This is a genomic window from Pontiella sulfatireligans (assembly GCF_900890705.1).
In the GTDB taxonomy this organism is placed as follows: domain Bacteria; phylum Verrucomicrobiota; class Kiritimatiellia; order Kiritimatiellales; family Pontiellaceae; genus Pontiella; species Pontiella sulfatireligans.
Genome location: NZ_CAAHFH010000001.1, coordinates 2,710,557 through 2,941,242, shown reverse-complemented (window position 1 = coordinate 2,941,242; position 230,686 = coordinate 2,710,557). Strand labels below are relative to the sequence as shown.

The following is a 230,686-nucleotide window of genomic DNA, read 5'->3' as shown; positions in this document are numbered from 1 at the left end:
GCGCATGGAAGGTTTTTCCGTTCATTGGAACTTCTAGCGGGGCGTTGAAGGATAGTTTTTCGAGGCGGAAATATTCGCAGGCCAACACTTCCGAGCACTGGAAGCTGTCGGTGTCGACCTGTGTCACGGGTTCAACCAACGGGCTGTCGCGGTCTTCCCAGTTGATAACGTTGATGGCTTGCTCAATGTGGAGTTCGCGCGGCTGGCCGTCGTTGCCCATGCGCCCCCAGTCGTAGATGCGGTAGGTCGTGTTGGAGTTCTGCTGTATTTCGAGAATAAAGCAGTCTTCGTCGATGGCGTGGACGCTTCCGCCACGCACAAAAACGGCGTTGCCCTTTACAACGGGAACGGGGCGCATCGCATCGCCGCTGGTGCCGTCTTCGATCGACTGCCGAAAGCTTTCCCTGGTTACGCCGTCGTTCAGCCCGCAATACACCTGCGCGGCATTGTCGCCGAGCATGTACCACATTTCGGTCTTGGCTTCGCCTCCGAACTCGGCGGCGGTTTCATCGTTGGGGTGCACCTGCACGCTCAGCTTTTGCTTGGCGTCGATCAGCTTGATCAGCAACGGGAATTTGGTTCCTTCAACGGCCGTTCCCATTATTTCCTGCGGGCTGGCCTGCAGGAGTTCGCGGATGGTTTTCCCGGCCAGTTCACCGTTGGCGACCACGCTCATCCCATCGTCGTGGTCGGAGATTTCCCACGACTCGGCATAGATGCCATCCGGCATGCCGCGGTTGTAGGTTTTGGGGATGCGGGACCCCCCCCAAGGGTAGTCCTTGTAGACGGGCGAGAAGGTCATGGGATACAGTTGTGATTTCATCTGTCGCATTAAAGAGATGAATTGATTGTGAATCAACCTTCTTTCTGGCTCAATGCCCGTTATGGAGCAACCCCGAAACAGCAGAATGAACCGCGACCGCTGGGATATGGACAAAGTGCGGTTCCATCTGAGCAAGCCTCCCGCGCCCAACCGAAAGATCCGCAGTCTGGGCGACATCCTCGTTGATGTCGTGAGCGGGCTGGATCAGCCGGTGCAGGAAAACGTGCGGGTGCTGCGCGATGCTTGGCCGAAGCTTGTTGGCGAGCAGATTGCCAAACACAGTGAACCGGGCTTCATCAAGGATTTCACGCTGCACGTCTTCGTTGATCTTCCCGGTTGGATGCCCGAGCTGGAGCGGGTGAAGCGCCTGCTGCTGCAGAAGCTGCAGTCCAGCTACCGGGAACTGCGCATTCGGAGACTAAACCTGATCCTGAAGCACAAATAGCCATGCGTTACTGGATGCCCATCGTATTCATGCTCACCCTCGCAATGGCGCTGTGGCTCCGGCTGCCGGGCCTCGAGCAGCGCCCCATGCACCACGACGAGGCAAACCAGGCCTACCGCTGCGGCATCCTGCTCGAAAGCGGGGAATACACCTACGACGCCGACGACCATCACGGCCCGACGCTCTATTATCTCACGCTCCCTTCCGCCTGGCTAGCGGGGGTTCAAACCTTCGTTGACTCGAATGAATGGACCTACCGCCTTGTGCCGGCCTTTTTTGGTTTTTTGCTGGTGCTCTGCACGCCGCTGCTGCGTTCCGGCATCGGCTGCGTGGCGGTGCTTGCGGTTGCGCTGTTCTCTGCCATTTCTCCAGCGATGGCCTACTACAGCCGCTTCTACATCCAGGAAATGCTGCTGGTCTTCTTTACCTATCTGGCCATAGCCTCAGGCTGGCTCTCTTGGCGCAGCGGCTCCCGGCGCTGGGCGGCGGCCTGCGGGCTGGCCCTCGGGCTGATGTTCGCCACCAAGGAAACGGCCATCATGGCCTACGCCGCATTGTTCGGCGCGGCCATTCTGTGCGCCGTGATCGACCGCAAGGTGCACCTGCCCCTTAAAAACATGCTCTTGGCTGCCGCCTGCGCCATCTTCGTCAGCATTGTTCTCTTTTCCTCGTTCTTCACCAACGTTGACGGCCCGTTGGAATCGATCATGGCCTATCAGGGTTATTTTGCGCGCGGCACCGGTGTGAATACCGACCACGTCCATCCGTGGTATTTCTACCTTCGGATGCTCTCGTTCTACCGGTTCGATGGCGGCCCGGTTTGGAGCGAGGCGCTGATCCTTGTCCTTGGCCTCGGCGGCTGCGCTTCGATTGTTTTAAAAAAGATTCCGGCCAACTGCGACCTCGGCCTGGCCCGCTTCATCATGTTCTACACGTTGCTGCTGACCGCCGTCTACTCCGTCATTCCCTACAAGACGCCATGGTGCATGCTCTCGTTCCTGCACGGCTGGATCATTCTCGCCGGCATCGGGGTGGGGGCGCTGGTGCAAAAAGGGCGCTGGAGCTGGCTCTGGGTGGTTCCCATCCTGCTCGCCTCGGCGCAGCTTGCCGGTCAGGCGGAACGGACAACCCGGCGCTATGCCGCCGACTACCGCAACCCCTACGTCTACGCCCACACCGCCCCCGACTTCATGAACCTCGTGCGCCGCATCGGCGACCTTGAAGCCGTCAGCCCAAAGGGGAATGAACTCTATATCCAGGTGGCCGCCGATCCCAAGGCCATGTGGCCCCTGCCGTTCTATCTGCGCGGCTTTAAAAATGTTGGATACTGGGACGCCGCCGACCCGCTGCCCGTCCATCCCCCAGCCGACATCATCATCTCCTCGCCCGCGCTTGAAGTGGATCCCGACGCCTACCTCTCCGAATACTATGGGTTGCGGGCCGACACCCTCATGGCCATCCACATCCGCACCAGCCTGTGGGATGCATTCATGCAGACGCGCCAATAGTTTTTGGTTTGTATCTCCGGCGGGTTGACGGTACAAATCCAACGTTCACACTGAGCGGGAGTAATTCAGTGGTAGAATGACAGCTTCCCAATAGGTTTTGTAGCTTGCATTTTACCACGTCGCTCGTTGCAATTCGTTTCTTTATCAGCCTCTGAACCAATATGATACATAAATTGGGTTTGGTGTCAAGGGCGACTGAAACTTTTTGAAAAAGGATGCTTTTTCATGGTCCAAACCCGAACTTTCCCCCGAACTTTTTTTAGACGGTTTTCTGGCTGTTTTCGGAACTCGCTTGGCCACAGGCTAGGTAGGCCTCCCCGATCATATGCCGGGTATTGTCGATTCGTTGGTGAATGGCGTCCCATTCTTCGGGGGTTGGCGATGGGCCGATTGGTTTGGCGTATACAAGTTCAAACTCATCCCCAAACCAAAGCCGCCCACGAGCAACAAGTAAGAGCATATTAGTTACAAGGGTTATAAAATCTTCGTCTGGGGCGTTGTCGTCCATCATCCTGTTTACAACATTTCTCCGGGCAATAATGATGAAGCACATCATCCCTGACATCTCTTTATCAGTGCTTTGGGGGAATGCTTGAAAAACCTCATGATCGACTTTTTCGGTGTGACCCTTTTTTTCGCAAACTCTATCCATGGCCAGAAGAAATGGATCGCTGTCGTTTGAAGCATCGATCAACTTTTCGAGTACCAGATGTTCTGCCGAATTACCCATGTTGCACATGTTAATCAAGAATGGCCTTTTGAGCAAGGTTTGTGGATGGTGACTTATTCAGATCATTTGTTGCTCCCTCTGTAATGCCCTCTACAAAGGGATATGACACATGATTATGATGGGGCATGGCGGGAAAAGTTTCTTACCCCGGAGCAATGGGAGCGGGAGGCTTTTCGGTTGTGGCAACAGCAATCGGCGGAAGCGCAGGATGCTGTGTATGGCCGCCTGCAAACGGAACATGAGATGGGGGTGGTGGCCGTCGATTTTCTCTTGGTTCTCTCTCGTCGCCAGCAGCAGGTGGTGCAGCTCTATTGTCTCGAAGGCCGGACGCAGGTGGAGGTGGCCACCACTCTCGGAATCTCCCAGCAAACGGTGTCGCAGCATCTGATGGGCAAGCTGCGGGGAGGGCGTCAAGTTGGGGGCGCATTCCGCAAATTGCGAAAGGCGATTCACAAGGCGGCGAAGGCGCGCGCTGGGCAAAGCAACCGCCGGGCACGTATTCTGTCGGTCTTCGACGAGCTGCTCGATTCGGCACTTACCCGGCGCCGGGCCAGGGAGCTGATCGGCGCACTCATGCGGGAGGCCCGAACGGGAACCCGGCAAGAAAAATAAATTTTATGGCCCAAAAGTGCCTGTATTTCCCCCCATAGGTAGAGGGCTGTTGCATTTTTACCTTACCAAAGGGAACGGCGGGCATGGATTGGTTCAACACGAGCAAAGCCAGCAAATGGCGGGCGGTGGCGTATTATCGCCATTCCGCCCAGGACCGGCAGGAAAACTCCGTCGAGATCCAGCAGGATCAGGTGCGCCAGTTTGCCAGCGAGCACGAAATCGAGATCATCCGCGAATTCGCCGACCGCGGGAAGTCCGGTCTTTCAACCGAAGGTCGCGACGGCTTCAACGAAATGATCAGCGACTATGTGGAAGGCGAAAAGGAAGCCTTTGAGTTTGTGCTGGTGCTCGATGTCAGCCGATGGGGTCGCTATCAAGATACCGACCTCTCCGCCTATTATACCGGGCTATGCGCAAAGCACGGAAAGCAGGTGGTATTCACCTCAATCGGTTTCGGCGAGCAAAACGATCTGCTTCACGGTCTTCATCTAAGCATTGAGCGCTACCGTGCCGCCAGCTACAGCCGAGAGCTGAGCACCAAGGTTTTTAAAGGCTGCGCGAAGATTGCCAGCCAAGGCTTCCGCGCCGGAGGCATGCCCCCCTATGGATTCCATCGCCTATTGTTGGATGAGCAGCGCAATCCCGTTCAGATATTGGAAAGAGGCCAGCGCAAGAGCATTCAGAACCAGCGCGTGACTTTAACGCCGGGTGCGGAGGATGAAGTCGCCGTAGTCCAGCGCATCTTCAAGGAGTTCGTTGAATGGGGGTATTCTCCAAGTCAGATTGCGTTGACCCTGAACAAACAGAATATCCCGTCACCCGGGGGGTGCCAGTGGTCGCATGCCTCGGTTCGCTCTGTACTGGAAAATGAGCTGTACGCCGGCACGATGGTCTACAACAGAACCACCCAGCGCCTCAAATCCGCCAGCCACCACAATCCAAAGGAGGAGTGGATACGTGCTGAAAACGCATTTCCGGCCATTGTGGATCCCGGACTGTTCAGCAAAGCCCAGGCGGTGATCGCGGTGGCCGAGGAAGCCCGGCGCATCAAATATTCCGCCGAGGACATGCTCGAACGCCTGCGCCATATCTACGAACAATACGGCACCGTTCGCACTTCGCTGGTCGCGGCCGACAAGGAAATGGTCTCCGCCGCCACCTACGCCAAACGCTTCAAAACCTTCACGGGAGCCTATCAGCACCTCTTTGCAGAAGTCATCGATTCTCGCCGGGCCGAAGTCACCCAGACCATAAAGCAGCTCGTTCGCGAGACCGAAGAATACGGCGACTTCATCGTGCTGCGAAACTATGTCAGCATCCGCATTCAGCCCGTCATTCCATATCCCCATGGCTATGAGGAGGAGTGGACATTCATGCCCGATGTCAGCCCCGAGATCGACATCACCATTGGCGTCCCGCTCTCCAATGGCGGGAAATACGACGTATTGGGCTATCTCTTCTTTCCCCGGCTGATGATGGGGGGACACAAAATTAAGGTCTCGACCACGACATCGGAAAAACTCGATCTGCACGCCTACACCCTTTCCCAGGCATTGGAAAAACTCATAGGACTGGAGGGCATTGTAAGTTGCTAAAGATTTCCGGTTCCAAGTTTGATGCAGATATAAGGTATGCGTTCCGACGGTGTAGCAACCTACTCCGAGGAGCTCAAACCGCAGTAGATGGGGTAAAATCGGAACTCCGGAGGAGGGGAATGGAGAAAATAAAAAGTACTTCCGACCCGTGCAGTATCGATTTTAAAAAGAACCTTTTCTACATTTCCACGGAGGATTCTAGATGAAAAACAAAAAGGTTACCCTGATGGCGGAGCGCACGTATCAGTTGATCCCCATCGACACCATCGTGGTGCTCAACTCCCGCAACCGGAACCGGCAAAAGTTTGCCGAGAATATCCGCAGCATCGAGGAGGTCGGACTCCGCAAGCCGATCGTGGTCAACGGTCGGGGCTTCTCTCGTAACGGAAAATACGAGCTGGTCTGCGGCGAAGGCCGTTTCCTTGCCCACCAAGAGCTGGGCCGGGACGAAATCGCCGCCGAGGTGATCGACTGCGACCGCAAAACCGCGTTGCTCTATTCGCTCGTTGAAAACATTGCGCGCGTGCCGCCCGGTACCATGTGGTTTGCCCAAGAGATGAAGCGGATGCATGACGGCGGATTCAATTTCTCTGAGATTGGCCGGATCGTCGGCAAGAGCGACTCCTACGTCGGCGACTATGTCCGGCTTGTCGAGCAGGGGGAGGGCCGTCTGATCACAGGTGTGGAGCAGGGGCTCTTTCCCATGTCGTTCGCCATGCAGGTGGCGAAGTCCGACAACACCACCATTCAGAACGTGCTGATGGACGCCTTCGACGGCGGCGTGGTCAGCAGCTCGTCCGTGGCACGCGTGCGCCGTTTGCTTCAGCTTCGATTCAGGCATGGCAAAAGCAACAAAAGCCGAGGCCAACGGTCTGAAGGCTACTCCCTCGTAGATTTGAAGCGCGAGATCGCCAAAAGCACGAAGGATAAAGAGGATTTCGTGCGCGAAACCCAACAGAAGGAAAACCGCCTGCTTCAACTGCTGATGAACCTCTCTTCGCTGATGGAGGATTCGGAGCTAATCATTCTGATGCAGACCCATGGTCTGGCGACTCCTCCAGCGCTCGAAGGAAAATACGGCGTCGAGCTGCCCGTGCCGTCTTCACCAGGCACTTAAAACCTACTTGTCCGCCGTTGCCATTGGCGGAGGAGGAAAACTTTCCTTTGGAGGAAGAGCAATGAACAAACCGTCTTTAGTGTATTTCGTGTCTTTAGTGGTTCAAAATTCAGTCCACACCGCTCGCACATTTTATCTTCGTGTACGTTGCCGCTTCGCTGCCGTCACTTCATGCCAGCCTCACTGCGTGTGCGCCTTCTCGTGGCCAACAAAACCCGTCCGCCCCGTTTCGTGTATTCTGTATATTTCGTGGTTATCTCTTCCGCCCCGGCACAGCCCGCGTTTGCGCAGCATCACGCCGCACCGTTTCGTCCGCAGGGCCATCATTCTGCCTCCAAATCATTTTGCCTAAATCCCTTTCCAGTTTCAGGTTTCAAGTTTCCAGTTTCTAACCCCCCTGGAGGAAGAGCAATGAACAAACCCTACAACGTGGAAGGCATCGACGTACCGCTCGCCGCCCTCAAGCCTTTGCGGGAGCGGACAAACATCAACACCGCCAAACATCGCGGCTACCTCAAGATTCTGGCGAGCATCCGCTCGCTCGGGCTCATCGAACCGTTCTGCGTCTTCCACGAAAACGGGCAATACATCATCCTCGACGGCTATCTTCGTTGGCTCGCGTTTCAGGAGCTGGAGCTCGAAACCGCTCCTTGCGTCGTCTTCAAAGACAAGGAGGCCTACACCTTCAACCGCATGGTCAACAACCTCTCCAGCTTTCAGGAGATGCGCATGCTCCGCAAATCCATGGAATCCGTCGACGAGAAAACCATCGCCGAGACCTTCGGCATGAAAACGATCCGGCACCGGCTTGCCCCGAAGCTTGTCGAACGGTTGCATCCGCAGGTGGCCCAGGCCTTCAAGAACGATCTCATCGGAAAAACCGCCGCCAGCGAAATGTCGTGCGTTAAGCCGGCGCGACAGCTCGAAATGCTCCGGGAGATGAATCGGGTTGGCGATCACACCCCGGCGTTCATCCGGGCGCTGGTTCTCAAAACGCCGCCCGAGCTTCGGCTCAACACCCCTGGCACCCGATATGGCCGGAAGAAAAACGAGCGCGAACAGCGCCTTGTCCTGGTAGAACGGTTGGAGCAGGCCGAAAAGCAGCACGATTTCTACACCAAGCTTTACCGCACCTATTCCGCCGACTTGCTCAAGATCTCCCTTTACGCCCGCAAAGTCATCACAACCCCCGAAATCCGCGAACACATTGAACAGCTGCATCCCTCAGTGCTCGGCGATATGAATTCAATCGTCATGGATTCGAAATGATATACGGCGAGGTACTGTAACGGCCATCGTATAAATCAAAGATTCAGGTCTCGACGTCGGCATCGTCAGCTATGGCTCTTCAAACCGGCAGGTCCGAGAGATCTCCACGCAATAGCCGCACCTGCGCTTCATGCAAAAAAAAACAGGGATGAATTTCCATCCTGTAATTCGCACTTTCCCCTTATACCTTGCACTTGCGCTCTCCCCGTGCGCACGGGACTAGTAAATTATACCACTAAACACTGGTAAACCGATGAGTATTATAAGCGTTATAGCTTGCTGTGCGGCACTGTTTGCGATATTTTCCTCATAGCTACGGTCTGGGGGGATTGGAACAGGGTGGTATGGGATTGGATTATAAGACTCTGAAGAGTCGGCGCAAAGAAATCAGGGCGACCGGAGGCCACGCGCCTACGGATTCACTACGTATTGAGCTGGCTGAAGGTTGCTGGCCCCTGTTTTCCTCCGTTGGAGCAGGGTGGAATGAATTTTTTGAAATGGTTTCATAGGTGGGGAAAATGCGGAAAACATCATTTCATAGGACTGACCCCTTTTTTTCATGCGGAAAACATCATTTCATAGGACTGACCCCTTTTTTTCAGGACTGACCCGAATGGCACTTCCTTAAGGGCTCCTATCACACACATAAAACCGCAGTTTTAGGGTAAAAACCAATGCTATTATCTTGATATATATCACGAAGAATGCAAGTATCTTGCATGAATAATACAACACCATTCCTGCCTGGACTTCATCTTCAATCGCTCCGTAAAAAACCGCGCTCTACGGCACAAATAATGGCCGATGAAATGATGCATAAAAAAGACAAATCACTGCTGGGTCTAAAAGCTTGTTTCGGACGTTTCATTCCCGAATGTTTTTTGAAAAACAATGTGAAGGGACATCATAGTCGTCACCGTATTTTCAGCAAGGAAACCACTTTCTGGGCGTTCTTTTCTCAGATTATTGATGCCGATGGGGGCTGTGCTGAAGTCGTTAAAAAACTGAAAACATATCTCGCTTTCAATAGTGATCAGTCGCTGTCCGTTTCCACGGGTTCTTACTGCAAGGCGCGAAAAAAACTAGAGGAGACGGATTTGGTCGAAATCCTCAAACACACCTCAGAGTCGTTTCATGTTAACCTCGACGATCAGCCTCTCGCGGGCCGGCGCGTTATTGTTGTTGATGGAACGGGGTTGAGTATGCCTGACACCTCTGAAAATCAAGACGAATGGCCTCAAATTTCCTCTCAAAAAAAAGGGTGCGGTTTCCCGACAATGCGCCTGCTCGGCTGTTTCGATCTCGCGACGGGCGCAATTCTAAGCTATGCAGTCGGAAATAAAAAAAACCATGAGCTCCCCTTGCTTCGCCAGCAGGAAGGCACTTTCAAGGAAGGGGATATTTTCCTGGGGGACAAAGGGTTCTGTAGTTTTTATGATGTTGATCGGCTCCGAGAAAAGGGCGTTGACAGTATCATTCCATTAGCGCGTCGAATACCGAAAACGGAACAGACCTGCATCAAAAAGTTGGCGAACAATGATCTCCTGATTCGCTGGGAAAGGCCCGCTTGGTATAAAAAGGCACCCCTCCCGAAAGACGAGTGGAACCAGTTGCCCGAAGAGCTTCTATTGCGTCAAATCAAAGTCGATGTTGAGCAGCCTGGATTCCGAGTGAAAAGCTTTTACATCATCACTACGCTACTCGATCCGCTTATCTATTCAGCAAAGAGTATCGCCGACCTCTACTATCGCAGATGGAGCGTTGAACTCTTTTTTCGCGACCTAAAAACAACCACGAAAATGGATATATTGCGTTGCAAATCCCCCGCGATGATTCGGAAGGAACTGCTCATGTATTTCATCGCCTACAATGCCATTCGTCATTTGATCTATGAGACCGCGCACGCTCATGAAAAAGACCCCATGCGGCTGAGTTATAAAGGCGCACTACAAGCACTCCGGCAGGCGGAAGTATACTTTAATCGAGCCGCGCTTTGCCCATCCGAAATCCTTCGGATACGGGAAAACCTGCTCGATTCGATCCGCACCAATATAATTCCCTTTCGGCCCGGAAGGAGTGAGCCGCGATGCCTTAAAAGAAGACTCAAACCCTATCAACTTTTAACACTGCATCGTCATGAAATGATCGAGATAAAGCATCGGAGTAAATATAATGCCAAAGCAGCTTAAGGAAGTGGCATTCAGGACTGACCCCTTTTATGAACCCTTTTATTGCTCCATGCCAATGCTCCTATCCTTGTTTGTGGTGAATTAAAGAAAGGTTCATTCTGGCATGGGGCTCTGAATTTCCAAACTGGGCATTTTAAGTTACAGTCTACCCCCCGCTGAAGAGGGGCTTGATTTTGGGCGTATTATTTGTATTATGTGTTGCGTGAAAACAGGTCATCTCATGAGGACGTTTTTAACTGTCGCTTTATTTTTGACTGTCGCTCTGGCATCGCTGGCCTCCCAGCCAGCGGAGATTCCCCCGGAGCAGTGGTCGTTCTATTCCTGGGACTCCGCAACGGGGTGGCTGGAAACGAACGGCGTTCGCTCCGGCCAAAGCGCTCTTGGGGAGAAGGGACTCAACGGTGGATGGGACACTTGGATTCCGGCGCAGCCGGGATGGATTCATAAGATCCGTTTCTACTATAAAAGCGAAGAGGCCGCCGGAAAACTTATTCTGTATGTCCGGGTGCCCAAGTCCGGCGGCGGGCTGGAAACGGTGGTCTATAAACCACTGCGAATGCTCCGAAGCGATCAACCCGGCGAATTCATCGATGGCGTCTATGTCGGCGGAGCGGATGAAAACGGATGGGTGGAGTTCGACGGGGGCACCTTTATCCCGGATGTCGGCGTGACCAACGTCAATTTGCTGATCAAAATTCGAGGTGACGCCGTCGACAGCATGGTTGTTGTGGATGATGTATTCGTGGAGGCCGAGGAACCGCGTGTTGTACCTGACTCGGCCGAACTTCTTTTCACCAACAGCTACGGAAGAATCTGGGAGGAGCATGTAAACCGCAAGGTGTTACCGGAGTCACTTCCGCCTGCCACCTTTGCCACGAATGCACTTCAGATTTCAGCGGCTGGTGGAGAATATGAATCGTTCCAGCTAGTCGCGACGCCTCTGTTGGGCTGGACCAATGCGACCTGGACGTGGAGTAACTTTACTGGTCCGGCCAATTTAACCAGTACCGCGCTGCGTTGCCGTAAAGTGGAATATATGGCCATTAACGAAACGGAAGGGCCCTACGCCCATGCCGGATTGAATCCTGACCCGCTGACCGAACAGCTTCCCTGCTCCATTTCGGCACGCTCCAACCAGACGTTCTGGTTCACGTTAGAACTACCGGAGAACCAGACCCCGGGCATCTACAGCAATGAACTGGTGTTGACGGCCAACAGCGTTGAAATCGGGCGCGTGCCTGTGCAATTGACCGTCCGGAGTTTTTCTCTTCCATCCTCTTCCTCGCTCGAGGTCCGTTCTAATTGCCGACAGAGCCTCTTGCTCTCCCGCGAACCCGGAGCGGACGACGATGTGCTGCATCGGTATTACCGCAACTTTTTTGCACACCGTTCCGCATGTGCGGCAGGCGTTTCCCTCGGTGTTCAGCTGAACGGAAATTCCGCCACGCTGGATGCTGACCGCTACATTGAACATCTTCACTTCCTGAAAGATGAACTGAATGCGGATCGTTTTTATATTCCTTCACTCTGGATTCCTCACGAAAACCACCAGATGCCGGCCAGCGCTTCATGGGAAGGCCGTACCATATTTACGGACAGCACTTTCACAAACCTGAATCCGGATTTCGAAATTCCATTCCGCGACTATATGGGACAGTGGTGCCAACGGCTGAAGAACGAAAATATTTTCCTGCGACCGGTGGTTAAGTTTATCGATGAACCTAAGTTTGACGATTCCGCAACCATTGCTGGCATTCGCACCATCGCAGAACTGCTTCTGGATATTGAACCGGGACTGACCATCAGAACAGCGGCCAGCTATCCGCATCCGGAACTGACCGATGTGATTCGGCTCTGGAACATTCATACGGATGCTTGGAACATGTACATCGCGTACATCAATGCCGCACAGGATAAGGGGTGCCATATTGCGGTCTACAACAATGCCGTCAACCTGCCGGAGCACCGCTTCCTCCGCACACGGCTGTGGCCCTGGTTGCTGTGGAAATATGGTGTCGATGGAACCCTCTCTTGGTGGGGCACTGTTTGCTGGTGCAATGATCTTTCAGATCCTTGGACCGCCGGGGAAAGCAGTTCCGGTATTCTGCTGTACCCCCCTCGCCCGGAAGATGTCGCTGGTCCCATCGATTCGATTCGCTGGGAGCTGTTCCGTGAAGGGCTGGAAGACTATGAGTATATGCGGCTTGCCAAAGATCTGGTCGAGCAGTTGCAGATCCGGAACCGTCCTGCTGCTGCCCAGCCCGGTCTGGACGCTCTTGCCGAAGCAGTTGCATTAGTCGAAGCCTGGCCCAACGTGAAAGCTCAGAACGATGAGCCCTACTCGATCGATCCTGCGGCGGTTGGTAGGGCTAGGAACAATCTTGCGCTTGCCATTGAATCCATGAGCACAGAGCTGAACCGCCTTGCAACAACCGGATGGGAGGATTTTAGGACTGATTATATGCTGAGCACAAATGCCTTGGCCGATAATGACAGCGATGGGGTGAAGAATATTGATGAATATGTATTCGGGGGAAATCCGACGAATCCTGCACTTACCGGGACAGGGCCAACGGTTCAGCCCGGCTCTAACACTATCAGCTTTCTGAATTGGCAGCCGGCACATCCCACCCCGGGGATTAACTGCCAGGCCGAATGGACAACCAACCTGTTGATCGGTTCATGGATGAACAACTTCATAACAATGACCAATGATTCGGGAAATCCGGCCTATCAGGAAATCGTTCGCCAAATTTCCGGAGCAACAGAAAGCCAGCTATTTTTCCGCCTTCGGAACATTTTTCCCTGATCCGGGTGGCTATAAACAGGGGTTACTTCAGTCCGTGATTTGTAGCAATTTTTATTTTAAAAAAGAAGGGTCGGGTCTCAGGAATCAAGACAAGGCTGAAGTTGCTGTTTTTTGTTTCCCCCGCGCCCCATCCCTTCGCCGGCGCAAGGCCCTCGATCCTATTTCATAGCTTCGGGTTAGTACCCCGCAGCTTGCAGCGGAAATGTAGACGAGGCTTCCAACCTCGTTGTGCAGGAATTGGCACTGCGTATGCAACGAGGTTGGAAGCCTCGTCTACGTTGATACTCCGTTGCTTGCAGCGGGGAGGTTCATTTCCGGTCATTAAGAGTGAGTGTTCGGCTGTAATCTGCTTAATTACCGGATTCAACACTTGGAGACATTTATCATGCAGTTTACCGATTTAGGACTTGGCCCGGACGTATTGGCGGGAATCGCCAAATTAGGATTTGAAACCCCGACGCCGGTGCAGGCGGAGGTGATCCCTTTTTTACTTAAAAGTGAGCAGGATCTGGTTGCGTTAGCGCAGACGGGAACTGGAAAAACGGCGGCTTTTGGTTTGCCGCTGCTGGAAATGCTGGATGTTGATCGGGTGGTTCCTCAGGCGCTAGTTTTGTGTCCGACCCGTGAGCTTTGCAAACAGATCACTCATGATATCGCTGCGTTTGCTGCCGGCATGAGCAGGGTGAAGGTTCAGGCGGTATATGGCGGGGCGGAGATTAGTTCGCAATTGCTGGCGCTGGATCGCGGGGTGCATATTGTGGTGGCGACGCCGGGGCGCATGGTCGACCTGCTTGAACGTGAGTGCGCCGATTTTTCTCAGATCAATCACGTGGTGCTGGATGAGGCCGACGTCATGCTGAATATGGGATTTGAAGAGGACCTCAATACCATTCTGTCGTCTGTTCCTGAAAAAGCACGGGTCTTCCTTTTCTCCGCCACGATGCCGCGCGAGGTGGCCCGTATTGCTAAGAACTACATGCAGCATGCGCATGAAATCACGGTGGGATCGCGCAACGCGGGCTCCGAAGGCGTGTCGCATGAATATTGTGCCGTGCATGCGAAAGACCGCTACCGCGCCTTGCGCCGTATTGTCGATGCTCAGCCGGACATGTACGGGATTATTTTTTGCCGCACTCGACTGGAAACCCAGCAGGTGGCCGACAACTTGAGACGGGACGGCTACTCGGCGGAACCGTTGCACGGGGATCTGTCGCAGCAGGCGCGCGACGGGGTCATGAAAAAGTTTCGGGGGAAACAAATTCCTCTTCTGGTGGCGACGGATGTTGCCGCGCGCGGACTGGATGTGAATGATCTGACGCACGTGATTAATTATAACCTGCCGGATGATCTCAGTACGTACACGCATCGCAGCGGCCGGACCGGCCGCGCGGGAAAATCAGGGATTTCCATCGCGATTATCCACCAGCGCGAATACCCGATTCTTACGCGGATCGAATCGGAGCTGGGCAAAAAATTTACGCAGCGGCTCGTGCCGACCGGTTCCGAAATTGCGGAATCCCGCCTGATGTCGTTGGCCTGCAACGTGCGCGATTTTAAATCGGGCCCGGGTTTGATCGATCAGCATATTGATCAGATGGTCGAATTGCTCGCCGATGTGCCGAAAGACGAACTGATCAAGCGGTTTGCGTCATTGGATCTGGCGAAACTGCTTTTGTACTACCGCGATTCGTACGATTTGAACGAAAATGTGGGCACGGGCGCGGCGCATGCCCAGCGTAATAAAAACCGTCAATAGACCAAAGAAGAGCGCGTAAATCGGAGAAGGGGGCAACCTGACCAATACCAAACACGAAAACATTCCCGTGTATTTTTAAACACGAAGACACAAAGAACACGAAGCTACTTGTTTGGAAACTTCTTAGAGCCCTTTGTGCCTTCGTGTTACCCCATCCTTTCGCGTGTTCTTTCAACCGTCAGGCGATGCGGAAGTGGGCCAAAGACGCGATTGCATCCCCACCGCTGATCTCGGGAATGATACTTAGCTCGAGGACCGTGACTGCCGGGAGGTCGACGACCAGATCTTCGGTCTCGCCGGTTGAGCCCTCGGGGTTGAAGTTCCATTGCTGGCGCACGATTTCGTGGAACGATTCGCCTCCATCTGCTGACCAGCGTAAAACAATCTCCTGGGTTCGTCCGAGAAGGGGTTCGTCAAACTTCAGTCTGATGCGCTGTAGGGATTGCGGTTGGGTGAAGAGCAAGCGGATCAACTGCTCGCCCGGTCCGTCGGCGCGCCAACCTCCGGTGTGATCGGGCAGTAAGGCGGATTCGATGGGGTGGGCCGCGTCTTCCGAGGTGACTTCCACTTCTGCGATCTCTTCGATGGTTAACCATTCCTGATTGGGAGCGGTCTGCTGAACGGGGGTAATGATTCGTTTCTGCATGGTTGGATCTCCTTGTTTATAGGGAGAGTGAACTGTGCGTGCCACTCCGCCGACTGTATTCGACAAAAGGATCGATCCTCGGATTTAAGCAACACGTTGTAAAAACGTAAAAAGTCGCTCCCGAAGGGCACTATTAAGCATAACTACCAGCCTCTCAGGGAGCAGGCGGGACGCCTGCGGTACAACTTCGCGCCTTCGCCATACCGGTGGCTTCGGAGCCCGCTGGAGACGGGCGATGCGACAACCGTACCGCAGGCGTCCCGTCTGCTCCACGTGCCGCGGGTGGTTTAAGCCGTTCTGCAGAATCCCTTAACTAATCAGCTTGTCATATTCGGCGAGGGTGCCGATCCAGAACCAGATAATCCGTGTCGTTCCGTGTTAATCGGTGGCTGCTTTCCCCGTGTTCCTGCTCATTTCGGTTTTCTTCATGAACTAGGCGGGGTATGGTCTGCGCATGAATCCACGTTCTTTTTCTAATCTTCCTTTATCCGATGCGCAGCTTTCGAATCTCGAGAGCCTGAACTATCACAACATGACGCCGGTTCAAGCCGCCGCGCTGCCGGGGGCGCTGGCGGGCGATGATCTGATTGCCCAGGCTCGGACCGGGAGCGGAAAGACGGCGGTTTTTGCATTGGCCATGCTGGCCCGGCTGGATGTGACCTCTCCCGCGACGCAGGTGCTGGTGCTGTGTCCGACACGCGAACTGAGCATTCAGGTGTCCACCGATCTGCGGCGGCTCGCTCGGCATCAGCAGAATGTCACGCTGACCACGCTGTATGGCGGGCAGAACGTTGACCTTCAGAAGCAATCGCTCAAAAAAGGCGCGCATATCGTTGTCGGCACGCCGGGACGGGTTGCGGATCTGGTTGAGAAGGGGGTGCTGGTTCTGCGGGGCCTCACCATGCTGGTGCTGGATGAAGCGGACCGGATGCTCGACATGGGGTTCATAAAGGAACTGAAGCAGATTACCCGCGTCCTTCCGTCGAAGCGGCAGACGCTCCTTTTTTCGGCGACGTTTCCCGAAAACATTCAGGAGCTCAGCGGTCATCTTCAGCGCGATCCAAAACGGATCACGATGGACGAGCCGGATGCTTTGTCCGACATCGAGCAGCATATGTATCGCTGTAAGCCGGAGGATAAACTCGACGGACTGAAAACCTTGCTGCTCGAACACCAGCCGACGGCGGCGGTGATTTTTTGCAACTTCAAACAAAGCACCCTCGATATCCGCGCGTTCCTGAGGAATCTTGGATTCAGTGCGGTTGCCCTCAACGGCGATCTGGATCAGCGCCAACGGGAGGATATTCTCATCCAGTTCAAGCATCAGAGCTGTTCGGTGCTGATTGCGACCGACGTGGCTGCGCGCGGGCTGGATATCAAGGATCTACCCGTTGTGATCAACTATGAACTTCCGTTGGATCCCGAAAGCTATGTGCATCGGATCGGGCGAACGGGGCGCGCCGGAAAGCGCGGGTTGGCACTGAGTCTCTGCAGCGAGCGCGAGCAGCGGAAGGTCTCTGAAATCAATGCCTATCAAAAGTCTTCCCTGAAGCTCGACCCGCTAGAGGCGCTGCGCCCGAAAGCGACAAAAATCCCGGCGCCGCTGCATGTCACCTTATCCATTTCCGGCGGACGCAAAGCAAAAGTGCGGGCGGGCGATATTCTCGGTGCGTTAACCGGGGAAGGGGGGATCGAGGGATCGCAGGTCGGCAAAATTGATGTGATGGATTTCATGGCTTATGTAGCCGTGCAGCGAGCCGTTGCCACCCGGGCCGAGCAAAAGCTCAGCAGCTCGAAGATCAAAGGCCGCTCCTTCAAGATCAAAAAACTCTAATCCTAACGCGGCTTCGCAGCAGGGGGATGACCGCGAAGACGCAAAGACGCAAAGAAAATAGTTTCCCATGCTTCGTGTCTTTGCGTCTTCGCGGTCAATACTACGCTTCTCGTGAATAGGCTCTTGCAACACGAACTGGTGTAGTGTCGGCTCTATGAGCCGATTGCGGCTTTGCAGCAGGAATAAGAATAGCCACAAAAAGCACACGCGAAGCGAGACGAAGTCAACAAGCACAAAGACCAGAGCTGTATGGTTCCTGTGCCCCCGCCTTCCTGCTCATTTTGGTTTTCTTCATGCAAGTTGCGGGGTAGGATCGGTGCGTCCAATGAAGAAGAGCAATCCATACCTGCTGCCTGTGTCGCTGGCCATCGAAGCGTTTATTTTGTTTGGCATCGCTTTCGTCTTTATGCCGGCTGGCTGGAATATGATTCCGCTGCTGCTGATCGCGGGTGCGGTGGCGGCCTTGTCGGTCAAGCTCGGAAAGCTCCGGGCCGCTTCGGAGAAACCGGCTCCGGAGGATCGCATCCTTGAGCTTGATGAGGATGACCTGAAGGTGATGGATGCCGCCCCGCAACCCGCCGCTGACATGGGACGGCGGATCAACCGTGCATTCGGACCCATCGCCGCCGGCCTGATCATCGACCTCATTGATTTTACGTCGTTCGGTCCGATCGGCCTCGTGCTGGGCCTTCCGCTGGGCGGCTTGGTTGGATATTGGATGGGCCGGTCGTTGGGCCTGGGCCGAAAGGGCTCCCTGTGGTGCGCCCTCGCCGCCGGCCTGTATTGCATGGCGCCCGCGACGGAGTTCATTCCCCTGGCCATGATTATGGGGGCGTGCGTCCGTTTCAGCGAGAGCGGAAAACGCCGCAGCGCGAACGAAAAAAACGGATAGACGATTTGCGTTTGCTGAACCATGGGAACTCGTATTGGATATGCGAGCGGCGGCTTGGCACCTCTCTGCTGCTGAGCCGACAGAGCCGTCTGAAGGCGGGACTACAAACTTTTTCTTTCCTCCTCCTTTTCCTGTTCATTTTTATGGCATCGGAAGGCTCTTCTTTGCATGATGCGGCCTCGTTTTTAGGGATAAATAAAAGTTAGGAGAAACACATGGCGCACTCTTTTTTAGAAATGGTCGAAATGGTCGGATTGTCGACGGACTGGAGCAATCTGACCGATGAGCAGCAAAGCCTGATCGCAGATCTGGTTGAAAACGGGCAGCACCACCTGTTCGCAGGATGGGATGCTCCGGGCACGGCCGACGACGAAAAGGCCGCGTTTCTTGCGTCGCTCGAAAAGATCAACGCTAACTATCCCGGCGGTCTGGTCGGCTACATCGCCAATGCTCGGAAACTCCTCGCAGAAGCCAAGACCGGCGCGAATCCGTTCGAAGGCTTCACCCCCGAACAGCCCGAAAAGGTGGACCTCAACACGTTCGACGCGACGATGGAGCACTACGAAGCGATCGGCGCAAAGCAGTTCGACAAGGTGGGCGTGGTGCTGGTGGCCGGCGGCCTCGGCGAACGTCTGGGCTATAACGGCATCAAACTCGACATTGCCGTCGAAGTGCTCGAATGCACCACCTACCTCAAGCATTATGCCGATAACCTGCTGGCCATGCAGGCCCGCTCCGAAAGCCAGCGCCCTGTGCCGTTCATCATCATGGTTTCGCAGGACACCGGCCCGAAGACCCGCGAGAGCCTGGAAGCCAACGACTATTTCGGCCTGGAAAAAGAGCAGGTCCATATTCTGCAGCAGGAGCTTGTTCCGGCGATTGCCGACAACGACGGCGCGCTGGCGCTCAACAAAAAATACGAGCTGATCCTCAAGCCGCACGGCCATGGCGACATTCACATGCTGCTCCACACCAGCGGCGTGGCGGCAAAGCTGCAGCGCGAAGGCATCGAATACCTGATGTTTATTCAGGACACCAACGGCCCGAGCTTCAATACGCTCCCCGCCGCCGTCGGCGTTTCGGTCGAGAAGGGCTACGACTTTAATTCGCTGGCGATCAACCGCATTCCCGGCGAAGCCGTCGGCGGGCTGGCCAAGCTTGTCGGCAACGGCAAGGAACTCACCATTAACGTGGAATACAACCAGCTCGATCCGCTGCTGCGCGCCACCATCAGCCCCGAAGGCGACGTGCCCAACGAAGAAGGCTTTTCCGTCTTCCCCGGCAACTGCAACACGCTGTTGATTCGCGTCGCGTCATACGTTCGCATCCTCGAAGCGTCGCAGGGCATCATCGCTGAGTTCGTTAACCCGAAATACACCGACGACACCAAGAGCGCCTTCAAGAAGCCGACCCGCCTCGAAACCATGATGCAGGATCTGCCCAAGCTCTTTGGCGAATCCGAAAAGGTGGGCGTCACGATCTTTAGCCGCATGTGGAGCTTTTCGCCGAACAAAAACAATATTGCCGACGCCGCCGCCAAGGTCGCCTCCGGCGGGCCGGCCGACGCCGGCGCCACCGCCGAGTCCGATTTCTACGCCGCCTGCCGGAAGCGCCTCGAAGTGGCCGGCGCCAAGGTTGAGACCGCGGAAGAAATTAAGATTCTCGGCGTTCCGTTCACGCTGGGCCCGAAGGTGATTCTGCGTCCGTCGTTTGCAATGACGCTGGCCGAAGGCCGCGAAAAGATATCTGGGGTTTCCATCTCCGACCGGGCCACGCTGATTCTTGACGGCAAAGACATTGTCCTGAAGGACGTGGAGCTCACCGGCCGTTCGGGGCTGATCGTCAAAGCCTGCGACGGCGCGAAGGTCACCGTGTCCGGCAGCACGATCGACAACGAAGGCTTTAAACTCGTTGAGCTGACTGAAGAAGAGATGGGTCCCGGCGGCGACGCTCCGGAATACATCAAGATTCGTGGCTACCGCTTCGAAGACCGCGGCGCGGCGCTCTACGAATTTGACGAGCCTGGCGAATACGAAGTCGAGGCGTAGCTCAGAAATTAAACACTAAGGCACAAAGGACACGAAGGCTGATAAGCTTGGTGCTCTTTGAGCCTTTGTGTTTATTGGGAGCCTACCGTCTACGACGACGGGGTTGCGCTGCGTCGGGATCATAGTTCGGATTGTCGGTCGGCACTTGCGCGCCGGTTTCTTTGAGGCGCTGCTCCATCTGGGCAACCATCTCTTTTTGTTTTTCCGGGTTGGACTTTGAGAGATCGTTCTGTTCGCCGATGTCTTTGGAAAGATCGAACAGCTGATAAGTATCAGTTTCCCAGAGTTTCAGCAGCTTGTAATCGCCTTCGATGATGGCGGACTGCGGTTTCTGGGCCGGGCCCTGCCCATAGTGCGGGTAGTGGAACAGCAACGTTTTTTCGGTTCGTTCGAGTTTTTTTCCAGCAAGCAGCGGAACGAGACTGGACCCTTCGATGGCGCCGGGGATTGGAATCCCTGCCCATTGGCAGAACGTCGGAAGGAGATCGCATCCGGTAACGCTTTCCTGGCAGGAGGATCCGGGCTTAATGCCGGTGCCGTTAATGATGAGGGGAACGCGGATGCCGCCTTCATAGAGCGATCCTTTGCCGGCGTTGAGCGGGGTGTTCTGCGGTCTCCGCGGATTGCCGGGGGCGCCGTTGTCGGACATGAAAACCACATAGGTGTTATTTGCAATATTCAGGTCTTCCAATGCCTTGAAAATCAGGTTCAGGCTGGTGTCCAGATCCCAGGTCATGCCGGCGTAGACGGGGTCTTTATGGATGCGGCCGGGGGCGGTCGCTTCAAATTTGCTGATGCTTTCCGGCTGGCTTTGATCGGGGGTATGGACGGCATAGTGAGAAAGCTGGAGATAGAATGGGGTGCCGGTTTTTACATTTTCTTCCATGAACCGGATGCCGCGTTCGGTCAGGCTGAAAATTTCCTTCGGGTCTTCATCGGTTCCGTTGCTGGCGTTTTCGGTGGAGCCATCGTGGAAATCAAAACCATACATGCCGGCATCATCGTTCCGGCCGATATGCCATTTGCCGAGCAGGGCGGTGGCGTAGCCTTCGCTCTTCAGCAGGGTTCCAATGGTTGGAAGATTTTTCGGCAACTGAGTGGAAGGTTTAGGGGTGAGCAGTTTTTTGGTTCCGTCTGTTCTTCCTCCGCCGGGGGTGGTGATGTGCAGTTCGGCCGGGGTTTTTCCGGTGAGCACCGCCGCGCGGCTCGGTGTGCACATCGGTCCGGGGGAGTAGGCCTGCGAAAAGACCATGCCTTTGGCGGCCATTTTTTCTAGATTCGGTGTCTGATAAAAATCACTTCTGGTGTCTTGGTCGCCTTTGATCATTTCAACGGAGGTACCGGTCCAGCCCATGTCGTCCGCATAGATGAAAACGATGTTCGGTTTGTCTGCCGAGGCCTTTGCTGTTGGTGGAGCAGAAACCTTTGTGGAAACGTCCGCCGGTTGCTCAAAAGGGCGGGGGGCACTCCCTTGCCGCTGTCCTGTTCCACGGTTCGGAGCTGCTGGAGCGGCTTCCGCTTCGGAGCAGGTGATGGTGCCGTCTTTGTCTTTATCGAGCATGGTGAAGCGCCGTTCCGGCCCTATAAATTCGGCTTTGGTAATCTTGCCATCACCGTTCGTATCGTATCGTGAAAAAATCCGATCTGCCGATGAGCCCGCCTGCGCCTGAGGGCCGCGCCTTTGGCTCTGCCCTTGGGGTTGGCCCTGCCCACCGCGACCGGCCTGACTGTTGCCTCCGGGGAAGTGGCTTCGCCCGGCCACCTTTCCGGCTGTTGCATCTTCTTCGAGCCACACGGTGAATTCCTGTTCAACCGCCTCGCACCAGCCCTTTTCCTTGTTGCAGGCGAAATATTGAATCTCCACCTTAATCGGCTTTCCCGCTTTCCAGTTTTTTACGTCCACGAGAAACTCACGCGGTTCGGTATCGGATTCCACGCTGAGCTCCGGGGCTGTTGCCATCGCCGGCGTCACTGTTGCACCACCGGCGGTGATACGATACTTCGGTGGTGTCGCCAGATTGTTCCAGGCCGCTCCCAGCACCGGATCCTGTCGAAAGCCGAGGTAGAGCTGCCCCGTCCCGGTTTGGATGAGCTGCTGATCCGCTTCCGGACGAAGTTTGACGTAGCGATTGGGTTCTCCGAAATCGCTGGACTTGATCTCTTCTGCGTTCGCTTCTTCGCCTCCCGCTGCGACTCGCAGCGGTACAGCCACTCCGTCGAGGCGTTGGGGTTCGAGCAGCCCGTTCGCTGAGGATGTTTTGCGGCCAAACTGAGGCAGATTCAAATCGGCGACGGTGGTGGTTTTATCGGAAGGCCCGACCAGTTTTTCCAGCGACTCCCGTAGGCTGGAACCTCGTCCCCATGAGTCACGATGAACAATCTCGCCGTCGCGGTCGAACACGAACTGTGCATTCGGCGCCATTGCGAAATACTGCTTCATCTCGTTGTCCATCGTGTCCGTCAGCCATGGGATCGATGTCTGCAACAACTCTTTCGCGTACTCAACCTGAGCGAACCGTTCCTGGAGTGATGTCGGCTGAACGAAGCCCCAGTTTTCCGGGTGAGTGAGCGATTGATACAGAAAGTAGAACTGCACGCCCTTGTCGCGATAGTCTGCGGCCACCGCTTCGATCTCCGGATACGAATTGCGGTATTCGGGGCAAGTTAGACAGCCGCCCACAACCACCGTGTACTCTGCTTTGAAGATGCTGTTGGCTGCGACCCGTTCGTGATCAACATTATAAAGTTGTAGAGAATCCGGCAGCGCTGAGCCTTCCGGGAACTTCTCTTTGAATTCCGTGTCGCGTGCACGAACTTTGTCACGAGGCCGCCCGCCCTGGGCACTGCGAGCGGCCTGCCCTCCACTGCTGCGTTGTCCGGAACTCATGCCCTGTCCTCCACGGCTCTGCTGCCGGTCCGGTCGCTGCTGGGTCTGCTGGCCGCTGCTTTTGCGCATTCTGGTTTCGCGGGCGACCGGTGGGTCGACCTGCTCAACATTTCCTCCGCGGACAAGGCGGACCATGTTTTCGATGCGGATCACATCGCCCTGCGGGCCTCGGCCGTGCGGGAATTGGGAGGCATCTCCAACCTTTGGATCGGAGCGCTGTGAGCCGGCGCCGTGTACATCCATCAAGTTGTACTCGCCGGTTCGGCGGTCCTGCATGAAACCGAGCGAGCGGCCGAAGGCAAAGTAGACGGCGGTGTCCGATCCGCGGGTGCTCAGATGGCTGCTGCTGGTCCAATATTGCGCAAAGTCCTTCTTGCCGCCTTCGTTTTTGATTTCGGTGGCATCAAAGATCGGATCAATGGCTGCGGAGCCGGTGGTGTCGGGAGAGCGGGTATAGTCGATAATGCTCTGTAGTTCCTTGGCGCTCGGAAGGCGCCAGTCGTCGTGCCCTGCAAATTCGAAACCTTCTGCAAACTCCAACGCGGTCGGCCAGTCCATGCCTTTACCGCTGTCGGTCTTCATCCAGGTGAGTCCAGTGGCTTTATCGGTAACGGTGCGGTCGCCGTTGTCTTTGAACTTGTTTTTCCCATAGTCCGGATTATCGCGGACATAGAGCACATAGAAGGTTTTTTCACCGCGCCGGCTCTTGATGGGGTAGCCTTTGATGCGGCCGTCGGCAAAGTTGACGCCGAACATGGTCTCGCTGCCGCCCATGGTGGTGCTGACATATTTGGTGCAGGTGGCAAACTGGGAATCGATGATCCGGTCGCCGTCTTCCTCTTTCCCGTAGGTAAATTTAAAAACGGAATCGTCGATGAACGGTTTCAACCCGGAGGTATCGGTGCTCATCGGATCGGGGTCGGTGCCGTTGAGCTGGATCAACGAATAGAGCTCTTTTATCGTGGGCATCCGCCAGTCGGAATAGCCCCCGGTTTTGCACTGGGATGCATTTTTGATAGCGTCGTCGAAGGTCATTTTTTTACCGGGATCCTGCGTCCACATCAGACCGGTCACCTGATCGGTGACCGTGCCGTCGCCGTTATCCGTATACGATGGAGCGTTGGCGGAATAGTGGGCATCCTGTCCATTATCGTTGCCGTATGCAAAGGTCTGTCCAGTATCAACAATGGGATAGGGGACGGCGAGTGCACCGCTTGAGAGGGCGGCTGAGATAAGCATGATAGTTGTTTTCATGAGTGACTCCTTTTCGATTCGTTGTGCATTAAACAAATGAGGTGGGTATTAATTGCCTATGAGATCATTACAGTGTTGTCATTAGGCGGGTGTGATGGCGGCGGTTGCTTTATCTTTGTTTGCGTGGGCTTTTCCCCGTTCTGCTTTCCCGGTTGTCGGCAGGGTGCCGCCTAGTGTTGTTAAAATGGTTTCCAGGCCTTGGAAAAGTCCGGCCTGTCCGTCTTGCGGAAGTTTTTTCTGCAGGCGGGTTTCTACGTGGTCCCAGGCGCCCTGAATTTTGATGCAGGCGACTGCGCCGGCGGGGGTCAGCGAGACAAGCTGGGCCCGATTTGTTTTTGGGTCGATTTTCCGCTTAATCAGTTTTTTCTGTTCCAGTGGTTTAAGCATGTTGGTGATGGTGGAGGGCTTGACGTCCATCTGGCGAGCTAGATCAGCCTGGGTGATTCCGGACGCCCGCTGGATGTTCATCAGGATACGTCCCTGCCCGTGGTGCAGGCCGCTGGCAGCGAGCTCTTCTTCGATGGCCCGTTCGAGTAGGCGGCCGTTATGCATTAAAATGTGCAGCAGGGTTTTCTTCATTCGTGCGCTCCGTTATTAGCAACATAACACCAACGCGGTGCCCTGCAGAAAAATTGTGATGAATGTTTAAAATTTATTATTTCCTCCCGACTTAGGCACTGCTTCCTGTGTGATCGGGAGGGGGCCTGCGTTTTTTTTTAAATTTGTATGCAATAACCGGAGAGGGTTGTTAGTTAGCTAACAATGCGTCGATTCGGACGACGGTAAATTAAGGATAATTGAATATGAATACGCAGCATTTTCAAGGGGCGGCGGTTGCGGCAATGATTGGCCTGACCATGGCCGCATCAGCGGATCAACGGAACATATTAGTGGTTATTGCGGACGACATTGGTCTCGACAGTCTGTCGCGGTGGAACAGCGATACGAGCGCGAGCTTCCCGCCGGTTCCGTCGATTGAGGCTTTGGCGGAACGGGGGATTACATTCACGCAGGCGTATGCGAACCCAACCTGCTCGCCAACCCGTGCAGCGATACTGACGGGGCGAAACGGCTGGCGCACCGGCGTGCTGAGTCCGAATTCGTCCGATTTGCCCGATGGCGAAGTAACCCTGCCCGAGCTCTTTGCCGAACAGCAGCTGAACTATGAGCTGGCCAGTTTCGGGAAGTGGCATCTGGGCGGCGGTGACCGAGGCCCGAACGACATTGGCGGCTGGCCGCACTTTTCAGGATCGCTGGGCGGGTCGCTGGGCTCGGAATCGCAGCCGCGCACCTATTATAACTGGACCAAGGTGGTGGACGGGGTGTCCACCAGCCTGACGGATGCCTATGCGACCAGCGAAAATGTGACCGATGCGGTGGACTGGATCGATGAGCAGGGGACGAACAACTGGTTTGCCTGGATAGGTTTCAATGCCGCTCATACTCCGTTTCATAAGCCCCCGGCGAATCTGTATACCTCTTCCCTGCCGGTCGGTGCGCCGACCAATAATCCCCGCCCGCATTTCGAGGCGATGATTGAATCCATGGACACTGAAATGGGCCGGCTGTTGGCCGGCATCGACACCAACGAGACGACCATCATTTTCCTCGGCGACAATGGAACGGACGTCGCAGTTATCCAACCTCCTTACGATATCACAGGGCGCGCCAAGGGCACGCTCTATGAGGGCGGAACGCATGTGCCGATGATTGTGGCCGGGCCGGATGTCGTAAACGGCGGGCGTACCAACGATTCGGTGGTGCACTGTGCCGATCTGTTTGCAACGATCCTCGAGCTGGCCGGCGGAACCCTGCCGGCAAGCGGCGGCGAGGATTCGCGCTCGTTGGTTCCAATCTTTGGAAACCAGACGTTTGCTCCTTCCAATGATTGGATTCTGGTGGAGTCGGATGCTCTGCTGGGCAATACCACATCGGGACGAGCGATCCGCAACGATCAGTACAAGCTGATTCGGATGGTCGGGCGTGCTGATAAATTTTACGACATGAGTGTTGATGAGCTTGAAAGCACAAATCTGCTGAACGGTTCGCTGACGGCTGCGGAGCAGGCGGTCTACGATACCTTTTCCGCCCAGCTGGACGGCTGGGTAAAGGCGGAGGTTGTGGTCCATGTGGATGCGGGCAATACAGGTGGCCCGTGGGACGGAGCGTCCTGGACATCGGCCTACACCACGGTGCAGGCCGGGATTGATGCCGCATCTTCGGCGGGTGGCGGAGCCGTCTGGGTGGCCGAGGGAATTTATCTGCCCACCACGGATACGGATCGCGCGGCTAGTTTTACGATGGCGGGAGATGTTGATCTCTATGGCGGATTTTCCGGCACGGAAACCAATTTGGTCCAACGCGATCCATCGGTGTACGTCAGCGTGCTGAGCGGCGACATCGGTGTGTCGGGCGTGGATGCCGACAACAGCTATCATGTGCTGATCGGCGCGAGCGACGCCACGCTGGATGGCTTTACGATTCGGGATGGGCAGTCGGATGGTGCCCGCCAGAATCAACACGGCGGCGGCCTGTATTGTGTGGATGAAATATCGCCGACCGTCATTCAATGCACCTTTACGGAAAACTATGCCGGAGAGGGAGCGGGGGTATATGCCTACAATGCCTCGTCGTCCGATTTCACGGATTGTGAATTTTCAGCAAACACGGCGAACCGGGGCGGTGCGTTGCTGCTGCGGAACGGATGCAGCGGAATCTTTTCAAACTGCACATTTACTTCGAATGTAGCCGCCTGGGCCGGTGGCGCGATCTATGCGGACTATGGCTCTTCGCCTACATTCACGGATTGCACATTTTCCACCAACTCAACCACCGGGAAGGGCGGGGCCTTCTTTACCGACGACCTCGCTTCGCAGGTGGGCATTTCCTCTCCGGTGTTTGTGGATTGTTCTTTCACCGGGAACAGCGCGACCTATCGCGGCGGCGGGATCTATAACTTTGACGGCAGCGAAACATCGGTGTCCGGTTCGACCTTCACGGGGAACTCGGCAGGCATCGGAGGCGGTGCGATTGCAAACGATCTTAATTCCGAGCTGACGTTGAGCGGGGTGACTTATTCGGGGAACAGTTCGACGAGCGGCGAGGCCGATGTGGATTCAGACCTTACTTCCGTGGTGCATTAAGGAGATGACGATGAAATCAGGATTATATTTTACAATCAGTTTATTGGTGCTCTGGGTGGCGACAGTTCAGGCGGTGGTGTTTGTGGATGGCAGCAACGGCGGCGCGGCGGACGGAGCGTCGTGGGCGACCGCTTATCCCACGGTCCAGGCGGGCATCGATGCCGCGGAAGCAAGCGGAGATGATTCGGTTTGGGTGGCGGCCGGAACGTATGAACCCACCACCGGAACGGATCGGTTTGCCACGTTTGAGCTGAAAAGCGGCATTGCGGTCTATGGCGGGTTCGAGGGAAATGAAAGAGAGCGGTCGGAGCGCGACTGGGCGGTGAATGTCACGGTGCTGAGTGGCGACATCGGTACGGTCGGAGTGGCGAACGATAATGTTTACCATGTTGTCTCCTGCACGAATGCAACGGATGCCGCGATCGATGGTTTTACCATTCAGGACGGCTATGCCGATGGCCCGAACATGGGAACGGGCGGAATTCCCGGGCAGAACTCCACCAGTGCCGATGCCATTGTTTCCGGCATCAACCATTCGGCGGGCGGCGGCATCATTAATTTTCAATCCGCCGCTTCGGTGCGGAATTGTGTCATCTCTAACAACTTTGGAATGAAGGCGGGCGGTGCCTATAACATGGTCAGCACGGTTCCTCGGGGAAGCGACAGCGATCCGAATCCTTATTTTGAAAACTGCACCTTCATCAACAATGCCGCCAGCAAGCGCGGCGGCGCGGTACAGAACGATGTCGCCACGCATCCGACTTTTGTGAACTGCCGATTTTATGACAATGCCTGCGATGCCAAAGGCGGCGGCATGTATAACGATTTCTACTGCTCGCCCTTCCTGACCAACTGCGTGTTTGCCGGAAACTATTCCATTATGGCGGGGGCGCTGGGGAATGACGGAACGTCATCGCCCACGCTCAGCCATTGCGTCTTTGCCAACAACGAGGCGTGGGATAAAGGTGCGGCCATCTACAACGGATCGCATAGTGCCACTGCTCCGGCCAACTTGCCCACGATCATTAACTGCATTTCCTTTGGCAACAAAATCACCACCGCACCCGGCCCGGCAGATCTTGAGGTGTGGCACGACAACTTTGCCGATATTACCTACAGCATTATTGAAGAGGGTTATGATGGGGTCGGGAATCTGTCCTCCGATCCCCGATTTTCCGATATTGCTAACTATGATGTCTCCTTGCTGAACAGCTCTCCCGCCATTGATGCGGGCAGCAAGGTCGGCAGTACTTCTGTTGATATCGATGGCGTGCCGCGCCCGCTCGATGGCAATAACGATGGTTTGGTCCTTGTTGATATCGGTGCCCATGAATATCTAAGTGCCTCCTCTGATACCGATGGGGACGGCATGCTGGATGAGTGGGAATCCGAGTATGGATACAGTCCTGTTGCGGCTGGGGACGGTCTTCTTGACAGTGATGGTGACGGCATCGCCGATGCCGACGAATCCATCGCGGATACCAACCCCTTCGACACCAATTCGCTCTTTCTGATTACCGGGCTTACCTGTGAGTCGGGTACAAACCAAATCGTTGCGACCGCCTCCGCGAGGCGGCAATACGGTCTGCTCTATTGCACCAACCTCACGACCGGTGGCTGGACGGTTGATTTAAGCCAGCAGGATAAGGCCGGGACAGAGGAGGGGGTTGAGTTTATTCACCTGTCTGAAGCCGATCCTGTTTTTTACCGGATCCAGGTCAGCGTGCCTTGAAGTAGGGCCTGCGCTATGCGCGTCAGCATGAAGCTTCCTCGTGGTGCGGTTTAATTCATGGCCTCTTCGTAGGCGACGTAGCGGCTCATTATTTTGCGGACATAGCCGATGATTTCTTCGCTGCGGCAGTAGCCGTGTTTTGCGCGTTTGCGATAATCCGGTTCGGAGAGCAAGGCGTAGGCGTGACCGATTTGAAGACCTTATTTGTTCAGTTGTTCAATATTCCTGGGCAGGGCTCCGAGCTCAGCAAAACCGGTGAGCGTGAACAGGCTGAACAGGCAGACACTCCATAAACGTTTCATGGGATTAGTCATCAATAAGCTGAATGACAGTACGGATGTTGAATTCAGGAAGTCGTGAGAATACGGTTCTTTTGGAGGCCATGAACTGTTGGAGTGTTGTCATAAACGGGTCTGTCTCATTCAAGATGACGGCGGTGTGGTGATGATCCATTTGCTTGTTAGTCGTTGGCGATGCAGTAAAGGCACTCGTTTGAGCGCAGGAAAATCTTGCCGTCGCTGATGGCCGCGCTGGCGTTGAAGTCGCTCTCGTCCAAGGCGAAGCGATTCTGTGCGATGAGTTTGAAGCTGGGTTTGGCCTCCAGCACAAAGATGCCGCTTTTGCGACTGGGAACATACAGCTTGCCGTCGGCAAAGGTGGCCGAAGCATAGAATGAATTGCCGCTGCCCGCATCGAGCTTTTCCTTGTAGACCAGATCGCCGGTGCCGGCCTTCACGCAATAGGCCTCGCCTTTGTGGCTGACCCAGTAGAGGTGCCCTTCGTGTTCGACCGCGGAGGGAACGTAGGAGGAGTCCCTGCTCGTCCAGAGCGTGTGCGTGCCGGCAACATCGCCGCTGCCTCCGGCGCGGAGGGCGACGGTCGTGATGCGCGGATAGCCGCCGAAGACATAGACCTTGTCTTTGATTGCGAGCAGGCTGGGGGAAATGTTGCCTTTCAATTCGGTTTCGATCCACCAGGTGCGTTCGCCGCTTTCCGGATCAAGCCCCCACACTTCGTTCGGCACGGCGATCACTAGTTCCTTCTTGCCGTTGGCGAGTTCCGCGAGGGCGGGGGTGCCGTAGGTGAGTTCGGTTTTATCGGATTCGTACTTCCAGACCTCCTTGCCGGTTCGCTTATTCAGCGCATAGATCGTGCGGCTTTCTTCGGAGGCGTTGACGATCAGCAGGTCTCCGTAAAGGATCGGGCTGGCGGCCGATCCCCAGCGGCGGTTGGCGGAAGAGGTGCCGACGTTTTTGCGCCAGGCTTCCTTTCCCTCCATGTCGAAGGCGATGACGCCGGTTTTGCCGCAGAATACGTAGACATGCTCTCCGTCGCATACCGGCGTGTGGCTGGCATAGCCGTGTTCCCGCAGCCAGCCTTTCCAGGCATCTTCTGCGGCGGTGGAGGGGATCTCCTTTGCCCATCGTATTTTTCCCGTGTCCGAATGGATGCACAGCAGATGGCGCTTTAGGTTGTTTACGTCGTCCGCGTTGTCCGTGCCGTAGCCGCTGTAGCACGTAATGAATAGCTTGTCGCCGACGACAATCGGGCTGGACGATCCCTGGCCGGGGAGCTTGAGTTTCCATTTAAGGTTTTGCGTTTCGCTCCACTCGGAGGGCAGTCCTGTTTCGCCGCTGGTTCCCCTCCCGTCGGGGCCGCGGAAGCGCGGCCAGTCATCCGCCGCGGCGTTCCCTGCCAATCCAAGAAGGGCAAGTGCGATAAGGAATATGGAATATTGTTTCATGATTGATTCTCCGTTTGGGCGGCCGCGAAGAGGCACAAGAATCTCAAGACGATTAGGGATGGAGGTTTTTGTGCTTTTTGCGCCTCTTTGCGGCGATTATTTCCGGCGCTCGGGAGGAGGGCCGGTGGGGGCTTCGTCTGCTGAAATAAATCCATCGTTGTTTTTGTCGAGGCGGTCGAAGTGGTTGGCCGGCCCGCGGAACTCGCTTTTAGCAACCTTGCCGTCGCCGTTGCGGTCTTCGTTCTCCATGAAGGAGCCCTTTCGCTGACCGCGCTCGCCGCGTTGCTGCCCTCGCGCTCCACGCTGCTGCCGTTCCGGTTCCTTGGCCTGTTCAGCATTCACTTTTTCGACTTTGCCTCCACGGACCAGGCGCACCATGTTGTCGATGCGGATGACGTCGCCCTGCGGGCCGCGTCCTTGAGGAAACTCAGAGGCGTCGCCGACTTTGGGATCGGAGCGCTGGGAGCCGGCGCCGTGGACATCCAACAGGTTGACGTCACCCGTGCGCCGGTCTTTCATGAACCCGAGGGAGCGGCCGAAGGCAAAGTAGACAGCGGTGTCGGAACCGCGGGTGCTTAGATGCGAGCTGCTGGTCCAATATTGGGCATAGTCCTTCTTGCCGCCTTCATTTTTAATTTCGGTGGCATCGAAAATTGGATCAATGGCGGCCGAGCCGGTGGTGTCGGGCGAGCGGGTGTAGTCGATGATGCTCTGCAGCTCCTTGGCATTGGGCAGGCGCCAGTCGTCGCGGCCGGCCAGCTCCAGGCTTTCGGCATAGTCCAATGCCGTCGGCCAGTCCATGCCTTTGCCGCTGTCGGCCTTCATCCACGTCAGGCCGGTGGCTTCGTCGGTGATGGTGCCGTCGCCGTTGTCCTTGAACTGGTTCTTTCCGTAGTCTGAATTGCCACGGACATAGAGCACGTAGAAGGTTTTTTCGCCCCGGCCTCGCGGATCCTCAATACCATAGCCCTTGATGCGGCCATCGGCAAAGTTGACCCCGAACATCGTTTCGGCCCCGCGCATGGTGGTGCTGACATATTTGGTGCTGGTGGCAAATTGGGAATCGATGATGCGGTCGCCGTCTTCTTCTTTGCCATAGGTGAACTTGAATACGGAGTCGTCGATAAAGGGCTTCAGGCCAGAGATGTCGGTGCTCATCGGATCGGGATCGGTGCCGTTGAGCTGAATCAATGAATAAAGCTCTTTGATCGTCGGAAGCCGCCAGTCGGAATGGCCGCCGACTTTACATTTGGATGCACCGGAGACGGCTTCGTCGAAGGTTTTCTTTGCTCCGGGATCCTGCGTCCACATCAGGCCGGTGACGAGGTCGGAGACGGTGCCGTTGCCATTGTCTTTATAGGCAGGCGCGTTGGCGCTGTATTGGCCGTCCTGCCCGGCAAAGGCTCCATAGGTGCGGGTTTGTCCGGTGTCGACGATGGGGTAGGGAAGCGCCGCAGCGAGGCTGGCGACGAGGGTGGTTGCTATGAGGACTTGTGCTTTCATGATATCTCTCCTAGTTAAGAATGATTTGCTTCGGGCGTGTCGTTGCCTCCGAGTGCGCTTCGGATGCTTTCGAGCAGGGCGAATAAATGCTCGAGGTCGATATCAGGAAGCTCGGCACTCATTCGCTCTTCGATCCGCTCCCAGGCTTTTTGGATTTCGGAGCAGGCCTGCTGGCCGTCTGCTGTGAGTGCAACCACCATTGCGCGGTTGGTTTTGGGGTCGGTTTCGCGATGGATCAGTTTGTTTGCTGCAAGGGGTTTAAGCATGTTGGTGACGGTGGCGGGCTTGATGTCCATCCGCCGCGCAAGATCGGCTTGGGTGACGGCGCCTGCCGATGCAATGGCCACCAGGATGCGGCCTTGCCCATGGTGCAGGCCAAGAGGAGAAAGCTCTTCTTCAATGGCCCGCAGCAGCAGCCGGCCGTCATGCATCAAAATGTGCAGTAGTGTTTTCTTCACGAGCTTGCTCCGTTGTTAGCGTGTTAACATCAACGGAGCAGGTGCATGAAAAATTGTGTTCGGTTTGCGGATTGTTGCTGCGACATTTTCGCGAGGGGCTCGAGTTTCTTCAATGCTGCGCCGGTTCAGAGATTAGTAAAGATCGCCTACGGTAAATTCATGATCGACTGTTCTTCCCGTAATATTGGTGAGACCTACATGACTGTTTCCAACGCTTAGCTGCTCAATGCCGCCCTTGATATAGTTCGTGATGACAGCATCGATTAGGGCACAATCCATTTGCATGGTATCCATGGCCCATTCCTCAACCATATTATTCACGAGGCGAACATTTATTTGTTTGGCCCTGTCCAAGCAATGCCGACGGGCAGAACTGAAAGAAGGCAGGGCAATCGATGCAAGCAAGCCGACAACGGCTATTGCAACCGAAATTTCGACCAATGTAAATCCGCGGCGTTGCTTCACGACAAAACCTTTTCTTGAAACCTAATTGAAGGTTAGCAGGATGCTATGTCGGGTATATACCACCTTAGTAGTAGGTGATCCTGAAATCGGGGTTAAGCGCAGGTTTAGCTATTTGCGCGAGCGATGGCGCTGGTGTTGCCGGTGCCTATAGATCATCGCGCACACAAACAACCTCTCTTATAAATTCGCAAGTTTCTCGGAGCCGTTGCTCGCAACCCCCGGCCGAACCAGCCGAACCTGCTCCCATACACGGTCATAATCGTTGTAAAAACGCAGCTCCAGCCACTTCGCGCCCCGCCCCCGGCCCACCTCGTAAAACAATGGTCGGTCGTCGTGGTAGAGTTTCATGCGCGAGAGTTCCATATCCACGCTTTGGATGCAGGCATTCCGTTTATGCACATATGGCGCAGATGGAGAGCCGTAACTCAGCTGCATCTTATAGCCCTCGAAGTAGGCCTTGCATTCGCGGTCTACGCAATGCCAGTTCCCCTGCAGCAGCCGCAGATCCGCGGGCAGCACCTCCGCCTGCGGCCGAGCCGAGCCTGCCTGCGGCACATCACTGCACCCGACGGCAAGGGCAAGCGCTCCGGCCATAGCCGCTCCAACCAAACATTCAAATTTAATTTTCATTCGATTTCCCCCTTAAAGCAACGATGCATAACTGAAAGTGAACACTACTTATACTTAATTAATATATCACTTTAGGGGTATTCGTTTCGTCGGACTAAGCCTGTATCTTGTGGGTTCTTTCCTTGAGCGACAGGGATATTTCCTTGACCGGAACGGGCTCCATGGCGATTGCACTTCTTGCCTTTGAAAAGGCCGTTTGCCAGTCGCCTCGACTCCTCATGGCCGCAGGCAAAAGAAGCCCTCCGGCCATCGCCATGATGCCAAATGGCCGCGACACGCTTCCATGAAATGTCTAATGTCACTACATGTGGGTCTAGTCCATCGAAGCGAATATCTTTAAAGGAAACTTTGATCGCACTACGGCCCAGTTGCTATTGTGTTTGTCTTCACCTTCGCGGTGAAGTAATGTATTTGTAATGCGAAAAGGGGGTTCCATACTATGGTTATGATGATATTGGAGCGCGGGGTTGATGGCCTCAGGGGGAATAAGATATGCGCTTGTGTTGTGCCATCCAACAAGAACGCCCGCAAATACGAATGAATTCAAAAACTACAATTCGAAAACCGGCAGTCGTCTACGTTGTTGACGATGATTGCTGTGTTCGCAAGTGGCTGTTGCGTTTGCTGGATCGTGCACGGTATGATGTTAGGGTGTTTGCCTCGGCGGATGAGTTTCTGGCGCGTGATCGCGACGGTTCCATCGAAAATGCTTGTCTGGTTCTGGATGTGGCGATGCCCGGGTTGAGCGGAATAGAGTTGCAGGAGGCGCTGGGCGAAGACAGCTTGCCGATCATCTTCATCACGGGGCATGGGGATATTCCCATGGGCGTGCGTGCCATGAAAAAGGGCGCCACGGATTTCTTCGTCAAGCCGGTCGCCGGGCGGGATCTGCTGGATGCGATCGAGGTGGCGTTGCGCAAGGACAAGGAGGTGCGCGCGCGGCGAGCGGAAATCGCGGAGATTCGGAAGCGCGAGGAGGTGTTGACCCCGCGGGAGCGTGACGTGATGCAGTTGGTTGTCACCGGCATGCTGAACAAGCAGATCGGCGGCGAGCTGGGCATCGAGGAAGGAACCGTCAAAATCCATCGTGGCCGAATGATGGTTAAGATGGGCGTCTCATCCGTGGCGGAGCTGGTGGGACTGTGCTCGAAAATAGCGGCGGAATGACACGACATACGTCTTTTTGCCGTCCTTCCCCCGTTCCGCAATCCCCGATTCCGTGTTGTCCCCATATCACTAAGGTTCAATGGCCTATGATCGAGGATTCGATGGAAAGGGCGCTGGTCAGCGCCTGTTCTTTTTGAGGTGGATGTTGCTGCGCCTCGTTGAAATGGCCTGGGACGCGCATGAACACGCCCTCTTTCGAGGCGGCGTGAACCCGTCGCGGAAACCGACATTCCCTGCATAGAGCACCAAGGCCGATGAAATCATGAAGGGCAGTTTTTAGGGGTTAGGTTTTAGGTGACGGGTGTTTTGCTGAACACCTAAAGCTTAATGCCTAGTGATGACTGCTCAGCCGTGTGACATCTTGGCGAGGGATTCGAGCTTTTTGAGCGCAGCGCCGGAGTCGATCGATTCGGCGGCGAGGGCGATCCCGTCCTTGGGATTGTCGGCTTTCCCTCCGGCCATGATGGCAAAAGCCGCGTTGAGCAATACGATGTCGCGTTTCGGTCCCTTTTCTCCGCGGAGCAGGGCATAGGTGAGTTCAGCATTTTCGGAAGGTTCGCCTCCAATGAGGTCGGAAGCATTGGCCATGGGGAGTCCAAGCCCAGCGGGCTGCACTTCGTAGCTTTCGACTTTGCCACGCCGGATTTCAGTGACCATCGTCGTGGTCGTTGTGGTGAATTCGTCGAGGCCGTCGTTGCCGTGGACGATAAACTGATAGTTCATGTCGAGTTGCGCACAGGCGTCGGAAACAATCGGCACCAGCTCGGGCTTGAAGACGCCCATGATGCCGTTCTTGACGCCGGCCGGATTGCAGAGCGGACCGAGAATGTTGAAGATGCTCCAGATGCCCAGTTCGCGGCGTGGGCCGATGACATGCTTCATGGCCGGGTGCAGACCGGGGGCAAAGAGGAAAGCGATGCCGAGCTCGGCTAGGCACTCCTCCATGCGCTGCGGGGTGTATTGAATGTTGACGCCCAGCTCGGAGAGCACGTTGGCGCTGCCGCATTTGCTCGATACGCCGTAGGAGCCGTGCTTGGCGACGGTGACGCCGGCTCCGGCGATTACGAAGGCGGCGGTAGTTGAAATATTAAACGTGTGCGCGCCGTCGCCGCCGGTTCCGACAATATCGACCGCATTGGGATCGTCGCATTGGATTTTGGTGGCGTTGGCCCGCATCACTTCCGCACAGCCCGCAATCGTTTCCGGTGTTTCGCCGGTTAGCCGGAGCCCGGCGATGAAGGCGCCGATCTGCGCTTCGGTGGCGTTGCCCGCCATGATGTTGGTCATGGCGGCGGCGGCCTCCGCGCGGGAGAGGGGTTCTTTGCTGATCAGTTTGGCAATCGCTTCTTTAATCATGATGTGTGCTCCGTCTTTCCAATGTCTGGAAGTTTTCTTCCAACGATTGGAAATGATATTCCAATGGCTGGAAGATTGGAAGGTTGGAAAACGGCGTTTTTGTTCAGGGGTTCTTTTTTACGCCGGTCGCCAGCAGGTAGGTGATGGCTTCTTCCTCAGGGGGGACCTTGATCAGCGCGCTGACTTCGTCGTCGAAATAGGCGCCGATTCCCGTGCAGCCCAGCCCCAGTGCCTGCGTCTGCAAATAGATGTTTTCGCCGATCATGCCCGCCTCGATCCCCGCATAGCGGAGACTGCGGTCCCCGTGCCGGTGGTCCAGCAGGGCGTTCGATGTCGTGAGCACGAAACATACCGCTGACCGACCGACCACTTCCTGGAAAAGCGAGGCGTCGAAAACCGTCCGGTGGAAGTCCCCTCTCTGGATTTGCGAAAGATTGTGCCGCTGCCTGTTATAGCAGTAGACCCCCGCTTCCAGTCCTTTGACCTTGTTGACGACCAAGTACAGGTTGAGGAGGCTGGGGCCCTCTATTCCCGGATCGGCGAGGTATTCCCCGTTTTCGTTTTTCACTCCGAACGAGTAGTAGAGCAGGGACGAAAGCTGGGCCATTGTCATGGCCTGGTCGTCCCAGTTCCTGACGGACCGGCGGTTCATGATGGAGGAGGGAAGGCTGCTTCCCGCCTGGTATGTGTCCGGCAAATCAACAATGGGCAGCGCGGGGTAGGATTTCCCGTAAATTCGGACGGTTGCCGTTGGGGCCACATATTGAAGCGGGCCCCCCAGTTCCAGATAGGTCTGTCCATGGGCAAAGAGCACCAGTTCGTCGGCTTTGCCCGAAAGCGTTTGCGGGGCCGCTTTGACGGCTCTTTCAAGCGTAGCCGGCCCGGCCTTTGTGCCTTTTCCCAGCGGGAGCAGCAGCAGGGCGCCCTCTTCGGCGTCGTCGACCCGCAGCAGGGCGTTTACGCGCCGGTCGTCGAAACACCCGATTGGATTGCCTTGGTAGCCGAAGGTTTCTGCTCCAAGCAGCGCGTTCTTGGCTACGTGTCCCGTGTCGAGCAGGATGTAGCGGTACGCTCTTTTTCCATATTTCCAGCAAGAGCGGTAGTAGTTTGCCGTATAGATGAATACAACGTTCGCGTTTTCCAGCAGGGCGGGCGACGCGACGGCGTTTTGGAGCTTTTCCGTCAGGCCGGGGTCCGGGTCGATCAGGTGGAGTTCGTGTTCTTTGATCAGGTAGTGGTAGAGGCCTGGTTCAATACCTTCGACCGTGTTGACCAGGACGTAGGTAATCGTGGGATAGAGTGCGCCGGCCGAGGGGGCCGACCGCAGGTAGTATTTGACGCCGGGATATTCGAGCTTGCCGGTTACGCCGTTGTTCAGCATTAAAACGGAGGAGAGCTCCGTTGCCGTCATTCTGTCCGGTTTGAATGCGCATACTGTTTTTCTCTGCCGATCGATGACCTGTCCCGTCTGGTCCGTCTTTTCCAAATCCGGTTGCGGCAGGGGCAGGTTGCGACCGGCGGGATAGGTTTTGAAGACCTCCGGGCGTTTCGACCAATCCAGTCCCCCGGGATTTTGGACGACATTCCACCGGGTGTTTTTGGTGGCGTTGTGGTAGTAGACGGCCAAGGGGGTTTTGTTTTTTCCGTCTTCAATGATTTGGCGGTCCACCGCCGGGGCGCTTTTCAGAACCGCTTGCCCGTTTTTTCCCTGTACCGGATTTGATTCGGAGGAACTTCCCGGTTTGCTCTGTTGCGGGTAGACAGAGATGGAATGGTTGCCGAGCTGCATTCCCATCCAAAAACAAACAATTCCCGCAACCGCGGCCGCCGCGAGTTTGCCTTTGAGGGCGGTTGCGGGTTTGCCGGGTGTCGGCGCGTTTGTCCGGCCGGGGCGCGGCTTGAACCGGATTCGTATCTGTTTGCGGTTCTGGTAGACATGGATACAGGCCAGCAGGCCGGCGACGTATCCGAAGAGGTAGTGGAGATCGAAGACCGGGAGGTGCTGGTTTGCAACCCAGAAAATGCCGAGTCCGGTTGTCGCAAGGAAATACAGGAGCAGCAGGAGGGAGGTGTAGGTATTAACCATGAGCCGGATCGGTTGCCTGCCTGAAAGCTTCATCCCGAGCAGAAAGGCGAACAAAAGCAGGGGCGGAGTGGCGATGAGTATGATGGTGGTCATGTTTTGTTTCCCTCAGGCATTGCTTCGGCACAGCCGGGGATGCTATTCGCTGAGTCTCCGGCTGGACGGGGTTTTGCATTCATTGCACCGATCTGCGCTTCGGTGGCGTTGCCCGCCATAATGTCGGTCATCGTCGCGACGGCCTCTGTGCGGGCGAGGGATTCGCTGCTGATAAGTTTGGCGACGGCATCTTTAATCATGGTCAGTGCTCTTGGTCAGATAATTGTGCAGGGTATGAAAATTGGAGAATGATTGGAAGTCGGAATGCGGGCCAGTCATTATGTTCCAAAATGTCTTAAGGAGCTTGCCAATGTGTTTAGTGAAGCTCTTAAATGGCGCTATGGGTGAATATAAGAATATTTTGATTGCTGGGGTGGGTCTTTCGCCGGCGGTGCTGACGAACACGGTTTGGGCGCTGGCCCACGAAAAGCCGCCGGTCGTTCCGGATGAGGTGGTGGCCATTACGACCGTGACTGGCCGGAAGTGTATCGAATCGCAGCTCTTGGATGGCGGTGGATGGGGGCGGCTGTGCCGGCAACTGGAAGCCGATGGCCTTGGAACCGGAGGGAAGCTGGCATTTGGTGCCTCGGATTCGATCCGGATTCTCGGGGATGGAAAATCCGACTTCGACGATATCGCCACGCCGGAGCAGAACGATGCGGCGGCGGATTTTATCCTGAAGGTGCTGCGGCAATACACCGAAGATCCGGGGACGCGCGTGGTGGCCTCCATTGCTGGTGGCCGGAAAAGCATGAGCGCCTTGATGATTTCCTGCATGTCGCTGCTTGGTCGGTCGCAGGACCGCGTGTGTCATGTTCTGGTGAACGAACCCTACGAACAGCGAATGGAACCGCCGTTCCTTTTTCCTGAAAAAGGAGTGAAGCACAAGCGGGGAGGGAAGACCTATCTTTCCGCCAAGGGCATGCCCGTCTTATCGGACATTCCCTTCGTGCGCGTGCGTGGCTGGTATGAAAAAGAGTTCCGAAGCATTCCGCCTTCCTACATGCAGCTCGTCCGCAAAGTGCAGGGTATTGCCCCAAGCCCCGCAAACTATCCCGTCGTCCGGCTGAATGCCCGACAGGGAACGATGTTGATTGGTAAAGCAGGCGTTGATCTGAGCGCGTCCGAGTTTGCCTTGGTTTACATCATGCTCAACCGTAGCAAAAAGAACCTCCCTCCTGCCGGTTGGCTCGATCTCGAAATTGACTTCGCGCAGTTGCTGGAATGCAAGGTGCCCGGAGGGGTCAACTGGTTCCATAATTTCAAAGATGCCGGAACGCCCGATTCCGAAGACTTCCGCAAATGGGCATCCAGCGCCCGTTCCAAGCTGCGGCAGGCCTTTGCGGAACCCGGTCTTGCGGAGCTGCTCCTGCCCTCGATGAAACGGAAAAACAAGCACTCGTATCCCGCCGAAAAAATTATCGTAGACGAACTGACATGAAGAACCTCAACGACATCATTGCCCTCGGCGAAGGCTTTACCACCGAATTCAAACGATCGGGAACCAGCCACCTCGGACGCGAACTCTGCGCCTTTGCCAACGCCACCGGCGGGACCGTGCTGATCGGGATTGCCGACGATGGAACCATCATCGGCATTTCAGACTCTAACCGCTTAAAATCAGAAATCCAGACCATTGCCCGCAGCATCGACCCGCCCATTATTATTGATGTTGAGGAAATTGAAGGCGTACTGCTGGTAACCGTACCTCCGCAAAACAGCAAACCCTATTCCCATGCCGGTAAATTCTATTTCCGCGACGGCGCATCGTCGCAGCAAATGACGCGCGATGAAATCCGGGAATACTTCTTCAAGGAAGGACTCATCCGCTTCGACGAAATGCCCTGCGATCGATTCGACCTCGAAAGTGACCTGGCCGGAAATATTTATCAGGAGTTCGCCAGACAGGCCGGAATTCCGGAGAGGCTGGATGCCCGGCAGACCTTGGAAAACCTGCACTTGATCCGGGACGGCAAAATGACCAACGCCGGGGCATGGCTGCTGACCGATGACATCCGTAAATACAACTCCTCCGCCCACATCTCATGTGCCTTGTTTCTGGGCTATACCAAAACCCGCATCCTCGACCGTAAGGATTTCGCAGGCAACGTCTACAACAACTATCAGGATTCCATCACGTGGGTGCTGAGCAAGCTGAACACAGAGTTCATCATCGAAACCATGACGCGCGAGGAGCGTCCCGAGCTCCCCGAGGCCGCGTTGCGCGAAGCGATTGTCAACGCACTGGCGCACCGCGACTACCGCTCATCCGCCAACGTGCAGATCTACATTTTCGAAGACCGCGTCGAAATCGTCAGTCCCGGCGGACTGCCCGCTGGAATGACCCCGGAACTGCTGGGCGTGAAGAGCATTCCCCGCAACCCGCTCCTCTTTGGTATGCTCTACCGCATGAACGCCGTCGAGCAGGTCGGCTCCGGCGTACGCCGCATCCGCGAAATTTGCCGCGACTACCATGTCGCGGAGGCGGAATATGAAATCAACGAGCACTGGGTAACCCTCTCCTTTCAGCGTCCTAAACTCAAAGATGGCATGCGGATCGAGGATGACGCCTCCCAGCAAGTAACCCAGCAAGTAACCCAGCAAGTAACCCAGCAAGTAGATAAGCTGCTGGCTGCCTGTAAAGGTGGGGAATTCAGCCGGTCTGAACTGATGAAAAACGTTGATATGAAGGATCGGGTAAGTTTCTCCAAAAACTATCTGGTTCCGGCCTTGGCTGAGCGGTTCATCGAAATGACCCAGCCTGATGCGCCACGCAGTCCAACTCAAAAATACCGGCTGACTGAAAAGGGAAAGGCCGTACTGGATAGGAAGGGGGAGCCGGAGTCATGACCCTCGAGCTGCTCGGCATCAAGAACAACCCGCTGCTTTTCGGCATGCTCTGCCGCATGAACGCTGTCGAGCAGGTCGGCTCCGGCATACGCCGCATCCGCGAAAAAGGCCGCGCCCTGATTGCTGGATTGGAGGAATAATCGTAGACGACGCATCCTGCTTCGTTGCGAATGAAAAAAGGGGAATTTGATTAGCCGCGAGAGAACGCAGGGAAGCGCAAAGGAAATTTGGATAAAAGGAATAGGATGGGTCAGAAAAGATCGTTTGGAGGGCGACGCTTTGTCGGAGCCCAGCAACGGACGGGGCTCCAACGGAGCGTCGCGCTCCACACAACAACATGCGAGACGTCAGCCGACGTCAAAAATTCGGCAAACCGCAGGATGGTGTGAGACAACAGTGACGTCAAAAGGAATAAACATGAGTGCAGAAAAACAAATCGCAAAAATCACGAGCATAACCATCGAAAACTTCAAGGGCATCGGTGCGCCTGTCACCATTCCCCTGAAGCCGATCACGCTTATGTTTGGTGCGAACAGCGCGGGGAAAAGCACCGTGCTACAGGCAATACTGTTGATGAATGATTGGCTGCAACGGCTGGGACCCGATCTGGACACTCTATCGCTGGGCGGGGACAAGATTCATCTGGGAGGATTCAAACAGTTTGTCCACCGGCATGATGAATCTAAAATGGTGAAAATTCGTGTTGAGTCTTCTCTTGTGAGAAAGCAACAGCCGTTCTCTCCTATTGATGGGAAAAAGCTGCCTTGTTTCCCCGAAGTATTCAAACCCTCGAACCAAGATGATTTCGCGACTGTAGATTTAAATAAGCTGGAGGATCTTCAAACCTGTTTCGTTGAGATCTGGTTTGGCCGCGCGTATTCGGAAAAGAGACCGTATATTGTGCAATATAGTGTTGGATTAAACGGCACCTGGATTGTCTCACGAGATATTATGTTTTCAGTTCGTCTTAATCCTTTGCATCCTGTGGTTGTAAATATTTCTAGACAGAATGATGGACTGCGAAAAGCGATTACTCTCTCAAATATTGCGGACAGATCGTTTATAACGGCCATGTCTAAAATTTGTATGGAAGAGCTACTTAGCTCAGATTTTTCCCCAAGGAAGGCATGTATTCCATCGGGGTGGACTGTTCCTTATGAGTTACAGTTTTCGGAAAGCGAATATTACGAGGCATATAAAGAAAATCCGGAGACCTTTCTGAAAGCCGATATTGATGAGAGAGGGATTACTGGTGTGGATTTGAATCCATTGGCTCATTTAGTCTCGCAGTTACTGTTGGGCGTTGGGGAGACTGTTAGTGAGGCACTTTCGAAGCATATTCATATTGGCCCCTTGCGCATGGTTCCTGAGACCGGTCGAGTGGAGGAATGGGAAAAAACATGCTGGTTTGATGGATCCCAAGCCTGGATGGAAATATTGAAACCTAGATTAGGCATTACAAAGAATGATGAAATGACGGAAGATGAGGCGGTTAACAAACTTGTTGAGTGTTTGGATTGGCTAGCTAGTGAGCGAGAACCAGATGAATATGGAGCGCTCATCAAGACTGGTTTTTTCCTCGAGGTAGTTAAGTTGGACTACAAGGTGCAATGCAAAAACTCCCAGCTGCTTGATGTGGATGGCCAATGGATGCAGTACTTGAAGGGTTTGTCCAAGAAGCGAGGTGCGAAGCTCATCGCATCTCAGGTTGCCGAGATTCTGGCCGAAATAAAAAAGGCACCCGTGCAGCGGGAAGTGGTATTTCTTGATGCCAGCAACACCGAGCTTCGCCCAATAGACTTGGGAACCGGTGTCTCCCAATTGATGCCGATTCTTATTGGTGCCGTAGTAGGCGGCGGGGCGCTGTCGATAGAAGAACCGGAATTGCACCTACACCCGGCCATGCAATGTGATTTAGCCGATGTTTTTATCATTCGCGCGAATTGGGGTAGGGTATCCATTCTCGAAACCCATTCCGAGCACATCATTCTCCGTCTGTTGCGACGGATGCGGGAAACGGCGGCGGGCAATGCGCCAGAAGGCAAGGAGCTGACGCCGGACGATGTGGCGGTGCTGTATCTTGAACCAGCGTCAGACGGTATAAGGGTGACCGAGTTGCGGGTCGATGAAGAAGGGGGATTTGTCGACGAGTGGCCGAATGGATTTTTCGAGGAAGGTTTCAATGAAATCATTGGAGGTCTATAATGTTGGCCCGTTTCGCGCTCGATCCTGACGCGGTCTTGGCGGCAAGCATCGGCGAACACCGTCGCCTGATACGGGAATGGTTGCGGTACGGAGTTCTTTTTCATAACGGCAACACGTTTGCTGACTCCGAATTGGCAGGTATCCTGAACCAGCTTCCGCAATCCAAACGCATCCTTTGGAAGGAAATATTGAAGAAAGCTTGGATGAAGCCTGTTCAGGGAAATTGGCCGGGATTGGAAAAAATAGAAGATCGCATTAACACCGCTGAAACACTGAATGGCATGCTGGATCTCATTTTTCTTGAAGAAACCCGCTTGGAATATGTTCAGGACGAAATGAAAGAACTTTGCCCTGATATCGAACTGGATCTTTTGGAGGATATCGACAACTCCGTTGCATTTCTACGAGCACATGAGCTTGGAGAAAAACGGACAGATGAAATCCGCGTGCAGGAATTGTGGAAAGAGCGTTTCGCCTTACCAGCTTCGCTTTGTCGGAATATAATCATTGTGGATCGCTTTGCCCTTTCCGATGGGGAAGGGATCAACGGACTTGAAGCTTTCTTGGTCATGCTCGACGGTTCAGCAAAGAAAGCGAATGTCACTTTGTATTCATCGTTCGGAGGCAAGACCAACCTTACTGAAGATGATGCCCAAAATCGTGTTGCACAAATAAGCCGCGAACGTTTGGCAAGGGGCGGAGTCGGAGAGATTAATCTGTTTCTAACCGACTCTCGGGAATTTGGAAAAGTCGAACATGACCGATTTATCAAGTTCGACCATCTGGTGTTTGAAGTTGGATCGGGGATGGCGGTATTCAACGGGAGGCATTCAAAGCAATCGAATTTTTCTTCAAAGATTGATCAGGACGGTCACCGCAATACGGTCAAAGAACTCCATTCACTTTGCAGCAGAACATATCCGGTATCCGTTTAGTTTGCTGCGAGTGAAATATGTAGGAAAGCTTTGGCGGGGTGGTTAAATGAAATGTAGGTTGGACATTATTGATTCTGAGAGTTGGCCAACAGAGGCCGTTAATGTCGTTAGAAATAAGCTGAAGTCATTTGGAGGCGATGAGGAATCCATAAATAAAATCTCCAGCAAGCTGGTCAACCGTGATGATGACGAGGTGACTCTCTTTTTTAAGACGCAGGTTCGAGAGATCGTTAATCACATTTCTGGTTTTGTTGCGTATCACTGTTGCCGCCCCTTGAGTGTCCAGAGTTATCGAGATCATGGCTTGCTAGTAAGAACGGATGAACGGTTGCGGGCCTTTGCCCAAAAATACGTGGGAGATGTTTCTGGGTGGGAGACTGCTTGTGATGAAGTGTTAGCCCTATACCACGGGCCTTATCGAAATCATTGGTATGACAATACAGCAGGTCTCGGATTCGTACCCTTTGAGAGCTACGCGAAAAGTGGAAGCTATTTCCTGTGCGGCATTTTTGAACGTTTGGGCGCTATGGGTAAAGAGCGAAAACGGGAGCTATTTGAGAATACGAAGCCAGTTTCGATAAAATGTGAATTACCCCGTGCTTGGGTTGTGGGGGATGAAACAGATGGCGATTTACTGGGGTCTTATGTTGAAGAGTTGTTGCTTTCTATAATTGCCCATGAGTGTGGGCGGGAAAGGGAAATTTTTAATCCCTCGGCAATTCATTTGTTAGTCGATTTGCCACCAGATAATATTCTGGAAATCAGGTGCTTGAATGCATAGTGAAACCATCAATTGGAAACTCAGCTTTGTGCTGGAGGATGGGCGCACGCTGATTACGGACAGGTGTATCCTGATTGATGACCGCTATGTTTTCGTTGACCAATTGCCTCCGGAGGGGAGGTGCGGTCAATATCGTCGTATGCAGGAATACTGGGCAACGCCGTTTGATGAGCGCTTTGGTTTTTCCGAGCTGACGGTTCGGAAAGATGGCCACTACATTGGTCCAGAGGGGCTGGTTCTGAACTCGAAATATATTTCGTTTCTGTTGCAACGGATCCCGGAGCCGGAACTTTGGTTCGCAAAAACCGGTGGAATTGAAGATGCTGTTTGTATCTTTAGGGGCGCTGATAGAATTGGCCTGCTGATGCCGTTCAGCTCTCCCCCTCCTTTTTCTGCTAAACTTATTGCTCAAGCGCAGGGCGGGTGTGCTTCGTCCCAGTATTATTTGGGCTGTTATTATCGGTTGGGACGTGCTGGTGCGCCCAGAGACCTTGCCGAGGCGCGAACGTGGTTTTTAGCGGCTGCCCGACAAGATCATGCTCAGGCAAACTTCCAGTTGGGTGTCATGTATATTCAAGGCGAGGGAAGTCCTGAAGATCATGAAAAAGCGTTGGAGTTTATTGATCGTGCGGTAGGTCTGGGCTGTAAGGAAGCAACATCTTGGAGAAACGGATTGCGCGACGGCAGCATACCCACTCTTACGGGTTTTATCGAAGCGATCAGGAACTATTGTCGGGATCGCGGTCTGAGCGACGACGATGACGCGATTCCATAGCCCGGATTGTGGCGACATTCCAACGGCTGAGGGAATGGAAGAAATAATATGGAGTGCGGCGGCTGGACGTCGCTTTAAAAGCGCTGTCGAGCCAGCGCACTCCAAAAGTGCACACAAAAAAAGAGCGCCGGTGAGGACGCTCTTTGCAGAAAAGCTTGGTTTGCTGAATTTAGCAGACTTTGGCTTTAGCGGTTTCAACCACTTTGGTGAAGCCGGCCGGATCGTGAATGGCGATCTCGGAGAGCATCTTGCGGTTGAGTTTGATTTCGCATTTGTTCAGTCCGTCGATGAAGCGGCTGTAGCTGATTCCATCCATACGGCAGGCCGCATTGATGCGGACGGTCCATAAGCGACGGAAGTCGCGCTTCTTGTGCTTGCGGTGCACATAGGCCATGGCCTGTGCGCGGTCGACGGCTTCGGTCGCCGTGCGGAAAAGCTTACTGCGAGCGCCCTTAAAGCCTCTTGCGAGTTTCAGGCGGCTGTTTCTTCTGTGGCGCGAGGCCGGTCCATTAGTTGCTCTTGGCATGATTGTTCTCCAGCAATTAGATATACGGGGTGATGCGCTTCATGTCCGACTTATCGACGATGTCGGAGCTGCGCAGTTTCCGTTTGTGTTTACGATTCTTGTTCGAGAGGATGTGGCTTCCACCCATGTGGTTCCGTTTCAGCTTGCCGGTACCGGTTTTGCTAAACCGTTTGGCTGCACACTTTTTTGTTTTCATTTTAGGCATAATAACACCGCTTTTTTATTAAATTGATTCCGACGCAAGCCTTCTGGCTCGCGCAAAAGAGGGTTATGTATAGGGAAACGCCCTCGGCAAGTCTAGTGTTTTTTTTGATAAATCACCCGATCTGGCGCGGGCTTCCTTCGACGCATAGAATCAGCCGTCCCCGCGCGGGCCGATTAACTGAAAATTGCCCGTGCCTGTGGAGGCGGATTAGATGCCGGCGCCGCAGATCGGTGTTTCACGGGTTTTGATGGTTACGCCTCCGTCAATGCGGGTGACGAGGCTGCCTGCGGGCGTGCTCTGCATCAGGAAAACGTTGCCGGCCACCACCGTGCCGTGTCCAATCACCGTGTCGCCTCCAAGGATGGTGCTGTTGGCATAGACAATCACATCATCCTCCACCGTCGGGTGGCGCTGGATGTGTTTGATCGGGCGCCCGTGTTCGTCGAGCGGAAAGCTTTTTGCACCGAGGGTCACGCCTTGGTAGAGTTTAACGTGGTTGCCGATGTGGCAGGTTTCGCCAATAACAACGCCGGTGCCGTGGTCGATGAAGAAGCCTTCGCCAATGGTCGCGCCCGGATGGATGTCGATGCCGGTGAGCGAATGGGTGTATTCGCTCATGATGCGCGGGATGAGCGGTACCTCGAGCTTGTAGAGCTCGTGGGCGATGCGGTGCGAGGTGATGGCGACGAGGCCGGGATAGGCCAGCTTGACTTCGGCATAGCTCAGCGCGGCCGGGTCGCCGTTGTAGGCGGCCTTCACGTCTTCAATCAGCAGGGTACGAATGGCGGGCAACGCGTCGAGGAACCGGTTCACGATTTCGGTGGAAACCAGATAGAGGTTGTCGATTTCCGGCCGTTTTTCATGCAGGTCGGCGGCGCCCATCCAGCGGAAGGGGAGGGCTTTTTCAATTTCCTGTTGCAGGGTTTCGGCGGCGTTTTCGAGCTGATTGATAAAAAAGGTCTTAAAGTCGGCGGGTTCGGGAATATGCCGTCCGGGAAACAGTACGTCGAAGAGCAGGCGCAGCGCCTCGATCACCTGGTCGAGTTCCGGATGCTCCCAGAGCGGGCGGTCGGGCAGGTCGGCATCACCTGCCGTGTAAAGCGGCATGAGCTCTTTCGCCGTTTTCTCGATTTGCTTGATCGTATTCATTCCGCAACCTCGTTTCAATTGTCCAACAAGCTAGCGACCCCCTGCGTTGGACGCAATTTTATTCTTTAATCCGGCTGACTCATGATTAAGTATCCCACCTTACATTTTTTTGAGGATTCTATTATGAACTATATTAGCACGCGCGGGCAGATGGCCCCCATTGGATTTCAAGATGCAGTAATGACCGGGCTCGCGCCCGACGGCGGCTTGCTGCTGCCCGAGCAGCTTCCAAACGTTACCGAAAAGCTCGACGCGTGGTCGAAGCTGTCGTATCCGGAGCTCGCCTTTGAAGTCATTCGCCTGTTCGCCACCGACATTCCGGCGGACGATCTGCAAAAGCTGGTCAATGATTCCTATGCCGCGTTCGACCACCCCGAGGTTGCTCCTTCCGTCGCTGTGGGCGAATTCGAAATTCTGGAGCTTTTCCACGGCCCGACGCTGGCGTTCAAAGATGTGGCCCTGCAGTTTCTCGGCAACCTGTTTGAATATATTCTGGAGAAACGCGGGGGCAGGCTGAACATTCTCGGCGCCACCAGCGGCGATACCGGAAGCGCGGCCATCCACGGCGTGCGTGGCAAACCGGCGATCAATATTTTCATTATGCACCCCGAAGGGCGCACCAGCCCGCTGCAGGAAAAGCAGATGACCAGCGTGCTCGACGATAATGTCTTCAACCTCGCGGTCGACGGCACCTTCGACGACTGCCAAAACATCATGAAAACCACCTTTGGCGATGTGGGCTTCAAGACCGAACACTCGCTCGGCTCCGTCAACTCCGTCAACTGGGCGCGCGTGCTCGCGCAGACCGTCTATTATTTTTATGCCGCCTTCAAAGCCTTGGAAAAAACCGGTGCCAAGACCGTTCAATTTTCGGTGCCGACCGGCAACTTTGGCGACATTCTTGCGGGCTACCTCGCGCAGCGGATGGGATTGCCGATCAGCAAGCTGATCCTCGCCACCAACGAGAACGACATCCTTTCGCGCTTCTTCAACAGCGGCACCTACGGCATGGCCGATGTGGTTTCGACCATCAGCCCGTCGATGGATATCCAGGTGGCCAGCAACTTTGAGCGCTACCTTTATTATAAGGCAGGGCAGGACGCCTCCAAGCTTGTCGCCCTCATGGACGGCTTTAAGGAAAACGGCTCGCTTTCCATCGAGCTGAACGAAAGCGGTGCGGTGGACGACCTCTTTGTGGCCGGGCGCGGCGATACCGCTGCGACGATGGCGACGATCAAGAAATACCACGACCAGTGCGGCTATGTGCTCGATCCGCACACCGCCGTCGGCGTCTACGTCGCCGAGCAGTTTAAATCCGCTGACGCACCGACCATCTGCCTCGCCACCGCGCATCCGGCCAAATTCACCCAAGCCATCATCGATGCCATCGGCAAAGGCGTGCACCACCCAACCCTCGACGCCCTAGCCGACGTCGAAACCCGCTGCGACGCCATCGCCAATGATGTTGATGCGGTGAAGGAATATCTCGTTGGGCACATCTGATAGCGGAAATTTAAACTGAGTTAAATTATGTTAAAATATGATTGCGATCTAATTAAAACATAATATAACTAGATTTAATGATTCGGAGGTTTATAGCTGAAAAAATGGGGACGCGCTTTTTTAAGGGAAAGGCGTTGATTCTCTTTGGCCCACGCCAGTCGGGAAAGACCACTTTGGTTGAAATGATTCTCAAAGAGCGGAATGAACCGGTTTTGCGTTTAAGCGGGGATGAAGCAGATGTGCGAGAACTGTTCAGCAATGCAACCTCTACAAGACTCACGGCGATCGTTGGGCAAAACAAGATTGTCTTCATTGATGAGGCTCAGCGCATTCCAAATATTGGCCTGACGCTAAAGCTGTTCACGGATCAGTTGAAGGATCTGCAGGTTATCGCCACCGGGTCTTCAGCATTTGAATTAGCCAGTCGGGTACAGGAGCCGCTTACAGGTCGGAAGTATGAGTATCACCTCTACCCGCTGTCGTATGCCGAAATGGCGGCGCACCACGGGATGCTGGAAGAGCGCCGACTGCTGGAACATCGGATGGTCTATGGATATTATCCGGAAATTACTACCCATCCCGGAGAAGAGCAGGAGCTGTTAAAGCTATTGTCCGGGAGCTATCTGTATAAGGATTTGCTGATGCTGGAGCAGATAAAGAAGCCGGTCTTGTTGGAAAAAATCCTAAAGGCGTTGGCGCTTCAGCTGGGCAATGAGGTTTCATACAATGAGCTGGGTAGGTTGGTTGGGGCGGATATTCAAACCGTAGAAAAATATATTGATCTGTTAGAGAAAAGCTTTGTGATTTTCCGGCTTCCTGCCTACAGCCGGAACGTGCGAAACGAAATCCGGAAGGGCCGAAAAATCTACTTCTACGACAATGGAATTCGAAATGCCATTATCGGAAGTTTCAACCTATTGTCGCAACGAACCGACTCCGGAGCCCTTTGGGAAAATTTCCTGATCAGCGAGCGGATGAAGGCCCTCGCCTTGCGTGATGTGGTATGCGGGCGTTTCTTTTGGAGGACGACCCAGCAACAGGAAATCGATTATCTGGAAGAGCATCAGGATCAGTTGTTCGCTTATGAGTTTAAATGGAACCCTTCCAAGAAAACGAAAATTCCAAAAACATTCACTCGCGCGTATCCGATGAGCGAGGCCAAGGTTGTGACACCGGATAATTTTGAGGAGTTTGTGCTGTCTTCGGAATGATGGCCGTTCCATCGCAACGCGGCTGGAAGCTCGCGTCTACGCATTCAGCTTGAAGCGGGTTGCTTCACCAGCTCTTGCCACTTTTCTTTGCTCCAGCGGACGGGGGGAGTGAAGTCGGGCGTGCGTTTGAGATATTCCGTCTTCATGGCTTCGACGAGTTCGGGCATCTGGTCTGCCAGATCGCTGGTTTCGGCGGGATCCTGCTTTACATTGTAGAGTTCGATTTTCGGCGCTGCGCCTTCGGGCGCTTCAACGTAGAGATCCGGCTCGATGGTTCCGGTGAAGCGCAGGACATAGTCGCCCTTGGCGATAGCCCAGCCTCCCGGCGCCTTGTTGCGCTCGTCGTTCTTTGTTTTGAACGATTTGTTGATCATGAAGCCCCACGCTCGCGCATGAATTCCGGCCCAGACCAATTGTTCGCGCACCGGTGCGGTGTTTGTATCGGAAAGCAGGCCCAGCAGGCTTTTTGCCTTAAGGTTTTTCGGCGCGGCCAAGCCGGCGGCTTCGATGAAGGTGGGCAGGATGTCCATGCTTGAGACGAGCTGGTCGTTCTCGCCTTTAGCTTTGATGCCTTCGGGCCAATAGAACAGCAGGGGCACGCGGATGCCGCCTTGATAAAACATGCCTTTGTGTCCAGAAAAGGGGGCGTTGCCGGGAAGCACCGACGGTCCTCCGGACATGGCGCCGTTGTCGGACGTGAAGGCGATCAGCGTGTTTTCGAGCAAACCGTTTTTCTTCAGATAGTCGAGCAGACGCTGGATGTTTTGATCGACCGCGTTGATGTGCGCGTAGAAGTTCGAAAGGTTGTAGGACGGTGATCGGAACGAATTCCAGTACCGGTCGGGTGCGTTGGGTTCGAGGTAGTCGTGCACGGCGTGATAGTGGAGCTGAACGAAAAACGGCTTGTTTTTTCCGACCTGCTTCTGCATGAAGCCGAGCGCCTTGTCGGTGAAGACTTCGGTGTTGTAGCCCGTCTGCCGGCCGGCGTGTTCAAAATTTTCCCAGACGAGTGTCGAGTCATAGAACTGGCTGGCCCAGTTGTTGTAGCCGTAATAGTAGTCGAAGCCGTTGTTCAGCGGATTCTGCTCCTTGACCACGGAGCCGTAGTATCCTGCGTCCCACGCTTCGTTGTAGATTTCGGGATGCTGGTTGCGGAGCGCGCCCCACGAAAGGTTCTTTTCGATATTGCGGCGATCCAGCACGCTGCGGATGACCTGATAGTCGCGCTTGCCGACATGCCATTTTCCAATGTGCGCCGTTCCGTAGCCCGCGTTCTGGAGCTGGTGGGCGAGATGGGTGCCGGGTTTGATGCCGTCGCTTTCCACATCCATATTGGTGTACACGCCGGCCTTCTGCAGGCTGAGGCCGGTGGCGATGGCGAGACGCGAGGGTGCGCACAAGCTGCTGGGTGCATAGGCGCGGGTGAAGACGGCGCCGCTTTGGGCGAGGCGGTTGAGCGTCGGCATGGCGCGTTTGGAAAACTCGAGCGCCTGTTCGGGGGTGTAGTCTTGGCGCTGGGCGACCAGTTCCTTGAAGTAGGGATCGAACGCCTCGACGGTGAGTTGGCCGTTGTTGAACTGGCAATGCCCGACGCCGAGATCGTCCATCATGATGAACAGCAGGTTTGGGCGTTCTGCGGCAAATGCAGAAATGGACAAAACAGAAACAAAAAGCAGGGATTTAATCTTCATCATCATTCCTTGTTTAGTGAACGCTCTCGGAAGGAAAAGATTAGAGGCTTATCAACGGTCGGTCAAATCATACAAATGGTCAGGTAAGAAAATCGTCTTTGGACAGGGTTTGTCGTTTCGCCTTTGGGATCCCCACCGGGCAACCCCGGATTTTTCATGAACGGGATTGGAGGGCGAGGCTCTGTCCGAGCCAACCTGCCGAATGGCTCCGACAAAGCGTCGCCCTCCACCTTAAAATCGGAATCTACAAGGCGGCATGTCCGCAGAACCGTCTGAAGACGGGACTACGAGCCGGTTCTTTCAACGAGATCTATGTTTTTGCGCAGGCGCATGAGGGCGTCGATCCAGCGCTGCGGCATGCGGCCGCGTTGGTCCGGCGGGCAGTTGAGCAGAAAGTTGACGCCCCGGCTGGTGGTGGCCATGTACATGCCGAGCAGATCCTTGTCGTTGCGGACAGCGTCGTCCTCTTCGTAGAACCACTGGCGTCCGATGGTGTCGTTGGTTTCGCCGGGTATGTAGCGGGCTTTGCCGAGGATGTCCTTCCATTGGAAATAGTCCTGTTCGGCGTGGCCGTTGTAGGCGTTGGGAATGTTGCGCTCCATGGTCATGATGTCGGACGGCCAGGCAAAGGTCGGGTCGAATATGGTGCCGTTCTGGCAGGAGTGGTTGTAGGCGAAGAAGAGGTCCGGCTTCTTTTCCGTGACATGGTTGTAGTAGTTGATGCGCGCGTCGAGCGGGAGCACTTTGGGCATATCGGTCCAGAAGTAGTCGGGGTTGTAGGTGTCGAGCAGTTCGTCGGTCTGGTTCCACATGAATTCACGGAAGGCTTCGTTGGTGGTGGTCATGCCCTGGCCATACTCATTCCAGTCTTTGGTCACCTGGCGCCCAAACAGGTTGGTGTTGTCCCATGCGCAGTAGTAGAAGCCGACCTTCAGCCCTTTGGACCGGCAGGCCTCGGTGAATTCGCTGACGATGTCGGTGGTGTTTGCGCTGTTCTTTACGGAATAGTCGCCAAAGGCGCTGGGCCAAAGGGCGTGCCCGGCCACATGCTTGGTGGTGAGCACTGCATATTTCATCCCGGCGTCGCGTGCGACTGAAATCCATTCGTCCACGTTGAGATCGGTGGGTTGGTAGGTTTCGATTGGCTCGCAGGTGCTCAGCTCTTTTCCATCGAAGGTCGACATGCCCCAATGGATGAACATGCCGTATTTCCATGCTTCGAATTCCTTAAGCTTCTCGACGGAAAGACGTTGGCGACCGTCGACTTGCGCATCGACAAGTTTAATGTTGTTTTGGTCTGGAATGGGATCGGTCATTTTTGTCACTTTACGCACTAGTTGGAAGTCGGAAGGATAGAATGAGACAGGCGGAGGCGGATTGCGAAGGGCAATTCTATAAACATTATCAGAACTGTCACAATTCAGTGTTTCGTCCGGCTGGCCGAAAATGTTCAATGCTGCAATATTTGGCGGGATTTTTTTAAATAAACCATGCAATATTAGCACGCTAACTTGGTTCTATGGCTTTGAATGGAGACTTTATGAACAAAAGTGTGGTTGTTTTCATCTTTTTGGCCGTTGGTTTGGCGCAGGCCTCGACCAACGATTTTTTAACGTGGGAGGAATGCTTGGGGCGCACCAAGTCGTACAGTCCCGAGCTGATGTCGGCCCGGGCCGCGGTTCGCGAGCTTGAATACGGCGTGTCTTCGGCCAGCTCCGGCTTCCTGCCTTCCGTCACGGCTTCGGCGGGCGGCAGCTACAACGAATCGGAAAAAGACAACAAATGGGACGACGGCAAAAGCTCGACCGGCGCGATAACGTTGCAACAGGACCTTTTCAGCGGCGGCGGCAATCTGGCCAAGCGTAGGCGCGCCATGGCTCAGCTGGAGATTGGAGCCGAGCAGTACCGCAAGGCGCTTTCCGATGTCGAGCTGCGCGTGCGGGTGGCCTATGTCGATGTGCTTTATGCACAGGATCTGATCGAACTGACCCAAAAGATTGCCGAGCGGCGCGCCAACAACGTGCGGCTGATCCAGCTGCGGTTCGACGGCGGCCGCGAAAATGCCGGCTCGCTGGCGCGCAGCAAGGCGCAGCTCGCTCAGGCCGGCTTTGATGAGCGCGAGGCCCGCCGTGCGCTCGACTATGCGCTGCGCAACCTCGCCGCCGCCATGGGGCAGCTCGACCCGGTACCCGGCGCGCAGGGGGATCTGGCGGCGAAGAATCCCGACAACCTCGTCGACCTCAAGGGCTTGATGGAGCAGACCCCGAGCTACAGCATTGCCATCACCCAGATTGAAGCCGCCAAGCAGGGCGTGAAGGTCACGCGCAGCCAGCGTTTTCCCGATCTCCGTTTCACCGCCATCGCCTCCGCCAATAGTTCCGACTACGACAACTACAACGGCCGCTGGAGCGTGGGCCTCAACACCTCGATGCCCCTTTTCACCGGCAACCAGCTAAGCAGCGACATCGCCGCCGGCAAGGAAAAGGTTGTTCAGACGGAGATGGATTTGCTGGATACGGCCAATACGCTCATGGCCACCCTGCAGCAACGCTGGAACAGCTATATGGACTCCGTCGAAAGCGAGTCCGTGCAAAAGCAGCTGCTAGACGCGGAAATGCTGCGCGCCGAAATCTCGACGGCTAAATACAAGCAGGGGCTGCTTTCCTATGAAGACTGGGATATTATCGAGAGCAACCTGATCTCCCAGAGTCAAGCCCATCTCGCCCGCCGCCGTACAGCGGAAGCCGAGCAGGCGCGCTGGAAAAATGCACTGGGCTGGAGCGATTGGCACACACAACAAGGCGAATAATATGAAAAAAGCAATGAAATGGATTGTCGTACTGGCCGTGTTGGCCGGCGTTGGATATTGGTACTACAACGCCAAAGTCAAAAAAGTGGAAGAGGCCAAGCCCTCCTACGACCGCGCCAAGGTGGAGCGAAAAGATTTGCGAACCACGGTCGAATCGACCGGCGAGGTCGAACCGCGCAACCGGCTCGATGTCAAGCCGCCGATCGCGGGGCGCCTGGAAGAACTGTTGGTCGATGAAGGCGATTCGGTCGTCAAGGGTCAGATCTTGGGCTGGGTCAGCTCCACCGAACGTGCGACGCTGCTCGACGCCGCCTTGGCGGTCAGCAAGGACGAACTCGAGTACTGGGAAAATCTCTACAAGCCTTCGCCGCTGGTCTCTCCGATCAAGGGCACGGTGATTGCGCGCAATTTTGAGCCGGGGCAGTCGATCAGTGCCAACGATGCGGTGGTCGTGATTGCCGACGATCTGATTATTGTCGCGAACCTCGATGAAACTGATGTTGGCCAGGTTAAGAATGAACAGAGTGTGGAAGTGACGCTCGAGGCTTATCCGGACCGTGAATTCGCTGGCGTGGTGGAGAAGATTGCGTATGACGCAAAAACGGTCAGCAATGTCACGATGTATGAAGTGGATGTCCGGCCCGACCGCGTGCCTTCGTTTGTCCGCAGCGGCATGACGGCCAATCTTTTGTTTGTGATCGAGGAAAAAGAAGGGGCCCTTGTACTTCCTGCCTCGGCAATCATGGAGCAGGCGGACGCAAAAACCGCCTCTAAAACCGGCGGTAGGCCGGCCGGATCATCCGCATCCGGGGGGAGTGGAGGACGCCCGGATTTTTCGTCGATGTCTCCTGAAGAGCGGGCCCAGGCTATGACGCAGCGGATGAAAGAGCGCGGCATGTCTGATGCCGAAATCAAAGAGCGTTTGGCCCAGATGGCGGGGGGCGGCGGCCGTCCCGGCGGCAAAGGGGGAGCAAAGAAGGGCGCGGCCACGGTTTCATACGTCTTTGTTGCTTCCGGCAATCCAGACCAACCGGAACAGCTGGTCGTGAAGACGGGCATGACCGATGGTTCCTACACCGAAATTCTCGAAGGACTTGAAGAAGGCGATGAGGTTTTAATTCAGAAAATAAGCCTGGGTTCACGTAAATCATCGTCGTCGGGAAGCAGCCCGCTTATGCCCTCTATCGGTGGTGGTCGCGGGGGACCGCGGTAATGATCAAAATCGAAAATCTCCGCAAGACCTACCAAATGGGCGAGGTCGAGGTGCACGCGCTGGACGGCGTTTCGTTGACGGTCGAGCAGGGCGAATATGTGGCGATCATCGGTGCATCAGGGTCCGGCAAATCAACTCTGATGCATATTCTCGGCCTGCTCGATGTTCCAGACTCTGGAACGTTTGAGATCGACGGCACCGACGTTACAAAGTTTTCCGATACGGCTTTGGCGGCCTTCCGTAACCGGGTGATGGGTTTTGTTTTCCAGCAGTTTAATCTGTTGAAGCGGACGAGCGCATTGGAGAATGTCGGGCTTCCGCTGATCTATGCCCGCAATGGAAACAAAAACGAGGCCGCGAGCAAGATGCTGGAGCTGGTGGGGCTCGGCGAACGCATGTCGCACCACACCAACGAGCTGTCCGGCGGCCAGCAGCAACGTGTTGCGATCGCGCGCGCGCTGGTCAACAACCCTTCCATCATTTTTGCCGATGAACCGACGGGCAATCTCGATTCCAAGAGCGCCAAGGAAATCATGGAAGTGGTGAGCGAACTGCATGCCCGCGGCCTCACGATTATCTTGGTGACGCACGATTCCAATGTGGCCAGCCATGCACAGCGTATCATCGAGCTCAAAGACGGTAAAATCCTAAACGATTTTAAGAATCCTGATTCGCCCGAAATTCCAAGGGTTGGCAAAGTTGACAAGGCTGAGCCGGCGCACACCGGATTTGGCTTGCACTCTCTCACAGAAGGATTGGTTTTGGTGAAGCAATCCGTTCGTTCGCTGCTGGCGAATAAAGTGCGCACGGCGCTTTCCGCATTGGGCATCATGATTGGGGTGGCGGCGGTGATTGCCACGGTGGCGGTTGGCAACGGGGCCAAAGCGGCTGTTGAGGAGTCGATGAGCCGCCTTGGTTCCAACCTGTTAATGCTAATGCCGCAACGCCGCTCCCGCGGTGGTGTGCGGCAGGCGCAGGGCTCCTCGTCACGCATATCTCAGGCTGACGTGAAAGCCCTTGGCGATGAGGTGAATCACGTGCTGCGCATCAGCTCAACGGTGGATGGAAACGCGCAGCTTAAGGCGGGCAACCTGAACTGGAGCTGCCGCGTGCAAGGAGTGGATCCCGACTATGAATTAATGCGTTCCTATGAACCGCAGCTCGGCCGCTTCTTTACGGCAGAAGAAGACAATAACCGCGCTCGGGTGGCGGTGATTGGAGTAACGCCTGCACGTGAACTTTTTCAGGGACTTAATCCGGTGGGGCAGCAGATTAAGATTAACCGCCAGACTTTTACGGTGATCGGCGTGCTGCCTGAAAAAGGAAGCAGCGGCTTTAGGGACTATGACGATACCGCGTTTATTCCCGTTACGACGGCCATGCGCCGGCTGTTTGGCAAGGATTATGTCGACCGCGTTGAGATCCAGATTGACGATGCGAAGAACATGGAACGGGCGCAGACGGATATCATGACGCTCATGGCCGACCGGCATCGCACCGGCACGTCGGAAAATCCGTTCGAGATCCGGAATCTGGCGGAAATCCAGGACGCGGTTTCGGAAACGAGTAATATTATGTCGCTGCTGCTTTCGAGCATCGCTTCGATTGCACTGGTGGTCGGCGGCATTGGCATCATGAACATTATGCTCGTTTCAGTTACTGAGCGGACGCGCGAGATTGGTTTGCGCAAGGCACTTGGTGCACGGCGGAACGATATTATGTTGCAGTTTCTGATTGAGGCGCTGATCATCAGTTTCTTTGGCGGGTGCTTAGGCATTGGCCTCGGATCCGGTGTTGGTTATTTGGCCGAACGGTTCGCTGATATGCCGGTTGCTTTTACGCAGCACTCCATCTACATGGCCTTTGGCTTCTCCGCGTTGATTGGCATCGTGTTTGGCATCTGGCCGGCACGCAAGGCCGCATTGCTCAACCCGATTGAGGCGCTTCGCTATGAGTAAAGCCTTTAGTCCGGTGTGCCCCGACTGACGTTGACGGAAGACGGCATCCACAGTTCTGGAAACATGAGGACAAGAACGCCAACCACCACGATCCCTTTGGTCGCGAAGGAAATGACATTTTCTGACGCTTCGAGAGTGTAGTCGCAGAATTTGTTCAACGTGCGTGTCTCTACAAAGTATCCCGCTTCGTTGTCGAATTCGCTTTTTTCATAATGCACGCCGCGGCGCTGCAGCTCCTCTTCTGTAATTTGGCTTCCGGGAATCCACACCATTTCGCGCACCCCTTTCGGAGCGGTAGTGCAGGAGGTGCACAGCATGGTGAACAGGCTAATGGCCAGAATGGATGCGATGCAGGCTTTAGTTTCGTTTGCGAATTTCATTCCAGCCGCCTCCGATTATAAGGGCGAATCCTTGCCGGCAGATATAACGTTTCTGGATGGTTTGGCAAGTCTTGATTTGGAGAGGGGAATCATGTTGGGGATGCGGCGCAGACAAGCTCCAGAGCCAGCGGGCAGACGGTAAAGATCGCCGGGGTTGTTCCGAACCCTTCTCCGTCCAAATCCAGTATGGACGGCGGTTCGCTGTGCACCTCGATTTTGCGTCCGGTGAAATAGGAGACGCCGGGTTCGTTGATGTGCGTGCCCTTCGCAATGCGCCCCAGCTGCGTGATGATCTTGAAGGTGGATAGTGCAGGAATGATGGTCACATTCAATTCGCCGTCGTCGGTGACGGCTCCCGGGGAGAGGCGCATGCTGCCGCCGGCCACCCACTCGGCATTTCCGGCGACCACCAAGAAGGTGGGTCCGGCATATTCTTCGCCATCAACGCGCACGGTCATGCGGGGCGCCCGAAAGGTGAGCACCTCCAGCAGCGTGGCCAAGTAGTATGCACCGGTTGCCCCCAACACCCGCTTCATCCAAGGCTTTATTCGGAGTGTTGAGGAGAAGCCTGCATTTGCGAACAGGAAAGCATGCCGGTGTGCATTGCTCCCGTCCAGCGTTCCATCGACCCGCACGAGATCAAAGGAGCGGTGTTGCCCGCTGCGCAATGCGGCCGCGGCATCGGCGGGGGAGTGGATGCCTGCGTGCCGGGCAATGTCGTTGCCCGTGCCGCACGGAATGACGGCCAGTTTGGGTTTCGGCCCTGGACGGTCCATGATGCCGGAGATGACTTCGCCGACGGTGCCGTCGCCGCCCACGGCCGCGATGATTTTATAGTCCTCGCCCGCAGCCGCGATTTCGCGGGCGTGGCCAGGCCTTTCGGTGATGACGACGTGCGCCGGATCAATGGGATCCGCCCAGACCGCATTAAAAGCGCCCCAAGCCTTCATGCCCGCTCCGCCATGGCCTGCCGGGTTTATGATGTAGAGTATGTTGTCCATCGTTGCATTTCCTTTTCAAAAACTAGCATGTGAGCCGATGGCTTCCAAAGGATTCGGCGATCAAGTTTGCATCATACACCTCCAATTATTGTTTGATCGACACATCGCCGTCGTTGTGAATCAGTTTGCCTTCTTCAAGCTTCCCGATGGGACGACTCCTTCTTCCGGGAAATGTGAGAACGAGTGTGTTTCCTTCCACTACGGCGTAGGTGCCTTGCATTTCATGGCCTTTTGCATTGAGGAGGAATGAGCCGTTCGGTTTCAATTCAACGTAGCCGTTCTTGTCTATGTATTTGCCGAAATGACGCGGATCCGGTTTGTATGCCGCAATGGCTTCGTCCAGTCCTTCCTGCTCCTTCTGTTCATTTATTCTGGCTGTCAATCGTCCGAAGGCGAGTTCGGCGCAGTCTTCAACCGTTTTCGGTTTAAGTTTCCGATAGTCGTCATGATGGCTGTTGGCGATGTTGAAGTGGAGCCATACGCCTGACTTATCGCAAAGCACCAGATGAACATGGTGCACCGGAACGGTGACGTCCGCGAGCAGGGCATAGTCCGTGGCGGGAGGATGCTCTTTCAGGTATTTGCTGAAGTCGCGGGCGGAAGCCGCGATAATGGACGGCTGTCCCGGACTGTCCGGATCCCGCTTTGCAATCAGGCGGGTATCGGTTTCGGCAGCGAGGGCGGATTTAAAGATGCCCGCGTCGTTCAGTTTTTTTGCCAGAACCTCGGCTCCTGTCGCTGAACCGGCTGCCTGTTTCCAGATACGGAAGGGGTAGATGGTCAGCGTGGCTTCCTTGAACGATTCCTGCGCGGCTTCAAACCGGGCATCCATGGCTTCGTATTCCTCGACAGACGGCAGGCCTGACTCTTGCTGCATTCTTCTGGCAAAGGGACCTGATTTCCGGTTTTCCCAGTCGGGCTCCTTCAGGTCGGATGCGGAATGTACTGCATTGATCAGTCCCATCATTCCATGCATCGGGGAATACTCTTCCGGGAATTCGGTTTGTTCCTCGGACCATACAATCTGTCCGCTGGAATCGGCCAGCATGGCACAGCTCCTGATGATTCTCGGACCGTGTTTTGATCGACCGAGACGGAAGCGGGCAAAAAGACTGTAGTCCGACTCCACCTTTTTCGCTGCAAGGAACGTCCGGAACTTGTTTTCCATGGCGGCAAGGCTGTCTTCATCTGCAATCGAGTCGGGGCCTTCGGTCGAAATATCAGGATGCATGCCGTATTCCTCGATCAGCGCGGCCGTGTTTTTTCCGACCACAACGCCGAATTTCCACGAGCTGTCGCTATTCGGGGTTCCCTCTTTTTCCATCAGGACGGGATAAACCATCAGGGTTTTCCCGTGGAGCTGGAGTTTAGGTTCGGACTCGTCTGCCTTGCAGGTGAGTCCAACCATCGCTGCAAGCAGGGCTGCGAGAGTGATGCATTTTGTTTTTTTCATTTTCATTATTTTTCCTCCATGTTTAGTCGGGGCAGTTTTTTCGTGGCCTATCTGTTTCTTCCCATGCTCTGGCGCAGGAAGTTTGGTTTAAGGACCGAGACATCGGTGGTGGCCCATTGTTTGTTGCGGCTGATATTTTTGGGGGATGCGTATTCGCGCATGGCCCGGCTGCCGTTGGCCAGCGGAAGGTAGAGCCTGATCCAGACCCCGTGGACTTCTCCCCGGAGCTCATTGTTCGGGCCATATTCCTGCTGGCGCTTGAGCAGGATGACGGGCTCGGTGTCGATCTGCGTCTTTGCTCTTTCGGCAAGCGTGCCGATATCCAGCGTTCCGCATTTCACCCCTTGGCCAACCGACATCTTGTTGGCGTAGCTTGGCCGATCCTGTTCATAGTAGATGCAGTATTCGAGCTCCACATCTGGAAGGTCGGCGCCGATGCGGTTTTCGAGGAAGACTTCGTAGCCGATGCTTTCCATGGTCTGTTGTGCAAAGTTGTTGCCTTGGTTGTCGTGGACCGCCATCTCGCGGTCTTCGGCGCATTTCTTTTCCTTGGCGGAGATGCGGATGCGGTTTGGGGTGCAGAATTCCTTAATCAGGTGCCACTCGCGGACATAGGCCTGGTCGTTCGCCGACAGATGGGCCAAGTCGACTTTGCATGTGTGCTTGTTTTCCTTTTCAATCGTAACGGTGTCGTTGTTTGCGTTGTAGGTAATCACCCGTCCGCGGCAGCTTTTTCCATTCGCTCCGGTGAATTCATGCACCTCGAGCAACGGTTCCGTCACCAGCGTTTCTCGGGGCTCGGTTTGGGTTTCGCCCTTCTCGATGATGTAGCCGCGCACGGGGATGTCGTCCGGAATCTCGATGGTGTCGTTCCATTTGCCAAATCGCGCACCGCCCTTGCAGTAGAACTGGAGACAGTTTTCATCTTTGCCTTTCCAGCGTCCGGAAGGTTCCATCGGGGCCCAGCTTGCGAAGAAGAAATCCTCTCCCGTAACCCAGCGCCAGCCGCTGTCCGGCTCTCTCGCGCCTTTTCCCTGATAGCCGCCGAGCCAGGGACCAAAGTTGTCGAATCCCCCGATCGGAGTCCAAAAGCGATCCGAGTTGACGAGACGGAAGACAAACTTGTTTTCGTTTTCCGACGTGATGGTTGCCAGGTAGCCGCCATCTTTCTCTGCCTCGGCTTTGGCCTGGGACCAGCTGATGCCTTCCGGCACATGCACGGCCTTGTAGTAGTGTTCGTTGTGCGGGCAGTATGCATAATCGGATGTACCGGCTGTCGCGGCAATAGCCGTTGCGGCATTGAGTGTGATAATTGCCACTATCGTTTTCATGACGCACCTCCTGTGTTGTATCCGCTTTCCCTAAATGCATAGGGTGTGCCACGCCTTTGGAGGTGTCTGTAACCTGTTGTAAACAAAAGGATTGTGGGTGTGTTTAAATTTGTTTGCTGGGGCGTTAGGCAGTGAATGCTTTCTGGGCATGCATTTTATGCATATGCTTTGAGCTGGGATGGTTGCACGCGAGGCCTCCGGACTTCGTTTTCATCTCGCACCTCCATTTCTCTCAACCCCCTAATTGGGGATATACTCCAATTAGCAAGGTTTTCAAGGGTAAAGGAGGGTGCGTAAAGGCGTATTTATATGCCTGCTGGAGAGTGCTTTTTGAGGAGGCAGAAAAGAATTTTAATTCGATGCACATGTGGCGATTTTAGGGCGTCGGCCTCGGTATCCACAAAACCAAGCTTTTCCATAACATGAAGTCCTTGGGCATCCCGTCTGTCCACGCGGAAATAGACCAGCTCTCTTAGGATGCAATAATGCTACCCCATATATCCGACAAGGTTGCATTGTTGCAGTCTTCTTCCTGTGAGTCATTCCTCTTCGTTAAGTCTCAAATAGCATGTCTACAATGACTTATGTTGTCTGCTGGGGACCTGTTCGTCGTTGGCACCTTTGATGCGTCTAATGTTAGATAATGAAAGCATTATTTACAGAATGGCATGGATGGATCGCCCCCGTGTTCGATGTTGCCGGAACCGTATTGATGGTTGAATTAGAACGGTCTGGACACATGGGTGCACGACGGGTTGGAGTTGGCTCGCTATTCCATGCCGAGGTGCCGGCGCGGCCGGTGCCAACTCAGAGAGCACAGCCATAGAAACAATAACCAACAGGAGATCGTCATGAAAATTGCAATATCAACAGCAGGAATCAATCTGGATGCACCGGTCGATAGCCGTTTTGGCCGCGCACCAAAGTTTATTGTCTATAATTCGGACTTCGACACATTCCATGTGGAGAAAAACGAACAGAACTTGAACGCCGCACAAGGTGCCGGGATTCAGTCGGCGCTGCATTTATGCGATGAAAAGGTCGATTGTGTGATCACGGGAAACTGCGGTCCCAAGGCCTTCGAAACGTTGCGAGCCGCCAAGATCGACATATGCACCTGTGCGGCTTGCACCGTTGCCGATGCAATCGAAAAATATAAACACGGCGAACTGGTTTCCATATCCAAACCGAATGTCCAAGGCCATTGGGCTTAGCATGCTGTGATGGCGGGTTTATGTCAGGAAGGATGAACGAGGGAGAAGAGATGAACTTTGATTTGCTAGCCGCCGCCGAAGGGCGACCCCTGAACTACGGTTCGATGTTGCGTGCCTCGGCTTATGACCAGGTAACCGGGCCGTGCGGGGATACGCTTCAAATCTGGTTGAAAATCGCCGAGGGCAGAATTCAAAAAGCATCTTTTACTTCCGATGGCTGCGAAGATTCGGTGATTTGCTGCAGCACCGCCGTCCACATGGTGGAAGGCCTGCGGCTGGAAGAAGCCGCCGCGCTTTCGCAAGAGGAAATATTGGCCGAAGCCCCGCCGATCCGCAACGACCATCAGCATTGTGCGCTGCTTGTCGCCAATACCATCAAGAAGGCCGTCGAAGCCTACGCTGAGGCACCTGCAAAGGTTCCGTTCGGCCAACGCATGCAAACACTCTTCGGTAAGGATAAAAACCATGCCTGAGAACGGACATCGACACTGCCTGCTCTGCGGCGACCTGAATTCCGGATCGTTCGGGCTGAAGTTTACGCCCCATGACGATGGAGGCGTACGGGCGGTTTTCCATGGACATGAAGGACTCCAAGGCTACGACGGAATTCTTCACGGCGGTGTGATTGCCTCCCTGCTGGATTCGGCGATGACGCACTGCCTTTTCAAGAAAGGTGTGAAAGCGGTGACCGCCGACTTGAACGTTCGCTACAAACATTCCATTCCCTGCGGGGAACAGGTGGATGTGCAGGCGTGGCTTGTCAAATGCCATCCGCCGCTCTACTGCCTGAAGGCGAGTCTTTTGCTTGGCGGCCGCACCATGGCCCACGGCGAAGCACGGTTTATGCATATGCAGGAAGGGGACGCCAGGGTGTTTGGCGAAGCTTCCAACGATTCTTCCAAGAAAAACCTAACCCCCGAAATTCAACCCAAGGAGAAACCATGAAGACACAGAAGATGAACCGCAAGCAATTCGTTGGCTCCACCCTGCTAGCCGGCGGCGCATTGGCGCTCGTGGGATGCAAGGAGGAAAAAACCGCCGAAACCCAAGCCGACCAAGGTGCTTACTGCGGTCTCTATTGCGGTGCCTGCCCCAAATTCACCAACGGGGAATGCACCGGATGCAAGGGGCCGGAAGAAACCCTGGCGGCACACTGCAAGGAGTGCGAAATCCGCTCCTGCGCCGCAATGAAAGGCGTCAAGTCCTGCGCCGAATGCGCCGGATTTCCATGCCCCAAGACGGAAGCGTTTCACAACTCCGGAAATCCCAAGGGCGAAAAAGCGCTGGCCAACAGCAAAACCATCCAAGTCGTCGGCTATGAAAAGTGGCTGGCCGCGCAAGCCGTAAAATAAAAACGGGAGCAAATGAATGTCCGAAGGCATTGCAGCTAAACCGAACTCCAAGAAACAGCAGGAGGATAAGGCGAAAATCAACCGCCGGATGAGCCGGATCAGGCACAAGGTCATAGTGCTTTCCGGTAAAGGCGGCGTCGGGAAAAGCACGGTTGCTGTAAACCTGGCCGTATCACTGGCACAGTCGGGCAGGAGCGTTGGCTTGTTGGATGTCGATATTCATGGACCCAGCATTCCCATCATGCTCGGACTTGATGGGGTCTCGTTGAGCTCGAACGGAAAAACGTTTGAACCGATCTCCATCGGCAATTTGAAAGCCATGTCGATTGGCTTTCTGATCCAAAACGAGGACGAGGCCCTCATTTGGCGCGGCCCCATGAAGATGGGTGTCATAAAGCAACTTCTAGGCGATGTGGAGTGGGGCGAACTTGATTATCTGATTATCGATAACCCGCCCGGAACAGGCGATGAACCCCTCTCGATTTGCCAGCTTATCGAAAACCCCGATGGGGCCATCATCGTAACCACCCCGCAACGGGTGGCCGCAATAGATGTCCGCAAAGCGCTGACCTTTTGCCGGGAGTTGAAACTGCCGATTCTAGGCATTGTGGAAAACATGAGCGGTTTCTCCTGCCCCAAGTGCGGCGAGGTGGTGGAAATCTTCCCATCGGGCGGCGGCAGGAAAATTGCCGTGGATTTCAACGTCCCGTTCCTCGGTTCGTTGCCAATTGACCCTGCCATCGGCATCGCTTGCGATGCGGGAACTCCGTTCGTGCAACATTATGAACAAACTGAAACCGCCGGGAAATTTAAGGACATCATCGCCCCCATCCTCGCTCTCTCGGAAAGAGAGGCAACAGCAGGACAACAAACGAAAGAAGGAAGGATAAATGAAAATAGCCATACCTACAGCCAATAATAAACTCTGCATGCATTTTGGTCATTGTGAAGTATTCACAATGATTGATGCCGACCCTGAAACGGCCTCCATACAAACAACCACGCTCCTTGATCCGCCGCCTCACGAACCGGGGGTTCTCCCGCACTGGCTGGCCCAGCAAGGGGCGGAGATGATTATTGCAGGGGGAATGGGGCAGCAGGCTCAATCCCTGTTTGAAGAACAGAATATCAAGGTGGTCATCGGGGCGTCCGGAGAATTGACTCCGAATGAAGTTGTTACGGCCTACCTCAACAAAACGTTGGCAACCGGAGACAATATTTGTGACCACTAGCCCCGCAGTCAAAATTAGCATCCTAATGGATAATCGGGCCAAACCCGGTTTCCTTTCGGAACACGGCTTTGCAGTCTGGATTGAATCGGGCAATCAAAAGCTTCTTTTCGATGCCGGCGGCAGCGATGCGTTGACTCATAATGCCGAACGAATGGGCATCGATCTCTCAGCAGCCAATTATCTAGTGCTGAGCCACGGCCACTATGACCACACAGGATATGTGGCAGAACTGTTGAATCAGCATCCACACGTTAAAGTGTTGATGCACCCGAAAGCCACCCAGCAACGCTACAGTATCCATCCCGGCAAAGGACCTAAAGACATCTCCATGCCATCGGAGGCGGCGAGTGTGCTTCAGGCACATCCGTCCGATCAAAAAACCGTAACAGAAGAGCCGCATGAATTGTGGCCTTGGCTGGGCAGTTCCGGCGCGATTCCGCGCACGCATCCATTGGAAGATACCGGAGGGCCGTTTTTCATGGATGCCGAAGGGCGTGTGCCGGATCACATCGAAGATGACCTAGCCCTCTGGATCAAAACCCCAAGAGGGCTTGTGATTCTGACCGGCTGCTGCCATGCCGGACTCATCAATACCGTCGAACAGATCAAGACCGTGACAGGAGAGACTTCAATCTATGCCGTCATAGGCGGCCTGCATCTTAAGGCCGCAAAGGAACCCCGTATAGCGGCAACCCTCGATGCCCTGAAGCAATGGAACCCTGACTACCTCATTCCGTGCCATTGCACGGGAGACAACGTGATCGACATCCTGCAGCAGGAGCTCGGCTACTGCGTAAAACCGGGCCGTTCAGGCATGCAATTGATGATCAGCCCACAAATCAGCATGCTCACTGAATAGACAACTCCGGAAGGACACACATGAGCGAACAAAAAACAACGCTGCCACTCAAACCTACGGCTTTAATGAGTTTCAAGAAGACGGATGGTGAGCTGGCCAAGATTATCGGAAATTTTTGAAAGTGATTTGGAACAAGGAAAACCCGGCGATCGACCAGAAAACCAAGTACCTGTTCTCGCTGGCCAATGCGGTCGGGGGGCATCGTTGCCGGCAAGCCACGCGAGAACTCGTCAAGGCCTACGCCGACGGCGTGACCGTGGAGGAGCTCGACGAACTGTTCAGTCTGTTTGTCTGGAACCAGGGGGCGGGTCATTTTGCATCGGAGATTGCCCCGTCCCAATTATTTGCCGCTTATCAGCTGATCAAAACGCTTGAAGAAGCCGGGCAGTCCAGAACGTTTGCTGCAAAACAATTGCTTGAAAAATTCGGCGAAAAAACCCCGCAGGTTGCCATGCAGCGTGAATCCGTATAGTTACAACAAGGAACAATAAATGAGTATGTTTTGTTATCAATGTCAGGAAACAGCAAAAAACGAAGGCTGCACGATACGAGGGGTTTGCGGAAAAACAGAAGAGACCGCAAATCTGCAAGATTTGTTGATCCACGTGCTTAAAGGCATTTCAATCTGGGGCGAAAAGGCAGAAGGCGTTGACCGGAAAGCGGGGCGCTTCCTCATGGAGGCGCTTTTTGCAACCATCACCAATGCCAATTTCGACAACGAACGGATCGCCGATCTTATCAAAGAAGCCCTGGAAATCAGGGATGGCTTGAAAGTGGAAAGCAACGAGGAGCTGCACGATTCCGCAACGTGGACGGCAAACGACATGAACGCCTTTCTTGCAAAGGCAAAAGACGTCGGCGTTCTCGCAACCGAAAACGAAGACGTGCGCTCCCTGCGCGAGTTGACTATCTATGGACTCAAAGGGCTGGCCGCCTATGCCGAACATGCGTGCGTACTCGGATTCGAGGACGAGGCGCTCTACGCCTTCGCCATGGAAGCGCTTGCCTCTACCACCCGCGACCTTTCCGTTGATGAATTGATTGCTCTGGTCATGAAGACCGGCGAACTGGGCGTTAAAGCCATGGCGCTTCTCGACGAGGCCAACACAAAAACCTACGGCAATCCGGAAATAACCGAGGTCAATATCGGTGCCGGAAAAAATCCGGGAATCCTGATTTCCGGCCATGACCTGAAGGATATGGAAGAGCTGCTCGAACAAACGCAGGGAACGGGCGTCGATGTCTACACCCATGGAGAAATGCTGCCGGCAAACTATTATCCCGCATTCAAAAAGTTCGGACACTTTTTCGGCAACTACGGGAACGCCTGGTGGAAGCAAGGGAGCGAGTTCGACACCTTCAACGGACCGATTCTAATGACGACCAACTGCATTGTCCCCGTGAAAGAGGCCTATAAAGACCGAATTTTTACCACAAACACCGTGGGCTATCCCGGCGTGGCGCATATTGCCGACCGTCCGGAATCCGGGAAGAAGGACTTTTCAGCAATCATTGAGTTGGCCAAAACCTGTGCGTCTCCCAAAGAGATCGAGACCGGCACAATTACCGGCGGGTTTGCGCATCACCAGATCATGCAACTGGCCGACAAAGTCGTGGATGCCGTCAAATCCGGTGCCATTAAGCGTTTCATTGTGATGGCCGGATGCGATGGGCGCCACAAGACGCGCGACTATTACAAAGACGTGGCCGAAAACCTCCCGAAGGATACGGTTATTCTGACGGCGGGATGCGCGAAATACCGCTACAACAAACTGAATCTGGGCGATATTGGCGGAATCCCGCGCGTTCTTGATGCAGGCCAATGCAACGACTCCTATTCGCTGGCGGTTATTGCCATGAAGCTGCAGGACATATTCGAATTGGAGGACATCAACGATCTGCCGATTTCCTACGACATTGCATGGTATGAACAAAAAGCCGTCATCGTTTTGCTGGCCCTGCTCTTTCTTGGCGTCAAGGGCATACGCCTCGGCCCGACCCTGCCGGCATTCCTCTCGGAAAATGTTGCCAAAGTGTTGGTGGAAAAATTTAATATTAAACCCATCGGCGAAGTCGAAAGCGACATCGCCGCAATGATGAAAGGAGCCTGAAAATGAAAGCAACAGTTGATCCCGATCTATGTATCGGATGCGGCGTTTGCGAACAGATCTGCGACGCGGTTTTTGAAATGGACGACAACGTGGCAAAGGTTAAAGGCGCGGAGGTTCCGCCGGAAGCGGAAGCGAGTTGCCAGGAAGCGGCGGACGCCTGTCCCGTCGAAGCCATCACCATCGCGAAATAGTTGTTCCAACCCCTGGAACGTTCCAAAGGGTGGAAAGTCATAAAGGAGCAGTACAATGGAAGAAACAAAAATCAACATGCCACTGCTGGGTGATGTATTCCCGGAGCTCAACGTACAAACCACGCATGGCCCGATGAATATTCCCGGCGATCTGAAGGGATCCTGGTTTGTTCTGTTCAGCCATCCGGCGGATTTCACGCCGGTCTGCACAACGGAATTCGTCGCGTTTCAGAAACGGTTCGATCAATTTAAGGCACTCGACTGCAAGTTGGTCGGCATGTCGATCGACCAGGTGTTTTCGCACATCAAGTGGGTGCAGTGGATCAAAGACGAGCTGAAGGTCGATATCCAGTTCCCGATCGTGGCCGCCAACGATGCGGTTGCTCTCAAACTGGGCATGCTGCATCCGGGCAAGGGCACCAATACCGTGCGCGCCGTGTTCATTGTGGATCAGGAAAGCAAGGTTCGCCTGATCATGTATTATCCGCAGGAAGTCGGACGGAACATGGACGAAATCGTCCGAGCCGTAAAAGCGCTGCAGATTGCCGACGTACAAGGTGCGGTGGCGGCGGGCTGGCCCGACAACGAGCTGATCGGCGACCGGATAATCATTTCGCCAGCCAACAATATGGAAGAGGCGGGGAAGCGTCTGGAGCAGTACGAAGGATACGATTGGTGGTTCTGCCACAAGCCGTTGGAAAAATAAATTCGGCAAAGGCGATTCTACAGCCAGCGGGCCTGCGCCTCGTTAACGAGGCGCAGGCCAACTTTACCCCGGTTTGCGGGTGCTGACCGCGCTCAACCAAATCGAATGTTTTCAGGCATTGGAACGCGTTTTTTTGATTAAGGATTTTGGTGTTATGAATTTATTTTTCGTAACATCACGAAGCGTTTGTGGAGCCCGTTTAATGAAACCGATGGTCCTGTTTTTATATATGATATGCACCGTTTTATTGTGCACTGCCGCTGCCGCTCGCCCTATCATTGATGCGTCCGGAAGAACGGTTCAGGTGCCGGAGCATGTTGAGCGTGTCATCTGTTCCGGTCCAGGGTGCCTGCGACTGCTTACCTACCTTCGGAGTCAACAGATGGCGGTGGCGGTGGATAGTGCCGAGCTCTCGTGCAACACATTCGATGCCCGTCCCTATGCCATTGCCAACCCACAGTTCAAGAAACTGCCGCTGTTTGGTGAGTTCCGGGGGAACGACAATCCCGAGCTCATTTTGTCGCTGACACCCCAGCCACAGGTAATTTTCAAGACCTATGCCGGAATGGGACATGATCCTGCGGAGCTGCAGAAAAAAACAGGTATCCCGGTGGTGGTTCTTGATTACGGGAATTTGACAGATGCCCGTTTCCGTTTTTTTGCTTCGCTCGATATAATGGCTGGTGTCATTGGAAAAAAGGAACAGTCGGACGCAGTCAAAGCCTTTTTAGGAAACCAAATCGCCGATTTGACGACGCGCTGCGGGCATATTTCTGCCGAGCAAGCCCCCTCGGTTTTTATTGGCGGCGTGGCATATAAGGGACAGCACGGATTCCAGTCGACCGAGCCAGCCTATCCTCCCTTTGTCTTCATCAATGCCTGGAATCCGGCTAATGACAAAACTGCGGCAACGACGGGATTGCGTGTCTCGAACATTGCCAAAGAGAAAATCCTCGAGTGGGATCCCGATTTTCTTTTTCTGGATCTTTCATCGTTGCAGTCGGAAGCTCGGGCACTCAATGAATTGAAGAATGATCCGGTCTACAAAGTGTTGACCGCCGTCCGATCTGGCCGGGTATATGGGGTGCTGCCCTACAACAGCTATACCATCAATTATGGTTCCGCGTTGGCCAATGCGTATTATATCGGCAAGACGCTTTATCCGGATCGGTTCGAAGACATTGACCCTGCAGAAAAGGCCGACGCGATCTACACGTTTCTCGTCGGAGAGCCCGTGTTTTCCGGAATGAACCAATGTGTTGGAAACCACGCCTTCAACTCAATGTCTCTCCGGTAACAACCGATGCATTTATCGCACACAGAGATTCCGGAGGAGTACCGGTTATATATCCGGAGGAAGGTGGTTTTCATCATCGGCGCAGCCCTCCTGTTGGTCGCCATGCTGGTACTGTCACTTGCTCTGGGTGCTGCCGACCTTTCATTGCTGGCGGTTTGCCGCAGCTTGTTGGGGCTGGGTGAAGATGATCGGGTGGAGATGATCGTGTGGAACATTCGGCTGCCTCAGGCATTGGCCGCCTTGGTGGCCGGAGCCGGATTGGCCGGGGCCGGCACGGCCATGCAATCGGTTCTGCGGAATCCGCTTGGGTCGCCCTTTACCCTGGGCATCTCCCACGCGGCGGCCTTCGGTGCAGCTCTCTCGATTGTGCTTTTTCCGGGAAGCCGTCCGGGAACCACGTCGGTTTCCGCGCTGGTATGCAGCATGGTCGTCGCCGTCCTGATTATCGTCATTACGCGCTATCGTGGAGCCACGCCGGAAACGATGGTGCTTGCGGGGGTCGCGCTTGGAACCCTTTTCACGGCTGGAACCATGGTGCTGCAGTTTTTTGCCGATGATGCAGAGCTGGCCTCCATGGTATTTTGGACGTTTGGCGATACCGCCCGCGTTGATGGCGGCGAATTGGCCATCATGTCCGGTACGGTGGCGGCGGGTTCGCTCTTTTTTCTGGCGAATAGTTGGAACTACAATGCCATTGAAGCCGGCGACGAAACCGCCATGGGGTTGGGCGTGCGAACCGGATACGTCCGGGTGTGCGGTATGTTGACGGCTTCCTTGCTAACGGCGGTGTTGATCTCCTTTATCGGAATTATTGGATTTGTCGGTCTGGTGGTTCCGCACATGGCTCGCCGGATTGTCGGGGCGGATCACCGCTTTCTTTTGCCTGCATCGATCCTGATGGGAGGATTGCTGCTGCTGGCCTCTGATACGGCTGCCCGGTTGTTGCTCGCTCCGCATATCCTGCCGGTCTCGGTTTTGACCTCCTTCCTCGGAGCTCCTGTTTTTTTCTGGCTGATTATTCGGAGGAGCCGACGGTGATGCTGCAAGTTGAAAACCTGTGCTTTGCCTATGGGAAACACCCGGTACTGCAGCACGTAAACTTCAGCGTTAAGCCGGGCGAACTGTTGGCCGTCCTTGGGCCGAATGGGGCGGGGAAATCCACGTTGCTCAAATGCATCAACGGGATCCGCCGCCCGCAAAGCGGCACCATACACATGGGAGAACAAAACCTGATGCAGATGCATCCCGGTGAAATTGCCCGGACCATCGGCTATGTTCCGCAGCGGATCGACACGACACAACTGACTGTATTCGATGCGGTTCTGCTGGGACGCAAGCCGTACCTCCAATGGCGGGTCGGTCCGCACGACATGGGCAAGGTTCACGCGGCGCTCACGCAACTGGGGCTTGAATCGCTCGCCCTCCGCCATACCGATGAGTTGAGCGGCGGTGAACTCCAGAAAGTGGCCATTGCCCGGGCACTGGTCCAGGAACCGCGCCTACTTCTTTTTGATGAACCGATCAGCGCACTCGATTTGCAGGCACAGGTTCATATTCTGGGCTTCATCCGGCGGGTCATCTCCGAGCATGATCTGGCGGCTGTAATGACGATGCACGATCTCAACATGGCGCTTCGTTATGCCAATCGCATTGTTTTCCTGAAGGATGGAGCCATTCGCTATGCCGGCGGTAGAGAGCAGATCAGCCCTTCGATTATCGAAGAGGTGTATGGTTTGCCGGTGACCATTCATTATATTAACCAATTGCCGGTGGTTCTGCCGATCGGCGATCCTCGCAACGAGGGAAAAGGAGAAACCGATGAGCTATAAAATTTCCCCGGAAACATTAGAGGGGGTCATTGCTTTCCACGGCCATGTCTGTCCCGGACTCACTATCGGCATCCGCGCCGCCGAATATGCGATCAATAGATTCGGTGAGGTTGAGGTGGCAAAGCGGGTTTGTGTCACCGAGACCGATATGTGCGCGGTGGATGCCATCCAGTTTCTGACCGGCTGTACGTTTGGCAAGGGAAACTTGATTCATCGTGACTACGGTAAAGCCGCCTTCTCCTTTTTCCGGCGTGATACCGGCGAAGGTTTTCGCCTGCTTTTCAATTGGAAGATCCGAAACGGCCATGACGACGAAATGGCGGAGCTGATGGGCATGAAAGAGCGGACCACAGCAGAGGAGCAGCGGCTGGAAGAACTTCGGGATGCGTGGCAGAAGCAACTGATGGAGCTGCCGCTCGAAAAGCTGTTTGAATGCCAAGAGCTTTCCTCCGCCCCGCCCCGGCCAGCGTGTATTCTGCAGGGGTTGGTCTGCGAAACCTGTGGGGAACAGGTCATGGAGTCTCGTACGCGCCGCTTTGCTGGAAAGACCCTCTGCATCCCATGCTACGGAGCGGTGGAACAGAAGGTTTGATGGCGGAATCCTGATGTGTCCCTAAAAAAAATCAGCAAATAAAATTCAGACCAACGAAGATAATAAAAATTGCCGTATCGACAGCCAACAACAAACCAAGGAGCAGTCGTTCCGGCAAGGACGGTTCTGCGGCCTCGTCAACGAGGCGCAGGCCGACTTTATCCCGAGCTGCGGGTGCTAACCGCGCTCAGTCGAATCGAATATTTTTAGGCATTGGAACGCCTTGCGGTTGAAACGGGGCGTATTCTCCGGTAAGACTCTTTTTGGAAAAACGCAATTCTTCCAGAGGGCAGGCTTATGAACGAATGGACAGAATATTTGAAGTTCCTTGCAGCGGTGGTCTCGGTTGCGAACCCGATCGGGGCCATCCCGATTTTTATCACGCTAACAGCGGGCTACACCGAGCGGGAGAAGCAAAATACGGCACAGCGAACGAGTCTGACATTTGCGTGCGTGCTGATTCTTGTTCTCTTTGCCGGAGAGTCGATCCTGTCGTTCTTTGGAATTTCCGTCGCTTCGTTCAAGGCCGGCGGCGGCATTATCATCCTCCTGATGGCCATTTCCATGGTCCACGCGAAAGTCAGCAGGGTCAAACAGACGGTGGAAGAGGCCGAAGACGCCGAGGACAAAAAATCCATTGCGATCGTGCCGCTGTGCATCCCTCTGCTGGCAGGCCCCGGTGCGATGAGCACCGTGATTGTTTATTCCCATCATGGTTCCTCGATCGCGCATCGTCTTCTGTTGGCCGGCGGAATCGTAGCCGTGGCTTTGTGCGTTTGGGTTTGCCTGGTTGCCGCTCCCTACATTGCAAAGTTCCTTGGGCGAACCGGCATGAACGTCGTAACGCGAATCATGGGTCTGGTTCTCGCGGCCATTGGCGTGGAGTTCATCGCGCACGGCTTCGCGGAGATGTTTACAGGGCTGGTTCCTTGAAGTAAGCGCTCTGTTTGCTCTGTTGTTTTGTGTGAAACAAATGTATTCAGGCTAATTGCAGATTGATTCGTGGTTCCATTTAGGTTCTACGTAAATTTTTCCGGTGAGGCTGACGGTTTCGGATACCTCAGTCCCGCGCATCGGAAAGTCATCAGCAACGAATGTAGGAAAAGCAACTAATCCAATCGCTCGGAATATTCGTTGGTTGCCGCTTCGCTGCCGTCGTTTCGCGCCAGCCTTACTCCGTGTTTCCGCCATTCGTTGCCATTTCATCCTCCTATGCTGGGAAATTTGTTGTGCTGGATTCGACTCGGGTTTTGTTTTTTTAGAAAACGCCTTCCCGAGTTCCTCCATTAAATAATACGAAGGATTTCCATTTATCGGAAATAGAGTCCTATGAAACGAAAGGTAAGTGTTAAAGCATCGGATTGGCCCGAATGGCAGATTACTCGCTGCGTAGACTTGCCGTGAGCGATTTTACGAACTATCCTTTTACTGTTTTTTTTAATAAACCTTAAAGGAAGAATGCGCCCAGATGAAAAAAGACTACAGCAACTACCTCCAAACCACTCCGGATGCCGATGGAAACTTTGGTGACTACGGAGGCTCGTTCATTCCGCCACAGCTGACCGGCCCGATGACGGAAATCCATGATGCCTATCTTAAAATCAGTCGCTCGCACCGCTTCATCGAAGAGCTCCGCTCCATCTACAAACACTACCAGGGTCGCCCCACGCCCGTGTATCACGCTGCACGCCTTTCAGAAATGTGCGGCGGTGCCCAAATCTACATGAAACGCGAAGACCTCAACCACACCGGTGCTCATAAACTCAACCACTGCATGGGCGAAGGCCTGCTCGCCAAATACATGGGCAAAAAAAAGCTCATCGCCGAAACCGGGGCCGGACAGCACGGCGTGGCGCTGGCTACCGCCGCCGCCTACTTCGGCCTCGAATGCGAAATCCACATGGGCGAAGTCGATATTGTTAAAGAACACCCCAACGTTATCCGCATGAAACTCCTTGGCGCCAAAGTGGTGCCCGTCACCCACGGTCTTAAAACCCTCAAAGAAGCCGTCGACTCCGCCTTTGAATCCTACCTCAAGGATCCGGTCAACTCCATCTACTGCATCGGTTCCGTCGTCGGTCCGCATCCGTTCCCGATGCTGGTGCGCGACTTCCAGAGCGTCGTTGGTATCGAAGCCCGCGCGCAGTTCCTGGAAATGACCGGCCATCTACCCGATGTCGTCACCGCCTGTGTCGGCGGCGGCAGCAATGCCATTGGCCTCTTCTCTGCTTTCCTCAACGATCCCTGCGAAATCTGGGGCGTTGAACCGCTCGGTCGCGGCCCCGGCGTTGGCGACCACGCCGCCACCATAACCTACGGCATGCCCGGCATTATCCATGGCTTCAAGTGCTATCTGCTGCAGGACGAGAAAGGCGAGCCCTCGCCCGTCTACTCCATCGCCAGCGGCCTCGACTATCCGGGCACCGGCCCCGAGCACTGCCTCCTCAAAGACGAAGGCCGCATTCAATATACCACCGCCGACGACAAGGCCTGTCTCGACGCCTTCTTCACGCTCTGTCGACAGGAAGGTATTATCCCTGCGCTCGAAAGTGCCCATGCCGTTGCCTTTGCGATGGAAAAAGCCAAAGAGATGAAATTCGGCACCATCCTGCTCAATCTCTCCGGACGCGGTGACAAAGACCTGGACTTTGTTGTCGATAACTACGGCTACGGCGATCCCGAATAATCGCCCGCACAGCGTTTCATGAACGACAAAGGACTCAGCATTGTGCTGAGTCCTTTTCAATTGAAATGCTCCACCCGCAAATAGACGCAAATCCTTTCTGGATGAGTGCAGCAAAATCCGTTGCGATCGTGTCGCTGTGCATTCTCTGCTGGCAGGCCCGGGTGCGATGAGCACTGTGATCGTTTATTCCCGCCATGGTTCTTCGATCGCGCACGGCTTTATGGAAATGTTTACTGGGTTGGTTCCTTGATGAGGCATGGGCGGGCGGCACGCGCTTTTGCTCGGCCAGGGGTCGGATTCATTTGCAACACGAAGTCGAGCTGTTCTGCCATAATCCGCATCAGCGAGTTTTCATAACATTTCCAAACCGGCTGGTTGGATTTTCCAGTCGATGGAAGCCGTTCCTGAAGCCATGGGCCGAGCACTTTTCCTGTAGCGGCATAGCGTCCGGAAAATACAATCTGATCAAACCCATCCATTGCGGCCAGCGCCATGCCCGCGCGCAGGAGGATGCGATATTCCAACACCTGTTTTGCCAGCAACAAATCCGCTTCTTTCGAGAGAAGCACCTCCTCTATTGTCACTGGACGACCGGCCAACGCTACCATTCCGCTTTGCTGCGTGAGCAGCTGATTAAGCTGTTCGGGACCCCACTGCTCTTTGCGGGAGAGGGTCAGCAGCACCCCGGAATCAATTTCACCGCAAGAGGTCTGGCCGGGAAGTCCTTCCAGCGGAGTTGCGCCTCCGCTGATCATGACCGGTTCGGTTCCGCAGATGGCTGCAACCTCCGGATGCGGTTCAAGGCAGACCGACACGATCTTCGCCGGGCGGTTCAGCTTTTCCCCTAACGAAGCCCTTGCCGCCCTTGTGGCTGCCTCGTGGAACAGGCCATGATATCCATAGCGGCGAATTCCGGCACCGGCCAACGCATCCGGATTTATTGCGTAGAGGTATTCGCGGGCCGGGAGCTTGGTAAAGAACGCCGTTTCAAAAAACAACGCCACCGGACGTCCCGGCAAGCACAAGGAGCAGCATTCAATGAGTTCCAGCACGACGGGCATGTGCATCGGTGCAAACGGCACATACGACTTCAGCTTTTCAATGATGCTGGGCGTTGCCACGGTATGCGATCGGAAAAGATCTCCGCTGGCCGCGACATGCAGCGCCACGGACTCGACGGGAAAAGGGCAATCGCCGCTTTCAATCTGCGACAGGATTTGCTTCAGGGCATCACTGATGGTGACGTCCGTGCGGATATCCTCGATGCAGCCTTGCTGCATAGGAGCCTGTTTTCCTGTCGGGAAAAAGCCATAGGCCAATGCATTCGGTTCTAAATTAAGTACTAAGCGGTTCATGGTGGAACTCCTTTCCAGCGTTGGTGTCAGGCCGTTTTTGCAGCAGGGTTTGATAGACCTGCCGTGCAATGGCCAATTCTTCATTCGTTTGAATCACCAGAATACGTACACGGCTATCCGTGGCTGCAACATCGCAGGGAAGCGCAGAAACAGCGCGGTTTTTTTCGGGATCAATCTTCAAGCCGAAACAACCCAGCCCCCGGCAAACCATCTCCCGGACCGCTGCAACCTGTTCTCCCACCGTGTCGGTGAAGATCACCGCGTCAGCCTGGCCGACCACGGCTAAATAGGCGCCCAGATATTTGCGTATGCGCCAAGTATAGGCAGAAGTCGTGTCGCGGGCGGATTCATCCGTTTCCGCATCCGCCAGTATATCGCGGATGTCTCCTGATCCACCGCTGAGTCCGAGCACGCCGCTCTGCCGGTTCAACACTTGCTCAACCGCCTCCTCCTTGCCGTGCATAGACGTCAGCAGGCTCAGCGTAAGCGCCGGATCAATGTCGCCGCAACGCGTGCTCATGATTAATCCCTGCAACGGCGAATATCCCATGGTGTTGTCCACGCTGCGGCCGTTTTTCACGGCACACAGACTGGCTCCGCCACTGCCGAGATGGCAGCTTACCGTAGAAAACCCGGCCAGAGGACGCTCCATCATGCGGGCGGCTTCCTCAACCACAAATTGATGGCTGGTGCCGTGGAATCCATACTTGCGAAGGCCATGCCGGCTGCGGAGCTTTTCGGGAATTGCATAGGTGTAGGCATAGTCAGGGATCGTTGCATGGAATGCCGTGTCAAAAACCGCGACCTGCGGCAGTTCTGGATATTGCTGAGTGCAACTGTGCATTAAATTCAGTGTTGGCGGATTATGCAGCGGCGCCAGATCATTGAGCCCTTCGAGCCGTTTAATCGCCTCTTGGTCCATGCGGGCAGGTTGCGTAAACAAAGCCCCGCCGTGCACCGTCCGGTGCCCCAGCGCATCCGGTTCGAGCCCCGCCGCCTTCAGCAGCTGCATCACTTCCTTGAATGCCGCGCCATGGTTCGGCATGTCGGCATAGTGCACCTGCTGCTCGCACCCTGCGGTGCGGTGGTAGATCCGGGCCGGCTCTGCCGTTGCCGGACCTACCCGCTGCGCTTCCCCCGCGGCCATTTCGGCCTCGGAAGGAAACGCAATCAGGCGGTACTTCAGCGATGAGCTTCCGCAGTTAAAAACGAGTACATTCATCAACCCGCTCCATTAAATCTCATCCGTGGTCCAACCACACACCGGCACGCCGATGAGCGCATGAACGATCGACGCCGTGCCATAAACCGCTTGTTGGATATCGGAGCAGGCCACATGTTCATCCGAAGCGTGCGCTTGATCCTCGTTCCCGGGGCCATAGCCGATGGTGGGGATGCCGAATTCATTCACCAGCATCGCACCGGCGGTGCCCATGCCGAGACGGCCGAGCTTCCATTTCCCCGTACGCACCTCGCAGTCGGCGGCGGCCAGCGCTTGCCGTGCACGTTCGATCAGCCGGTTGAAAGGATCCGTTGTCCAGGCATTGGAAGTGTGCCGCACCGTAACCATTCGGCCATTCTGCAGGCGCTGTTTCTCTTTATGCACCGCTACGGCGGCATGGATGTCGGGCAGTGGCCTCACGGCCAATTGGACATGGTGATCAATTTCTTCCAGCACGGCCGTGGCTTGTTTGCCCTCGACGACCCGATGTGCCATATGCAGCGTCTGGCATGAACGCCCGCTGCCGGCATGCAGAATCGGACCTACTTCCCGAATCTCCGTCCAAGATGGCAGCGTGCACGTTTCCGTGTAATCTTCCGTAATCGTTCGGGTCGCATCGCGAAGTGTTTCCGTCGCGGAGCCGTCAATGCAGATGTCAACCTCCATCCAGCCATCATGGCCGTAGTAGATGCCGAGGCTTGTCGGCTCTCCCAGAATGGCATAGGTCGGCATGAGTCCGAGTTCCGGCAGCGTGTGTTCCAACAAGCCTCGCATGCCGATACTGGCTCCGTTTTCCTCTGCCACGGTTGCAGTCACAACCAGGTTTCCTCGTAAAGGAAGCAGGCTGCGCTGCAATAGCGCTCCGGTATAAACCTGGGCCGCAAGACCGCCTTTGCAGTCAGCCGCACCCTCACCGTGCAACTGGTCGCCATCTACCTTTCCATTATACGGCGGTGCCTGCCACACCCCGCCTGTATAAGGGTTAACGGTATCCATATGGCTGTTCAGCAAGATGGTTGGGGCGGCCTCGTGCCCGAGCATGGTGCCGATCACATTGCCGAAGTCGTCCCGGTGGACCTGATCGTATCCAATGTCCTGCATCTCCCTCTCAATACAGTCTGCGACTCCTGATTCTTTCAGACTGGTGCTGGGGGTTTGAATCAACCGCTGGGCAAAATCAATTTCCTGCCCGTAGAGTCCGGTGTTTTTTCCTCTGAGTATCGTGTACATGGCTTGCCTCCTATGTGTTAAACCTTGTGACACCATTTCTAATGCAATTAGTGCGCCATCATGTGGCGACCAACATATGCTACCTGTTTGCAGGTGGTTACAAAAAATTCCATATAATTTCGAAATGAAATACTATTTCATTGTGAAACGCACCGTTTCATTATAGTATGCCTCGCATGAAAGCTGAAGAACTCAAACTAGACGAGCTGATCCGTTTTTCCGATGGCTTAATCAGCCTGCAGGGAAGGCGCCTGATCCTGCACGACATCCGGGCATTTGCCCACTTGCGCAAAGACCTGCTCGAAGACGTCGGTCCGGTGCCGGCCCGGAAAATATTGACGCGCTTCGGCTACTTTCAAGGCCAGGAAGATGCCGCCGCCATGAAACGCATATTTGAGTGGGACAATCTGGAAGAGTGGCTGCGGGCCGGGCCAGCCATGCAATCGTTGCAGGGGCTTGCGAAGGTGACGATTAATTCGTTTCAGCTGGATCAAGCGCAGGAACATCTGCACATGGAGGTCTCATGGCGCGACTCCTGCGAGGCCGTCGAGCACTTGGCCACATTCGGTGCTGCCGAAGCCCCGGTCTGCTGGAGCCTCGCGGGCTATGCCAGCGGATACGCCTCGTTCTGCCTCGGGAAAGAAGTGGTGTTCATTGAAGACCAATGCCTCGCCACCGGTAAAAAACTGTGCACCGCAACCGGTCGCGACGTTGATTCGTGGGATCAGGAACTGGGTGAGCATACCGCCTACTTCCAGCAAGTTGGAATTGGAAAGGAAGTGCTGAAACTTTCTGAAGAATTAAAACAGAGCGAAATGAAGCTGGCCCGGCAGCGGTGGCGAACGGATCAGCTTGAAAAGAAAAGCAAGCCCGCGTTTTTCGAGGTGCACAGCCCCGCCTTTGAACAGGTCATCGATCTGGCCACGCGGGTGGCCCGCTATGACTCGTCGGTGGTGATTACCGGGGAGAGCGGCGTCGGCAAAGAGATTCTAGCCCAGCACATTCACCGCTGCTCGACCCGGGCAGAGAATGCTTTTGTTGCAGTAAGCTGCGCGGCATTGCCGGAGACGCTGCTCAACAGCGAGCTGTTCGGCCACAAGGCTGGCTCCTTCACCGGAGCCCAGCGCGATCGGATCGGACTGTTTGAAGAGGCCGATGGCGGAACCATTTTTCTCGATGAAATCGGCGAAATACCGGTCGCGCTACAGACCAAGCTTCTCCGTGCGCTCCAGGAACGGGAAATCATTCGGGTCGGCGAAAACCGCCCCCGCAAAGTCGATGTCCGCATCCTTGCCGCAACCAACAGCAACCTCGCCCAATCCGTCCGGGAAGGTTCCTTTCGGGAAGACCTCTACTACCGGCTGCGCGTGATCGAAATCGAAATCCCCCCGCTGCGAAACCGGACGGAGGACATTCTTCCGCTCGCCCGTTACTTTATCGCTCGGTTCTCCGCCCGGTTTGATAAACCCAACGTGCACCTGGATGCAAAATGCCTGAACTACCTGCAGGACTACCGCTGGCCCGGCAATGTCAGGGAACTGGAAAACGCTATGGAGCGGGCGGTCGTACTTTGCAACAAAGGAGCCATCCAGTTGGAACATCTGCCGCCGGGCGTTCTACATCCGACCGCCGACACCAGCCCAGCATTATTTTCCCCGCAACGCTCGCTGGCCGAAGTGGAACACGAACACATCCTGCGCGCACTGGACTGGGCGAATGGAAACAAATCCCAAACCGCAAAAATTCTGGGAATCAGCACCGCCACCCTTTGGCGAAAGCTGAAAAAGCCGGAAGAATAACGGATCTGCCGAGCGACTAAGCTAAGGCGCAGGCTTTCGGGCGTCGATCCTTTCCACGCTGCCGGGATGTCTTTCCTGGAACCTTCTTCCTCGTCCTTTGGTGTCATCGTCTGTTCGCTCAACGGGCATGAGAAGGAAGAGCAGGGTGATGAGAAGACCCATCAGCCCCAGAACGGCCATGATCCAGGGTTTTCCTGCGGCGATGACATTCCTTATGAATGCATAGTTGAGGACTAGATGAACAAGGACACAAAACAGCAACAGGTAGGCGGCCCAAAGATGATAGGCGCCCCATTCATGGCGCGTAAGACCCAGCATTTCCAAACCGTGTCCGCCGCGGTTGCCGGGAACCAATCTGTAGTGGATTAACAAGCCTGTGCCCGCGAGAAAACACATCAAGATAAACATCAGGATGTCGGTAACGATTCTGGCTGCTGTCTTTTTCATTTTTTCAAGCTAGCATGGTCAGTTTCCCGATGCCATAAGTAAAGCGCCTACAGCAAGACCGACGAGCAGATTGATCAACTTGACGATCAGGAAGGCCCAGCGGGAATGGGCCAGCATGGGAAGCATGCCGTGGCCATCTTGGACAATGGAGCTGGTCAGCAGCACGCTGAAGGGCGCAAGGTCTTTTGCGTAGAGGGTGGTGAAGATCAGGTGGGGGCCTGATTCAGGGATTATGCCAACCAATCCAGCCATCCCCAGCACGAGCCACTTTCCGCTGCGTATGGCATCGGCAAGCTGCCAGCGGTCGACCAGGAAGTGCATCACCAGCAACGCCCCGAAGGTCCATGCAAAGACGCGCGGGACATGTTCGCGCACGACATGCTTCCAGAGATGGTCTTCCAGAAAATGATCCGGCACGGTGGCAACGATGAAAACCGCAACCGCAGTCGATGCCAGAAGCGTAATCCGAATCCAGTTCCACTGAACCGGACCAACCTGTCCAAAAATCAACGCGAAGAGAAATAGAAGCAGCGCTACGGTTAAGATTCCGCGTGTAGGCGAACAGTTTCTCCATTGAACCGGGAGCTGTTTCAAATCAAAGCAAATGCAATGGTCTTCTTCATGCAGCACCATATCCTGACAACAGGACAACTTGCCGGTTAGGCGGTGCTTGAGCAGCAGATCGGTCAAGGCACCGGCACCGGTTCCTATCAAAAAGAGCAGTGCCGTCAGCAGGAAGGCGGTTCGGGGAACCAGTGCAAACAGAACAAAGGATTCGTCGCCGCTGGTCGCAATCATGGCGGCCACCACAGCGCCCAGCGAGAGCCGCCGGTGGGCGTACATGGACACCACGGCAAACGCTCCGAGGCACCCCGGCGTGGCTCCCAGCAAGCCGGCCGCCAGATATTGCCCCCATGGCCGGTTTGCTAGTCGGTCTTGCCATTTTCCGCGCGACAAAACATTCAAGTATTCAATCACCAGCATCATCACGGCGACAAAGGTCGTGATCATTAGCGCATGTTTTATGACGGATATCATGGGGTTGGCACCTGATCGTGAAAGGATTCATCGGCCAAAATGACCTGGTGAATTTCGAAGATGGCCTGGGCTTTAGTGGACGAATCTGCATGAACGTTTGCAACATGGTCGCGCAAATACCGTTTCGCGCTATCGATGGGCAGGGTGTAGCGTTCCTGTTCGGGGGCAATCTGTTCGGCATCAATAGGATTCTGCGGGATGGGAATATCGGCATCCAGCAAGTGAACCTGACCTATGGAAATCCCGGGGCAGATGGATGTGCCGTGCAGTACCACTTCCTGAATACTGCGGTCCGATTTTCCCAGGCGGTCTGATGGAGCAGTCATTTTTGAATCTCTCCTGATATTTCTATCCGCGTAATTTTTCCTTAGTGAAAATGGTTAATGGAATGATAAACAAGCTCAGAATCGCCATGAATCATTAGCATGACATCCGTTCCCCGAACAGGAGGGTTCCAGGTCGGATCAGGGTGCTTCCTTCCTCGATAGCTATTCCGTAGGCGTTGGACATCCCCATCGAAAGTACGTCCATTTCGGCGCCGGGGATGTTTAGAGATGCAATATGATCAAAGAGTTTCTTGGTCTCTTTGAAGTAGGGGCGGGCGTCTTCCGGGTTGCCAAATCGCGGTCCCATTGTCATCAGACCCTTGATCGAAAGATTTTCTAGCGGTGCGATTTCCCGAATAGCTTGTTCGGCGTCTTCCGGAAGGAGACCGGTCTTCTGTGGTTCCCTGCCGCTATTGATTTCAATCAGGATCGACATAACCGTTTCCGCTCTTTTATCGATCGCCCGGGCGAGCTTCACGGAATCCAAAGTTTGAATGACGTCGAACAGTTCCAAAGCCTTGTTGATTTTGTTGGTCTGCAAATGTCCAATAAAATGCCACCGTACCCGTCTTGCCTCGTCGCCGAGGGCTTTGCGCATCTCCTCGGCTTCCTGGATATAGTTCTCGCCAATATCCGCGATGCCTGCGTCAATCAGCATTTTGAGTTCATCGGTTGTTCGGGTTTTGACAGCCGCCACAATGGTGACGTGGTCGGGAACTTCTGCCCTGATTTGCTGGTAGTTTTCTTTTATTGTCATTGGCTATTTCTTTTTTGTAATTGGTCTTTGATGAAAAAGGTTAATGGAATGGCGCACAAGCTTAATGCCGCTGTAATTTGATGGTTTTTTATAAAACCATACCGGTCGGACGAAACACCAACCAGCAGCGCGACGATGGAGCTGGCCGCAAAATTGAGGGTCATGTACAGACCGTTCGCAAAAGAGGGGCGATCGGAATTCAAATCGTGGATCATGGCCATGAAAACTGGGGTGTTCGCAAAAAAACCAATCCCATCAGGCCGAGCAGCAACCACTGGAAGAGGCCGGATGCCAGTGTGGAAAGAAACATCAGCAGAGGCGATAGCTGCATGATGGCAAGCAGGGTGACTGAAGGAGCCATCTCCATCAGGCTCATGGTGACGATCGTGACGATCGGGGCGGCTATAATCCCTGAGCGGGTCACGGTTTTATCGGCCATGATGCCGACCAGCGGATTGATGAGCAGGGAGGGAAGTTTTTGCACCACGGAAGGCGTTCCGGCCATCGCATAGGCAAAGCCCAGCTTTTCGGTTAGAAGCGGAATAAGCGGCGCAAAGAAGGATGAATAGGTGTCGTGCAGGAGGTGTGTCTCCGCAACGGAAACCATATTGGTTGTTTTGAATTCATGATTTTGATCCTTCATTCTTTTGTCGGAGACGTGGCTAATTGGGTTTCCATCTTTATTTGGGGCCGCACTTGATGTCTCCTTTGCTCGGTTCGCACAGGGATTGGACGGCACCGATGCCGACGATGAGCAAAATTATTCCGGAAAGGATCAGCGGACGGTAACCGAACGCATCCGACAGCAGCCCGCTGAACAGCGGCATGAAATATAGCGGAAGTAGCAGGGTGCCTTCCATTGCAAAAAGCAGGGTTCGATTTTCGGGGCTTCCGATTTCGAGAATGTATCCACTGAATCTGACCAGCAGGCCTCTGTTGGCGCAACCAATCAGAAAAAACGCAGGCCCCGGGTGCGATGAGCCCCGTGATCGTTTACTCCCGCCTTGGTTCACCGGCGGCGCATCGCTTCCTGCTTAGCTTCGTTTTGTCACTCCTTGCGGTTGCTTTTGTTTCTCAAGCCTCGCTTCGCGTCCCGCTCTGTTAGGTTGAATAGCTCACGTTGAGTCGCCAATGGAGCAAGATGCTCCGTCTGCGTTATCCTCTAATTCCCGCCCGTCACCCGGTAGAAACCATTGGTCGTATCGACGGGCACACTGCCAGCCATATCACGCGATGCGGCGGTGATCGCCGTCCAGGTGGAGTTGGTGAGCGCGGTTTTCTTTTCAACCACGTAGAACGGCACGCCGCCGACCCATTCCAGATCGACATCCCCGCCGGAAGTATCGATCGAAGTGATCGCCAGCGGTTCAAGTTCAGTCACTTCCGTGGCCGCCAGCACGACATCGTTGCCCGTGTTGCCGACATAGCTGATCTGCAGCTTCACGTTCCCTGCAGTCATGGTCGCCCCTTCCGCCAGCCCATTGAACGTGCCGACCACGGCATCGCCGCCGTCGTTGTTGAGCACGGTGAACGAGTCGCCCGCCGCCGGAACGAAGCCCCAAACGATGTTCAGGTTCGGGTTGTTCAATGTGGCCGTTCCATTCACATCGAGCTGGTCGTAGTTGACCGGCAGGTAGCCGTTGAGCTCCAGCTCGAGAGTCGAACCGGATTGAAGCATCGCATTTGCGCAACCGAGTTCGCCTGCACTCGCTCCCGGCGCCACCGTGCCGTCGCTTTCGACCGCACCCACCGTGCCGATGCCGTCCAACGTTGCTCCGGCGCTTATCAGCACGTCGCTCCCGGATTGCGAGCCGTTTACCCGCAGGGTTCCATTATAAATCTCTGTATCGCCGGAATAGCTGTTGTTTCCGGTCAGCGTGAAGATGCCGGAGCCGTTCTTGCGGAGTCCGCCGGTGCCCTCAATCAGCCCGGAGAACGTGGTGGATGAGTTGTCGTAACCGGTGCCGATAATCCCGCTTCCCAGCACGACATGGCCGTTGCCGGCCAGCGAGCCGATGTATTCCACCGAATCGTTCAAATCGAGCAGTCCGGATTTCCCGATGACCACCTTCACATAATCGATTTCCGCGCCGCCGGCCAACCGAACCACGTCGGCATCCGCGCCGCCCACACCGTCGCCGATGTAAAGATCGCCCACAATGGTTGCGTTACCTACGGTTTTATTCAGCAGCAGCGTTCCTCCATTGACATAGGTATCGCCGGAGTAGGTGTTGGCGGTCGATCCTGAGAGAATCAGGGTTCCGTCGCCTGTTTTCGCAAGGCCGCCGGAACCACCGATGGCTCCGCTCAATTCAAGGGACTTGCCGCTTGCCACCCCCCGGATTTCCACATCATCCTTCAAGGTAACCTGGGCATTCCATAGGTCGGCAACACCGTATGAATAAAGACCGCCGCCCAATGAAAGGGTTTCGCCGACGATATTCTTCGAAGAGGACTGAGTGAACACCGAAAGATATATCCCGGAACTTGAGTATACCGTTGTTCCGCCATCCGTGGTTCCCAGCGCGGTATCCGACTCGAGCATAATATTGCCCTCTTCCACGGTCGTTGTTCCCGTGTAGCTGTTGCTTCCGGAAATACGCATTCTTCCCGGTCCGGTTTTGATAAGAGCCCCGGATCCCACTACCTCGGCATCCAGATAACAATGAGCTCCTGGCCATATAGTAAAGCCACTGGATAGAATGTTGAAATCGTGGTCTCCGGCTGTCAGGTACACACGTCCATCAATCGTTGAAATACCGCCGTCCACAGTGACATCCCCGCCAATGAACAGCGCGGCAGATCCTGTATCAATATCGGCACTGTCATTCAGGTTTAGATCATCCATATAATCCTGATATCCATTCACATCGAACGTCCCTGATTTATTGATGGTTACATCAACGCGGTCGAGTTGCCATGCCTCATCCAGACGCACTGCAGCCACAGGATCCCCCGTTTCATTTCCGCCTATAACCAACGACTGCGGGATCGCATTGATTCCGGAGGATTTATCCAGGACCAATGTCCCTTCCTCAACGGTGGTCGTGCCGGCATAGGTGTTGTCGCTTGAGCCGGAAAGGATCAGCGTCCCGTCGCCTATTTTCGTAATACCGCCGGAGCCTCCGATTACCCCACTGATCTCCATAGCATGGACGCCATCATACACATCGATCGTGGTATCCTGTAAAAGCGTCACTGGTCCAGCCCAGGAATTTGTACCACCTCCGTTATGCAGGGCACCAAAGGCGATCGAACTGTTCATCGTCAGCGGTTCATTCCCGACATCCGTGCTCCCATATATAGTCAGATAGGCCAAACTGTTGACAAAAGTTCCGGCGGTATCGGCACCCAAAGCCAAGGGATCATTGATCGCGAGGTAGGATTCTTCCAGCGTCATCGAACCCGTAAACGAGTTGGCGGAACTAAGGAACAGGTATCCCTCGCCCGTCTTGGTGATATTAGCCGAACCACTCACGGCGGCCGGAACAAGTAAAGAGGTGCTAACCGCGATATCGCACGCGCATTCGCCGGTTCCTACATTAATATTGCCCGATATCGTCGAAGCCGTGTACGAGGCAGCGACAGTGATCTGGCTGTTGGCGCTCAGTGTCATGGTGCCGGTTCCCGTCTGCACATCGCCACCTCCATTCAACGTCAGACTATTGCCGACCGTATCGTCGAATCCGTTCAGGTCTAGCAAGCCGTCGGCATTCACGGTGATGGGAATCGAGCCAAGCGGATAGTTCCGCAGTTCCCGTACAAGTGCACTCCCTGCCGTCCCCGAGCCATCACCTATCGTCAACGAGCCGTAGGGGATGGCGTAGTAGGGCGTGGTGGTCTTGCCCAACAACAGCGTGCCGTTGTTCACAATGGTATCGCCAGTGTAGGAATTTGCCGTGGTACCGGAAAGAATCAGGGTTCCGGTTCCACCTTTTGCCATACCACCGGTTCCTCTTATGACACCGGTGAGGTTGAGGTAGTCGCCGGGCGTCACATAAAAAGCCGCATCATCTGTCAGTGTGATCGTCCCCGTCCACACGTTGGAAATACCGTAGGAGTAGAGATCGCCCCCTAAGGAAAGTCTTTCACCCACAACCTGCATAGAGGAGCCCTGGCTGTCCTCCGACAAGTACATCCTCGAACCGGCGTTCACCGTGGTGCCCGCCGCCGCCGAACCCAGTGCGGTATCCGACTCGAGCAGAACAGTGCCCTCTTCCACGCTCGTTGTTCCCGCATAATCGTTGCTTCCGGAAATCAGCATGCACCCGGGTCCTGTTTTAACCAGCCTGCCGTCTCCGGTCACGTTGGCGGTGAGGTAGCAACTGGCACCCGGCGGTGGAACCATGCCCGTGTAGAGAATGTCGAAATCATGGCTTCCTTCAGGTATGTTAATGTAGCCTGAAATGATAGATATGCTTTCACTGACGGTAACATTGCCCGAAATCGTCAGCATCTCATAGGATGCGGCGGTATGAACATCGGCACCGCCGTTCAGGTTCAGGTTCGCAATGGCATTCGTATGCCCGTTCATATCCAATGCACCCGTTTTGTTGATGGTTAAATCACTCACGATTTGACGGGCATCCTCATCCATCTGAACGGCAGCTTTAGGATCCCCCGTATCGTTGCCGCCAACAACCAACGAGTGCGGCACAGCATTCCCATAGTATTTGCTCAGGACCAACGTTCCTTCCTCAACAGTCGTGGAACCGGAATAGGTATTTTCCGTCGAACCGTCCAGGGTCACAGTGCCGCTGCCAAACTTGTTTACCGACCCAACACCCGTAATCGAACTGTCCAAGCCGGTTACAGAAATATTTCCAGGACCACCGATATTGAGATCATATCCATTGAGATCAATATCATTCGCGCCGCACAAAAGAGTGTTTGCATGCATATAGATGGTGACCGGGGCATTCAGAACCAAACCCAGACTTACAATAGTGCCCGATACACTGTTGGAAATCCAAAGGGAATCGGACAGTCCAACATTGTAGCCTGATAGATGATAACCCTCCCCCAACACCTTGATCGAATTCAGGCTCAGGCCGGATATGGCGTTGAACGAGTCTCTAGTCAGCGTACTTGCGTCGTCCGGAAATATAAGCGTATCCCCATCGGCAGGAATCTGATTTTCCACCCAATTCGCCGAATTATCCCAATATTTACTGTAACTTCCGTCCCAAGTTCGGGTTGCCGCCTGCACGGCGGTGCTTCCGATCAGAAGCGCGATGGTGGTGATTGCGATTCGATTTTTCATTTTTCTATTTCCTTCATAAGGTTTTGTAGTCCCGCCTTTAGACGGTTCTGCGGACTGGCCGCCTAAAGGCGGGACTACGAACGTTTTCCTATCTATTTCATTTCAACCTCAATCCGATAGAACCCTTCGCTTTCGGTGGTGTGCGTGGTGTCGGTGGCGCTGTTTCCAACCAGAAGCATGGTGCTCATTGCTATGACTTGCTTTTTCATTTTCTGCCTCCATCCACCCAACTGGGCGAGATTTCGTCTTCGTCCTTCTCGTCCTCGAACCCCGAATCGAACACCACGACTACGAATCCAGCTCAACCCCTCCCGCTTAACATCTTCGCATCTGCACTACTGGCCGTGGACACGGAAGAAGGCTTTGTCGCCATCGGCGGGTTCCTGCCAGAGAACGGCATCTCCCGCGTTCGTCCAGACGCCCTCGATGAGATCGTCGCACTGTTCAAGCTGAAGCCAAAGATTCGCCCACCCGTTGCTGGTCTGGACCATCATATAGCCCATGCTCAGGTCTCCGATCGATTCTGAAGAGTAGAGGCCATAGGCTGACGGGTTGTTGGTGACGTTGGACTCGCCGATACTTTCACCGTAGGCAATAGCACCCGCACTGTGAATAGTCGGAGAAAATCCCAAAGCAACCTCGTCGCCGTCGTCCAGCCCGTCTCCATCGGTATCAGCAACTGTCAGCATGGTGCCGTATGTATACATTTCGTCACCATCGCTGAGACCATCGTCATCAGAATCCGCAAGGATATTCAGGTATTCATAAGCGCCCATATCCGCAATGGCGGAGCCGTTGGCATTTCCATCGAGCGGGCGTGGTATTCCATCGAGATCGTCCGCCAGCCCGAGGTCGGTTCCGGCATCGATGCATGGGCTGTTGGCAGTCAGGTGATAATCACCGCCAACTTCATCAGCGAACAGCGGAGCATTGGTGATGTTGCCGTCTCCGGCAGGAAGCGGCGTTGTGCAGGAGTAGGAAAGATCCGGCGCTGAGGCGGCAAACCAGTTGTCACCTGATGTGCCAGCTGTGTTGGAGTAGACGATGCAGTTTCGTAGCGTGCCCTCGCAACTTCCGCCGCCGTAGGTGGCGGAATTGCCCGTCAGCGTACAGTTGTTCAGCGTGCCCTCGAAACTTCCGCCGCCGATTTGAGAAGCCGAGTTGCCTGAGAGCGTACAGTTGTTCAGTGTCCCGTAATGGCATCCGCCGCCTCTGGTGGCCGAATTGTCTTTCAGCGTACAACTGTTCAGCGTTCCATAGTAACATCCGCCGCCGTACCCCGCGGCTTCATTATCTATCAGTTTGCAATTGGCAATCACCGGGGTCGACCCAAAGCAATAAATGCCGCCGCCATGCCAGTCGTGCATGAAGCCGTTGCGAATCGTAAATCCGCTGATCGTACAGGCAACATTCTGAAGAATGAAACAACGGTGATCGTTCAAACCATCGACGATGGTCACCTCGGGCCCGTTGACACTTTCCACCGTAATGACCTTGGCAACGCTAATCTGTGAAACCGAGGTATAGGTGCCGTTTGTTACCAGCACTGTATCGCCGGTGTTGGCGGTATTGACCGCATTCTGAATATTCGTGGCGGCAGTAACCCAGTTGGTGTAGGGCCAGACCGCAGTGCCGTTGGTGGAAACATAGTGAACGGGCGAGTTGCCTGTGTGGAGCGGATCGCGCGTAATCGTCACGTTGTCGGAGGCTTCATCGCCCGCGATGTTGGTGCCGGTTACCGTGATTTCGTTGGCACCGCCGGTCAGCGGAACAGAAGAAACCTGAAAGACGGTTCCGGAAACCGGAACGGTTCCATTCGCCGCGTTGGCGACATTGGTCCAGCTCAGGGTTCCCACCGTCCAGCTGTTGTTGGTGCCGCCAATGGTGTAAAGCGTCACTTCGCTGCCGACCGTTTCATTGATGTTGGTAATATCGATGAACGGCGCAGGATCAAATTCATAAGCCCCCATGTCCACGGTTCCGTCCACCAGCCTCGGCTGGCCATCCAGATCGAAACTTCCGTACACATATGCATTGTTACCCGCATTGATGCAGAGCGAGTCGGCATTCAGGCGATAGTTGCTGCCCGCCTCATCGACAAAGGACGGAGCATTGGTGATGTTGCCTATGCCTCCAGGGTCGGGTGTCGTGCAACAATACTGGAGAGTATCACTATCATAGTTATCACCCGATGAGGTTGCCGAGTTGGAGAAGAGAATACAGTTTTGCAATGTGCCGGAATTGCTTCCTCCGCCGGAGGTGCTGGCCGTATTGCTCACAATCGTGCAACTGTTCAGCGTACAGTTGAAGCCGCCACCGCCGTGGTGGGCGGAATTACCCATCAACATACAGTTGTGCAGTGTGCCTTGGTAGCTTCCGCCGCCACCGGTGGCGGCTTCATTATCTATAAGTTTACAATTGGTAATGACTGGCGTATTCCCCCAGCAATAGATCCCGCCACCATGCCAATTGTTCATATATCCGTTACGAATCGTAAACCCGTTAAGTATACAAGCGACGTCAGATAGAATGAAGCAGCGGTGATTGTTAAGGCCATCGACAATAGTAACTTCCGGGCCGTTGGCGCTTTCCACCGTAATGGCTTTGGCAACGGAAATTTGCCCGGCCGAGGTATAGGTGCCATTGGTTACCAGCACCGTGTCGCCTGCGTTTGCCGCATTCACGGCTTCCTGAATGTTGGTTGCGGCTGTCACCCAGCTGGTATACGGGTAGGCCGCCGTACCATTGGTGGACACATAGTGAAAAAGGGAGCTGGTGCCGTGTTCAACAAGACGCGTAATCGTCACACTGTCGGAGGCCTTGTTTTCCAAGGTGTTGGTGCCGGTGACGGTGATGGTATTGTCGCCAAAAGCCAGTGGGAGGCCGGAAATCAGAAATGTTGAACTGGACACCGGAACCGTTCCGTTGGCGGCATTGGCCGTGTTGGTCCAGGACAGGGTTCCTGCGGTCCAGCTGTTGTTGGTTCCGCCGATTGTGAAGGTGGAGATTTCACCATAAACGGATGCATTACCATTTGTAATATCAATTTGCGGCAGCAGCACAGTGGGGAATTCATAGGTGCCCATGTCCACGGTTCCGCCGATCACTCTCTGGTTTCCGTCCAGATCGTCGGTGCCTGTCATCCATGTCTGATAGACTCCTGCATTGATGCAGGGGCTGTTGGTGGTCAGACGATAATTGTTGCCGGCAGCATTTGCAAAGAGCGGAGCGTTGGTGATGTTGCCGATCCCGGTGGGAAGTGGCGTTGTACACGAGTAGGAAATATCCGAGTCATACCAGTTATCATCTTCATAGTTGAAGCAGTTGATGCAATTCTGCAGTGAGCTTTGGTAGCATCCCCCTCCATCGTGGTCTGCGACATTGTCCGACAATGTGCAGTTAATTAATGTGCCTTTGTGGCACCCGCCACCGTATGGGGCCGAACTGCGAATGATCAGACAGTTTCTAATGAGCGGTGTCGTGCCACTGCAATAAACACCTCCACCATTGTCGTGGTCCACGTACCCGTTTTGAATCGTAAAACCGTCAAGAAGGCAGGCATTGTTTCCCAGATCAAAGCAGCGGTAATTGCGCTGGCCGTCGACGATAACATTTGTCTGCCCGTCTCCGCTTTTGATCATGATGTTATTCGTGACCGTGATCGTTCCAGAGAGATTGTATGTGCCGTTGGATACCATTACCGTATCCCCTGCGGTTGCAGCATCCACTGCATCCTGAATATTGGTTGCCGCGTGCCCCCAGTCTGAATAGGGGGATTTATGCGAACCAGATAGGGAAACGTACAAGGTATCCGCCAGCACACTGGCATTGCTTCCGATCAGAAGCGCGATAATGCTGATTGTGATTTTCATTTTCATTTTATGTCTCCATTTTTCGTCCTCGTCCTCGTCCTCGTCCTCGCCCTTCGTTCTCGGCCGCCTGATCGAGGACGAGGGACGAGAAGAACGATTATCTATTTCAACTTTACTTCAACCCGATAGAAGCCCTCGCTTTCTGCGCTGTGCGTGGTGTCGGCATGGCTGTTTTGCGGGAAGTCGATTCCGGAAACCACGTTCGTCAAGCTGTTGGTCAGGCTGCCTTCGTGGAGGACGGCATATTCGCGGTTGCTGACCGATGGCGCCCACTCCACCACGAAGCCGAAAGCCGTGTCCGCGGCGTTCGTAATCTGGAAGAACGATGCGCCGTTGGCCGGGTCGGTGCCGGCGATGTATTCGGACAGGTTGTCGTGCGGGTCGAGGTCAGGATTGCCGGAGGCATCGGCAACGGCTGCATTCAGTCCGTGATCGTGTTCCCACCCGTCGGGCATGGCGTCGTCATCGGAATCGGCTGTCGCGACGAGAAGCTCGTAGCAGCCGATGTCTATGATAGCGGAACCGTTGTTGTCGCCGTCGAGCGGGCGCGGGACACCGTCAAAATCAAACGCCGCATGTGTGAGCGCATTGCTGCCGGAATCGATGCACGGCGAGCCGGCCTGCAAATGGAAGTCGCGCATTGCGGTGTCCACAAAGAGTGGCGCATTGGTGATGCAACCGGTCAGTGTTCCTGAACTAATCACCGTATCGGAAAGGCAGCAGTGGTATGCGGAAAGGTTGTAGAGATCATTCCCACTCGGGGCTGAATTGGACCAAATGATGGAGTTGCGTGCCGAGCGCAAGTATATGCCGCCTCCTTTATCGTTCGCGGAGTTGTTGTACAGGACGCAGTTGTAGAGATCGGCCTCATACACCGCACCGCCGCGGCCGTACGAGTGGTTGCCGTAGAAGATGCAGTTGTACAGCTGCCCATCATTCACGGCGCCACCACGAACCCCTGCGGTGTTGGAAATGAAAACACAGTCTTGCATCACACCATTCCAAAATGCTTTTGCGCCCCCATATTGACCCGCGTGGTTGCTGATGAAGGTGCAGTTGGATGCGCCCGCCTCGAATATCGCGCCGCCGTGGCTTTTTGCCCAGTTATTGGTGAAGAAGCAATTGTATGCATAAAGCCTGTAGATCGCGCCACCGCTCTTGTTGGAGGCGACATTGCCGGCAAACACGCAATTGTATACATCGCTTCCCTGATACATTGCGCCGCCCGTTGTTCCCGCAATGTTGTTGGAAAATACACAGTCGTAAGCCTCCGACTCATACGTTGCCCCCCCGTATTTCGCCGTGTTTCCGATGAAGACACAGTTGCTGGGGGACAATGGACTTGCCCATGAACTGTAGCCGCCACCAGCGCCCACCGCCGTGTTGCCGATGAACATACAGTTGTCGGGAGCAACCAATGCGGCGCCTCCGGCGTCGTCGAGTGCCGTGTTGCCGATAAAATCGCAACCGTACGCCGTGCCTCGATACATCCCTCCGCCGTCATCCCCAGCCGTGTTCCCCGAGATGACACAGTTACTGATCATTGCGGATTCGTCAGCGCAAAGAATCCCTCCGCCATCGACTGCGGCATAGCCATTGGTGATGGTGACGCCGCTCAGGAAAACCCCGGCAGCAAGGTTGAAGCAACGGTTGCTGTTGACGGCAACAACGATGGTTTCCGCCACCACACCTACGCCCTCGATCCGAAGTGACTCTGGAACCAAAACCTCCGCGTTCAGCTGATAGGTTCCGTTGGTGACCAACACCGTTTCGCCAGCGACCGCTGCATCGACTGCGTTCTGGATGTTCGTCGCCGCCGTGACCCAGTTGGTGTAGGGCGCGGTCGGGGATGTGTTGTTGATATCCACATAGTGCGTGGCCGCCTGCACAGCGGTGCTTCCAATCAGAAGCGCGATGATGGTTTTTGCGATTTGCTTTTTCATTTTGTGTCTCCTTTTCCAAGGTTTGTAGTTCCGCCTTTAGGCGGCTTTGCGGACTGACCGCCTAAAGGCGGGACTACGAACTATTTTATTTCAACTCAACTTCGATTCGATAGAACCCCTCGCTTTCCGTGTTGTGCGTGGTGTCGGGGATGGCTACCGCACCGCCGGAACCGGTGTAGTTGGTGATGGTGATCGCGCCGCTGTTGGTTGTATAGGTATAGTCTTCGCCCTGCACGGTGGCGGTGAGCGAGAATACGAGCAGCGTTGCTAGAATTGTACGTGTCCAATCCGGTGTGAATGGATGCCTGCCTACTTCAGCCAGCTGAGTTTGATGTGACAGATAGAGGGCCCTTTCGATCTCGCTGAGTGATCCTGTAAATTTTAAGGTTTTCATCTCAACCTCCTACTCACCGCCCCCATTGTCACCAATACGCCTTGTGCTGAACTTTTCAACCTATTTAACGAGGGAGATATAGGATAGTATTCTTATCATTAAACACTTACATCGGCACATGGAGAGCGGGGGTGCGGCAGCAAGATGAAGCCCTGAACCAGTGCAGTTTAATGTCCGGTTGCCATGAGCACAGCGCCTATGGGAAGACCGACGAGGAGCTTATTTGACGATCAGGAAGTGGGCCAGCATGGGAAGCATGCCGTGGCCATCCTGAACAATGGAGCTGTCCAAAAAGGTTAGCTTGCCATTGCGTGACGTGAAACGACTTCAATAATCACATCATCGCCGTACTTTTCCTTGGAGTTTTGCTTGCGGATATACCCCTCGGAAAGCTGCCTTCCAAGTATCGGGTGAGCGATGATCTCCTGCTCTATGTAGAGCATTCATCAGAAAACCTTTTCTCCTGGAAAAATTTTACACCTCACTAGGAACAACGGCAATGTCTGTGCTTATTCACTTTCTCTAAAAAATAGGCATACACTTCATTTCACGGCTTTAACAACCACAAATGCACCTTCGCCATACCCTTCCTGAACCGGCTCTTTTTTCATGATTTCGGCCGTTGGATAACGCAAGGTTTCAACGAATTGGAATCCACCAAATCCTGAGTTTTCAAGACCGCTCACAACTTCATCCACGGAGCGGAATACGGCCTCCTTATAAAACCGGCTTTCCTTTTTTCTCGCGTCATATTCCTGTCCGAGTTGACTGTCCCGATCAATCATCCCTATCATAACCGCACCGTTGGATTTCAGGACACGGAATGCTTCCTTGAACGCCTGCTCCAGAGAATCAAGAAAACAGACCGTGGTCACGAACAGGACATAGTCAAAGTGTTCGTCGGGGAAGGGCAGCGCCTCTGCCGTCCCGTCCATGGCATCGATGTTTTTGTTTCGGGCTATTTCCCGCATCGCCTGCGACGGCTCGACACCTGTCTTGATTCCGAGGGGTGCGGCAAAACGACCAGTACCAACTCCGACCTCCATGCCTTTCCCGCTTTCAGGCAATAACTTTTTAAGCGCCTCAAGCTCGGATTGGTAGACATGGCGATGATCCTCGAACCATTGGTCATAGTCCGAAGCGTGTTTCTCAAATGCGCTGGTTTTGGCCACAGTCGGTTTTCCGATGAATTTTATTTAAGGTGCTTGGACACTTCTTTTAGCGCCTTGCAGGTAACCACCGGAATGCCGCTGTCATAGTGAATATATGACATAATGGTGAGGCCGAAGTTGTCCAGCGGATGGGGGATGATCCGAATAATCTTCCGGACCCCGGCTTCATTGCATAAATCCATCACGGCACGAAAGTGAGATCTGGCAGAAGGAGAAAATTCTTCCAATGTCGTCAGGTCGCACAGCAGAAGAAAATCCCGTTCCAATTCTCCCATGCGCAACCGTATTTCATCAAGAAGGGCTATGGCCTGAGGTTCGTCAAACCGATCCGACAGCGTTATGTGGATACGGTTTAGCGTGCGGTCAATCTCAAGAAGATACATGAGCCTTTTCTCCTGAATGTTGCACAAATAAGTCCTCTTTCAAAATCCTACAACCTACCGGCATATTCTCAAGGTATATTGTTGTAATCATGATTGCGAAGCTAGTTCTCCCTGTTTTGATCGTGTAATTCATTTTACAGTTTCTGGGGAAAATGGCTTCAACCGCGTAGTATCCGCCTTGGAGCTTGGCATCCACAAGAGCATATCTCTTTCGGTTGCACAATTGCTACCCCTTGTGCCCGATAAGAGTGCATATTTGCACTTTGTGGGTTTATTTGGTGCCTGCTGTTTAATTTCAATAATCACACGACTGCAATATGTTGCGTAATTTATGGTCTCGCTCATTGCCTCTGGCACCCTTGATGCACTGTATATAGATGATGAAAGCTTCATTTACTAAATGGCATGGAAGGATTGCTCCCGTTTTTGATGTCGCACAAGCCGTTCTGATCGCTTGGAGATTGTTATGAAACGGGATGCCATTCAGCAAATGCACGAGCTTTTTGCAAGTCAAGTGAAGAACCCCTCGAAAGCCATTGTATTCATGGTCAAGTCCGGAAGCCTCACCCCGGCAAACATTGTTCGAGTTCTGGCGGACCATGGCCTCTATCCCTTCGGCAGTCTGCGGGAAATGTCTTCCAGAGCTTCTTTGCGCTTTGATTTGATGGATCTCTCGAAGGGAGATCAGAAATATAGTCATTGGAAAACATAACCTAACCGGAAGGGAAAGGAGTGTGCATGATGAAAGTGGAAGCAGAAGTGAGTTTATACCCTCTAACGGAGGAAAGCCTTGAGCACCCCGTTATGGACTTTTCAGATGTATTGAAAAGCCACGGGTGCGAAGTGGAGATTGGCCCGATGAGTTCCATCGTTAAAGGCGAATCCCCTCAGGTTTTCGAGGCGCTTCGACTCGGTTACGAACAGGCCGCCCAAAAAAGCGGCTGTGTGTTGATTATAAAGGCATGCAATGTCTGTCCACTGTAGCTCTGTTGGCAAGGTTTTTTGCAAAAGGGGGCCGATCATGAAAACGCAGCATTATCTGAATGCACTGGGCAGTCTAACGCGTCGTGAAATACTGAGCTATAGTGCGGCCGGCGTTGTTGGCTCGACTTTTGGCGCGCCATTGCAGGCCTCCGCCGTGAGGCCGGGCAAAGCCAAGGCTGTCATCCAGATTTGGATGTGGGGCGGGCCGTCCCAGCTTGATACCTTCGACCCGAAGCCCGATGCGGGAGCCGCCTATTGCGGGCCCTACACCACCCCGATCGAAACAAACGTGCCCGGCATCCGTATTGGCCAAATGTTGCCGCTCCTTGCCCAGCAGGCCGACAAGTATGCCATCATCCGCAGCATGACCCACGGGATCAACGGCCATGAGACGGCCTCGTATGTCACCCAGACGGGCCGGCCGGCTGGCGGTGATGTGTTCCCCTGCGTGGGCGCGGTGGTTTCACTCTTTCACGGCTATGACGCCGGATACAAGGGGCTGATCCCTCCCTATATCGTGCTCACGAAACCTCAGGGTCGTTTTTCTGAGTCGGGCTTCATGGGATTGCGATACAAGCCGTTCGCAACGGGTGGAAAACCGAACTCCCCGGTCTTTATGGTGGAGGGCATCGTTCAGAAGGGCATCACGGAAGCACGCCAACGCGACCGGCGTCAGTTGCTGCACAACTTGGAAACCTATGGCTGCAAGATGGAGGGCAACCCCCGGTTTGCCCAGATGGACCGGTGCGAGGATCAAGCCTATGAGCTGATTCTTGGCGATGCCGGCAAGGTGTTCGATGTCAGCACGGAAGACGCCGCGCTGCGTGAGCGCTACGGCAAAAGCGACTTCGGCGCTTCCTGCTTGATTGCGCGTCGCCTGGTTGAGCGGGGAGTGCCCTACGTCACCATCAACTACGGCGGCTGGGATACGCACAAGAAGCATTTCGAAATCATGAAGCAGAAATTGCCCGAACTCGACAAGGGCTTTTCCACCTTGCTCGACGACCTTTCTCAGCGCGGCTTGCTCGACAGCACCATCGTCTGGTGGGGCGGCGAGTTTGGCCGCACACCAAAGGTCATGTGGGAATCGCCCTGGAACGGAGGGCGCGGCCATTATGGCAAGTGCTTTTCCCATGTCGTCGCCGGCGGTGGTTTCCAGGGCGGTCAGGTGGTGGGCGCCTCCAACGAAATAGGGGGGGAGGTGGTGGATCGCCCCGTCTATCCATGGGATCTGATCGGCAGCATATACGAACAACTCGGCATCGACACCACGGCGCGTCTTCCACACCCGCAGGGCTTAGATGTCCGGGTCAGCCCGACCGAGGCGGATGGAATTGTCTTTGGCGGAAGATTACGGGAAATCATGTCATGAACCAAAAAAGTTGATGTAAAGCGGTACAGAGTTGATCCGTTTTCCAAGCAGGAGAAGACGCAATGAGTACAACGCGAAGCATTATCGACGGTAACGAAGCCTCTGCTTACATGGCGCATAAAATAAATGAGGTTTGCGCCATTTACCCGATCACGCCCTCCTCCGGCATGGGGGAATGGGTCGACCAATGGTCGTCAGAGGGCCGCACGAATATCTGGGGCACCATTCCGGACGTGGTGGAGCTGTGCAGAGTGAAGGCGGTGCCAGTGGAGCGGTCCACGGCGCACAGCAGGCCGGTGCGTTGACGACAACCTTTATCCAACCCCGCCGCGTTTGAACGCGCCAACTACATCAAGACGCTGAAAGAGTACAAGATCTGCGATGGGTCGTAATGCAGAAAACGGACAGGATTACATGGTGTTGTGATGAATATACTTGAGCTTAGCATCTACCCCGAACCGATACTGCGCCTTCAAGCCGATCCAGTGCTTCACGTTGGAGAACATGAGCAGCGACTGCTGAAGTCCATGTTTAAGAGCATGTGGAACTGGAACGGCGTGGGATTGGCAGCGCCGCAAGTGGGGTTTTCCTCGTGCCTGATCGTGGCGGAAGCAGAGGGAGTGAAGCTGGCTCTGGCCAATCCGGAAGTTCTGGAAAGCAAAGGTTTCGATACAATGGTGGAAGGTTGTCTGAGTCTGCCTGACCAGGCAGTGAATATTTCGAGGGCTTTCTCCATTTGGGTTCGGGCGCTAGATATTGAGAATCGAGAAGTGGAGCTGAAATTCGAAGGTTTTCTTGCCCGCATTGTGCAGCACGAAATCGATCATTTGAACGGCAAGTTAATCATCGACTACGGCTCAGCGATGCCGCGCCAAGTAGAACGGTGGGACGAGTTGTGAAACCCATAGGTTAACGAAGGAAGTGCATTGTTTCCCGGGATCCTTTCCGTCGGTCTGGAGGGGCTATCGCTTATCTTTCAGAAGAAGGGTCGGCGGGATGGCCAACAAGCCAAGCAGCGCCGTCATTCGGTAGGTCGCCACCAGGCCATGGTGGTCGGCGTAAACGCCGACCAGAAGCGCAACAATGGAGCTGGCGGCAAAGTTGAGGGTCATGTAAAGGCCGTTTGCGAAAGAGGGCCGGTCGGAATTCAGGTCGTGGATCATGGCCATGAAGACGGGGGTGCTTGCAAAGAAAACCAGTCCCATCAAACCGAGCAGCAGCCATTGCGCGATGCCGGCCGCCACCGTGAAAAGCAGCATGAGCAAAGGCGACAGCAGCATGATGGCCAGCAGCACCTTTTTCCTTCCGGTCTTGTCCGACAGGCTTCCGGCCATCAAGGCGCCGCCGGCGCCGGCCAGTTCCAAAACCGCGAGCGCGCATGCGGCGGCTTTGATCGAGTAGCCGCTGTCCACCATGTAGGACGGCAGGAACAGGGTCAGGGCCGTGTTGGAAAAGCCCCGGAAAAGAATGATGGGGCCGATTTGGGCGAAAAAGGGGATGACTTCGCCAATTGATTTCGACAGATGATGTTTTTTAGCCTGTGTGAATTGCCGGATGAATTCCTTGTCGATCGTTCGCAGGTTCAGGAAAAGGAGCAGCGATGCCGCCAGACCGAACGGGATCAGCCGCCATGTCCCTTCGAGCCCCCACCAGGAAACAGCGGCGGTAATGACCAAGGGGCCGATGGTTCTTGCCAGCTCTCCGCCAAACATGAAGAAGCTCATGCCGCGCCCAACCTTGCTGCCGGAAACGCGGCGCATCAGGACCGGCGCGGTGACGTGCAGCACGGCGGCGCTGATGCCGCATGCAAAAAGCAGAACGGCAAGCAGCGTGACCGACGGAGCCAGCCCCATCAGGCTCATGGTGATGATCGTGATGATCGGAGTGGCAACAATGCCTGAGCGGATCACGGTCTTGTCGGCGATGAGGCCGATGAACGGATTGAGCAGGGACGGGAGTTTCTGCACAACGGAGAGCACCCCGGCGATGGCATAGGTGAAGCCCAGTTTATTGCTTAGCAGCGGAATGAGCGGAGCGAAGAACGATGAATAGGTGTCGTGCAGGAAGTGTGTCGCCGCGATGGAAACCACGTTGCTTGTTTTAAATTTGTTCTGCTCGCTGTCCACGCCGTTCCGCTCTAATTCGCTGCCAGAAAGCTTTCCGGATCCCGGCGGGCGCTGAAATGATCATGCAGCTTTTGGGCGGAGGCCATCACCTTTTCATGGGTGAGCGAACGGGCGTTTGATGGGCAGATGCGCTCGCAGGCCATGCACCAGATGCAGTTGTCCGGATCGGCCTCGGCAGCGGTGCTGGTCATGTGCATGCCTTGGGTCGGGCAGGCTTCGATGCACTTGCCGCATTTTGTGCAGGCGGCGGAATCGACGCTTGTTGCAGACCCCGTCAGCTGCGGGGCCGGTTTATAGGGACGGTTGCCCGGAACCTGTACGGGTTCAAGACGAGCGGTTGCCGGCAGCTGTCCGATTTGAATTCCGAAGGTTTCGGCCTGCTTCTTATCGGCGGCATCCGGCCGGCCGGGGGAAAGCGGCAGGTCGGCTGTGGAAAAGGAGTGCTCGCCTAAAAATGCGCCTGCGGCAACGGGGCGGAAACCCTGCTCGGAGCAGAGGTCAAAGAGTTCGGCGAGCGCATCGCCGTAGTGGCAGTTGCCATAGACCACGATCGGAACGATTGGTGTGTTCGTGCCTTGAAGCGATTTAAAACGCTCAACCGCGAGGGAGGGAAGTCGGCTGCCATAGACCGGCATTCCAACGACCACCAGATCCGCTTCTGTGAACGTCGGAGTCTTTTGCGGTGCTTCTTTTGTCAGGTCAAGGATTGTGCCGATCTTGCAGCCGGTTCCCTTGCCTACGGTCAGGATGGTGGTTTGAGTGGTTCCCGTGGGGGAGAAGAATACGAAGTGGGTGGTTTTGTTTTTCATGCGCTGGCTTCCGTGGCTTTAATTTTTGTATATTTGGCGCAGGCCATTCACTTTGAATGGCCCCACGCCATGGTGTGTTGCTATTCGCTCTTCTCGGTTGAAAGCGCCGTGAGTTGTTCACGGATCATTTTCAGCTCCGATTCGAGCTGTTCGGAATGCGCTTTGAGCGCATCGACCTGCTGTTCGCGAGTCGGTGCCGCATAGGGTACTGCCGCGCCTCGGCGCCCGAACCCCATGCCGCGGCCGAAGCCCTGGCCACGGCCGAAGCCCTGGCCACGGCCGTAACCGGCACCCGATCCGACGTTCATGTAGCCCGGTGCGTCAAATCCGGCGCAAAAGCCGGCACCGCGTCCTGTCATGGCACCCATTCCGTTGGGGCCGGTTCTGTTTCCTGCTGGCATTGCATGCCTCCTTGTGTGTTGTTTGCTTATTCTATTTTCCTTGGCGGCCGCGTCCTGCGCCGCCTCCGCGTCCTGCGCCGCCGCCGCCGCGACCCCGGCCTGTTCCGGCCCGGCCGCCACCGCGAGGTGTTCCAACGCCACGCCCCATTGGGTTGCCCGATTTCTGTCCGAGCCCCCGTCCTGTTGCGACGCCTTCGCCTTTCGGCCCGCTTTGGTCTCCGTTTGGCATTTTTAACCTCCTTGGTTTTTATTGTGCCGTATTCAAAATCAATCCTGTGCATGTCCCCGGCCATGGCGGCCGTGCCGGGCGCAGGAAGCCGGCGGGCTCTGGTAGTTCAGCGGCGCGGCGCCCTGCTGCAGCTGCAGCGCTTCGCTGTGGGCGAGCGCATGCGCCGTTTTCTTGCGGCCGGAAGAGAGCAGCCGGGCGATGGTTGATTGGGAAATTCCCATGCGCTCCGCCGCCTGGATTTGCTGCAAGCCCTCCGCATCGACCAGTCGCATTGCTTCCAACTCATCGAAGAGGATGGTGCTGATTCGCAATTCGCGCATCGAAACTCCGGACGGTTTGAAAAACGTGCTGTCCGGCTGATGCCCAATCGATCGTTCGCTATGTGGCCTGCCCATGTTCAAACGCTCCTTTGCTGCGCGGCGACAACCTATCTTCGCTTCTTGGTTATGAATATATACCCAAAACATGGCGTGTCAAGCGATGATTAGGGGAAAGTAGATCAAGCGTTGGATAAGCAGCTGGATTCAACGTGTTCGGGCAAGGCCGCCTTGCGGTTCGCAAAGCGTCGGATTTCATGGACGATTTCATGAATTTTACGGTCATCAGGAAGCTGGCGTTCCAGTTTTCCGATGATGTTCCGTTCGGCGATCAGGCGAAAGGTTTCAGGATAGTTCAGATCGTAGATCCAAGCCAATTGCATCAATAGGAAATCCGCGAGCGAATGTACATCCTCGATAGAGCAGCAGCGGCATACGACGATATCGTAGATCAATTTCGGGTTTGCCGGTCTCTTAAGATCGATTTGCGGCAACATGCTGGGAAGTTCCTGAAAACCGTCCAGCTCAACGGAATCGAGTACGATGCGGTAAATGTCGAGCTTGTCGGCATCGCGGACAAGCTGGGTAAACCGCATGGACTGTTCGGCAAGGCTGTCGGGTATGGTTTTAACATTGTGGTAGCGGATTCCGTCCAGTAGCGCTTCTTGTTCTTCCCGCGCAAAAGCGCAGAGTATTCCGCTTTTCCGAACGACTTCCCAGCCGCGTACGCCGTGGTTGATGGAGTTGGCATCCGAAAATGTGCCAAACTCGGAAAACTGCGAAAAGCGGCCAACATCGTGCAGCCATCCCAAGGCCTCTGCGGCGTTGCCCTTTTCCGGGCTCCATCCCAGGTCTCCGGCCAGCTGCCGCGCATTGTCCGCTACCCGTTTGCTGTGTTCCTCCTTTAGTTGGAGCGGCGGCGACAGGGTTCCATCCTTGGCGGAGAAGGAGTTGACATAGCCGCTGAACCAATTGGCAATGCCGCGAAGCTGGAGGCTATTCACTCACACCTGCCTCCAGACAGCAGGTGTAATATACTTTGTGTCCAGTCGGCTTGGCCTGGATCACGCTGGTTCTTTCCAATTTCCCGATATATTTCGATACTTCATTGATATGGAGGCCGAGCGCTGCGGAAATCTCCTTCGTTGTACAGGGTCTCCGCTGGAGCATGGCCAGAATGGTATCTTCGCTGGCCTTGGCCGAAGATGTGTAGTCGGAACTGAACTCGGCGATGACCTCGGCCGGAGGATCAAAGTACGTTGCAAGATTTTCCAGTTTTTGCTTGGGCATGGGGTGGACAAAGCTTTCGGCAGGCGGGCGCACGGCGGTATTCAACTGGATCCGGTCGGGCTTGAACGTTTTGGCCAATTCGGCAATTCGTGAAATATCCTTCGGAGTGGAATTTGCGCCCCAGATAACAAAAACCTCCAGCCACAGCTCTCCGGCAAACTCATCGCGAAAGTGCTGCATTCCTTCAACGAGCACTTTGAGGCTGACATCCGGGGGCGGCCGGTTGATATGTTCAAACAAATCCTGATCCCCGGCACTGAGCGATAATTTGACAATATTGGCTTTTGATGCGGCAGCCCGCACGTCGGCATATTTCAGCATAGAACCGTTGGTGAGCAGCACAACCGGAATGGAAGACGATGACCGGATAAAATCGATGATTTCACCAAAGCGGGAATGGAGGGTGGGTTCCCCCGAACCGGAAAGCGTAATGTAGTCCGCCTCCCCGGACGACTTGAGCCAATCGTCAAGTTCTTCGATGACGTCCTTAACCGGAACATATTCTTTTCGCTCGAAGGTCTTTGCTGTGGTTCTTCCCAATTGGCAGAAAACGCAATCGAAACTGCACGTTTTGTATGGAGTCAAGTCAATGCCCAGCGAGCGCCCGAATCGACGGGACGGCACCGGACCGAATAAATGTTTATATTTTGTCATTTTTTTCACTTTATTTTTGGTGGTTTACCATGTCGGCCAGCGTCAAACCCCTCAACAGGTTTTCAATCGCATTATTCAGTTTTTGCCAGTCGGGGGCCACCGGGCAATTCCGCGGGCAGCTGGCTTCGCCGCAACAGTCCGTGAGCGCTAGCGGCCCTTCGAAAATCTGGACAATTTCAGCAACGTTAATCTCGTCTGCGGGCTTCGCCAGCGAATAGCCGCCTCGGCTGCCTTGGCATGATTTCAAAATTGCCGCTTGGGTCAGGAGTTTCAAAACTTTGCTGACCGTTGGCAACGGCAAGCTGCTATCCGTTGAAAGATCCTTTGCTGAATACAACAGCGATGAATCCCGGCTTGCCATGCATGTCAGCAACAGAAAGGCATAGCCCTCAAGCTTGGTTATTTTTAACATTTTTTCTCCAAAAATTGAGCGAGGCAACCTTTGCCTTCTGCATCGCCATCCAACCGTTATCCGCCGACGGCTCCTGCCCGGAGCGTCACTCATATGCACGAATTTGGCTTTCACACCCGCCACATACACGTACAATTTCTACCTGTTTATACGGCTTTGCAAGGGGTAATATAAACATTTAGAAGCCAGAGATGAAATAAGGCGGCAGATTGAGCGCATGGAAGCGGAGGAAGGAAAGGTTCGGCTGAGAAGCGGACATCGAGTTTGGTATCGCCGGGTTGGCGCGGGCGGCGACACGCCGTTGCTTGTGCTTCATGGCGGCCCCGGAGCTGGGCACGATTATCTGGAGCCCCTCGAAAAGCTGGCGGCAGACCGTCCGGTCATCCTGTACGACCAGCTCGGTTGCGGGAAATCCGATCAGCCCAATGATCGCTCCCTTTGGCGGATGGAGCGGTTTGTCTCGGAGCTGGACGAGGTTCGGAAGGCGTTGGGTTTGCAGGAGATTCACCTTTTCGGCCAATCCTCGGGCGGCATGCTGGCCATTGATTACATGCTCACCCATCCGCAGGGTGTCGCCAGTCTCATTCTTGCCGATTCGTGCGCCGGCATGCTCCAGCTTGAGCAGGAGATAAAACGTTTGAAGTCGGGTTTGCCGCCCGAAACCATTGCGATCCTGGATCGCTGCGAAGCAATCGGCGATTTCCAGAATCCGGAATACCGGGTGGCCGTTGCTGCATTCTATAAACGGCATGTATGCCGGTTGTCCGAATTTCCGGATTGCCTGTTGCGCACGACGGCGAACCTGAAAGATAATCCCGTTTACGAAACCATGAACGGTCCGAACGAGCTGGTCATCACCGGAAATCTGAAGGATTGGGATCGCACAAGCCGGTTATCCGAAATAACGATTCCCACCCTTGTTCTGGTGGGGCGCTGCGATGAAGTTACGCCTGCCTGTTCCGAGACGCTCCACCGCGGCATTGCCGGTTCGCAACTCGTGGTTTTCGAGGAAAGCTCTCACATCCCGCACATAGAGGAAGAGGGAAAGTATCTCGGCGTCGTATCCGGGTTTTTGTCACGAGTGGATATGTCCAGCTGAGAGCTTTAGCCGATGTCTTCCTTGAGATGCTTAACCAGCGTAAATTCATGCCGGAAGCCAGCCAGCCGTTCGACCTCCTTGCCGTCCTTGAAGACAATCGTGGTGGGAATGCTGATGACGCGAAACCGCTGGGCCAAAGCGAAGCAATTTTCCACATCGCACTTCCCAACCTTTATTTGTGCCTCGATTTCGTTGGCGGCCTTCTCGATGATTTCCGCCTGTTTGCGGCAATCATGATCCAGGGGCTCTTCGAAGCAAACAACGCTGAGGCCTTCGCTTATTTCAGCATCGAAATTAATGTCGGTAAACTCGGTTCTCTGCACACTCATAATCATCACCTTCCTTTGTAATTATGCTAGTGCTGCATGGACTGGGGGGCAAGCCCGAATCTCTGTGTTGCCACATTTGTTGTTTAGGAATCATCCTTTGCTGTACACCGTATCCATATGCCGGATATGGCTTTGTTTTTTGCGATCGCGCTCCGGTGTTATTTATTCAGCCCAACCGGCACATCAGCCTCAGTCCATTTATGATGCTTGCTGAGAGTGTCGGGGAGGCAGTATTCGCGCACGGCTTTCCGGTCATTGGAAAGCGGAAGCGTGACGCGGATGCAGATACTGCCGACATCCACTTCTTTGCTTTTTTTAAAGGATCCCGGGGAGAACATGTACCGAAGGTCTTCGACCTTATTCATGATGATGTCTGCCGTCTCCATTTCTCTTTTGGATTTTGGCTCCAGTTGGCAATGCCAGAACCAAGGCGGCTGCGAAGATCACTGTGGCTTTCTGATTCATGTTCTCTTCCGGGTTATTTCCATGTTCCATGGTCGGGAACTTTCCCTGCCCGAAGTTCCTGCTTCCATGCATTCAGCAATTTGAGGTGGTCGTTGGCGACGCACTTGGAGTTGGCCTCGGTTCGTTCATCCGGGTTGGCCCAGAAGCGGGCTACCAGATCTAGGAATTCGATCACGGTGTCGAATTCGCCCTTTTCGGCCAGCTCCCGCGCCAGGATAAAGTTGGGGCCATACGAGTTGAGCTGCGGCGACCCCGGCGTGCGACCGGCTTCCAGCAGATGCCGCTTGGCCTCGTCCAGCTTTCCCTCGCGAAGGGCAACCCGGCCAAGCAAGCTGTGTTGGTCGTAGATAATGTTTCCATAGTTCCACGATTGGGTGTCTGTATTGTTGGCGAGGGCCGCTTCGGCATCGGACTTAATATCTGCCAGATCGAGGCCCGCCTCCAGCGTGGCCAGCGAAATATATGTCTTTATCTCATTCGGGAAGTGCTGAAGCTCCTTGTCTTCCGGGTTAGCTTCCACAGCGCGGGCCAGCGTGTCGCGCGCCGGTTTCAGGTAGTTGAGTGACGCGCGGTAACGGGCGGTGCGTCCGGCATTGTCCAGTTGGCGCGCCTCAAACCTTGTCTGCGAAAATTTCATGATGACATACGTTGCCCACGGGCCTTTGGGATCTTTTTCCAAGGCTGCCAACAGAAGCGGCTCATCCTTGGGATCCACCGGTGTCTTAAACGCTTCGTATGTTTCCCACCTTTTCATAAACGCATCGAGTTGTGCCGTGGTGACCGGGCTTTGGTTGGTCTTGCAGGCGGATAATGCCACGGCGATAAGCAGGCCGCTTGCAAGCATGCTGATTGCTCTAGTTGTCTTCATGGTGCGTTCCTTTCCTTTCAGTTGATTGGTGCCAAAGGTCCGCTGGGCGCGATCCATTTGCGGTATTTCATCAGGACGTCCGGGCTGGGGAACTCGCGCATGGCTTTCTTCCCGCTGTCCAGCGGCAGATAGATCCGGAGGCGGATGCCCTTAACCTTTCCCATAGGCAGCTCGTTATCCTTGTAGTATTCGTATGGATATTCCTTGGGAAGAACCAAGGGCTGGGTTTCGGCCTGCGCCTTATTGCCGTCGGCCAGCGTGCCGATGGCCAGCGTTCCGCACTTGGCACGCTGCTCCGTAGTTCGTCCCCGATTGCCCGGTCGATCCAGTTCGTAGTGGATGCAATAGTCGATGGTCAGGTCGTGCAGGTCGTAGTCGCTTCGGTTCTCCAATGTGATGTCGTAGACGATTTCTTTATCGGGGCGCCAGATCAGGAATTCCGTCCCGACTCCGTTACTGTTTATCCTGACGGAGCTGTGGATATGAACCTTTGTGAAGAATCCATGGAGCAGGTGCCATTCGCGAACGCAGGCCTGGTCGGCCTTTGATAAAACGTCCAGCCCGACTTTGCGCGCACCTCCTGATTCCTTGATGATCGTGACGGTTTCGGTGTCCGGGTTGTAGGCCTTGATCCTTCCTTTCACGGCCTTTCCATCCGTGCCATGAAAAACGTGGAATTCACGCAGTGTGGATTCCGTGATGATGTTTTCACTCGTGCCATTTTCCGGATGGCCTCCAGATGCCATCGGCACAAGCGTGGCCATGGCTTGGACGATGATGATTGCCATTAGCGTTTTCACTTCACACCTCCCGTTCGCGTCGATCTTATTTAGCGCATAGGGTATGCCACATCAAATTGGGGTGGTGAATCCCTTTAAAACAAAGGGAATATGGATTCTGCTATCTCCTGGAGCTTATCGGCCTAGTCATTGAGCGAATATCGGTCGTGCATTGATTGACGGTGATGTTTTTCGCTTTGGCTTCTGGGTAGAAGGCCGGATTAATGATGAATGGCACATTGTTCATTTCTATCGTCCTTCCTGATCTGCCTTAGCTTGAGCTTTCAGGACTTCTTTTTCACGTGTGTATTGCAGTTCATGATTTGCCTTCAACCTTTTCCTTGGCGATGGTTTTGAGCTGCTTCATGTCGATTTTGCCGGCGCCGAGGGCGGGCATTTCGTCGATCTGGAAATAGTTGTCTTTGCGCGGGTGCCACAGGTTGGGCAGCGTGCTGTGCTTAATGAGGTCGGCCAGCTCTTCGGCATCGCCGGCTTCGGCGGTGTAGAGGACCACGAGCTGTTCGCCCTTGCGCTCGTCGGTAGCCGCTGTGACGAAGACGATTTGGCCCACGGCATCCAATCCTTGGAGAAGCACTTCCTCCACGGCGAGGTGGGGGACCATTTCGCCGGCGATCTTGCTGTAGCGCATAAGGCGGTCGACGAGATAGATGAAGCCGTCGGAATCGACCCGCGCAATATCGCCGGTGGCGTACCATCCGTCCTGCAGCACCTCGGCCGACTTTTCCGGGTTTCCGAGATAGCCCTGCATGACGTTGGTTCCCTTGATGAGCAGCAGGCCTTCCTGGTTTTCGCCTAGCTCCTCGCGGGAATCGGGATGCACCACCTTGGCGGCAACACCGGGGATTGGATGGCCGACGCTGCCTTCCTTGAGACCGGTCTGCGTGAAGCCGGCAATGGTGCAGTCCATGATGTTTACGGAGGTGATCGGCGAAAGCTCGGTGGCGCCGTAGCCTTCCGTCGGGCGGACTCCGAAGCGTGCCTCAAACTTGTCGGCCAGTTTTTGCTTGAGCTTTTCCGCGCCGGTAATGATCAGTCGCAGCGACTTGAAATCTTCTTCCTTGGCCTTCGGCATATAGGTTAGCAGAAAGGTGGGCGTGGCGAAGAGCAGGGTGAGTTTGCGCTCGCGCACCATTTGGGCAATCGTCGCGCCGTCGATCGGGTTGGGGTGGTAGCAGGTTTGGAAGCCGGAGACCAGCGGCCCCCATAGCGTGGCGGTGAAGCCGAAGGAGTGGAAGAAGGGCAGAACGCCGCAGAGCCGGTCGGTTTGGTTGATGTGCAGGATCATGCGGAAGCCTTCAACGTTGGAAAGTATGTTGTGGTGCGAAAGCATGATGCCCTTGGGTTCGCCGGTGCTGCCGGAGGAAAAAATGATCGTCGCCGGATCGTCGGGGGAAACATGGCGCGACGGATAGAGCTTCGAGGCCGGTACAAACAGCGCTTTCAGCATGGCCCTGATTTTTGCGCCGCTCGTGATGCCCTTGAACAGGTCTTCGATGTAGACGGCGCCGTCGGGCTCGGGGCATTTCCCCGCCAGCTTTTCGATGAAAGGCCGGGCGGTGATGACGGTCTTGATGCCGCACTGCGCGATGGCCGATGTGAAGGCGTCGGCCGATGCGGTATAGTTGAGGTTGACCGGAATTTTTCCAATCAAAGGAACTGCGATGTTCGCGAGCGTCCCGCCGACAGTGGAGGGCAGGAGCAGGCCGATCTTGTCCTGCCCTTCGGTGATGCGCTTGATTTCGTTGCCGAGCAGGATTGAGGCGATGAGTGTCTTGCCAAAGGCGAGGTCTTTTCCGGTGGTGTCGGCGATGGCGGGCTTGAACCAGCGCTTCCGCGCGGTTTTGATGAACTGGCAGGGCAGCGTGCGTGCGGGAGTCTTCTTGGAATCGAAATAATCCTTCGACAGTTCCGAAACGGCCAGCCGGGCGGCTTGGGTTGTGGTGTCGGCCGGGAGCGGGGCGCCGAAGACGACGGTGATGTGAACGCGCTTGGAGGGAAGGCGGGCAAGGAGCCGGCCATGGTAGTGGCTGAGCACGCTGCCCCAGCCCCCGCCGATATAGACGGGGATTAGCGGGTGCTTGGTTCCTTTGAGTATGTGCTCGATGCCCGGTTTAAAGCGCTGCAGGTTGCCGTTGCGGGTTAGCCGCTGCTCGGGGAAGATGCACACGAGGCAGCCGTCATTCAGAGCCTGCCGGGCCGTTTGGATGGATTCTTTGAGCAGGTGTGGCGGATCGTTCACGGAGATGGGGATCACCTGCATCAGCCGGAAGAGCGGGTTGAGCCAGCGGCTGCGGTAGATGTCGCGCTCCATCATGAAGCGGATGCGCCGCTGCTGCGTGGCCGAGAGGAGCAGGGCATCGGACCAGGTGACGTGGTTGCTGACCAGCAGTGCGGGGCCGATGACGGGGATTTTTTCAGGACCGATGGTTCGTATGCGGTAGATGATCCGGGTGAGAATCAAGATCGAAAAGCGGACCATGAAATCCGGAAGGATGCTGAATGCAAAAATGGCGAGCCCGGCCGTGACGAGGCCATTGACGATGAAGCACCCTTTGGCCGACATGCCGAATGTTTTGGTGAGCACCAGGAACAGCACCGCTGCCAAGGCAACCCCGAGAAAGTTTAAGAAATTCATGCAGGCGAGTATTTCGCCGAGCCGCTCGCGCGGGCTTCGCTGCTGGATGAACGCCTGAAGCGGGACAACGAAAAGCCCGGCGCTGATCCCGATTAAAAAGACCAGCGAAAGAATGGCTGGGAGGGAGGTGGCCACGCCGCCCAGCAGCAGGCAGGAGAGGGCAAGGCCGGTCGCCCCGACGGGAACCACCCCGAACTCGATGCAGCGCCCGGACAGCTTGCCGGAAACCAGCGCGCCGATGGCGATGCCGATGGCGGCCATCGGGAAAAGATAGCCGCTGGTTGTGGTGTTCCATCCCAGCACTTCGGGGCCAAACACCAGTAGGTTTTGCTGGATGAAAGCGCCGAGGAACAGGAAGTAGGCCATGCTGATGATGGTGCTGAAGAGGTAGCGGTCTTTCTTGAGGCTGGCCATCGTTTTGAAAATCTCCACCACAAATAAGAGGGTGAATTTTTGGTGGGTCGAACCGACCGGTGCGGTTTCTTCGATCCGCGCGCTGGAAAGAAGCCCCAGCGTGGAGATGCCGACGCAGACCGTCGCCAGCCCAATGTAGGATTCGCTGAAAATCGTGACGAGAAAAAGGGAGGGCACAAAGGTTCCGATGATGATCGCCAGATAACTCAGTCCCACCAGAAAGCTGTTGGAGCGTGATAGCTCTTCCGGTTTTACAATCTCTGGAATAATGCCGAATTTTGACGGGCCGAAGAAGGCGCTTTGCATGCACATGAGAAAGAGCAGGGCATAGAGCATGATGGGACTCGCCAGCAGAATGGCCACCACCCCAATGCCCATCAGGGCGGTTTCCATGCATTTTGCGTAGAAGATGATTTGCTGCTTGCTGTAGCGGTCGGCGAGGATGCCCGCCGTATGAGAAAACAGCAGGAACGGAACCACGAAGATCAGCGAGGCCAAGCCAATGGTGGACTTATGGTCAAAGCCCAGATGATCGACGAGAAAAAAGACCACCAGCAGCTTGAACACATTGTCGTTCAGGGCGCCGAAAAACTGTGTGGCATTGAGCCAGGCAAAAGAGTGTTTTGAATTCGATCTCTTCATAATGAATACCTTATTCGAGTTGTACATTGTCGAGCAAGGTCTGCACCTCTTGCTCCAGCTTTTCGGTCAGGGCGTGGGTTTGGTTGTTGTCGCCCTTGGCTGGTTCAACCTTGATGGGCTTGCCGAATGAAATCACCGCTCTGCGTGCACCGCGGATGGAGGCCGTCGGCGTTCTCAATACGTCCTCTTCGAATTTGTCCAGCATTTCGGCCATATCCTCAACGGTCGGTTTTGCGGACGCATAGGTTCCCGGATAGCTGAACAGCTGTGTCACAATAAAAAGGTCGTCCAAGTCGATTTGCGCGTCTTCGTGTTCCTGTTCGGAAAGTTCCGAGTTCTCTTTCAACTGGATTGCAACGCGCCGGCAGGCCTTGATGCGTTCCGGCAGGCTGGAGTCGCGGTTGCCGATTCCATATTTATCTTCCAATCCTTGGAGAATGAATTCAGTCAGGGCCTTGATGCGTTCCGGCAGGCTGCCGGTTTGGGAGTGCCCCAGATATTCCGTTTCCTTGAGACCGAGGATCGCTTCCGCAAATTGGTAGATCCGTTTCCGCAAAATGAGATTGCGCTTGGGGCGCCACAGGAGCTGCTCCTCCAGCCGGTCCATGAGTTCAAGCAGTTCTTCGATCGGGTTGGAGATGTATTGGTAGCGAATGCCGCAGGGTATGCACGAGATGGGGCGTTCGGCGTTTTTGGCGGCGGAGAGCGCAATCGCCGAAGGCCCGTCGTGAAATGGGGTGATGCGCTTGTTGAGGTGATAGATTTCTCCTTCGGGGAATATTACCAGTGGGTGGGGCTTGTTCCGCAGGATGTCGACCGACTGCCGCAGGGCCCGGATGTCTGTTCCGTCCCGGTCCACGCTGAAGCATCCGTGGTGGCGCAGAATGAGTAGCCGGAACCAGTTTGCTTTCTGGAAAATCTGCCATGCCGCCATGAAATAGAACGGGGTTTTCAGCTGATCGGCCACCCAGTAGAGCACGGTCGGGTCGGCATGGCTGGAATGGTTTGGCGTGATGAGAATACCCTGCTTTTCGTCGAGGCACTTTTGCAGGTTTTCCAATCCTTGGATCTCGATGTTTTCGAGGTGGTGGTGTTTGATCCGGATCCGCCTGCGGACCCATCTCCAGAACCAGAACCATCTTGGGTTCAGCAGCGGCGACCACCAGCGAGGCGGTGTTTGGTAGGGCTGCACATCCATTTCGGGCTCCTGAATGTTAACGATTTAATGGAGGCCTTCGCCTCCCGCCGAACGCTTTTGATTATAGGGTCAAACTCTTTACCATCAAGGCTTATAAAAGAGGGGGGCAGATGGCCTCAAATTAAATAAATGAGCCTTCGCGTTCATGGAAGCTTTGCCGTCAGTTTGAGGGCGTAGCAGCGGGCGGCTTCGAGCTGCGCGGCAGTAAGCCCGTTGTGGGCTGTTTCGTATCGGGTTTGATCGCTGCGCTGAGCACTTTCCACATTTCCACTGCTGCACAGGGTGATAAGGAGTGCGAGAGCGATCATCGCTCCTGTTGTTCCGCTGATTATAACCTGGGTTCCTTTTTTCATCATGCACCTCCTGTTGGCGAGTTGCGTTCGCCTCTGCCATAACTCTAACGCATAATGTGTGCCGTGGAGTTGGGATGAGTTGTAACATCAACAGGTGCAGTGAATAGCGGGGGTCTATATTGGTTCGGTGTAAATGTCGTGGTGCAGTGAATATGCACTGCATGTGTAGTCTATGTACGTCAGATGCATAGAGATCTTAAATGCCTGTTGGGTAACTGTGATTTTCCGAAGGACACCCAAAGTACGTCCCCCAGCTTGGCTTCATCTTTCATGGACTGCCTTGGATCACGGCAATTCGACTGATGGTGGATGCGCTCTCCAAGTCCCACAGGGCGTTGGGGTTCCTGCGGAAATAATCATCCTGATCTTCCTTGGTTCCTGTCAGGATGGTTTCAAACTTCTTTTTGCCGCGGCGCTCGCTTTCGTGCAGGCGCACCTTGCCCTCTTTGGCATCGCTAAGGAGCTTGTCTTCATCAATATTCAAGATAATTGCGGAGGAGGGATGTTCATGGTCTGTCTCCGGCAGGATTAGGCGGGCGATAACATATTGTTCACCATCTTCGTCTTTGATGCTCGCGAAATATTGGTCATCGAGTTTCGACAAAACTACATCCATCGTTTCTTTCCTGAACTCGCCATGCTGGTTGCTCCATTCGAGGCTCGCGATCATGAGCGAGTTCGATTCAACAACACGAAAGTGCATGACGGCATCATCATCCGACGCCCATGCGCTTTCTGCCGGGAGAATCTTGTATAGGTTATCCACCTGTTCTCCCGGATAGAATTCCGACTGCAGGGCGGTGCATCCCGCCAACATGGCGGCTAGGGCGAGCAGTATGAATATGTTGTGAAGTTTCGTTTTCATGTCATTGCTCCTTCTTCCTGCGTTGTTGCTCCGAGTGAACCCGCTCGTCATTCAGAGTCTGGGCGGGCGGAGTAAGTGTAGGTTTTTCTCATTTGCACTTCAAGTTTCTGCATTGCGGTACACTTTTCCCGGTAGGCGCTCACTAGCTTCTTATAATCTCCCCGCGCTTTATTCCGTTTTTGTTCCAGCTTCTTGACCCTTGGGTCGTTCTTGAAGGCGGGACCCGGTTCCTTAAGGGTGTCAATCGTGATTGCCCATGATCTCACGGATTTCTGCAGACGCATACCATGCCTCCCTGCGCTTGAGCGCCATGCGACGCGGCAGCTCCCGGACGTCTTTCTGCAGGGCGGTCCGTTGCGTAACCTCCTTTTCGTATGCCTTCCTTTTGTCGTACGGCATGTTTTTTACAGTCTTGTCATCCAGAAGCAGGAAGCGGTAACGCCGAAGGCGCGAGTTGACTTCGTTGATAAATTCCTCCGGAACCGGATTTTCGGAGCGAAAGATTTTATCCGCGGAAAAACGGCCCGCTTCCGTTTTCCCATCCGGAAGCAGCAGCGAGAAGCAAGGATATGAAAGGTCCGGTGCGACTGTAGCGATCGGTGATGCGCTGGACCAGCATATCCGCGTTGCGCTTGGCCAAGGCGCTAGTATTGGCTGATTTTCTTGTCGAGCTCCTGAATCTCCTCCTGCATCGCCGTGTACTGCGCCATGGTTTCGTCGTTTTTATCGGGCTTTGTTTTCATCCAGTCCGAGAGCTTTGTCTTGGCCTCTTGGCGCTGCACCTGCAACGCCTCGTATTGCTTGCGCTCGGCTTCGCTCAAATGTGCGACTCGGAACTCCACCATCTCTTGCTCCGCATTGTTGACCGCCGTCTTGAACTCTCTAACCTTTGCCTTGGCTTCGGCCTCCGCCTTTTCGCCCAGCTTCACCGCCGCCTTTTCCCGGCCCAGCTGGTCGATTAGTTCGCGATAGGCGGCTTGATCCTCCGGGCTGAGCGTTGCGGTGTATTTGGCGATTTCCACAGGCCGAAAGCGGAAGAGATTTTTCAGTTCGGCCTGGAAACTTTCAGGGGTCTTGTCGCGTCCCGAGCGCAACCGCCCCAGCTCCGTTATGCCGTCGTTGTCAAGCACCACGAAGGTGGGATAGCCCTGCACGCTATACTCGCCTTTCAGCGCCTTGTTGCGTTCGACATATTTTTCGGGAACCAGGCTTTTGTCGCTGGGGAAATCGAGCAGCACCATCACGAGATTTTCCTGCGCATAGGTTTTCCACTCCGGCTGGGTGAATACGTTTTCCTCCATGATCTTGCACCAGCCGCACCAATCCGATCCGGAAAAATCCAGCAGGATCGGCAGCTGCTTTTCCTCCGCCAGCTGCTTGGCGGCGTCGAGATCCATCGTCCACTTTCCCGGCGTTGCTCCATCGCTATCGAACTCGACTTCCGCCGCAGCGCCCAGTAGGGCCACGACGACGGCTACGCAAAGGCTTGTCGCTTTCATGTGAACCTCCTGTTTAGAAATCGGCCATGAAAAGCGTTACGGGCGTTGTGCCGGTGTCATGGGTCCAGTAGTGGTCCCATTGCTTCAGGATTACGCTGGGCTTGATCCAATCCTTCCATGTCAGCGCCGGCGGCTGTGGCTCCAGTCGTACGTATTCTGGAATTCTAACGGTGGCCAGCAGCGCGCGTAGGGAAGGTCTTTCCGGTTCGATGACAATTGTTTGGGCAACCTTCTTTTTACCGTTGGCAAAGTAGCTTACGGTCTTGGGTTTGCTGATCGGCATCCATAGCCAATCCCGGAGTTCGTTCCTCGTGAGCTGGCCGAGTCGCAGTGTGCCGGCGTCTGCCGCTTGAATCGCAACAGCTTCGGTCTTTTCATCGGTGTTGCTCATCGCCGCCGCTTCGAGGGCCGGCAGTTCCGTCAGCTTTTTATCTGTGATGATGGAGTCTCCATCGGCGGCGCCCTGATCTGCATGCGCCCGAATCAACTCGCCGTTGAGCCAGTAGTCGCCAGGAAAAAGAACTCGGACTTCTGAGTCCTCCGACATATTCCTACGAAGGGTTGGTTGAGGATCTTCTCCCGGTTTTATCCACTTGCTTGAATAATCCGGATTAAAAAGATCTGTGACGGCTTGCTGTCCGCTGCCGTCCGGGGAATCGATGTAAACGACCTGTGCCGAAGGCATGGTTGCGCAACTAAGCACAACAGCCAATGCGACGATTTTAATTTTCATCTTGCTGCCTCCATTCCGGTTAAGCCTCTACGTGGCTATATACACCGATATGCAGGGTTTGCAAGGGGAAAAAAACCTCCCAAACAGGCATTTAAATACCTGTTAAGGAGCTGTTGTTTGGAGATAAAGAGAAGTGGCCGAAGGGCTTAGGCTGACGGCCAGTTCGCAGCGTCCGCCATCAGGGTTTCCAAGCAATGGATTCCTGCTGGAGAGTCGTTGAGGCAGGGAATCATGCGGAACGATTCGCCACCGGCTTCCATAAAGGTTTCCTGGCCGCGAATCTCGATTTCCTCGAGCGTTTCAAGGCAGTCGCAAAAGAAGGCGGGGCAGATGACGGCGAGCTTCTTGATTCCAAGGGATGGGAGTTTTTGAAGGGTTTCTTCGGTGTAGGGCTCCATCCACTTGGCGCGGCCGAGGCGCGACTGGAACGAAACGCCGCAGCGCTCTTTGGGGAGGTCCGCCACGGCGATGATGGCTTTGGTGGTTTCCATGCATTGGTGGCGGTAGCAGGTGGCATGCGCCGGCGAGTCGGTTTCGCAGCAGTCGTCGGTTGCCAGGCAGTGGCTTTTGGTCGGATCGGTTTTCTTCAGATGCCGTTCCGGCAGACCGTGATAGCTGAAGAGAATGTGTTCCTCGACGCCCGTCAGCGATTCCGCCAACGGGCGGATATAAGTGGGGTCAAGATAAAAGGGCGGCACTACGCGCAGCGCCGCACGTTTTTTTAGCGCCGTCATTACCCCGGCTACGCAGGAGCCGAAGGTGGCCATCGCATAGTGCGGGAACATCGGCAGCAAACAGATTTCATCCACGCCCGCATCGAGCAGTTTTTCAATACCCTGCTTGAATGACGGATTTCCGTAGGCCATGCCAAGTTCCACCGGTTCGCTAAACCTCGTTTGCAGTCCCTTGGCCAGCTGGGTGCAGTAGTGGATCAACGGCGAGCCGTTCTCCGTCCAGATTTCTTTATAGGCCTTGGCCGATTCCGCAGGGCGTTTTGGAAGTATGGCCCAGTGGATCAGCGCATATCGCATCGGAAACGGCATATCGACCACGAAGGGATCCATCAAAAATTGTTTCAGGTAGACCCGCAGCGCGTCCTCGTTCGGCGCGTCCGGCGACCCTGTGTTCATCAATAAAAATCCACGTTTCATAATAACCTGTATTTTTTAAACACTAAGGCTCGAAGCTCACGAAGTTTAGAGCGACTTGGTGTCCTTTGTGTCTTCGTGTTTAATGATTCGCTCGGCGGTGTTTATGCCGGAGAGGATGGAGTTGGCGACGGAAATGCCGTCGCGGTAGTGGCCGGCAAAGTGGATGCCGGGGAAGTCGGCTTCAACCTGCTTCATGCGGTTCAGATATTTTTCGTAGCCGACGACATACTGAGGAATTGCCTTCGGCCAGACGCTCAGATGCCTGAAGTCCGGTTCGCCGTCGAGGCCAAGCAGGTCGTGCAGATCTTTCAGCACTTCGGCGAGCATTTCACCCTCGTCCATCAGCGCCCGTTCGGGCGACTGCGATCCGCCTATGAATACCGTCAGCAGCGCCATGCCTCCCGGTGCGCGGCCGGCAAAGATGGATGACGGGAAAAGGGCGCCGAGCGAAAAGCGTTTTTCAATCTTTGGAATCAACACCCCGAAGCCGTTGAGCGGATGCATGAACTGGTTGAGGCCGAAGCCGAGCGACAGGCTTGCGACGGGCGGATAGTAGATTTCAGAAAATACGTCCACGTCAAACGGGGCGTTCAGTTCGGTTTGCGCATAGGCGGGGATAGCAATCAGCACATCGCTGAATTCTTCGCGGTTGACCAGCCAGATGCCTTCTTCGAGGGTTTGAATGCTTGAGACAGGCGTGTTCAGACGAACTGTATCGCCCAGTTTGGCGGCGAGCTGTTTGGGCAGCACCTCCATGCCGTCGTCGAAGGTGAACATGCGCGCATCCTTCGATGCGGTCTCGGTGCGCTGCTTGCGCTCCTTCGAGCCCTTGATTGCGCCTTTGATCAACGAACCGTACTTTTGCTCCAGCTCGTAGAGCTTGGGGAAGGCATGGCAGGTAGCGAGCTTGGCCGGGTCGCCGGCATAGACGCCGCTTACAAACGGGTTGATGGCATAGTCGAGAAATTCCTGCCCGAGGCGCCGCACCACAAACTCGGCGAGGCTCTCCTGCTCGTTCGACTTCGACGTGATGAACGGTTCGCGCATCAGCCGCAGCTTGGCCTTCGCCGAAAACGCCTTGGAGCTAAAGAAAGCCGGCGGGGAGGTGGGCAGCGCAATGGGCTTCCCGTCACGGACAATAAAGCGGTTGTTGGCTTCCGGTTTGGACGGCAGCTTGTTGCCTTCGAGGCCGAGGCGCGCAATCAGTTTTCCAAGGTTGGGGTGCGTGTCCAAAATCGAGTTGGGGCCGCACTCCACCAGAAAGCCGTCCTCCAGCACCGTTTGAATGCAACCTCCCACGCGCCCCGACGCCTCGAACACCGTGCAGTCGATGCCTTTTTCCTTCAGCTCAAACGCGGCTGTCAGCCCCGTAATTCCCGCTCCAATAATTGCGACCTTTTGCATAAGGATGTTTTACCTGCATATGAGCGTGAATAAAAGTGCGTAGTTCCGCCTTTAAAGGTTTGTGAAAGGTTCGTAGTCCCGGCTTTAGCCGGCTTCTGAGGATGGGCTCTGCGCATGAACCGCCTGAAGGCGGGACTACAAACCGTCTCTAACGAACTTTTTCTTTTAGACGGTCTGGGAGTAGCGGCCTTTGCGGGTTTCGGCTTGGAGGTAGGCGTCGAAGCGCATGGCGATGATGCGGATGAAGAGGCGGCCGAGCGGGGTGACGCTCAATCCCTTTTCTTCGCGGAGAAGCAGGCCGTCGGCTTCGAGGTCGTCGAGCGAATCGAGTTCGGCCTTGAAGTGTTCGGTAAAGTCGACGCCGATTTCCTGCGAGAGCGGGGCGTAGTCGATGTAGAGGTTGCACATGATGTGCATGATGGCGTGGTAGCGGATTTTGTCTTCGGCGGTCATGGCATAGCCGCGCAGGAGGGGCGGCTGGCCGTTGTCGAGGGCGGCGTAGTAGGGGGCGAGCTCTTTCTGGTTTTGCAGATAGGTGTCGCCGAAGTGCGAGATGGCCGACATGCCGAAGCCGTGGAGGGCAACGCCCTTGTGTGTGCTGTAGCCTTGGAAGTTGCGCTGCAGGGTTCCGTTGGCCAGCGCCTGCGCCATGCCGTCGTCCGGCTTGGCAAAGTGGTCCATGCCGATGTAGACATAGCCGGCGCTGGTGAGTTTTTCGATGGTGAGTTGGAGCAGCTGCAGCTTCATCTCGGCGTCGGGCAGCTTGTCTTCATAGCTTTTCTGGGCGGTCTTGATCCATGGGATGTGGGCATAGCTGTATATGGCAAACCGGTCGGGGGAGAACACCAGTGCTTCGTCCAAGGTGCGGTTGAACGATTCCAGGGTTTGGTTGGGCAGCCCGTAGATCAGATCGAAGTTGATCGATTCCATGCCGCTGTCGCGGAGCCATTGGTTCCGTTCGGCAATCATCTCCAGCGGCTGGATGCGGGCGATGGTTTGCTGCACTTCCGGGCAGGTGTCCTGGATGCCGAGCGAGGCGCGGTTGAAGCCGGCGGCGCGCAGGGCTTCAACCTTTTCGAGCGTCAGCGACCGCGGGTCGATCTCCACGCCGGCTTCGATGGCGGAGGCCATGGGGAAGCGGTCGCGGATGAGCTGGCCGAGCTGCTCGATTTCCGTCGGCAGGAAAAAGGTCGGGGTGCCGCCTCCGAGTTGGATCTGCACGGTTTCGGAGCCTTCGGCAACGAACGGGGTGCGCAGCGCGATTTCGCGCTCGAGGTAGCCCAAATATTCGGCGCTCTTGGATTGGTTGACGGTGATGATGTTGGTGCACCCGCAGTAAAGACACTGCTTGGTGCAGAAGGGGAGGTGGAAGTAGAGGGATAGGGGGGTTGGAGTTTGGAGTTTGGGGTTTGGAGTTTGGAATTCTTCCGTAAAGTGCGTGGCCGGCGGATACGAGGTGTAGCGCGGGCCGGGCACATTGTATTTGCGGAGCTGATCGAGGCTGACGGTTATCGGGTTCATTTGAAATTCTGTACGGTTGCGGCAACGGCCTGGATGGCGTCGAGGTCGGCTTCGGGGGGTACGCCGTGGCCGAGGTTGAAGATAAAGCCGTTGCGTCCGCGCATCTCTTCGAGGATGCGCTGGGTTTCGGCGGCGGCGGCGTCTGGCCGGGCAATGAGCAGGGCGGGGTCGAGGTTGCCTTGCACGGCGACGTCGCCGGGAATGGCTTTGCAGACGTCCGGAAGGCGGATGCCCCAGTCGATGCCGAGCACGTTGGCGCCGGTCTGCACGACTTCCTGCCAGTTGTGGTGGACGTTGCGCGCAAAAACGATGACGGGCACTTCGCCGCCGATGGCGTCGATGATCTGCTGCATCCAGAGGCCGGAAATCTTCCAGAACATATTGGGGGCGAGGGTGCCGCCTTGGCTGTCGAACAGCTGGATGACGTCCGCGCCGGCTTCGATCTGCGCCTTGACGTAGGTGATGGTGGCTTCGGTGATTTTTTCGAGCAGGGTGTAGAAAAGCTTCGGCTCGTTGTAGAGCATGGCGCGCGAGCGGAGGTTTTCGCGTGAACTTCCGCCTTCGACCATGAACGAGGCCAGCGTCCACGGCGAGCCGGCAAAGCCGATGATGGCGCGTTCGTCGCCGAGCTCCTTGCGGGTGAGCTTGATGGCTTCGGGTGTGTAGGAAATGTGGTCGAGCACGCGGGAGGGGTCGAGCTTGTCGACATCCGCCTTGGAGTTGAGCTCGAAGTCCATCTTGACGCCGCCTTGCTCCATCAGTTCGTATTTCTGGCCCATGGCTTCGGCAATGACGAGGATGTCGGAAAAGACGACGGCGGCGTCGTAGCCGAAGCGCCGGATCGGCTGGAGGGTGACCTCGGAGGCCAGTTCCGGGTTTTGCACCAGTTCAGTGAATTTGTAGCCTTTCTTGAGCTTCATGTATTCAGGAAGGGAGCGACCGGCCTGGCGCATCATCCAGATGGGCGGGCGGTCGACGGGCTTGCAGGCGCAGGCGCACAGGAAGCGTTCTCGGCAGTTTAAATGGGTTGAATCCGTCATAGGCGTGCGTTTATGGCATACCCTGAAAAGCCGATCAATTCATAAGCAGAACATTGATGCTTATAATAAAAACTCCCAATGCCCGGAAAAAAAGGTTTCCGAACATTGGGAGAGGAGGAGATGACGGTAAATCAGTTGGCCTTGACGGCGTCGAGTTCGATTTCGAAAAGCAGATCGTGGCGGCAGACGTCGGCGTGCGAGATGGCAACCGGCAGTTCGGGCATGTTGTTTTTCACGCAGTATTCTTCAAGCAGGTGAGCTTCGTCGAAGTTTTTGAAGTAGGCGATGGCGCGGGAGGTGTTTTCCCAGTCCATGTCGCGGGACTTGAGGATGGCATGAACGACTTCCATGGTCAGTTTGATCTGCTTTTCGGTGTCGTCGATATGGACGGTTGCCCCGCCGGGTTCGATGCTGGCGGTGCCGGAAATGGTGAGCAGGCGCGAACCGGGCTGGTCGATTTCGACGGCGCGGGCGAACGAACTCTTATAGTCGATCGCTGCGCACTGCAGCGGCGACGGAACGGCGAAGACCTTGACGCCGTCGTGCTTGGGCTTGACGGCGAGCAGGGCGCACACCATCTCTTCGCCGGCGGCGGTGCCGGCGCCGATGCCGGTGCTGGCGGGAACCATTTTGTCGAAGGTGCCGTGCTCGCGGAAAAACTTGGTGCGGACCACGTTGAACTCGTCGTACCATTCGAGCAGGTTATTGAGATAGATCCAAGTGCGGGCAATGTCGGTGAATTCCATGTCGGCCTGCTTGAGCAGGTCTTCCATCTTTTCGAACACGACTTGTGCCTGTGCTTCGCGTCCGAGGGAAAGGTCGTCGGCGCGAATGTCGCCGAGCAGGCAGTAGCGCGCGTCCTCGGTGTCGTACCAGTTGCCGACCTTGCGGTCGCCGTCCATAACCGGATTGAGCTCCGCGCCGGTAAGGGCGATGAATTGGGTGCCGGTGATGGTGGAGCCGGAGCAGGCGTCGCCGTGCAGCAGGGTCATGGGCCAGTCGAGCTTTTTGATGGCGGAGACGGCCTTGGGGTAGAACTGGCGTCCGCCGAAGAGGTATTGGAAGGCGATTTTGGCGTCGCGCGATGCCATTTCGGCGGCGACGTTGTCGAACACCTCGTGCATGTTTTCTTCGGAGGCTTGCGCCGTGATGTAATAGGCCTTAACGCCGTCGTGGGGGAATTCCACGATCTGAAGGCTGTCGGCCGGATTGATTATCGATTCTTCCATGTTCAAAATCTCTCTATATTGTCTCTGTGTAGGGGAGGATATTCTTTTTTTATTAGCAGTTAACATACCATGCTCCTTTGCTTTTGTGCAGCCTCCCGCCTGCATCTACACCCATTGAGACGCTTGCTATGAGAGCGGTTGGACAAAATGAGAATGGAATGTCTGCATTTTCACGCTGGTGGATTGTTGCAAAAGGCCTATATAAGTTATTTCACACAGAAAATGGAGCGAAGGGCATGGCTTGGAGGATTGCATTAATGATGATGTTTGCTGGTTCGGCAACGGCCTCGGAAGTGCTGGTTGAGGCGGAAAGTTTTTCCGACAAGGGCGGTTGGGTGCTTGACCAACAGTTTGTCCATCAAATGGGTTCTCCCTATCTGCTGGCGCACGGCATGGGCAAGCCCGTGGCCGATGCCGTTACGACTGTGATATTTCCTCAGACGGGGAAATACCGGGTTTGGGTGCGCTCCAAGAACTGGGTGCCGGGCGAATGGAAGGCGCCGGGACGCTTCCATGTAAAGGTCGGTGGCCGGCTGCTTCCCGTCGAGTTCGGAACTGAAACGGGGTGGACTTGGCAGGATGGCGGAATTGTCGACGTAGCGGGAAAGACTACAGGTGTTCGCCTTATTGATCTGACCGGTTTTGAGGGGCGTTGCGACGCGCTTTTTTTTACGACCGATTTCGACAAGGTTCCGTCGGACACTATAGAGAGGCTCAAACCCGAAACCGTTTCTGCGGGGCAGTTCGATCTTGTTGTTGTGGGGGGAGGCATTGCTGGATGCGGGGCGGCCTTGGCCGCCGACCGCCAGGGGCTGACAGTTGCGCTGATTCACGACCGCCCGCTGCTGGGCGGCAATGCCAGCAGTGAGGTGAGGGTGCACACGCTCGGCATCAAGGGAGCGGACGACACCTTTTTAGACGGCATTGATTCTGCGCATTGGAAAAACGGCTCTGCTGAAGCAGTGAAGGATACGGAGAAGCGTCATCGCACCCTCGATGCCAGCGGCGTTAAACAGTTTCTCTCGTGGCAGGCTTTTGGCGTGGAAATGCACGGCCAGCGCATAAAAAGCGTGGATGCGCGGCATATCGAGAGCGGCAAGGCTATGCGGTTCGAGGCGAAAGTGTTCATCGACTGCACCGGCGACGGCTGGATCGGTTATTGGGCCGGCGCCGACTTCCGCTATGGCCGCGAAAGCCGCAACGAATTCGATGAGGGGTGGGACAAACACGGCGAGCTGTGGTCGCCGGAAACGCCCGACAACCGGGTGATGGGATCTTCCGTGCTCTGGAACTCGCATCGATTGGATCAGCCCACGGATTTCCCAGATGTGCCTTGGGCGATGGAGGTGGCAAAGGATCACGCCTCCATTAACGGAGAGTGGCAGTGGGAACTCTCGCACAACGACTTGCATCAGATCGACGATGCCGAAGAAATCCGCGACCACATGTTCCGCGCCATCTATGGCTCGTTCAGCAATGCCAAGAAGAATCCCGAAAACGCCAATGTGGCACTCAAATGGGTGGCGCATATTGCCGGCAAGCGCGAGTCGCGCCGGCTGATGGGCGACTATATTTTTACGATGAAGGATGTTACCGAAAACCGGATCTTTCCTGACACCGTCGTTACCGAAAAGCGGGCGATCGATGTACACTATCAGGAAAAGCTAAAGGGCGAACCGGTGGACTTTCTTTCTGAGGCGCTGTTCTACAGGACCGGTGAATACTATATTCCGTTTCGCTGCCTCTACTCGCGCAACATTGAAAACCTGATGATGGCCGGGCGCTGCTTCAGCTGTTCGCATGTTGGGCTCGGCGGGCCGCGCGTGATGCGCACGACCGGACAGATGGGCATTGCCACCGGCTTCGCAGCTTCGTTGTGCATTGAGTTCGACACCAACCCGCGAGGCGTCTACAAAAACCACCTCACCGAGTTGCGCCGCCTTTGCGGCTACGAGGACTAGTCCTGCCGGGCGAGGAATTGGCCACTGCGATGTTCCGTGTGCGTTCCGTCTTCCAGCGAGTGGACGCCGTTGACGATGACGTGGCGCATGCCGTCGGAGAGCTGGTGCGGGTTGGCGTAGGTGGTGTTTGCCTTAATGGCGTCGGGATCGAAGATGAGGATGTCGGCGGCATAGCCTTCTTTGAGCAAACCGCGCTTTTTCAAATTAAACTGTTCGGCGGGGAGGCCGGTCATTTTATAGATCGCTTCGGCGAGCGGAACGGTTTTCCCGTCGAGGGCGGCGCGCAGGAATTTGGTGTGGCTGCCGTAGGCGCGGGGGTGCGGGTGGTCGTGGCTGAGCGGGCCCCACGGCGCACGCATTGAACCGTCGGAACCGATGGAGACAAAGGGCTCGGCCAAAACCTTCCACATATTTTCTTCCGACATGCTGAAAAAGATGCCGCCGGTTTTAAGGTCGTCGGAGTCGATCAGATGGAGCAGGGCATCGACTGGGTGCATCTTCAGCGTTTCGGCGGCTTCGGGCAGGTATTTTCCCTTGAATTCCTCGAACTGTGTGGAGCCAATCATGACGTTGTCCCAATGATCCGCGGGGTTGTCGAACAGCTTGGCGCGGAGCGTGTTCCGGGTTTCGGGATCGCGCAGGCGGGCGAGAATGGCGTCGCGCCCTCCGTAGGTCGCCCACTGGGGCAAGACAATGTCGAGGTCGGTGCAACCGGCGGTGTAGGGATAGCGGTCGGAGCCTATTGGGCTTCCGTTAAGAGAGCCCTTGCGAATGCGCTCGAGGGCGGCTTCCAGCTTTCCCCAATTTTTCTTTCCAGAGGCTTTGAGGTGGGAGATTTGCAGGCGCGCGCCAGAGCGTTCGGCAATGTCGATGGCCTCGTCAATCGATTCGAGCAGCAGAGTGGATTCGGAGCGCATGTGGGTGGTGTAGAGGCCTCCGTGTTGGGCGACGGTTTTGGCCAGCTCAATGATTTCTTCGCGCGGGACGGCCGAGCCGGGGGGATAGGCCAGGCCGGAGCTGAGGCCGATCGCGCCTTCGTCGAGCGCTTGTTCCAGGGCGTGGAGCATTTGCGCCATTTCATCGGCGGTGGCGGCGCGCGGTTCGTAGCCGGCGATGCCGGCATGCAGGGTGTTGTGCCCAACCAGCAGGGCGGCGTTGATGGCCGGCTGCGCTTCGGCGTAGAGGGCGCGGTACTCGGCGACGGTGCTCCATGGCAGGGTGCTTGGTATTTCTGTCACACCTGCGCAGGTGTGACGGGTTTCTGTTTTACCAAGGTGGGAATAGTCCTTTTCGAGCCAGTCGGAGGGCATTTTGTAGCCGCCGTTAAGCGGGGCGGCCGAGGCGCCGCAGTTGCCGCAGATTTCGGTGGTGATGCCTTGGTAAACCTTGGAGGCGGCGGAGGGCTCGATGAGCAGATAGGTGTCGGAATGCGAGTGGGCGTCGATAAAGCCGGGGCAAACGATGCATCCGGCGACGTCGATGGTTTTTTCGGCGCAGGCGGCGGAAAGTTCGCCCATTTTTGTAATGCGCCCTTTGTTAATGCCAATATCGCAATGTGTTGCGTCTTTCCCCGATCCGTCGAGCACCCTTCCGTTGATGATCTTTAAAGCGAAGTCCATGGTGCGGATTTTAGCGCTATAAAGGTGAATAGAGAGGAAAAACAGGGTTTTTTTGGGGGCGGAGCTGTTTTTGATTACAAAAATGTAAATACGTACTAGAATTATACAAAAATGGTTATTAAATATTTTTGATCCCAAATATGTATATGTGGTTATGTATTTTTTAAACTGTTGGTATAGAGTGAGAAGTGACTGCTGCGGAGGGTGTGTTCGGCGCGTTGGCACACCTGTTGCAATAAGGCTCATCCATATCGCGAATACGGTGTTCGTGAAATTGAAAGGAACCTCTCGGAGGATGTTTAGGATGAAAATGAAATTGTTGAAAATTCCAGTACTGGCCATGGCGGCGTTGGTGCTGGCCATGGTGGCCCCGGTTTGGGCGCAGGAAGCTGCCGATGTAGGCGCTGTGGCGGAAGTCGCGGCGGAAGCGACATTCGACGCGGTGTCGGCTGTTAATGAAACGGCGTATGCCATCGATAATATGTTCCTGCTGCTGGGCGCCATTTTGGTGCTGTTCATGCAGGCCGGGTTCGCGATGGTTGAGTCGGGCTTTAACCAGGCGAAGAACACGGTGAACATCCTGTTCAAAAACCTGATGGATCTTTGCATCGGCATGATCCTGTTCTTTATCATCGGCTATGGCCTGATGTATCCGGGCGACGGCGGGAACGGATTCCTCGCATTCGGCCAGTTTGGCATCGGCGGCATCGGGGCAGATGTGGCTGAAGCAGGCGCATTGGCGCCACAGGTTGACTGGCTGTTCCAAGTGGCCTTCGCCGCTACGGCTGCCACGATTGTTTCGGGCGCGGTTGCAGGACGCCTTAAGTTCAGCGCCTACCTCGTATACAGCGCGATCATCACCGCGATCATCTACCCGATTTCCGGCTACTGGAAATGGGGCGGCGGCTGGCTCGACCAGCTGGGCTTCTACGACTTTGCCGGCTCGCTGGTGGTGCACTCCGTCGGCGGCTTCGCCGCTCTGGCCGGCGCCATTGTTCTCGGCCCGCGCATCGGCCGCTTCGGCAAAGACGGGAAATCCCGTGCGATTCCCGGGCACAACCTGCCGATTGCCGCACTGGGTGTCTTCATCCTGCTCATTGGCTGGTTCGGATTCAACCCCGGTTCGCAGCTCGCGATTGTCGGCAAGGACAACACCGATGCGGTCATGCTGATTGCAGTCAACACGCTGCTTGCGGCCGGTGCCGGCGGATTCATCGCGATGGTCACCACCTGGATCATGCACAAGAAGCCTGACCTCACCATGGCGGGCAACGGCGTGCTGGGCGGCCTGGTCGGTATTACGGCCAACTGCGACGGCGTCGACAACGTTGAAGCCATCGTCATCGGCGCGGTTGCCGGCGTTCTGGTCTGCCTCGGCGTCAAGCTGCTCGACAAGCTCAAGATCGACGACACGGTCGGCGCGTTCCCTGTACACGGCCTCTGCGGCGTGTGGGGCGGCATTGCCGTAGCGATCTTCGGTTCCTACGACGGATGCAGCTCCCAGGCGATTGGCGAATACGGCAACTGGGTGGCTCAGCTCACCGGTTCGATCGTGATTCCGATCTGGGCGTTTGCGACCATGTTCATCCTGTTCCTTATCCTGAAGAAGACCGGCATGCTCCGCGTCTCCAAGGAAGAGGAACTCCGCGGACTGGACATCGGCGAACATGGCGAAGAGGCCTACAACGGCTTCCAGATCTTCACCACTAACTAGGAGTTATAAGTCACAAGTATTAAGTGTTAAGCCTCTGGCTCAGTGCAAACCGCTTAACACTTAATCACCTAGAACTTAAAACCCAGAAGGGAAATACCATGAAACTAATTATTGCATACATACAGCCTGAACAGCTCAACGAGGTGAAGCAGGCCCTGTACGAAAAAGAAATCTACAAAATGTCGGTCACCAACGCCATGGGCTGCGGCCAGCAGAAAGGCTACAACGAAACGTACCGCGGCGCGGACATCGAAGTGAACCTCTTGAAGAAGGTCCGCATCGAGATTGCGGTGAACGCCGAGTTCGTGGACTCCACGATCGAAGCAATCATCGCAGGAGCCCGGACCGGAAACATCGGCGACGGCAAGATCTTCGTGATGGATCTGGCGGAATGCATCCGCATTCGCACGGGAGAAAAAGGCCCCGAGGCCATCGGTTAACCCAAATTGAAATAGGAGGCCGGGTCCTGTGCGATTTCCTTTCGCATCCTCGAGGGACTTTACCGGGGCCCGGTTTCCGAATAGTAAAAAAAAATCGCAACCAGAGAAACAACAACAGGAGAATATGATGAAGAAAATAATTACTACTACACTCGCTGCCGGAATGGCTGCCGCCTTGGCATCGACTGTTTCAGCTGAAGAAAAGACCGCCGTTGTCGTGGAAGAAGAAGCCGGCATGTCGGTCAGCGTTACGATGGATTTTGCATCCGCTTACGTCTTCCGCGGCGTAACCTTTAACGACGGATTCGTGATTCAGCCCGGCATCGAAGCCGGCGGTTTCGGTCTGCCGGAAGAATACGGCGCTGTATCCGTTGGTGCATGGGCGAACTATGACGTGGACGACTACGATGGCAACCTAGCGAGCTCAGAAGCTTCTGAAATCGATTGGTATGCCTCGTACAGCCTGCCGACTTTGATTGATGGACTGGATCTGTTCGTGGGCTACTGCGACTACACCTACCCGAATGCAGAAGGCACTTCCGACAAAGAAGCCAACGTGGGCCTTGGCTTCGACATTGCCGGCATTGCTCTGGGCGCGACAGCCTACTACGGCATCGGTGGTGCAGTGAGCGGTTCGGCCTATTATGAGTTTTCGGCTGGATACGATCTCGAAATTACCGAAGAGTTCGCTGCTTCCTTGGGCGCTCGTATGGCTTATGCCGATCCCGACAGCGGCGATGACGGATTCAGCGACTACGATATTGGCCTTGGGCTGAGCTATGTTCTGTCCGACGTTTGGAGCGTGGGCGCTTCCGTTACCTATATCGGGCAGATGGATGACGACGTCCTTCCGGATGAAGACCTTAACGGCACGGGTGACTTCGGCTACGATACAGAAGTGGTTGGCATGCTGAGCCTGGCGGCTTCCTTCTAAGGATTGCCTTTAGTCTTATACGAAAAGCGCTCCCACGGGGGCGCTTTTTTTTACGTCCTACGCCAGTCTGCGTTTGTAGTCTTTGTAGCTGAACTCGCGCACGGTCTCGACTTCGCCGTTGCGCAGGATGCCGATGGCGGGATGCTGAATGCCGTTGAAAAACGAGGTCTTGACCATCGAATAGTGCGCCATGTCCTGGAACACGAGCTGGTCGCCGGCCTGCAGCGGCTCGTCGAAGGAATAGTCGCCGATCACATCGCCGGCCAAGCAGCTCAGTCCGGCCAGTTTATAGGAGTGGGCTTTTTCGCCAGGCAGTCCCACGCCGTCGATCTCCGGCCGGTAGGGCATTTCCAGAACGTCCGGCATGTGGCAGGTGCAGGAAACGTCGAGGATGGCGATTGCGCCGTCGTTGTCGATCACGTCGAGCACCGTTGAAACCAGCACGCCGGCATTGAGCGCTACGGCTTCCCCTGGCTCAAGGATTACCTGAGCGCCGTACTTGGCCTTAAAGTCGTTGATCAGTTTGCAGAGCAGGTCGACGTCATAGTCGTCGCGCGTAATATGGTGCCCGCCTCCAAAGTTGACCCATTCCATTTGCGGGAGGAATTCGCCGAACTGTTCCTCAACGGACATGAGCGTGGTTTCTAGATCGTCTGCGTTCTGCTCGCACAACGTATGGAAGTGCAGGCCTGAAATGCCGTACAGGTTTTGCCCTTCAAAATCCTGCCGGCGAATGCCGAGCCGCGATTTCGGTGCACACGGGTCGTAGATTGCGTGTTCCGGATCTTGCGTGGAGCATTCGGGGTTGATGCGCAGCCCGAATTTTGTAGGCCGGGTCCCCGACCCGGCGCGCACCTTGAAACGCTGCCACTGCGCAAACGAATTAAAATCAATCTCGTCGCACAAGGTCAGCAGCTCCGCAAAGTCGGTGGCGGAATAGGCGGCCGCATAGGCGTGGACCTCGCCTCCGAATTCTTCGCGTCCCAGCCGCGCCTCCCAAGGCGAGCTGGCGCAAACGCCGTTGAGGTGTCCGCGGATCAGCGGAAACAGCGGCCACATCGCAAAGCCCTTCAGCGCCAGTAGAATCTTGCATCCTGTGCGCTCTTTCACCGAAGCCAGCACCTCGCAGTTCCTGCGGATGCGCTCTTCATCGACAATAAAGGCTGGCGTTTTCATTTAACCACTCGCTCGCAGACTCGCTTAAGGCACGAAGGCCACGAAGTTTGCTTGGTGCTCTTCGTTCCTTCGTGTTTAAAATTAATCCAATTCAACTACTGAGCCTTCGATGACTTTCCAGGGTAGGCCGTATTGGTTCAGGTCTTCCATGAAGGGATCGGGATCCATCTGCTCAATATTGAAGACGCCGTCGCCGGTCCACTTTTTCTCCAGCAGCATCTTGGCGCCGATCATGGCCGGCACACCGGTGGTGTAGGAGATGGCTTGCGACTGCACTTCGGCATAGCATTCTTCATGGTCGCAGGTGTTGTAGATGGTGACCGTTTTGGTTTCGCCGTCTTTAATGCCGGTAATTTGGCAGCCAATCCACGTCTTGCCCTTGGTGCGCGGACCGAGCGACGCCGGGTCGGGCAGCAGCGTTTTAAGGAATTGCAGCGGCACGATTTTTTGGCCGTTGAATTCCACTTCGTCGATGCGGGTCATGCCGACGTTGCCGAGCACTTCGAGGTGCTTGAGGTAGCTCTCGCCAAAACTCATCCAAAAGCGCGCGCGCTTGAGGTGCGGGATGTGCGTGGCGAGTGATTCGAGCTCTTCGTGGTACATCAGATAAATGTTCGGGTTGCCGATGTTTTCCGGAACCTCGAACGAATGCTTGACGGAGAGCGGTGCGGTTTCGATCCATTCGCCCTTTTCCCAGTAGCGGCCCTTGGCGGTCACTTCGCGGATGTTGATTTCCGGATTAAAGTTGGTGGCGAAGGGATAGCCGTGGTCGCCGGCGTTGACGTCGATGATGTCGATGGTGTGGATCTCGTCGAGATAGTGCTTCTGGATGTAGGTGCAGAAGACGGAGGTCACGCCGGGGTCGAAGCCGCTGCCGAGCAGGGCCATGATGCCGGCTTGCTTGAAGCGCTCGTGATAGTCCCACTGCCATTTGTATTCAAACTTGGCGGTGTCTTCCGGTTCATAGTTGGCCGTATCGAGATAGGCCACGCCGGTTTCAAGGCAGGCATCCATGATATGCAGATCCTGATAGGGGAGGGCCACGTTGAGCACGAGGTCGGGGTCGAACGATTGGATCAGCGCCACCAGCTCCGGTACGTTGTCGGCATCGACCTGCGCCGTCTGGATCGGGCGGTCGAGCTGCGCTGCGATGGCATCGCACTTCGACTTGGTGCGGCTCGCCAGCATGATTTCTGAAAAAACTTCCGGCAGCGCCGCGCATTTGTGCACCACCACCCCGCTGACGCCGCCGGCGCCGATGATCAAAACCTTGGACATAAACGACCTCCTAAAAATTCGGCAGGATGGATAGCCTAGCGCACCCGCTTTTGCAAGCCGGTATGCACGTATTTAACACGAAGGCTCGAAGGGTTCAAAGAAATTGAAAAACGATCCGGTTTGGTTGCTTGGTGTTCTTGGCGCCTTCGTGTTTCTACTTCTTGCTCAGCTTGCGCCCGAATGTAACGCTGACGGCGCCCTCGATGAAAATCAGGATGCCGAAGAGGCCATACGGAGGATCGGCCATCAGCAGGGCGGCAATCGCAATGAAAATCAGCACCGCGCCGTTCATCATCAAGCGGTTGACGATCCGTTTCGGGTCGTCCGACTCCCAGCCCTTTTTCAGGAGGAGCTTCTGGCTGACATAGTGCCCCGCCAAAGCAATGCACAAAAGAAGGAGTATTAAAGTTGTCGGATTCATGCTGCCCCGTTTCGGATTTCAAGTTTCAAGTTTCAGGTTTCAAGTTTCAGGTTTCAGGAGTGGGTTCTACGGTTTCGGCGTGGCCAAGGTTTTTTTCGGGTGCGATAATGTCGCGGACGCGACGCTTGAGGTCTTTGAGTTCCGGCAGGCCGCGTTCGGTCTTCCGGTCCCACACCAGCTGGCCGTTGGCAAAAATCTGCCAGATGCCCGGCGCCAAGCTCGGCCGCAGCGCCGCCTCGTCCAGATCGCCTTCAAAGGTTTGCAGCAACTCTTGTGCAATCCACGCCGAGCGCATCATGAATTTGCACTTGGAGCAGTATTCGATCGTGATTCTGTTTTCTGGTTTGTTCCCCATTTCTAAGCCTTTAAAGTTATTGGATTGCTGCTCATTATATTTTTAGGCACATTGCTACACCATGAATACATTCATCAAGCTCATCCTTTGTTCGATTGCGCTGCAACAGGTGCAAAACGTCGTCGCCGAACGGCTGTATGGCCTGGAGCGCATGGAACGGTTCGACCTGCTTCCCAACTTGCTGGAAGGCACGCAGGTCCGGCAGGTCTCTACCCGCGACCGGGATGGCGGTAATAATGACGGGTGGTTTGGATACTATCCAGCGCTCTACCGCGATGACAACAACGAGTTTGTGCTGTACGACGATATCGGGGCAGGGTGTCTCTACCGCATCTGGATGACCTACCAGAAAAGTTCCACCATGGTTTATACCAACCAGCTGCGGTTCTATTTCGACAACGAAACCACGCCCCGGCTGGAGCGCACCATCGAAGATTTTTTCTCCGCCACCAACGCACCGTTTGTCTATCCGCTGACAGGGCGGGAGTACCAGTCGAGCCATGGCTACTACAACTATGTTCCTTTGCCCTATCGCGAGCGCCTGAAGATCACCATGAGCGACACCAATCGGCCATTCTACTACAACATGACCTACCATAAATTCGACTCGCCCGACGGCATCGCCAGCTGGACGGGAGCCGAGGATGCCTCGGTGGTTTTATCGCAATGGAACAATGCAGGGGTCGATCCGAAGCCGACGAACGGGAATGCCGCCTTCAGCGGAACCTTGAGCGTGGCGACCGGCACAACGGGCGTGTTGTTTTCCGCAAGCTCGCCCGGCACGATCCAAAGCCTGAAGCTCGATCCCGAAAACGCAACCGCGGAACTGCTGGCGTCGGTCTGGCTGCGGATGACGTGGGACGGCCAGTCGGAGCCGGCGGTGAATGTGCCGCTGGGCGAGTTTTTCGGATGTGGACGGGACGAGGTTGAAGTGCGGTCGCTGCCCATCGGGATGAGCACCACGGACGACTATTATTGCTACTTCCCGATGCCGTACTGGGCGTCGGCCAAGATTGAAGTTTTCAACGGGCACGCCGGCAACCTTGAAATGCCGTTCGAGATTCAGGTTTCATCAAACTCCTACAAGCAGGCGAACACGGGCTTTTTTTGTACGCAGTATCGCAAGGAGACATTTCCCAATGCGCCGGGGTCGGATTATATCTGCGTCGATGCACAGGGGCGCGGCCATTTGGTCGGCCTGTCCCTCTATATGCTCGGAACCGGCACCTCCGGGTGGAAAGGAATGGACTATCTCGAAGGGGACGAGCGCATCTATGTCGATGGCAGTCTCACGCCGTCGCTTTATGGAACAGGGACGGAGGACTATTTCAATAGCGGGTGGTATTTCAATCAAGGCACTTTCAACCTTCCTTATCACGGGCATCCGTACGAAGACCACTACAACGATCCCCCGCCCAACCATACCCAGGCCTACCGTTTTCATCTGAGCGACATCATCTGTTTCAACGCCTCTTTAAAGTTCGGCATCGAGCATGGCCGGCGCAACGACCAGCCCGGAACCTATTCGAGCGTCGCCTACCTCTACATGCGGCACGCTTGCGGGCAGGTATTGACCGCCGATCTTGATCTGGGCGATGGCTGGACGGAAATGCTCTACGACTACCAATATCCCACGGGCCGCTTGGAGCTTTCCAAAGACTGGAACTATGAAGGCATTGACGACTCCGTATTCATGGCGGATGAAGGCTACCACTACAGCAACACCGTCGCGGAATTCACTGTGCCGTTGGCGGAGAATGCTGGTTTGCTGTTGCGTCGTCGCACCGATCAGGGCATCGGTGGGCAGAAAGCGCATGTGTTCATCGATGACGCCTATGCCGGCATCTGGTATGAGGCCGACCACAATTTTTCCGCAACGACCAAGCGCTGGCTCGATTCCGAGTTTATGGTTTCTTCCAATCTCGTCGCAGGTAAAGCCTCCGCACGCATCACCATTGTCCCGGTGCCGTCTGCCAGCATCTGGAACGAATACCGCTACTGGGTCTATTGCATCAAGCCGTTCGGGCTCGTTGAGGATTCCGACAGCGACCAGCTTCCCGATGAATGGGAGCTCTCTCTGGTTTCAGCCCTTGGAACATTGCATGGCGGGGTTGACTCCGACGACGACGGCTTTTCCGATCTCGATGAATACATTTCAGGAACCCATCCCACCAATCCGGCCTCATTCTTTGCCATCCAGTCTGGAACGGGCTTTCAGTCCGAGCTTGGTCGCCTCTATCACCTGCAGCAAACGACCAGTCTGGTTTCCAACGATTGGATAACTATTCGGGCCAATATTCCAGGCACTGGAAGTTTTTTGGAGCTTCCAGTCGCAACCAATGCCCCGGCTTTATTCCAGCGCCTTCAGGTTGAACTTCCCTGAGTTTGCGGCTTCCCCGCAGGGTAGGGCATGATTTTTTTTTTGATGGGACTCCCCTATGCATAATTGTCTTTGTCCGCGTGCTTTCAACGGGTTGCAAAACACGTAAATTTTTTGCGCCTTTGGTGGAGCTAAAAAAGCTTTGAACGAAAGGCCTTGAAGTCTACTCTATACCTAGCAACGGGCGCATGTAGCAACGATGCCGCTGCGCTGACATCTGAATAGTGAAACCAACAAGAAAGGAGCTGATGTATGAATACATCAACGCAGATCAAACCCGCATCTTCTTACTTTAATGGACAAGGATTCGATCCGTTTATTCCTGTCGAAGTTCAATTTCGGCATATGCGGGAATCAAAACGGGTTCAATGGTTGGTGGATCAAATGATGGAGAGGTTCGATAAATATCCTCTTTACGGCACTAAAGCCAGCGTAGTGGTTGATGAGACACATCACCGCGAAAAGACAGGGGTCTTTCAGGTGAAGGTCAAACTCTCCGTCCCCGGCGAGCGGCTCTATGTTGCGCATAGCCAGGAACGGACCGGCATGCACGACGGCGTCTTCAACGCCCTTGCGGATGTCTTCGACAGCATCGAAAAGCAGCTGGTCAAAAGGCACGGCCTCCGCGCGCGGCGCCGCGTGCAGAAGGCCTACGAAAACGCGGCCTGATTGGTCGATCCTCCCGATGAATCAGTGCGTGGGTCCCCGGATGAAAGTCCGGGGGCTTTTTTTGTATAAGCGCTGGCCTTTTTACGGACGGCTGCATTTGGTAAATAAATAGCACAGTCATCAAGGAGCGCTGGACTATGAATGATTTTGTGTATGAAAACCCAACGAAGATTCTTTTTGGACGTGGCGTAATTGACCAGCTCGGCGGGGAATTAAAGCGGCTTGGCGTGCGCAAGGTGCTGCTGGTGTACGGCGGTGGGAGCATAAAGGCCAACGGCGTCTACGATTCCGTCATCGCCCAGCTCTCAGCCTGCGGCGTTGCCGTGGTGGAGCACGGAGGTGTGCGCGGAAATCCGGTGCTCTCGCACGTGCAGGAAGGCATTGCCAAGGTGCGCGCCGAGCAAATTGATCTGATTTGCGGCGTCGGCGGGGGAAGCGTGGTCGACGAATCGAAAGCTATTGCACTGGGCGCCGCGTCCGATATTGATGTGTGGGAATTCTTTGCCAAGCGCGAGACGCCGCAGCAGGCGCTGCCCGTGATGGCCGTTTTAACGTTGCCCGCCACGGGCTCGGAAATGAACGGCATTGCCGTCGTGACGAATGAAGAGACGGATGAAAAAAATGCGATCGTTTGTCCGGCGCTGCTCAATCCCAAAGTGTCTTTCATGGATCCGGAAACCACCTTTTCCCTGTCGCTCCAGCAAACATCTTTTGCCTGCACCGATATTCTGTCGCACCTCATGGAGGGCTATCTCACTACGCCCGCCGAGCGGTTGTTGGTGCAGGATCCGGTGATTGAAGGGGTGGCGCGGTCCGTGATGGATTCCATGGCCGTCATTATGAAAAACCCGTCCGACTACGACGCCCGTGCCGCTTTCATGTGGTCAGCCACATTGGGCTGGAGCGGTATATGCCAAGCCGGCATTCCGGCTTGGGGCATGCCGTGCCACGCCCTCGAAATGCCATTGAGCGCCGTATGCGACATTGCGCACGGCGCCGGACTCTCCATCATTATTCCGGCCTGGATGCGTGTCGCTGGCGCGCGCCACGAACATCGCATTCTTCAGTTTGGCCGGCGCATTTTAGGGCTCGATAATCCTAGTAGTGTTGATGCGGTCGCCGATGTCCTCACCGCCTACTACCGTTCCATCGGTTCCCCCGTGTCCTGCGCCGAAGCCGGCATCGATCCCGATCTTGATCGGCTCACCAATCTCGCTTTCGATTCCTTCAAGCAGCGCGGCATGCACGACTACACCAAAGAGCTCATCACCGACATCTACAAGCAGAGCATCTGATTTTGGAGGGTTGCTGTCCCTGGTGACCGGGGGGAGAGGATTAGCCACGAGAGAGCGCAAGGAGTCGCAAAAGGAGGATTCGTAGACGCGAAGCGCTAATGCAAAACGTATCGCAGGCGGCCCGCCTGCCCCGTTTTCTGTTCGGTTATTTATTCAAAATCCATGTGATAATCTCTGCAATTCCTGTGGAGAATGAAATTTCACGTTTCTGGATATGCGGTACAGAATCCCAGTTACGAATTGAGAAAATGATGCCAATAATTAGGCACGCGATAAGGCGAATGCGTCAATAATTTCTTCCGCTTCAGTTCTGACATGTTGTTTGGGGGTATATCGCGAGTCGAGGTTTGATAGAGCCGTGTCCAGTTGCTCGTTCAGTCAAGTAAAAGAAAAGGTTGGTGTCCCAAACCAATAATGGACTTTGCTGATGTGGTCGGGGGCAAGAAGCATATCTTGGAGTTCTGATTCGCCCCACCAAACAAACTCAATTTCATGAGTGAAACCTTGTTCCTTCGCGTACTGGTTCCACCTGTTGATGCGGTCGGTCCATTTCTTCATGTCTTGCCCGCGATTCACGGGGGAAACGATTCTGTATTCGACAAGTGTCGGGTGGTTGTTGATTGCTGTTCTTACGGATTTGTCGATCTGTTGCCATTGGGATTTGCCGAGGGAATTGAAGTACTTTGCTTGCATGCCGATTTCATTGCCATCCGGTAAGGGGACTGTATCTTCAACGCCTCCGTCACCACCAGCATCATCCACGCGATAGAATGTTGTTCCCTGAGGAAAGGTGTGCCGGAATATTTGGACACATAGTTCCGCAAATCCATGGTTCTTTGAGTTCCTGTGACAACGGATATTTTGGAAGTTAATATCAGGGAGCATAACTAATCCTTGGGCTTCGTGTTGGAAAGGCGTTTGAGGAAATTGCTTAATACTTCTGCAGTAATTCGTTCATTCACTTGCTCAATGGCTTGTGCAGATTCTTGAGCATAGTCTAGGTCGAGTTTGCCGATTTGGCAGAGCTCGAGCATGAGCTGGAGGCCCCAGTAGACGGGGATGTTTTCGGATTTGCATTTGGTGTGGAGGGGCTTGTCGCTGGTCCAGATGGCCCAGCTGTTGTCGCGGGCGATGGCGAAGCAGAGCTTGTCTTCGTGCGACAGTGCGCCGCCGAGGACGGAGGCTTCCATCAGTTGTTCGTAGGTGGCTTCGACGATTTCCATGCCGAGGGCTTCGGCCTGGTCTTGGGTGAGTTGGTCGACTTCGTTGAGGATGGGGCGGGGTAGTTTTATGGGAAAGAGATGTTCCGACACGAGCCGCAGTACCAGCGTTCGTTCGACGGAGATATAGTCGATCAAAACATTGGCATCGCTGATTATGGCGGAGGGACGGTCGGTCATCTATTCCCCCGCGCAAGTGCTCCGCTTGCTATCATTTACGAGGCTATCTCGTTCCAGGTTTTGTGTTCCATGCGTTCTTTCGCGGCTAATCTAAATTCCTTGATCGAGCGCAATGCGGCAAGATGCACGCGTCTACATTCTTTGCGACCAAGCATCACGAAACGGCCTCCCACGATTTGAGGCGGTCGCGTATTTCCTCGATTTGGATGTCGAGCATTTCGGCAGCGCGGCTGACGGTGATGATTTCTTTTTCAAGCGCGTCGCGGACGAGGGTGGCGAAGCGGTCTTCGATCAGGTCGAAGGCATCGAGGGGGCGGGGCTCTTCTTTCCAATGGAGCTTTTTCCCGTAGCGCTCTTCGTATCCCTGTCTAAATTTTCCGTAAGCCACTTTGTCCTCGGCCTGTCCCATATCGATGAGTTGGTGGATGACGGATTGATAACTAACTTTGAAGTGCCGTTTGGTTTTCAGTACGGCATCGATCCAGTGCAGGCCGCGGTTTTCGTTCCACTCCTTGGCAAACAGTTCTACCGGCATAATGAATGCAGCGGCGAAGGCATCGGCCTCGCGCTCTTGATCGTCGGGGATTTTGGAGGAATCCCTTCCGTACGAATCTTGGTGGAGCACGAGATGTCCGAGTTCGTGGGCAATGGAAAAAATTTGCCGCTCAATCGACATTTTATTTCCGGTGTTAATAGCCATGGCGGGGCCGCCGTCGGCGGCTCCGATGGAAAGGCCGGAGCATTCGGACATGCGGAAATCGAGGAAGAAGATTTTCACTCCGGCGTTTTCCAACAGCTCGCAGATATCGGGCAGGCAGTCGCAATCATGGGGCAGTAGCTCGGCGCGGAGCTTGGCGGCTGCGGTTTCGGGCTTGGTTCCTTTGCGAAAGGTCCGGAGTTTTCCGACCCGTTGATTATTCAGCATGGATTCCAGCTCGTTGAAGTCCTGTAGCCAGTTTCCAGTGCGTACCACCACTTGATTGCCTTGGGCGCGTTCCTGTTCGCTAATCTTTTCTTTGTTGGCGCGGTAGCGCAGAGATTTTAGTTTGGGCAGGGGGGCGAGCAGGTCGAACACTGAGGCTTGCAACGCGTTCGCCAGTGCTTGCAAGGTTCCTTGGCGCGGATTGGCATCGCCTTTTTCCAAATTGCGGTAGGCAACGCGGCTAATGCCGGCGGCATTGGCCACGTCCTGCTGGGTCAGGTTGTTCAGTTTTCGCAGTCTCATCAGATTAGTCGCTAGGTCGTTCATGGCGGGTTCCTCGTCGCTTGGTTAACGGCAGAATGGCAAAACTTATCAAAAAGTCAATGTGTAATATAAATGATAAGTAACGGGGTGGCTTCCGTTTGGCAAGGCAGGCAGGATGCCTGCGATACGGCTTTGCGACAGGGCAGGCGAAGATTGGTCATTACGCTCCCAATCACCTGCGATACGTACCGCCGACTTCCAGTCGGCCTGAGGGAGGACGATACCACGCGGGGTGTGTCATCGTGTCCCATGTGTGCCGCTCGGTGCGCCAGAAGTGGGTCATGTGGCGCAGTCCGCCCGTGGGGCGGATGGTGTTAAGTTTTAGGTGGTTAAGTTTTAAGTTGTTGCAGGTAAAAGACTCCTGACTCCTGACTCCTGACATCTGCTCTCTGGCATAGTCGGTGCTTTAGGGGTGTCGTCGCTAATGACACCAATTTATTTAAATGGAGACTAATTATGAGTACAGCAGGATCTAAAGTATTGGGTATCGACCTCGGTACCACCAACTCGTGCATGGCCGTGATGGAAGGTGGCGAGCCGACCGTAATCCCGAATGCTGAAGGCGGACGCACGACCCCTTCAATCGTTGCCTTCACCAAGAGCGGCGAGCGCTTGGTTGGAACCGCGGCCAAGCGCCAGGCGGTTACGAACCCGCAGCACACGGTCTTTTCGATCAAACGCTTCATGGGGCGCAAGTTCGAAGAGGTTAAAAACGAAATTCATCTCGTTCCCTACGACGTGGTGAAAGCGAAGAACGGCGATGCGCACGTTAAGATTGACGACAAAGTCTACAGCCCGCCGGAAATCTCGGCGATGATTCTGCAGAAGATGAAAACCGATGCAGAAGCCTATCTCGGCGAAACCGTCTCGCAGGCGGTCATCACGGTTCCGGCCTACTTCAACGATTCCCAGCGCCAGGCCACCAAGGACGCAGGCAAGATTGCCGGCCTTGAAGTGCTGCGCATCATTAACGAGCCGACCGCGGCGTCGCTGGCTTATGGCCTCGACAAGAAGTCGGAAGAAAAAATTGCGATCTATGACCTCGGTGGCGGCACGTTTGACGTGTCGATCCTCGATATTGGCGACGGGGTATTTGAAGTGACCGCAACGAGCGGCGACGGCCACCTTGGCGGCGACGACTTTGACCAGAAGATTATCGACTGGCTCGTGGCTGACTTTAAGGCTGAGCAGGGTGTCGACCTTTCCGCTGATCCGATGGTGTTGCAACGTTTGAAGGAAGCCGGTGAAAAGGCCAAGTGCGAACTTTCCAGCTCGCAGTCGACCGACATCAATCTGCCGTTCATCACGGCGGACGCCAGCGGTCCGAAGCATTTGAACGTGACGTTGACGCGCGCCAAGCTCGAAGAGCTCTGTGACGACCTGATTACCAAGGCGATCCAGCCCGTGCGCACTTGCCTGAAGGATTCTGGACTGAGCGCTTCCGAAATCAACGAAGTGATTCTCGTCGGCGGTTCGACCCGCATGCCGAAGGTGCAGAATTCCGTGAAGGAAATCTTCAACCAGGAGCCGCATAAAGGCGTTAATCCGGACGAAGTGGTTTCCATCGGCGCCTCGATTCAGGGCGGCGTTTTGAAGGGCGAAGTGAAGGACGTGCTTCTGCTCGATGTTACTCCGCTGACCCTCGGCATTGAAACCATGGGCGGCATTTCCACGCCGTTGATCGAGCGCAACACCACTATCCCGGCGAAGAAGAGCGAAATTTTCTCCACCGCGGCGGAGAACCAGCCGGCAGTGGAAATCAAGGTGCTGCAGGGCGAGCGCAAGATGGCCAACGCCAACAAGACGATCGGCAGTTTCAACCTCGACGGCATTCCGCCGGCGCCGCGTGGTACGCCGCAGATTGAAGTGACCTTTGACATCGATGCCAACGGCATTGTTAAGGTGAACGCCAAGGATCTGGGCACCGGCAAGGAGCAGCACATCACGATCACCAATTCGAGCGGCCTGTCCGACGAAGAGATCGATGCGATGATGAAGGATGCGGAAGCGCATGCGGCTGAAGATGAAAAGCTGAAGGAAAAGATCGATCTGAAGAATCAGGCGGACTCCACCGTGTTCCAGACGGAAAAATTCTTAAAGGAAAACGAGGACAAGGTTTCTGCCGAGCAGAGGGCCGAAGTCGAAGCCGCCATCGAGCCTGTTAAAAAGGCGATCGAAGCCGAAGACTATGAAGCCATGAAGACGACGCTCGACGTGCTGAACGAAAAGATGCAGGCCGCTGCGACGGAAATGTATTCCCAAGCGCAGCCAGGGGCCGAAGGCGCTCCGGGCGCGGACATGGGCGACGACGCCGGTGCCGGCGAAAAGCCGGCGTCCGACGTTGAAGAGGCTGATTTTGAAATGGTCGACGAAGACGAGAAGAAGAAATAGAACCGCAGAATCTCGAACAGGGAATATCGAATTTCGAAGTGAACCTTCTTAAATCGGCCTTCCTTGTTCACTATTCGTAATTCATAAGATTGAAAACATAACCAAGGAGAGACATATCCATGAAGATTAAACCATTGGGTGAACGCGTGCTGGTTGAACCAGTGAAAGAAGGCGAAGTTGCAAAAGGCGGAATCATTATTCCCGAGTCGGCCAAGGAAAAGCCGCAGGAAGGTGTTGTGATTGCCGTCGGCACCGGAAAAATCGATAAAGACGGGAAGAAAATTCCGTTCAACGTCAAGAAGGGCGACCTCGTGCTGATGCCGAAATACGGCGGCACCGAAGTCAAGGTTGACGGCAAAGAATACCAAATCATGCGCGAAGAAGATATCCTCGCGATCATTGGCTAACCGGATTTAAAAAGGAAAATTCAAAATGGCTAAACAAATTATTTTTGATGTAGAAGCACGCGACGCAATGCTGCGCGGTGTTGAGAAGCTCAGCCGGGCCGTCAAGGTTACCCTCGGCCCGAAAGGCCGCAACGTAATCCTCGACAAGAAGTTCGGCTCCCCGACCGTAACCAAGGACGGCGTTTCGGTTGCGAAGGAAATCGAACTCGAAGACGCGTTCGAAAACATGGGCGCACAGATGGTTAAGGAAGTGGCTTCCAAAACTTCCGACATCGCCGGCGACGGCACCACCACCGCAACCGTTCTGGCAGAAGCGATCTACCGCGAAGGCCTGAAGAACGTAACGGCTGGCGCCAATCCGATGAGCCTCAAGCGCGGCATCGACAAAGCGGTTGAAGCGCTGGTTGATCAGCTCGCGAAGCTTAGCAAGAAGGTGAAGTCCGCCGAAGAAGTCGCCCAGGTTGGAACCATTTCCGCCAACGGCGACGAAACCATCGGCAGTATTATTGCCGAAGCGATGGACAAGGTCGGCAAAGACGGCACGATCACCGTTGAAGAAGCCAAGTCCATTGAAACCACGTTGGATATCGTTGAAGGCATGCAATTCGACAAGGGCTACCTGTCGCCCTACTTCGTAACCAACGCGAACACGATGGAAGTTCAGTTGGAAGATCCATACATCCTGATCTACGAAAAGAAGATCTCGAACCTTCAGGACATGCTGCCGCTGCTGCAGAACGTGGCCAAGACCGGTAAGCCGTTCCTGATCATTGCGGAAGACATCGAAGGCGAAGCGCTGGCGACTCTCGTAGTCAACAAGCTGCGCGGCACCCTGAACGTTTGCGCCGTCAAGGCTCCGGGCTTCGGCGACCGCCGCAAGGCCATCATGGAAGACCTCGCTGTTCTGACGGGAGGCAAGTTCATCACCGAAGACCTCGGCATCAAGCTTGAAAGCGTAACCCTCGACGATCTCGGCTCCGCCAAGCGCGTTAGCATCGGCAAAGACGACACCACGATCGTTGAAGGCGGAGGGGTTGTTGCAGGAATCAAGGCGCGCATCGACCAGATTCGTCGCCAGATCGAAGAAACTTCTTCGGATTATGACCGCGAAAAGCTGCAGGAACGTCTGGCGAAGCTCGCTGGCGGTGTAGCCGTCATCAACGTTGGCGCTGCCACCGAGTCTGAAATGAAGGAAAAGAAAATGCGTGTGGAAGACGCGTTGCACGCCACCCGTGCGGCTGTTGAAGAAGGCATTGTGCCGGGCGGCGGCGTTGCGCTGATCCGCGTTCAGAAGGCTCTCGACAAGCTTGACGTTGAAGGCGACGAAGAAATCGGCGCCAATATTGTCCGCAAGGCGATCGAAGCACCGCTTCGCCAGCTCGTGGCCAATGCGGCTGAAGAAGGCGCCATCGTGGTTCAGGCCGTGAAGAAGGGCAAGCAGAACTACGGCTACAACGTGGCGACCGGCGAGTATGTCGACATGATCGCCACCGGCATCATTGATCCGGCGAAGGTCACCCGTTCTGCATTGCAGAACGCGGCCTCTATTGCCGGTTTGCTGCTGACGACCGAGTGCATGATTACCGACCTTCCTGAAAAGGATGCGCCGGCGATGCCCGACATGGGCGGCATGGGCGGCATGGGCGGCATGATGTAGCAATGCCTTGGAGTGCGCTGGCTCGACAGCGCTTTTAAAGCGGCGTCAAGCCTCCGCACTCCAAAAGACTTCAATCCGTCCCCCAAACGGGGGCGGATTTTGTTGCAAATGGCATTTGACGCCTAGAGGCCTAATGCTATACTGCGCGCCGATTTTTTTACGTTTATGAAGATTCTGTACAAACAGAATAAAGCAAGGCACTTGCGCGGAGCATACTATATGAATATGGAATATTTGAGCATTGCGGAAGAGAAGGTTACTAACATCCCTGTGTTGGTGAACCTGATCTCCTATCGTACTCGTCAGCTCAACAGCGGCGCTCGTCCAATGGTCAAGAAAGACTATCCGGAGCAGGATAACCACGATGTTGTGCTCAAGGAGATTGCCAATGGCCTGCTGACTGCGGAACTGGCATTTTCACAGGAAGAGGCGGAGGCGCCCGGACTCGATTTTGATGCTTCAATCCTCCTTTAAGGGAGGAAACTCTAAATTCGAATTTATAAATTCTAAACAAATTCGAATAAGCAGAGGCTCAAAACTTGCGGGTTTTGGGCTTTTTCCTTTTCAGGGTTCTTCATTTGTTTAGAATTTAGACTTTTGAAATTAGGATTTTCCCCATCATGGCTGGAAAAAACAAAAAGAAAAAGAACGCTCCTGGAGCGGGGGTGCTGGCCACCAACCGCAAGGCGTTGCGTGATTTCCAGATATTGGAAAACATCGAGGCCGGGATTATGCTGACGGGCACCGAGGTGAAGTCGGTCAAGCAGGGGCATGCCAGCATTCAGGAAGGGTATGTCCATGTCGACGACCACTTGGAGGTCTGGCTGGTCGGCTGCACCATCCAGCCCTACGACCATGGTAATATTTTCAATCACAACCAGACGCGCGAGCGCAAGCTGTTGCTCCACCGCAAGGAAATCGACCGCCTCTTCAGCAAGTCCCGTGAAAAAGGCCTTACCATTGTCCCCCTGAAGATTTATCTCGTGCGCGGCAAGGTGAAGATCAAGATTGGCTTGGCGAAGGGCAAGAACGTGGTGGATAAGCGCGATACGATCAAAAAGCGTGAATCGGACCGCGACACTCAGCGTGCCATACGCAACCACAACGACCGCTAGGCCGGCGCTTGTCTTGACGGCGCGCGTGGGAAAGGTTCTTGAGTTGCTTTGTGAAAGTTGGATATACATTGGTTTTTGGAGGTTTAAATGAAGTTCAGCCCGTTTGTTTTTATTTGGAGTCTTGTGCTGGTGGGGTTTGCGATCCTCGTTGGAGTTTCCTCGCAGGTCGGTCCCGAAACCCGCGCCGCCATTTTTAAAGAGTCGGGCCTGATCGAGACAATGTCCGCCGTTGGCTATTTTGTCGCTTTCGGCCTGTTGCTGTTTCTCCTTGTAAAGCAGAAAAATCCGGCGGGCTGGAGCTTGTGCATCATGTTGCTGTGCTTTGGTTTCCGGGAAATGGATTTTGACAAGCGCTTTACCTCGATGGGCATTTTTAAAAGCCGGTTTTATTCCAGTGCCGAGGTGCTGCTACCGGAAAAAATCATGGGTTTGCTGATCACCGTGGCGCTGCTCGTTTGCCTGTTCTTTGTGATTAAAACCTATTTCCGGCCTTTTCTGAGCGGGCTCAAAAAACTGGATCCGTCTGCGTTGACCGTCTTTTTTGCGCTTGGCCTGATGGTTTTTGCCAAATCGATCGACGGGCTGCCCCGCAAGTTGAAGCCGTTGGGGATTATGCCCACGGACCAGATCAAAGAGCTGGCCAAGGTGTTGGAAGAATCGCTCGAGACAGCAGTTCCGTTCCTGCTGATCGCAGCCATATGGGGCGCCTACCGCGCCGTCAAGGCGAATTCCGGAAACCTTGACGAACCGGCTTAGCGGCTACCGTTCAAAGTAGGTGTAGCCGCGCATGCCGTTTTCGAAGGCTTCCATGATCCGGCGCCGGTCGCGGGCGGTGATGGAATCGGTGCGAACGGCTTCTTCGGCCTGTTTGCGGATGCTCCGAATGACGCGCTTGGGGTCGTATTCCACATAGGAAAGCACATCGGCCACCGAGTCGCCCTCGATTTCCCGCGTATACCGCAGATGGCCGTCGCGCCCAACTTCAACCGTCGCCACGTTGGTGTCGCCCAACAGGTTGTGCAGGTCGCCGAGCGTTTCCTGATAGGCGCCGACCAAAAAGACGCCGAGATAGTATTCTTCGTCGGTCAGGTTGTGCAGCGGCAGCGTGTCGCTCGTCGTGTACTGCCCAACAAAGCGGTCGACTTTCCCATCGCAGTCGCAAGTGATATCGGCCAGCACCACCTCGCGGGAGGGTTTTTCCTCGAGCCGGTGGATGGGCATGATCGGAAAGAGCTGGTCGATGGCCCATACATCCGGCAACGATTGGAACAGGCTGAAGTTTCCGTAGTAGATGTCGGCCAGCATGGATGGCAGTTTTTGCAGCTCATCCGGAACAAACTCCATTTCCTTCGTCAGTTTCGAGATGCGGGTGACGATGTGCCAAAAGATTTCGCCGGCCATGGCCCGCTCGCGCAACGTCATGGTGCCGTGCTTGAAGCGCTGGTGGATTTCGTCGCGGTAGTAGAAGGCGTCGTGGTAGCATTCCTGGGCGTTCTTGGTTTCGAGCACACGGACGACCTCCATCAGGTTGACGAGCAGTTCGTTGGCATCGTCGCCGAGCTGTTTGGGCAGTTCTTGGATTTCGAAGCGGCTTTCGTCGAGAATGTTGAAGAGCAGCACCGAATAGTAGGCCACGATGGCGCGTCCGGATTCGGTGATGATGTCGGGGTGGGGGATCTCCGCTTCGTTCAGCGTGCTGACCATGTTTTCGATAATCGCCGCGCAATACTCGTCGAGGCCGTAGTTTCGGCTGGTAGCGGTGTCGGCGTGCGAGCCGTCGTAGTCGACCGCCAATCCGCCTCCAAGGTCGAGAATGCCCATCGGCGCGCCTTCGTGCACGAGGCCGGTGTAGACGCGGCACGCCTCAACCACCGCTTCGCGGATGCCTCGGATATTGGGGATTTGCGAGCCGACGTGGTAGTGCAGCAGTTGAAGGCAGTCGAGCATTTCCGCTTCCCGCAGCCGGTCGACCAAATCGCAGACCTGCGAGGGGTTCAGACCGAATACGCTGCGCTCACCGCCGGAATGGTTCCAGTGTCCGGACGCCTGGGTGGATAGTTTGAGGCGCACGCCAATGATGGGCTCAATTTCCAGCGCTTTTGAGCGCTCGATGATCAGCTCCAGCTCGGACGGGCTCTCGACCACGAACACGCTTTGGATGCCCATTTTGCGGGCCAGCAGACCCAAGTCGACAAATTCGGCATCCTTGTATCCGTTGCAGACGAGGTAGGCCTCGGAGTTTTTCATGAAGGAGACGGCGGCGATCAGCTCGGCCTTGCTGCCGGCTTCGAAGCCATGGCGGTAGCGAGCGCCGAACTCGGCGATCTCTTCGAGCACTTGCTGCTGCTGGTTGACCTTGATCGGGTAGACGCCCCGGTAGTGGCCCTTGTATTCAAACTGCGCGATGGCCTGCGCGAAGCTTTCGTGCAACTGTTTGATGCGCGAGTCGAGAATGTCGGAAAAGCGGAGCAGCACGGGCATGTTCAGCCCGCGGTCAATCAGGCCGTCGACGATCTTGCGCAGGCTCACGCCCGTTCCGTTTGCGTGCGGATGCACGATCACCTCGCCGGAATCCGATACGCTGAAATAGCCTGCGCCCCAGTTGTTGATTCCGTACATATCGGCCGATTGCTCGACCGTCCACTTGGATTGGTCATTTTTCACGGCGCTTTTATTGGGCTATCGCGCGGTTTTGAAAAGCCAATTCGGCCGGAAACATGCAGTGGCCGCTGAGCCATCCGGTTAAGGGCTGCCCGTTTGTGCTGGGTCATGAACCAAAGGAAACATTGCCGGAAAAAGGGGTTGCAACCCATAGGGCCAAGTGCAATCTTTAGCGCATGTTTTAATCCGGTGCTGCGATGAGCGTGGTGCTGGTTTGTTGTGAAACACCGATAACAGTGAGGAATGCTCGGATGAAGAAGATGATGACTATTGGTTTGGCAGCGGTTTTCGCCGCTGGATTTGCAGGTGCTCAGGATGATGTGGTTATCATTGACCAGTCGGTCGTGGTGGAACCCGTGGAAACACACGTGACGGCAGAAGTGGCAGTGATGTCCTCCTATGTTTGGCGTGGACAGGTATACAACAACGATATGGTTATCCAACCGCAGATTTCGGTTTCGGATCATGGCGTCAGCCTGAACATCTGGGGCAACTACGACATCGGGCACAACAATACCGACAACAACGGCGATTTTTCTGAAATCGACTTCTCGCTGGCCTACACCCTGCCGATCGACATCAACGAAATGGCGTTCGACATTGGCTTGATCAACTACAACTTCCCGAACTCCGATGGCGACAGCACGACTGAGCTGTTTGGGACGGCAACGATTCTGAGCTGGAAAGACTACGTCGTTCCGTCGTTCACCATCTTTGGCGACATCGATGAAGCAGACGGCATTTATGCCCTGTTTGATATCGTTGCTCCTTTCCAGATCAGCGACTACTTTGCTGTTGAAGCTGGTTTCTCTATGGGTTACGGCGACAGCTCTTACAACAGCTACTACTGGACCAATGAAGACGGCAAGGGTGCAGACAAGGGCATTAACGACTATAACTTCTACTGCAATGCCAGCTACGAACTCGCGGAAAACCTGACAGCATCGGTCAACCTGACCTACACCATGCTCGAAGGCGGTTCCGTTCGTGATGCGGCGAACGACAACTACGAAGCCAAAGACAAGGTCTGGGGCGGCGTCAACCTGGCTTACAGCTTCTAATCGAAGCTCAAAAGCGAAAGCCAACGCCCCGCTTTCCGGGGCGTTTTTTTTGTTTGGTCGCAAGGCCGCAAACCGTTAAGCTCTCCCGATTTTTTTAATTCTAAACATGAAGGGGTCGTCATGAATGAACTGCTCAACCTGCTTAAGCAAAACGCGTTCGAATCGCCCGAAAACCTAGCCAAGATTCTCGGCATCACCGTCGATGAGGTGAAAAAACAGATCGCCGCCTACGAAAGGGACGGGGTCATCCGTGCCTATCAGGCCGTCGTCAACGAAGAAAAGCTCGACTCCTCGCTCTTTACCACCGTCATCGAAGTCAAGATCACGCCCGAAAGCGAAGGCGGCTTCGACCGTATTGCCGACCGCATCAGCCGCTTCCCGGAAGTAGAGTCGGTTTTCCTCATGTCCGGCGGGTTCGATCTGCTGGTCTTCATCAAGGGACGCACTATGCAAGAGGCCTTCAGGTTCGTCAGCGAAACACTCGCCATTATGCCGGGGGTCATCTCGACCGCCACGCACTTCATGATGAAGGCCTACAAGCAAAACGGCATAATCATGCACACGGGGGAGGGTGATGAACGACTCAAAGTCTCTCCTTAGCAAGATTGCCAAAACCGTTCGCGATATTCCCCGTTCCGGCATCCGCGACTTTTTCGAGATCGTCAGTTCGCGCGAGGATGTAATCTCCCTCGGTATTGGCGAGCCCGACTTTGTCACGCCTTGGCATATCCGCGAGGCCGCCGCGCGTGCGCTTGAGCGTGGCGCCACCAGCTACACCTCCAACTTGGGCCTGCTTTCGCTTCGGCGCGGCATTTCCAAATATGTGGAAAATAAAACCGGCATCGGCTACCGTCCAGAAAACGAAGTGCTCGTCACCGTCGGTGTAAGCGAAGGGCTCGACCTGGCCATCCGCGCGCTCATTGAACCCGGCGACGAAGTGCTCTATCACGAGCCCAGCTATGTTTCCTACAATCCGCTGATTCAGTTTGCCCACGGCGTGCCCGTCGCCATTCAGACCAAAAAGGAGAACGGCTTCCGCCTGACGCGTGCCGAACTCGAAGAACATGTTTCTCCGAAAAGCAAAGTGCTGCTGCTCAACTATCCCAATAATCCGACCGGCGCCGCATTGTCGAAAAAGGATGTCGAAGAAATCGCCGCCTTCGCCATTGAGCACGACCTGATTGTGCTGACCGACGAAATCTACGACGAGCTCACCTACGACCGCGAGCACTACAGCATCATCTCCGTTCCCGGCATGCGCGAACGCACCATCTATCTCCACGGCTTTTCCAAGGCCTGGGCCATGACCGGATTCCGCATGGGCTTCACCTGCGCGCCGCCCGAGCTCACCGAAGCCATGATGAAGATTCATCAATACACCATGCTCTGCGCACCGATCCTTAGCCAGGAAGCCTCTATCGAAGCGCTCAAGCACGCGGAGAAGGACATTGTCTACATGAAGGCCGAATACAAAAAACGCCGCAACTATATCCATGCCTCCTTTGAGGAGATGGGCATTCCCTGCATCCGTCCCGATGGCGCGTTCTACGCCTTTGCCGACATCAGCAAATACGGCATGACTTCTCAGGAGTTCGCCCTCAAGCTGCTCGACGAGCAAAACGTCGCCTGCGTGCCCGGCACCGCCTTCGGTGCCTGCGGGGAAGGCTTTATCCGTTGCTCCTATGCCACCGCCTTCGACGACATCAAAGAGGCCATGGTCCGCATCGCCCGCTTCATCGAAAAACTTTAACACTATCTGTGCTTATGAATGGCCGCAAAAAGGCACAAGAGGCGCAAAGACAAAACGGTTCCGGTCTTCGTGCTTTTTGTGCCTTTTTGTGGCTAACCCTTTCTGTCGGGAGCGGGTAGATGAGTAAGGAATTAATTGTTTTTCCGACCGAGCTGGCGTTGCGCCGGTTCCAGCAGGAAGCCGCGCTGGAGCACGGCTGGGTCGATGCTTCTTGCCACACGACCTTCCCGCGCTTGCGCCAGCAATGCCTTTCCTACGCCCACATAAAAGGGAGCCGGATGGATGCCGCGCAGGAGCTGCTGATGCGCCGGCAGGTCGTCGAGGTGGCGCGCGGCCACTTTGGCGGAAAGGGGGCGCTGGGCGAACTTTCCCGGAACGCGTTGGCGGATGTGCTGGACCAGCTCGTGGCCGAACTGGCCTCGTTGCCGGAAGAATCGGCCCGGATCGTGGAGTGGCTGCTGGATGAGCAGCGAAACCATAAGCTGAAGCAGCTGGGAACCCTGTTCAGCGTCTGGCGGGCGGTGATCAAACAGGAAGGGCTGGCCGATGCGCTCGATGTCAACCTGGCGCTGCTTAGGCTCTTAAAAGGCGCGCGGGGAAAGTGGCCCCCGCAGCTGCGCAACTGCAAGCAACTCGTTTTCCGCTCCGTGCGCTGGTTCAATCCGCTCGAAGAATCGTGCGTGGCCGCGCTGAACCAAAAGCTGAAGGTGCGGGTGGAGTCGGCTTTGCCGTGCGCGCACGCCGAGGCGGCCGCCGACCGGCTGGGCCTGCAGATCCGCTCCGAAATCATGGCCGAGCCGTGGAGCATGTGGGCCGAGGATCTGGGCGATGCACTCGCGGTCGACAGCCCCGACGTTTTGCAGCTGGCCGATGTGGCCCGCATTAACTTTTCCCGCTCGGCCGGCGCCTATGGCGAGATTGAAGATTTGGCGCGGCGCATCTGCTGGAACATCCAAACGCGGGACGTGCCGCCCAATCGCATTGCGCTGGTCGTTCCAAACATTGGAACCGTACAGGACATCATTCCGCACGTCTTCAGCCGCTTCCAGATTCCCTACTATTTCCGGCGCGGGCGCCCAGTGCTTTCGTCGCCCTGCGTAAAAGCCTTTATGGCCTGGCTCGCTTTCCCGCTGCGCCCCGACCGCAATACACTGATCGATCTCGTCCGCAATCCGGCCATTCAGTTCGAGGGACGCGATGGCACCGTCGACCATTTGCTTCGGTCGCCGCCCCGCGTAGATCTGGGCCGGCTTTCGTTTTTTCAAGGGCTTGAAAAATGCTCCGGCCTCCGAGCGGCGGAAATTCTTAAGGAGCGGATCGTTGAGCCGGAAGATCATTTCAACCAAGAGGCGTTGAAAGCGGTTTCCGGTGCACTGGAAGCCTTTGGCGGACAATCCATGCCGTTGCGCGATTTGGTGGATCTGCTCGAAGAGCTTTTGCAGGACGCCACCATCCGTCCGCGAGACAGCCACGAACAGGGCGTCTGGATTCTCAACCCGCACGACGCTGTCGGGCTCGACTTTGACGTCGTTCTTTTTGCTGGGCTCAACGAAGGCGAGTTTCCTGGCATTGCCCAGCAGGATGCTTTGCTTAACGACAACGAACGCCACTTTCTGCGGCTGCATTTGGAAGAGCAGGGGAGGCGTCTGCCCAAGATGGCTCTTGCGAAGGCCGATGTACTGTTTATGCAGCAATCCGTTTTGTTTCTCACCGCGTTGGGCATGGCGCGCGAGCAACTTGTCTTCTCCTATCAATCCGTCGATCAGGAAGGCAACGAAAAGGGCGAAGGCGAATATTACCGCAAGCTCTGGAATCTCGCAGGTTGGTGTACGCAGGAAAACATTCTGCTCAGCCCCTACGACCAGTGGCGTATTGAACAGTTGGAAAGCGGCAATGTGTTCTCCAATCATTTCGCCGCGCAGCAGGGGGCCGATGCCGAGGACCGGATTCCCATGCCCGGAGAATCCTTTTTGCCGATCATTCCTTTTCCGCTGTGCCGCGCAAAAGACGAAGCGTTGCAGTCGGCGGTGAGTGGAGGGGCGACGTCCTCGTCGTCCGCGGACAGCGGGGACGCTATCCCTCCATCCGCGCTGAAGCATGTCGTGGAAATGCTGCAGATTGAGGCCGAGCGGGAGGCGTTTATGGAAACGCCCGTTGCGGATCGGGTGCCGTCGAAATATTGCGGCCACATCAACGCGCTGAAAGACAAGGTTGCCGACTGGTTCGCCCGCAAAGAGGAACTGAGCCCGACGGCGCTGGAGGCGCTGGCGCATTGCCGCTATATCTTTTTGCTCGAACGCATGTTCGGCCTGCGCGATCCGCGCGAGGCCGATGACACGCCCGACCCGATGGAGCGCGGCGGGTTGATCCATTCGATCCTTCACGAAATCTACAGCGCCATCACCCTTGGAACTTCCGGGGTCGATGCGCCGTGCGCGTGGGCGGTCAAAACGACCGCCGGTTGGAAGAAGCGCACCGAAGACGGGGTGGATGCCGTTCCGTTGGCCGTATTGGTTCCGGAGCATGTCGATTTTGCGCGGGCCACGACCGAACGCCGGTTGGCGGAAGCGCGGCTGGGCCATCCGGGCGTTTGGGATGCCGAGAGGAAAAAGATTCTGGAGATGGTGCTTAACTTTGTCCGTCTCGACGTGGAAACCTGCGCCGATCAAAACCGTTTCCCGGCGTTGTTCGAGCTAAAGTTTGGCGGCGATTCGGCGGTCGATCTGGGCGAAGTAAAGCTGCACGGCGTCATTGACCGCATCGATTTGATCTTTGCAGATACGGGCGATTTGAAAACCGTCCGCGTGCTCGACTACAAAGGCGCCAGCCGGTCGCGCTCGAAGAAAGACGACTATATCGATGAAATCCGTCGCAACCTCGACTGCCAGCTTCCGGTCTACGCCTTTGCCGCCCAGCAGCATTTCTTCGGGGAATGCAACGCCGATGGAGCCAATGCCATGACCGAGGCCGGCTATCTGTTTTATGAGCGCGACTATTCCAAGGTCGGTAAGATCGCCGAGAAGAGTTTGATATCCCTGGACGAGGATGGATTGGTTGACGCCTTCCTCGCCACCTTGCTCTCGAATATCCAGCGCTTGGAAGCCGGCGATTTTGCAGTCGATCCATTGATCGCCTCATATAGCGATTGGCAATCTATATGCCGCACCGAGGCGGTTGACCGGGATGAGCTGGATTAGGACGGTTCACGAAAAGCCGACATTACACCGGTGCATGTTGTAGTGTTGGCTCCGCGAGCCAATCTCCATGAGAAGTTCTGTTGCTCCACCTTTCCGTGGTCGATCGTATTCGAAACAAATGTAGCCGCGATCCGTGATCGCGGAGTCGTCTGAGCTGGCCTTTCCGACGGTTAGCGAGATCTCGGATCTCACCTACATTGCACACGCATTGGACAGGCCGTTGCCTCCAATATAAAAGCGGAAGACGGGGACTGAATGACGTTTCTTTTTTCTGTTGATCCGTTGGCCGCTGCGTATACTGCGACTACATGTTGATCTGTCGCACCGAGGCGACTGACCGTGATGGCCTAAATAACAAGTAATCCGTAATCCGTAATGCGCAACGAATGAAGTTACGCATTAAGCATTACGCATTAGGACAAGGAGCAGCACATGGATATTAAACTGAAGTTTTTCGGCGCGGCAAAAAACGTAACAGGCTCCTGTTTCTTTCTCGAGGCCAACGGCGTGCGGTTGCTGGTGGACTGCGGCCTCTACCAGGAACGCGACCTCAAACCGCGCAATTTTGCGGATTTCCCGGTGCCGGCGAACACCATCGATGCCGTCCTGCTGACGCATGCGCACCTCGACCACTGCGGCCGTCTGCCGAAGCTGGTGAAGGAAGGCTTCAAGGGAACAATCTTTGCCACAGCTGCCACGGCGGAAATCGCCAACATCATCATGCTGGATTCCGCGCACATCCAGGAAGAAGACATCAAGCACAAGATGAAGCGCCATGAGCGCTCCGGCAAAAAGAGCCCGTTTCCGTACGAACCGCTCTACACGACGGAGGATGCCGAAAAGACCAACACCTTTTTCAACAAGGTGAGATACGACACCAAGATCGAGATCGGAAGCGGCATCACCGCCGAGTTCCGCGACGCCGGCCACGTGTTCGGCTCGTCGATGATCCGCGTGGCGGTGGAGCAAGGCGGCGAAACGCGCACCATTCTATTTTCCGGCGACGTGGGCCGCTGGGATCTGCCGATCATGCGCGACCCTTCGCAGTTCGAGCAGGCGGACTATGTGCTGATCGAATCCACCTACGGCGACCGGGTGCACGGCGAAGTGGCGAACATTCCTGGCGAGCTCGAACGGATCATTAACGAAACGGTCGAAGCCGGCGGCAATGTCGTGATTCCAAGCTTTGCGTTGGAGCGCACGCAGGAGCTGCTCTACCACCTGAACGGCCTGCTCAAAGAAGACCGCATTCCGCATCTGCTTGCGTTTGTCGACAGCCCGATGGCGATCAAGGTTACCGAGGTGTTCAAGAAGCATCCGGAACTGTTCGACGAAGAAGCCTTGGCGCAGTTCAATGCCGGCGAACAGCCGTGCGACTTCCCCGGCCTGACCATGTCGCGCACGGTCGACCAGTCCAAGTCGATCGGCCACATTAAAGGCACGGCCATCATCATTGCCGGTTCGGGCATGTGCACCGGCGGGCGCGTGAAGCACCATCTCAAGAGCAACATCAGCCGCCCGGAAAGCACGATCCTGTTCGTGGGCTACCAAGCCTTCGGCACGCTCGGCCGCCGGATTCTGGAAAAGCCGGAAACGGTCCGCATTTTTGGGGAAGAGTATCCGGTCAGGGCGCGCATCGAGCGCATCTCCGGCTTTTCGGCGCATGCCGACCAAAACGAGCTCTATCAGTGGATCTCGTCGCTAAAAACCCCGCCCCGCAAGGTGTTCGTGGTTCACGGCGAGGAATCGCAGGCGATGGCCTTCCAAAAATTCCTGACCGAAAAAACGGGATGGAGCTGCACCGTGCCGGAATACGAGCAGGAAGTTCATTTAACATAGAACATCGAATGTCGAACACGGAACGCCGAATGAAGAAGGAAATGCTGGCTATATGACCGCAAAGACGCGAAGGCGCTAAGAATAGGAGTCCGTTTTTTTTTTGCGTCTTAGCGGTCAATGGTGAGCGTTGAACAGGATAAATATTTGCTAACGAAGTACTAGCCGGCCGGCAAGGGGGAAGCATGAGTAGATGGATGTTTCTTGGGTTGGCTGGATTGACGCTGTTGACCGGCTGTTCCACAACTTCGATGAAGGGGACTCCTTTTTATACGGGGGAGTATGCTGAACGCGAGGGGCCGGCGGCGGATCGGGTCAACGTGTGGCCGCTCTTGTATTATCGCGATCCGGCCTTGTCGGTGCTGTGGCCTTTAATGGAGTTCAGCCCCGACCACTTGGCGGTTCGCCCGTTCTATTCCGTTTATGGCCGAGAGGACGATACGCCGGTCCGCAACGTGCTGTGGCCGGTGGCGCGCTTTGATCCGGGGAAGCAGAAGAACAGGATCTTTCCGGTCTACTGGGGCGATGAATATTTCAATGTCTGGCCACTGTATTGGCACAAGGGTGACCCGTTTTCCGGCACCGGCCGCAACGCGCTGTTTCCGCTCTGGATTTGGAACAATAAAACGACGGGTTCGACCCTGCATGTCCTGTGGCCGTTCTATGCAAACTACAACGAACGCACGTGCCGGGGCTGGCGCCTGTGGCCTTTGTATGGCGCGAAGGATTCTCCCGGCGGATACGACCGCTTCTGGGCGTGGCCGTTAATCCATTTCTACGAAAATTCAGCGGGCGGGGGCCAAATGGTTCTGCCGCTGTGGTACCGCCAGAGGAAAGGCCAGTCTGCTGTGTTTTACAGCCTGCCTTGGTGGTCGGTTTTAAAAGCGGACGGCTCCGGCTGGTCGGCGTCGTTCCCGTTCTATTACAACAGCCGTTCCGAAGACGGTTCGGTTGTGATAACGCCGCTTTATGCGCAGAAACGGCAGGTCGATGGTGCTCTGGCTTGGAAGTGCTTCATTCCATTTGTGTATTTCGACCAAACTAAGGATGCGCATTTCATGACCCCGCTCGGCGGCGCATGGCGCATGGGCGACGAGCACCGGTGGCTGGCGCTGCCGCTGCTGAGCGGCGGCCGGTCCGATGCGGACTCGTCGCGCGCGGTCTGCGCGGCCGGTTTGGTGACTTGGGAAAAAGAACAGGACACGGTGCGCAAGTCGCGTGTCTTTCCGGTGTATTGGTGGGAAAAGGATTCCAGTTTCTATACCGCGCTCTATGGCCGCGACCGCAAGACGGAATATTTCCTGACGCCTTTAGTCGGTCGCCGCATCGGCGATCAATCGGGGAGCTGGGTTTTTCCGTTGTACGACTCTGACCGGAGCAAGCGCTACCGATCCTTCGGTGCAAATGTGGCCGCCAAGCGTTTGAGTCGCGAATCGAAGACGTTTACCTATCTGCTGCTCGGGCGCAATAGCGAGAGCTGGAACTATGATGTCAAACAGCAGTGGAATTCGGATCTGCTTGCTTCGTACCGAAAACAGCGCCGGTTTTGGCCGCTCTATAGCCAGCGTCGAAACGAACGGTATGCGGTGGCCGAAGAGGCTTCCCGCTTGGCGTTTGAACTCAAGGAAAGCCGCTACCTGCTGCTGGCATCGAGTCGCGAAGACCGGAGCTATGATGCGGCGAAGCCGGGCGGGCAGGAGGAGCTGATCCGGCACGAGACGAGGGGCGGCGTCTTTCCGCTGTGGAAGCATACGCTCAAAGAAGACTTCAAGCTGGGCTCCAGCGAGGAAACCTCCTCTTACCTTGGATTTCTCTTTGATGCGCGTCACGAAAAACAGACCGGCGAGGAGGAGTCGGCCTATGTCCGCCGCCGGGTGCTCTGGCGTCTGTATCACCACGAAAACCTGAATGGCGACGCCAGCACCGATGTTTTTCCGGCCATTACCGTCGATTCCTATAAAAACGGATATTACAAATGTTCGGTTTTCTGGCGGCTGTTCCGCTATGAAAAAGATCCGGAAAACGGGACCAAAAAGCTGGATTTACTGTTTATTCCCCTCCGTCGCTGAGCCGGTTCTTCTCCGCGAGATTCCGGCGTTATACCCTTTGCGGACGGCCCTTCGTTTCGGTATGTTCATCGACTTAATTTTCCAATGATTGGAAACGGGAGTGGATGGAATGAAACGCTTTTTTTCTGTGCTGGCGGCTACGCTGGTTTTCGGGGCAGTCGCCTTTGGCCAATATACAAACGTGCTCGAGAACGGTACGAACCAGGTGGTTGATTCGGCGTGGGACGCGTCCGGCTCTAATATTTGGGTCGGCGACACGACGTCCGACAATACAATGGGGGTCTTCCCCGTGGGCAGCGTCACCAACAGCAATACGTATATTGGCAACGGACCTGATGCCGAGAACAACCTGCTGCGGGTGGAAGGATATGACGCAGAATGGCTCAGCACCGGCGATCTTTATGTGGGCAATGCCGGCCTCTCAAACCTTTTTAGAGTGTATTCCGGTGCCGTGGCCTCCAACGTCAACGGCTACGTCGGCGCGCTGGCCGGCGCTTCAAGCAACAACGTTGCCGTGGCCGGCGACGACGCACTGTGGGTGAATACGGGCACGTTGCAGATCGGAGCGGCGGGCAACGTCAGCAACAGCGTTGATGTCTATTCCGGTGGCACCGTCTCGGCCGGCGAGCTCGTCATTCATGAGGGCAACGATTTCAACCTGGGCAACAGCGGCGCGCTGGAAATCACCGGCGACTTCGATGTGGCGTCGCAATCCAATCTGAACTGGAACAGCGGCGGCCGGTTGGCGATCACCGGCGGCGAACTGACGGGGATTACCGCAGTGGACGGAGCCAATCGCCTGCTTGCGATAAACGGCGGCCAATGGGCGCCGGGCGCGAATCTCGCCGTTGGTGATTCCGGTGCTGACAACGTTCTAAGCGTGGTGAACGGCGGCTCCGTTGCTGCAACGGATGCTGTGATCGGCGCGGGCGCCAATGCATCGAACAACACCGTACTGGTCTCGGGCATGGATTCAGAGCTGACCGTTTCAACATTGACGGTTGGCGGCCTAGGCGACGGCAATGCATTCTACGTCGGCTACGGTGCCGAAGTTACGGCGGACAGTGTGGTGGTGGGCAGCGCTTTAGGTGCGGACGGAAATACGCTTGCGGCGTACGGAAGCAATGCGACGCTGACGGCGACCTCGCTGGACCTTGGAGCAATCGGCTCCGGCAACTCGATGGAAATCACCGATGGGGCGCAGGTTTACAGCCCATCTGCAATGGTGGGGCAGGGCTCGTCGGCCAATAGCAATAGCGTTGCGGTTTCCGGCGTCGATGCGAATTGGATCACGGATTCGCTGGCCATTGGAGCCGCTGTGGGCACCAACTCCGGCAACAGCGTCAGCGTCTCGGACGGCGGCCGAATCGAGGCCAATACGTTGGCCATTTATGGCGACGAAAATGAATTCAACTTAAACGACGGCGGAACCTTGGCTATGAGCGGCGCGTTCGACGCCTCGACGAACGGCTTCAACTGGAACTCGGGCAGCACGTTGTCCGTGGGTGGTGCTTTGACGGGCCTGGCCACCAATAGCGCTGGCGCATTCCTGGATGGTTCAAAGGCGCTGGTTTTGGATGGAGGATCGCACACGATCGCCACCAACCTGATCGTCGGCTATGGCGACTCGAACAACTCGTTGGCGATTACCAACGGCGGCAGCGCATCGAATGCCGATGCCTACATTGGCTTGGGCGCAACGGCCGCCAACAACTCGGTGCTCGTATCTGGTGGTTCGGCCTGGACCAATGACAATGTCTACGTGGGCGTGAATACTGGAGGCGGCAACTCGCTGACGGTTTCAAACAATGCCTGGGTATTTGTTGGGGCTGGCGCTACCAACCTGGTGGGTGTGCACAGCGGCGGCGTGGCCGTGGCCGACGGCTCCGAAATGGTGGTGGGTGAAACCGCCAGCGTTGTGGCCGACGGCGTTTACGTCGATCCGGCCGGAACGCTCGAACTCGACGGCTCGCTAACCGTCAACGGCGCATTCGATGCCGGACAGGCTGGCTTCAATTGGAATGATGGCGCTGATGTGGCCGTGAAGGGCGAATTGACGCTCAATGCCGCTTTGGACGGAGCGGACAAAACGCTTTCGCTCGACGGCGCTGCGAGTTCTTGGAACCGCGGCGACGATATTCTGGTGGATGGCAGCAACACCACCTTCAAGCTGCTCGACGGCGCAACGGCCAGCAGCGTCAATGGCGTTGTCGGATCGGCTTCGAACGATTGGAGCAACGCGGTGTTGGTTGATGGCGATGGCTCGCAGTGGAGCAACAGCGGCAACCTGACCATAGGTTTGCAGGGTTCGGAAAACAGCCTGTCGATCGTCAACAGCGGCAAGGTTGAGAGCATGGACGGCATCATCGGTGATGAAGCCTCCGCCACGAAGAACTCGGTGCTGGTGAGCGGCGCCAACTCCCTTTGGAAAAACAACGGCAACCTTTATGTCGGCAACCGCGGCGCAGGGAACAGCCTTGAAATCAAGGATGCCGGTACGGTGGAAAGCGTCAATGGCGTGGTGGGTGCAAATGCGAGCTCGTCAAACAACACCGTGCTTGTTAAGGGTGGCACTTGGGCCAATTCCGGCGACTTGATCGTGGGTGATGCCGGGGCGGGCAACACGCTGACGGTGGAGAGCGGCGGGGCGGTATCAAGCACAACCGGATACGTTGGCCGCGCATCGAACGGCAACAGCGTTTCGCTGACGGGCAGCGGCTCGTCTTGGAGCAACAGCGCATTGCTTTATGTCGGTTCCGCCAGTGGATCAAACAACAGTGTTTCAGTAGGTAGCGGCGGTATGGTGTATGCGGAAGACCTGGTGGTTGAAGCGGGCAGCAAATTTAACATCAACAACAGCGGTACGTTGGCTTTGGCCAGCGGGTTCGACCGCAAGCTCCAGAGCAATGTGGTTTGGAACAGCACGTCCCATCTTTTGATTGGCGGCTTGCTGGAAAACATGGCCGTGGTCACCAACCTGCCGGTGGGCGATTCAACCTATTTGGGCGGACAGCGCGATCTGACGCTGAACGGCGGCCAGTGGCTCAACGGCGGCACGAATTTAATTGTCGGCTACAACAACACCGACGACAGCGACTTGGCCATCATTGCGGGCGCGTTGGTTGAAAGCGCCGACGGCTATATCGGTTGGGGCTCTGGCTCCGGCAACAACTCCGTACTCGTGGACGACGGCTCCACTTGGCGCAACAACGGCGGCGGACTGTATGTCGGCCAGTGGATGAACTCCAGCTCCAACCTTGTTAACGCCGGAAGCGGCAACCGCCTCACGGTGCAGACCAACGGCTGGGTATACGTCGGCGAAGTCGATGCTGGCGATCTGGCGGGAGCGACCGGCGGCTTGGCGGTGGGTTCGACCAACGGCGCGGAGCTGGTGGTGGGCGCCAACGCAAAAGTGACGGTGGAACAAACCATGTATGTTGGAGCGGACAGCGGACTCACTGGGCGCGTGGCGGTGGCCAGCGGCGGAACGGTTTCCGCCGAGGAGCTGATCATTGCCGACACCGGCGAGTTTGCACTGAGCGGCACGTTGGATATCGGCTCAGGTTTTGATGCCGGCCAAGTCGGATTTATTTGGAACAACGGCGGGGCGTTGGCGGTGGACGGCGCGCTGACCGGAATCGATACGTTCGGCGGCACCAACCGTTCGCTGACGATCGGCGGCTCGGGAAGCTGGGACACCACTTCGACCAACCTCTTTTCCATTACAGGAATCGGCAACTCCGTGTCCGTTGTCGATGGCGGCGGCGTACAGAGCGAGTCGGCCGTTATCGGCCAGTCGTCCGGCGACCTCAACAACTCATTTTCAGTAGGCGGCACGGGATCGGTTTGGTCCGTGGCCGGCGATTTAGAGATTGGCGAGGCGGGCTCCGTCAGCAACGTTGTATCCGTCAGCGATCAAGGCCGGGTGGACGTGGCGCAAGACCTGATCCTGAATGCCGACAACACACTGACGCTGGCCTCGAGCGGCACCGTTTCCGTGGCCGGCAACATGGAGGTGCATAGCGCCTCCGTTGCCGGAGCCGGAACCATTGAGTTTAACGACTCGGATAACCGACTGGCGTTTTATGGCACCGGCAATGAACTTTCCTCCGACGTTTTGTTCGATGGAGCCGGCGGACTGGGCGACGTGGTCGAGGTCAACGGCGCCGAGCTGTTGGTTTCGGGCAGCCTGTCAAACCGGTTTGCCGGTTTTGAAACGCTCGACCTGATCGGCAGCGTCCTGGGCGGCTCCGGCACCTTGGATGTATTCCAGGACGTCAACATGTCCGGCGGTCGGATCGAGCCGACGGGCACGCTTAAGGTTCAAGGCGACTTTGCCGCCGACGGTGCCGTGCTTGCCGTGCAGGCCGGCGAGGACCTCCTCTATGTGGGCAACAGTTTGGACGTCTCCTCCATGGGGGCGGAGGTCGCTGTCGCCGACGGGCTGAATCCGTCCACGCTCAATGCGCCGATCCTGATTGCCGAGGGCGGCGTGCAGAACGAAATTGCCGCCGACAACGTGGCCGTCGATGAACACTATCTGCTTTACGATTTCTCTTTCGACTATTCGGCTGGCACAAACATTTCCGTAGTTGCGTCCAAGGCGGTCAACGGGCAGGTCAGCGTGGCGGCCAACTATGCCGCGCTGCGCGGTGTCCGCGGCGGATTCAGCGGAATCGAGAACGCGGTGTTCTCCCGCTCTCGCCAGCTGCGCCGGAATCTGGTGGCCACCACCCACGCCATCCCGAACGAGGCCTATTTGCTGAGCAACACCAACGCCCCGGCCGGCGCGATGGGCCCTGGAGATAACAACACCATCTTCGGCATGCATTTCTGGGCGGAGATGTTCTCCGGACAGGGCCGCTATGACCGCGACGGGCGGTCCGACAGCTTCGACCTCAACCACAACGGCAACACCTTCGGCCTCGACCGTATCTTTGGTGATGCGCTTGTGGTGGGCGTCAGCTACACCTATGCCCGTTCCGACGGCAAGGCGGACAATGGAGACGATGCCGACTCGGAAACCTATTGGCTGACGGCCTATGCCGAGTGGATCGGTGAGCAGGGGCTCTTCGTGGATGCGCTCGCAAGCATCGGCTGGAGCGACTATGAAACGCGCCGCTACGCCGACAACTATCTCGGGCATGCGAAATACAGCGGCCGCAACTTTGGCGGCCACGTCGATGTGGGGAACTATTTCCAGCACAAAGCCTTTGCGCTGGCGCCGTATGTCGGCCTGCGGTATCTCTACACCAAGGCCGACAGCCACACAGAGCGCGAGCAGTACGGCAACCATCTGGACGTGGGCAGCATCGATATGACCACGCTCGAATCCGCCCTCGGCTTGAAGCTGCGCCACCGCTTCGACACCCGCTACGGCCGCTTCCAAACCGTCGGCTATGCGGAATGGACGCACGACTTCCTCAACGAAGACGTGCATGCCACCCTGTCCGACGGAAACGCACGTTTGCGGACGGCCAGCATCACGCCGGATGAAGACCTGTTCAATACCGGCATCGGACTCGGCTGGATCTGCACCGACTATCTCGAAGTCGGCATCGGCTATGACGGGAGTTTCAGCGACAAGTATACGGAACACATGGGTTCGGCCCGCTTGAACGTGATGTTCTAAAACCAATCGTCCCTCGTGCTCGTCCTCGAAGAAGACGGTCGAGGACGAGGACGAAGAACGAGAACGAGGACGGTGGAGATGCTTTCATTCGGATGCTTGTGCGTTTTGCTGGGGCTGGGCTATTGGGTTCGCCGGAAACTGGTTTTTCTGCAGCGCCTCTACCTCCCCGCCAGTGTGATAGCCGGCCTGCTCGGACTCCTCGTTTTCCAGGTCTTCGCCGGGGCGGGGCATCCGGTTCCGGAGGCGGTTTCCTTCGGTTGGAGCAAGCTGCCCGGCCTGCTGATCAATATTGTTTTTGCCTGCCTGTTTCTCGGCACTGCCCTGCCGACGATTTCCAAGGTGTGGAAAAGCTCCAGCCGACAGCTGGCCTATGGCCAGATCGTCGCATGGGGGCAGTATGCCGTCGGCTGCACGTTTGTTTTGCTGCTGCTCGGCCCCGTCTTTAACCTGCCCGATCTGTTTGCCGGCATCATGCCCGTCGGCTTCGAGGGTGGCCACGGCACCGCCGGCGGGATGGGGCCGGTCTTCGACCAGCTCGGCTATCCGGAAATGAAGGACTTTGCCCTCGCCAGCGCCACTGGCGGCATCATGGGCGCGATCATTGTCGGCATGGCGCTCGTCAACTGGGCTGTCCGCAAGGGCTACGTTGAAAAGAAGACTGCGCCCAGCTTCGATGCCGAAGACCTGACCGGCATTATTCCCGACGGTCACCGCCCGGAGGCGGGAAAGCTTACGGTTTCGAGCGACGTCATCGAATCGCTCACGCTTCATCTCGTCTTTGTCGGTGCGGCCGTGCTGCTCGGCTGGCTGATGAAGCAGGGATTGCTTTTGGCCGCTGATAAACTGCCCGGCTCGGGTGGCGACATCTTCAAAAGCTTTCCGCTGTTTCCGCTCTGCATGCTCGGCGGCGTGGCCGTCCAATGGCTGGCCGACCGCTTCGATCCGCACGAACACATGGATCACGGTCTGATGATGCGCATCCAGAATTGCGCGCTCGACTTCCTCGTTGTCGCCGCCATTGCCACCATCCGGCTCGATGTCGTAGCCAAGGGCTGGATCCCGCTGGTGGTGTTGATCGCCGCCGGCATCGGTTGGAATGTTTTTTGCATCATGGTGCTCGCGCGTCGCGCCTTCAAGGATGCCTGGTTCGAGCGCGGCATTGCCGAGATGGGGCAGTCGATGGGCGTAACGGCCACAGGCCTGCTGCTGCTTCGCGTGGTGGACCCGAACTATGAAACCGAAGCGGCCGAAGCGTTCGCCGCCAAGCAGCTGCTGCACGAGCCGTTCATGGGCGGAGGCCTGTGGACCGGCGCCGCGATTCCATTGCTCGCACTGTGGGGCGGTTGGCCCATTTTGGGGATCGCTCTTGGGATGATGGCCATCTGGGCGGTTTTCCTGCTCGTGCTCAACCGTCCCCGCGCTTGACGCTGAAGAGGTTTCCCGTGCGCATTTTTCTGTTAATCGGGTCGAATAACGTAGTAGCCTACTCAAACGTTTCAACGCGTAGGAGCGGGGGATATGAATAAGATTCTATACAAAGAGCCGTATTTTTGATGCGCCTTGAAGCGCCGCTGATCCGCCAAGTCACACCCGGCCTCGCAACCAACAAGTGGGGCAACATTGTCGTCGATGACTGCGGGAAATCCTCCATCGGAAAAATCTATGCCGGCGGCGATATTGTCCTCGGCGCCACCACCGTCATCCTCGCCATGGGCGAAGGATGCAAAGCCGCGGCGGCGATGAACGAGATGCTGGACGTATAGAATGAGTTGATTGTGTAGTTGGGAGCTTTTCCTGTGAAGATGACATTGCGCGAATTTATTGAAAGCCCAGGTGTGCCAAGTGATGATACTTATACTGGCGGGATTGATGAAGATCTCTTTTTTAACTGTGTTAGGGATGAAACCTATCTGAACCGCAATCTAGAAGCATCTCTCTTCACCAGATTCCGGCGGAAGCTTTATTATGATTATGGCATTGGAACCATACCCCTCGAGCCGGAAACATTTAAGCATCAATTCTTGTTCTGGGGATGCATTGACAGGGATTCTGGGCTTGATAGCCTTCCTGCGCTTTTTGGCCATCTTTCGCGTGTCCCTGAAAGCAACCGGTTCATTGTTATGCTTAATGCTACCGATGATACCTTTACTCAGCTCCATGCGGAAATGATTCCCGATTCAGTAAAAAAAGTTTGTGCTGCGAACTGTGATGTCGACCATCCGAAAGTGCAGTGGTATCCCTTGGGACGGGATGGCAATAATGCGGAATATTTCGATGTGGCGCCACGAAAAGACAAGCAGCAATTAGCCTACTGCAACTTTAGTTTGGGAACGCATCCCTCACGTGCGACCGTTCTGGATTCAGTGAAGAACAAAGAATTTGTTAACGTCGTTGAAATTGATGGGCATGGTTTGCACTCAGGCTATCCTATGAGCAATGAACGATTCATTGACGAACTGAACAATCATAAATTTGCAGTGTGTCCGCGAGGCAGGGGATATGACACGCTTCGAATGTGGGACAGCCTTTATCTTGGCGTTATTCCAATCGTTGTTCGTGAAGCCCAATTCCATGATCACCTAACTTGCCTGCCCATTCTCTTTCTCGACTCCGTTGATGGCTACCGGGAGTTAACACGAGAGTTTTTAGAGAGAAAGCATGCTGAAATGCTGCATGTTGAATATGACTTCAGTATGTTGAGGGAGTCGTATTGGCTTCGGCTTTTTTCGGAGAAGGCTGAAGCCCTCCCGATTTGACGGGAACAAAAACAGAGTTTCGCTCTTTGGGCAGTCAGCATGCGCCAATGATTATTTATCGACGCGGAGCTTTACAGTTTTTCCGAAATCTTGACGCTGTAGCGAAAGGGTCAGAACGCTTTTATCATAGCGAAAGGGTCAGAACGCTTTTATCATCATTACCAATCAGCTCATGCTGGAAAAAGCGTTCTGACCCCCAGCGCACTGACTCCTAGCGCATGGGTGGGTCGGCGGGCGTTGCGTTTTCCTGCTCAAGCATCTTCAGCCTAAAGGCTGGACTACATGCCTTCTCCACCTCTGCGGGTATGTTGTCCACGCTTTAGCGTGTCCAGTCCGGCATGTTCCAGAAAGCGGAGGCGTGCCCTCGCAGGCGACGATGAGCCGAGCGTAGCGTAGGCAGCCAACTTGAAAAGTTGGAGCAACGTTATGGAGCGGCAACCGTTGCGCTCCAAGAACAGCGCCCCTCCAAAATAGTGGAGTGATGCGCGTCGTCGACACCGTCATCGTTGCCATCGGCAACGACTCCAATCCGCTGATCCGCCAAACTACGCCCGGCCTCGCAACCAATAAGCGGGGCAACATTGTTCTCGGCGCCGCCACCGTCATCCTCGCCAAGGGCGAAGGCCGTAAAGCCGCGGCGGCGATGAATGAGATGCTGGCGATGTAGCAAATTGCATTGGAGTGCGGAGCGACGCCGTTCCGCATAACCTTGACGCTGCTTGTTGAATTAGGTATTAGCTGATCAGCTTTCTTACACTAATCCATTGCGAGGTGCGCCGATGCTTGTTGCTGTTCCGAAAGAAATCCTGCCGGGCGAAAACCGGGTGGCCCTGATTCCTGCAACCATACCGGCGCTCACCAAGGCCGGTTTGGAGGTTCTCGTTGAAAGCGGTGCGGGGGCGGGTTGCTTCATCGCCGACGAGGCCTATGTCAAGGCTGGCGCCAAGGTGGCCCCTAATGCCGACGAGCTCTATGCGGCTGCCGACATCATTTTAAAAGTTCGCCCGCCGGAAGCCGATGAAGTCGGCCGGATGAAGGAGGGCGTTGCGCTGGTTTGTTTGATGGATGCCTTTTTCCGGCTCGATCTGATGCAAAAGCTGGCGGATAGAAAAATCAGCGGCTTCGGACTGGAATTTGTGCCGCGCATTACCCGCGCCCAAAGCATGGATGTGCTCAGCTCGATGGCGGCGATTTCCGGCTACCGCGCCGTGATTGAAGCGGCCGATCTGCTCCCTAAATATTTTCCGATGCTGATGACCTCCGCCGGAACTATCACTCCCTCCAAGGTGTTTGTGATTGGTGCGGGCGTTGCCGGCCTGATGGCCATTGCGACGGCCAAGCGGCTGGGTGCGGTGGTGGAGGCCTACGACACCCGCCCGGCGGTGAAGGAGCAGGTGGAGAGCGTCGGCGCCAAGTTTGTGGAGTTTGACCTCGAAACGGCCGACGCCGAGGACAAGGGCGGCTATGCCAAGGCGCAGTCGGACGACTTTTATAAAAAGCAGCAGGAGCAGATGAAGGCCAAGGTGGCGACGGTCGATGTCGTCATCACCACGGCGGCCATTCCCGGCAAGACAGCGCCGGTGCTCATCACCGATGAAATGCTGCAGGCGATGAAGCCCGGCTCCGTAATCATCGATCTTGCAGCCGAGCGGGGCGGGAATACGGAAGGCGCCGTGGCGAATGAAGTCGTCGAAAAGCACGGTGTCAAGGTTGTGGGCTACACCGACTATCCCTCGCGTTCATCGATCCACGCCTCGCAGCTGTTTTCTAAAAACATAAGCACCTTCCTGCTGAACATGGTGAAGGAGGAGCAGTTCGCTATCGACCTCGAAGATGAAATTGTAAAAGGCGCGCTGCTCGTCCATGACGGGCAGGTGGTTCACGATATGATTAAACCGCTGATGGAACAACAAGGAGCATAGCCATGGAAGCATTGATAGGCGCACTAACCATATTTGTTCTCGCGGTCTTTGTGGGCTTTGAGGTGATCACCAAGGTGCCGCCCACGCTGCACACGCCTTTGATGAGCGGCTCGAATGCCATTTCTGGCATTGCCGTAGTGGGGGCCATCCTCTGCGCCGGAGCAGAAGGCACTTCGCTTTTTGCAACAATACTTGGTTTCCTGGCCGTTGTGCTGGCGATGATCAACATTGTCGGCGGGTTCATGGTCACTGATCGCATGCTGCAGATGTTTAAACGGAAAAAGGACTAGGCCCATGATGCTCATCAACCTTGCCTATCTCATTGCTGCGATTCTGTTTATTCTTGGTTTAAAAGGCCTCGGCTCGCCTCGCAGTGCACCGCGCGGTAATATGTTGGGCGCGGTGGGCATGCTCATCGCCATTATTGCGACGCTCATCAATAAAGAGGTTATGAGCTACACGTGGATCATTGCGGGCATCGTGGTGGGCTCCGCTATTGGTGCGATCATGGCAAAGCGCGTACAGATGACGCAGATGCCGGAAATGGTGGCGCTCTTTAACGGCTTTGGCGGAGCGGCATCTTTGCTGGTTGCGCTTTCTGAATATTCCAAGGTGGCGGGGCATTACCACAATGCCTTGGTTGCTGATGCCGGCATGGCCGCTCCGCAGTGGTCGGTGGCGTTGCTGCTGAGCGCCATTATTGGCGCCGTTACGCTCACGGGCAGTATCGTGGCGTGGGCCAAACTGCAAGGGTATGCGGACAAGGCCATGCAGCTGCCAAACCAAAGCCTATTGCGGGCCGGCCTTGGGCTGGTTCTGCTGGTGCTCTGCGCATGGTTTGTGGTCAAGCCCGAAATGGGCATCGTTCTGTATGCCATCGCTTTGGTCGCCTTGTTGCTTGGCATCCTGCTGGTCATCGCTATCGGCGGTGCAGATATGCCCGTGGTAATTGCCTTGCTCAACTCCTACTCCGGCCTTGCGGCGGCGGCAACCGGCTTCGTGCTTAACAACAACGGCCTTATCATCAGCGGATCGCTGGTTGGAGCGTCAGGGATTATTTTATCGAAGATTATGTGCAAGGCCATGAACCGGTCGCTCGGCGCGGTACTTTTTGGCGGCGCGATGGTCAGCGACGAGCAGATGGCGAATATTCCCGGCAAAGAGTTCTACGAGGGCAAGGTCAAAAGCTGCGGCGCGGAAGAGGTGGCGATGCTGCTGGAAAACGCGCAGAAGGTTGTCATTGCTCCCGGCTACGGCTTAGCCGTCGCCCAGGCGCAGCATGTAACCCAAGAGCTCGCCGACTTGCTGGAAAAACGCGGTGTCGAGGTGAAATTTGCCATCCATCCGGTCGCGGGGCGTATGCCCGGCCACATGAACGTGCTGCTCGCCGAGGCCGAAGTGCCCTACGACAAGCTGGTCGAGATGGACAACATTAACCCCGAGTTTTCGCAGACCGACGTCACGATCGTGCTCGGCGCCAACGACGTCACCAACCCGGCGGCGCGCGACGACAAGACCAGTCCGATATACGGCATGCCAATCCTCGAGGTCGATAAGTCCAGGACGGTGATCGTCATCAAGCGCAGCCTCAGCCCCGGCTTTGCCGGCATCCCGAACCAGCTGTTCATCAACGACAATTCGCTGATGCTCTTCGGCGACGCCAAAGCCGTCCTGCAAGACCTCACCCGCGCCGTGATGGAGCTGTAGGCGTGGAAAGCAACAGTCGGCAGCCTTGAATGGCGATGACGGTGCAGACGCCAAGCGCTCCGTAAACCAGATCCATCATGGTTTCGTGGAGCGAGTCCTGCACATGGGTGCCCAAGATTTGGTCGGAGGCGAATTCACCGATGTCCCAAAACAGAGCCACCGCGCAACCGGCACAAAATGCGAACAGCAGATGACCCATCTTTGAGAGATCGCCGAGCCATTTTTTGCTGAGTGCGATGGTGCAGTACATGAACACCGCAATGGCCAGTCCTCCCGAATAGTGCATGAGCCAATCGAGTTGCTCGCGGTATCCGGTGAAGCGAACCACAGCATGCATTATGAGCACGGCAGCGAGCGTCCAGCTGCCGGTTTGAAAAAAGAGCTTAAGGAGCTTTTTCACTCCGGCTTGAGCTCTCGGATTTTAATATCCTTGAAGCGGGCTTTGAGTTCGTTTTTGTTGTGGAGCTGGAGGGCGATGCGGCCTTGCATGCCGACGTTGTGTTTTTGGTGGGCGGCATCGTCGAGCACGCCATGGCCGTCATACTCCGATGCGACCTCGCCGTTGACCACGCATGTGAGTTGCGTGCCTTTGGCGGTGATGACCATTTCGTTCCAGCCTTCGCCGCCGTAGAGCAGCTTGATCTTTGGATTGGCCATGGAGGGAAGGATGTTGTGGTCGCCGTGTTCGAGCGAGGGATGGATCCAGCGTTTGGTGTCGCGGGTTTCGTCGTAGATCAGTCCGGCACGGAGCGGGTTGGGCGGATGGATGTCGAACTGCGGCCCGTCGAGCCATTCCGCTTCATCGTCGTAGCGGCTGCGGATTTGGATGCCGCTGTTGCCGAGGCTGTCTTTATAGATTTTAAATTTTAGACGCAGCTCAAAGTCGGTGAATTCGCCGCCGTGCTGCAGCCAGACATAGTTGTGGTCTTTGTCTCCCATGGAGTTCACGACGATCTCGCCGTCCGCGACGCTCCAATACGCTTTGCTCCGATCCGCCGTTTTGCATTTGACCGTCCAGCCCGAAAGATCCTGTCCGTTGAAGAGCGGCGTCCATTCCTGAGCGACCGCCTGCGAAGCAATCGCGCTGATTGCACATCCCAGAAATATTGCTTTTCCAATCATGGGAATAGCATGGCCATAATTTCCAATGATTGGAAGCCGCGACTTTATTTTGATTCGCGCTGGCCGATGACGATGCCGGCGACGATGAGGGCCATGCCGGCGAGGCTGGGCAGGGTGGGGGATTCGTCGGGGAGCAGCAACCAGCTGAGTGTGGCGCCGCTGAGCGGGATCAGGAACTTCCAGAGGTTGAGTTTGGAAACCTTGATCTTGCTGAGCAGGTGGAACCAAATCGCAAAGGCCGTGGCGGAAATGACGGCGAGCCACATGAGCTGGCCGTAGAAGGCCGGCGGCAGCGCGAAGTTGGCTGCGCCTTCGAACGGAAAGGCGATGAGCAGTAGCACCACGCCGCCGAGCAGCATTTGTGCGCTGTTGAGCGCGATCGGATGCAGCCCGCCTTTTCGTTTGGCTACGACCACGTTCCCGAGAGCTGAAACCACGGCGCCGCTAAGCAGCAGCATGAGTCCGAAAAATTCTTTCAGCCCGACGGGGCTCCACGGTTTGGAAGCCAAGCTGATGAGCACAACGCCGGCCATGCCGAAGCCGATGCTGACGAGGGTGCGTCGCTGCATTTTGTCGTCGTGCATGAACAGGTGGGCCATGAGCGCGGAGGAGAGCGGGCCGACGCCGATCATAATGGCGCCTTCGGCGCCGCCCACCCAGGTCATGCCGATGAAGAAGGTGCCGTAGAGAAAGATGGTGTGGAAAATACTGACGAGCAACACGGTGAAGAATTCCTTGCGGAGCATGCGCAGGGGGGCGAGCAGGTGGCCGCACAGCGGAATTTGAATGAGTCCAGCCAGAACAAAGCGCAAGCCCGCGAGCGTGAGCGGCGTTTGGTAGTCGAGCGCATGTTTGGTGGTTACGAACGACGACGACCAAAGCAGGCAGGCCAAGATGGCGAGCAGGTTGTATCGGATGGTTTTGGTGAGAAACATGAAGCGCGGGTTATACGCCAAATTGCAGGTCAATCAAACCTTGCGCTTCAAAAAGGGCTCAGCACTCGATCAGCAAATTTAACAGAAGGTCGCGAAGAACACCCTCCATCTAAACTTTGCGCCCTTTGCTAAATTGGGCGCTATTCGTTCCCAATCATCTGTTGGACCCCTTCAAGTTAGGACGTTTAGTACTAGGCGTCGGCCGGCAGGGAGGCGAGATGTTCCTTGATCCGTCGCTCGTGGCCCTTGTCGCTGCGGTTAAGCTGCTGGAAAACGCTTTCCAAAGCGCTCTCGGCGTCCTTTTCCATAAACTTCATGAAATGGCTTTCGCCGGCTTGCTGTTCAAGTTCAATGGCCGCCTTGCACGCTTCGCGTCGCCCTGGCCGCGCCCCGTCGAACTGGCCAAGCATTGCTGCGGCGTTTTCGTTCGCTTCTTTCAGATCGCGAATGGAGTCGGCGACGATGTCGCGCGGAAACCTGCCGCGCTTGATGAAGGATTCCTTTCCACTGCGCAATAACGTGGCATGGCTTTTTTCTTCGAGATGAAGCTGCCACCAAAAATCGCTGTCGTGCGTGATGCTTTCGGAAAAGAATTTGTAGATCGACGCCACGTTGAGCTCGAGGGCGATGCTTTCGTCGATCAATTCTATTAGGAGTTCGTTGTTCATCGTTGAGGCCACAAGTTTGCAAAGGCCGACCGCCTTGTCGAGCAGTCTTAAAAGCTTTCTATACCCCATAAACCCTCGGTGTTTTGTATGGGGTTTGTGGTGCTTGCACTTTTCCAATGGTTGGATAAAGTGCGGGTAACTGGGATGGAAAATGGTTCAGAGCACCGATGAAATAATATGCACGGACTTGCCGACCTCGCCTGACGGAGGCATGGGCACGGTGCTCGTTGCCGGAGCGACCGGCTATATTGGCGGGCGACTGGTTCCCGAGCTGCTGGCGCGGGGCTACATCTTGCGCGTGATGGTTCGGGTCGCTTCGCCGGAACACGGGGAGCGCTGGCCGGAGGCCGAGGTCGTGGCGGCCGATGCCTTGGAGGAGGATGCGGTTTCCCGGGCATTGGAAGGGATCGACACGGCCTATTATCTGATCCACTCCATGCTCATCGGGCGTCGGCGGTTCGAGGATCTCGACCTGCAGGCCGCACGCAATTTCCGCAAAGCCGCCGAACGCCAAGGCGTGAAGCGCATCATCTATCTCGGCGGGCTGGGCGACACGCGCACCGACCTTTCTACCCATCTCGCCAGCCGGCTGCAGGTGGCGGACGAGTTCATGGCCGGTTCGGTGCCGACCACGATCCTGCGGGCGGCGATCATCATTGGGTCGGGCAGCGCCTCGTATGAAATGATCAACCACCTGGTGCGCAGGATTCCGCTCTTTCTCGTGCCGAACTGGGCCAAGACCAAGTGCCAGCCAATCGGCCTGCGCGATGTGATCAAGTCGCTCGTCGGCGTGCTGGAACTCCCGGAAACAGCGGGGCGCACGTTCGATATTGGCGGATCCGACATCCTGACCTATGCGGCCATGCTGAAGGTCCACGCCGAGCTGCTGGGGAAAAAAAGGCTCTTCATTCCTTCACCGGTATCGAGCATTGGCTTCTATTCCTACATCACCAGCTTGCTGACCCCCGTGCCGGCGGCCATCACCTGGTGCCTGATGGAAAGCGTGACGCATGACGTGGTTTGCCAGGAAAACGACATTGAAAAGCTGATCCCGTTCCGCCGCATCTCCTGCAAGGAGGCGCTGGTGCTGGCGATTTCGCGCGAGGAGCAGGACGCCGTCCGCACGCGATGGTCCGACAGCTATCCGCCGGACTACGAATTGGCCATCAAGCTGCGCGAAATCGACGGCCCGCCGACCTATACCAGCTCTTATTCGCTGGTGACGAGCCAGTCTGCCGAGGCGCTGTTTAAATCCATCACCCACATCGGCGGACGCAACGGCTGGTTCCATAGCACGTTTCTCTGGCGCATCCGCGGGGCGCTCGACCGCTTGCTGATGGGCGTGGGTACGACGCGCGGACGGCGCAGCGCCTCGACCTTGCGCATCAACGACGTGGTCGATTTTTGGCGGGTGGAGGCGATCCAGCAGGGGCGGCAGCTGCTGCTTCGCGCCGAAATGAAGGTGCCCGGCTATGCCTGGCTCGAGTTCCGGGTCGATCCGGTTTCAGGCGACAAGAACCGACTTTCCGTCAACGCCTATTACAAAACCAAGGGGTTGTGGGGCCGTACTTACTGGTACATCTTCCTGCCGTTCCATCACTTTATCTTCGGCGATCTCATCAAGCAGATCGAACGGCGCAGTTAGAGGGGATATGCCGTAGATGGTAATGCCGGAACTTAGGGCGGCTTGTCCGCCCGTAGATCCGGCAATTCCGGTATGGAAGCCGGTCCCACGCTGCTTCGCAGCTGAGTTCCGGCTCTACTGGCATCTCAATCTCTAGCCGCCTTACTCCACTCCTCCAATGCGGGGCAGCGGCCAATAGATGCTTTTCACCTTGCCCACGATGCTCTCTTCGCGGATCGCCCCGAAGTAGCGCCCGTCGAGGCTGCCCCTGAAGCCGGTGTTGTCGCCCACCACGAAATATTCGCCTTGGGCGAGCTTGATGTAGTTGGTGGGGTTGGAGAGCAGTCCGGCGTGCTCATAGCTGAAGTGCTGGAAAATCTCCGGCTCAACGAGCGGCTTTCCGTTGATGAGGATGCTGGGGGGCTCAATGCGGATGCGGTCGCCGGGAACTCCGGCCACTCGTTTGACGTAGGTTGCGCCGGGGTTGACGGCGGGATGCTCGATGCCGTCTGTCAGAAACGCAATAACATCGCCGCGGCGGGGGGGGTGCAAGATATAGGCATATGGATTAACGGCAAGATAGTCTTGGGCGGTGACGGTTCCCGACCAGAGTACATCGCCCTCATCATAGTGCTGCCACATGTTCGTGAAGCTGAAGGCGTAGCTAGGAACGCGGTGTGTTACGTTGCTGATGGAGAACGTGACGTTCTCGCCGTCTAGCCGGGCCGGACCTTCGACCGTGCCCGTGGCCTCCGTTTTGAACTCTTGATAGCTCCGTCCCCGCACCACCCTGTCCCAATAGGTCGTCTGTTCATCGCCTTTCTCTGTGCGCAAGCCCTGCAGCGTGGGCGCCATGCTGTCTGCCGAAACGGATGCGGTTTGGAGCGGTTCAAGGCGTAGGGTGTAGAGCAGCAGGCAGCCTATAACGCCCGCCCAGCCCTTGAACGAAAGTCGTTTGACCGGCCGGTACGATGTTGCAATCATCACCAAATTCAGCACGACGGCCACCAAAGTGCCGGCTAGTCCGGCCTGTATGGACGCGCTGGAAGGTACGAGAATCAGAATGCTGGAGCCGGTCGACATGACGGTGATCACGGCCAGCCATGCGAGGCCGGCGGTTTTGGCTCCCGAAAGGTAGTGGGCGGAACCCGGCAGCAATAGACCGAAAATGATGCCGATCCAGCGGGGATAGACTTCTTTCTTTCTGCTCATGTCCATTGGATGGGATCCACTTTGTAATAGTATTGCAACTCTTCGTAGAGCTCGGGATGCTTGGTTTTCAGTTGCTGCGGCTTTTCAAAAAAGGTTTCCGTGGCGACGGCGAAAAATTCGGCGGGGTTGGTGGCGCCGTAGCGGTCCATCGTGCTTTTCCGGCCTTTGCGGGTTTTATCAACGAGGTCTTTGTATTCATGGCTAAAGACCCGCGCCCAGGCGGAGTAGGCCGAGCGCTCTTCAAGGATCGGCGCGCCGTCAGTTGCTCCGTCTTCCTGATCGAGCTGGTGCGCAAACTCATGGAAGGCGACGTTGTGGCCGTCCTCGAAATTGCGCGCGCCGCCGAGGACGCTGTCCCAGGCCAGCACCACTACGCCGACGGCCCAGGATTCGCCGAGCCGGGCGTCCGCGCCGTTGTCGCCGCCAAACAGGCCCTTTCGGCCGCCTTGGTAGGTGTGCGGGTAGACGAGAATGGTCTTGAGTTTGGGATAGGTCCGCGTCTTGCGCCCAAGCAGGAGCATGCACGCCTGCGCTGCGATGGTGACCTGGATCTCTTCGGTGACCGCCAGTCCGCCGCAGCCTTCGAACCGCTTGTGCGCCAGAAAATCTTTTATGTGCTTAAACAGCTGCCGCTGGTGTTCTTCGGTCAGCTTGCCGACTACGGGCAAGTTGCTCTCCAGTATGGGGCGCCAAGAGCCGGGCGGTGCATCGCGCCGATTCCGGCGCTGCATCCATGAGGGAAGTGCAAATAAGGGAGCCACTATTTTATTGCTGCAGGAAAGTGTTTCATGAGCTCGTGGCAGTAGAGCACAATGCGCTCGGTCTGCTTTTCAAGGGGCTTGGTGCGGTCGATTTTTCCTTTTATGGCGCCTTCCCATACGAGTTCGTCGCTTTTGGCATCGTAGAGCAGCATGGTCAAGGTTCCGATCTCTACGGTATAGGCGTTCAGGCCGGATTCCTGTTCCTTGAGGTTCCACGACTTGTTTTGGGAGTTGAACGAAAAGCCGCTCGTCACCGTAGACTCTTCTGCCGAGGAGGGGCCGGTATATTCTTCGTGCTCTGCCAGCGTAATGTAGTAGGTCGTCTGTACTTCGGCCTCGGTGGTGTCGAGCACCTGCTTGAGGCCGCGTGCAGACAGCTCGTTGTTCAACGATTTTTTAAAGTTTTCGTTGATGTAGAGATGGTGCTCTTTCGTGATTTCTTCGGGGCATTCGACCCATTCGTAGGTTTTGATGGCGGTAAAATCGTAGCCGGGGGTGCTGCTGGAGGTGACTTTCAGGGAACTGCATCCGGTAAGCATGCAGGCCGAGGCAATGATGGCGCAATTGAATGAAGATTTCATGGAGGCTCCTTGTTGGCAATCAATATAGGTTCTGCCAACATGGCTGTCTATGAGTAAAACCGATCTGATCATTATAGGCGGCGGCGCGGCAGGCTTGATGGCCGGATGCGCAGCGGGGGAGCTGGGGTTGAAGGCCTTGGTGCTTGAACGCAAGCATAAGCCGGGGCGCAAACTGCTGATGTGCGGCAATGCGCGCTGCAATTTGACGACGAATATTTCCGAGGACCGCATGCTGCAGATGCTCGGCGATCCGGTCGGGCCGTTCCTTGAACCCGCGATCCGGGCCTTCACGCCCTCGATGCTCCAACGCTGGTTTGCCTCCCACGGTCTGAAGACGGTCGTCAAGACCGGCAACAAGGTCTATCCGCATACCGAGCGCGCCTCCGACGTGCTCAACCTATTCACCGACCAGCTGCGCGACGGCAAGGTGTCGCTGGCTTGCTCGTCGGTGGTTCAGGCATTGGAAAAAACGAAGAACGGGTTCCGCGTCACCACCGGCAACTTTACGGTGGAGGGAAAATATGTGCTCGTGGCCACCGGCGGCGTGAGCTATCCGAAAACCGGCTCCGTCGGCGACGGGCAGGAATGGGCGGCCAAGCTCGGGCATTCCGTCGAACCCTTCCGTCCGGGGCTGGTCGGCTTCGAGGTCGATCCCGAAGTGCTGAAAGGGCGCGTGGGGCAGGTGTATGAAAAGGTAACGGTCGATGTTATGGACGCCGGCCAAAAGGTCGCCGAGACGCGCGGCGTGTATGAAATTGAAAAGTGGGGGATCGGCGGAACCGCCGTCACCGATGCCAGCCGCATTGCCGCGCGCCGCAATCTCAAAAACTATGTCCTGAAGATTAATCTCATGGACGGGAAAACGGAGGAGATCCGTCCGCTGGGCACCCGCTCCATCAAAGAAGCGATGGTGACGGTCGGCGGCGTGGTGCTCGAAGAGATCAACCCCCAGACTTTGGAATCAAAAAAATGCTCCGGCCTCTACTTTGCCGGCGAGGTGCTCGACATTGACGGACCGACCGGCGGCTACAACCTCCAAGCCGCCTTTTCCTCCGCCCGCCTCGCCGTTGCCACCATCGGCAAGCGGTGCGGCAAGAAGGGGTTCCCGCAACAAATGGAGCCAGCTGTACGGAAGCGCTATCCGGATCGCGGAGGCCGAGGACAAAGCTCTGGAAAGCCGGCGAAGCCACGCCGGCGCCGTTGAAACTAGCCGGGTTATGGGTTGCCATCGTGTCTCTAGTCTGTATGGTTCGCTCTTTGTTGATCTGAATTAAAAGAAAGGCAGTACAATGATAGAAAACGGACAGAAAGTTAAAATTCACTACACCGGCACGTTGGACGACGGCAACCAGTTTGACTCGTCAGCAGGCCGTGATCCGCTGGAATTCGAAATGGGCGCCGGCATGGTGATTCCCGGATTTGAAACCGGCGTGAAGGACATGGCTGTGGGCGAGAAGAAATCGATCCACATTCCCGCCACCGAAGCCTATGGCGAGAAGCGCGACGAGATGGTTATGGAATTTGAAAAGAGCCAGCTCCCCGAAGGCCTCGAGCCGAAAGCGGGCATGGGCCTGCAGATGCAGGGCCCGCAAGGACAGCCTGTGCCTGTGCAGATTACAGCGGTGGCGGAAGAAACCATCACCATCGATGCCAACCATCCGCTCGCCGGACAAAACCTGAATTTCGAGCTGGAGCTGGTTGAAGTAAACTAGCGAGGCGCTGTAGGTGGGGGTGGCGACCCCGCCTTCCTGTTGGAAAGCTTCGTTTGCGAAAATCCGGGGTCACCGCCCCCGGCTACAACTTTGCTTAAAACGCATAGCCTAAATGGAAGACGCGATTACCATTCCCTTTTGCGCCCCGGCGCCGAGCGACGTGCTGCCCATGCTGGTTGTGGCGGCCGTGTTTCTGCTGGCCGGCTGGGGGATTAGGCGGAGGAAAAGGAAGCGCGCTTCCAAGCATCCGAAGGAATAAAAAAAGCGGCCTGCGGGCCGCTTTTTTATTTGCCCGGAAAGACCGTAACAAAAACCGGTCGGCTGCATGTCCCGACAAGGTGACGTTGCCAAAAAAGGGAGGCGTTGCAATAGGCAGGAATACCAATCTAGAACCCTTGATTTTTCATGATAAGAACATCTAGTAAAAAATACTAGGATCATATTTATCAGAAAAAATAGGTTGTTGTTTTTCAGAGGAAGGAGTAAATGCGGGTTCGTGGTAAGCAATTTGCGAGGTGGAAGCATGAAGGCTGTAATTCTACTCGCTCCGTTCGTAGTTCTGATGGCTCCATTGGTGGCCGGTGCAACTTTGCCCGTTGAGGGAACCAGCATCGATGTTGTTGACAGCATCTATGAGCTGGAAGCGCTGTTCGTGGAGCAGCAATATCAATGGCTTCCTATCAGCCCGCCATCTGAAGATGTGTACGTCCATTCTGTCAAAACCGCCCTCCCGGTGGACTGGACGAAATTCCCAAAGACATTCACCTCGCAGATGTATGCTGAAATGGATGCGAATGGGTATCCGATCTATAGGGTGTCGGTTTATGAAGACCCATCCGTTTACCCTCGTGAAAGAGTTTTCCTAAACTCGTACGGCACCGAGGTCTACAGGCTCCCTGTCGAGAACTATGACCCCTACAGTTGGCAAACCTTGCATTTCCAATTGGAGGAAGGCGAAGAGCTGGACGAGTTCAACAGGTGGATTTTCGATCCTGCCCATATTGCGGCCGACTTTGCGCTTTTGCCGGAATTATTCTACGCGGATTATGCAGAGACGCAGGAGGCACAAGCTTTAGAATCCATGGCGATAGCTCCGATGGCTATGCTAATGGCCTTGCCTGAATCGCCAACCAATCTCGTGGTGGCGATAAACAGCACCACCAATACCAACTCGGTTGTTGAAATTGAAATCGGATACCCCGAAACATTCACTAACCGGGTGGAAGTGTATGCGACAACAAATCTGACTGAGGGTGAATGGACTATCGTTTCATCGGCCTTGGCCACCACAGGCAGCACGACAGTGGTTTGGGCGGATACGCAAACGAACCTCCAGTTCCGTGCGTACAGGGTTGGTAATGCAGATTTGGACACTGACGGCGATGGACTGGTTGATGCCAGAGAGGTTCTGCTCTACAAGACCGACCGCTTCAGTTCGGACTCCGACGGCGACTTTATGGACGATGCGTGGGAACTGCAATATGCGCTCGATCCCAACGACGACCTGGACATGATTCTCGATCCCGACCACGACATGCTGCCCAATGTCTACGAATGCTATTATGGTTTAAACCCCAACAGCAGCGACAGTTCATCCATCACCAAACTGAGGGTCGATCCCGCCCATGCGGGGAACTCCAACACCTATGCAACCATTCTCGGAGCCTTCAATGCCTCAACCAATTATTCCATCATCGAGATGGCGCCGGGTTTATATATAGGAGGGGCTAATGTTGGCCTGAACTTCCCGAACCATCCGATCATGTTGATGTCGGACAACTGGGGAACGAACCGCACTGTTGAAGTCCGGTCTTCCGGGTTCGCCGCCTTCTTTCTCAGCGAGCGGCAAGATAATCGGACTATTATCCGTGGTCTGAACATTAAGCAGACGCAAGGCTGGCGTTCCATGCAGATGGGGTTCTATCTCGGACATGGCAGTGGTCCGTTTTATGGTGCCGCTCCATATTTCGATGGCGTCAGGGTGGATTTGGGAGACAGCGATTGGAACGTTGGCTTCTACGGACTGGGATCATCGGATAAAACGGTTAGGTTCAACAACTGCATCATCCGGGGAGCGAACGGGGATCACGTGCAGTCGGGCATCTACCTTGTTGATTCCCCGAAGGTGCACGTTGCGAATTGCTCGTTTCTCAATTTCAATTCATCCACCAATATTTCGCACGGCATCCTGTTCGGCACCAGTTCTATAAATCTGGGCAATGCGCCTGCTTCCATCGATGTGCGGATCGAAAACTGTTTCTGGGATCAATCGTTCGCAACCAACAGCAACTATGCCGTTGCCCATGCATCGGATTCCACAGGGCGCTACAGCACGGAAATCCTGTCGGCCATAGTCCCGAACACGGCTTACCTTCTGGATGTGGACAGTGCGGATGGAGTGATTCAAACAAACGGGGTTGCGCTGCGGGATGGTTTGATACTCTCGAACTCGCCCTGCATCAACGCATGCACGACAAGCACGTTGAGCTGGTATGATTTCCACGGCCAGCCACGGGATGCCGCTCCCGACATGGGCGCCGATGAATACAGCCCAGTGTCAACAAACGACTATGATGCCGACGGGCTGACCGACTATGAAGAAGCATTTGAGTACCTCACTTCGATATTCGACTACGATTCCGATGAAGACGGCGTTGGTGATGGGGATGAGGTTTTATGCGGAACCTCGCCGACCAATATCGAAAACTATTGCGTCACCATACTGGGAGAAGTGGACAACCAGACCGGAATGTCCGCGATGATTCGGGCAAGCTATACGCTCGGCATGGCAGGCTGGAGCGCATCAAATTCTACCGTGGTGAGTGACGGACAGTTCCGCTATCCCCATCAGATCATTAATTCGCCGCTTCCTCCCGTGATACAGGTGCTGGTGGATGTCGATGGGGACAATGCATTCGATTGGGGTGAGCCATTTTACACATCCACTCTGGACATAACCAATCACGACAGCGGCATATCGTTCACGCTTTTCGATAACGATGGCGACAACGTCCCGGATGCCGACGAAGTTAGCTGTGGAACCGATCCCAACCACCCGCTGCACTACTGTGTCAGCTTGCAGGGAACGGTCACGAACCTCTCATCGTTGACCGGAACCGTCTATGCCGCTGCCGTCTTGATGGACTTCTCCATACCTCCGACACCGTGGGACATTGTACAGGGGAAGGTTGAGAAGACGGTCTTGCAGCAAGTCGTCGTGACCAACGGTACTTTTCTGATTGATCCCGTGGTGGTCGACCAGCGCACCTCGAACGAAGTATGGAGCCTCTGGCTGGAGCTGTACCAGGACATTGCCACCAACGGGGCGCTGGACTTTTTCGAGCCGATGACGCAGCTGGTCGTCTCCGTCACCAACCACACGATGGACTACGACCTGGAGCTGCCGATGTCCATCTATGACGGGGATTACGACCGGATCCCCGACTGGTGGGAATATTTGAATGGTCTTTCCTACACGAATGCGGCCGATGCTTTTGCAGACCCGGACGGCGACTGGATCGACAACCTGTGGGAATACAAGCTGGGAACCGACCTCTACGCCTACAACACCAACAACTATGCCTTCGCCGATGCCATGCGGGCGGTTGATACCCGGCTGATCGGCAAGAGCCCGAGCAATTCCATCGAAATTCTTTCCACATATGACAACACGACCCCGGAATATATCCGCAACACCAATTGCTGGGCGGCGGACATCGATCTAACCATGTGCAGTCCGTGGAATAGTTTTGATTCTTATAAGCGAGCCGGAACATTAATCAGCCCAAGGCATGCGTTGTTTGTAAATCATATATTTGCCCTGCCGCCCGGTGGATTCTTTAATGTGCCCCCCGGAGAAACGCTTCGTTTTGTGGATGCTACAAACGGGGTTTATATCGCAACCATCGAGTCAATACATAACATAGACACTAACCATGCTGACCTCACCGTTGCAGTACTATCTCAGGACGTGCCGACTAATCGGTTTAGTTTTGTAAAGATTTTACCCGACAACTACACCAATTATCTTGGGCAAGTGAATATCCATGTGCCGGGATTATGCTTGGATCAGAAGGAAAGGGCTTTGATCCATGATTTATATAGCGTTAGATCGATCACTGCAACAAACATAAGCTTTATTGCTGGAGATTGCTCCTACTCTCTTCCCATTTACGGCAGTAGAACAAATTACTATGATTCGAGTATAGATGGTTTGGGTGGGCCTGGAATGCGGAAATTCGATTCAGGTAATCCCGGATTCATAATCTTAAACCACGAACCCATTCTAACAACACTGTGGGTATATCCTCACGGGGGCTCTGGAACCTCCATTGTGAACTTCAAGGGTGAGATCAATGATGTCATGAGCCTTACGGGTTATACTCTATCAACAATTGATTTGTCAGATCTTGGATATCAGGAAATACCTGAGAGTTTGAGGTAGGCTTGTCTCCAACGAAAGAAGGATAGTCATGACAACGAAAATATACATGCATGTGACAACGGTTAGTTTGTTTGTGATCTGCGTCGCTTACGCAAAAGCCGATGTAATCACTAACAATGCGGCTTTTATTCCATCCAGTCCGTCGTCGGTTCTACTCGTTGCTCCAACACCCAATCGGCAGACAGGTTTAGGCGTTCAGATTGGCGATTTAGGTGCAGGTAATTATGAGTTTAGTGCAGGCTTGATTGCATTTAATTATCATATTTTTTTATCAAGCCCTGGCGTTGAGTTCACACCTTCCTCAGCCGAAGACTGGGAGAACGCACTCGACACAGGTTTTAACACAGTAACTTTTTCAATGAATGAAACAAAATATTTTTCATGTTGGGCTGATATGTTTGGTTCACCTAAGCCAGATGAGCCGGATAGTAGCGATGATTACGGCTGGGTAAGTTTAACGTATACAGGAACGGGACTTGCCATATCTGATAGTGCGACAGCAACAAGCGGGGGAATAATAGTAGGCACAGACACACAAATTCCCGAACCCTCCAGCGTGCTGCTAATAACGATTGGTTCCGGAGGTATTCTCTTCTATCGACGCGCCAAACGCCGTCAGCAGGAACAGCACATTAGTCGGCGTTCTTTTCGTTAATGTTCAACAGGAATCACTATGCGCTGTCATGCTCGGCAACGAACAGGAAAACTGTGGGATTCCATGTCCGTGGCTGCCGACGAAGACGGCTTCGGTGATGGGATTGCATGCGACACGTCGCCGATTGTTTCATCATGCTGGGTGAAGTGGATAGTCGGGGCGTCTGTCTTCCCTGCAAATGGTGCCAGTTTTTATACTGCCTTCAGAATGGTTTCAGCCTAAACCTTCGTAGGTGCGACGTCCTCGTCGCATCTACGAACATCATAAAACCGATAGGAAGACGGTATTATTCGTGACTCGCTCTAGAATTTGTAGAGCAGGCTGGTGAGCAATGCCTTGTCGTAGTAGCTCTTGTCGTCGTAGTTGACCTCGGTGTCGCGGTCGAGGCGGTATTCAAGGCGCAGGAACAAGTCGTTGATCAGCTTGTTTTCCAGGCCGCTGGTAAAGACGAAGTGATAGTTTTCCAGGTTGCCTAGGTGGGTGTATTTCTGGAAGAGGGTCAGCGATTTGATCAGCTGCCAGCGGATGGACTCGTCTAGCACAAATTTCCCTTCGGCGTTGGAATACTGGTCTTCGTCCCGCTCGTAGGCGTGGTAGCCGCCGCCAGCTGATGTGGTAAAGGTAAAGTTGGGCGGGTTATTGATCCATTTAACGCCGATTTCAGCGGTCTGCAGGAATTCGCCGTCGATGCCTCGGCGGTAGTCGCGTTGGAAAAGGGAATTCGAGCTGAGGAAATATTTCGGCGTAAAGTGGTGCTTAAAATTCTGCTTAACGTTGTAGAAGTCGTCGATTTTTCGCACGTCGGATTTGCTGTAGCGGTAGGCCCAGTCCCAGCGCAGGTTGTTTTTTTCGCCCTTCCATCCAATATTGCCGTAGACTCGGTATGAGTTGAATGTTTCTTCCTTTTCAACCAGATTGCCACCCTGTCGTCGCAAGGTGTTGGATTCGCGCACGGCGACCTGCATTCCGGCCTGTCCCGACCATTTGCTCTTTTGTGGTTTTGGCTTCGGGTTTTTTGTGGCGAACCCTTCGGCTTTGGGCATGTTTTTCGCAACCTGCGGCTGTTCAACCGGGGCCTCGGGCTTATCGACAGCGGCTGGAACTATGGCTGTCTCAGGATTTACAGCGACTTCGGCGGGCGGAGCGGGGTCAACGGCGATCGCCTCGTTCCCTGTGCGGACTTCGGCAATGTCCCGCATATTCAGGCCTACAGAGCCAAAGGCCGGCGATTTAAAATGAATGAGCGTATCGCCCTGCTTGAGGATTTTCCCCGTCAGTACGTCGCCGTTTTTGAATACAATGGTATCCTGCGCAAAGCCGCACGCGGCGGCGCATAGAAGGGGGAAGATCAGCTGGATCAGTTTTTTTTGCATGTTTATTGGTTCATTTATTCGTAATTGGCGAAAAAGCTATAGGTTTGGTTGCGGCGGGTCAATCATGCCAGACCAAAAAAAACGCCCTTGTTCAGAGGACGTTTTAAATCATGAATTTATGACAGGGGCTACCGTGCGGGAGGCGCGTGGATGCAGGCCTTGTGCAGCGCATGCGCGGCTTCCATCCAGACTTCCGCGAAGGTCGGGTGGGCGTGTACCGTGTTGCCGAGCTCCTCCACCGTCAGCTCTTCGCGCACAGCAACAACCATTTCGCTGATGAGATCCGTGGCATGCGGGCCGGCGCATTGCGCGCCGAGGATGCGGTCGGTGTTCTTGTCGGCGATAATCTTCACGAAGCCTTCCGTTTCGTTTGAGGCCAGCGCTTTTCCGAGGCCCCGGAAATAAAACTTGCCGGTGGAAATTTCCAAGCTCTGCGTTTTGGCGTCGGTTTCAGTGATGCCCACGAGCGCCACTTCGGGGGAGGTGAAGATGACGCCGGGAATGACGACCTCTTCGATCTTTTCTTCGCCTTTGAGGGCGTGCTCCACAGCATACATCGCTTGAGAAGTGGCGGCGTGGGCAAGCTGCAGGCGACCGGAAACGTCGCCGATGCAGTAGATGCCGGACACGTTGGTGCGGTTTAATTCATCCACTTCCACATAGCCGCGTTCGTTGACGGCCACGCCGGCGGCTTCAATATTCAGCCCGTCGGTGACGGGGCTGCGGCCAATGGCCACGAGCAGCATGTCGGCTTCGATGGTCTTGCCGCCGGCGGTGGCGGTTACGCCAGTGTCGGTGGCGGCAATGTTTTCCATCGCGTCGCCGGTCATGAGCGTCATGCCGAGGGCGTCCTTCATGTTTTTCTTAACGACCTGGCGCACGTCCTTGTCGAGCAGCATCAGCACGTCGGCGAGCAGTTCCACCACGGTAACCTTGACTCCGAGTCCGGCGGCCATGCAGGCGAGCTCGCATCCGATGTAGCCGCCGCCGAGGACGAGGAGGCTTTCGGGCAGCTTTTCCAGATCGAGGAAGGCGCGGCTTTCCACAATGCGCTCGTGTTTGGGAATGAAGCCCGGGACGGTGGAGGTGGAGCCGGTTGCAATGATGATGTTTTTGCCGGTGATTTCTTGAGTCGCGCCGTCGCTGGCCTTTACGGCAATGGTGTTGGCGTCGCGGAAGGAGCCTTCGCCCTCGAATACGGTTACGCCGTGGGCCTTCAGCAGGGAGCCGATGCCGCTCTTGAGCGTATCGACCACGCCGTCTTTTCGGGTCTTCATGGCCGGATAGTCAATCTCGGGCGTGCCGACGTTGATGCCGAAGGTGTCGGCATGCAGGATTTTTTGATAAACCTCAGCGCCGGCAATCAGGGTTTTGGTGGGGATGCATCCGCAGTTCAGGCAGGTGCCCCCGAGCCATTCGCGCTCGATGATTGCGGTTTTTCCGCCCAGTTGGGCTGCTTTAATGGCCGCGGGGTATCCCCCGGGGCCGGCTCCAATCACAATTACGTCAAAGTCCATTGCTATGCTCTCCTTAAATGATGACCGGAGTATTGGTATTTTATCTCAATAGAGTCAACTGAAAGGCGGTTTCAATATCTGGAAACACTGGGGTGTCACACCTGCGCAGGTGTGACGTCACACTTGCGCAGGCGATTCCGGCCGAATAAAAATCCACGACCCTGCTACAGGGGGAGGAAACGCACGCAGATGGGGTTGGGAACCTTGATTTCGCTGCCGGTGTATTCGAGCCGGCCGGTTTTGCGGTCGATTTTGAAAACCACGACATTGCTGGTCTTCTGGTTGGCCGCCAGCAGATAGGTCCCGGTTGGATCAATGTTAAAGTTTCGCGGAACTTCGCCCCGGACAGGTTCGCGGTGGACGAAGGTCAGCTTGCCGGTGTCGGCGTCGATGCCGAAGATGGCAATGCTGTCGTGTCCACGGTTGGAGACATAGAGGAATTGCCCGTCGGGAGAGGTGATGATTTCTGCTGTTTTATTGTCCTCGGCAAAGTCTTCAGGAAGCGTCGAGATGGTTTGAATGGGCGTCAGAGCACCGCTTTCCTGGTTGTAGGCGAACGCCGTGACTTTTCCGTTCAGCTCGTGGTTGGTATAGGCAAATTTTCCATTGGGGTGGAAGGTGAAGTGGCGCGGTCCGCCACCTGGCCCGATTGCTGCGAACGGAGGATCATTCGGTGTGAGCGTTCCTGTTTCCGGATCGAAGCGGTAGATCATGATTTTGTCGATGCCGAGATCGGCCACAAACGCGAAGCGCCCGTCGGGCGAGGTGTTGATGGAGTGCGCAAAGGGTTTCTGTTGGCGTTTGAGATGGACGCTCGATCCAGAATGCACCTGTGTGGAAGCGGGGGTGGCCAGCGATCCGTCGGATTGGATGGGCAGGGCCGAACAGCTGCCGCCCATGTAGTTGGCGACGAGGAGGTTTTTGGCTTCGGGATCGAGCGATACGTGGCAGGTTCCTGCGCCGCCGGAGGGTTGGGTGTTGAGGTCGGCGAGCATGCCGTCTTTCAATATTTGGAAAGCGCTGACGGCGCCGTCCCGTTGGGTTTCAGCGTCGATTCCTTCGCCGGTGGCATACATGGTTTTCCCGTTCGGGTGGATGGCGATAAAGCCCGGACGCGTCGCTTTTGCAACCCGGACCGCCTCGGAAAGGGCGCCGGTTTTCATGTCGAGCTTGGCCATGTATATCCCGCGCTCTTCGCCCTTGGCCGACGTACCGAAATAGACCCGGTAGGCATCCGGCTTGGCGCTGGCGCAACCTGTCAAAAGTAATGCGGAAAGGGCAACGATTTCTGGCAGGTTTGTATTCATTTCGATGTTCCTCGTTGTAAATCCGGAACCGCTGCTGCAGATCCGGAACCGCCGCCTCCGGCTGCAGCACCGCCTCCGGCTGAAAGATTAAATCCGCTCGAGCACGAAGCCGGTGCGGGCTGGGATGTATAGGTTGATCTGGTTGCGGTCGTGTTCGCCGTCGTGGAAGGAAAAGCTTTCGTAGGTCTGCTCGCCTTGAACAATGTCGTATCCGCCGAATGCGGGGGAATCAGTGTTCAGAGCCAGCCGGTACTTGCCGGGAGTAACATCCACCGGATAGTCGGAGAACGACTTGTTCGGGTGGAAGTTCAGCACAAAGACCAGTCCGTCGCGTTCGAAGGCCATCACTTTGTCGCCTTCGTTGATCAGCCGGAAGACGACGGGATCGTGGCCGATCACGCCTTTGCCGCGAATCAAGTTGACCATGGCTTGGTCGAACTCGGCCAGGCTGTGGAACTTGAGGGTCGGATCGTCGCGCAGGTTCCACTGGCGGCGGGCGTATTGGTATGACCAATTGTTGCCCTCGCGCGGGAAGTCGATCCACTCGGGATGGCCGAATTCGTTGCCCATAAAGTTGAGGTAGCCGTGGGCCGACGCTCCGAGGGTGGCGAGGCGCGCCATCTTGTGCAGCGCGATGCCGCGGGCGACGATCAGGTTCTGCGAATCGACGTGCATGCTGTAGTACATCTCTTTGTCGATCAGCTCGAAGATGAAGGTCTTGCCGCCGACCAGCGCCTGATCGTGCGATTCAACATAGCTGATGACCTGTTCTTCCGCACGGTGGTTGGTCAACTCGTGGTAGAGCCCGTTCATGCTCCACTCTTCGTCGGGCGTGTCGTTGGCCAATTTGAACCAGAGGTCGGGCACGCCCATGGCGAGGCGGTAGTCGAAGCCGCAACCGCCTTCCGAACCGGGGGCGGCGAGGCCGGGCATGCCGCTGACGTCCTCGGCAATGGTGATGGCCGCCGGGCGGACTTCGTGAATGAGCTTGTTCGCCAGCGCCAGATAGGCGAGGGCGTCGTTGTCGACCGCTCCGTCGAAGTAGCACGAATAGTCGGTGAAGGCGGTGCCGAGGCCGTGGTGGTGGTAGAGCATGCTGGTAACGCCGTCGAAGCGGTAGCCGTCGAACTTGAACTCATCGAGCCAGTAGCGGGAATTCGAGAGCAGGAAGTGCAGCACTTCCGGCTTGCTGTAGTCGAAGCAGCGCGAGTCCCAGGCATCGTGGTCGCCGCGGGCGCCTTCGTGGAAATATTGGTAGGAGGTTCCGTCGAAGCGCGAGAGGCCTTCCTCTTCGTTTTTTACGGAGTGCGAGTGGACCAGATCCATGATGACGGCGAGGCCGGCTTCGTGGCAGGCATCGATGAGCTCCTTGAGTTCTTCGGGGGTTCCGAAGCGCGAGGAGGCGGCGAAAAAGTTGGAGACGTGGTAGCCGAAGGAGCCGTAGTAGGGGTGCTCCATAATGCCCATGAACTGGACGGTGTTGTAGCCCATTTCAACGATGCGCGGCAGGATCTTTTCCTTGTATTCAAGGTAGGAGCCTACTTTGGCGTCTTCCTGCGCCATGCCGATATGTGATTCATACACGATCGGCGCACCGACCGGCTTGACCGGGTCGGGATGCTTCCAGTCATAAGCCGTTTCCGGATGCCAGACCTGCGCGGTGAAAATGTGGGTTTCTGGATCTTGCACGGTGCGCCGGACATAGGCGGGCAGGCGTTCGCCTTCGCCTCCGGGCCAGTACATCTTCAGTTTATAGAGGCTGCCGTGCTTCAGCTTTTCGGCCGGGATCTCGATTTCCCATACGCCGTTTCCGTCGCCGTAGTGCAGGGCGAACTCGTCTTCCTGTTTCCAGTTGGAAAAGTCGCCGACCATGTAGATGGCGGTGGCGTTGGGCGCCCATTCTCGGAAGATCCATTTTCCGTCGCGGAAGTGCAGTCCGTAGTATTCGTGGGCGTTGGCAAATTCGTTGAGCGATATTTTGCCGCCGGTCAGGCGGTCTTCAACATATTTGATGTGTTCGGTGCGTTGATGGATTTGTCCGAGAAACGGCTCCAGCCAGGGGTCGTCGGAAAGCTTCGCGAGCTTGGGATCTCTCATAGATGTTCCTAGTTGACTTTCTCAAAGACTTCATCGACCAGCGGGCGGTGAAGCATTTGCTGGTAGATGTCGATGTAGGCCTGTGCGGTGACCTCGTGGTTGAAGCGCTTTTTGCTTTCCGTCATGATCCGGCCCACATGGGTGCCGCGGGTATGCTCGTCGAGGCGGTAGAACTCCATGGCTTGGTCGATCGCCCAGGCCAAGCCGTCGCCGTCGTAGTTTTCGAAGAGGAAACCGTTGCCGGTTCCGTTCTCCACATCCATCTGGATTACGGAATCGTGCAGGCCTCCGGTGTCGCGGGCGATCGGCAGCGATCCGTAGATGGCGCTGGTCATTTGCGGGAGTCCGCAGGGCTCGAACAGGGACGGTATCAGCATGAAATCGGAAGCGGCGAAGCCAATGTGCGAAAGCCCTTCTTCGAAATCGCAGACGCCAACGCGGCTGTAGAGGTCGTGCTGGTATACAATGTCGTGGAAAACCTGCTGGTAGGCGCCGTTGGCGATAAATACGAATTGAAGGTTTTCATTCCGGTATTTATCGATGGTCTTGAAGAGAATGTCCGAAACCAGCTGGCAACCCTTTTGGACGGGGTCGAGGCGCGATGGCCAGAACAGCATGGGTGCATCGGGGTTGATTTCGAGGCCAAGGCGTTCTTGGAGAAAGACCTTGTTTTTGCGCTTGGCCGCGAAGTGGTCGGCGGCGCCGTAGCGTTCAATCAGGTATTCATCGGTTTCGGGATCGCACGAAGCGTCCGGCGAATTGAGGATGCCGGTGCCGCAGCCAGCATGGTATTTGCTGGCCACTTCCCATTGGATGTTGGCCGGCACGAAGCTGTGCTGGTTGTCCACGATCTCCTTCATGAAGGTCGGGCTTACGGTGTTGATGAAGTGCGATGAAAAAATGCCGCTGCACAGGAAATCCACGGGATTGTTCTCGCGCGCTTCGAAATAGTTTGCCGAAGGCCATTCATAGTAAAGGTTGCTCCAGAATTCCGCCGCATCGATGCCGCGGTCCTCAATGTGGGCAAGCGTTGTTTTCACCGTGTGAATGTTGTGGAAGGTGAACAGGCTGGGAATGCCGAGCATGCGGGCTTCGCCGGGGATTAGGCCGGTCATCCAGTCGTTGCAGTGGATCAGGTCGGGCTTGACCGTTGGGATGATGTTGTTGATCACCTCGCGCTGGAAGGCCAGTGCAATCTTCAAGTCGGTCTCTTGCGAGTTGCTGTAGACATGGTCCTGATAATAGAAAATGCGGTCTTCTGCCAGATGGATGCGGTCGTCGGGGAGCTTGCTTTTATAGATCAAAAGTTCGTCGTCGATAAAGCCGCCGATATCCACATGAAACATTTTACGGTAGTGGGGGAGCGCCACATGTACATCCGCGCCGAGCTCGTAGAGCGCGGAAACCAAGGACGCGGAAACATCCGCAAGGCCGCCCGCTTTCGCCGAAAGCTTGTTGGTCATGTTTCCCATGCCTGAAGGAAGGTAGGTGATCTCCGGCGTAACAATCAGGATGCGAGGTGATTTTTGTTTTTTCTTTGTTTTTCCGGCCATCTGCAATTCCCCCTTATGTGTTTAGCCGATGAAAACAATCGCTCGGCGGCTTTACAAGAACATTGTTTGCTATTGAACGTTTAAAACAAAGGTGTTCGGGGTGGAGGCGATGCTTGACAAAAAATATTCAGCCACGGAGGGCGGGTCGCTCTCCGTGGCTGGCGGTTTCCGGTGCTGCGCGGTTTCTAGCGCTTCATTCGGTTGAGACGGGTTTCCGCCTCAATCGCCCAAGTGCTTTCCGGGTAGTTGACCATGATGTCCTCATAGGCAATCTGTGCGTCGTTGACCTGATCCAGGCTTTCAAGGCAACGCGCCTTTCCAAGCAGGGCAACCGGCGCCAGATGCGATTCCGGGTTCGTCTGGGCAAACTCGCTGAACAGCAAGTGGGCGTCGCCCAGCTGGCCCAAGGCTTCGATGCAGTTGATTTTATTCAGCTCGGCCTGCAGCGCCAGTTCGTGAGCGGGGTATTCCTTCAGGAACGTATTGTAGAGCGTCGAAGCTTCCGCAGTCTGTCCGGCGTTGAATTTATCCAGTGCCAGCGCCATCATGGCCAGCGGTGCAGAGGGAGTGGACCCAAAGTCGTCCAGTACAGCCTGCAACGCTTCCGGCGATCGGGCTTGCATCAGTGCGGCATCGGCTTTGGCGTTTTTCTTCAAGCGGTTCGTCTGGACGATGCTTTTGACGAGATACGCCGAGATAATTACCAGCAAGCCGATCAAAACCGGTTTTGCATATTTCTTAATGAAGTTCAGGACATCCGTCACTTCCGACTGTTTCAGTGCCTGCTGCTTCAGCAGCTCTTCATGCCTCTCTTTTTCAGTTTGGTTGCGCTCGTGATGCCTGGAAGGGGGGCTTTTCTTTTTAGAGGACTTCTTTTGGGGTGCGGGTTTCGGCGCTTCCGTTTTTGCCGGGGCTGCGGCAACAGGTGCCGTAGCGGACGGTTCAATTACAGGCTCAGGTTCGGCAACGGGCTCTGGCTCGACAACGGCTTCTGGCTCAGCAACCGGTTCGGGCTCAGCAACGGCTTCGGGCTCGGCCGGCGTTTCTTCCGGCTTTGTTTCCGCAACGGCTTCGGGCTCAGCAACCGGTTCGGGCTCAGCAACGGCTTCTGCCACGGGCTCTGGCTCGACAACGGCTTCGGGCTCGGGCGGCGTTTCTTCCGGCTTTGCTTCTGCAACGGCTTCGGGCTCAGCAACCGGTTCGGGCTCGGGCGGCGTTTTTTCCGGCTTTGTTCCTGCAACGGGGGCTTCTTCTTCGGCCTCTTTTTCCGCCACCTTCTTGTTGATGCTATTAAGCAGTTGTTCGTGGCCGTTCAGAAATTCCTGTTGTTCCTGTACATCTTCTTTCTTCTCTTCACTCATATTGATCTCCTCGCATGGTCAAATGCAGATAGAACCCATTGTGGCTTTTTAATAAATCATTTCAAGGATTGTTTGAGTCCTTTATGTATTAGTCCTGCGACTGCCGTTTCGTTCAACTATAGCTCTATTATTGATCAAAACCGCCGTCGCCCTGCATTTGCCTCTGTGTAAACTTGTGTTATTATTGTGTTGTTTGTGAGTCCGCCCACCGCTACCTTCCGCATATCAACTGAAACCACCCAACGAGGACAGACCGATGAAGCTACCGAAATACGTAATCAATCGCAAGGGCGTAAATACACTCTCAATTCGTATTCCTGTTCCTAAAGACATTCGAGAAGCAGAAGGCAATGAGTTCAGTGGAAAGCCCCACATTGTGAAGAGCGCTCAGACTGACTCACCTTCTAAGGCGCACAGCTACGCGATGGAGGTACTCGGAGAGATGCAGGCGCGGTGGGCTGACATACGGTCAGGCGCTACGGGACTCGACACGCTGGAGCAGGTTGCTGCCGACTTGCTGGCGGAGTGGAAGCGCTCCGACTTGGAGGAGTTCCACAGTCGACTGTCGTACTGCGATGCTCAATTGCGCCGCTATTGGGAGCAGGATACGCTTCCCGCGTCGCATATCATAAACTCAGTTGTAATGCATGAAGGTGAGGCCATCTGGAAGATCGGCGTTGCGGGCGACACGCAGCAGGAGCTCAGGGCGTCGCTAAAGGCCGTGGTCGGGGCGATTGACCGTGTAGCCCAGCGTGTGATGAACGAGCTTACCTTGCAGATCAGTGGCAACGTGGACGCCCTCGGACGCTTTATTATCGGCGACTCCCAGCGTAGTGAACAGCAACAGGGCGCAGCGAAGGCGTGTACGTTCGGCGAAGCGTTGGAGCTGTACTACCAGATCAAAGAGATTAGAGCGTCCAGCGAAAAGAAAGGGCGCGCTATGCTCACCGCCTTTGCGGGGGGCGATCTCTCAGCTAAGATGGTTGACCTTGCAACCAGTGAATACGCTATCAGCTACATAAGCGCGTTGAAGCAGTCGGACAACGCAGCGAGCACCATCGGGCAGAAGAAGCAGGCAGTGTGTGCGTTCTTGAATTTTGCTGTAGATCATGAATTGATTGAAAAGAACAGGATGGCGGTCATAGCTACGCCGAAGGTGTCCAAGATGCCGACGAAATGGGCGTTCACCGCCGACGAAGTGCGGGACGTGCTGTTACCATTTACCCATGAGGTGAAGTCGAAGCACAACGCGGCTATGCGCTTCGTGCTGCTTACTGGGTGTCGTACTGGCGAGGCGCTGGGCTTGGACGGGGAATGCATTATTGATTTGGACGGTGTCAAGTGCGTTGAGTTTTGCGGGTCGTCGAAGCCGTGGGGCAGGTTCAAGTCGGACAACGCCAACCGAGTCGTACCGCTACCGCATGGCGGATGGTGCCCCAAAGGCCGACTCTCCGAGGACGGTGCGATACCCTCTAAGTACAACCTTCTTGAGACCAGCACCAAGGATTACCTTCAGCGCACCGAAGCCAACGTCATCGACTCAGATGCCGCCATCATCTTTACCTATGGCATGGCGAAACGTGGAAGCTTTCGGACGATCCAATTTGCTCGCAAGCACGGGAAGCCGTATGAGCATATCGACTTACTACGGGTAAGCAGGGAGCGAGCGGTAAAGCAGATCGTGAGATGGCTGAACGGTGTCGGCGAGAACGACTACGAGGACTACCAAGCGACACCTCCTGAGAGCTGCGTGTTAAACGTTGCGGGGAACAGGGAGAGCAAAGCGCCTGACATTGAGCTTCTCGTTCAGCAGATCCTTGTGGATGTGATACGGGAGGTAAACCCTGAGTGCAGCCACTTTTACCCATTGGGTTAGTTCGCAATTGATTATTAACTCATGTTTTCGCCTACCCGATTGCGGAAATACTGCTCGGTATTCTTGTTTGTGAAATACACATAGCAACCACGCATGCCCCGCGTGAGGAGCGTTCGGTAAATATTTTTAACGTGATGTTCAAAATTATCGGCACTCCGGCGCAATGTTGGGTCAAATGTTGCGTCCATATTGGCAGTTAAACGAGTGCTCTCAGGATTGGGGCATAGATCGTCACCTATAATTACTCCGATGTAGTCAAACTCGAACCCTTGGGCTGTGTAAATACATCCAACCTGTTTGAAGCCTTCTGGTTTATATGCCCACTCGAACCATTTAACATAGCCTTTCGGTGGTTTTGTAATATTCCCATGTGTTTCCCATGGCATAGCAAACTTACCGATTTTCACATCCTTTTCAAGCTGCCCTTCAGCATCTAAATCCTTACTCCATGGCCAGCAAAAACCCGCCACCATTCGAGCGGAATTGGCTTTTTCAGCTTCTTTTTCAGAAAGCGCTTCATACACGGATTCGGCTGAGTCAAATATACGAAAGTCAAAAATATCATTCTCATCAAATTTATGAATGTCATCAGTGTACCCCAGCACTGATTCCAGCCAGAGCAGATAGTTATTTGATCCCATGCAACGATATTGTGTGTACAAGGTAACTTCTGCCAACTCACATCCAATACGTTTTGCAGATTCCTTTATTAAACCTGAATGGCCAATTTCTTGTGACCTTACGTTTTGTTTGTCATCAATAAAAAATACCGCCGTTTTCGCGCACCGAATCAATTGGTCAATTTGAGGCATATCCGTTTTATCAGCTATTCTTGTATAGCGATGGTTGCTCGTTTTTTCGATCCGATGGGCTTCATCAATTAAGAGCAAATCGAGTTCATTTTCCTCCATCTTTGAAGGTAGAAAACGATATAGGTTTGAAAAAAGAATTGCCCCAGTGCTTCCGACCAGCTTCTTCAGGCCTTCGATAAATGGTTTTGATTTGCACCCGTAAAAAACCTTTTTCCCGCGCTTGGCTGCTTCTGCTAAGACGTTGAGTGCGATCAGTGATTTCCCGGTGCCCGGCCCCCCGTGAACTATTATGACAGTCTTTTTATCCTTGAACTTCCGTACCTTTGACCAAATGAGATTTTTAGCAACCAGCTGCTCGTTGAGGAGCGAGAACACAGACTCATTCTGTATGACCTTTGTTACATTTTCGAGAAGTTTTTTGGACGGCTTAACGGAGCTTTGCATGAATCGATTGAAAATTTCAAATCCGTTTCCTGCATATAGCAGTTCTTTCAGCTTAGACGCAAAATTTTGTACATCCTGCTTGGAATAGACAGGGAAGTCTTCGATCAGTTTATTGTAAATCGGGTGGTATAATCCTTCGCCCATCTTGTTATTGTAGTTATGGCAGTATGCGCAACTGAAGAGAGTAAGTTCCGGTTCGTTTTCGAACTCTGAGATGAATCCTTTTAGATAGTGGTGGTAGCCCTTAATTTGCTGTGAAGGATGTGGAACAACTCGCTCCATTCCTCCTGTATATGTTTCAACGAAATTGCCTTCATCGGGTAGAGCCTTAACGGACGACCACTGTTTTAGCTCAATCAGAACAACATTCTTACTCGCGCCCTCTCCACAACCAAACAGCAAACAGTCAATTCGATTTTGTTGGCTGTATGGAATTTCATATTCCAAGGCGATCATGTTGTCATGGAGTTGGGCTATTTCAATCAAGTCCCTGACTCGTGACAAGGAGTTCTGCCACGATGTTAGTTCACTTGCGCCAACCTTATGCCCCCATCGGTTGGAGAAGTTATCTGTCATAATGTCAGTTAGCGTATTATTACGGACATCTTCTATGAATTCGGAAGTTTTCCCTTGGTAAACCAGCATCCTACGTCCCCCTGCCATTGAATAGCACAACACCAATTTTACAGATCAAAATGCTTAGAGTTCTGTGTATTTGGTTGCTGTCCCTCTCGCTTTTTCAACGGGATATTTAATTTCATTTATTTTCAATTTATCGGTGATAATTTCGATGGGATCTACGTTCAGTTCGTGCGCAAGAAGAAGGGAGAACATTAAGATATCTGCCAACTCTTCAGCAACTTCACTACAACTATGCTCATCGCCAACCTTCCCCTCAACCTCGTCGGGGGATTTCCAAAGGAAATGTTCCTGAAGCTCTGCAGCCTCTATAGATATGGCTGTTGCAAGATGGTTTGGTTTGTGGAATTGCTTCCAGTCCCTTGCATCGCGAAATTCTACAAGTTTAGAAATTAACTGATTCAAATCCATGTCTATTCCCCGTGTTGATGCATCTGTAATGCCGTTAGATAAGCATCATGCAAATCCATCCCGCAATCTTCTCCGGGCGCAATCCGCTGGAAACCTGCATACATAAGACACATCAAAAAGAGTCCCGAAAATGTTTCATCTGGTAGTGCTTTGAGTTTGTATTTCTTTTCGGGGTCGGAGTAATCGAGCCCGTTCATGCCAACTACGCCAACTTCAAAGGCTATGTCTCGAATCTTGTCGTTAGTGAGCATGTCAAAACGACGGAGTACATCCATAAAGTAGAAAACAGCGGCAGGATTCTTTTCTTTAAGAAGCTCAGGGTTTGTCGTTCCTTCGAGTACTGGCTTTGCGGTTATATCATGCTCTTCGGAATCTAAATGCCATTCGTACCAGTCCTTCAACTTGAGCATGTCTGCCCAATCGTCCACCAGTTCATATTCATCGCCTGGAGTCAGGCTATCTGACCTTGATTGCCAGTGATTATAAAGTTTCTGGGCCATTTCAAACGCATCGGTCTTCTTGTAATTTTCTGAAAATGCTGTAGCCCCTTGAAACAGATCATCCAGAAATATGCTGTATGCACCGTTCATAGCCAGTGATGCACGCATTATTTTTCGAGGTGTTAGGATTTGAATTTTTGGATCAGAGCAGGAGATCCATGCTTCAGCTGCCAAGACACTTGTGGAAAGGTATTGCGCGGGGTGGAGAATGTTGAATTCTTTATGAATATGGCGCTCTATCAACATATCCACAGGGCAATTATACAAAAACCCACAAAGCCCATCAATCATTCCCCTTACAGCTTGGCTAATAGATTGTTCGCTGTATCCTTTTTTCGCCAGTTTTGACATCTCATTACTTATAGAATTAATTGCAACGCCCCGTGTGTTTTGAGATGTGACAAACGATAAGTTTTTACCTATAGACCTCGCCTCTGATTCAAACTTCAAATGGGTCAGTTCATGCGCTTCTAAGTGAGATAGCAAATCTTTTGGAAAGCCCCTTCGTGTATTAATAAGGTGGTACTCCCGTCCATGCCTCCACGCCATTTCTATACGAGCGCCCACATTGTCAGAAAAATCCGTTTCTTGGATTCGAATTGGATAGCCAGATAATGATTCGAGCGATGTCCTATAGCGTTGAATACATTTAAAAGCGTCAGATTCGTTCCGAATTGCCTGCTCTGACTGGAACTGTTTAAACATCCTTCTCGCTTCATTGAACAATCCTTCTGATCGCGAGTCCTGAATTTTCCCTTTTGCAAACAGGCGAGAAAGCGCCCGGAGAGCTTTGTCGTTTTCTCCCATACTCTCAAAGGCGACCGCCTCCCCATAATAAGGGTTTGCATTTTCCGGATTTGCAGCGATTGATTGTTCAAATAGGTCTATGGCTTTCTCAGGACTCCCTTGTTTCATCTCAACAGCAGCCAAGCTATTAAGCGCCCAAGAATCATTTGGATCTAACTGGGCGGCCTTTTGCAAAAGCTTTCTTCCTGTTTCAATGTTGCCTATTTGCTGAATATAAAGATTGGCCAGAACGACCAAACTCCATACATCGTCAGGGGTTGCACGCAACACCTCGATAAGATGATTACTCGCGTTCTCGGTGTCCCCGATTTCATAATAGACCATCGCGAGGTCTCGCCGCGCAGCGTGCAAAGATGGTTGGTGTTCAAGGGCGCGTTTGTATACCCCAATGGCTTTTTTATAGTCACCTTGCGCTGCCCGTTTGGCAGCTCTTGCAGATAAGCGCTCGGCTTCAGCTTGCGCCACATCAGATTCTTCAGGGTACTGTACCACGACTTCATCGTCTTCAATTGAGACAATAGTCGGCTGTGGTAAAAAGCCGAACTTCTTTAGAACAATTTTGATAAGAGCATTAACATCAATCCCTTCCAGTGATGGAGGAGCTTCGCCGTTTAGTTCAAATATCTCATTAATTTTAAGGCGTAAAATTTTCATAAAAGCACTGTAGTAATTAGTTTCAGCGGTGTCCACTCTTACTAAATAGTAGAATTTGACAACGCAACGCCACCTCCTTTGGCTGTGAGTGAGATACACAACTTCTGAAGGCGACACGTTGCATTAGTGTATCGCCCGCATGGCTGCTTGCTTTTCCTCGTGCTTCAGTACGATTGCGAGTGCTACCGTGTTGCTGGGATCTTTAAGTAAGATCCGTGACGCTTTAGCGAGAGGGGTGCTAACGGCGAATCTCTCGCTTGATGTTCTGGTAACCGCCTGCGAATAACCGCCCACCTTCGTCCTGTCGGCCTTTACGGGTAGACATGTGAACTGAGGTGTTGAGCTGTCCCTGCGGGATGGAGTCGAGTCTATAGCTGGACGTTTTGCGCAGCTTCTCATTCCTTGCCAACAACGACACGATTATGTCTTTGGGGATGGAGCGCCAAGCGATGCGCACATCGGCACCTTCAGCTGCCATTCGGCTGTTTACACTCTTGCAGAACTTCTCAAAGCCACGGGTGATGCTGTTGGCGCGATAGTCCACAAGACGCTTGGCGCTGCGCCCACCTTTCTGGAACAACTCAAAGACGGTGAATGTAGTGACACGCTCAGTCAGCAGCAGCTCTTTGGATGGCGTTTCGACAAAGGGGTCGAGCTTATCGAGCAACTTCTCTGTGAGGAACGCAGGGGCTATCTTGTGGGTGAGCATTCCGTGATGCTCTCCGTGACGCTGAGCGTCGGCATGGAAGTGCCCTTGAAGCTGTTCCTGTTCGTCGCGCTCTTCGGTCAGGTAACCGCAGGCGATAAGGCCATCGAGAACGAAGCCCTTGCAGATGCGACGGGTGAACCACTCCGCACGGTAGCGCTTGGCGATCGTTGCGTCATCGTAGGCGTTGCTGTTTCGTGGAATGCGCAGCTCCAAGTCGGCAAGCGTGCAGCCCCCTGTCCCTTCGTGAAACCTTTTGTACAGGCGAAGGGCAAGCAGGAGGGTGTAGCTCAATGCGGTGCGCTTGCTGTCGAGCAGCTGAACACCTTTGATCTTTCCGCCGATCAGGTCGGTGAACACCTCGTCAACCATACGGTTCCACTCTACGTGGTCGCAGTCGGTGACGGCTTTGGATTTTAGTATTTGATAATACATCATTGTTCGTTTCCTTGTATCGCCACTTGCGAGGCTGTTTTGGGGGTTGTTAAAAGGGTTGGCTCGTTGTCCCCGTGGTGAGCCACGCCACGCCGTAACCCAAGGAATCAGGCGACGGAAAGTGTTAGCGACCAATGTTTGCAGTGCTTTACTGCGAAACGGCAGGAATTGGTCTTAGAGGTGGGCGTTAGGAATGGGCGGTGCGCCGAATTTCATACACCACTTTCAGTCAATGTTTGCAGGGGTTTCGTGAGAATCGGTCTTAGTACCCTGTAGGTGACCTATGCGTTCAGGCGTTACGCGTTCATCTTCTATATGAATTCCCTTAGTGTAGGGGTAGCTATAGGGGGGCGAACGCAAAAAGCCTCTGTGCTGCATACGTCGTACACCACCGTTAGGCAGTCGTATGCAGCACAGAGGCTGGAAGGTGTCGCTCATCATTTGCTGGTACGAGCAGCAGAGCGTGTGAATGTGTGGAGGGCGTGGCGTTTTCACTTTTCCCTTAGTATTGTGACTTAGGATTCTCAGAGGAAAATTCTGGCTACTCCATTAATACGGAGCGTTAGGGTAAGTGTCCAAAAGCCAAGGTGTTCCGTCATCGCCTATCGGGGCGTTCTGTTGGGCGTTTCCGGAGTGTCTTGGCGGCACCATCCCTCCTTCTATACTGTGGGATAGAAACTCAAACCACCGCACAGCGCTACACAACAACATGTTACACATAATCCGAGGCCATTCGCTTGGAGGTGCGCGCTGGAGCGGTACGCCACACGGCCTGAGAGGCGGTAGGTTGGGCGTTTCGCTGCACACCAGCGTTAACACTTGCTACAAATTTGTCACATATTTTCGGAGTGGTATATATAGCGCTACGGCTGCGGTAATCCCCCCGTGGGGGTGGCCTGTGCTGGCGAAGGGTGGTCGTTTCGTCTGCTCTAAGGGTGGCAGGGTGTCATCCAACCTGTGGCGGGGCGCTCTCACACCGTACAGCAGGACGCTGGAATAATACAACAATAACACATCAGGGCGCTGCTTGGTGCTATCGTGGTGTTGTTTCCTAACGTTTCCACACATCTCAACGAATGAACCACTCCTTATGGAGTGGCGGTGCGCTGGACTGTGGGTGTTGGTGCAGATCAGGAGTTGTCGCGGTGCGGTGGGCGGTACGCTGCACGGCTTGAGAGGCGATAGGGGACGTCTGAGGCGTCGTTACACCTTCTCCATCATACGCGTAAGCTGGCGTGTCGCTGTTCGCGCTACCCTTCTGTCTCTAAGCATTAGGCGTACGCTGGCGATATGCCTTCACGTTGAGCAGGGCGGAATGTAGGACGTATGAAGCGGTAATCTGTACCGAAGATATTGTGTAAAATGTGTGTTGTTTTCGCCACGCTTTGAGCGAGTGACCCAATGAAATCGGCGTTTCTAACGACTGTTTGATTCGTACAGATCGATAATTTCCTGCGCGGTGGGTGCAGGGGAGGGCCTTCCACTGGTGTCGATCTTGTGGGCAATGGCTTCGTAGAGCGGTTTGCGCGATTCCAGCAGGGCGATGACTTTGGCTTCTTTGTCGCCGGCGAGCAGGGGGCGGGCGGAGTCGTGGCGCACGCGCTCGAGCACGCTTCCCGCATCGGCCAGCAGGCAAACCACCAGACCGGTTTCTTCAAAATCCGCAATGTTTTCGGGATTCAGGACAATGCCGCCTCCCGTAGAGATAATCTGGTCCGAGCGGGCAGACAGCTCCTTCACCAGCTCGCGTTCGAGCAGCCGGAAGTGAGGCTCGCCGTCCTCAGCAAAGATTTCGTTGATGCTTTTTCCCGCACGCTTGACGATCATGGAATCCATGTCCACGAGCGGCATGCCGGTCTTTTCAGCAATCAGCCGCCCAACGGTGGTTTTTCCGGTACCCATGAACCCAACCAGTACAATGTTGCGCATAACGTTATCCCTCAAAAGGTCTGTAAACATAAAAAACGCTCCAAACGGAGCGTTTTTCAGTCTATAACAACCCGTGCCTTAAGCACCGGTTTCGCGGATCGCTGCGTGGATCTGCTTGGTGTTCATGTGGATCAGCTGCTCTTCAGTGATGCCGGCGCCCACGAGGCGCTTCTTCTGTTCGCTCAGGCGGCGACGCTTTAAACGCGCCTTTTTGACCGGGCGACGAAGCGGTTTCTTACGCATTGCTCTTCTAATTCTCATGTCAAACCTCTTCCCATTCTCTGGTTAAAAAAATCAGTCGCAGAAACTACACGGCCTCTATTCGGTGCGCAACCCTTATTTAGCGAAAATTTATGGCTAAAACACTGCGTTTAGGACGGTTTCTTCGGATAGTCGAAATCGGCCAGCTCGCCGGGGCAGACGCCGGCCGCTTTCCAGCGGTGGGTGTCGAGGCGGATCGCTGCAATGCTGCAGGTGGGCATGTTTTTAATTCGTACGCCCGAAAGCTGGCTGGCCAGCCAGCTCATGCCGGGGTTGTGGCCCACGAGCATGGCCGAGTCGAATCCGTCGTCCAGCGATTGCACAATCTCCAGCAAAGTGCTGAGAGAGGCTTCGTAGATGGTTTCGTCATACACCAGCGTTTGGGCCGGAACATTGAGCAGCTCCAGGGTTTCGAGGGCGCGCTTGGCCGGACTGCAGACCATGATGTCCGGTTCGACGCCACGCATTTTTAGGCGCCGGCCCATTTCCGGGGCGTCGCGTCGGCCGCGTTTGTTGAGCGGGCGGTCAAAGTCGTCCACGCCGGTGTGCCAGTCAGATTTAGCGTGGCGAACGAGATAGAGGGGTTTGCCGTCAGTCATTGGATGCTCTAAAATCAAAGCTGTGTGGCAGAAGTTCGCCGAGCGTGGTGGTGGCAAAGCCGTCTTTTTGCGCCACATAGACGGGAAAGTCTGGTCCGCAGAATTCAACCAGCACCTGCCGGCAGGCGCCGCATGGAAACGGAGCGGGCTCGCCGGAGGCTGCGATGGCGATGGCCGTAAATTGGATTTGCCCCGCCGCCACCGCTGAAAAGACCGCCGTGCGCTCCGCGCAGTTGGTTAGGCCGAACGACGCGTTTTCCACATTGCATCCGAGGAATACGGTTCCGTCGGCGCACAGCAGCGCCGCTCCAACGCGGTAGTTGGAGTAGGGCGCATGCGCGTTTTCAAGCGCCTGAGATGCAATCTCTATCAGTTGTTGTGGCTTCATGGTGCTTCCTTCGTTTAGTCAGAAAAATTGACGGCAGAAATATTATTCCGAGGGTAAGGTTTCAAATGTAATGCGATTTCGCGGAATGTTGATCCACCATGATGGGCACATCTTTCTCCTACTATCTTTCTGCCTTAAGCTTCCCCGGCCAGTTTTTCCAGGAATCGGGTGATGGTTTTTTTCATGCGGGGCATCGCTTCGGCGGCGGTTTGGTTGACGTCTTCGTGGGTGAGCTTGGTGGGGCTGATGCCGGCCGCCCAGTTGCAGATGCAGGAGAGGCCGGCCACGCGCATGCCAAGCGCGTTGGCCACAACCGCTTCAGGGACGGTCGACATGCCGACGGCGTCGGCGCCCATGGCGCGGTATTGATTAATCTCGGCCGGGGTTTCGAAGGTGGGGCCGGAGGTGGCGATGTAGACGCCTTCCGCATCCGCGCCGGCTTGCAGCAGTTTTTTGCGCAGCGGTTTGGCGTAGATTTCCGACTGGTCGGGGAAGCGCGTGCCCAATCTCGGGTTGTACGGTCCGATAAGCGGGTTGGAGCCGAGCATGTTGATGTGGTCGGAGATGGCCATCAGCGAGCCGGGGCCGAGGTCGTCGCGGATGCCGCCGGAGGCGTTGGTGAGCAGGATGGTTTCGGCGCCGAGTGCGTGGAGCAGATAGACCGGCAGAATGACCGGCGTCCAGCCTTCGCCTTCGTACCAATGGCGTCGGCCTTGAAAAATGAAGGCCTCCATGCCGCTGATCTCGGTCGAGAGTAGTTTTCCGGCATGTCCCATCACGCCGGTTTGTCCAAAGCCGGGGATTTGGGCGTAGGCCAGTTCCTTGCCTTGGAGGTCCGCAATGGCCTCGCCCCAGCCGGAGCCGAGGATCAGTCCGCATTTGGGTTTGGCGTCCGGCCATTTTTTCTGGACGGCTTCTACGGCGGAATCGAGCGTGAGCGGATTGATTTGTGTATTCATAAGGATGCAGTCTAGGGATAAGCGCGGGCCGAATCAATCATCAGATTAGGTTTGAACGGAATGGGCTTTTTAAACAGAGTGAAACACTGTTTTTCACGAGGATGCCGTTAGATGCTAAAGAGGTTGTTTCCATTTTTGAGTTGGCGGTTTGCCAAGGGCGATGTCCGTGCTGACTTTGTATCTGGCTTAACGGTGGCGCTGGTGCTGATTCCGCAGTCAATGGCGTATGCCCAGCTCGCCGGCCTTCCGGCGGTGGTGGGGCTCTATGCGGCGTGCATTCCGGTGATGATCGGCGCGTTGTGGGGGTCGTCGCACCATCTGCAGACGGGGCCGGTGGCGATGACCTCGCTGTTGACGGGAACCATTTTAATGCAGTTGGCGGTGCCGGAGAGCGCAACGTATGTGGCGTTGGCCGGCTTGCTGGCGGTTATGGTCGGATGCATCCGCCTGTTCGTCGGGGCCACTCGGCTGGCCGTGTTGGCCAATTTTCTCTCGAAACCTGTCATTGATGGTTTTGTTCATGCGGGCGTGCTGGTGATCGCCTCATCTCAGGTCAGCAAGCTGTTCGGGCTGGAGATGGCCAAGGGCGGCTGGTATTTGCGCAACCTGTGGGATCTGCTCTGTCGTCTGGGCGAGTTGAATCTGACGGCGGCGGTGCTTGGTTGTGCATCGATTGTATTGCTGGTGTTGGTGAAGCGGTTTCTGCCCAAGCTTCCCGCATCGTTGGTAGTGGTGGCCCTTGCAACCTTGAGCGTGTCTTTGCTGGGGCTTCACGATCCGGAACGGATGGCCGCTTCGGTTGGTGTGGTGGGCCATATTCCAATGGGGCTGCCTCGGCCGGTTTCAATCGATATTGATTGGGGGATGATTGGCAAGATGCTTCCGGGGGCGTTCGTCATTGCCTTCGTCGGCTTCATGGAAATGTGCGGTGTGGCTAAAGCCGTCGCCGTTCAAAGCCGGCAAAGGCTGGACCTGAATCAGGAGCTGATTGGGCAGGGATTAGCCGCGGTTTCCTCGGGCCTAACCGGCGGCTATACGGTGAGCGGGTCCTTGTCGCGCACTGCGCTCAACTATGCCTCTGGTGCAAAGACGGGACTCAGCGCCGTGTTCACCGGAATGTTTATGGTCCTTTTTCTCATGTTCCTTGCGGGCGCCATCTACTGCCTGCCCACGGCCACGCTCGGTGCCGTCATTATTGTGGCAGTCGTAAAACTGCTGAACTTCAAACGGCTGTTCAGCTATTGGAAAGTTAGCCGATGGGAAGGCCTCGTCGCGTTGCTGACGTTTGCGGCCACCTTGCTGTTCGCGCCGCAGCTGCAAAACGGCATCCTGCTCGGCGCGGCGCTTTCGATCGTGATTTTCCTGTTCCAGACGATGAAGCCCAACGTCGCGCTGCTTGGTCGTCACGAAGACGGCTCATACCGCACCTACGACCGGTATGATCTGGCGATCGACCCCCGCATGCCGGTGATCCGCTTCGACGGTCGCCTCTTCTTTGCGAACGTGTCCTATTTCGAGGACATGTTGCTAGACACCTGCGGCAAGTTTCAGGAGGCCGAGTTCATCGCCATCGACTGCCAGGGCATCAACGCGATTGATGCGACGGGCGTGGAAATGCTGGGCGAGATGGTTACAATATTGCGGGAAAACCATGTGGAACTGCTGTTTTGCCAAATGAAGACTCCGGTTCGGCAGCTGCTCCAACGCGCCGGCCTTTTCGACAAGATCGGCGAGGAAAACTTTTTCCACCGCATAGACACCGCCCGCATCCGGGTCGGTTAACGGCATGTAGTCCAGCCTTTAGGCTGATGCGCGAGAAAGGTTCGCGATGTTTAGCAGGACATCGCAGGCGGTGTGGAATTCCTTGATGTCCACATACTCTTCCAACTGGTGGAACTTGTGCGAGCCGCAGCCGAGGGTGACGGTCGGGAGCCCTTTTTCGTTAAAGTTATTGGCGTCGAGCCCGGCGTCCATCACGAGCGGGTTGGGTTTCTTGTCGACCGCTTCGACGGCCTTGCTGGCAATCTTGACGCACGGTTCTGACTTTTTGAGCCGGAAGGCGCGGTAGTCGCTGATGGTGCTGAACTTAACCTTGCCGCATTTGCTTTTGTCGTTGGTGACGCTTTTGGCGGCTTGCTCGAAACTGGTTTTGTAGACCTTCACGATCTGTTCGAGGAACGCCGGGCTGTGGCTGCGGCACTCGCCGGTCATAACGGCGATGTCCATCACCTGGTTGTTGGTTTCGCCGCCTCTCATGGAGCCAAGGTTGGACGTGCCGACGCGGTTGCCTTTGATGATTTTTCCGAAGTAACCCTTCTCTGCAATCGTGGCCATTGCCTTGGAGGCGATGAGTCCGGCGGAGATGCCCTTGTGCGGTTCGAGGCCGGCGTGGGTGGAGATGCCTTTGATCTCCGCCTGCCAGCGGACGGCGCTCATTGCGCCGATGACGATTTCGTTCGGCTCCTGCCCGTCGAGGTTGAAGCCCATCGCCGGGTTGCCCAAATCTTTGAAGCGCACCATGCGCGAGCCGTGCAGTCCATTCTCTTCGGCAATAGGGAAAAGCAGGGTGATTGGCGGGTGGGGGATTTTGTTTTTGAGCAGGGTCTCGGCCAACGTCACGATGGCCGCGCAGCCGGAGCGGTCGTCGCCTCCGAGCCCGGTGTTGCCTTTGGCGACGATGCGTCCGCCTTTCACCATCGGCACCGCGCCCTTGCATAGCGGCACCGTATCCATGTGTGCTGAAAACATGATGCGCGTGGCTCCCTTAATGGTTCCCGGCAGTTTCACGATCAAGTTGCCGATCTCGAACCCTTCACCGAGCCGCTTGTGCGCGTCGTCGGTTTTGATCCACGCCTTCTTGCATCCGGCGGCGATCAGTTTTTTCGTGATGGCTTCAACCACTTGGCTTTCCTGCCCCGTAGGGCCGGGAACGGCAAGCAGATCGAGCAGGTGGGAGAGGGCTTTGTCTTTATTGATCATGATTCTTCCTTCGTAGATGGAGCTTCCAGCCCCGTTTGATTCATTAACACGTGTTACCCAAACCAACGGAGCTGGAAGCTCCGTCTACGACTGCTTTACCACGCCTTGTTCACCACCACGTCCTTCATGGGGTAGTGCTTTTTGTTGAGTGTATGGATCTGACCGCCGTTCACAAGCGCGGTTGCGGCGAGGAGGGCATCATTCGGGTCGACGCCATGGCTGGGATTCCATGTCCTGAATAGCCGGCCGGCTTCATCGACAATGCTCTGGTCGACAACGGCGGTTTTAAACTGGGACAGCAGCAGCATCGTCAGCTCCTCTTCGTTGGGACGCATGAAGAAGACCACTTCCGCCCGCTGCATGGCGCCGGTCCATAGTTCCATGGCCGGATCGTTCACCATCTTGCGCAGGTAGTTGATGGCTTTGCGTTCGCCCCGCAAATGCCAGATCAGGACGTCGGCATCGATGAATGCTTTCATTAACGCATCCTTTCAAAGGAAGCGCGAAAAGCCGTCCGCGCAGCTTCAACGGATTCCTGGGAGCTCTCGTCGCGTTTCCATGCTCCAAACGATTGGTCGAGGAATCCTGACTCCTCTTCATGTTCTACTTTGGCGGCATAGAGTTCGACCGCCCGTTCCACCACTTGCTTCTTAGTGCTGTGCAACTGGCGCGCCAGGCTGTTGATGCGAGCCGCGACCGATTCGTCGATCCGTGCTGAAAATACTTTATCCATTTCGGGGCTCCTGATTACGTATACATGAATATGTAAACATTTCCTCGGTGTCAAGGCTAGGGCAGGATAATATCCAACATAAGCTGCGAGGGTTCAACGGGTTGATCCGATATTTCAAAAAGGATTTCCGCCACCAGAGCTTTGAGCGATGAATACCACACCTAAACAGGTGTGGTATAAAGTTGGTGCTGCAAACTGCGGTTGCGGGGCAAAACTGCGGCTGTCAGCTCTCATCGCGCCTACCGCGCCAATTTCTGTTGCTGCTAAACAAGCGACTGAGTGAGTGTCGCCTTTCCATTGTCGACCATCAACTCGGCTAGTGCCCCGTTAATCAGCGTCATGTTGGGAGGTTTATGGCCGATATCGGCATCGTAGACAATCGGGATATTCAATCCCTTTGTGCAATGCTCGATGGCTTCGAGGTAGCTGAGGCCGGATGCGTCGCTGGCGTCTGGGCCGCTGTTTCTTCCGAAAACAATTCCGGTTGCATCATTAAACCAACCCGCCATGCGCAGTTGCCGCAAGGCGCGGGTCAGGGCACAGGGGGATAGTTCGCAGTTTTCGAGATAGACGATGATGCCGTCCTGCCGGAACGTGTCGCTGAAGTGCGCCATGTCGCCATACGGTGTTCCCGCCAAGTTTCCTATGACATCGATGCAACCTCCAATCAGCCGGCCCGAAAAGCGCGCCGCCGGCGAACCATCGAGCAGCTTCCATTTCGTGGGATCGGTCAGGTTGTAGGTTGTTTCAAGGTTGTCGCTGAAGCTGATGAATTCCGTTTGGTATTTCTCGTTGCTTTGTTGGGTGAACATCTCGCCTTTGGACAGCTTTAGGATCTGCAATGCCTGACAGGAAAGGGGATCGGCCTGCGTGGGGATGAGATCCATGAAGTTGATTCCGTGCGCCGTGGCAATACCTATTTTCAGGGTAAGGGCCAATAGGAGTGTCGAGGTGTCCGAATACCCGTCCGTATCGCTTATTTCGAGACAGAGGATCGATCACGATGTGATGCAGCAGGAAGCTGTGATAATTTCAGGTGACCCATGATTCACTTTTTCGCTCCTCCTTGGCATAGAGGTAGCCGACCATGGTGTCGGAATCCGTTGCCACCAGAACCAGAGACTCAGGTTCTTCAATAACGTTCTTAAACCACGCGCAGAATGCAGCGTCATCCGGCGTCGCTTTGAAAAATGCAGGAAAATTATCCGCATGCATTTTCTGTAGGATTTGACTGAGTCGGGCGATGTCTTTGAGGTCGGATGGTTTTGCGATTCTGATCATGTTCTTTTGCTCGGCAGTTGGTTGGATTCTTTCTGTAAATGATGCGACTGAAAAAAAACTGTTAACTTGAGACAATTTCGAGGATCAGTGGCGGTGGTTCGATGGTATTGTCGGAAATCTCGAAGGCGGATTCCAGCAGCTGTTGAAGCTGCGCTTCGTCTTCGTGTCCGTTTGAGTGGATCGTGCAGAGCGGTTCGCCTTCTTCAACGCGCTCGCCGATTTTCTTGAGGTCGGAAATCCCGACGGCGTGGTCGATCGCGTCGGTGGTTTTCGCCCGCCCGGCGCCGAGCAGGAGGGAGGCGCGGCCGATGGCATCGGCGTCGGCTTTGGAAACATAACCGGATTTTGGGGAGGGCAGGGGGATTTGGTTGCTCGCGACGGGAAGCCCGGCGTCGAGGTCGCCGCCGTGGCAGGCGACCATTTGGCGGAATTTTTGGAGGGCGGTACCGTCTTGGAGGTGTAGGGCGGGGTTCGAGACCCCGCCTCCGAGGTCGAGGACCTCGGCTACACGCAGCATGTGTTCGGCCAGAGTGATGGTGAGGCCTTGGGCGTCGGCGGGGCCATTGCCAGAAAGAATGTCAAGTGATTCCTGGATTTCGAGGGCGTTACCAACGGCGCGTCCGAGGGGCTGGTTCATGTCGGTGATGAGGGCGACAACCTTCTTGCCCATGGCAACGCCGGTATCGACGAGGCCTTTGGCCAAGGCGCGGGCGCTTTCGATGTCTTTCATAAAGGCGCCGGAGCCGCATTTAACGTCGAGCACAAGCGAGTCGATCCCTTCCGCCATTTTCTTCGACATAATGCTCGAAACAATCAAAGGAATGGAGGGGACCGTGGCGGTGACGTCGCGCAGGGCGTAGAGTTTTTTATCGGCGGGGGCGATCTCGGCGGTTTGGCCGATCATGGAGCAACCGACCTTTTCCAGGGTTTGGAAAAACTCCTGTTCGCTCAGTCCAACGCGGTAGCCGGGAATGGATTCGAGTTTGTCGAGCGTTCCGCCGGTGATGCCGAGGCCTCGCCCGGAGATCATCGGGACGGTAGCGCCGCAGGCGGCGACGAGCGGGGCGAGGGGAATGGAGATTTTATCGCCGATCCCGCCGGTGGAATGCTTGTCGACTTTAATGCCGGAGATTTGGTTGGGGTCGATGACCTTGCCGGATTCCATCATGGCGACGGTCAGGTCGGCGGTTTCGCGGGCGTTCATGCCGTTGAAATAGATGGCCATGGCGAGGGCGGCCATTTGGTAGTCAGGGATGGTCCCATCGGTGTAGCCGGCGATAAAGGCGCGGATGTCCGCGGTATCGAGCTCGGCTCCGTCGCGTTTCTTTTCGATAATCCATTGAGGCAGCATGTCGCAACGGTACGCGTGCTGATGCGGCGATGGCAATCCAAAAGCTATTGATGGATTATCGGTTGCATCTGGTGCTGAATAGTACAGATTACACTATGACCTTTCTGACGAACATTCGTTAGCTGTGCATGGAGTTATGAACTTGAGATTTAACAAAGGGCTTGTGCTGTTTTTTCTGCTGGCGCTGACCGGTCTGGCGATCTTTGCGGATTCGCCGACGGTGGCCTATAAGCCGGAGATGCAGGGAGCGGGTGACCGTGCGGTGAAGAACGCCGTCAAGGCTTCTGCTCAAACGTTCCGGCTGGTCGACCGTCCGCCTGCAACGATCGGACAACTGCGCCGGCGGGTGGAGAAAGATCTGCCCATGATCGGAAAGGTGCTGGAGTCGCGCGGGTATTACGAAGGCCGCGTGGCTTCTGAAATTAATCAGGACAAGGATCCGGTGCGGGCCCGCTTTAATGTTGAGTTGGGGCCTCAGTATGCTTTTGGGGAAATCCAGTTTCAGTTTACCAACAATACGGATGCGGCTGTTGGGAAAATTCCTCCTCGCTTGAAGAAGGGTGCGGGGGCGGTGGCCGAGGATATGTTTGCTGAAGAGCGCCGCGTTCTAAGCCAGCTGCAACGTATAGGCTACCCTTTTCCCGCGCTTGGGAAGCGATCGGTCGAGGTGGATCGGGAGCATCGCCGCGTGAATGTGGCGCTGGTGTTTGATCCCGGCGTTTGCGCGTTTTACGGCGGCCTTGAAGTGGAAGGTTTGGAATCGTTGGATGTTGAGTACATGGAACGAATTCTCCCGTGGAAAACGGGCGACAAGTATGACTCCAAGCAGGTCTCGGAGTTGGAAAGAAAACTGCTTTCCTCCGGCCTGTTCGGCACGGCCCGTGTTGCGCTGCAACCGCAGCCTCAAGGGTCGAATTCAATTCCGGTGAAAATAACCGCGTCGGAGCGTGATTTACGGACGATACGCTTTGGAGTGGGCTATAGTGATATCGGAGCAAGCGCCAAGGTGATCTGGGAGCATCGGAATCTGTTTGGCAGCGGAGAAAATTTCCGCACGGAGTTTAATTATTCGCCGATTGAATACAGAGTGAATTCAACTTTGGAGCGCCCCGGGTTTTTCCGTGCAAGCCAGTCGTTGATCCTTGGTCTTGAGGCCTCGCGTAAAGAGCCCGATGCGTACCATGCCGATCAGCTGATCAGCAGCGCCATTGTTAAGCGTGAGTTCACCCGCTACATCATGGGAGGCAGCGGGCTGCGCTATAAATATTCGAAGGTTGACCAGCTCGATGCAACCGAAGAGTTCAGCTATCTAATCCTGCCGGTTTTCTGTGAGTTCGATAACCGCAATGATAAGCTCAATCCGGTGCGAGGCGTGCAGTTTTTTGCGAGCAGCAGCTATTATGAAGATCTGAACGGAAAGGCGTCGTTCGTGAAAACGGAGCTGGAGGGCCGCGCCTATAAAATGTTGTGGAAAGGGCCGCGGCTTTCCACTGCGCTCCGTCTGGCCTTTGGTTCGATCGATGGCGCGGCGGTGGAAAACATTCCGGCCGATGAACGGTTCTATGCCGGCGGCGGCGGTTCGGTCCGGGGCTATGAATACCAGAAGATCGGCCCGCAGGTGGGCGATACCCCGGTGGGCGGATCGCAGGTGGCGGAATATTCCGTGGAGCTGCGCCTGCAGCCGGGCAAGAACCTGGGCTATGCCGCTTTTATTGACGGCGGCGCGATATACAACGACCTCGCTGACCATACCGATCGCGACTTCCGGCATGGTGCGGGGTTGGGGCTTCGCTATTTTACCGGGATCGGTCCGCTGCGTGTCGATTTTGCCTATCCGCTTAATCCGACCGATGAACAGGAAAAAAAGGTTCAGTTCTACATCAGTCTGGGGCAGGCGTTTTGATGAAAAAGAAACATTCCAGAAGGGGTAAAATTGCGTTGGCTCTGCTGATTGCACCTTTCCTCCTGTTCGCGTTGCTGCAAAGTCCTCTGGGCAAAGCGTGGCTTGGGCGCTCGTTGTCGAAGCAGCTGAGCCGTCCAGAAAGTATTGAGGTCAGCATTGGAAAGATCAGCGGCATGATTCCTTCTGATATGCGGGTGGCTTCGGTGGAGATCCGCGACGACGGCGGCCTCTGGCTGAAGGCCGAAGGGCTGCATTGCCGATGGGTGATGAAGGCGCTGTTTTCAGGACTCATTAAGGTGGAGCGGCTGGGCGCAGAGCGCATTGAACTTACCCGCCTTCCAACGCCTGGCCCGGAGCCGCGGCCTCCGCGGGAGTTCAAAGGATTTAAACCCTTGGATATTGATCTTGGTGGTTTCGACATCAAAGAGCTGCGGCTGGGGGCCGCCGTTGCCGGGACTCCGTTGAAGTATGCCGTGCATGCCGGCGGCATTCGGCTGCGGTCCACGGGGGAGTGCTCCGGAGCGTTGAGCGTGAGCGGCGATGCGACCGGCCAAGTTGATGTTTCCGCGCCGCCGGCCGGCACGGAAGACTATTTGTTTAAAGCAACCGCCGAGTTGCGGGAACTTTGTAAGTTGGATATGGGCCTCCCGGGGCTGTCGGGGCGCGCCGAAGCAACGGTGTCGGCTTCCGGGGCGGCAATTACGCTTGAAGCTTCTGCCGAGGACTATGAATTTGGAATGGATGCCCGCGTTGCGCGAAAAAAGGGTCTGTGGGGCGTGGAATTTGAACGGCTGGCCGTCCTGTGGATGGATAGAGTCAGCGTTGAGGTGGCTGGCGATCTTTGGCCGGACTTCATTGCGCTGCAGGGGTCGCTTGCGGAGCTTGATATTGAGACGCTTCCCATCGCTGGAATATCCAACGTAACCGGGCGGCTCAGCGGCCAATTCTCATTGACCGGTTCTCTTGCGGAGCCGGAAGTGGAAGCCTCGCTGGATGTGATGGACCTGACCACGACGCAAATGGCCTTGGACGAGCTGCCCCATCTAAACCTTCATGTGGATGCCTGGCAACGGAACGGGCGGTTTCACGGGGAAATCACCAATGCCGTCTCTGGGAGCCTGCAGGCGAGTGCCGACGTTCCCTGTGTATTGTCGTTGCAGCCGTTTCTTTTCGAACTGAATCCAGATGCATGCAAGGCCTCGCTCACCGCTAACCTGAACCTGGAGCTATTGAACAGAATGACGGCTTTGAAGGAGCAGCGTGTTCGGGGGCGGCTAGGTGCAAATCTGGTGTTTGACGGGTTGTCAGAAGAAAAGCTTGCGGGTTGTTTAATCCTTGAAAGCGGGGGGTATGAGTACGCCTCCGCGGCGTTGTCGGAATTGTCGGGCCGTGCCGATGTAAAGGTTTCGGATTCCGGAGCGGCCATAACGCTTGGCGCCTCGGCGGAGGGCGCCGAATTTAAAATGGATGCGCGCGTTGCGCAAAGCAACGGCCTGTGGGGGGTGGAGCTTGAACAGCTGGCCGTCCGGTGGCAGGATGCGGTCGACTTTGAGCTTGCCGGAGGAGTTTGGCCCGACTCCATTCAACTGGAAGGGAAGCTGTCGGAGTTTGACATAGGGAAACTTCCAATCGCTGCAATATCCAACTACACCGGCCACCTGAGCGGCCAGGTTGCGTTGACCGGTTCGCTGGCTGTGCCGGAAGTGGAAGCCTCGCTGGAGGTGACGGACCTTTCCACGGCGCAAATGGGCTTGGAGGAGCTGCCCCATTTGAACCTTCATGCGGCTGTCTCGCAGCGGAACGGGAGGCTGCATGGTGAAACGAGAATGACCAACGCCGTCTCGGGGAGCCTGCAGGCGGTCGTCGATGCGCCCTGTGAATTCTCGCTGCAGCCGTTTCTTTTCGAGCTGCATCCCGATGCATGCAAGGCCTCGCTCAACGCCGATCTGAACCTAGCGATATTGAACGGCATCGCGACCTTGAGTGATCAGAACATACGGGGACAGCTGGGAGCAAATCTTGTGCTTAACGGAACGCCAGAAGAAAAACTCGATGGCCATATCACCCTTGAAAACGGGTTTTATGAGCACTATGCCTGGGGCGTTGTTGTGCGGGACATCCATGCGGATTGGGAGGCCTCGGACAAGGGGTTGCTGGTCAAGCAGATGACGGCGAACGATGGGGGTTCGGGACGCATAACGGTTGGGGGCGGCATTGGCCTTTCGGAATCCGGCCTGCCGCTGGATTTGCAGATCATGATTGAGAAGGCGCACCTGATCCACCGCGAAGAAGTGGATGCTGTGCTTTCGGCCAATCTCCATGTGGGCAGCCTGCTGTCTAATCCCTCGCTGGAAGGCAAGCTGGTAATCGACCGTGCCGATATTCTGCTCGATAACATTGCTCCGCCCGGCCCTGGCCTGCTGACTGATTTTGATGCATCAGCCGTCACCAATGAAGCAGAGGTTGCCGCGGTGAAAAAAGAACCTCCCTTTACGATGGATGTTGCGGTTTTAATGCCGGATCAAATTTTCGTTAACTCGGCCGTGATCGATTCTGTATGGGGCGGCACTTTGAAGCTTAAGAGTGGTGCGGAAGGTATGACGGTTGCCGGTATGATTCGACCCAGGCGAGGGTTTGTTGAGTTTGTCGGGAAAAAATTCCGGATGAAGAATGAGGGTGGAATTAGGCTGAACGCCGCGGACCCGGCCTCGTCATCGATTAATATTAAGGCGGAGTATGCCCGCAGCGAGATTACTGCTGAGCTGGGGTTGGTGGGGAAATTGAGCAATCCGAAGTATACGCTTACCTCCACTCCGGCGATGCCGGAAGATGAAATCCTTTCCTACGTGTTGTTCGGACAGGACACGTCTTCCGTTTCGCCCTACCAGGCGTATCAGATTGCGATGGCGGCCAAACAGCTTGCAGGTGGAATGAGCGGCCCCGGCTTTATTTATAAGGTGCGGCGGGCCGTGGGCATCGACACGCTGGAATGGAACGAGCCGGAGACGGAGGACGAAAAATCAACGTTGGTTGCTGGAAAATATGTGGGCACAGGGCTGTATCTGGAAGTGAACAGTACGTTCGAAGACGAGGAAGACAGCACCGGCGTGATGGCGGAGTATGAGATTACCCCGCACTTTTCCGTCGAAACGAGTACCGGGCCGCAGATGCGCCCGGGGATTGGTGTAAACTGGAAGAATGATTATTAGGGGCATGGCGCCGAAACGGGCGTTTGAAGCAAGGGCTTGAGATGGCCGCGGTTCTCGGGTAGATTTTCGTAAAAGAGAGGAAACCTTTTATGAATTCTAAGAAGCATTCGCTGCTGAAGCCCTTTGGCCAGCCTTTTGAATCCGTGATTACCATTGTCTATATTGTGCTGGCACTGGCATGGATCGTATTTTCTGACCGGGCGCTTGAAGCCTTGATCCCCGGTGCCGAGGAACAGGCGATGTGGCAGACCTGGAAGGGCGGGTTTTATGTGCTGATGACGGCCGGCCTCCTGTATTTCTCGTTGAAGCGCATATTTGACCGTGTCCGACAGGCGCAGCGCGAGCTGGCAAGCAGCGAGGAGCGCTACCGGATGCTGATCGAATGCCAGACCGATTTGGTTGTGAAAGTGGACAGCGGAAACCGGTTTCTTTTTGTAAGCCCGTCTTATTGCAAGTTTTTTGGCAAGACGGAGGAGGAGCTGCTGGGTCATACCTTCCTTCCGCTCGTTCATGAGGACGACCGGGGAGCGACGGAAGAGGCGATCAGCAAGATTTTTCAGCCTCCGCATACGGCATATATGGAACAGCGCGCCATGACCCGCGATGGATGGCGCTGGCTGGCGTGGCAGGATTCGGCCATTCTTGACGAGCAGGGTCACGTGGCGGAAATCATCGGCGTTGGGCGCGACGTCACGGAGCAAAAGCAGGCGGAGCAGGCTTTTGATTTGAGCAGCGAGCGGCTCCGGCTGGCAACGCAGGCCGCGCAAGTCGGCATTTGGGAGTACGAATTCCCGACCGACCGGTTGATTTGGGACGAACAGATGTTTCGCCTGTATGGAGTGGATAGAGAGCAGTTCAAGGATTGCTTAGACTCATGGCGGAAAACCATTTTGCCAGAAGACCTTCCAAGAGTCGAGACAGAGTTCGGGGGTGCCATTGAAGGCGGCCATTCTTTTGACACGGCATTCCGGGTGGTGTGGAAGGACGGATCCATTCATTACATCCGTGCGCTGGCTACGGTCGAAAAGAAAAGCGACGGCGAGCCGGTGCGTGTGGTTGGAACGAACTGGGACGTGACCCCCCATCGCGAAATGCTCGCCGCTTTACTAGAAAGCGAGCAGGACTATCGTTCGTTGTTTGAAAACATGACGACAGGGTTCATGCTTTTCGAGGTGCTTCGTTCACGGGCCAACGTTCCGGAAGATTTCCGCATTGTGCAGATCAACCCGGCCGCCGTCGAGCTGGCCGAACGCCCCCCGGCAGAGCTGGTCGGTCGCTGCTTGAAAGAGCTCTATCCCGACATAGAGTCGCACTGGATTGATGTTTTTTCGAAGGTCGCAATGACTGGAACGCCTTCCGCCTATGAAAACCGGTTCGCGTCGTTGGGGCGGGTGCTCGAAACCTGGGTGTTTGTGCCCAAGCCGGGCCAGTTGGCCGTTGTGTTTTCCGACAACACTGCGCGCCGCACCGCCGAGGACGCCGTGTTCCGCACCCAGCAGCAGCTGCAGATGATCGTTAATAATACCCACGACATCATTTTCCAGATCGACCTGCAGGGCAACTACATCTATGTCAACGATGCGGCAAAAGAACTCACGGGCTATTCTGTAGACCAAATTCTTTCCATGAACATGATGGATCTGATCTGCCCGGAATTCCACGCCGTGGTGCATGAGCGGATGAAGCGACGGATTTCGGGCGATCCCGAAGACGGCCACTTTGCATTCCAGATCCAGCACCGGGCCGGTCACTGCGTCTGGCTGGAACTGGCCACCAAGGGCGTGTATGACGTTCAGGGAAACCTCGAAGCCGTACAGGGAGTTGCGCGCGACATCACCACGCGAAAGGATGCCGAATGCGAACTGGAGGAGTCGCGCCGTTTCTTGCGCATTATTATCGACGCGATTCCCGCTCGCGTGTTCTGGAAGGATCTCGAATTGGTGTATGTGGGCTGCAACTTGTCTTTTGCGGCGGACTCGGGCCTGACCCATCCGGAGGAGCTCGTCGGAAAAACCGACTATGACATGAGTTGGGGAGCCTCCGAGGCTGAGCTTTACCGGGCTAATGACAGAGAGGTGATGGAGTCTGGGGAGCCGTGCATTTGCTATGAAGAGCCGCAGCGGCGGCCGGACGGAAGCATCAGCTGGCTGAGTACCAGCAAGGTGCCGATCCGCAACGCCGACGGCGACATTATCGGGGTGCTTGGCGCCTATGAAGATATCAGCGCCCGCAAGGAGCTTGAGGAGGAGCGTGTCCGCCTTACCGCGGCCATCAACCAGTCGGCCGAAGCCATGGTGGTGATGGATGCGCGCGGGATCGTGCAATATGTGAATCCTGCTTTTGAAACCCTTACCGGCTATGCGAAGGAAGCGGTTCTCGGCGGGACGCTGGCCATGATAAAAAGCGGGGAGCAGTCGGATCAGTTTTACGACAACCTTTGGAGCACGATCCAGTCCGGCGAAAGCTGGCGCGGCCGCATCGTCAACAAGCATAAGGACGGCTCGCTGTACACGGTTGACTCGGCCATCTCCCCGGTTCACGACTCTGCGGGGAAAATTGTCAATTATGTCGCCACCATCCGGGACGTCACCCAGGAGGAGGAGATGGAGCGGCACATGCTGCAGATCCAGAAGATGGAGGCCGTGGGGCGTCTGGCCGGCGGGGTTGCGCATGACTTCAACAACATACTTCAGGCGATCCTCGGGTTCAGCGGCATCTTGTTGATGGAACTGGAAAAGGGCACGTCGCAGTACGACGACGTCGTGGAGATCCGGACGGCGGCGCGCCGCGCCGGAGAACTGACCCGCCAGCTGCTGGCCTTCAGCAGCAAGCGCAAAGTCGAACGATCCGTGCTGAACCTCAACGACATGGTCAACGGCAATGAAAAAATGGTGACCCGCCTCGTCGGCGCCAACATCCAATTTGTTTCCGAGCTGGAGCCGGAGCTCCTGCCGGTCGAAGCGGATGCATCGCAAATCGACCAGGTTCTGCTCAACCTTTTCATCAATGCCCGCGATGCCATGCCCGCCGGCGGCACACTCCAGGTATCGACACGAAACGTCAGTGCAGAAGAGAGCCGCGCTGCGGGCGCAGTGAACGGGGCTGGGGAGCATCGCTTTATCTGCCTTTCGGTCAAGGATACCGGAAGCGGCATAGACGTTGACGTGCAGAAGCACGTGTTTGAACCATTCTTCACTACAAAGCAGGTGGGGCAGGGCACGGGACTGGGGTTGTCGGTGGTGTACGGCATTGTCCAGCTGCATGGCGGCTGGGTGGCGGTCGAGAGCCGGCCGGGAGAAGGCGCGGCCTTCTTGGTCTATCTGCCTGCATATGACCGATGCGGGATCGATGCCAAGCAGGAAACAGTTGCCGCCAGCTATGCGGCGACGCCAGAGGGGCGCGGCGAATCCATTCTGGTGGTTGAAGACGATCCCGTGCTGCGCGACCTGAACGTACGAATGCTCCGAAATGCCGGCTATGTTGTGGAAGCGGCCAGTAATGCGGACCAGGCGCTCGATGCGTGGAACAACCGGTCGGACGGTTTCGATCTGTTGTTTTGCGATATCGTGCTGCCCGGTAGGAGCGGTGAAGATTTGGCCGGAGACCTGATCCTGAAGAACAAGGCGCTTCCGGTCTTGCTGTGCAGTGGCCATTCCCTTGATGCTGAAGCTTTTAAGTCGTTCAAGAAAAAGGGTTTCCGCTTTCTGGAAAAGCCGGTGGCCATATTGCCGTTGCTGCAAGCCGTACGAGAGATGCTTGACGAATCGAGCTCAGTATAGTCAATTTCAACAAATTACAGGAAGAACTCCCATGGCCCGTATATTAATTATCGACGACGACGAAACGATTCGCAACGTATTCAAACGCTTTTTAGCAGGCAAAGGGCATGTGGTTGAGGTGGCCTCTAACGGCCGCGAGGGGCTGCGTTTGATTGAGGCCGAAATGCCGGAACTGGTGATTACCGATATCATGATGCCCGAAACCGACGGGCTGGAAGTGGTGATGGCTGTCCGTGGAAAATGCGAAACCGTACCAATTATAGCCATTTCAGGCGGCATGCATGCCATGCCGATGGACTTCCTCCCCATGGCCAAAAAATTCGGCGCCCGCAAGGTGCTCTACAAGCCCGTTGAGCTTGACGACCTGCTGGCGGCGGTCGACGAGGTGCTGGGCGACTAGTATTTTCTGCTCGATTTTGGGCCTGTTTTTTCTTTTCAACAAAACCGGCGAAAAGCCATCCTCTTTTTAACTTATAAGGATCCCCGACATGCAGAGTGGCAAAGTCCCCATGTTTAAGATGAAGCCCCAGCGTGGGACGCTGTGGCTTGCTGTCATTATATTCCTTCTGGGGTTGGCCTTTTTTTATGACGGCCGCAGCGATCCTGGAGATGTCCCGGCACGAAACCGGGCCGATCTTGTTTTTGCCGTTTCGATTGTTGTGGCCGGGGTTTTAGTGATTATTTCCACCGCCCGCATGTGGTTCGGACACCTCTGGCACGACCGCTACGGCCGTCGCCGCTAGAGAGCTTGGGCTTCCTTCATTATGAAAATTGCTACGTTCAACGCCAACTCGATCCGCTCGCGCCTGCCCATTCTGCTTCAATGGCTGGAGGACCATCAGCCCGACGTACTCGGCATTCAGGAAACCAAGGCGCAGGACGCCGATTTTCCAAAAGACGCCATTGAGGCTGCGGGCTACCACGTTGTCTTCAAAGGCGAAAAGTCATACAACGGCGTTGCGTTGATCTGCAAAAGCGAACCGCAGGACGTCAAGTTTGGCTTTTCCGATGGCGGGCCTGCCGACGAAACCCGGTTGGTGCGCGCGGTGGTCGACGGCGTTGCCGTCGTCAACACCTATGTCCCGCAGGGCCGCGCCATCGACCATGTCATGTATAAATACAAGCTCCAGTGGTATGCGCGGCTTAAGAAGCTTTTCGAGGCGGAGTATGCTCCTGATATGCCGCTGGCGTGGATCGGCGACATCAACATCGCCGTTGAGCCGATTGATGTAAACAAGCCGGAAACACGGAAGGACGATCCCTGCTACCACATCGACGCACACAACGCTTTTCTCGACGTCTGCTCGTTCGGCTTCGAGGATATGCTGCGCAAGCACCATCCCGGCGAAGAGCTCTACTCCTTCTTTGACTACCGGGCGAAGAACGCCATCGAGCGCAACTTGGGCTGGCGCATCGACTATGTGCTTGCCACGGAGCCGCTGGCCTCGAAATGCATCTCATGCGAGATCGACCTCGAACCGCGGAAAAAGGAAAAGCCCTCCGACCACACCTTCATGGTTGCGGAGTTTAAAGCGTGAAGAGTGACGGTTGATACGTGATTGACAGCGCTCGTCTGGGCTGAAAATCTTTCACGTTTCACCCTACAGTTGCACGAGTGTGCATCCTTTTTCTTTGAGCAGTTTCAGCAGGCCCTTATCGCCGGGGAGGTGGCCGGCGCCGACCACCACCATGTGCGTGTTGGTGCTCTGGGCCATGGCATGCAGCTTTTCCGCCCAGTTTTTGTTGCGTGCGGCAATAAAGCTGCCGTAGAGCCCTGGACATTCCTCGAAGCTCTCATTGATGAGCTTGCCCAGCTTCTCGATGTTTCCTTTTTGCCAAGCCGTCATCAGCTCGTCTAGCTGCCCGTCCATCAGTTCAAGATCCTTGAGCGTCTTTTTCATGAACTCGTTCTGGTTGCCCTCGGCCAGTGAATCGATCAGGTTAATCTGGAACTCCACGCTCTCCAGCCCGATCTCCTGCTTGCCTTCCGCGGTGGCCTTGTTGTGGAAATACGTGTCGAGTCCAAGGCTGGAGTCGAAGCCCATCGACTGCATGCGGACCAGTGTAAGCGTCATGGCGGCGAACCAAGGTTTGAAGCGCTGCATGGCGGCGATCGGCAATCCGGCTTTCGTGAAGGTTGCGGTGGCTTCGGCATAAACCTCCGGGCTGAGTGCTTGCTCCAGGCTCTGTCCTTCGGGGAGCATGGCCTTGGCTAGGATCATCTGCTGCGTTTTCGGCGACGTCATTTCGGTCATATCGACTTCCAGCACCAGCGTTTTGCTGGCGGCATACGCCGCTTCGATGGCGGGAGCGAGCGGATAGTTCTCCGGCCTCAGGACGTGGACGGAGCCTTGCAGATACAGGGTGCCTCCCTTGGTCGAGACTTTCCAAAGGCAGCTCTTGGCCTGCGCCATGGACGACAGCAGAAGGATGGATAGTACGAGAAAAAAGGACTTGATGAAGGTTCGTTTGGTTGGCATGTCCGCTCCTTGATTTAGGTTGGAAACTCTACACGTTTTAAAGGGCCGGAAAAGAAATATCCCTGCCCCGGACGGACTCAGTTTTTAGAAGCCTTATCTGCTTGTCTCATCTGTTTCGGCTTTTATAATCAAACGTACTTTGACAGTGGTTTATTATTAACAAAGGAGATGAAAAATGGATACGAATGCAGTTGTGGCGGCCGTTGCCGTTGAAGAAACAACCCCGCTCATGGAAAAGGTCCAAGTGATGGGTATGGAATACGGCGCGAAGATTCTCGGCGCGCTGATCGTATTGTTCATCGGAATGTGGGTGGCCAAGATGATCAAGAAGGGCGTCATCAAACTGATGGAAAAGCGCAGCGTCGATCCGACGTTGATTTCCTTCGTGGCGAGCTTGCTCTATATGGCAATGCAGATCTTCGTGATCGTGGCGGCGCTGGAAAAGCTCAACATCAAGACCACCTCGTTCATTGCCATCCTCGGTGCAGCCGGCTTGGCGATTGGTTTGGCGCTCCAAGGCTCGCTGGCCAACTTTGCGGCGGGCGTGCTGATGATCATCTTCAAGCCCTTCAAAGTGGGCGATGTGATCGATGCGGCCGGTTCGATGGGATCCGTTCTTGAAATCGGCATCTTCACCACCATCATGAAAACGCCGGACAACAAGAAAATGATTGTTCCGAACGCTGCCGTTACCGGCGGCACCATCACCAACATCAACACCTTCGGCACGCGTCGTGTGGATCTGATTGCCGGCATTGGCTATGGCGACGACATCGACAAGGCCAAGGCCGTGCTCGAAAGCATCATTGCCGCCGACGAACGCATCCTCAAGGATCCGGCGCCTACCATCGCCGTCGTCGAGCTGGCCGACAGCAGCGTCAACTTCGTGGTTCGTCCGTGGACTAAATCAGCGGACTACTGGGGCGTCTACTTCGACACCACCGAAACCATCAAGAAGCGCTTCGACGCGGAAGGCATTTCCATTCCGTTCCCGCAGAGCGATGTTCATCTCTACGAGCACAAGAACGACTAGCCGGAAGGCTGTTGTTGCAGAGAGCCGGGGGCGTCGTGCCTCCGGTTTTTTTATGCCCGCATCAAAGTATCCAGCAGCTGCGCCATGGCCGAGTTGATTGTTCCAATGGAGGGCAGTCCAGCGTTCATCTGTTCCGCCGTTTGAATAAACGGGGCATCGGCCAGCTCGTGTCCGCAGTTTTCAATGAGCGCGGCCATGTTCTTCGGCGTGGTTTCCATGTGGAACTGCAGGCCGACGGCGCGGCCTTTATAGACAAAGCCTTGGTTCAGGCAGGCTTTGCTCGAAGCAAGTCGGACTGCGCCTTCGGGAAGATCGAACGTGTCGCCGTGCCAGTGGAAAACAGTCAGTGCTTCGGGGAGCAGTTCGGGGGCGCCCGCCACGCGCTGGATCGGGAACCAGCCGATTTCCTTCTGCGGGCCGGGATACACCTTTGCGCCGAGTGCATCGGCCATCAGCTGTGCGCCAAGGCATATGCCGAGCACGGCCTTTCCCGCGTCGATGGCCTGCTTGATGGATTCTTTTTCTTCAACCAGCCAGGGATGCTCCTCGTGGTCATAGATGCCCATCGGCCCGCCCATCACCACCAGCGCGTCAAAGCTTTTAAGGGCTGGAATCTTTTCGCCGGCGAACAGCTGGCTGCAAGAAATTTCAACGCCTCGGACCAGCGCCCATTCTTCAATATAACCCAGCCCCTCGAACGGGACGTGCTGCAGCCAGTGTAGTCTCATTGGTTTTATTCTTTCCTATTCAATCCGCTTAACCGGTACATGAACCTCAAACGTTTTCATGAAGTCCGGAACGTAGGGGCCATTCCAGAAGATTGCATATGCATCGCCACTCTTTTTCCACTCTTTCGACACGGCGAGACAATCAAACAGTTTTTCGCGGGCTTCCTCAAAATTATTTTCTGAATAACCTCCCCGAACACCCGCGCTCAACACGGTACGCCTGGGTTCGGTTATCACTTCGACGGAACCGGTTTTCTTCAGATTTTTAGCGAGATCCTTTGTTCCGACGTAAAAATACATTTTTCCCGGATTAATATCAGCCTTCACCGGGACCGTCATGGATACGTCGTTATCCTTGATGTAGCGGAATAGTTTCCCAAATAGGGCGTTGTTTCCCTCGAAATAGTTTTCTCCTCGCTCCGCAACGATCAAGGTTCTTTCCGGAATGCTTTTAATCTCCGTTGTTCCCGGGGCGGTAGCCGTAAAAGCCTTTTCATAAGCAAGACCAATTGCCGGAATCGCAAATGCTGCAGTGCATAATACCCATGCTGTTTTCATAATGAATTCTCCTTAGATGCGGGGAGTTCGTAAATGAAGCTTATACATTACAGCCTATTTTTTCTTTTTTAGCAGGATGGTGCGCATGTCGGGGTGGGCGAGTTTGCGGGAGGCTTCGATGATGTTCGGGAAATCGTCTGCGGGAATGAGTGCGGGGCGCAGGTCGGCAATCTGCACCATGCGGATGGCGTTGGCGCGCGGGCTGTATTGAACCGCCATTTCAATCAGGCCTGCACCGGCGGGCGCTTGCCAGGAAAGGGTCTTCGGAAGGATGGCCGGTTCGTAGCCGTCGGGCAGGACAATGTAGTATTCCACCATGTTGTCGATGTAGCCGTTCCACGCCAATGGCAGGTCGCGCTCGTTGGAGCGGTAGCGCAGCAACCCGCCGAGCCCGCCGGGCACGGTGAAATAGAGATAGTCGCCGTCGGCGACGGCATAGCGGTTTGCCGCTACGGAAAACTCAAGCTTGCCGGGGTAGGCTTCATAGTCCGTCGTCAGCTCCGATACGGCCTTGGCCGACTGCGAAACGGCCGAAACCATTTCGAGGTAGTGGCGCCTCCGTTTTTCGGGGGTGATTTCCGCATACTGTTTGTGGAAGCCTTCGAAGGCCGTGCCTTGCATGGTGAAGCTTTGGGTCAGGCCGGTGGCGCCGTCGGCGGCGATGCTGATTTCGTAGACCATGCGGCTGCGGTCGTTTTTGCCGGGCGCGGCGCGGACGGTGCCGGTTTTGCCGCTGTCGAGGTCGAGCATCGGGCGGTGGTCGTAGCTGGTGGCGCCGAGTTCGGCGTATTGCGACGAGCCGTTGAGGAAGACCGTTTGGCCATCGACCTCGACCTTTACGAGCACCGCATTGAGGGCGGTGCGCGATGGAACGGCCAGCAGCGGTTCGGCCGCTTCGGGGATGAGCGATGCGGCGCCGGAGAGCACGAAGCCGGGCTTGAACTTGGCGGCGTTGAGCAGGGCGTAGAGCACCACCATGCGATCGGTATTGTTGCCGTAGCGGTCGGTCAGGGTTTGGTCGGCGGGTGTAATGGCAGAGAGCGGCAGGCTGGTTAGGCCGGGGCCGGCGGGGCGCAGGTTTTTAGCTGTCCAGTTGCGCAGGGCGATCACCTTTTCGTGGTCGGAGTCGAGGCCGGCCGTCAGCTGCTTGGCCAGCTCAATGGCTCGGGGCTGGTTCTTGGCGGCGTCCAGCAAACGGTCGCGCACTTCGCTTCCGTAGGTTTCCCAGTCGCTGGTGGAGATGAACAAGGCGGGGTTGAACGTCCACCACGGTGGCAGCGACTCTTCCTTTTTCACGGCGGGCTGGTTCTCGGCGCTCCAGACATAGGACACGGTGCCGTCGCTGGCCGTTTGGCTTTGGTCAATGCCGGTGTTGCGAATCGCCAGCTCCAGCGACTCGGGGACGGTGAGCGTCACGGTGCTGGAGTCGATCGGTTCGTGGCTGTTGAAGGTTTGTGTGGCCGAGAAGAACGGTTTGCCGTCGACGGTCGAGACATATTCAATTTCCAGGATGCTGCCGATCTCCACGCCGGGCAGGTTGGCGACAAGGATGTTTTCGGCGGGGTAGCGCGGGGCGGAGGCCACCCAGCTTGCATCCATGACGTTCATCTCATCGGCGCTGATTTCTTTGACCGTTCCGTCGGGGTGGGTGACTTTGGCTTGGGTCAGTTCGATCTGTTGCCACGCGGGGTTGTAGGAAAGTTTGATTTCGGAGCTCTGCTTTTTTCCGGCGTAGCTGAGGATTTCGGTTTTGGTGCGGATGGTCTGCGTCCAGCGGGAAGGGCTCTCCAGCACGATGTGGTTTTCGCTGCTCAGGATGCGCACGTCGGAGTCGGTGGCGGTTCCTGCTTCCGGCGCATTGAGGATGAGCTTTTTGCGCAGGTTGTATTCAATGTCTTTCAGGCTGTGCTTCAGCGCCAGATAGGCCTTCGGGCTGAACTCGACCGCATTCATCAGGAAGCTGTTGGTGGCGGTCAGCTGGCTGCCGTCCTGCGCCACCTGCACATTCCAGGAAAGCTCGTCGGACGCAATGGATTCGTAGTCCGGAATATTGAGCGTTCCGAGGCCGTCGGGCAGGTCGAGCGTGAGGGTTTCACGGATGCCGGCGGTCATACGGGTGTAAAGCGGATATTTGCGCTTTTCGAGGCCGGTCTGGCCGAGCAGAAAGTTGGCGTAGCCCAGCGAGCTTCCTAGCCGTGGAAGAGCGAGCATCTTGTTTTCTTCGCCTTCAATGAGCAGGTTGTCGGCTGAATAGCGCAGCGTAACGGTCAGCGGTTCGGTGGTGTCGCGCAGCGCGGCCGGCCGGATTTCAAAGCCTTGGAGTTCGGCGGTCGGCATCGATTTTTTGAGGTGGCCCTCAAAGAAGCGCCGGCGCTCCTCAGGCTTGATCTTGGAAAAGTAGCCGCGGTAGACGGTGTCGTTGATGCCTTCGAAAACGAGCGTGCTTTCGGCCTCGAGGTTGCCGGCAGGGTCGAGCCGGCCGGTGGAGGTGATCTGGAGCAGGTTGTCGTCCGCCGGAATGATGGGCGAGGTGAGCAGCGTCTCGCCTTCGGGGCGGGCGACGATGTAGCTCATGTTTTGCAGATAGGAGGGGAAAATGTCCTTGGTGTTTTCGTCGGTCGAATCCATTAGGATATATTCGCCGTCGTCGCCAAGCGCGGCCGTGACGGCATGGTTGAAGAAGGCCTGCGGCACTTCTTCGTCCTTCTTTGGGCCGGCCATGATGATGACCGGAAAGGCCTCGACGTCAACGATGCGCAGCATGGCGGCGAGCAGGGCGGCCTTGTCGCGGCAGACGCCGTAGCGGTTTTCGAAGGTGAGGCTTACATCGTGCGGTTCGTAGCCGGGCGCCTCCTCTTCGGTAGTGATGCCCATGTAGCGGATGTCCTGCGAGACAAAGTTAAAGATGGCCTTGATCTTCTCCATCGTGTTGGTGCTGCCGGCCGTCAGTTCCTTGGCCATGGCCTCCATTTCGGGCGTGGTGGCTTCGAGGCGCGGCAGGCAGAGGTCCCAATACCACTTGGAGAGGTCTTCCCATTCGTTCATTGTGCTCACCAGCAGGCGCTGGACCACGGTGTAGCGCGTCGGCATGTTGGGTTCGTCGAACATGCGAGGCACGTCGCGCACCGTCCACGTGTAGACGATCTTGTCGCTCTGTTCGCTCTTGGTTTCGTTAAATTGGATCGTGCCGGGCACCTCGGCCTTGTGCGCAATCTTGACCAGCGGGCGCTCTTTCGGGGCGATGACCTGGTAGGTCATGCGTTCGATCGGGCTACTGTGCTCGAAGGTTTGGTAGTCGCTCCAGACGTCGGGCACCACGGTTTTTGTACGCACCTTGCGGGCGATGTAGCGCAGCGTGTCGCCCTCTTCCAGCCCCGGCACGGAAAGCTGCAGCACCTTCGAGTTGGGGTTGTAGATGTTGGCGCTCATTTGGCTAGGATCGACCATCACCTTGCTTTGCGCTTCGATATCGACTTCGTGCACCGTTCCGTCCGGCTTGATCACCTGAACCTTCGTGAAGTAGTTGGTGCCGTAGGAGGTGTTGAATTGCAGGGTGAGGGCGCGGCTGTTGCGCTTGCCCTTTTCGGTCAGGATTTTGAGGGCGGTGTCGTCCCACGCCTCTTCCGTGCCGTCGGCCTGGTATTCCACCTGGATAAAGTCGTCAATCAGCACATCGTCTGCATTTGGATATTTTTGAACTGTTGCGGCTGCGGCCTGCTCAATTAGTTTTTCCAGGCTCAGGAATTCCTTGGCGGAAAGAGGCTGACTAAAGAGGAACAGGGCGAGGACAAACAGGGCGGAACAGATCAATCGCTTCATAGAGGTTCTCCATAATAAAAAAACTTGAAGGAACGTACCGTTCAGTACGCTCCCCCGCAAACTCTTTCTATGTGACAGCTTCGGCGGGCTTTCGTTGAAAGGACGCGCCGGGAAAACTTGTCCTTGTTGGCGACGACGAGCCGGAGCGAAGCGGAGACCGCCGGTTTGAAAAGCAGCAGATCCATCTTCAGGCCACCTACAACTCGATGAAGCATAAAGACCCTCGCGTTGGAGCGCTCGAAGCGTTTTCCGCCGATGAATGCCCCCAGCTCGGCGGATTGCGCACCCGTAAGGTGCTCGTGCAGATCGTGCTCGGCATGGTCAACGAGTTCTATCTTGAAAGCCATTTGCGCCAAGGGCCGATCCAGTGGGTCGAGGTGGTCGTGGAACCAGCACTCAACCGTGGCCGTTCCAATCCGGCAGTTGCGACGCGGCTGCTCCTGCGAGATGCCGTTGCGGTGATCGAGATGCACCGGGAGGCGGAAGCGCTCGGTGCTGCGCCGGTGCCTTTGAATGCGGTCCTTCGTCCGTAAATCGGTTCCGTTGCATACTGGGCAGCACACCGG

At 55.3% G+C, this 230,686-nt stretch carries 196 protein-coding genes and 3 pseudogenes (2 of these 199 only partly in view); 93 read left to right on the top strand and 106 right to left on the bottom strand.

What is annotated here, in order from left to right:
* A protein-coding gene (locus tag SCARR_RS10065; RefSeq protein ID WP_168433212.1) for a type I phosphomannose isomerase catalytic subunit crosses the window boundary here: on the bottom strand, positions 1-823 show its 5' portion. It extends 146 nt beyond the left edge of the window; only the first 823 of its 969 coding nucleotides appear in the window; it begins with the start codon at positions 821-823; the stop codon falls past the left edge of the window.
* Between the two features lie 85 nt (positions 824-908).
* On the opposite strand from SCARR_RS10065, the gene SCARR_RS10060 reads away from it, so the two are divergent.
* Together SCARR_RS10060 and SCARR_RS10055 are read left to right on the top strand one after the other, a co-directional pair.
* On the top strand, positions 909-1,268 hold the full coding sequence (locus tag SCARR_RS10060; protein WP_168433211.1) for a DUF721 domain-containing protein: 360 nt from the start codon (positions 909-911) through the stop codon (positions 1,266-1,268).
* A gap of 2 nt (positions 1,269-1,270) precedes the next feature.
* Complete coding sequence (locus SCARR_RS10055; protein WP_136061457.1) at positions 1,271-2,776, top strand: flippase activity-associated protein Agl23; 1,506 nt, start codon at positions 1,271-1,273, stop codon at positions 2,774-2,776.
* 259 nt (positions 2,777-3,035) lie between these two features.
* On the opposite strand, the gene SCARR_RS10050 is transcribed toward SCARR_RS10055, so the two are convergent.
* A complete protein-coding gene (locus tag SCARR_RS10050; protein WP_136061456.1) occupies positions 3,036-3,506 on the bottom strand; it encodes a hypothetical protein in 471 nt (156 codons plus the stop codon).
* A gap of 102 nt (positions 3,507-3,608) precedes the next feature.
* On the opposite strand from SCARR_RS10050, the gene SCARR_RS10045 reads away from it, so the two are divergent.
* The 7 genes from SCARR_RS10045 (at position 3,609) to SCARR_RS10015 (ending at position 14,853) form a co-directional block, all read left to right on the top strand.
* Positions 3,609-4,118 (top strand): sigma factor-like helix-turn-helix DNA-binding protein, encoded by a 510-nt coding sequence (locus SCARR_RS10045; RefSeq protein WP_136061455.1) that lies wholly within the window; start codon positions 3,609-3,611, stop codon positions 4,116-4,118.
* Between the two features lie 83 nt (positions 4,119-4,201).
* Complete coding sequence (locus SCARR_RS10040) at positions 4,202-5,713, top strand: recombinase family protein (protein WP_136061454.1); 1,512 nt, start codon at positions 4,202-4,204, stop codon at positions 5,711-5,713.
* A gap of 202 nt (positions 5,714-5,915) precedes the next feature.
* Positions 5,916-6,830, top strand: coding sequence for a ParB/RepB/Spo0J family partition protein (locus SCARR_RS10035; protein ID WP_136061453.1), 915 nt, complete (start codon positions 5,916-5,918; stop codon positions 6,828-6,830).
* A 411-nt stretch (positions 6,831-7,241) separates the two neighbouring features.
* Positions 7,242-8,099, top strand: coding sequence for a ParB/RepB/Spo0J family partition protein (locus SCARR_RS10030; RefSeq protein ID WP_168433209.1), 858 nt, complete (start codon positions 7,242-7,244; stop codon positions 8,097-8,099).
* 719 nt (positions 8,100-8,818) lie between these two features.
* On the top strand, positions 8,819-10,288 hold the full coding sequence (locus tag SCARR_RS10025; protein WP_136061451.1) for an IS4 family transposase: 1,470 nt from the start codon (positions 8,819-8,821) through the stop codon (positions 10,286-10,288).
* A gap of 220 nt (positions 10,289-10,508) precedes the next feature.
* Complete coding sequence (locus SCARR_RS10020) at positions 10,509-13,097, top strand: glycoside hydrolase domain-containing protein (RefSeq protein ID WP_168433207.1); 2,589 nt, start codon at positions 10,509-10,511, stop codon at positions 13,095-13,097.
* A gap of 385 nt (positions 13,098-13,482) precedes the next feature.
* A complete protein-coding gene (locus SCARR_RS10015; protein ID WP_136061449.1) occupies positions 13,483-14,853 on the top strand; it encodes a DEAD/DEAH box helicase in 1,371 nt (456 codons plus the stop codon).
* A 178-nt stretch (positions 14,854-15,031) separates the two neighbouring features.
* On the opposite strand, the gene SCARR_RS10010 is transcribed toward SCARR_RS10015, so the two are convergent.
* Complete coding sequence (locus SCARR_RS10010; RefSeq protein WP_136061448.1) at positions 15,032-15,499, bottom strand: carbohydrate-binding protein; 468 nt, start codon at positions 15,497-15,499, stop codon at positions 15,032-15,034.
* A gap of 454 nt (positions 15,500-15,953) precedes the next feature.
* Between SCARR_RS10010 and dbpA the strand changes: the two genes are divergently transcribed.
* The 3 genes from dbpA to SCARR_RS09995 all read left to right on the top strand — a co-directional run bounded on the left by dbpA (position 15,954) and on the right by SCARR_RS09995 (position 20,273).
* A complete protein-coding gene (dbpA, locus tag SCARR_RS10005; protein WP_136061447.1) occupies positions 15,954-17,333 on the top strand; it encodes an ATP-dependent RNA helicase DbpA in 1,380 nt (459 codons plus the stop codon).
* 325 nt (positions 17,334-17,658) lie between these two features.
* Positions 17,659-18,225, top strand: coding sequence for a hypothetical protein (locus SCARR_RS10000; RefSeq protein ID WP_136061446.1), 567 nt, complete (start codon positions 17,659-17,661; stop codon positions 18,223-18,225).
* Positions 18,226-18,440: 215 nt separating this feature from the next.
* On the top strand, positions 18,441-20,273 hold the full coding sequence (locus SCARR_RS09995; RefSeq protein ID WP_136061445.1) for a UTP--glucose-1-phosphate uridylyltransferase: 1,833 nt from the start codon (positions 18,441-18,443) through the stop codon (positions 20,271-20,273).
* A gap of 82 nt (positions 20,274-20,355) precedes the next feature.
* Here SCARR_RS09995 and SCARR_RS09990 read toward each other — a convergent pair whose 3' ends face one another.
* Positions 20,356-24,414 carry a sulfatase-like hydrolase/transferase gene (locus SCARR_RS09990; RefSeq protein ID WP_136061444.1) on the bottom strand — a complete coding sequence of 1,353 codons (4,059 nt, stop codon included), beginning with the start codon at positions 24,412-24,414 and terminating at the stop codon, positions 20,356-20,358.
* Between the two features lie 81 nt (positions 24,415-24,495).
* On the bottom strand, positions 24,496-24,993 hold the full coding sequence (locus tag SCARR_RS09985) for a MarR family winged helix-turn-helix transcriptional regulator (RefSeq protein ID WP_136061443.1): 498 nt from the start codon (positions 24,991-24,993) through the stop codon (positions 24,496-24,498).
* A gap of 224 nt (positions 24,994-25,217) precedes the next feature.
* Between SCARR_RS09985 and SCARR_RS09980 the strand changes: the two genes are divergently transcribed.
* Positions 25,218-27,557: a sulfatase-like hydrolase/transferase gene (locus tag SCARR_RS09980; protein WP_136061442.1), complete on the top strand. Its 2,340-nt coding sequence runs from the start codon at positions 25,218-25,220 to the stop codon at positions 27,555-27,557.
* 10 nt (positions 27,558-27,567) lie between these two features.
* The gene (locus SCARR_RS09975; protein ID WP_136061441.1) at positions 27,568-29,289 is read left to right on the top strand and encodes a choice-of-anchor Q domain-containing protein; all 1,722 of its coding nucleotides are present in this window, start codon (positions 27,568-27,570) and stop codon (positions 29,287-29,289) included.
* 50 nt (positions 29,290-29,339) lie between these two features.
* Here SCARR_RS09975 and SCARR_RS29060 read toward each other — a convergent pair whose 3' ends face one another.
* The 6 genes from SCARR_RS29060 to SCARR_RS09950 form a co-directional block, all read right to left on the bottom strand.
* Positions 29,340-29,462: a lysozyme family protein gene (locus SCARR_RS29060; RefSeq protein ID WP_281281152.1), complete on the bottom strand. Its 123-nt coding sequence runs from the start codon at positions 29,460-29,462 to the stop codon at positions 29,340-29,342.
* 287 nt (positions 29,463-29,749) lie between these two features.
* Entirely contained in the window at positions 29,750-31,033 is a 1,284-nt protein-coding gene (locus SCARR_RS09970; protein WP_136061440.1) for an outer membrane protein assembly factor BamB family protein, read from the bottom strand.
* A 96-nt stretch (positions 31,034-31,129) separates the two neighbouring features.
* The gene (locus tag SCARR_RS09965; RefSeq protein WP_136061439.1) at positions 31,130-32,536 is read right to left on the bottom strand and encodes an Lcl C-terminal domain-containing protein; all 1,407 of its coding nucleotides are present in this window, start codon (positions 32,534-32,536) and stop codon (positions 31,130-31,132) included.
* A 14-nt stretch (positions 32,537-32,550) separates the two neighbouring features.
* Complete coding sequence (locus SCARR_RS09960) at positions 32,551-32,994, bottom strand: MarR family winged helix-turn-helix transcriptional regulator (RefSeq protein WP_136061438.1); 444 nt, start codon at positions 32,992-32,994, stop codon at positions 32,551-32,553.
* A 132-nt stretch (positions 32,995-33,126) separates the two neighbouring features.
* Complete coding sequence (locus SCARR_RS09955; protein ID WP_136061437.1) at positions 33,127-33,459, bottom strand: type II secretion system protein; 333 nt, start codon at positions 33,457-33,459, stop codon at positions 33,127-33,129.
* A gap of 177 nt (positions 33,460-33,636) precedes the next feature.
* The gene (locus SCARR_RS09950) at positions 33,637-34,089 is read right to left on the bottom strand and encodes a hypothetical protein (RefSeq protein WP_136061436.1); all 453 of its coding nucleotides are present in this window, start codon (positions 34,087-34,089) and stop codon (positions 33,637-33,639) included.
* 537 nt (positions 34,090-34,626) lie between these two features.
* On the opposite strand from SCARR_RS09950, the gene SCARR_RS09945 reads away from it, so the two are divergent.
* A complete protein-coding gene (locus tag SCARR_RS09945) occupies positions 34,627-35,256 on the top strand; it encodes a response regulator transcription factor (RefSeq protein WP_136061435.1) in 630 nt (209 codons plus the stop codon).
* A 345-nt stretch (positions 35,257-35,601) separates the two neighbouring features.
* Here the strand turns inward: SCARR_RS09945 and trpD are convergent, their stop codons facing one another.
* The 3 genes from trpD to SCARR_RS09930 form a co-directional block, all read right to left on the bottom strand.
* Entirely contained in the window at positions 35,602-36,612 is a 1,011-nt protein-coding gene (gene trpD, locus SCARR_RS09940; protein WP_136061434.1) for an anthranilate phosphoribosyltransferase, read from the bottom strand.
* Between the two features lie 103 nt (positions 36,613-36,715).
* The gene (locus SCARR_RS09935; RefSeq protein ID WP_136061433.1) at positions 36,716-38,791 is read right to left on the bottom strand and encodes a SagB/ThcOx family dehydrogenase; all 2,076 of its coding nucleotides are present in this window, start codon (positions 38,789-38,791) and stop codon (positions 36,716-36,718) included.
* Positions 38,788-38,991, bottom strand: a complete 204-nt coding sequence (locus tag SCARR_RS09930) for a hypothetical protein (protein WP_136061432.1) — start codon at positions 38,989-38,991, stop codon at positions 38,788-38,790. Before SCARR_RS09930 ends, SCARR_RS09935 begins: the two co-directional genes overlap by 4 nt.
* Positions 38,992-39,101: 110 nt before the next feature.
* Here SCARR_RS09930 and csm6 point away from each other — a divergent pair, with 110 nt between their 5' ends.
* The 7 genes from csm6 to SCARR_RS09900 all read left to right on the top strand — a co-directional run bounded on the left by csm6 (position 39,102) and on the right by SCARR_RS09900 (position 46,337).
* The gene (csm6, locus tag SCARR_RS09925) at positions 39,102-40,232 is read left to right on the top strand and encodes a CRISPR-associated ring nuclease Csm6 (protein ID WP_168433205.1); all 1,131 of its coding nucleotides are present in this window, start codon (positions 39,102-39,104) and stop codon (positions 40,230-40,232) included.
* Positions 40,229-41,641: a Fic family protein gene (locus SCARR_RS09920; RefSeq protein WP_168433204.1), complete on the top strand. Its 1,413-nt coding sequence runs from the start codon at positions 40,229-40,231 to the stop codon at positions 41,639-41,641. The genes csm6 and SCARR_RS09920 overlap by 4 nt, the downstream gene beginning before the upstream one ends.
* On the top strand, positions 41,638-41,781 hold the full coding sequence (locus SCARR_RS28145) for a hypothetical protein (RefSeq protein ID WP_168433203.1): 144 nt from the start codon (positions 41,638-41,640) through the stop codon (positions 41,779-41,781). Before SCARR_RS09920 ends, SCARR_RS28145 begins: the two co-directional genes overlap by 4 nt.
* Before the next feature lie 277 nt (positions 41,782-42,058).
* Positions 42,059-43,846 (top strand): AAA family ATPase, encoded by a 1,788-nt coding sequence (locus tag SCARR_RS09915; RefSeq protein ID WP_136061429.1) that lies wholly within the window; start codon positions 42,059-42,061, stop codon positions 43,844-43,846.
* The gene (locus tag SCARR_RS09910) at positions 43,846-44,781 is read left to right on the top strand and encodes a hypothetical protein (RefSeq protein ID WP_136061428.1); all 936 of its coding nucleotides are present in this window, start codon (positions 43,846-43,848) and stop codon (positions 44,779-44,781) included. Before SCARR_RS09915 ends, SCARR_RS09910 begins: the two co-directional genes overlap by 1 nt.
* 46 nt (positions 44,782-44,827) lie before the next feature.
* Entirely contained in the window at positions 44,828-45,562 is a 735-nt protein-coding gene (locus tag SCARR_RS09905) for a hypothetical protein (protein WP_168433201.1), read from the top strand.
* Entirely contained in the window at positions 45,555-46,337 is a 783-nt protein-coding gene (locus SCARR_RS09900) for a tetratricopeptide repeat protein (RefSeq protein ID WP_136061426.1), read from the top strand. Before SCARR_RS09905 ends, SCARR_RS09900 begins: the two co-directional genes overlap by 8 nt.
* A gap of 169 nt (positions 46,338-46,506) precedes the next feature.
* Here the strand turns inward: SCARR_RS09900 and rplT are convergent, their stop codons facing one another.
* From rplT to SCARR_RS09885, 3 genes are all read right to left on the bottom strand, one after another.
* Positions 46,507-46,863 carry a 50S ribosomal protein L20 gene (rplT, locus tag SCARR_RS09895; protein WP_136061425.1) on the bottom strand — a complete coding sequence of 119 codons (357 nt, stop codon included), beginning with the start codon at positions 46,861-46,863 and terminating at the stop codon, positions 46,507-46,509.
* A gap of 16 nt (positions 46,864-46,879) precedes the next feature.
* On the bottom strand, positions 46,880-47,068 hold the full coding sequence (gene rpmI / locus SCARR_RS09890) for a 50S ribosomal protein L35 (RefSeq protein WP_136061424.1): 189 nt from the start codon (positions 47,066-47,068) through the stop codon (positions 46,880-46,882).
* A 207-nt stretch (positions 47,069-47,275) separates the two neighbouring features.
* Positions 47,276-48,217, bottom strand: a complete 942-nt coding sequence (locus SCARR_RS09885) for a serine O-acetyltransferase (protein WP_222846250.1) — start codon at positions 48,215-48,217, stop codon at positions 47,276-47,278.
* Between the two features lie 123 nt (positions 48,218-48,340).
* Here SCARR_RS09885 and thrC point away from each other — a divergent pair, with 123 nt between their 5' ends.
* Together thrC and SCARR_RS09875 are read left to right on the top strand one after the other, a co-directional pair.
* The gene (gene thrC / locus SCARR_RS09880) at positions 48,341-49,720 is read left to right on the top strand and encodes a threonine synthase (RefSeq protein WP_136061423.1); all 1,380 of its coding nucleotides are present in this window, start codon (positions 48,341-48,343) and stop codon (positions 49,718-49,720) included.
* A gap of 77 nt (positions 49,721-49,797) precedes the next feature.
* Positions 49,798-50,931, top strand: coding sequence for an ATP-binding protein (locus tag SCARR_RS09875; protein WP_136061422.1), 1,134 nt, complete (start codon positions 49,798-49,800; stop codon positions 50,929-50,931).
* Between the two features lie 44 nt (positions 50,932-50,975).
* Here the strand turns inward: SCARR_RS09875 and SCARR_RS09870 are convergent, their stop codons facing one another.
* Together SCARR_RS09870 and SCARR_RS09865 are read right to left on the bottom strand one after the other, a co-directional pair.
* Positions 50,976-52,622, bottom strand: a complete 1,647-nt coding sequence (locus SCARR_RS09870; protein ID WP_168433199.1) for a sulfatase family protein — start codon at positions 52,620-52,622, stop codon at positions 50,976-50,978.
* Positions 52,623-52,906: 284 nt separating this feature from the next.
* Positions 52,907-53,938, bottom strand: a complete 1,032-nt coding sequence (locus SCARR_RS09865) for an alpha-L-fucosidase (protein ID WP_136061420.1) — start codon at positions 53,936-53,938, stop codon at positions 52,907-52,909.
* 224 nt (positions 53,939-54,162) lie between these two features.
* On the opposite strand from SCARR_RS09865, the gene SCARR_RS09860 reads away from it, so the two are divergent.
* The 3 genes from SCARR_RS09860 to SCARR_RS09850 are packed head-to-tail and all read left to right on the top strand — an operon-like array spanning position 54,163 to position 58,602.
* Positions 54,163-55,431 carry a TolC family protein gene (locus SCARR_RS09860; RefSeq protein WP_168433197.1) on the top strand — a complete coding sequence of 423 codons (1,269 nt, stop codon included), beginning with the start codon at positions 54,163-54,165 and terminating at the stop codon, positions 55,429-55,431.
* A gap of 1 nt (position 55,432) precedes the next feature.
* Positions 55,433-56,644, top strand: a complete 1,212-nt coding sequence (locus tag SCARR_RS09855) for an efflux RND transporter periplasmic adaptor subunit (RefSeq protein ID WP_168433195.1) — start codon at positions 55,433-55,435, stop codon at positions 56,642-56,644.
* Positions 56,644-58,602 (top strand): ABC transporter permease, encoded by a 1,959-nt coding sequence (locus SCARR_RS09850; RefSeq protein WP_136061417.1) that lies wholly within the window; start codon positions 56,644-56,646, stop codon positions 58,600-58,602. Before SCARR_RS09855 ends, SCARR_RS09850 begins: the two co-directional genes overlap by 1 nt.
* A 5-nt stretch (positions 58,603-58,607) precedes the next feature.
* Here the strand turns inward: SCARR_RS09850 and SCARR_RS09845 are convergent, their stop codons facing one another.
* The 4 genes from SCARR_RS09845 to SCARR_RS09830 form a co-directional block, all read right to left on the bottom strand.
* A complete protein-coding gene (locus SCARR_RS09845) occupies positions 58,608-58,982 on the bottom strand; it encodes a hypothetical protein (protein WP_136061416.1) in 375 nt (124 codons plus the stop codon).
* Positions 58,983-59,071: 89 nt separating this feature from the next.
* Positions 59,072-59,983, bottom strand: a complete 912-nt coding sequence (locus SCARR_RS09840) for a diacylglycerol/lipid kinase family protein (protein ID WP_136061415.1) — start codon at positions 59,981-59,983, stop codon at positions 59,072-59,074.
* Between the two features lie 85 nt (positions 59,984-60,068).
* Positions 60,069-61,442: a hypothetical protein gene (locus SCARR_RS09835; protein WP_136061414.1), complete on the bottom strand. Its 1,374-nt coding sequence runs from the start codon at positions 61,440-61,442 to the stop codon at positions 60,069-60,071.
* 41 nt (positions 61,443-61,483) lie between these two features.
* A complete protein-coding gene (locus SCARR_RS09830) occupies positions 61,484-62,767 on the bottom strand; it encodes a lectin-like protein (protein WP_136061413.1) in 1,284 nt (427 codons plus the stop codon).
* An 851-nt stretch (positions 62,768-63,618) separates the two neighbouring features.
* Between SCARR_RS09830 and SCARR_RS09825 the strand changes: the two genes are divergently transcribed.
* The 17 genes from SCARR_RS09825 to trpB all read left to right on the top strand — a co-directional run bounded on the left by SCARR_RS09825 (position 63,619) and on the right by trpB (position 76,836).
* Positions 63,619-63,981 (top strand): NifB/NifX family molybdenum-iron cluster-binding protein, encoded by a 363-nt coding sequence (locus SCARR_RS09825; RefSeq protein ID WP_136061412.1) that lies wholly within the window; start codon positions 63,619-63,621, stop codon positions 63,979-63,981.
* A gap of 50 nt (positions 63,982-64,031) precedes the next feature.
* Positions 64,032-64,454 (top strand): iron-sulfur cluster assembly scaffold protein, encoded by a 423-nt coding sequence (locus SCARR_RS09820; protein WP_168433193.1) that lies wholly within the window; start codon positions 64,032-64,034, stop codon positions 64,452-64,454.
* A complete protein-coding gene (locus SCARR_RS09815) occupies positions 64,447-64,926 on the top strand; it encodes a PaaI family thioesterase (RefSeq protein ID WP_136061410.1) in 480 nt (159 codons plus the stop codon). The genes SCARR_RS09820 and SCARR_RS09815 overlap by 8 nt, the downstream gene beginning before the upstream one ends.
* Positions 64,923-65,333, top strand: coding sequence for a DUF3795 domain-containing protein (locus SCARR_RS09810; protein WP_168433191.1), 411 nt, complete (start codon positions 64,923-64,925; stop codon positions 65,331-65,333). Before SCARR_RS09815 ends, SCARR_RS09810 begins: the two co-directional genes overlap by 4 nt.
* 16 nt (positions 65,334-65,349) lie before the next feature.
* Positions 65,350-66,252, top strand: coding sequence for an Mrp/NBP35 family ATP-binding protein (locus SCARR_RS09805; protein ID WP_136061408.1), 903 nt, complete (start codon positions 65,350-65,352; stop codon positions 66,250-66,252).
* Positions 66,224-66,565 (top strand): NifB/NifX family molybdenum-iron cluster-binding protein, encoded by a 342-nt coding sequence (locus SCARR_RS09800; RefSeq protein WP_136061407.1) that lies wholly within the window; start codon positions 66,224-66,226, stop codon positions 66,563-66,565. Before SCARR_RS09805 ends, SCARR_RS09800 begins: the two co-directional genes overlap by 29 nt.
* Complete coding sequence (locus SCARR_RS09795; protein WP_168433190.1) at positions 66,555-67,424, top strand: MBL fold metallo-hydrolase; 870 nt, start codon at positions 66,555-66,557, stop codon at positions 67,422-67,424. Before SCARR_RS09800 ends, SCARR_RS09795 begins: the two co-directional genes overlap by 11 nt.
* A gap of 115 nt (positions 67,425-67,539) precedes the next feature.
* A complete protein-coding gene (locus SCARR_RS09790; RefSeq protein ID WP_136061405.1) occupies positions 67,540-67,896 on the top strand; it encodes a hypothetical protein in 357 nt (118 codons plus the stop codon).
* 25 nt (positions 67,897-67,921) lie between these two features.
* On the top strand, positions 67,922-69,535 hold the full coding sequence (hcp, locus tag SCARR_RS09785; protein ID WP_136062149.1) for a hydroxylamine reductase: 1,614 nt from the start codon (positions 67,922-67,924) through the stop codon (positions 69,533-69,535).
* Positions 69,536-69,537: 2 nt separating this feature from the next.
* Positions 69,538-69,726: a ferredoxin gene (locus SCARR_RS09780; protein WP_136061404.1), complete on the top strand. Its 189-nt coding sequence runs from the start codon at positions 69,538-69,540 to the stop codon at positions 69,724-69,726.
* Between the two features lie 55 nt (positions 69,727-69,781).
* Positions 69,782-70,432: a peroxiredoxin gene (locus SCARR_RS09775; protein ID WP_136061403.1), complete on the top strand. Its 651-nt coding sequence runs from the start codon at positions 69,782-69,784 to the stop codon at positions 70,430-70,432.
* A gap of 202 nt (positions 70,433-70,634) precedes the next feature.
* A complete protein-coding gene (locus SCARR_RS09770) occupies positions 70,635-71,729 on the top strand; it encodes an iron ABC transporter substrate-binding protein (RefSeq protein WP_136061402.1) in 1,095 nt (364 codons plus the stop codon).
* Positions 71,730-71,735: 6 nt separating this feature from the next.
* Complete coding sequence (locus tag SCARR_RS09765; protein ID WP_136061401.1) at positions 71,736-72,767, top strand: FecCD family ABC transporter permease; 1,032 nt, start codon at positions 71,736-71,738, stop codon at positions 72,765-72,767.
* Positions 72,767-73,558 (top strand): ABC transporter ATP-binding protein, encoded by a 792-nt coding sequence (locus SCARR_RS09760; RefSeq protein WP_222846246.1) that lies wholly within the window; start codon positions 72,767-72,769, stop codon positions 73,556-73,558. The genes SCARR_RS09765 and SCARR_RS09760 overlap by 1 nt, the downstream gene beginning before the upstream one ends.
* Complete coding sequence (locus SCARR_RS09755) at positions 73,548-74,150, top strand: FmdE family protein (RefSeq protein ID WP_136061399.1); 603 nt, start codon at positions 73,548-73,550, stop codon at positions 74,148-74,150. The genes SCARR_RS09760 and SCARR_RS09755 overlap by 11 nt, the downstream gene beginning before the upstream one ends.
* 297 nt (positions 74,151-74,447) lie before the next feature.
* Positions 74,448-75,083 carry a YchE family NAAT transporter gene (locus SCARR_RS09750; RefSeq protein ID WP_136061398.1) on the top strand — a complete coding sequence of 212 codons (636 nt, stop codon included), beginning with the start codon at positions 74,448-74,450 and terminating at the stop codon, positions 75,081-75,083.
* Positions 75,084-75,618: 535 nt separating this feature from the next.
* Positions 75,619-76,836 (top strand): tryptophan synthase subunit beta, encoded by a 1,218-nt coding sequence (gene trpB / locus SCARR_RS09745; protein WP_136061397.1) that lies wholly within the window; start codon positions 75,619-75,621, stop codon positions 76,834-76,836.
* 230 nt (positions 76,837-77,066) lie between these two features.
* Here trpB and SCARR_RS09740 read toward each other — a convergent pair whose 3' ends face one another.
* The 3 genes from SCARR_RS09740 to SCARR_RS09730 are packed head-to-tail and all read right to left on the bottom strand — an operon-like array spanning position 77,067 to position 80,643.
* Entirely contained in the window at positions 77,067-78,191 is a 1,125-nt protein-coding gene (locus SCARR_RS09740) for an acetate/propionate family kinase (protein ID WP_168433188.1), read from the bottom strand.
* Positions 78,172-79,413: an acetate/propionate family kinase gene (locus SCARR_RS09735; protein ID WP_136061395.1), complete on the bottom strand. Its 1,242-nt coding sequence runs from the start codon at positions 79,411-79,413 to the stop codon at positions 78,172-78,174. Before SCARR_RS09735 ends, SCARR_RS09740 begins: the two co-directional genes overlap by 20 nt.
* A gap of 12 nt (positions 79,414-79,425) precedes the next feature.
* The gene (locus SCARR_RS09730; RefSeq protein WP_168433186.1) at positions 79,426-80,643 is read right to left on the bottom strand and encodes a M20 family metallopeptidase; all 1,218 of its coding nucleotides are present in this window, start codon (positions 80,641-80,643) and stop codon (positions 79,426-79,428) included.
* 176 nt (positions 80,644-80,819) lie between these two features.
* Between SCARR_RS09730 and SCARR_RS09725 the strand changes: the two genes are divergently transcribed.
* Complete coding sequence (locus SCARR_RS09725) at positions 80,820-82,442, top strand: sigma-54-dependent Fis family transcriptional regulator (protein WP_168433185.1); 1,623 nt, start codon at positions 80,820-80,822, stop codon at positions 82,440-82,442.
* Positions 82,443-82,463: 21 nt separating this feature from the next.
* Here the strand turns inward: SCARR_RS09725 and SCARR_RS09720 are convergent, their stop codons facing one another.
* The 14 genes from SCARR_RS09720 to SCARR_RS09660 form a co-directional block, all read right to left on the bottom strand.
* Complete coding sequence (locus SCARR_RS09720) at positions 82,464-82,889, bottom strand: DUF4405 domain-containing protein (RefSeq protein WP_136061392.1); 426 nt, start codon at positions 82,887-82,889, stop codon at positions 82,464-82,466.
* A gap of 18 nt (positions 82,890-82,907) precedes the next feature.
* Positions 82,908-83,927: a putative manganese transporter gene (locus SCARR_RS09715; protein ID WP_136061391.1), complete on the bottom strand. Its 1,020-nt coding sequence runs from the start codon at positions 83,925-83,927 to the stop codon at positions 82,908-82,910.
* Complete coding sequence (locus SCARR_RS09710; protein ID WP_136061390.1) at positions 83,924-84,253, bottom strand: phosphoenolpyruvate-utilizing N-terminal domain-containing protein; 330 nt, start codon at positions 84,251-84,253, stop codon at positions 83,924-83,926. Before SCARR_RS09710 ends, SCARR_RS09715 begins: the two co-directional genes overlap by 4 nt.
* Positions 84,254-84,347: 94 nt before the next feature.
* Positions 84,348-85,010 carry a YggS family pyridoxal phosphate-dependent enzyme gene (locus SCARR_RS09705; protein WP_136061389.1) on the bottom strand — a complete coding sequence of 221 codons (663 nt, stop codon included), beginning with the start codon at positions 85,008-85,010 and terminating at the stop codon, positions 84,348-84,350.
* Positions 85,007-85,225 carry an MFS transporter gene (locus tag SCARR_RS09700; RefSeq protein ID WP_136061388.1) on the bottom strand — a complete coding sequence of 73 codons (219 nt, stop codon included), beginning with the start codon at positions 85,223-85,225 and terminating at the stop codon, positions 85,007-85,009. The genes SCARR_RS09705 and SCARR_RS09700 overlap by 4 nt, the downstream gene beginning before the upstream one ends.
* Positions 85,222-85,653 (bottom strand): MFS transporter, encoded by a 432-nt coding sequence (locus tag SCARR_RS09695; RefSeq protein ID WP_136061387.1) that lies wholly within the window; start codon positions 85,651-85,653, stop codon positions 85,222-85,224. The genes SCARR_RS09700 and SCARR_RS09695 overlap by 4 nt, the downstream gene beginning before the upstream one ends.
* A 37-nt stretch (positions 85,654-85,690) precedes the next feature.
* A complete protein-coding gene (locus SCARR_RS09690) occupies positions 85,691-85,870 on the bottom strand; it encodes a hypothetical protein (RefSeq protein ID WP_136061386.1) in 180 nt (59 codons plus the stop codon).
* Positions 85,871-86,172: 302 nt separating this feature from the next.
* Positions 86,173-90,273, bottom strand: a complete 4,101-nt coding sequence (locus tag SCARR_RS09685; protein WP_136061385.1) for an autotransporter-associated beta strand repeat-containing protein — start codon at positions 90,271-90,273, stop codon at positions 86,173-86,175.
* Between the two features lie 335 nt (positions 90,274-90,608).
* Positions 90,609-94,151, bottom strand: a complete 3,543-nt coding sequence (locus tag SCARR_RS09680; protein ID WP_136061384.1) for a choice-of-anchor Q domain-containing protein — start codon at positions 94,149-94,151, stop codon at positions 90,609-90,611.
* Between the two features lie 95 nt (positions 94,152-94,246).
* Positions 94,247-96,088: a choice-of-anchor Q domain-containing protein gene (locus tag SCARR_RS09675; protein WP_136061383.1), complete on the bottom strand. Its 1,842-nt coding sequence runs from the start codon at positions 96,086-96,088 to the stop codon at positions 94,247-94,249.
* Positions 96,089-96,173: 85 nt separating this feature from the next.
* A complete protein-coding gene (locus SCARR_RS09670; RefSeq protein WP_136061382.1) occupies positions 96,174-96,482 on the bottom strand; it encodes a hypothetical protein in 309 nt (102 codons plus the stop codon).
* Positions 96,483-96,778: 296 nt separating this feature from the next.
* Positions 96,779-96,925, bottom strand: coding sequence for a hypothetical protein (locus SCARR_RS28140; RefSeq protein ID WP_168433184.1), 147 nt, complete (start codon positions 96,923-96,925; stop codon positions 96,779-96,781).
* Between the two features lie 99 nt (positions 96,926-97,024).
* The gene (locus SCARR_RS09665) at positions 97,025-97,654 is read right to left on the bottom strand and encodes a class I SAM-dependent methyltransferase (RefSeq protein ID WP_136061381.1); all 630 of its coding nucleotides are present in this window, start codon (positions 97,652-97,654) and stop codon (positions 97,025-97,027) included.
* A gap of 20 nt (positions 97,655-97,674) precedes the next feature.
* Positions 97,675-98,037, bottom strand: a complete 363-nt coding sequence (locus SCARR_RS09660) for a hypothetical protein (protein WP_136061380.1) — start codon at positions 98,035-98,037, stop codon at positions 97,675-97,677.
* 466 nt (positions 98,038-98,503) lie between these two features.
* On the opposite strand from SCARR_RS09660, the gene SCARR_RS09655 reads away from it, so the two are divergent.
* From SCARR_RS09655 to def, 5 genes and pseudogenes are all read left to right on the top strand, one after another.
* Entirely contained in the window at positions 98,504-98,749 is a 246-nt protein-coding gene (locus tag SCARR_RS09655) for a hypothetical protein (RefSeq protein WP_136061379.1), read from the top strand.
* A gap of 26 nt (positions 98,750-98,775) precedes the next feature.
* The gene (locus tag SCARR_RS09650) at positions 98,776-99,021 is read left to right on the top strand and encodes a thiamine-binding protein (RefSeq protein WP_136061378.1); all 246 of its coding nucleotides are present in this window, start codon (positions 98,776-98,778) and stop codon (positions 99,019-99,021) included.
* Positions 99,022-99,058: 37 nt separating this feature from the next.
* Entirely contained in the window at positions 99,059-100,393 is a 1,335-nt protein-coding gene (locus SCARR_RS09645; RefSeq protein WP_222846245.1) for a DUF1501 domain-containing protein, read from the top strand.
* A gap of 62 nt (positions 100,394-100,455) precedes the next feature.
* A pseudogene (locus tag SCARR_RS09640) lies at positions 100,456-100,709 on the top strand (hypothetical protein); the annotation flags it as partial.
* A 109-nt stretch (positions 100,710-100,818) separates the two neighbouring features.
* Positions 100,819-101,292, top strand: a complete 474-nt coding sequence (gene def, locus SCARR_RS09635; RefSeq protein ID WP_136061377.1) for a peptide deformylase — start codon at positions 100,819-100,821, stop codon at positions 101,290-101,292.
* A 63-nt stretch (positions 101,293-101,355) separates the two neighbouring features.
* On the opposite strand, the gene SCARR_RS09630 is transcribed toward def, so the two are convergent.
* From SCARR_RS09630 to SCARR_RS09595, 8 genes are all read right to left on the bottom strand, one after another.
* A complete protein-coding gene (locus tag SCARR_RS09630; protein WP_136061376.1) occupies positions 101,356-102,519 on the bottom strand; it encodes an MFS transporter in 1,164 nt (387 codons plus the stop codon).
* Positions 102,520-102,530: 11 nt separating this feature from the next.
* Positions 102,531-103,328: a 4Fe-4S binding protein gene (locus SCARR_RS09625; RefSeq protein ID WP_136061375.1), complete on the bottom strand. Its 798-nt coding sequence runs from the start codon at positions 103,326-103,328 to the stop codon at positions 102,531-102,533.
* 80 nt (positions 103,329-103,408) lie between these two features.
* Complete coding sequence (locus tag SCARR_RS09620; protein ID WP_136061374.1) at positions 103,409-103,729, bottom strand: DUF5320 domain-containing protein; 321 nt, start codon at positions 103,727-103,729, stop codon at positions 103,409-103,411.
* Between the two features lie 31 nt (positions 103,730-103,760).
* Positions 103,761-103,958: a hypothetical protein gene (locus tag SCARR_RS28135; RefSeq protein ID WP_168433182.1), complete on the bottom strand. Its 198-nt coding sequence runs from the start codon at positions 103,956-103,958 to the stop codon at positions 103,761-103,763.
* Positions 103,959-103,996: 38 nt separating this feature from the next.
* Positions 103,997-104,353 (bottom strand): DUF134 domain-containing protein, encoded by a 357-nt coding sequence (locus SCARR_RS09610; protein WP_168433180.1) that lies wholly within the window; start codon positions 104,351-104,353, stop codon positions 103,997-103,999.
* 104 nt (positions 104,354-104,457) lie between these two features.
* Positions 104,458-105,279: an HD domain-containing protein gene (locus SCARR_RS09605; protein ID WP_136061372.1), complete on the bottom strand. Its 822-nt coding sequence runs from the start codon at positions 105,277-105,279 to the stop codon at positions 104,458-104,460.
* On the bottom strand, positions 105,272-106,219 hold the full coding sequence (locus tag SCARR_RS09600) for a radical SAM protein (RefSeq protein ID WP_136061371.1): 948 nt from the start codon (positions 106,217-106,219) through the stop codon (positions 105,272-105,274). Before SCARR_RS09600 ends, SCARR_RS09605 begins: the two co-directional genes overlap by 8 nt.
* A gap of 10 nt (positions 106,220-106,229) precedes the next feature.
* Positions 106,230-106,631 (bottom strand): SUF system Fe-S cluster assembly regulator, encoded by a 402-nt coding sequence (locus tag SCARR_RS09595; RefSeq protein ID WP_168433178.1) that lies wholly within the window; start codon positions 106,629-106,631, stop codon positions 106,230-106,232.
* Between the two features lie 217 nt (positions 106,632-106,848).
* On the opposite strand from SCARR_RS09595, the gene SCARR_RS09590 reads away from it, so the two are divergent.
* Complete coding sequence (locus SCARR_RS09590; protein ID WP_136061369.1) at positions 106,849-107,730, top strand: proline iminopeptidase-family hydrolase; 882 nt, start codon at positions 106,849-106,851, stop codon at positions 107,728-107,730.
* 5 nt (positions 107,731-107,735) lie between these two features.
* Here the strand turns inward: SCARR_RS09590 and SCARR_RS09585 are convergent, their stop codons facing one another.
* From SCARR_RS09585 to SCARR_RS09515, 16 genes are all read right to left on the bottom strand, one after another.
* Positions 107,736-108,059 (bottom strand): thioredoxin family protein, encoded by a 324-nt coding sequence (locus SCARR_RS09585; protein WP_168433176.1) that lies wholly within the window; start codon positions 108,057-108,059, stop codon positions 107,736-107,738.
* A gap of 158 nt (positions 108,060-108,217) precedes the next feature.
* Complete coding sequence (locus SCARR_RS09580) at positions 108,218-108,424, bottom strand: hypothetical protein (protein ID WP_136061367.1); 207 nt, start codon at positions 108,422-108,424, stop codon at positions 108,218-108,220.
* Between the two features lie 113 nt (positions 108,425-108,537).
* A complete protein-coding gene (locus tag SCARR_RS09575) occupies positions 108,538-109,392 on the bottom strand; it encodes a hypothetical protein (RefSeq protein ID WP_136061366.1) in 855 nt (284 codons plus the stop codon).
* A gap of 17 nt (positions 109,393-109,409) precedes the next feature.
* Positions 109,410-110,192 carry a hypothetical protein gene (locus SCARR_RS09570; RefSeq protein WP_136061365.1) on the bottom strand — a complete coding sequence of 261 codons (783 nt, stop codon included), beginning with the start codon at positions 110,190-110,192 and terminating at the stop codon, positions 109,410-109,412.
* A gap of 295 nt (positions 110,193-110,487) precedes the next feature.
* A complete protein-coding gene (locus tag SCARR_RS09565; protein ID WP_136061364.1) occupies positions 110,488-113,883 on the bottom strand; it encodes an acyl-[ACP]--phospholipid O-acyltransferase in 3,396 nt (1,131 codons plus the stop codon).
* 10 nt (positions 113,884-113,893) lie between these two features.
* Positions 113,894-115,081, bottom strand: coding sequence for a lysophospholipid acyltransferase family protein (locus tag SCARR_RS09560; protein WP_136061363.1), 1,188 nt, complete (start codon positions 115,079-115,081; stop codon positions 113,894-113,896).
* Positions 115,082-115,224: 143 nt separating this feature from the next.
* On the bottom strand, positions 115,225-115,437 hold the full coding sequence (locus SCARR_RS09555) for a hypothetical protein (RefSeq protein WP_136061362.1): 213 nt from the start codon (positions 115,435-115,437) through the stop codon (positions 115,225-115,227).
* 265 nt (positions 115,438-115,702) lie between these two features.
* Complete coding sequence (locus tag SCARR_RS09550; RefSeq protein WP_136061361.1) at positions 115,703-116,299, bottom strand: PTD012 family protein; 597 nt, start codon at positions 116,297-116,299, stop codon at positions 115,703-115,705.
* A gap of 240 nt (positions 116,300-116,539) precedes the next feature.
* Positions 116,540-116,698: a hypothetical protein gene (locus SCARR_RS28130; protein WP_168433175.1), complete on the bottom strand. Its 159-nt coding sequence runs from the start codon at positions 116,696-116,698 to the stop codon at positions 116,540-116,542.
* 245 nt (positions 116,699-116,943) lie between these two features.
* Complete coding sequence (locus SCARR_RS09545; RefSeq protein ID WP_136061360.1) at positions 116,944-117,798, bottom strand: thioredoxin family protein; 855 nt, start codon at positions 117,796-117,798, stop codon at positions 116,944-116,946.
* A gap of 13 nt (positions 117,799-117,811) precedes the next feature.
* Positions 117,812-118,531 (bottom strand): hypothetical protein, encoded by a 720-nt coding sequence (locus SCARR_RS09540; protein ID WP_136061359.1) that lies wholly within the window; start codon positions 118,529-118,531, stop codon positions 117,812-117,814.
* 146 nt (positions 118,532-118,677) lie between these two features.
* Complete coding sequence (gene hemH / locus SCARR_RS09535; protein WP_136061358.1) at positions 118,678-119,682, bottom strand: ferrochelatase; 1,005 nt, start codon at positions 119,680-119,682, stop codon at positions 118,678-118,680.
* Positions 119,683-119,727: 45 nt separating this feature from the next.
* Positions 119,728-121,086, bottom strand: coding sequence for a protoporphyrinogen oxidase (hemG, locus tag SCARR_RS09530; protein WP_136061357.1), 1,359 nt, complete (start codon positions 121,084-121,086; stop codon positions 119,728-119,730).
* Between the two features lie 165 nt (positions 121,087-121,251).
* Complete coding sequence (gene hemN, locus SCARR_RS09525) at positions 121,252-122,607, bottom strand: oxygen-independent coproporphyrinogen III oxidase (RefSeq protein WP_136061356.1); 1,356 nt, start codon at positions 122,605-122,607, stop codon at positions 121,252-121,254.
* A complete protein-coding gene (gene hemE / locus SCARR_RS09520) occupies positions 122,604-123,647 on the bottom strand; it encodes a uroporphyrinogen decarboxylase (protein ID WP_136061355.1) in 1,044 nt (347 codons plus the stop codon). The genes hemN and hemE overlap by 4 nt, the downstream gene beginning before the upstream one ends.
* A gap of 131 nt (positions 123,648-123,778) precedes the next feature.
* On the bottom strand, positions 123,779-124,876 hold the full coding sequence (locus tag SCARR_RS09515; protein ID WP_136061354.1) for a RidA family protein: 1,098 nt from the start codon (positions 124,874-124,876) through the stop codon (positions 123,779-123,781).
* A gap of 257 nt (positions 124,877-125,133) precedes the next feature.
* Here SCARR_RS09515 and SCARR_RS09510 point away from each other — a divergent pair, with 257 nt between their 5' ends.
* Positions 125,134-126,837, top strand: a complete 1,704-nt coding sequence (locus tag SCARR_RS09510; protein ID WP_222846243.1) for an FAD-dependent oxidoreductase — start codon at positions 125,134-125,136, stop codon at positions 126,835-126,837.
* Here SCARR_RS09510 and SCARR_RS09505 read toward each other — a convergent pair.
* Complete coding sequence (locus SCARR_RS09505; RefSeq protein ID WP_168433173.1) at positions 126,834-128,456, bottom strand: N-acyl-D-amino-acid deacylase family protein; 1,623 nt, start codon at positions 128,454-128,456, stop codon at positions 126,834-126,836. The two genes, SCARR_RS09510 and SCARR_RS09505, sit on opposite strands and share 4 nt — an antisense overlap.
* A 310-nt stretch (positions 128,457-128,766) precedes the next feature.
* Between SCARR_RS09505 and SCARR_RS09500 the strand changes: the two genes are divergently transcribed.
* The 3 genes from SCARR_RS09500 (at position 128,767) to SCARR_RS09490 (ending at position 131,544) form a co-directional block, all read left to right on the top strand.
* Entirely contained in the window at positions 128,767-130,170 is a 1,404-nt protein-coding gene (locus tag SCARR_RS09500; protein WP_407984808.1) for an ammonium transporter, read from the top strand.
* 98 nt (positions 130,171-130,268) lie between these two features.
* On the top strand, positions 130,269-130,610 hold the full coding sequence (locus SCARR_RS09495; RefSeq protein ID WP_136061351.1) for a P-II family nitrogen regulator: 342 nt from the start codon (positions 130,269-130,271) through the stop codon (positions 130,608-130,610).
* Between the two features lie 124 nt (positions 130,611-130,734).
* Positions 130,735-131,544 (top strand): TorF family putative porin, encoded by an 810-nt coding sequence (locus SCARR_RS09490; RefSeq protein ID WP_136061350.1) that lies wholly within the window; start codon positions 130,735-130,737, stop codon positions 131,542-131,544.
* A gap of 57 nt (positions 131,545-131,601) precedes the next feature.
* On the opposite strand, the gene nspC is transcribed toward SCARR_RS09490, so the two are convergent.
* The 4 genes from nspC to SCARR_RS09470 form a co-directional block, all read right to left on the bottom strand.
* Positions 131,602-132,720 (bottom strand): carboxynorspermidine decarboxylase, encoded by a 1,119-nt coding sequence (nspC, locus tag SCARR_RS09485; RefSeq protein ID WP_136061349.1) that lies wholly within the window; start codon positions 132,718-132,720, stop codon positions 131,602-131,604.
* Positions 132,721-132,801: 81 nt separating this feature from the next.
* Positions 132,802-133,998 (bottom strand): saccharopine dehydrogenase family protein, encoded by a 1,197-nt coding sequence (locus SCARR_RS09480; RefSeq protein WP_136061348.1) that lies wholly within the window; start codon positions 133,996-133,998, stop codon positions 132,802-132,804.
* Positions 133,999-134,152: 154 nt separating this feature from the next.
* Entirely contained in the window at positions 134,153-134,419 is a 267-nt protein-coding gene (locus SCARR_RS09475; RefSeq protein WP_136061347.1) for a hypothetical protein, read from the bottom strand.
* A 46-nt stretch (positions 134,420-134,465) separates the two neighbouring features.
* Complete coding sequence (locus SCARR_RS09470) at positions 134,466-134,774, bottom strand: SelT/SelW/SelH family protein (protein ID WP_136061346.1); 309 nt, start codon at positions 134,772-134,774, stop codon at positions 134,466-134,468.
* Between the two features lie 61 nt (positions 134,775-134,835).
* On the opposite strand from SCARR_RS09470, the gene SCARR_RS09465 reads away from it, so the two are divergent.
* From SCARR_RS09465 to SCARR_RS09455, 3 genes are all read left to right on the top strand, one after another.
* Complete coding sequence (locus SCARR_RS09465; RefSeq protein ID WP_136061345.1) at positions 134,836-137,157, top strand: glycoside hydrolase family 172 protein; 2,322 nt, start codon at positions 134,836-134,838, stop codon at positions 137,155-137,157.
* 249 nt (positions 137,158-137,406) lie between these two features.
* On the top strand, positions 137,407-137,823 hold the full coding sequence (locus tag SCARR_RS09460; RefSeq protein ID WP_136061344.1) for an HPF/RaiA family ribosome-associated protein: 417 nt from the start codon (positions 137,407-137,409) through the stop codon (positions 137,821-137,823).
* Positions 137,824-137,960: 137 nt separating this feature from the next.
* A complete protein-coding gene (locus SCARR_RS09455; protein ID WP_136061343.1) occupies positions 137,961-139,118 on the top strand; it encodes an iron-containing alcohol dehydrogenase in 1,158 nt (385 codons plus the stop codon).
* Positions 139,119-139,496: 378 nt separating this feature from the next.
* Here the strand turns inward: SCARR_RS09455 and SCARR_RS09450 are convergent, their stop codons facing one another.
* The 3 genes from SCARR_RS09450 to SCARR_RS09440 all read right to left on the bottom strand — a co-directional run bounded on the left by SCARR_RS09450 (position 139,497) and on the right by SCARR_RS09440 (position 141,767).
* Positions 139,497-140,003 carry a lipocalin/fatty acid-binding family protein gene (locus tag SCARR_RS09450; RefSeq protein ID WP_136061342.1) on the bottom strand — a complete coding sequence of 169 codons (507 nt, stop codon included), beginning with the start codon at positions 140,001-140,003 and terminating at the stop codon, positions 139,497-139,499.
* Between the two features lie 2 nt (positions 140,004-140,005).
* Positions 140,006-140,518, bottom strand: a complete 513-nt coding sequence (locus SCARR_RS09445; RefSeq protein WP_136061341.1) for a hypothetical protein — start codon at positions 140,516-140,518, stop codon at positions 140,006-140,008.
* A 154-nt stretch (positions 140,519-140,672) separates the two neighbouring features.
* Positions 140,673-141,767 carry a helix-turn-helix domain-containing protein gene (locus SCARR_RS09440; RefSeq protein WP_136061340.1) on the bottom strand — a complete coding sequence of 365 codons (1,095 nt, stop codon included), beginning with the start codon at positions 141,765-141,767 and terminating at the stop codon, positions 140,673-140,675.
* Between the two features lie 453 nt (positions 141,768-142,220).
* On the opposite strand from SCARR_RS09440, the gene dnaK reads away from it, so the two are divergent.
* The 6 genes from dnaK (at position 142,221) to SCARR_RS09410 (ending at position 148,090) form a co-directional block, all read left to right on the top strand.
* On the top strand, positions 142,221-144,155 hold the full coding sequence (gene dnaK / locus SCARR_RS09435; RefSeq protein ID WP_136061339.1) for a molecular chaperone DnaK: 1,935 nt from the start codon (positions 142,221-142,223) through the stop codon (positions 144,153-144,155).
* 119 nt (positions 144,156-144,274) lie between these two features.
* Entirely contained in the window at positions 144,275-144,562 is a 288-nt protein-coding gene (gene groES / locus SCARR_RS09430; RefSeq protein WP_136061338.1) for a co-chaperone GroES, read from the top strand.
* Between the two features lie 25 nt (positions 144,563-144,587).
* Positions 144,588-146,219, top strand: coding sequence for a chaperonin GroEL (gene groL / locus SCARR_RS09425; protein WP_136061337.1), 1,632 nt, complete (start codon positions 144,588-144,590; stop codon positions 146,217-146,219).
* A gap of 219 nt (positions 146,220-146,438) precedes the next feature.
* On the top strand, positions 146,439-146,693 hold the full coding sequence (locus SCARR_RS09420; protein WP_168433171.1) for a DNA-directed RNA polymerase subunit omega: 255 nt from the start codon (positions 146,439-146,441) through the stop codon (positions 146,691-146,693).
* Positions 146,694-146,839: 146 nt separating this feature from the next.
* Positions 146,840-147,334 (top strand): SsrA-binding protein SmpB, encoded by a 495-nt coding sequence (gene smpB, locus SCARR_RS09415; protein ID WP_136061335.1) that lies wholly within the window; start codon positions 146,840-146,842, stop codon positions 147,332-147,334.
* 87 nt (positions 147,335-147,421) lie between these two features.
* Positions 147,422-148,090, top strand: coding sequence for a hypothetical protein (locus tag SCARR_RS09410; protein ID WP_136061334.1), 669 nt, complete (start codon positions 147,422-147,424; stop codon positions 148,088-148,090).
* 3 nt (positions 148,091-148,093) lie between these two features.
* On the opposite strand, the gene speA is transcribed toward SCARR_RS09410, so the two are convergent.
* The gene (gene speA, locus SCARR_RS09405; protein WP_222846241.1) at positions 148,094-149,998 is read right to left on the bottom strand and encodes a biosynthetic arginine decarboxylase; all 1,905 of its coding nucleotides are present in this window, start codon (positions 149,996-149,998) and stop codon (positions 148,094-148,096) included.
* A 248-nt stretch (positions 149,999-150,246) separates the two neighbouring features.
* Between speA and SCARR_RS09400 the strand changes: the two genes are divergently transcribed.
* The 14 genes and pseudogenes from SCARR_RS09400 to SCARR_RS09335 all read left to right on the top strand — a co-directional run bounded on the left by SCARR_RS09400 (position 150,247) and on the right by SCARR_RS09335 (position 171,925).
* The gene (locus SCARR_RS09400) at positions 150,247-151,056 is read left to right on the top strand and encodes a TorF family putative porin (RefSeq protein WP_168433170.1); all 810 of its coding nucleotides are present in this window, start codon (positions 150,247-150,249) and stop codon (positions 151,054-151,056) included.
* Between the two features lie 120 nt (positions 151,057-151,176).
* A complete protein-coding gene (locus SCARR_RS09395) occupies positions 151,177-151,656 on the top strand; it encodes an Lrp/AsnC family transcriptional regulator (RefSeq protein ID WP_136061332.1) in 480 nt (159 codons plus the stop codon).
* Complete coding sequence (locus SCARR_RS09390; protein WP_136061331.1) at positions 151,631-152,806, top strand: aminotransferase class I/II-fold pyridoxal phosphate-dependent enzyme; 1,176 nt, start codon at positions 151,631-151,633, stop codon at positions 152,804-152,806. Before SCARR_RS09395 ends, SCARR_RS09390 begins: the two co-directional genes overlap by 26 nt.
* 119 nt (positions 152,807-152,925) lie before the next feature.
* Positions 152,926-156,003, top strand: a complete 3,078-nt coding sequence (locus tag SCARR_RS09385) for a PD-(D/E)XK nuclease family protein (RefSeq protein ID WP_136061330.1) — start codon at positions 152,926-152,928, stop codon at positions 156,001-156,003.
* Positions 156,004-156,435: 432 nt separating this feature from the next.
* The gene (locus tag SCARR_RS09380) at positions 156,436-157,842 is read left to right on the top strand and encodes an MBL fold metallo-hydrolase RNA specificity domain-containing protein (RefSeq protein ID WP_136061329.1); all 1,407 of its coding nucleotides are present in this window, start codon (positions 156,436-156,438) and stop codon (positions 157,840-157,842) included.
* Positions 157,843-158,024: 182 nt separating this feature from the next.
* On the top strand, positions 158,025-159,908 hold the full coding sequence (locus SCARR_RS09375) for a hypothetical protein (RefSeq protein WP_136061328.1): 1,884 nt from the start codon (positions 158,025-158,027) through the stop codon (positions 159,906-159,908).
* A 109-nt stretch (positions 159,909-160,017) separates the two neighbouring features.
* Entirely contained in the window at positions 160,018-165,540 is a 5,523-nt protein-coding gene (locus SCARR_RS09370; protein ID WP_136061327.1) for an autotransporter domain-containing protein, read from the top strand.
* A 78-nt stretch (positions 165,541-165,618) separates the two neighbouring features.
* Complete coding sequence (locus tag SCARR_RS09365; protein WP_136061326.1) at positions 165,619-166,965, top strand: sodium/glutamate symporter; 1,347 nt, start codon at positions 165,619-165,621, stop codon at positions 166,963-166,965.
* Between the two features lie 143 nt (positions 166,966-167,108).
* Positions 167,109-167,303, top strand: a pseudogene (locus tag SCARR_RS09360) (dihydropyrimidine dehydrogenase); the annotation flags it as partial.
* Between the two features lie 33 nt (positions 167,304-167,336).
* Entirely contained in the window at positions 167,337-168,296 is a 960-nt protein-coding gene (locus tag SCARR_RS09355; RefSeq protein ID WP_136061324.1) for an exostosin family protein, read from the top strand.
* Positions 168,297-168,786: 490 nt separating this feature from the next.
* Positions 168,787-168,963, top strand: a pseudogene (locus SCARR_RS09350) (dihydropyrimidine dehydrogenase); the annotation flags it as partial.
* A gap of 112 nt (positions 168,964-169,075) precedes the next feature.
* Positions 169,076-170,218, top strand: coding sequence for a Re/Si-specific NAD(P)(+) transhydrogenase subunit alpha (locus SCARR_RS09345; protein WP_136061323.1), 1,143 nt, complete (start codon positions 169,076-169,078; stop codon positions 170,216-170,218).
* Between the two features lie 2 nt (positions 170,219-170,220).
* Positions 170,221-170,508, top strand: coding sequence for an NAD(P) transhydrogenase subunit alpha (locus SCARR_RS09340; RefSeq protein ID WP_136061322.1), 288 nt, complete (start codon positions 170,221-170,223; stop codon positions 170,506-170,508).
* 4 nt (positions 170,509-170,512) lie between these two features.
* Complete coding sequence (locus tag SCARR_RS09335; protein ID WP_136061321.1) at positions 170,513-171,925, top strand: NAD(P)(+) transhydrogenase (Re/Si-specific) subunit beta; 1,413 nt, start codon at positions 170,513-170,515, stop codon at positions 171,923-171,925.
* On the opposite strand, the gene SCARR_RS09330 is transcribed toward SCARR_RS09335, so the two are convergent.
* The 4 genes from SCARR_RS09330 to SCARR_RS09315 form a co-directional block, all read right to left on the bottom strand.
* Entirely contained in the window at positions 171,900-172,325 is a 426-nt protein-coding gene (locus SCARR_RS09330) for a hypothetical protein (RefSeq protein ID WP_136061320.1), read from the bottom strand. The two genes, SCARR_RS09335 and SCARR_RS09330, sit on opposite strands and share 26 nt — an antisense overlap.
* On the bottom strand, positions 172,322-173,047 hold the full coding sequence (locus SCARR_RS09325; RefSeq protein WP_136061319.1) for a 3-keto-disaccharide hydrolase: 726 nt from the start codon (positions 173,045-173,047) through the stop codon (positions 172,322-172,324). The genes SCARR_RS09330 and SCARR_RS09325 overlap by 4 nt, the downstream gene beginning before the upstream one ends.
* A 44-nt stretch (positions 173,048-173,091) precedes the next feature.
* Positions 173,092-173,982, bottom strand: a complete 891-nt coding sequence (locus SCARR_RS09320; protein ID WP_168433169.1) for a DMT family transporter — start codon at positions 173,980-173,982, stop codon at positions 173,092-173,094.
* A gap of 191 nt (positions 173,983-174,173) precedes the next feature.
* Positions 174,174-174,719 carry a rubrerythrin family protein gene (locus SCARR_RS09315; RefSeq protein ID WP_136061317.1) on the bottom strand — a complete coding sequence of 182 codons (546 nt, stop codon included), beginning with the start codon at positions 174,717-174,719 and terminating at the stop codon, positions 174,174-174,176.
* 82 nt (positions 174,720-174,801) lie between these two features.
* Between SCARR_RS09315 and SCARR_RS09310 the strand changes: the two genes are divergently transcribed.
* The gene (locus tag SCARR_RS09310) at positions 174,802-176,295 is read left to right on the top strand and encodes an SDR family oxidoreductase (protein ID WP_136061316.1); all 1,494 of its coding nucleotides are present in this window, start codon (positions 174,802-174,804) and stop codon (positions 176,293-176,295) included.
* 141 nt (positions 176,296-176,436) lie between these two features.
* Here SCARR_RS09310 and lepB read toward each other — a convergent pair whose 3' ends face one another.
* From lepB to SCARR_RS09295, 3 genes are read right to left on the bottom strand one after another with little or no spacing between them, the layout of a single operon-like run.
* Positions 176,437-177,492 (bottom strand): signal peptidase I, encoded by a 1,056-nt coding sequence (lepB, locus tag SCARR_RS09305; protein WP_136061315.1) that lies wholly within the window; start codon positions 177,490-177,492, stop codon positions 176,437-176,439.
* A complete protein-coding gene (locus tag SCARR_RS09300) occupies positions 177,483-178,247 on the bottom strand; it encodes a M90 family metallopeptidase (protein WP_222846239.1) in 765 nt (254 codons plus the stop codon). Before SCARR_RS09300 ends, lepB begins: the two co-directional genes overlap by 10 nt.
* Complete coding sequence (locus tag SCARR_RS09295) at positions 178,247-178,828, bottom strand: DUF4136 domain-containing protein (protein ID WP_168433168.1); 582 nt, start codon at positions 178,826-178,828, stop codon at positions 178,247-178,249. The genes SCARR_RS09300 and SCARR_RS09295 overlap by 1 nt, the downstream gene beginning before the upstream one ends.
* Positions 178,829-178,877: 49 nt before the next feature.
* Here SCARR_RS09295 and SCARR_RS09290 point away from each other — a divergent pair, with 49 nt between their 5' ends.
* The 5 genes from SCARR_RS09290 (at position 178,878) to SCARR_RS09275 (ending at position 185,639) form a co-directional block, all read left to right on the top strand.
* Complete coding sequence (locus tag SCARR_RS09290) at positions 178,878-180,032, top strand: aminoacetone oxidase family FAD-binding enzyme (RefSeq protein WP_136061313.1); 1,155 nt, start codon at positions 178,878-178,880, stop codon at positions 180,030-180,032.
* Between the two features lie 85 nt (positions 180,033-180,117).
* The gene (locus SCARR_RS09285) at positions 180,118-180,540 is read left to right on the top strand and encodes an FKBP-type peptidyl-prolyl cis-trans isomerase (protein WP_136061311.1); all 423 of its coding nucleotides are present in this window, start codon (positions 180,118-180,120) and stop codon (positions 180,538-180,540) included.
* Between the two features lie 112 nt (positions 180,541-180,652).
* Entirely contained in the window at positions 180,653-180,799 is a 147-nt protein-coding gene (locus SCARR_RS28125) for a hypothetical protein (RefSeq protein ID WP_168433167.1), read from the top strand.
* A gap of 264 nt (positions 180,800-181,063) precedes the next feature.
* Positions 181,064-184,984, top strand: coding sequence for a hypothetical protein (locus tag SCARR_RS09280; protein WP_136061309.1), 3,921 nt, complete (start codon positions 181,064-181,066; stop codon positions 184,982-184,984).
* A gap of 28 nt (positions 184,985-185,012) precedes the next feature.
* Complete coding sequence (locus SCARR_RS09275) at positions 185,013-185,639, top strand: PEP-CTERM sorting domain-containing protein (protein WP_136061307.1); 627 nt, start codon at positions 185,013-185,015, stop codon at positions 185,637-185,639.
* Positions 185,640-185,941: 302 nt separating this feature from the next.
* Here the strand turns inward: SCARR_RS09275 and SCARR_RS09270 are convergent, their stop codons facing one another.
* The 6 genes from SCARR_RS09270 to SCARR_RS09245 form a co-directional block, all read right to left on the bottom strand.
* Positions 185,942-187,012: a DUF481 domain-containing protein gene (locus tag SCARR_RS09270; RefSeq protein ID WP_136061306.1), complete on the bottom strand. Its 1,071-nt coding sequence runs from the start codon at positions 187,010-187,012 to the stop codon at positions 185,942-185,944.
* A 128-nt stretch (positions 187,013-187,140) separates the two neighbouring features.
* Entirely contained in the window at positions 187,141-188,529 is a 1,389-nt protein-coding gene (gene lpdA, locus SCARR_RS09265; protein ID WP_136061304.1) for a dihydrolipoyl dehydrogenase, read from the bottom strand.
* Between the two features lie 164 nt (positions 188,530-188,693).
* Entirely contained in the window at positions 188,694-189,836 is a 1,143-nt protein-coding gene (locus SCARR_RS09260; protein ID WP_136061302.1) for a lactonase family protein, read from the bottom strand.
* A gap of 87 nt (positions 189,837-189,923) precedes the next feature.
* Positions 189,924-191,933 (bottom strand): alpha amylase C-terminal domain-containing protein, encoded by a 2,010-nt coding sequence (locus SCARR_RS09255; RefSeq protein WP_136061300.1) that lies wholly within the window; start codon positions 191,931-191,933, stop codon positions 189,924-189,926.
* 8 nt (positions 191,934-191,941) lie between these two features.
* The gene (locus tag SCARR_RS09250; RefSeq protein WP_136061298.1) at positions 191,942-193,486 is read right to left on the bottom strand and encodes a glycogen synthase; all 1,545 of its coding nucleotides are present in this window, start codon (positions 193,484-193,486) and stop codon (positions 191,942-191,944) included.
* Between the two features lie 185 nt (positions 193,487-193,671).
* Positions 193,672-194,847: a tetratricopeptide repeat protein gene (locus SCARR_RS09245; protein WP_136061296.1), complete on the bottom strand. Its 1,176-nt coding sequence runs from the start codon at positions 194,845-194,847 to the stop codon at positions 193,672-193,674.
* A gap of 256 nt (positions 194,848-195,103) precedes the next feature.
* On the opposite strand from SCARR_RS09245, the gene SCARR_RS09240 reads away from it, so the two are divergent.
* On the top strand, positions 195,104-196,723 hold the full coding sequence (locus SCARR_RS09240) for a YpsA SLOG family protein (RefSeq protein ID WP_136061294.1): 1,620 nt from the start codon (positions 195,104-195,106) through the stop codon (positions 196,721-196,723).
* A 14-nt stretch (positions 196,724-196,737) separates the two neighbouring features.
* Here SCARR_RS09240 and SCARR_RS09235 read toward each other — a convergent pair whose 3' ends face one another.
* From SCARR_RS09235 to SCARR_RS09195, 9 genes are all read right to left on the bottom strand, one after another.
* Positions 196,738-198,624, bottom strand: a complete 1,887-nt coding sequence (locus SCARR_RS09235) for a DUF2075 domain-containing protein (RefSeq protein ID WP_168433166.1) — start codon at positions 198,622-198,624, stop codon at positions 196,738-196,740.
* Between the two features lie 54 nt (positions 198,625-198,678).
* Positions 198,679-199,029: a nucleotide pyrophosphohydrolase gene (locus tag SCARR_RS09230; protein WP_136061290.1), complete on the bottom strand. Its 351-nt coding sequence runs from the start codon at positions 199,027-199,029 to the stop codon at positions 198,679-198,681.
* 2 nt (positions 199,030-199,031) lie between these two features.
* Positions 199,032-200,990, bottom strand: a complete 1,959-nt coding sequence (locus SCARR_RS09225; RefSeq protein WP_136061288.1) for a tetratricopeptide repeat protein — start codon at positions 200,988-200,990, stop codon at positions 199,032-199,034.
* A 238-nt stretch (positions 200,991-201,228) separates the two neighbouring features.
* Positions 201,229-202,134 carry a hypothetical protein gene (locus SCARR_RS09220; protein WP_136061287.1) on the bottom strand — a complete coding sequence of 302 codons (906 nt, stop codon included), beginning with the start codon at positions 202,132-202,134 and terminating at the stop codon, positions 201,229-201,231.
* Positions 202,135-203,547: 1,413 nt separating this feature from the next.
* Complete coding sequence (locus tag SCARR_RS09215) at positions 203,548-204,090, bottom strand: shikimate kinase (protein WP_136061285.1); 543 nt, start codon at positions 204,088-204,090, stop codon at positions 203,548-203,550.
* A gap of 48 nt (positions 204,091-204,138) precedes the next feature.
* Positions 204,139-204,321 carry a hypothetical protein gene (locus SCARR_RS09210; RefSeq protein WP_136061284.1) on the bottom strand — a complete coding sequence of 61 codons (183 nt, stop codon included), beginning with the start codon at positions 204,319-204,321 and terminating at the stop codon, positions 204,139-204,141.
* 110 nt (positions 204,322-204,431) lie between these two features.
* Entirely contained in the window at positions 204,432-204,920 is a 489-nt protein-coding gene (locus SCARR_RS09205; RefSeq protein WP_168433165.1) for a SixA phosphatase family protein, read from the bottom strand.
* Positions 204,913-205,308, bottom strand: a complete 396-nt coding sequence (locus SCARR_RS09200) for a cytidine deaminase (RefSeq protein WP_136061280.1) — start codon at positions 205,306-205,308, stop codon at positions 204,913-204,915. The genes SCARR_RS09205 and SCARR_RS09200 overlap by 8 nt, the downstream gene beginning before the upstream one ends.
* Positions 205,309-205,442: 134 nt before the next feature.
* Positions 205,443-206,267, bottom strand: coding sequence for a purine-nucleoside phosphorylase (locus tag SCARR_RS09195; RefSeq protein WP_136061278.1), 825 nt, complete (start codon positions 206,265-206,267; stop codon positions 205,443-205,445).
* Positions 206,268-206,378: 111 nt separating this feature from the next.
* Here SCARR_RS09195 and SCARR_RS09190 point away from each other — a divergent pair, with 111 nt between their 5' ends.
* Entirely contained in the window at positions 206,379-208,049 is a 1,671-nt protein-coding gene (locus tag SCARR_RS09190; RefSeq protein WP_136061276.1) for a SulP family inorganic anion transporter, read from the top strand.
* A gap of 18 nt (positions 208,050-208,067) precedes the next feature.
* Here SCARR_RS09190 and SCARR_RS09185 read toward each other — a convergent pair whose 3' ends face one another.
* The 6 genes from SCARR_RS09185 to SCARR_RS09160 form a co-directional block, all read right to left on the bottom strand.
* Entirely contained in the window at positions 208,068-209,246 is a 1,179-nt protein-coding gene (locus SCARR_RS09185) for a M20/M25/M40 family metallo-hydrolase (protein ID WP_136061274.1), read from the bottom strand.
* Positions 209,247-209,341: 95 nt separating this feature from the next.
* Positions 209,342-209,725, bottom strand: a complete 384-nt coding sequence (locus tag SCARR_RS09180; RefSeq protein ID WP_136061272.1) for a PIN domain-containing protein — start codon at positions 209,723-209,725, stop codon at positions 209,342-209,344.
* On the bottom strand, positions 209,725-209,979 hold the full coding sequence (locus tag SCARR_RS09175) for a ribbon-helix-helix protein, CopG family (protein WP_136061271.1): 255 nt from the start codon (positions 209,977-209,979) through the stop codon (positions 209,725-209,727). Before SCARR_RS09175 ends, SCARR_RS09180 begins: the two co-directional genes overlap by 1 nt.
* Before the next feature lie 263 nt (positions 209,980-210,242).
* Positions 210,243-210,866, bottom strand: coding sequence for a S66 peptidase family protein (locus tag SCARR_RS09170; protein ID WP_168433164.1), 624 nt, complete (start codon positions 210,864-210,866; stop codon positions 210,243-210,245).
* 145 nt (positions 210,867-211,011) lie between these two features.
* A complete protein-coding gene (locus tag SCARR_RS09165) occupies positions 211,012-211,260 on the bottom strand; it encodes a GNAT family N-acetyltransferase (RefSeq protein ID WP_136061267.1) in 249 nt (82 codons plus the stop codon).
* 61 nt (positions 211,261-211,321) lie between these two features.
* The gene (locus tag SCARR_RS09160; RefSeq protein ID WP_136061265.1) at positions 211,322-212,611 is read right to left on the bottom strand and encodes a thymidine phosphorylase; all 1,290 of its coding nucleotides are present in this window, start codon (positions 212,609-212,611) and stop codon (positions 211,322-211,324) included.
* A 136-nt stretch (positions 212,612-212,747) separates the two neighbouring features.
* On the opposite strand from SCARR_RS09160, the gene SCARR_RS09155 reads away from it, so the two are divergent.
* The 6 genes from SCARR_RS09155 to xth all read left to right on the top strand — a co-directional run bounded on the left by SCARR_RS09155 (position 212,748) and on the right by xth (position 223,040).
* Positions 212,748-214,514: an autotransporter assembly complex protein TamA gene (locus tag SCARR_RS09155; protein WP_136061264.1), complete on the top strand. Its 1,767-nt coding sequence runs from the start codon at positions 212,748-212,750 to the stop codon at positions 214,512-214,514.
* Complete coding sequence (locus SCARR_RS09150) at positions 214,514-217,723, top strand: translocation/assembly module TamB domain-containing protein (protein ID WP_136061262.1); 3,210 nt, start codon at positions 214,514-214,516, stop codon at positions 217,721-217,723. Before SCARR_RS09155 ends, SCARR_RS09150 begins: the two co-directional genes overlap by 1 nt.
* 89 nt (positions 217,724-217,812) lie before the next feature.
* Entirely contained in the window at positions 217,813-221,502 is a 3,690-nt protein-coding gene (locus SCARR_RS09145) for a PAS domain S-box protein (RefSeq protein ID WP_136061260.1), read from the top strand.
* 31 nt (positions 221,503-221,533) lie between these two features.
* Positions 221,534-221,902: a response regulator gene (locus tag SCARR_RS09140; RefSeq protein WP_168433163.1), complete on the top strand. Its 369-nt coding sequence runs from the start codon at positions 221,534-221,536 to the stop codon at positions 221,900-221,902.
* An 88-nt stretch (positions 221,903-221,990) separates the two neighbouring features.
* The gene (locus SCARR_RS09135; protein WP_136061257.1) at positions 221,991-222,245 is read left to right on the top strand and encodes a hypothetical protein; all 255 of its coding nucleotides are present in this window, start codon (positions 221,991-221,993) and stop codon (positions 222,243-222,245) included.
* Positions 222,246-222,266: 21 nt separating this feature from the next.
* A complete protein-coding gene (xth, locus tag SCARR_RS09130) occupies positions 222,267-223,040 on the top strand; it encodes an exodeoxyribonuclease III (RefSeq protein WP_136061255.1) in 774 nt (257 codons plus the stop codon).
* Positions 223,041-223,103: 63 nt separating this feature from the next.
* Here the strand turns inward: xth and SCARR_RS09125 are convergent, their stop codons facing one another.
* On the bottom strand, positions 223,104-223,982 hold the full coding sequence (locus SCARR_RS09125; RefSeq protein ID WP_136061253.1) for a TraB/GumN family protein: 879 nt from the start codon (positions 223,980-223,982) through the stop codon (positions 223,104-223,106).
* A gap of 175 nt (positions 223,983-224,157) precedes the next feature.
* On the opposite strand from SCARR_RS09125, the gene SCARR_RS09120 reads away from it, so the two are divergent.
* Positions 224,158-225,015, top strand: a complete 858-nt coding sequence (locus tag SCARR_RS09120) for a mechanosensitive ion channel family protein (protein WP_136061252.1) — start codon at positions 224,158-224,160, stop codon at positions 225,013-225,015.
* A gap of 50 nt (positions 225,016-225,065) precedes the next feature.
* On the opposite strand, the gene SCARR_RS09115 is transcribed toward SCARR_RS09120, so the two are convergent.
* The 4 genes in view from SCARR_RS09115 to SCARR_RS09100 are tightly spaced (at most 54 nt apart) and all read right to left on the bottom strand, a layout consistent with a single transcriptional unit that may run on beyond the window.
* The gene (locus tag SCARR_RS09115) at positions 225,066-225,743 is read right to left on the bottom strand and encodes a type 1 glutamine amidotransferase (RefSeq protein ID WP_136061250.1); all 678 of its coding nucleotides are present in this window, start codon (positions 225,741-225,743) and stop codon (positions 225,066-225,068) included.
* A 15-nt stretch (positions 225,744-225,758) separates the two neighbouring features.
* On the bottom strand, positions 225,759-226,301 hold the full coding sequence (locus SCARR_RS09110; protein WP_136061248.1) for a heme-binding protein: 543 nt from the start codon (positions 226,299-226,301) through the stop codon (positions 225,759-225,761).
* Positions 226,302-226,355: 54 nt separating this feature from the next.
* Positions 226,356-230,120 (bottom strand): DUF3857 domain-containing protein, encoded by a 3,765-nt coding sequence (locus SCARR_RS09105; protein ID WP_136061247.1) that lies wholly within the window; start codon positions 230,118-230,120, stop codon positions 226,356-226,358.
* A gap of 41 nt (positions 230,121-230,161) precedes the next feature.
* Positions 230,162-230,686, bottom strand: partial view of a hypothetical protein gene (locus SCARR_RS09100; RefSeq protein ID WP_136061245.1) — the 3' portion only. Its footprint extends 45 nt past the window's final position; only the last 525 of its 570 coding nucleotides appear in the window; its start codon lies beyond the right edge, outside the window; the stop codon is at positions 230,162-230,164.

What these genes read in the sequence shown, in the direction of transcription:
- SCARR_RS10060 (WP_168433211.1), top strand. Translation starts at nt 909, where the DNA reads ATGAACCGCGACCGCTGGGATATGGACAAAGTGCGGTTCCATCTGAGC.
- SCARR_RS10055 (WP_136061457.1), top strand. Translation starts at nt 1,271, where the DNA reads ATGCGTTACTGGATGCCCATCGTATTCATGCTCACCCTCGCAATGGCG.
- SCARR_RS10050 (WP_136061456.1), bottom strand. Translation starts at nt 3,506, where the DNA reads ATGGGTAATTCGGCAGAACATCTGGTACTCGAAAAGTTGATCGATGCT.
- SCARR_RS10045 (WP_136061455.1), top strand. Translation starts at nt 3,609, where the DNA reads ATGACACATGATTATGATGGGGCATGGCGGGAAAAGTTTCTTACCCCG.
- SCARR_RS10040 (WP_136061454.1), top strand. Translation starts at nt 4,202, where the DNA reads ATGGATTGGTTCAACACGAGCAAAGCCAGCAAATGGCGGGCGGTGGCG.
- SCARR_RS10035 (WP_136061453.1), top strand. Translation starts at nt 5,916, where the DNA reads ATGAAAAACAAAAAGGTTACCCTGATGGCGGAGCGCACGTATCAGTTG.
- SCARR_RS10030 (WP_168433209.1), top strand. Translation starts at nt 7,242, where the DNA reads ATGAACAAACCCTACAACGTGGAAGGCATCGACGTACCGCTCGCCGCC.
- SCARR_RS10025 (WP_136061451.1), top strand. Translation starts at nt 8,819, where the DNA reads ATGAATAATACAACACCATTCCTGCCTGGACTTCATCTTCAATCGCTC.
- SCARR_RS10020 (WP_168433207.1), top strand. Translation starts at nt 10,509, where the DNA reads ATGAGGACGTTTTTAACTGTCGCTTTATTTTTGACTGTCGCTCTGGCA.
- SCARR_RS10015 (WP_136061449.1), top strand. Translation starts at nt 13,483, where the DNA reads ATGCAGTTTACCGATTTAGGACTTGGCCCGGACGTATTGGCGGGAATC.
- SCARR_RS10010 (WP_136061448.1), bottom strand. Translation starts at nt 15,499, where the DNA reads ATGCAGAAACGAATCATTACCCCCGTTCAGCAGACCGCTCCCAATCAG.
- dbpA (WP_136061447.1), top strand. Translation starts at nt 15,954, where the DNA reads ATGAATCCACGTTCTTTTTCTAATCTTCCTTTATCCGATGCGCAGCTT.
- SCARR_RS10000 (WP_136061446.1), top strand. Translation starts at nt 17,659, where the DNA reads ATGAAGAAGAGCAATCCATACCTGCTGCCTGTGTCGCTGGCCATCGAA.
- SCARR_RS09995 (WP_136061445.1), top strand. Translation starts at nt 18,441, where the DNA reads ATGGCGCACTCTTTTTTAGAAATGGTCGAAATGGTCGGATTGTCGACG.
- SCARR_RS09990 (WP_136061444.1), bottom strand. Translation starts at nt 24,414, where the DNA reads ATGAAAACAACTATCATGCTTATCTCAGCCGCCCTCTCAAGCGGTGCA.
- SCARR_RS09985 (WP_136061443.1), bottom strand. Translation starts at nt 24,993, where the DNA reads ATGAAGAAAACCCTGCTGCACATTTTAATGCATAACGGCCGCCTACTC.
- SCARR_RS09980 (WP_136061442.1), top strand. Translation starts at nt 25,218, where the DNA reads ATGAATACGCAGCATTTTCAAGGGGCGGCGGTTGCGGCAATGATTGGC.
- SCARR_RS09975 (WP_136061441.1), top strand. Translation starts at nt 27,568, where the DNA reads ATGAAATCAGGATTATATTTTACAATCAGTTTATTGGTGCTCTGGGTG.
- SCARR_RS09970 (WP_136061440.1), bottom strand. Translation starts at nt 31,033, where the DNA reads ATGAAACAATATTCCATATTCCTTATCGCACTTGCCCTTCTTGGATTG.
- SCARR_RS09965 (WP_136061439.1), bottom strand. Translation starts at nt 32,536, where the DNA reads ATGAAAGCACAAGTCCTCATAGCAACCACCCTCGTCGCCAGCCTCGCT.
- SCARR_RS09950 (WP_136061436.1), bottom strand. Translation starts at nt 34,089, where the DNA reads ATGAAAATTAAATTTGAATGTTTGGTTGGAGCGGCTATGGCCGGAGCG.
- SCARR_RS09945 (WP_136061435.1), top strand. Translation starts at nt 34,627, where the DNA reads ATGAATTCAAAAACTACAATTCGAAAACCGGCAGTCGTCTACGTTGTT.
- trpD (WP_136061434.1), bottom strand. Translation starts at nt 36,612, where the DNA reads ATGATTAAAGAAGCGATTGCCAAACTGATCAGCAAAGAACCCCTCTCC.
- SCARR_RS09935 (WP_136061433.1), bottom strand. Translation starts at nt 38,791, where the DNA reads ATGACCACCATCATACTCATCGCCACTCCGCCCCTGCTTTTGTTCGCC.
- SCARR_RS09930 (WP_136061432.1), bottom strand. Translation starts at nt 38,991, where the DNA reads ATGATTAAAGATGCCGTCGCCAAACTTATCAGCAGCGAATCCCTCGCC.
- csm6 (WP_168433205.1), top strand. Translation starts at nt 39,102, where the DNA reads ATGTGTTTAGTGAAGCTCTTAAATGGCGCTATGGGTGAATATAAGAAT.
- SCARR_RS09920 (WP_168433204.1), top strand. Translation starts at nt 40,229, where the DNA reads ATGAAGAACCTCAACGACATCATTGCCCTCGGCGAAGGCTTTACCACC.
- SCARR_RS28145 (WP_168433203.1), top strand. Translation starts at nt 41,638, where the DNA reads ATGACCCTCGAGCTGCTCGGCATCAAGAACAACCCGCTGCTTTTCGGC.
- SCARR_RS09915 (WP_136061429.1), top strand. Translation starts at nt 42,059, where the DNA reads ATGAGTGCAGAAAAACAAATCGCAAAAATCACGAGCATAACCATCGAA.
- SCARR_RS09910 (WP_136061428.1), top strand. Translation starts at nt 43,846, where the DNA reads ATGTTGGCCCGTTTCGCGCTCGATCCTGACGCGGTCTTGGCGGCAAGC.
- SCARR_RS09905 (WP_168433201.1), top strand. Translation starts at nt 44,828, where the DNA reads ATGAAATGTAGGTTGGACATTATTGATTCTGAGAGTTGGCCAACAGAG.
- SCARR_RS09900 (WP_136061426.1), top strand. Translation starts at nt 45,555, where the DNA reads ATGCATAGTGAAACCATCAATTGGAAACTCAGCTTTGTGCTGGAGGAT.
- rplT (WP_136061425.1), bottom strand. Translation starts at nt 46,863, where the DNA reads ATGCCAAGAGCAACTAATGGACCGGCCTCGCGCCACAGAAGAAACAGC.
- rpmI (WP_136061424.1), bottom strand. Translation starts at nt 47,068, where the DNA reads ATGCCTAAAATGAAAACAAAAAAGTGTGCAGCCAAACGGTTTAGCAAA.
- SCARR_RS09885 (WP_222846250.1), bottom strand. Translation starts at nt 48,217, where the DNA reads ATGAATACGATCAAGCAAATCGAGAAAACGGCGAAAGAGCTCATGCCG.
- thrC (WP_136061423.1), top strand. Translation starts at nt 48,341, where the DNA reads ATGAACTATATTAGCACGCGCGGGCAGATGGCCCCCATTGGATTTCAA.
- SCARR_RS09875 (WP_136061422.1), top strand. Translation starts at nt 49,798, where the DNA reads ATGATTCGGAGGTTTATAGCTGAAAAAATGGGGACGCGCTTTTTTAAG.
- SCARR_RS09870 (WP_168433199.1), bottom strand. Translation starts at nt 52,622, where the DNA reads ATGAAGATTAAATCCCTGCTTTTTGTTTCTGTTTTGTCCATTTCTGCA.
- SCARR_RS09865 (WP_136061420.1), bottom strand. Translation starts at nt 53,938, where the DNA reads ATGACCGATCCCATTCCAGACCAAAACAACATTAAACTTGTCGATGCG.
- SCARR_RS09860 (WP_168433197.1), top strand. Translation starts at nt 54,163, where the DNA reads ATGAACAAAAGTGTGGTTGTTTTCATCTTTTTGGCCGTTGGTTTGGCG.
- SCARR_RS09855 (WP_168433195.1), top strand. Translation starts at nt 55,433, where the DNA reads ATGAAAAAAGCAATGAAATGGATTGTCGTACTGGCCGTGTTGGCCGGC.
- SCARR_RS09850 (WP_136061417.1), top strand. Translation starts at nt 56,644, where the DNA reads ATGATCAAAATCGAAAATCTCCGCAAGACCTACCAAATGGGCGAGGTC.
- SCARR_RS09845 (WP_136061416.1), bottom strand. Translation starts at nt 58,982, where the DNA reads ATGAAATTCGCAAACGAAACTAAAGCCTGCATCGCATCCATTCTGGCC.
- SCARR_RS09840 (WP_136061415.1), bottom strand. Translation starts at nt 59,983, where the DNA reads ATGGACAACATACTCTACATCATAAACCCGGCAGGCCATGGCGGAGCG.
- SCARR_RS09835 (WP_136061414.1), bottom strand. Translation starts at nt 61,442, where the DNA reads ATGAAAATGAAAAAAACAAAATGCATCACTCTCGCAGCCCTGCTTGCA.
- SCARR_RS09830 (WP_136061413.1), bottom strand. Translation starts at nt 62,767, where the DNA reads ATGAAAACGATAGTGGCAATTATCACACTCAATGCCGCAACGGCTATT.
- SCARR_RS09825 (WP_136061412.1), top strand. Translation starts at nt 63,619, where the DNA reads ATGAAAATTGCAATATCAACAGCAGGAATCAATCTGGATGCACCGGTC.
- SCARR_RS09820 (WP_168433193.1), top strand. Translation starts at nt 64,032, where the DNA reads ATGAACTTTGATTTGCTAGCCGCCGCCGAAGGGCGACCCCTGAACTAC.
- SCARR_RS09815 (WP_136061410.1), top strand. Translation starts at nt 64,447, where the DNA reads ATGCCTGAGAACGGACATCGACACTGCCTGCTCTGCGGCGACCTGAAT.
- SCARR_RS09810 (WP_168433191.1), top strand. Translation starts at nt 64,923, where the DNA reads ATGAAGACACAGAAGATGAACCGCAAGCAATTCGTTGGCTCCACCCTG.
- SCARR_RS09805 (WP_136061408.1), top strand. Translation starts at nt 65,350, where the DNA reads ATGTCCGAAGGCATTGCAGCTAAACCGAACTCCAAGAAACAGCAGGAG.
- SCARR_RS09800 (WP_136061407.1), top strand. Translation starts at nt 66,224, where the DNA reads ATGAAAATAGCCATACCTACAGCCAATAATAAACTCTGCATGCATTTT.
- hcp (WP_136062149.1), top strand. Translation starts at nt 67,922, where the DNA reads ATGTTTTGTTATCAATGTCAGGAAACAGCAAAAAACGAAGGCTGCACG.
- SCARR_RS09780 (WP_136061404.1), top strand. Translation starts at nt 69,538, where the DNA reads ATGAAAGCAACAGTTGATCCCGATCTATGTATCGGATGCGGCGTTTGC.
- SCARR_RS09775 (WP_136061403.1), top strand. Translation starts at nt 69,782, where the DNA reads ATGGAAGAAACAAAAATCAACATGCCACTGCTGGGTGATGTATTCCCG.
- SCARR_RS09770 (WP_136061402.1), top strand. Translation starts at nt 70,635, where the DNA reads ATGAAACCGATGGTCCTGTTTTTATATATGATATGCACCGTTTTATTG.
- SCARR_RS09765 (WP_136061401.1), top strand. Translation starts at nt 71,736, where the DNA reads ATGCATTTATCGCACACAGAGATTCCGGAGGAGTACCGGTTATATATC.
- SCARR_RS09760 (WP_222846246.1), top strand. Translation starts at nt 72,767, where the DNA reads ATGCTGCAAGTTGAAAACCTGTGCTTTGCCTATGGGAAACACCCGGTA.
- SCARR_RS09755 (WP_136061399.1), top strand. Translation starts at nt 73,548, where the DNA reads ATGAGCTATAAAATTTCCCCGGAAACATTAGAGGGGGTCATTGCTTTC.
- SCARR_RS09750 (WP_136061398.1), top strand. Translation starts at nt 74,448, where the DNA reads ATGAACGAATGGACAGAATATTTGAAGTTCCTTGCAGCGGTGGTCTCG.
- trpB (WP_136061397.1), top strand. Translation starts at nt 75,619, where the DNA reads ATGAAAAAAGACTACAGCAACTACCTCCAAACCACTCCGGATGCCGAT.
- SCARR_RS09740 (WP_168433188.1), bottom strand. Translation starts at nt 78,191, where the DNA reads ATGAACCGCTTAGTACTTAATTTAGAACCGAATGCATTGGCCTATGGC.
- SCARR_RS09735 (WP_136061395.1), bottom strand. Translation starts at nt 79,413, where the DNA reads ATGAATGTACTCGTTTTTAACTGCGGAAGCTCATCGCTGAAGTACCGC.
- SCARR_RS09730 (WP_168433186.1), bottom strand. Translation starts at nt 80,643, where the DNA reads ATGTACACGATACTCAGAGGAAAAAACACCGGACTCTACGGGCAGGAA.
- SCARR_RS09725 (WP_168433185.1), top strand. Translation starts at nt 80,820, where the DNA reads ATGAAAGCTGAAGAACTCAAACTAGACGAGCTGATCCGTTTTTCCGAT.
- SCARR_RS09720 (WP_136061392.1), bottom strand. Translation starts at nt 82,889, where the DNA reads ATGAAAAAGACAGCAGCCAGAATCGTTACCGACATCCTGATGTTTATC.
- SCARR_RS09715 (WP_136061391.1), bottom strand. Translation starts at nt 83,927, where the DNA reads ATGATATCCGTCATAAAACATGCGCTAATGATCACGACCTTTGTCGCC.
- SCARR_RS09710 (WP_136061390.1), bottom strand. Translation starts at nt 84,253, where the DNA reads ATGACTGCTCCATCAGACCGCCTGGGAAAATCGGACCGCAGTATTCAG.
- SCARR_RS09705 (WP_136061389.1), bottom strand. Translation starts at nt 85,010, where the DNA reads ATGACAATAAAAGAAAACTACCAGCAAATCAGGGCAGAAGTTCCCGAC.
- SCARR_RS09700 (WP_136061388.1), bottom strand. Translation starts at nt 85,225, where the DNA reads ATGATCCACGATTTGAATTCCGATCGCCCCTCTTTTGCGAACGGTCTG.
- SCARR_RS09695 (WP_136061387.1), bottom strand. Translation starts at nt 85,653, where the DNA reads ATGAAGGATCAAAATCATGAATTCAAAACAACCAATATGGTTTCCGTT.
- SCARR_RS09690 (WP_136061386.1), bottom strand. Translation starts at nt 85,870, where the DNA reads ATGGAAGGCACCCTGCTACTTCCGCTATATTTCATGCCGCTGTTCAGC.
- SCARR_RS09685 (WP_136061385.1), bottom strand. Translation starts at nt 90,273, where the DNA reads ATGAAAAATCGAATCGCAATCACCACCATCGCGCTTCTGATCGGAAGC.
- SCARR_RS09680 (WP_136061384.1), bottom strand. Translation starts at nt 94,151, where the DNA reads ATGAAAATGAAAATCACAATCAGCATTATCGCGCTTCTGATCGGAAGC.
- SCARR_RS09675 (WP_136061383.1), bottom strand. Translation starts at nt 96,088, where the DNA reads ATGAAAAAGCAAATCGCAAAAACCATCATCGCGCTTCTGATTGGAAGC.
- SCARR_RS09670 (WP_136061382.1), bottom strand. Translation starts at nt 96,482, where the DNA reads ATGAAAACCTTAAAATTTACAGGATCACTCAGCGAGATCGAAAGGGCC.
- SCARR_RS28140 (WP_168433184.1), bottom strand. Translation starts at nt 96,925, where the DNA reads ATGCTCTACATAGAGCAGGAGATCATCGCTCACCCGATACTTGGAAGG.
- SCARR_RS09660 (WP_136061380.1), bottom strand. Translation starts at nt 98,037, where the DNA reads ATGTATCTTCTTGAGATTGACCGCACGCTAAACCGTATCCACATAACG.
- SCARR_RS09655 (WP_136061379.1), top strand. Translation starts at nt 98,504, where the DNA reads ATGAAACGGGATGCCATTCAGCAAATGCACGAGCTTTTTGCAAGTCAA.
- SCARR_RS09650 (WP_136061378.1), top strand. Translation starts at nt 98,776, where the DNA reads ATGATGAAAGTGGAAGCAGAAGTGAGTTTATACCCTCTAACGGAGGAA.
- SCARR_RS09645 (WP_222846245.1), top strand. Translation starts at nt 99,059, where the DNA reads ATGAAAACGCAGCATTATCTGAATGCACTGGGCAGTCTAACGCGTCGT.
- def (WP_136061377.1), top strand. Translation starts at nt 100,819, where the DNA reads ATGAATATACTTGAGCTTAGCATCTACCCCGAACCGATACTGCGCCTT.
- SCARR_RS09625 (WP_136061375.1), bottom strand. Translation starts at nt 103,328, where the DNA reads ATGAAAAACAAAACCACCCACTTCGTATTCTTCTCCCCCACGGGAACC.
- SCARR_RS09620 (WP_136061374.1), bottom strand. Translation starts at nt 103,729, where the DNA reads ATGCCAGCAGGAAACAGAACCGGCCCCAACGGAATGGGTGCCATGACA.
- SCARR_RS28135 (WP_168433182.1), bottom strand. Translation starts at nt 103,958, where the DNA reads ATGCCAAACGGAGACCAAAGCGGGCCGAAAGGCGAAGGCGTCGCAACA.
- SCARR_RS09610 (WP_168433180.1), bottom strand. Translation starts at nt 104,353, where the DNA reads ATGGGCAGGCCACATAGCGAACGATCGATTGGGCATCAGCCGGACAGC.
- SCARR_RS09600 (WP_136061371.1), bottom strand. Translation starts at nt 106,219, where the DNA reads ATGACAAAATATAAACATTTATTCGGTCCGGTGCCGTCCCGTCGATTC.
- SCARR_RS09595 (WP_168433178.1), bottom strand. Translation starts at nt 106,631, where the DNA reads ATGTTAAAAATAACCAAGCTTGAGGGCTATGCCTTTCTGTTGCTGACA.
- SCARR_RS09590 (WP_136061369.1), top strand. Translation starts at nt 106,849, where the DNA reads ATGGAAGCGGAGGAAGGAAAGGTTCGGCTGAGAAGCGGACATCGAGTT.
- SCARR_RS09585 (WP_168433176.1), bottom strand. Translation starts at nt 108,059, where the DNA reads ATGAGTGTGCAGAGAACCGAGTTTACCGACATTAATTTCGATGCTGAA.
- SCARR_RS09580 (WP_136061367.1), bottom strand. Translation starts at nt 108,424, where the DNA reads ATGAATAAGGTCGAAGACCTTCGGTACATGTTCTCCCCGGGATCCTTT.
- SCARR_RS09575 (WP_136061366.1), bottom strand. Translation starts at nt 109,392, where the DNA reads ATGAAGACAACTAGAGCAATCAGCATGCTTGCAAGCGGCCTGCTTATC.
- SCARR_RS09565 (WP_136061364.1), bottom strand. Translation starts at nt 113,883, where the DNA reads ATGAAGAGATCGAATTCAAAACACTCTTTTGCCTGGCTCAATGCCACA.
- SCARR_RS09560 (WP_136061363.1), bottom strand. Translation starts at nt 115,081, where the DNA reads ATGGATGTGCAGCCCTACCAAACACCGCCTCGCTGGTGGTCGCCGCTG.
- SCARR_RS09555 (WP_136061362.1), bottom strand. Translation starts at nt 115,437, where the DNA reads ATGATGAAAAAAGGAACCCAGGTTATAATCAGCGGAACAACAGGAGCG.
- SCARR_RS09550 (WP_136061361.1), bottom strand. Translation starts at nt 116,299, where the DNA reads ATGAAAACGAAACTTCACAACATATTCATACTGCTCGCCCTAGCCGCC.
- SCARR_RS28130 (WP_168433175.1), bottom strand. Translation starts at nt 116,698, where the DNA reads ATGCCGTACGACAAAAGGAAGGCATACGAAAAGGAGGTTACGCAACGG.
- SCARR_RS09545 (WP_136061360.1), bottom strand. Translation starts at nt 117,798, where the DNA reads ATGAAAGCGACAAGCCTTTGCGTAGCCGTCGTCGTGGCCCTACTGGGC.
- SCARR_RS09540 (WP_136061359.1), bottom strand. Translation starts at nt 118,531, where the DNA reads ATGAAAATTAAAATCGTCGCATTGGCTGTTGTGCTTAGTTGCGCAACC.
- hemH (WP_136061358.1), bottom strand. Translation starts at nt 119,682, where the DNA reads ATGAAACGTGGATTTTTATTGATGAACACAGGGTCGCCGGACGCGCCG.
- hemG (WP_136061357.1), bottom strand. Translation starts at nt 121,086, where the DNA reads ATGCAAAAGGTCGCAATTATTGGAGCGGGAATTACGGGGCTGACAGCC.
- hemN (WP_136061356.1), bottom strand. Translation starts at nt 122,607, where the DNA reads ATGAACCCGATAACCGTCAGCCTCGATCAGCTCCGCAAATACAATGTG.
- hemE (WP_136061355.1), bottom strand. Translation starts at nt 123,647, where the DNA reads ATGACGGATTCAACCCATTTAAACTGCCGAGAACGCTTCCTGTGCGCC.
- SCARR_RS09515 (WP_136061354.1), bottom strand. Translation starts at nt 124,876, where the DNA reads ATGGAAGAATCGATAATCAATCCGGCCGACAGCCTTCAGATCGTGGAA.
- SCARR_RS09510 (WP_222846243.1), top strand. Translation starts at nt 125,134, where the DNA reads ATGATGATGTTTGCTGGTTCGGCAACGGCCTCGGAAGTGCTGGTTGAG.
- SCARR_RS09505 (WP_168433173.1), bottom strand. Translation starts at nt 128,456, where the DNA reads ATGGACTTCGCTTTAAAGATCATCAACGGAAGGGTGCTCGACGGATCG.
- SCARR_RS09500 (WP_407984808.1), top strand. Translation starts at nt 128,767, where the DNA reads ATGAAATTGTTGAAAATTCCAGTACTGGCCATGGCGGCGTTGGTGCTG.
- SCARR_RS09495 (WP_136061351.1), top strand. Translation starts at nt 130,269, where the DNA reads ATGAAACTAATTATTGCATACATACAGCCTGAACAGCTCAACGAGGTG.
- SCARR_RS09490 (WP_136061350.1), top strand. Translation starts at nt 130,735, where the DNA reads ATGATGAAGAAAATAATTACTACTACACTCGCTGCCGGAATGGCTGCC.
- nspC (WP_136061349.1), bottom strand. Translation starts at nt 132,720, where the DNA reads ATGAAAACGCCAGCCTTTATTGTCGATGAAGAGCGCATCCGCAGGAAC.
- SCARR_RS09480 (WP_136061348.1), bottom strand. Translation starts at nt 133,998, where the DNA reads ATGTCCAAGGTTTTGATCATCGGCGCCGGCGGCGTCAGCGGGGTGGTG.
- SCARR_RS09475 (WP_136061347.1), bottom strand. Translation starts at nt 134,419, where the DNA reads ATGAATCCGACAACTTTAATACTCCTTCTTTTGTGCATTGCTTTGGCG.
- SCARR_RS09470 (WP_136061346.1), bottom strand. Translation starts at nt 134,774, where the DNA reads ATGGGGAACAAACCAGAAAACAGAATCACGATCGAATACTGCTCCAAG.
- SCARR_RS09465 (WP_136061345.1), top strand. Translation starts at nt 134,836, where the DNA reads ATGAATACATTCATCAAGCTCATCCTTTGTTCGATTGCGCTGCAACAG.
- SCARR_RS09460 (WP_136061344.1), top strand. Translation starts at nt 137,407, where the DNA reads ATGAATACATCAACGCAGATCAAACCCGCATCTTCTTACTTTAATGGA.
- SCARR_RS09455 (WP_136061343.1), top strand. Translation starts at nt 137,961, where the DNA reads ATGAATGATTTTGTGTATGAAAACCCAACGAAGATTCTTTTTGGACGT.
- SCARR_RS09450 (WP_136061342.1), bottom strand. Translation starts at nt 140,003, where the DNA reads ATGCTCCCTGATATTAACTTCCAAAATATCCGTTGTCACAGGAACTCA.
- SCARR_RS09445 (WP_136061341.1), bottom strand. Translation starts at nt 140,518, where the DNA reads ATGACCGACCGTCCCTCCGCCATAATCAGCGATGCCAATGTTTTGATC.
- SCARR_RS09440 (WP_136061340.1), bottom strand. Translation starts at nt 141,767, where the DNA reads ATGAACGACCTAGCGACTAATCTGATGAGACTGCGAAAACTGAACAAC.
- dnaK (WP_136061339.1), top strand. Translation starts at nt 142,221, where the DNA reads ATGAGTACAGCAGGATCTAAAGTATTGGGTATCGACCTCGGTACCACC.
- groES (WP_136061338.1), top strand. Translation starts at nt 144,275, where the DNA reads ATGAAGATTAAACCATTGGGTGAACGCGTGCTGGTTGAACCAGTGAAA.
- groL (WP_136061337.1), top strand. Translation starts at nt 144,588, where the DNA reads ATGGCTAAACAAATTATTTTTGATGTAGAAGCACGCGACGCAATGCTG.
- SCARR_RS09420 (WP_168433171.1), top strand. Translation starts at nt 146,439, where the DNA reads ATGAATATGGAATATTTGAGCATTGCGGAAGAGAAGGTTACTAACATC.
- smpB (WP_136061335.1), top strand. Translation starts at nt 146,840, where the DNA reads ATGGCTGGAAAAAACAAAAAGAAAAAGAACGCTCCTGGAGCGGGGGTG.
- SCARR_RS09410 (WP_136061334.1), top strand. Translation starts at nt 147,422, where the DNA reads ATGAAGTTCAGCCCGTTTGTTTTTATTTGGAGTCTTGTGCTGGTGGGG.
- SCARR_RS09400 (WP_168433170.1), top strand. Translation starts at nt 150,247, where the DNA reads ATGAAGAAGATGATGACTATTGGTTTGGCAGCGGTTTTCGCCGCTGGA.
- SCARR_RS09395 (WP_136061332.1), top strand. Translation starts at nt 151,177, where the DNA reads ATGAATGAACTGCTCAACCTGCTTAAGCAAAACGCGTTCGAATCGCCC.
- SCARR_RS09390 (WP_136061331.1), top strand. Translation starts at nt 151,631, where the DNA reads ATGAACGACTCAAAGTCTCTCCTTAGCAAGATTGCCAAAACCGTTCGC.
- SCARR_RS09385 (WP_136061330.1), top strand. Translation starts at nt 152,926, where the DNA reads ATGAGTAAGGAATTAATTGTTTTTCCGACCGAGCTGGCGTTGCGCCGG.
- SCARR_RS09380 (WP_136061329.1), top strand. Translation starts at nt 156,436, where the DNA reads ATGGATATTAAACTGAAGTTTTTCGGCGCGGCAAAAAACGTAACAGGC.
- SCARR_RS09375 (WP_136061328.1), top strand. Translation starts at nt 158,025, where the DNA reads ATGAGTAGATGGATGTTTCTTGGGTTGGCTGGATTGACGCTGTTGACC.
- SCARR_RS09370 (WP_136061327.1), top strand. Translation starts at nt 160,018, where the DNA reads ATGAAACGCTTTTTTTCTGTGCTGGCGGCTACGCTGGTTTTCGGGGCA.
- SCARR_RS09365 (WP_136061326.1), top strand. Translation starts at nt 165,619, where the DNA reads ATGCTTTCATTCGGATGCTTGTGCGTTTTGCTGGGGCTGGGCTATTGG.
- SCARR_RS09345 (WP_136061323.1), top strand. Translation starts at nt 169,076, where the DNA reads ATGCTTGTTGCTGTTCCGAAAGAAATCCTGCCGGGCGAAAACCGGGTG.
- SCARR_RS09340 (WP_136061322.1), top strand. Translation starts at nt 170,221, where the DNA reads ATGGAAGCATTGATAGGCGCACTAACCATATTTGTTCTCGCGGTCTTT.
- SCARR_RS09335 (WP_136061321.1), top strand. Translation starts at nt 170,513, where the DNA reads ATGATGCTCATCAACCTTGCCTATCTCATTGCTGCGATTCTGTTTATT.
- SCARR_RS09325 (WP_136061319.1), bottom strand. Translation starts at nt 173,047, where the DNA reads ATGATTGGAAAAGCAATATTTCTGGGATGTGCAATCAGCGCGATTGCT.
- SCARR_RS09320 (WP_168433169.1), bottom strand. Translation starts at nt 173,982, where the DNA reads ATGTTTCTCACCAAAACCATCCGATACAACCTGCTCGCCATCTTGGCC.
- SCARR_RS09315 (WP_136061317.1), bottom strand. Translation starts at nt 174,719, where the DNA reads ATGGGGTATAGAAAGCTTTTAAGACTGCTCGACAAGGCGGTCGGCCTT.
- SCARR_RS09310 (WP_136061316.1), top strand. Translation starts at nt 174,802, where the DNA reads ATGGTTCAGAGCACCGATGAAATAATATGCACGGACTTGCCGACCTCG.
- lepB (WP_136061315.1), bottom strand. Translation starts at nt 177,492, where the DNA reads ATGGACATGAGCAGAAAGAAAGAAGTCTATCCCCGCTGGATCGGCATC.
- SCARR_RS09295 (WP_168433168.1), bottom strand. Translation starts at nt 178,828, where the DNA reads ATGAAATCTTCATTCAATTGCGCCATCATTGCCTCGGCCTGCATGCTT.
- SCARR_RS09290 (WP_136061313.1), top strand. Translation starts at nt 178,878, where the DNA reads ATGAGTAAAACCGATCTGATCATTATAGGCGGCGGCGCGGCAGGCTTG.
- SCARR_RS09285 (WP_136061311.1), top strand. Translation starts at nt 180,118, where the DNA reads ATGATAGAAAACGGACAGAAAGTTAAAATTCACTACACCGGCACGTTG.
- SCARR_RS28125 (WP_168433167.1), top strand. Translation starts at nt 180,653, where the DNA reads ATGGAAGACGCGATTACCATTCCCTTTTGCGCCCCGGCGCCGAGCGAC.
- SCARR_RS09280 (WP_136061309.1), top strand. Translation starts at nt 181,064, where the DNA reads ATGAAGGCTGTAATTCTACTCGCTCCGTTCGTAGTTCTGATGGCTCCA.
- SCARR_RS09275 (WP_136061307.1), top strand. Translation starts at nt 185,013, where the DNA reads ATGACAACGAAAATATACATGCATGTGACAACGGTTAGTTTGTTTGTG.
- SCARR_RS09270 (WP_136061306.1), bottom strand. Translation starts at nt 187,012, where the DNA reads ATGCAAAAAAAACTGATCCAGCTGATCTTCCCCCTTCTATGCGCCGCC.
- lpdA (WP_136061304.1), bottom strand. Translation starts at nt 188,529, where the DNA reads ATGGACTTTGACGTAATTGTGATTGGAGCCGGCCCCGGGGGATACCCC.
- SCARR_RS09260 (WP_136061302.1), bottom strand. Translation starts at nt 189,836, where the DNA reads ATGAATACAAACCTGCCAGAAATCGTTGCCCTTTCCGCATTACTTTTG.
- SCARR_RS09255 (WP_136061300.1), bottom strand. Translation starts at nt 191,933, where the DNA reads ATGAGAGATCCCAAGCTCGCGAAGCTTTCCGACGACCCCTGGCTGGAG.
- SCARR_RS09250 (WP_136061298.1), bottom strand. Translation starts at nt 193,486, where the DNA reads ATGGCCGGAAAAACAAAGAAAAAACAAAAATCACCTCGCATCCTGATT.
- SCARR_RS09245 (WP_136061296.1), bottom strand. Translation starts at nt 194,847, where the DNA reads ATGAGTGAAGAGAAGAAAGAAGATGTACAGGAACAACAGGAATTTCTG.
- SCARR_RS09240 (WP_136061294.1), top strand. Translation starts at nt 195,104, where the DNA reads ATGAAGCTACCGAAATACGTAATCAATCGCAAGGGCGTAAATACACTC.
- SCARR_RS09235 (WP_168433166.1), bottom strand. Translation starts at nt 198,624, where the DNA reads ATGCTGGTTTACCAAGGGAAAACTTCCGAATTCATAGAAGATGTCCGT.
- SCARR_RS09230 (WP_136061290.1), bottom strand. Translation starts at nt 199,029, where the DNA reads ATGGATTTGAATCAGTTAATTTCTAAACTTGTAGAATTTCGCGATGCA.
- SCARR_RS09225 (WP_136061288.1), bottom strand. Translation starts at nt 200,990, where the DNA reads ATGAAAATTTTACGCCTTAAAATTAATGAGATATTTGAACTAAACGGC.
- SCARR_RS09220 (WP_136061287.1), bottom strand. Translation starts at nt 202,134, where the DNA reads ATGATGTATTATCAAATACTAAAATCCAAAGCCGTCACCGACTGCGAC.
- SCARR_RS09215 (WP_136061285.1), bottom strand. Translation starts at nt 204,090, where the DNA reads ATGTTTACAGACCTTTTGAGGGATAACGTTATGCGCAACATTGTACTG.
- SCARR_RS09210 (WP_136061284.1), bottom strand. Translation starts at nt 204,321, where the DNA reads ATGAGAATTAGAAGAGCAATGCGTAAGAAACCGCTTCGTCGCCCGGTC.
- SCARR_RS09205 (WP_168433165.1), bottom strand. Translation starts at nt 204,920, where the DNA reads ATGACTGACGGCAAACCCCTCTATCTCGTTCGCCACGCTAAATCTGAC.
- SCARR_RS09200 (WP_136061280.1), bottom strand. Translation starts at nt 205,308, where the DNA reads ATGAAGCCACAACAACTGATAGAGATTGCATCTCAGGCGCTTGAAAAC.
- SCARR_RS09195 (WP_136061278.1), bottom strand. Translation starts at nt 206,267, where the DNA reads ATGAATACACAAATCAATCCGCTCACGCTCGATTCCGCCGTAGAAGCC.
- SCARR_RS09190 (WP_136061276.1), top strand. Translation starts at nt 206,379, where the DNA reads ATGCTAAAGAGGTTGTTTCCATTTTTGAGTTGGCGGTTTGCCAAGGGC.
- SCARR_RS09185 (WP_136061274.1), bottom strand. Translation starts at nt 209,246, where the DNA reads ATGATCAATAAAGACAAAGCCCTCTCCCACCTGCTCGATCTGCTTGCC.
- SCARR_RS09180 (WP_136061272.1), bottom strand. Translation starts at nt 209,725, where the DNA reads ATGAAAGCATTCATCGATGCCGACGTCCTGATCTGGCATTTGCGGGGC.
- SCARR_RS09175 (WP_136061271.1), bottom strand. Translation starts at nt 209,979, where the DNA reads ATGGATAAAGTATTTTCAGCACGGATCGACGAATCGGTCGCGGCTCGC.
- SCARR_RS09170 (WP_168433164.1), bottom strand. Translation starts at nt 210,866, where the DNA reads ATGGATCTCATCCCCACGCAGGCCGATCCCCTTTCCTGTCAGGCATTG.
- SCARR_RS09165 (WP_136061267.1), bottom strand. Translation starts at nt 211,260, where the DNA reads ATGATCAGAATCGCAAAACCATCCGACCTCAAAGACATCGCCCGACTC.
- SCARR_RS09160 (WP_136061265.1), bottom strand. Translation starts at nt 212,611, where the DNA reads ATGCTGCCTCAATGGATTATCGAAAAGAAACGCGACGGAGCCGAGCTC.
- SCARR_RS09155 (WP_136061264.1), top strand. Translation starts at nt 212,748, where the DNA reads ATGAACTTGAGATTTAACAAAGGGCTTGTGCTGTTTTTTCTGCTGGCG.
- SCARR_RS09150 (WP_136061262.1), top strand. Translation starts at nt 214,514, where the DNA reads ATGAAAAAGAAACATTCCAGAAGGGGTAAAATTGCGTTGGCTCTGCTG.
- SCARR_RS09145 (WP_136061260.1), top strand. Translation starts at nt 217,813, where the DNA reads ATGAATTCTAAGAAGCATTCGCTGCTGAAGCCCTTTGGCCAGCCTTTT.
- SCARR_RS09140 (WP_168433163.1), top strand. Translation starts at nt 221,534, where the DNA reads ATGGCCCGTATATTAATTATCGACGACGACGAAACGATTCGCAACGTA.
- SCARR_RS09135 (WP_136061257.1), top strand. Translation starts at nt 221,991, where the DNA reads ATGCAGAGTGGCAAAGTCCCCATGTTTAAGATGAAGCCCCAGCGTGGG.
- xth (WP_136061255.1), top strand. Translation starts at nt 222,267, where the DNA reads ATGAAAATTGCTACGTTCAACGCCAACTCGATCCGCTCGCGCCTGCCC.
- SCARR_RS09125 (WP_136061253.1), bottom strand. Translation starts at nt 223,982, where the DNA reads ATGCCAACCAAACGAACCTTCATCAAGTCCTTTTTTCTCGTACTATCC.
- SCARR_RS09120 (WP_136061252.1), top strand. Translation starts at nt 224,158, where the DNA reads ATGGATACGAATGCAGTTGTGGCGGCCGTTGCCGTTGAAGAAACAACC.
- SCARR_RS09115 (WP_136061250.1), bottom strand. Translation starts at nt 225,743, where the DNA reads ATGAGACTACACTGGCTGCAGCACGTCCCGTTCGAGGGGCTGGGTTAT.
- SCARR_RS09110 (WP_136061248.1), bottom strand. Translation starts at nt 226,301, where the DNA reads ATGAAAACAGCATGGGTATTATGCACTGCAGCATTTGCGATTCCGGCA.
- SCARR_RS09105 (WP_136061247.1), bottom strand. Translation starts at nt 230,120, where the DNA reads ATGAAGCGATTGATCTGTTCCGCCCTGTTTGTCCTCGCCCTGTTCCTC.